Source organism: Paenibacillus sp. PvP094, assembly GCF_040546835.1.
Lineage (GTDB): Bacteria > Bacillota > Bacilli > Paenibacillales > Paenibacillaceae > Paenibacillus > Paenibacillus illinoisensis.
Map to the genome: position 1 here is coordinate 115,344 of NZ_JBEPOM010000001.1, position 230,686 is coordinate 346,029.

The following is a 230,686-nucleotide window of genomic DNA, read 5'->3' on the forward strand; positions in this document are numbered from 1 at the left end:
GGATGCTGAACATATCCATTTAACAGCTCCTGCAATTTGCTGCGCACCATAGGGAACAGATGCTCCTGCTTCATGACCCCACCACCCATCACAATTTTTTCCGGAGTGAGAATCAGTACATAATTCATGAGTGCGTGCGCCAGATAGTGTGCCTCAATCTCCCAGGCTTTGTGATCTGCTGGCAGCTCATATGCCGGCTGGTCCCAACGTTTATTGATAGCTGGTCCCGCTGCGAGCCCTTCCAGGCAGTCTCCGTGGTACGGACAAAAACCTTCATATGTATCCTCAGGGTGTCGGCGTACAATAATATGTCCCATCTCTGGATGAGATAAACCGTGAACCATTTTGCCGCCTACGACTGCACCGGCACCAATACCGGTTCCGACAGTGATATACAGACAGCTCTCCAGTCCTTGTGCTGCTCCCCAGGTTGCTTCTCCAAGCGCAGCTCCATTTACATCTGTATCAAACGTCATCGGCACATCAAAATGTTCCTTGAGTTTGCCAATGATATCATACTGACCCCAATGAGGCTTCGGTGTAGTTGTAATATATCCGTACGTAGGACTTCCTTCAATCGGGTCAATTGGTCCAAAAGAACCCACGCCCAAAGCTTCAATCCCCTTGCCTTCAAAGAAAGCGATAACCTGCGCCATCGTTTCTTCCGGTGTCGTTGTAGGAAAACTTACCCGTTCAAGCACTTCACCATTCTCTGTTCCAATCCCACATACAAATTTGGTTCCCCCAGCTTCAATTGCGCCTAAAATCGTCAAGTTAGTCACACTCCCAAGTTAGTTTAAAGTGAAATTCATCTTTCGTTCTGGACGATGATATGTTGTGAATCTACTGCCCGCTCTCCAGCTTATCCAAACGTTTCAATAACGTTTGCCTCCAGCTATCTGACAGCGATGGAATAGCCAGTAATGCACGCATTCCGGCGGCATCCTTCTTCCCCTGATGCATGACCCGGTTGGCCTCTAGAACGGTCATGGATGCAGGGTCTGTGCGAATACGCATGAACGGAGAGTCAGGAGCGACTTCTCCCTCCTCCAGTACGCGAAAATAGAAACCGGTATAGCCGCTTTCCTGAAAATATACAGGCAGCTCTTTGAAATCATATCGGGCAGCGAGTTTGAAGCAGGGTTGTCTTGGCTGGCTAACCTGAACCAAAGCTCCGCCCAGTTCATATACATCACCAATCCGGACTTGATCCTCGGAGCAGCCTTCCACCGTTAAATTCTCACCACAAGCTCCCCAGTCCAGCTTGCGCTCCATCAGTTGTTCCAGTACGGAATACCGACTGTAATCGTATACACAAACAGCCTTATCCGGTCCGCCGTGATGCTCCAGGTCCGCCTGGCCATCTCCTGTCATTCCAGTGAATGACAGGAAAACCGGGCCGGATACGGGATGTTTGACAATGCCGCTCAGCACTTCACGCTTCTGGCCAGGCAACGGCTGAGGCTGGCCCACATTAATGGCAAGAACAGCTGTATTACGTTCTGCTGACTGTTGATCATGTGCGAGTGTCATGTGCTTCATACCTCCCATACGATTAGTACTTTAACGGACTGAGCCGCCAAAAACGAGTGTATTACTTAACAACCGCCCTGGTGAAGTCAACATCTTGCCACCTGCATACAAGCCCGAGGAAGCTCCGCCATCCAGATTCATGGCCTGCTTGGCACCAAGCTTCTGCATGACTGCCGCCCATTCCTTAATGGTAGCTCCCGACACAGTTGCAAGCATTACTGAACCGTCACCCATGATGGCAATCCCGCTTCTGGCACCCGAGGCATTCAGAATCTTGGTATCCTTGAATCCTTCGCTGGTTGGGTTCACGGCGACTTTGCCGTCTTTCACAAGACGAGGACCAGCACCAACAGCAGTTACTACGTCTTCCCAAGGAATCTCTTTGCCTGATGCATTGGTATATTTGTAGTTCATTTCTACAGTCGAACCCACAGAGAAGCGATCTGCAGTAGATTTCTGATTGCCCGTAAAGACCAATACCGATCCATTCTTCGGAATCGCTACATTGTTATTGGCTACTTTTTTGGTGACAATCCCTTTCTCCATCACAACTGCAGTACCACCCTTGAATCCAACTTTGGGGCCGCGCTCCGGAGTATAGAGCATTGATATGCTCGCATTCGCAGAAGGTGTACGGTTAATGAATGTTGCGTACCAGCTGCGTGACTTACCTGCTGAATCGGTAACTTTACCTGTAAGACTTACCTGAAGTGAATCCATTATTGCTGTTCCATCTTCCTTGAAACCTATCGTTGTTCCGTATCGTCCAATATGTATGACTTTTCCATTTGCTATTAACATGCCATAAGGATCTGGTGCTCCGTTATACGCTTCAAAAAACGCCCCATTAATGGCTGCTTGAGCACCATATGATTTTACAATGGAAGGCAATGTTGCCGTTTGTCCTACCTGTTTCTTGGCTAATCCTACAGTCACCGGTGTTCCTTTGGGAATGCTTACCGTTTGTACGGTGAAATTTCGTCCTGCTGCTTTTACTTTCTGTACTTTGGTGCTTATTGCCGCTTTTGCATCGGCTGTTTGCGGAGCGCTTACTGCGCCTGATAGTAATACCGGCAAAGCCAGGACGAGGGCCATAGCCCCTGTCCACCACTTTCTACCGGCACGTTTGGTCTGCATGTTGCTCACCCTATTGCCACTCCCATCCAAGAGCCCAGGCTCTTCATCTCAAGTTGTTCGAACTTGTCCATCACCGTATCCGGATCAAGACGCAATTCACATACATCCAGTGCGCAGGCTACCGGAACAGCGCAGTGAATCTCTGCCAGTTTACGGGACAGATGCAGCATGTCGAGATCATTCTCGATTTTTTTACGTACCGATGGCGTGAGTTTATCCAAATTATCCAGAATACCCTCAATGGTGCCATATTCCTGTACGAGTTTTAGAGCTGTTTTCTCACCGATTCCACGTACTCCAGGGTAATTGTCACTTGCATCTCCCATCAGACCTTTCATATCAATGATTTGACGAGGAGTCAACTGCTTCTCTGCCATGAGAGATTCAGGCGTATACACCATGTAGTTGCCGTGGCCTTTTTTCATAATAATAATGCTTGTCCGGTCATTGATCAGCTGCAGCATATCATGGTCACCGGTCAGCACCATCACGTTCATATCCGTCTGCTCCGTATAATACTTGGCCAGTGTACCGATGCAGTCATCGGCTTCATACCCTTCCGCTCCAATATTCGGAATACCCAGGCTGTCCATGACTTCACGGATCAATGCAAACTGGGGAATCAGATCATTCGGTGCTTCAGGACGATTGCCTTTGTATGCCGCGTACTCTTCACCGCGAAACGTCTTGCCACCCATATCCCAGCAGCATACCACATGACTTGGTCCGAAAGTCTGAACTGCATCCCAGAAATAACGGATAAATCCGTATACCGCATTGGTTGGCAAGCCTGCCTTTGTACGTCTGATATATCCGCTTGCAGATGTCGCATAAAATGCACGGAACAACACCGCCATACCGTCTACCAGCAACAAAGTAGGTTCATTACGTTGATTCACTTGATTTTGTTCTCTCCTATCTGTATATAGCAAATAAAATATCGAAACTAATTCTATCATTATAGCATAGTTCCGCCAAGCATCGTTCAGCCAAAAAAGCCCTGAATGTTGAACATTTCAGGGCTGCTAATCGGCTTCATTTATGAATGGACAGACACGTCACTCAGCCTGTTGCTAAGCGTTGTTCCATTCCTGTTCATACGTCTCTTCCTTGAATCCTACGGTCACCTGCTCCCCATCTGTCACGATGGGACGCTTAATCAGACGGCCATTGGAGGCAAGCAAACGAATCTGTTCTTCAGCAGACATGCCAGGCAGCTTGTCCTTCAACTGCTGCTCCTTGTACACTTCTCCACTTGTATTGAAAAACTTCTTCACTTCAAGTCCGCTCTTCTGAATGAGCTCGGTTAATTCGGCCTCAGACGGGGGTGTGTCAAAAATGGGGATTAAATCCAGCTCGTGCCCTTGGGCTTCAAGCCATTTTACTGCTTTGCGGCAAGTTCCGCATTTTGCATACTGATATACTTTCAGTTTACTCATTACAATTTCCTCCTAAAATGCTCCGGTATTGATATATCGCTTTCCTTGGTTTGCTTCGCAAATCCAAAAGTCGCTCTACATCAATACCATCTCCATACGTTTAAAACTATTTAAAACAAATGATGATTCGAGCCCTCCTACAACTCTTCCCTTGGCTTCGCCTCGGTATCTAAACGTTTCTCCAGCGCAGCCATATCTGAAGGAAGAGGTGCATGGAACGTCATGCGTTCCTGTGTAAGTGGATGAACAAACGACAGCTCGCAGGCATGCAATGCCTGGCGATCGATCCACAAGTCCCGTTCTTCCCGCTTGGCAGCCGTCTGTTCGTCAATCTTATCCGCAGGTAATGTCTTGTACATTCGATCGCCGATTAGCGGACATCCGATCGATGTCATATGTACACGAATCTGATGCGTTCTGCCACTCTCCAGCTTCAAATTCACCGCACTTGCAGTCCCGCCGTCCCAGCGAGTGATCAAGGTGTACAGCGTTCTTGCCGGATAGCCATCAGGCGTGACAATGCGGCGATGAGGTTCCTCCGGATCACGGTCGATTGCACCATCAACAGACCCCTGTTCGGGAGCAGGATTTCCATGTACAAACGCAATATACTTTTTGTCCACAGTTCCTGCGATCATCTGTTCAGATACATGCTGATGCACATATGGATTTTTGGCAATAGCCAGCACCCCGGAAGTCTCCTGATCCAAACGATGAATGGGTCTAAACCGGAAAAGCTCTCCCTTGGACTTCCAGTAATGAACAACACCATTCGCCAACGTTCCTGTATAGTGTCCATGTGTCGGATGCACAATTACGCCGGCATCCTTGTTAACAATAAGCAAATGCTCATCTTCATACAAAATGGAAAAAGGAATGGATTCCGGCAAAATGTCATCCGATTCCTCCTGTTCCATCCGAATCTCCACGATATCTCCAGCCGATACCTTCACGCTGATATACACGCGTTCTCCATTCAACATAATTCCCTGCTCCGTGAGCTTCAGCCTGGACAAGAGCTTGCGCGATACCTGCAGCCGCCGCTGAAGCACAGTTTTCAGCAGCCAGCCATCTTCATGTTCGGGAACGGTGTAGATAATCGGCGAATAATAGCCGCTCATTCTTTGCGGCGGAACACTTTTTTGCTCCGTACATATTCAATATCCGACACCTGCTGTCTGGCATTGGCTGTCCGTGCTACAACGAAGAAATAATCAGACAGACGGTTCAAGTAACGGCGTACCGCAGGATTAATATCCGTATGCTGTCCCAATGTTACCGTGCGGCGCTCTGCACGCCGGCATACCGTACGGCACACATGAAGCGCTGAAGACAGCGGGCTGCCTCCCGGGATAATGAACCGTTCCACTTTCGGGTTCTCCGCATCATACTGATCAATCCATTGTTCAAGCCGGGTGACCATGTCATCCCGCACTTTGTATTTGGTTTCGCTGATTTTCACAAACGCCAGGTCGGACCCGCAATCAAACAATTCTTGCTGAACCTCCAGCAAATGTTCGCGCAAATCCTCAAATTTCCCCTCTGTATCATCGATCAGACTGATTGCCTGGCCGACAAAACAATTAAGTTCATCGATGGTACCGTAAGCTTCAACGCGGTCGTCATCTTTGATCACCCGTCCTCCGATGACCGAAGTTTGCCCTTCATCACCTGTTCGTGTATAGATGCCCATTTGCAATCCCTCCAAATGTTTAATTTCATTCACATGGCAAAACATCGGTTAATTCTTAATATGCCTGCCCTTCTAATCTCAACTTAACCAGTATACTTGACCTCTGCTTGATACGGAAATGTATTTTTTTCAGAAACCGCTTGTACCCTTTGCACGTATATATGAATTGGCGTGCTCTGCCCGAGTATACGTCAAATTCAGGTAAATCAAAAGTAGAGGAGACGATTATGCAAAACTGGATAACCGATTTCATGGAACAATACGGCTACATAGGCATCGCACTCATTATTGCGCTCGAAAACGTATTTCCTCCCATTCCTTCGGAAATTATTTTGCCTTTTGGCGGATTTATGACAACGTACACCAGCCTCACTCTTCCAGGTGTTATCATTGCGGCTACCATCGGTTCTGTGCTGGGTGCAGTGGTTCTCTATGGTATTGGCCTGCTGATTGATGTGGAACGTCTGGAGAAAATTGTAGATCGCTGGGGACATATTCTGCGAATCAAAAAAGAAGATATCCACCGTGTTGATGCATGGTTTGACAAATATGGAATGTGGACTGTACTATTCTGCCGCATGGTGCCACTTGTTCGCAGTCTCATCTCCATTCCTGCAGGCATGTCCAATATGAAATTCGGTTTATTCGTCCTCTTCACCACAATCGGGACACTCGTCTGGAACATTATTTTGGTCTCGATTGGGGCCGCACTTGGCGCTTCTTGGGAAAATATTTTGCACTTTATGGACGTCTATTCACTGGTGGTGTATGCGCTGCTCGCCATTATCCTGGTTGGATGCGTAATATGGTGGATCAGACGTATGAAAAAACACAAATAAAAATCGCGTCTCATGCAACTGAATTGCAATCATACATTTCTCAATATAAATAAGCCTCCGTACCACAGTTTGTGGTTATGGAGGCTTTTGTTTACCTGACTTCTTGACCCATTATGCTCAGTTATCGTTGTATCGTACTTCTTGCTTCTTCAGATCAATGGCTAGTCCCGATACCACCATGTACATGCGTTCCGAGTGAGACTGCAGTGCACGATTCACCGAAGCCATTCTTGCGGCAAAAATACGCTCTTCTTCCGATGGATACAGGGAACCCTGCATTTCATTGGTAATGACCAGCAGCTTGCCCTGATAAGATAGCAAGGCATCAAGCAGCTGTTGTGTATGTAAGCGTTGTTGATCAAGATCATCCGTTGCTCTAAATCCGGCAGCCATCCACGAAGTCAGACTGTCCACAATGACAATGCGCTGATCAGCCAGAAACAGATTCGATTCCCGATTGATCTGATGAATGACTTCCGTCAGGTGATGGCCATTTCCGGCTGAAATGGCTCGATAATGAGCGGATGGCAGTTCCGGAATCACCGGATCATGATCGCCTGTGGATAAATAGATTCCTTCCCGGCTGATTTGGGCTGCATAACCTAGGGCAAACCTGGTTTTACCACTCCCTATCCCGCCAGTGACCGTAATCAGCAATCCGCTCCCCTCCTTCAGTTACCATACTTATACGCTATTCTGTCAGCGCCTTCAGCACTTTTTTGGATTCTTCAACATTGGCAGCCGATAGCGGAATGGTAGCAAACAGATTTTGGGCGGCATATTCGACATCCTTGAACATTTGCATATCTTCGAGTGGGATGCCATAGAGATGGGTTTCTTGCTTCATATCGGTGCCATTGTCTCCCTGACCATCCTCAACTAACACTCCGCCCTCAAATACACCACGCTTATACTTCTCAGGATCAAATGTATCATCCAGCGGAATATTGGAGCCATTGCTTCCGTATTGTTTCATATCTGCCTCTGGCAGAATAAAAATATCATGACTGCCTGCTGCGTATTCTACCATAATTTTCTGTACATCATACATGGCGCTTGTAATGACTTCCACTTTAGGTTCCTCACCCAGTTTTTGCTGCAGATTGGCCTGTAACTGTTCTCCGATTACGGATGGATTACCTTGATTATCAATGATAAAAATGGTAAATCCGTCTTTACCACCACATCCAGCGAGCAGAAAAATCAATGATACGAGTGCAGTTAGCCCCCAAAACCTCTTCATTCCAGTTCCCCCTTTAGTCTCCTTAGTACAATATATCACAATTGTTCCACGCAAAAAAATAGCCCTTACAAATAAGAGATTTCTTATTCCCATCAAAAAAGGAGACCCCTAGGGGTCTCCTTTAACATTCATATGGGTAACGTTTTCGTAAATATCAATTTATCTCCCTTTTATCGGGTTAGCTTTCATATATTCATTGATCTTCAGATCCAATAAACTGCTGATTTCAATCACAATCTCTGAAGTAAAGGATTTCTCCTCCATAAAAATCTGTTCCATCTTGCGACGAAGCATGTGGATCTCATCTTCCAAGGAAATGTCATGCAAAGATTCGTGATCTGGTCTCACCGACCATCGGTCGCCTTGATCGCCTTCAGCCACGTAATGCCCACGATTAGTCGGTAAATCATATTCAACACAAAACAATGCTAACCCCTCCTTGGAAAATTAGTTTCCAAATATATGAAAAACATATTTCAAATTGAAATTATATCACAATATTTTGTAAATGAAAGTTATTTTTTTCTAATTAGCAAAATGTCCACATTTCCGAAAACACCCTACTTCTTATTAACCCTCTTTTTGCAGTTTGTAAACAAAATTTCCGATTCGTTCCAAAGCTTCATTCAATTGGGTCACTGAAGTGGCATAAGAACAGCGCAAGAACCCCTCTCCCTGTGGGCCAAACACGTTACCAGGAACAGCAGCAACTTTATTTTCGGTCAGGAGACGTTCGGCAAAAAGATCAGAGTTCAGGCCCGTATTTTGAATACTCGGGAATGCATAGAAGGCTCCCTGAGGTTCATGGCAATCCAGGCCGATGTCACGGAATCCCTGTACGATAAGACGTCTGCGCTGATTGTAGGATTCGACCATGCGGTCTTTCTCTCCCAGTCCATTCGTTAGCGCCTCAAGTGCCGCGACCTGTCCCATTGCTGGAGCACACATTACGGTATACTGGTGAATTTTCAACATGGCTGCGATAAGTTCCGGATGACCGCACATGTAACCAATCCGCCAACCTGTCATGGCAAAAGCTTTGGAGAAGCCGCTCACAAGAATCGTCCGCTCCTTCATATCCGGGATCGAAGCGAAGCTGACATGTTTTTGAGTATACGTCAGTTCTGCATAGATTTCGTCAGCAATGACGATCAAGTCATGCTTTTTAATGACTTCTGCGATGGGCAGCCAGTCTTCGTACGTCATAATGGCACCGGTCGGATTGCTTGGATAACACAAAATCACCACTTTGGACTTCGGTGTGATGGATGCTTCCAGTGATTCCGCAGTCAATTTGAATTGGTCTTTGGCATACGTTTCGACACCCACAGGAATTCCTCCGCCAATTGAAGCAATTGGTGAATAGGCTACATACGAAGGCTCCGGAATGAGAATCTCATCTCCTGGCACAATTAATGCACGCAGAGCAAGGTCAATCGCTTCACTGCCGCCTACCGTAACGATAATTTCATCCTTGGGATCGTACTTGGTATCAAATTGAGAATCCAGATAATGACTGATCGCTTCTCTCAATTTGGGCATCCCAGCGTTGGATGTATAACTTGTCATACCTCTCTCGAGGGAGTATACGCAAGCTTCACGCATATGCCAAGGTGTAACAAAGTCAGGTTCTCCGACACCGAGCGTAATTATATCCTTGTTGTCACCAACCAGGTCGAAAAATTTCCGAATCCCGGATGGCGGTATCTGCTGAACCAGAGGTGCCAGATACGAGGTCATCTTCTTGTTGTTTCCTGTTGTCTGTTCATTCACTATCATGACACATCTTCCTTTACGGCGAGATCATGAGACGGTTATCTTCCTGATGGTCTTCAAAAATGATCCCGTCCTGTTTATATTTTTTAAGAATAAAATTGGTTTTGGTTGAAAGCACAGAATCAATTGGAGACAGCTTCTCCGATACAAAGTTAGCGACTTCACGCAGGTTGCCACCTTCTACTTCTACGAGCAGATCGTATGCACCTGACATAAGATAGACGGATTTCACTTGTGGATATAAATAAATGCGTTCGGCGATACCCTCAAAACCACGACCACGTTCCGGTGTGATCTGTACTTCTATCAGGGCTGTCACTTTCTCATCGTCGATTTTGCTCCAGTTAACCACCGTAGCATACTTTACAATAACGTGGTCCTGTTCGAGCTGGGCCACAGCGTTCTTGATCTTGTCTTCAGACTCCCCAAGCAGTGTAGACAGCAGCGCCGGAGACCTTCTTGCGTCTTCCTTCAGCAGATCCAGAACTTTTAATTGCAGATCGTTCAAATCTTTCATGACTTTCCCTCCAGCGTCATCCAGGTTCCTGAAAATGAATTAATACTTATATTACATGAATTTAACGTCTGTGCAAAGCTAAAAACCGCCTGCCCTCAATTCAGGCAAGCGGTGGTATGGTCTGGACAATCTATGCTTCAATCCTTATTCTCGTTTATGCTTCAACCTGTTCGCAAAAAGGTTACATGTAATAAGGGTTACCGTAATTAGGTTGATGCTGAGGCACATTAGGAGCCTGGCTATATGGACTGGAAAGGGTATTCTTTTCCTGAATGAACTGATGACATTTCTGCTGCGTTTGATGTGCAGACTGAATCGTTTTGTCCAGCTCGCTCCGAGAAGCTTTGGAAGAAGCGGAATACATGTTATTCTGCTGCATCAGGTTAAACAGTTCCCCTTGCAATCTAAGGGTATCGTTCGTCAGATCTGTAAACATTCTGCGGGTAACAGGGCAGGAAGATTCAGTCGTTGCTGTAGTATATTCACGGGAAGTTCGTCTTAAATCCGCAAGAATCGACTTCAGCAGATCCTGCTCCTGCATAAAATTTCCACCAGATGACAAAGATTGAGAGTACACGCGGTTTCCTCCTATACATTTAATATCTTGGGACTACCTAAGACTGTGTTGGTGCAAGGGACTGATGCTGCTGAAGGACATTGACGAGTGTGTTCAGATGCTGTTCATGTGAGCGTACATACTGATTCAGCGCTTGCTGGATCTGCGGGTTATGTGTGATGGAAGCTGTTGCTGCACATTGTTTGATCAGCATTTCTTCATTGGAGATCGAATCCGCAATGTAGTTCAGTTCCTTGGGGCTAAGCGCCTGCATCTGCGTATTTTGCATGTGCTTTTTTCCTCCTTAACCTAAAGTTTATGCGAATTTATTGTTACCTTGTCCTGCAAAAGTATACTTATTTAACAATCCAAACCGAGGTGATTCATAATGGAACTTATTAATGGCAATACATTCTGGCCAAGTACATTCACATCCCCATACAGTTATCCTGTTCTAGAAGGCGAGATATCTTGTGACTGTCTCATTATCGGTGGTGGTATGGGAGGAGCACTGTCCGCCAAACTATTAACCGAGAGAGGTTTGCGTACAGTCGTTATTGATAAAAGAGAAATCGGTCATGGCAGCAGTATGGCTAACACGGGACTACTGCAATACTCTAATGACAAAACGCTTACCTCCTGTATACATACCTTTGGCGAACAACGCGGGGTACGTTTTTATGAACTATGCCGTATGGCCATGCAGCAATTAGAAGAGACCGCTTCGAGTCTGGACATTGATCCATGGTATATCCCTCGTACAAGCTTGTATTGTGCAAGCCGTGAAGAGGATATGGCTCTTTTGGAAGAAGAATACCATACGCTCAAAACCCACGGCTTCGACGTTGAGCTGTGGAATCGGGACAAAATTAGTGCCCATTTCCCATTCAGCAAACCGATGGCGCTGTATACCCAAGGAGATGCCGAAGTTAACCCCTATAGGCTAGTACATGGCCTCCTTCAATCTGCTACTAAAAAGGGTGCTCAGGTGTACGAACGGACGGAGATGATCCATTGTGAATATGATGAAGAAGGTGTCCTCTGTTACACTCCGAACGGAACAATTCGCGCCAAGCAGGTTATCTTCTCTACGGGTTATGAGACCCAGGAGATCAAAAATGACCGTGGTGCATATCTGAAGAGCACTTATGCGATTGCAACCAAGCCACTAAGAGATCTTAGCAGCTGGTACAATCACAGCATGATATGGGAAACGGCTCGTCCATATTTATACATGCGCACCACACCAGATGGCAGAATTATTGCCGGAGGTCTCGATGAGGAAATTCCGCGTGAAGATCAGCGTGCAATTCGGGCCGAGCATAGGGGCGAGGATTTACTTAAAAAGGTATCTAACTATTTCCCACTTCCGGATCTGGAAATAGACTATGCCTGGGAAGCAGTATTCGGCAGCACCCATGATGGATTTCCGCTGATAGGCCCTCACCCTGAATTCCCGAACTGTTATTTTATTGAAGGATATGGGGGCAACGGGACAGTATATAGCATGATTGCTGCATCCATTCTTACGGATGTGATTACTGGGAGCCATAACGAAGACATGGAACTGTTCTCTCTAACCAGAACCACTAAACCTTCCCCCGTGTAAAATAGAAAAAGGTGCAGATCAGGAATGGCTTTCCTGATTCTGCACCTTTTTCTGTTGTGACCAAACGAATTAGGACGCTGGCTTACCCTGCTCCGGCCCTACTAACATTTTACGCATAAAGACCCAGCCGATTAATGGGAAAGCTCCCAAAACCACGATGAGCCAGGTTAACGTACGAAGTGAAGGGCCATTCATTACAATAATGATAAACACGGCAAGACCAGCTAGGCGGCCTGTCATCAGACAGAGTTCCCTTAAAACGACAAGTTCAACCCTTTTCTCCACATTTTCGCCGCTCATGCCCATCAAGTCGAATCCTGCCGCAATCATGGGAAGCATGTATAACGGCATGGCCAGTGCTGAGCCAACCCCCATAATCAAAAGCGTGCCATAGCTTACCTTCCAGATGAGAGGCAGGAGAACGAGAAATAATATAATTGCCCCCGTCAACATACCTTTCGATCTATAATGCGGTTTGAACCACTTGCCCGCCATCCAATAACTGACCAAAGCTACGGCGGATGTAATTAATGAGAACTGACCCAGCTTGTACTCCTGTTCCGTGGCTACATAAACGAGCAATGCAATTAGAAAGGCGAATACGCCCTCCCTTACACCTTGGGCAGCCAATCCTAGCCCCAGCGGTCTCCACTCGCTGCCTGATCTTGATAATTGCTGCCAGGGTTCCGACCAGCGATAGGTGCCGCTTACTTTTCTCTTTTTCAAAAAAAAGCTGAAGACAACGGCAATCACGTATATCACAAGTGACACGGTAAAAATGAGCCGATAACCCGAATTATCCGCCATCTTCGAGATAATCAATCCCGAGAACCAGGGACCAATGATTCCTGTCATGGAGCCCAACAACCCGACCCATCCATTGAACAGGTCCCTGTTCTCCCGGTCTGTAACTTCAAAGTACACCACATTAAAAGCGATCCAGAACAGACCCAGAGCACATCCGAGCAATATGCCGAGTGGCCATATCCAATCCACCGCTCTTGGTCCAGCCCACAGAACAAGCATATAAAAAATGCCAGACAATGCTGTGCCTAGACGCAGCGCACTCATTTTATTATGTTCTTTGACCCATTTACCGGCTAACCAGAATGTCAATCCAAGTGCAAGCTGTTGACTTACTGTAAACCATCCCAGCATCGCATAGTCCGGACGACTCTTCCATAGATATACATTCAGAAACGTCCCCGACAAAGCTCCGGCTAACACAAACAATCCATTCACGCCCAGAAGCAGAATGGATTGTCGGCCCAGAGATATCTTCATCTGCTCCCTCCTTATTCCGCTTGAAGTCAGCGCTTCGCGGCAAGTCTCAGGGTTAACGTACCCCAAGCAGAGGAAAAACATGACGAATCTCAGGAATATTTCATTTTAATGGAGTGGAAATTACTTCTTGGCGCTCAGATTTTGAATCAGGCGCAGACGATCATCTTCAGACAAACTATATTGAACTTGGAAACAGCCGGAGCAGACATACATTTGTACTGTAAATGGTGCATCCAGCAGGGAATCTGTTCTTGAAACCGCGTTAGCTACAGGAGTGAATGTGTCCTTCGTGGACGTTTGTGTACCTGCGAGAATCATGAATTCACGGCAATGTGGACATTCCGGTACTTCTTCCTGCAGATCCAGCTGTTTCTCCACACCTTCTTCATATAGGATTAGATCATTTCCATCGTCCGCATATTTGGTTAGTGTTCGCAGTTCAGGCAATTTCAGTTCGACTTCATCTCCCCACAATGCCGTGAGGTCAGTGGTTTGATCGCTGTCCTGAGCATCATCAACATCGTAAATATCGCCGGCCTCATCTTCGTCCTCTTCTTCTCCAATGTTGATGTTCAGCGTACGATAACCCTTCAGTTCATTGTGACAATAGGGACACTCTTCTTCAGGGCCCAATTCCTCATCCCATACAATCTCGGTGTGACACCACGGACATACTGTTGTTTCCAATTGAATCAACCTTTCTTTTATACAGTCTTATTGTCAGGTGTTCATGACGTATATAACACCGATAGCAAAAAACACAATAGAAGCCGCAAACAAAATTCGGATCAATATCTTCATGCCAGGTCCCCCTACATGATGCTCGCGCCGATGACAAATGACAACGAGACAGAAATAATCATGGATATCAAGCCCACTGCCCGGTTATCTCGCTCAATTTCCTTGTCAATGGAGAATACCGGTGTCAGAAACTCAAACAGAAAGTAAGCAATAAGCAGTAGAGCAAAGCCTACAAACGACCATGTCATGGCTTCATAGACAGAAGACTTGGCTTGTATGCAGAATCGAAGCACATTACAGATCCCGAAGATCTTGCCTCCCGTAGCCATGGCAACAGCTACATTGCCTTTCTTGATCTCATCCCAACATTTGTATTTGGTTACCAGTTCAAAACAAGCCAGAAATACAAGCAGCTCCATTATGGCTACTGAGAAAAAACCGAGTACCATCCCCAAGGGATGAGACAGCAATTGGTCAATCGTCCCTTTCACTCACTGTTCCCCTTCCCTGTTCCACTGCCCCTCTCACCACGCAGTGGAACACTGTTGTTTCAAGGTCCGGCTATTCCAATTCTGCAACAGTTACGCCGTTTCCGCCTTCTCCGTAATTGCCCAGCCGGTAACTTTTAATATGTTTATGCTTACGCAGATAATCCTGAATACCGGATCGCAAAATTCCAGTCCCTTTACCGTGAATAATATAAATCTGACCCAGATTCGCCAGGAAGGCTTCATCGATAAAACGGTCCGTCTCCATCAATGCTTCCTCCAGATTGGTTCCTCGCAGATCCAGTTCACTCTTCACGTTGTCATCACGTGTACGCTTCATGCCAGTGACCGGTTTCTGCTTAGGCTTGGCTTCTGGCGCAGATTGCTTCAGTTCCAGATCATCCAGGGATACTTTCATTTTCATAATCCCCAGCTGTACTACTGCTTCTTTGCTGCCCGATAATTCCACGACATGCCCTTTTTGGTTCAAGCTGTACACATGCACTTCATCCCCTGGGCCGATCGCCCGGGTTTTTGGTGCTGATCCAGTACGCTTCACTGTCTTTTTACGTCTCTCCGGTTCAGCTTCATCCAGCTGTTTGCGGGCAGCAATCAGCTTATGCTCTTTCACGGATGCGCCTTCCTCCATCGCGAGCTGACGAAGATCCGCTATAATTTTCTCTGCTTCGGCTCTCGCCTTGTCCACAATGTTACGGGCGTCTTCCTCTGCTTTTTCAATCCGGCGTTCACGCTGCTGTTCCAGCTTCTCCAGCTCGGACTGATGACGGCTGCGCAGTTTCTCCATATCCTGACGCAGTCGCTCTGCATTTTCCCGTTCCTGTTCGGCTGTAAGCCGGTTTTCTTCCAGGGAAGCAATCATGTGTTCCACACGCTGATCCTCTTCCTTCACTTCGCCACGGGCGTAGTCCAAAATGTATCCTGGCAAACCAAGGCGCTCGGCGATCGCAAACGCGTTGCTTCGTCCCGGAACACCTACGAGTAGACGATAGGTCGGGCTTAGCGTATTCACGTCGAACTCCATGCTGGCGTTAATGACACCTTTACGTTCATAAGCATAAGCTTTCAGCTCACTGTAGTGTGTTGTCGCTACCATGCGGCATCCTGTCTGATGCATATGTTCCAGAATGGAGATTGCCAGTGCCGATCCTTCGGCAGGATCCGTTCCTGCACCCAGCTCGTCAAGCAGCACCAGACTTTTGGTAGTCATATTTTTCAGAATTCGGATAATGTTCGTCATATGGCTGGAGAACGTACTTAGATTTTGCTCAATGCTCTGCTCGTCCCCAATGTCGGCATAGATTGCGTCAAATACACAGAGCTGACTACCATCTTCAGCAGGAACGAACAAGCCGGACATCGCCATCAGGCTTAATAATCCAATCGTTTTGAGTGTTACTGTTTTACCACCCGTATTCGGCCCCGTCACAATAATGGATGTATAATCATTGCCCAGTTCAATGTCTGTCGGCACCACGTTTTCAATAGCAATCAGCGGGTGGCGGCCTTTTTTGAGCTTAATAAACCCACGATCATTCATGCGCGGCAAGGTGGCTTTTAATTCACGGGCATGCCGTGCTTTGGCGAAGATAAAGTCCAGGGAGCCCAGCAAATCGACATCATACAACAGCCACTCACCCTGCTCACTGACAAGTGCTGTCAATTTCTGCAAAATCACTTCAATTTCGCGTTCTTCCCGGATTCGGGTCTCACGCAATTTATTGTTCATCGCTACAATGGACTCTGGTTCGATAAACAGCGTGGCTCCTGAACCGGACTGATCGTGTACGATCCCGCCGAAGTAAGAACGATATTCCGCTTTTACCGGGATAACGAATCGGTCTCCACGAATGGTGATCAGCTGATCCTGAAGCATTTTGGATACGGTCGAGGAACGAATCATGGAATCCAGTTTCTCACGGATTCTGGCTTCTCCCCCGCGCAGCTCACGTCGGATCTGGGCCAAAGTTACACTGGCACTATCCGCCACTTCTGCATTGTCATCAATACAGACGCGAATCGCGTCTTCAAGTGCTTTTTGCTCCGACAGCTGATCGCTGATAAAGAACAGGGACTCAATCTTCTCATCTTCGTGAAGAGCGGCAATCTGACGTTTCAAACGGCGAGCAGCCAAGGTTGTATTGGAAATCCCGAGAAGTTCATGCGGATTCAGGGTTCCTCCAATTTCGGCCCGTTTCACGGATGCCGTGATGTCCACAATGCCTCCAAAAGAAGGCGACCCTTTCAGACGATCAAAAGTGAAGGCTTCATCGGTCTGCTGGAGCAGCCGTTTTACTTCTTCCAGTTCACTGATGGGTTCCAGTTGTTCCGCTTTTTTCTTACCCATGGTTGTTTGGGCATAGCTTTGCAATGTATTTAAAATTTTGCGGTATTCCAGTGTGTGTAAAATTTTCGTGTCCAAGTGTACAACTCCTTCCAAACTATATCTGTATTATAACGAAAGAAACTTTACTGCGCTATTTAACGAATCCTTCCACACATAAGTTCTGACATCATGCCGCAAACTACAGGTGTCAGGATTTTGCAACCTCTCCATGTGTGATGGTTCCAAATGCATAATCCGATCTGAACTTAAAGGAGGTAAACACGTTGAACTTCTTGGGACATGTCGTACGTTTTATCATCGCTGCAATCGTATTGATGGTTGTCAGCTGGATCGTTCCTGGATTTGCTGTCGGTGGTTTCTGGAGCGCTCTGCTGCTCGCTCTGGTTATTGCGCTGCTCGGCTGGATCATTGAAGGCGTCTTTGGCAAAAGGGTCACTCCTTTTGGCCGCGGAATCGTCGGCTTCATTGTCAGTGCATTGGTGATCTGGCTTGGTCAATATATTGTTGACCATGTCGAAGTTAGTTTGCTTGGCGCTATTCTTGCTGCGTTGGTGATTGGGATTATCGATTTGTTCATTCCGGTATCCACACCTTTTGAAGCAGGACGAAGCTCCAAGAATAACTAAGAAGCACCTAATAATGCAACTGCATGCAACACCTGCGATTCTTCCTTAAACCTCTGATGGCCATATGCCAGATGAGGTTTTTTCATTTCCATAACCTCTCAGCCGTCCCTCAAGATTAGAGAGAGAACCTTACTAACTAATCTTCAAAAAAACGACATAGCCTTCATGTACAAGCCTTACCATTTTGCGGTATGATGACTTGAGAAATGATTAAAATTTCATCTATATCATGCTTAAGGAGGCTCATGATGAAAAAGACTATGGCTTGGCTTGCAGCCTGCATGTTAATTCTGGTTCTCGCCGCTTGCGGAGGAAGCAAACAATCAGCAGATTCGGGCAGCAGCGGTGAATCCGATGCAGACGTAACCGCTAGCGAGCAACTCGTCATTAAAGCGAGCAACTATGAATTTGACCAACCGGAATACCATCTTAAAAAAGGGGTCCCCGTTAACATTGTTTACGAAAACGCTAATGGTAATCATGGCATTCTCGTTCCTGAGCTGAATCTTCAGCTGGACACCAGAAACAGCTCTAAAGTTATTACCCCTGACAAGGTTGGAGAATTCGAGATGTCCTGCTCCGTGTTCTGTGGAAGTGGACATAGCAGCATGATCTCCAAGATTATTGTCGAAGAATAAGTCCCAAGACAATGAGCCCCCGTAACGACGGGAGCTCTTTCTGTATTATAACAAATTGTACAATCGTACGATGCCCATGATTTTAATTATGATCTGATGCCCTTAGGTCTGATCCTGTTCAATCAATTCGATCCATTCGTTATATTCCGTCTGCAATTTCGTATATTCATCCCGCAGCTGGCGATACTCCATGTTCAGCTGCTCTGCCTTCTCCTGCTCCATTTCGCGTTCAACCTGCAGCAGTCTAAGCTGATTCGCAGCGAGTTCGTAGCGCTCACCAATCTCCAGCAGTTCATTTTCCATCGTTTGTTTCTCTTCTATGGCTTCGTTACGGAGCTTATCGAGCTGCTCACGCTCCTGTTCTAGCGCCTCTACCTTTTCAACACTGGCGGCACTTTCCTTCTGCCAAGCATTCAATTCATTCTCAAGCAGGTTCCAGCGTTCCTGCCAGGATTGCTCCTGTACGGCCCATTCATCTGCACGACGCTGCCAGACCTGGTCCTGCTGCTCGGCTTGTTCCACACGAGAGAGTAACCTGGTTTCCCGCTCCTTTAACTCATCCAGTTGTAATATAAGCTCTGCCTGTTTTGCAGACAATTCTTCATGCTTAATCTGCCATTCAAGTGCTTCTTCCTCTGTCTGTGCAAGCAAGTTTCTTTGTTCTGCGATTTGCTCAGTTAGCTTGGCAGCATGCTCGCCGGATGTTGCAATTGCTTGTTCCAGTGCCTGCTTTTCCTGATCCAATTCAGTAAGCTTGCGTGTGTGATTTTCCTCCCGCTGCAATGCATCCCCATAATCGTTGCGGATTTGTGTATAGGATTCCTGAAGTTGGTTTAGCTCTTCACGGATCCGGTTCAGCTCCTCTTCAAGCTGTTCGCGCTCCTGCTGCACACGACTTGCCTGCTCGTTATAGCGATTCGCTTCTTCTCTGTACCCACGAGCTTCTTCCTTAACCACGGTTAATTCATCATGAAGGGACTGTACACCAGACTCCAATGTTTCATTCTGTTCTGCTGCCTCAAGCACCTGAGTCTCCAGCTCTCCCATTTCGACAAGGCGCTGTTCGGCCAGGTCTTTCCATGATTTTTCGCTTTCGGTAAGTGTGCTGATTTCATTTTGCAGCGTTCGTACGGCAGCATGAGCCTGCTCCAGAACTTTCTGCAATCTTCGTTGTTCATTCTCGGACTTCTCTTCGGCTTCACGAAGCTTCTGAATATCTTTTTCAAGCAGTCCATGCTGCTCCTGAACTTTCCGAAGCTGTGCTGCAAGGGAAGTTTCTCTCTCCACCGTCTCGTTGTATTGTTGTTTCCATTCCTGCTCCGTTTCACGAGACTTTTGTAAAGCGATTTCCGTTTCACGCAGCTGCTCTTGGAGCTGGGTACTGTCTTCCTTCAGCTGCCCCAACTGCTGTTCAAGTTCCGTTATGCGACGAGCCTGAACTTCCTGATCCTGTTTGCGCTGCGCTTGTTCCTTGCGCAATGCATCATGCTCAGCGCGTTCCTGCTGTAGCTGCTGTTCCTGATCAGCAGCCACTTCCTGTGCCTCTTCAAGCTGCTTGCGTATATCCTTAAGCTGGTTCTCAATTTCCGCTACACGACCCTCAGCTTGTGTGCGCTCGTTTTCCAGCTGCTGCAGCAGTTTCCCACGTTCTTCCTGTAGTTTGGCCTCAGCATTAGCTGCGGCTTCGGTGAACTGAGAAGCTGCCTCGGCTTTTACTTGTTGTAATTGCTCCTCATAGGCTGCTTCTTTTTCCATCCATTCCAATTCGGCCTGCTCTGAAGATTCGTGGAAATCGGCTTTTAGCTTTTCGATCTCTGTTAAGTGTTCCTCTTTCGTTTGTTGTAGCTGTGATGCCTGCTCTTCCTGGACCTTGCCAAGCTGGAATCTTAATTGCTCTTCTGCCTGCTGCTTCGCCTCTTGCAAGCGCTGATCCGTTTGGGATTGAAGTTCACGGTATTGAAGCTCAGCCTCTTCCTGAACCTTCTTCAATTGACTCTCAGCCTGTTCCAATTCGGACAAAATCGCAGCCTCGGCTTCTTCTTTGGCTGCCTGCACCTGCTGTGCTGCCTTTGCCTCGATTTTCTGGCGTTCTGCGACAGCACGACTCTCCGCTTCCTTCATCTGGGCTGCTGTTTTATCCTGCAGTTCCTTGTACTGTCCTGCTGCCTTCGCCTGGCTCTGCTGTAACTCAGCTGCAGCACGTGCTTGTACTTCTTTTAGTTGGGCTGCTGTCTTATCTTGCAGTTCCTTGTATTGTCCCGCTGACTTCGCCTGGCTCTGCTGTAACTCGGCTGCAGCACGTGCTTGTACTTCCTTCAGCTCTGCAGCTGCCTGTGCCTGAGCCTGCTTAAGCTGGTTGGCCGCCTTCTCTTCTGCTTCTTTCAAGCGCATTTTCATCTTCTCTTCGGCTTCCTTCAGCTGCGCAGCAGTCTGCGACTGCAGCTTTTGTTCACGGGCTGCAGCCTGACTTCGTTCCTGTTCAAGCAATGATTGCAGCTTGTTTACTTCATCCTGCTTCTCGGATTGCAGCTTCGCCATGGCCTGCTCTGCCTCAGTCTTCTGCTTGGTCGCTTCAGCCAGCGCCTGGTCACGACGCTCCAGCTCCTTCTGATGTTCACTTTGAATGGCATTCAGCCTGTTCAATTCATTTCGAAGTTCTGTCCGTTCACCAGTCAGCATTTTCAGTTCATTACGGATCTCCTGGGTCTGAAGAGACTGTTCAGCCATATGTACAGCCGCCAGTACCGCAATACGCGGGGTATCCAGACGGGAATGGTTCTTGGAAATTGCGCTCATGCGCTCATCCACCAGATTAGCTACTTGTTTCATATAGTCGGCACTGCTGCCAACCAGTTTATAGGAAGTCCCGTAGATCTCTACGGTGACGCGTGTACGATCAGGTGTAGTCACAATTGTGCCCTCCTTCAAGTCTGTATGTTGATTCTAAGCTGTAATGACAAAAAAGTCACATCGATCCTCTAATGCTAAGGATTCGATGTGACTTCAAGCAATTCCTGCTAATTGTTGTTCAAAAAATTGGCTTCTGTTCTATTTGCGCAATTCTGCTCCGAATTGCTCCTCCAGACGGGCAACCACACGAGCATGAACCTCTGTGATTTCCTCGTCCGTCAGTGTACGCTCGCGGTTGCGATACACAAGCGCCATGGCCACACTCTTCTTGTCTTCACCCAGTTTGCTGCCTGTGAACACATCGAATACCTGTACGGTTTGCAGCAGCTCTCCTGCAGCCTCACGAATCGAGCTGAGCATAGCTCCTGCTTCAATGTCTTTACTTACGACTACGGCAATATCGCGTTCAACAGCCGGGAAACGCGGAAGCTCACGGTAACGGATATCCACGTCTGCTTCACTATAGATTGTCTCAAGAGCAATCTCTGCGATATACACATCGTTCAGATCATATTGTTGTTGAAGTTCAGGATGCAATTGACCCATGGTACCGATCAATTTACCTTCACCGCCGTCCTTCCCTTCCAAATACACGGAGGCAGAACGTCCTGGATGGAACCCTTCCGGACTGTTTGCAACAAGACGAATGCGTTGTTCCAATCCAACATAGGAGAACAGGTTCTCAAGCGCACCTTTTAGATCGAAGAAGTCCACTTTTTCTACCCCTACATTCCACTGCTGAGCGGCACGGTTACCTGTAAGCAGTAAGCTCAGGACCGGAATTTCATACGGCTGCTTCGTCAGCTTTTCTTCTTCGGTGAAGAACACGCTGCCCACTTCGAATACAGCAAGTGAATCCTGCTTCCGGTTCATATTATACACTGCTGCATCTAGCATTTGCGGCAGAACGCTTGTGCGTAGCACGCTGCGATCCTCACTCATAGGCATAGCCAGCTTCACCGCCTTGCTTCCTGCAGTCAATGCCGGGAACAAGGATGCTTTATCCGGATGTACAAAGGAGTAGCTAATCATTTCCTGCCACCCGCTGCCTGCGAGCAGTCCACGAATGGTACGGCGCATTGCCTGTGAGCGTGTGTAGGCTCCTGGTGTTGTCGGTCCTTCAATTAATGTGGTTGGAATGTTGTCGTATCCATACAAACGGGCAATTTCTTCAAAGAGATCTACGTCGCGAGTAATATCGCCTCTGCGCGTTGGTACTTCCACATCAAGCAATCCTTGTTCAGCATCGCCGCATGCAAAGTGCAGACGAGCAAAAATGGTTTTCACCTCAAGCAGTGAAAGGTCGGTTCCCAGATAACGGTTCAGTCTGTCGAGTGACAGCTGGATAACAACCTTCTCTGCCACCTCGGCTCCAGCTTCCACAATTCCCTGATGTACTTGGCCTTCAGCATAGCGCTGAATCAATTCAGCCGCACGGTCCAGTGCCGTGATAACAGCCCCCGGATCAACTTCCTTCTCAAAACGCATGCTAGCTTCGGAACGCAGCCCCAATTGGCGCGACGTTTTCCGAACCGTTCCGCCGTCGAACTTGGCGGACTCGAGCAGCAGATTGACTGTGCCTTCCGATACCTCGGAATTCTCGCCACCCATAACACCCGCAATGGCTACCGGTTTCACGCTATCGGTAATCAGCAGCATATGCGGTTCCAGCTTACGCTCCTGACCATCCAGGGTCACGATCGTTTCGCCTTCCTTAGCCATGCGTACTTCAATATGACCTTTTTCCAGTTTATCTGCATCAAAGGCGTGCAGCGGTTGACCGTACTCCAGCATGACATAGTTCGTGATATCCACGATATTGTTAATTGGACGAACACCAGCCGCCATTAGACGGTTTTGCATCCAGAGCGGAGAAGCTCCCAGTTTGATACCCGTTACATAACGGGCAGCATAGTGACTGCATTGTTCCTGCGCCGTGATTTCCACCGAGATATGATCGGCAGCAGCATCACCGACTTCAACCAGCTGTTCTTTCGGATTAGGCAGCTTCACTTCACGACCCAGTATGGCGCCAACTTCATAAGCTGCACCGCGCATGCTCAGACAGTCGGAACGGTTTGGTGTCAGATCCAGTTCAAGCACATGATCGTCCAGACCAAGCACCTGGCTGATTGGTGTGCCGATTTCCGTTTGCTCCGGCAGGACAAGAATGCCTTCCTGCTGATCTTTAGGAAGCAACTTGTCGTTCATGCCGAGCTCTTTTGCAGAGCAGATCATGCCAAGTGAAACGACGCCGCGCAGCTTGGCTTTTTTGATATCCAAACCGCCAGGTAGCTTCGCTCCAACCAGGGCTACGGCTACCTTTTGACCCGCATCCACATTTTTCGCACCACATACGATCTGAAGATCCTCTTCCTGACCGGCGTCAATGATGCATACGTTCAGTTTGTCCGCATCCGGGTGCTTCTCCTTGCTCTTCACATACCCTACAACCACTTTGTTTACGCCCTGGTTGCGGTTCTCCACTACATCGATTTCGATCCCTGCACGTGTAATTTTCTCTGCCAGTTCCTGTGGCGTCACACCTTCAAGGGCAATATAATCAGACAGCCAATCTGTCGATACTCTCATGGACGTTCACTTCCTTAATCTATAAATTGGTTTAGCTAAATTTCCTTTAGCGCTTGCTTATCGTAAAGTTTACAGCCGTCCGAATTGCTTCAGGAATGCCATATCACTGTTATAGAAATGACGAATGTCATCGATACCGTACTTCAGCATGGCGATACGTTCTACCCCCATACCAAACGCGAAACCGCTGTACTTCTCGGGATCATATCCACCCATTTCCAGCACCTTCGGATGAACCATTCCGCCGCCCAGAATTTCAAGCCATCCGGTTTGTTTACATACTCGGCAGCCGCTGCCGCCGCATTGTACACAAGTTACATCCACTTCAGCACTTGGCTCGGTGAACGGGAAGAAGCTTGGACGCAGACGAATTTCAGTGTGAGCACCGAACATTTCACGCACAAATTGCAGCAGTGTACCCTTCAAGTCGCTCATGCGAATGTTTTCGCTGATGACCAAACCTTCAACCTGATTGAACTGGAAGGAATGCGTAGCATCGTCATCATCACGGCGGTATACTTTACCCGGGCAAATGACTTTGACAGGTACTTCCCCTTTCATGCTTTGCATGGTGCGTACTTGCACCGGAGACGTATGGGTACGCATCAACAGGTCTTCTGTTACATAGAAGGAATCCTGCATGTCGCGCGCCGGGTGATTCTTCGGCAGGTTCAGTGCTTCAAAATTGTAGTAATCCATTTCCACCTCAGGACCTTCCGCTACGCGATATCCCATGCCGATGAAAATATCTTCGATTTCCTGTACCACTTTGGTCAGTGGATGCAGACCGCCTTGACGTCCACGACGTCCTGGCAAGGTGACATCAATGGTCTCGGACTGAAGACGCTTCGCCGTCTCTTCCTTCTGGAACTGCTCCTGCTTGCTGTCGATGACTTCCTCAATGGCGCCGCGAACGTCGTTGGCCACTTGCCCGATTACGGGACGTTCCTCTGCACTAAGTGCACCCATGCCACGCAAAATTTCAGTCAATGCACCCTTTTTCCCCAAATACTTCACACGCAGATCACCAAGCGTCTGCGGATCGTTCACGCCGGACAATTGTTCCAGCGCTTCAATCTTCAATGCTTCTAAACGTTCTTTCATGTGTAATTGCCCCCTTTATGTGGTGTTATTGCAACAAAAAAAGGCCTTTTCTCCCCAAAAGGGACGAAAAGACCGTGGTACCACCCTTGTTAGACATCCGGTGCTGACTGGCCCTTCCGGCCTGCAACACGTCTGTCTCACTCTGTACGGAATAACGACCGTTAACCGTTTGCCCCTACTGCTGAGCCTCAGCAATTGCTGCCAAGTCAAGTTCAGGGAACCGCTTCGGAGTGAATTTCGGCAGCCTTGTTCTACAGAAACGCTCTCAATCTACGGCGCTTCCTCCCTGTCCAGAGGCACTGCTTACTTGTCTCCATCATCACGTTTGTTAATGAATCAAACCTATATCGACGTATTTATCGATGATCGTTCATAATTATATGCAAATTCAATCGAAATAGCAAGCCAGTCAACCATCTAATTTTTTGCTCGCATCCTTCCGCCTAAGTTGGATTAACCGCTCTTGAATGTCTCGGATCTCAGCGGCTTCCGCAGCACGCTCTTCAGCAGCTTCCGGATGGGCAAGGATATCTATGCTCGCATCGCTCATGGGAGATAACAGTTCGGACAGTCGCATTTCCAGGCGTAATCGTTCATCATCCGATTCCCGCTGGCCAAGTGAAGAATCTCGGAGTTTTCTCGACTCTTCCCAATCCAGAACTCCTCCTTCAAATACCGTAACCTTCCCTCCTTGCTCCAGATCAAGCAAGCGATTGGCCAGCATTTTTGTCAGCATTCGGTCATGAGACACAAGTACCAGAGCGCCCGAAGCCTGTTTTAACACATTCTCCATCACTTCCTGGGTATCAATATCCAGATAGTTTGTCGGCTCATCCAGAACCAGCAAGTTCGCACCGCCAAAGTATAATCTCAAAAATGCAACCCTGCATTTCTCTCCCATACTCAGGTTCCCGATGCGTTTGAATACATCCTCTCTGGTAAAAAGAAAACATCCCAGAATCGTTCGGGCAGCACTCTGAGTCATGGATGGGAGACTGAGCAAGCTGTCCAGCAGCGTCTGATTCTCGGGAAGTCCCTCAAGCTCTTGAGAGAAGTAACCGATCTTCAGCTTTGGATGCCTTCTCACCACCCCCTGCTCTGGTTCAAGTTCACCAATCATCAGCTTCAGCAGGGTCGTTTTCCCCGTACCATTCGGTCCACGTACGGCAAGCCGGTCCCCTCGTCCGACGGCAATTCCCAGATTGTGAAATAACGGATGTCCCTCCGGATATGCGAAGCTGACGTTTCTCATTTCAAGCAGCTGGCGTGCCGCTAACGTGTCAACTTGCAATTCCATGTTTAGCTTGACTGCATCGCGAGGTTTCTCTACCCGCTCATTTTCTAGCCGTTCCAACTGTTTCTGTTTTGCATGGTAACGTGAAATGTTTTTGTTGGCTTTGGCTTTGTAAAAGCTCTGAGTGATCTTAACCTCCACGTCCGTTGCTGAATTGTGGGCCTTATGGAACCACTCCTGATAATTGCGAATGGTTTCTTCAAGCGCTTTGCGCTCCAGTTCCTGTTTGCGGTATAGGGTTTCCTGTTCTCGCCGTTCCCTCTCCTTATGAACTTTATAGTCAGAATATCCACCTTTATATTTGGTCAGCGTTTGCGGATTAAATTCAATGACACCTGTTGCTACCTGATCAATAAAGGTCCGGTCATGTGAAACAAAGAGCAGCGTGCCGGTGTAATTGGATAGCCACTCTTCGAGCCATCGCATGCTGTCTTCATCCAGATGATTCGTCGGTTCATCCAAAATAAGAAATTGGGGTTTGCTGACCAGCAGTCCTGCCAGCCTTGCCTTGGTTTTTTGTCCACCACTCAAGGAATGATAGGATCTGTTCCAGTGCTCCGAGCTTAAACCCAGACGGGTCAACACCTTTTCCACCTCGGTCTCCCACATGTAGCCGTTCAGCTGCTCATATTGCTCCATCACTACGGTATAGGCTTCAAGCAGCCGCTGCTCATCTTCACTCCCGCTCATGCCCATACGCCGTTCCAGTTCTTCCAACTCACATTTCACTTCATAGATCCGGCCACTTTCCTTCCGTACTGCATCCAGTACCTTCATATCGGGGTCAATTAGAGAACGTTGACGCATGAATCCCCACTCCTTCTGCGGGACGTGGCGCTCAATATGTCCGCCTCCCTCCTCTTCCCCTAAAATGATGCGTAACAATGTGGTTTTCCCGCATCCATTGCGACCGAGAATCGCAAGCCGCTCACCTTCGTTAATTTCCAGATTTAATCCTGCAAACAATTCCATCCCGTTCCATTCTTTTGATACTTCATGTAGGCGTACCAATGTCATCATAAGACTTCATCCTTCCTGCGCTAAAAAATCAAATTCATCCCGAGCTTCTTCGAGATGATATCGTTAATCTCGATCACGCAGAGCTGCCTTGGCTCGCAGGAAACCTTAGACATCATTTCCTGAACAAAAAAACCGCTGGCATCCGCCGGCGGTCTGGCAATTCAGGTTTGGATAAAGCGTCAAAAAACAAGCACAAGGTACACCCAGGTATGACAAATAAACACCCAAGAAGGGTACACAAGCCACATTACTCGGCTAGCACACACACCTGATCCCATAGCTGAATTTGGACACACGAATCCCCTCATTGCTCAGCCGCTTCGGCTGACTGCGTCATACATCTTCTGCAGTTACTGGGGTTCAATTCATGTGTCTTACTTCATGGGACGTGTGGTTACCTCTCATTCATGTATAGTATCAATTTCTCCGTTATTGTACCAGAAGTTGGGGGAATTGCAAAGCTTTGAATGAATGTAAGAAAGCAAATACTGCGCTTTCATCACTTTGAGTAAAAAAAAAAGAAAACCCTCTTGTGATTAACAAGAGGGTTCTCTAAGTTAAGCGGGTGATGGGAATCGAACCCACGCTACCAGCTTGGAAGGCTGGAGTTCTACCATTGAACTACACCCGCGCGATAGACGATCGGGACGACACGATTTGAACATGCGACCCCCTGGTCCCAAACCAGGTGCTCTACCAAGCTGAGCTACGTCCCGTTAAGTTCCTAAGAATCTTAACACGGTTTTTACAAAAACTAATATAACATGTTCATCCGGTCCTTGCAACTTTTAATTCCCATTTTTTCCTTTTGGGTGACAAACAAAAAAGACAGAAGCGATTCCCGCTCCTGTCTGATGGCTATCCTGTAGGTTTATCCACATCACGTAAAAACCGTTTTTCAAAATCAGCCGCCACAATGGGTTTACTGAAAAAGTACCCCTGTGCTTCATGGCAATGCTGATCCCGAAGGAACACCAGCTGCGACTCGTTCTCCACTCCTTCGGCTGTCACCTTCAATTGCAGATGATGAGCCATGGATGTAATGGTGGAGACGATCGCTGCATTATTGCGATCCTCCATGACTTCGTTCACGAATGAACGGTCAATTTTGAGCCGATCAATCGGCAGATCCTTCAGGTAATGCAGCGAACTGTATCCTGTTCCAAAATCATCAATACTGATTTGCACACCAATCTCTTTAATTTTGCGAAGTTGTTCAAACGCACGATCTTTGTCAAATGTCATACTTTCGGTAATCTCCAGTTCCAGCCAGTCCGGCTCCAATCCTGTTTCCCTCAGTATGCCGTTGATGTTATCCAGCAGATGGGAATGTCTGAATTGTCTCATCGAGAGATTAACAGACACACACAGTTTGCGGTATCCAGCTTCCTGCCATTGCTTGTTCTGCGCACATGCCTCCCGAAGCACCCACTCGCCCAGCGGTACAATTAATCCGCTCTCTTCCGCAAGTGGGATAAACTCTGCAGGAGAAATTGGGCCGCGCTGTGGATGCTGCCAGCGTACCAGAGCCTCCATACCAACGATTAAACCACTTGCGATATTGATCTGTGGTTGGTATACAAGATAAAACTGACCTCGATCCAACGCTTTCCGCAGATCATTCTCCAGCTGCAGTCGTTCCTGTGCCTTCATCTGCATTGCATGAGCATACCGATTCAATTCGATCCCCTGTTCCTTGGCGTTATGAAGCGCAGTATCCGCATTTTGAATGATTTCCTCTGGTGATCCTCCGTCATGGGGATATATGGCCATGCCAATTCCAAGCGTTATATGATAGTCGTTGCCATCAACCATGACTGGCTTTTCAAACAGCTGCAAAATCGATCTTGTTCGGCGCAGAGCATTTTCTGTATTCCAGAAGTCCGTCATCGTGACCACAAACTCGTCCCGACCAAGACCATACACTTCTTCGCCCGGCAGAGACGATTGCTTCAGGCGCTGCCCCACTTGACGAAGAACACGGTTAGCAGCCTGCTGACCGAGGGAGTCGTTAATCGTTTTGAACCGGTTGATATTCAAAACGAGTACACCGACGAGCTCGTCCTGTTTCACTGCTTCATCCATCAATCTTTTGAGTCTCTGGGAAAGGCGGCGGCGATTTGGCAGACCTGTTACATCGTCATGATGAGCAATATAGTTCATTTTGGCTTCAGCAGCCTGCTGCTTCAGAAACGGGGTATCCACTACCGTTGTATATAGTCCTTTTTGTACAAAGAAATATCCCAGACAATTCATCCACAATGCAAATAACAGATTCAAGTCGCTGATCTGCGTTGCAGAAATCAAGTAACACTCTCCGTAGAAGAAGCACAGGGCTCCACACAGAATAGAAGGCAAATCTCCCTCTTTACCCTTCTTCCACTTCAAAAACAACACAAATGCGGTGATCCCGTAAAGAAGACCGACCAAGAAGTGAATTTTCATAAACGTTTCGCTTAGCACTTCTTGCTGAGTTAATTTGGGCAGCCAGCTCCATTCCTGAACACCCGCTGTGTACAACAGGACAAACGTACCCAGCGTTCCGCTAAATAGTAAAAATTTACGCGGTAACGCAATCTCTGTTTCTCTCACTGCATAAATAAGCAATAAACCCACTGCACAGATCACAGAGCCCAGCGTCATCATTTTGAGGGAAAATTCTGATTCCAACATCGCGCCACTCGGCATCTCTTCCGCATATGAAACGATATGAATTAATTCAAACAGGCCGATCAACAAAAAAAGCGTTGTAATCATGATTCTGCGCAGGGTTAACTTTTGGGTCTGGAACAACCAGCTTTGGTTGTAAATACCGATACAGGCTGCAGCAGCAACGAATCCGCCAAGTAGCGTCAGCACGGGGTATCCGGATATGATTAGATCAGAGCTTGCAGAGGAACGATACCATTGACTTACGAGGAAACATAATAAGCCGCCTAGTGCGACCCATATCACTTTTCTCTGATCTTGCGAATTTGCCTTCATGCCTTGTTTTTCCTTCCCGGGATCACCTATCCTGAATAACCTTTAGCCCTCGTCTATGACGTTCAGGTTTGAAAACTTTCATTATTACACCATTCGACAATAAATATTTACCAACGTTCAATTCACATGCCAATACATGCTATCTGGTACATAATAACATTTAATTCTGCGGACGTGAACTAAAAAATAGTTGAAAATAGGAATATGTATTCATATCCACGTAGAAAAACAAGGCACTAAGAACTAAAAAAACATGAATCTCCAATTGGAGTCCATGTCCCTTTAGTTTGCAACAGCATTTCAGACTATTTTCCATACAAAATGCATTGCAGAGAATCTGATACATGACCGTTGCTTGTATGATGTTTACCGAAAAAATTATTTATCAAAATTCACTTCAGGCGTTGTCAATTTATCATAGAAATCCACGACGTTATCCTTCTCGGATGACGAACGCAGGGCCATTGCCGAACGCGGATGCTCGTCAAGTGCTCCTGTGATCATGTATGGCAGGATGTAGCCCCATTCTTCTTTTTCACGAAGAGGAACCATCAATTGTTCCAATACGCCAAGTACCGGACGCAAGTTATATTTCGTTCCCTTCAGATGCGCCACAAGAAGTTCAGTTGGGCAGTTACCTGCTGCACGGCCCATACCATATACGGAAGCATCCAGTAGTTCGACGCCAAGCTCTGCAGCGACAAGCGTATTGGAGAATGCAAGCTGCATGTTATTGTGAGTGTGAACACCGAGACGTTTGTTTGGCAGATGGGTTTTGAACTTTTCAACGAGGTACTTCACGTCGTTATGGTCGAGGCTGCCATAAGAGTCAACGATGTACACAACGTCTACAGAGCTCTCTTTGATCAATTCAAAGGCTTCGAGCAATTCGTTCTCCATGACATTGGACAAAGCCATGATGTTCAGGGTTGTTTCATATCCACGATCATGGAACGTTTGAACAAGGGCCAAAGCCTTGTCCACATCTTTGCTGTAGCAGGCTACACGGATCAGATCCAGCATGCTCTCGCTGCGCGGCAAAATGTCATTCTCGTCCACACGTCCGACGTCAACCAGAGCAGACAATTTGGTATTTCCTTTTTGCGGGATCACTTTGCGCAGGAAGTCATCATTCAGGAAACGCCATGGTCCTGCTTCTTCGGCACCTTTCAGCAGTTTCGGCGAGTTTTTATAACCGATTTCCATATAATCAACGCCTGCCTCATTCAATCCAGCATATAGCTGTTGAACGAAGTCCACGCTAAAGTCCCAATTATTTACCAATCCGCCATCACGAATGGTGCAATCTACAATTTTGCAATGATTTGTCTTCATTTGTCTGCTCCTTTTCTGACCAACTTGTGTATTCCTCTCATGATACTTGAACGTAACAAGAAAAGTAAAGGGATAAACACGTTATTGGGTCTAATGGTTCTATCAAGACTTCCAGTTCTGATCAATCTCGGACATCTCGGAAGGATTCGGAGCTTTTTTTCCGTAACGAACCGCGTTATAGGTACTTGTTAAAATGTCTGAAAATCTCTGCGTATCTTGCTTGCCTGAAGATGGCTTGTGATGCCGGATCTTCTCTGCTGCTTCCAGCGGAGTCTGTGCAGCTTCAATTTCGACCCCTCGCTGTCTTGCTTGATCTATCCATTTTCTGTAGTAGTAACGAACGCGCTCGGCCTCCTGAGATGGGGGTGTTTCTTTTTTCCGGAACCAGGGTTTGCGTGGTCTCACGGGTGTTTCCAGGGTTTCACTAATATCGATGTATTCGGTCCGCGGCTCGGCCCTCCGCTCCCTGGGTTCCATCATCCCCCTCAATCGGTCCATAAGACGGTTTATAGTCTTACGCCCCAATCTGAAGATAAGCCATAGAATCAGTGCAGCAGAAGCACCTAGAACGAACCATCCCAGCATGTCCCAGAAAACAGATGGTTCTGACTGCTCTGTCACTCTCCCTGGAAGCTTTGATGGGTCAATACCAGAGTCTGGTGTCATGGGCAACTGCGGATCGGAAGACGGACCTATTAATCCCCTGATCCATGCGAGCAGACGATCCCGCAGTGGAGCGAGCCAGGCGGCTAGACTGGGAAATGCTCCGATACCTGCAATGATTAACAACATCCATATCAACCGCTGATGATTCGCTCTGTTGAATTCCCGAAGCACAATCTTTCTCTTGCCATCATTTAATACGGCTCTATCCAGCTGTGAACTGTAGACATTAAGGAGACAAGCAACAAAACTGATGAAGCCTGTTGCATATAATGTTCCTCCATAGGTCTGCAATGGGAATAAGGGCTCGAACCAACGCGAGAAAATACCTCCTATAATAGACCCGACAACGCCGAAGATCTGCCATCTCCACATCAAGGTGGAGCGAAGCGATGGTTCTGGCGCCAATCCTACAAAGGCTGATAGAGCCCCCCACAGAAGAGTTGTGATTAATTCCGGTCCCGTATGTCCAGCTATCCAAACCACAATAAGGGATACAGCCACCCCTAGGAGCAGAGCTCCAACTAACCGAAGCCACATACGGGTTCCTAATCCTTGAAACCTATGGCCAAGCAGCACGCCGATGCCGCTTGCCAAAGCATAGATGATCAGCAGAATATAAGGAAAATGACCGTTTGCATAGAATGAAGTAAGGGTCAACAAAGGAAACACATAAACGCCAATTAGCAGCGTCGCGAGCAGAGACATCCCTAGTCTTGATTTGCTTTCCCAAGTCGGATCACTCATGCACTCACCGCCTTGTTGCTCTTCGTACCGATGTGATCTGGCTCCACAGGCAGAATGGTTACTCGGTGTCCCTGTTCATGCAGGCGAGCAATCTCATGCTCCATGGCAGTAGAAACGTAAGACGTAATTAAAAGATAGCTTCGTGCCTGATGAGCTTCCTCATTGCGCTTCACTTCATCATTCAGGAACTGTTCCATGGGAACCATGCATTTCAACTCGGTTTCAGCCATTGCCTCCAAAAGCAGCTCCAGATGCGGGTTGCCATAATCAGGTTCAATTCGAAGCGGATCACGCCCGCCATTTACCCGATAGCCGTTGTGAGCGAATCCTGCAGGGAGTCCTCTGCCAATCGCATCGGCTGCAGCCGTTGCCGCATAGCTCAGTGCACGCTCAATCGGCTCAGGTCGGGTTACTACACTCCACATATCCTCCGACTCCTGAATATTTACAATAATCCAGGACTGTGGATCAGCTGTCCAGCCTTGCTTGTATACCTGCAGCTCACCTGTACGTGCGCTTGCTTTCCAATGAATTCGGTTCATGGGATCGCCTGCTCCGTAAGGACGTACGCCAAGAATAAGAAATGGATCCTCCACGATCCAGCGTGATACCTCTACCTCCCCCTGCCACACCTGGTAAATGGCAGGCAGATCTTCAGCAGCGACCAGCGATGGATATACGATCATGGACAGATGGACAGGGATCGGTTGGGTATTACGCCAGACGCCAAACAGATCTCCACCTGTCATGGTCACCGTATTCAACGTGTAGATACCACGTTTACTGCACATAATCGGATGCTTGCGTGTAATTCTCGTAAATGGTTTCAAAGTAAATATACTTTTGTGATTCTGGTAGATATCACCTTGACTGATATCCATGCCTGAACCACTGCGAAATACAAAGGATCCGGGCATCATCGCCTCAAGTCTCAGCCAGGGTACTGTGACCCGCTTCTCATTCGCTATCGTCTCCACCATCTCAAGCTCATCGCCTGCGTAACAGCGCAGTTTGCTGAATTCACGTGTATACTTCAGCCTTCGTAATGCCGGGCGTCCAAACCATACACCTTGTAGGCCAATGATAATACCCCCTACAATGACAAGCCATAATAGTGCCATAATTACCGTCCACTGCCGGTGCCAATGCTCTCCGTTGGCACCTCTGCCTGGGTCAGAATCCCATGAATGATCCGCTCCGCAGCGCCTTCCTGTTGCCTCACCCTGTTACGGAATACAAGTCGGTGAGCCAGTACAGGTTCAGCCAGAATCTTGATGTCATCTGGTAGAACGTAATCCCTGCCATGCAATGCGGCCCATGCCTGACACGCCTTCAGTAAGGCTTGCGCTCCCCTTGGACTAACACCAAGCGAAAGCTCAGGATGTCTGCGTGTCTCTTCTGTAAGACGAATCATGTATTTAAGCAGGTCTTCTTCGACCTGGACGGACTGGTATGTACGCTGCGCCTCAAGAAGCTGCTCACGACTTAATATGGATGTAAGATCGTTAACAGAACGACCGGCTATAGTCCTTCTCAGAATCTCTACACTTTCATCACTGCTTGGATAACCCATGCGAATTTTCATCATGAATCGATCCATTTGTGCCTCAGGCAGCGGAAAGGTCCCCTGATTATCAATCGGGTTCTGGGTTGCTATTACGATGAATGGACGTTCCAGCTGTCTCGTTGAACCATCAATACTGATCTGACGCTCTTCCATGCATTCCAGCAAGCTCGATTGGGTTCGCGGTGTAGCACGATTGATCTCGTCGGCCAGCACAAGGTTCGCAAACAACGGACCGGCTCTGAATTCGAAATCACCAGACTTTTGATTGTAGAAATGAATCCCCGTCAGATCAGACGGCAGCAAGTCCGGGGTGAATTGTATGCGTTGAAACGTACAATCCAAAGATGAAGCTACCGATTTGGCCAGCAGTGTTTTTCCTGTACCTGGTACGTCCTCAAGCAATACATGTCCTGAAGCGATAACTGCGGTCATGATCAGTTCTATGGTTTGCTCCTTGCCTACAATAACCTGTCCCACATGATTCGTCAGATTTTTATTCATCTGTTCCATTTCCTGAATATTCATCATGCACCTTCCTTTCGCAAGCTATGAGTATGTATCCGCATTCATTCTAACTATAACCCATAATGCTTCCAAAAAAAAACAAAAGGAATCGGCCAACATGCCGATTCCTTCTCATTTTGCCGTATTACACTAATGGGAGCATAATTATAAACCGGGTTCCTTCACCCTTTTTACTATCAACCGAGATTGTGCCCCCGTGGTTTTTGATGATGCGATAACTTACCGAAAGACCCAGTCCTGTCCCGCTCTCTTTAGTCGTGAAAAATGGATCAAACAGACGTACAAGCGTGTTGTGGTCCATACCCTGACCGTTATCCGTAATGGAAATCTGCACATACCTGTTCTCGGTTTCAGTGGAGATCCGTATGAGACCTGTATGCTCCTCGCCTACGCCCTCGATGGCATCCATTGCATTTTTCACCATATTCAGAATAACCTGCTTAATCTGTTTAACATCAATGGAGACGTTCATCGGCGAGTCTGCTTCATCTAGGGTAATCTCGCACCCTTTCATCAAGCCTTCGCTTTCCGTCAGTAAGACGACCTCTTTGAGTAAGGAATCCACCGATATAATGGTCTTCTGCGGTGCTGACGGTTTGGAGGAATTCAGGAATTCATAAATAATATCGTTCGCCCTGTCAATCTCCGTCAATATGATCCTGGCGTATTCATCTTTCCCCAATTGCAGCAAATGTGGGCGCAGCAGCTGTATAAACCCGCGGATCGCTGTCAAAGGATTGCGAATTTCATGCGCGATGGATGCTGAAATGCGTCCCAGCATGGCAAGCTTGTCATTCTGATAAGCAGTCTGTTCTATTTGTTTATAATCCGATACGTCCTTGACACTGAACAAAAAATCTCCATCCATCTGATCTCCGTAGGTTACTGTGACCAGCCAGTGTCTGCCATACTCATCAATCAGTTCATGATAGCGCTTACGGTGGAAGATGGTCTCCCGGTAGATACGTAAAATTTTCTTTTTCTTGAATCGGCTCATCTGTGGATGATGCAGCATTTGCATCAGGGTGCAGCCGCTCAACAGACTTCGGGGAAGCTCCAACAATTTTGCCATTTGAACGTTAATAAACGTCAATACACCGTTGCTGTCAAACAACATAATACCACTATCCAAATGCTCCAGAACATTTTCATATTTGTTGTAATCCAGATGTACAGGCGGGAAACTGTTCGTTGGGTGAGGCACTGTATCCTGAAATTCACTAATCATGACAGGTTCCTCCTTTTCACGTAAATGATAAACTTGCCATTCGGACATCATATCATCACAGAAACAGGAAGGGCCGATTTATTTTTCATTACCGGTGCCCTTTCGTTGGGGGGCTGAGCCGAAAATATGGATGGCACGTCCGGAACCTTAGCTGGTCTATTCCCGGTAACCAACAATTGATCCGGAAAATAATATATGTGGTTTGTTCCATTCAAAACCTTCTCCTATTCCCAAACACGAACATTTCATTTGCTCCGCCTCTTTTGCAAGTCTGTTTTTATCATAGACAAGTTTATAGAAGAGAGTCAATCAGAGAAAGTGTCGAATGGAAATTATTTTAAGAAAAACCTCGAAATACCCGATTTTAAAAACACAAAAACGAAGCCTTTTCGCATATATCGCGAATCAGCTTCGTTCATATCCAAATGATTACATAACAATTTATAGCATAGCATTCAAATTAATCTATAGTCCGCTTTTATTGTGCTGAATTTTAAGTCTGCGCTGGCTCATTACGGCTAATCGGCGTTTGAGTTCGCTCTCCCACTTCTCATCCTTCATTTCCTTGGCTAGTCTCAGGAGATCAAGTGACATGTCAATTTGTCGCTGAACAATGACCATCGCATCCTCGCTCTCGCGGTTGACGCAATTTTCGAAGATTGCATCCTCATCCTCCGTCACGTAATCCTGAAAATCAATCTCGGAAGCTCCGTCGCCATGCGCATATTCAGCCAAAATTTCATATTCATTTTCCACTTTGTAATGCACTTCCACCCGGTGGCATACCGGACAAAACAGCAGGGGAACATTATGAACCTGGGTGCGGTAATGCTTCAGCGTGCCCTTTGTTCCCACCATACTTGCCCCACAACAGTAACTCATTTTTGTTCACCCTCCTTATTACGTGCCGGGACCTTATATTTAGAAATGGTCTCCCTAGCACCTGCAGCTTTTCTGAAAAAGAAGTTGTTCCATCAGTGTATCTCATTCATTACCATATTATCATGGTGATGGCCCGAAAATATTTACGGGGTTTCCATACCCTATTCGCCTCAAAGGCCTTCAATTCCTCTTTCGGGAGATGTAAAAACCTCTCATTCCTATAATACTTCATTAACACGTTTCTTGCCCTGTCTAAACACCCTAATCCAACTTCCAAATAATATTTGGGAAAAAGGGTGCAAAAAGCCCTCAATCCCGAAGGGGATGAGGGCTTGAACCACAAACGTTCAAGTTAATCAGACTTACAGGTTGCTGTCGCCTGGTTTCCAGTTCATTGCACACAATCCGCCGGATTGCAGTGCTTGCAGTACGCGAAGTGTTTCTTCAACACTGCGGCCTACATCGTTGTGGTTAACCACTTGGTATTTCAATTCGCCTTCTGGATCGATGATGAACAGACCGCGCAATGCAACGCCTTCTTCTTCGATCAGAACGCCGTAATCTTTAGCCACTTGCTTCGTGATGTCGGAAGCCAGTGGGAAGTTCAATTGACCCAAGCCATTGCTGTCTTTAGGTGTATTGATCCAAGCTTTGTGGCTGTGTACGGAGTCAACGCTCACGCCAAGAATTTCAGTATCCAAAGCTTTGAATTGCTCGGAAGCATCGCTCAAAGCTGTAATTTCAGTTGGGCACACAAATGTGAAGTCCAAAGGATAAAAGAAGAATACGAGCCATTTGCCACGGTAATCGGACAATTTAACGGAACCAAAATCTTGTCCGTCTCCCGATACTGTTTCCATTGCGAAATCCGGTGCTGGTCTACCAACCAAACGTTCTGCCATAACTAAAAATTCCTCCTTTGGGATTATGTAAGCATCCATATGGATTGCTCATCATCAAGAAAAGCGCGAAAGCTTTTCCTGTTATTAAAATGGTTTCATACTTGATAACAAGTACAAGTAAAATGTTATCATCCGGACTTCTCAAAGTCAAGATTATAAACGTTATTTTTTTATAATAATTATAAATAAGAAATTTTCGTGCCAACATCTAAAGCCCAACATATAAAGGAACAGCCCTCAATCTCTCCTATTGGAAAGCTAAGGGCTGCCCGATCATGATGTCTGAACTATGCCTGTTTACGGATCGCTGCAACGATCAGATCGCCCATTTCCGTAGTACTGATGGCTTTGCTCTTATCTACAGCAATATCACTTGTACGGTGTCCTGCATTCAGCACTTCCGCTACAGCAGCTTCAATGGCATCCGCACCTTCAGCGTAACCAAAGGTTGTACGGAACATAAGTGCAACCGACAGAATCGTAGCAATTGGATTGGCCAATCCTTGACCAGCGATATCCGGCGCCGAACCGTGAACCGGCTCGTACAGCCCGAAGCTGCCTTCGCCCAGTGATGCAGAGGCCAGCATACCGATTGAACCTGTCAGCATTGCTGCTTCATCACTCAAGATATCTCCGAACATATTTTCCGTTACGATGACGTCGAAGCTGGCTGGACGACGCAGCAGCTGCATCGCACAGTTGTCAACAAGAACGTGCTCCACTTCAACATCCGGATATTCCGGGGCTACCCGGTTAACCACTTCACGCCAGAGTCTGGATGTCTCCAGTACATTGGCTTTATCCACAGAAGCGAGTTTTTTGCGGCGTCCTTGAGCAATTTCGAATGCTTGACGAACAATCCGCTCCACTTCAGTTACATTATATACACAGGTATCCACAGCTTCTTGCCCCTGTGAGCCTTCACGTCTGAATTTTTCACCAAAGTAAATGCCTCCGGTCAGCTCCCGAACCACCATCAGGTCCGTGCCTTCCAGTACTTCCGGTTTCAATGTGGATGCATCCTTCAGGCAGTCAAACACAACGGCCGGGCGCAAGTTGGAGAACAATCCGAGCGCTTTACGAATTCCCAGCAAGCCCGTTTCCGGACGGAGTTCCTTGCTGTTGTTGTCCCATTTCGGACCGCCAACGGCTCCGAGCAATACGGCATCCGCACTTTTGCATACGGTGAGTGTTTCCTCTGGAAGAGGCGTGCCTTTTTCATCGATCGCAATTCCGCCAAACAGTGCGTGCTCGGTTTCAAAACGATAACCGAATACTTCCTCCGTGCGTTTAAGTACTCTCTCTGCTTCCGCTACAACTTCCGGACCGATACCGTCACCTGCGATGACTGCAATTTTTTTTACGTCTGTCATGGGTTGTCCAACTCCTTCATTCATTCTCAATCGAACGTGTCATATTTAACTCTCTCTTTTGTATCATATTCAGTGGTCATTTGACCAAGATATACAATCTATGACTTTAATAGATTTTACCTATAAGAGATTTCATGTCTGTTGTTCTGCTCGTCAGACTGGAGTAAAATAATACGTGAAGTCAAATTCAGGTAACTCAGGAGGGATTGCAAACCATGCAATACACGTACTTGGGAAAATCAGGTCTTAAAGTAAGCCGGATTTGTCTCGGCACCATGAATTTTGGACCTGCTACAGATGAAAAAGAAGCATTCCGTATCATGGATGCAGCACTCGATGCTGGCGTTAACTTTTTTGATACCGCTAACATTTATGGTTGGGGTGAAAATTCCGGCCTTACCGAAGAAATAATCGGTCGCTGGTTCAGCCAGGGTGGAGGCAGACGTGAAAAAGTGGTGCTTGCGACCAAGGTGTATGGTTCCATGCATGATGAAACGGATGGTCCCAACAACGATGCCGGTCTCTCTGCCTATAAAATCAGACGTCATCTGGAAGGCTCCCTTCGCCGCTTGCAGACAGACCATGTAGAGCTGTATCAAATGCACCACGTGGACCCGGCGGTTTCCTGGGACGAGCTATGGGGGGCATTCGAAAATGCTGTCTATCAAGGCAAAATTGGTTATGTCGGATCAAGCAACTTCGCTGCATGGCAGATTGCCATTGCTCAAAGCGAAGCCAAAAACCGCCATTTCCTCGGTTTGGTGTCCGAGCAGCATAAATACAGTCTTAACTGTCGTTTGCCTGAACTCGAAGTGCTGCCTGCAGCCAAAGAGCTGGGCCTTGGCGTGATTCCATGGAGCCCACTTGATGGTGGCTTGCTGGGTCGCAATGCACTTCAGAAGCTGGAAGGCACACGCAGCGGCGGCATCGCGGAACGCATTGAACATCATAAAACCCAGCTTGAAGAATTTGCAGCACTGTGCCGCGATCTTGGTGAACCACAGGATACGATCGCTTTGGCTTGGGTTGCAGCCAATCCGGCAGTGACCGCACCAATCATCGGTCCCCGTACGCTGGAGCAGTTCGAAACTGCACTTAAATATCTTGAAGTCACATTGGATGAAGCGGTGCTTAAACGTCTTGATGAGATATTCCCGGGTCCGGGTGGACATGCCCCCAACGCGTATGCCTGGTAATCTGCTCTAGTTGCAATTTTCTAGATCCGTCCTAATTGATAAACATAACATTCAAGCTATAGCAAAAAGTCTGACCTTAGGTCCATTCCTAGGGTCAGACTTTTTTAGCTTGCTCAACAAACTGCAGTGCAGTTCGAGTGCATTGGATGCTTGCTGCGTCTGTTTACAGATTCACGTTGACACGGTTGGTGTATGTTTTACGTTTCTCAATCAGTTGGTTCAGGCCATCCACATAAGCACGTGCACTTGCACCCAAAATATCGGTGCTTACACCGCGTCCCTGAACGGAAACCTGGTTCTGTGTCAATACAACATGCACTTCACCGAGTGCATCTTTACCATGTGTAACCGACTTGATGGAGTAGTCAGACAGCGTAACTTCTTCCCCGCTCACCTTGTCAATCGCATTGTAAATGGCATCAACGGAACCATTACCTTCCGCTTGCTGTTCAACGGTGTTACCGTCAAGCGTGGCGATACGGACTTTGGCTGTCGGAGTCGATTCATCCCCATACGTCACGAAGATGGATTCCAGTTTGTACATCTCAGGTGCATCCTGCAATTTCTCTTCGATCACCGCGAGCAAATCCTCATCAGTGACTTCTTTTTTCTTGTCCGCCAGATCTTTGAATTGGGCAAAAGCACGATTCAGTGCTTCTTCATCCAGTTCATAACCCAGCTCAATCAAGCGCTCACGGAATGCGTGGCGTCCAGAGTGTTTACCCAGTACGAGCTTGCTTTCCTTCAGACCGATTGTCTCTGGCGTCATGATCTCGTACGTTGTTTTTTCTTTCAGCATGCCATCCTGATGAATACCGGATTCATGTGCGAAGGCGTTCGCACCAACAATGGCTTTGTTTCCTGGAACAACCATTCCTGTCAAACGGCTAACAAGCCGGCTGGTACGTGCAATTTCCGAAAGCTGCAGAGAAGTTTTTGCCTGGAAGAATTCCTGACGTGTCTCCAGTGCCATGGCAATCTCTTCGATCGCCGTATTTCCTGCACGCTCACCGATTCCGTTAATCGTACCTTCGATCTGATCTGCACCATTCAGAATGGCAGCCAGTGTATTGGCAGTTGCCATACCCAGGTCATTGTGACAATGTGCACTCAGCTGCACTTTTTCAATACCATGAACATTCTCTTTGAGATGCTTGAAAATGTTACCGTACTCATAAGGACTCAGATAACCTACTGTATCCGGAATGTTAACTACCGAAGCACCTTCCTCTACGGCCATGTTCACCATTTCAACGAGAAAATCATATTCGGTACGGCCTGCATCTTCAAGAGAGAACTCAATTTTGGAAAATGACTTCTTCGCATAACGAATGGCAGAACGAGCCGTATCCAGCACTTGCGCTTTGTCCATGCGCAATTTATGTTGGCGGTGAATCGGTGAAGTTGCCAAAAATACGTGAATGCACGGGTCCTGTGCACCTTTCAGCGCTTCTCTAACCGCGTCAATATCCTGCTCTCTGGAGCGGGACAAGCCGATAACCGTAATATTTTTAACCGCTTTCGCTACTGCATTTACCGCTGCCAGATCGCCTGGAGATGCTGCCGGAAAACCGGCTTCCATCCGGTCAATCCCAAGCCGCTCGAGCTGATGGGCAATTTCCACCTTTTCACGAGTGTTCAAATTGACTCCCGGGGATTGTTCTCCATCACGCAGCGTTGTGTCGAATACATAGATTTTACGCACGCCTCGCACCTCCTAGACTGTAATGTATGTTTGCCTCTAAACCAGCAATAGCGGCACACGCATAAGCACGGCCGCTATTTCCGGTTAAAGCTGTAAAATTGCTTATCTTATAAGTGCATGTTCAAAAAGTCAACGATTCAGCACCGAGAAGGTTACGAGAACCTGAAGGAGGAGGAGCGGAGTGTAGGCAAACCTACATGAGCACCGGACTCCGAAGGTGAACGCAAGATTCGATGTCGAGTTCGCTTCGTGGGCTACTTCGTGATCAATTGAGGACTTTTTGAACAACCTCTAAGTGCAAATGCTTACTTCTTGATCCAGTGCATCATTTCACGCAATTGTCCGCCAACCACTTCGATTGGGTGTTCAGCTTCGTTGCGACGAGTTGCTGTCAGGAACGCACGACCGGATTGGTTTTCCAGGATGAAGTCACGTGCAAATTTACCTTGTTGGATATCGGAAAGGACTTCTTTCATCGCTTTCTTCGTATCTTCAGTTACAACGCGAGGTCCAGTTACATAGTCACCGTACTCGGCTGTGTTACTGATGGAATCACGCATGCTTGCAAGTCCGCCTTCATACATCAGGTCAACGATCAGTTTCAATTCGTGCAGACACTCGAAGTACGCCATTTCAGGAGCATAACCAGCTTCAGTCAACGTTTCGAAACCAGCTTTTACCAGGGCACTTACACCGCCACACAGAACCGCTTGCTCACCGAACAGGTCTGTTTCTGTTTCTTCGCGGAAGGATGTTTCGATAACGCCTGCACGTGTGCAGCCAATACCTTTTGCATATGCAAGACCGATGTCTTTTGCTTTACCTGTTGCATCTTGCTCGATCGCGATCAGGCCCGGTACACCGAATCCTTCCACGTAGGTACGACGTACCATGTGGCCAGGGGACTTAGGAGCTACCAGCAGAACATCGCTGTCTTTTGGAGCAACGATTTGACCGAAATGAACGTTGAAACCGTGGGAGAAGAGCAATGCTGCGCCTTTTTTCAGGTTAGGTTCGATTTCGTTTTTGTATACAGAAGCTTGCGTTTCGTCAGGGAGCAAGATTTGAACCACATCTGCACGGCTAGTTGCTTCAGCTGGAGACAATACTTCAAATCCGTCATTTTTTGCAGTGTCAAACGATTTACCTTCACGAAGTCCGATGACTACATTCAAACCGCTATCACGCAAGTTTTGTGCTTGGGCGTGGCCCTGGCTACCGTAACCAATTACGGCAATCGTTTTTCCTTTCAATACGCTAAGCTCTGCATCCTGTTCATAATAAGTAGTTACTGGCATGTTTATAAGTCCTCCTTTGTATTGTAAAGAACCCTTCATTAATGAGCGGGTGTCTCAAGGGACCGGCATGCTGGCTGTTCCAGCAAATCAGGTCTGATCCGATCCGTTCAGACACCCGCCCTTTAATGCGGGGGTGTAGCTCTCTTTTCAAGCGTTACATCACTAAAATGTTGAATTGCAGCAGATGCAGGATCACGATGTCATTCAAGGATCACCTGCAGTCTGTTGTACTGCTTCTTCTCGTATCCTTCGTTGCTTACCCGATATGCATATTAGACCATAGATTTAGATCTATTGGCAATTATACGTTTCCACGTACCAGTGCAGTTACTCCAGTCCGCGAGAGTTCGCGAATGCCATACGGCTTAAGCAGCTCGATCATGGCGTCGATTTTGTCGGTATCTCCAACAACCTGAACCATCAGACTACTTGGACCAATATCCACAACCGATGCACGGAACGTTTCGACCACTCCCATGATTTCAGGGCGTTCGGAAGGTTCTGCTTTTACTTTAATCAAAGCGAGTTCACGGGCAACCATCGGCTTGAGGCTGAAATCCACCACTTTGATTACGTCAATGATTTTATAGAGCTGTTTCTCAATCTGCTCCAGCGTTTTGTCGTCACCAATAGTGACAATGACCATACGGGACAAGCCCGCTTCTTCCGACTGACCTACCGTAATGCTCTCAATGTTGAACCCACGTCGACCGAACAACCCCGATACCCGCTGCAGGACGCCAGGCTGATCGTTGACCAAAATCGAAATCGTATGTCTAATCATTCCTCAGCATCCCCCATCAGCATTTGATCAATTGTTGCTCCTTGCGGAACCATTGGATATACATTTTCTTCTTTGCGAACAACAAATTCTACAACGACCGGTCCAGGTGTATCCAGTGCTTCCTGCCATGCCCGTTCAGCTTCTTCCTTGTTCGTGGCACGCAGTCCTTTTACACCATATGCTTCAGCCAGTTTTACAAAATCCGGGCTGCCTGCCAGATCGATGTGACTGTAACGGTTCTCGTAGATGATCTCCTGCCACTGGCGAACCATTCCAAGCACCTGGTTGTTAATGATGACAATCTTGACCGGGATATTGTTGATCGCGCAGATTGCCAGTTCTTGTGAACACATCTGCATTCCGCCATCGCCATTAATGGAGATGACCAGTCTGTCCGGATTCGCCATCTGTGCACCAATTGCCGAAGGGAATCCAAAGCCCATTGTTCCGAGTCCGCCGGAGGTTACCCATGAGCGAGGTTGATTGAACTTGTAGTACTGCGCCGCCCACATCTGATGCTGACCAACGTCAGTAGTCACGATCGCCTCACCTTTAGTTGTATCATTCAACAACTCAACTACCCATTGTGGTTTCAACTCGTCTTCGGAATCCGTGTAGCTGTATGGTTTCTCTTGCTTCCACTGCTTGATCTGGTCTCTCCAGGCATCCGCACGCTCGGCACGCTGCACTTCCTTGTTGGCTATTTCGAGTACCGTCTTCACATCCCCAACGATCGGGATATCCGTCGCAATGTTCTTGCCAATTTCAGCCGGATCAATATCGATGTGCACGATTTTGGCATGTGGTGCAAAACCGTCCAGTTTACCTGTAACCCGATCATCAAAGCGAGCTCCGATGTTGATCAACAGATCCGCTTGTTGAATCGCCTGGTTGGACGTGTATGTTCCGTGCATACCCGGCATTCCGGTCCAAAGTTCGTGTCCGCTTGGGAAAGCACCAAGTCCAAGAAGTGTCGTTGTGATTGGAATGCCTGTTTTCTCAACAAATTCGAACAGTGCTTCGTGTCCACCGGAGTAAACGACTCCGCCACCTGCAAGGATCATCGGACGCTCTGCTTCCTGAATGGCTTGAGCCAGTCGATCAACCTGAAGTTTGTTTGGCACTGTCCGAGGGTTGTAGCCTCTCAGCGTCACTGGTTCAGTAATCGGTTCAAACAAGGTTTTGTTGGCAGAAACATCCTTCGGAATGTCGATTAACACCGGACCTTTACGTCCTGTATTAGCAATATGGAATGCTTCATGAATGACACGCGGCAAATCTTTAACGTCTTTTACCAGATAGCTGTGTTTGGTAATTGGCATTGTAATACCGGTGATATCCGCTTCCTGGAAAGCATCCGAACCAATCAGGCTGGAAATAACGTTCCCCGTAATGACTACGAGCGGTACGGAATCCATATATGCCGTTGCAATTCCGGTTACAAGATTCGTTGCTCCCGGACCGGAGGTTGCGATACAAACACCAACTTTGCCGCTCGCACGTGCATATCCGTCTGCTGCGTGAATCGCACCTTGTTCATGCCGAGTCAGTACATGCTTGAAGTCCTCGAAACCGTACATCGCGTCGTAAATGTACAACACCGCTCCGCCCGGATAACCGAATACGCACTCGACACCTTCCAGCAACAAGCTTCTTAGCAGAATCTCAGAACCGCTAATGACCTCCGGCTTCATCCATTTTTCACGTAATTCATCTGTTGATCGTACTTCTGGAATTTGAGCTCCCATCAGTCATCCTCCTCTCGGAATTTACATCATTCTGACATTTGAAGTTACAAAAAAAACCTTTCATCCCTGCAAACAAGTTAATGCTTGCGAGGGACGAAAGGTTGTTGCTTCCGTGGTACCACCCAACTTTGTCCGAAATTTCGCAATAACGGACCTTACCAGGTACAAAAAACGATAGGTCAAACGGACATAGCCGTCTTCCATACCTGTTGTCTGTAACGCAGACATACGATTTCCCCTAATACGCGAGTGGAGTGACATCCAATGCTTTTCAGGAAAACAGCTCCGAGGTGAGCTCGTATATAAGGGATTATGGTGGTGGTTTCAGCAGATCCAGCCACTCTCTGAGCAAAAGAGCCCTTAAAACTTCGTCCTCTTCATAGCCGATTAAATATTCTCGTTAAATGTTAGGAACATTATATGATTCCTCCAACCGATAAGTCAATACCTGATTTGGATAAAATTTTTAAACGCCCTTTATCTCGCTACTACGCTACTTAACGTTACCCTATTCCCTCCACTTCATTCAGTCACCTTTTATCTTGCTCCAGGCATAGGATATACGAGCAGCACGACTAGTCTTGAAAGGAGGATCAGCATGGTGATTCGGCAACGCAATTCGAGGCTGGATGATGGCGCCATCATGAGTTTAATTGACTCCCAACTTGTTCCTCTATCCCATATGAGTACCAATGAAATCAACAAAATACGCAAAGACATACCCCTGCGTATGAACAGGGGCATGACCTTTGTTGTCTCACCGGACCCGAACAAAGAAGCTGTAGCATTTATACATTTTCTTATGCACGGCGAGTTGTTATATGTCGATATGATGGCAGTTGCTACAAAGGAACAGCGTAAAAGGTACGGTCAGACTTTGCTGCAAAAAGCCGAAAACTTCGCCGCATCACGAGGCTGCAAAAGATCCAAAGTAATGGTCGACGAAGGCAATACAAAAGGGCTGCAGTTCTATCAAAAAAATGGATATAGTACCGTTCGTTATATTATGATAAGCCGCTGTTACGAAATGGAAAAGAGTATTTAGGTTCTCCTAGAAAAATCCTGGTGGACGCGGCCCATACGGTCCGAACCCGGGTCCCGGACCATAGCCTGGTCCATATCCGGGGCCGGGTTTTGGTCCAGGTCCGTAGCCTGGTCCATATCCAGGACCTCCATATCCAGGACCCCCATAGCCCGGTCCCGGGCCGTAAGCGTAAGGCAATGTGGCGATTGCAAGCAAATCAAACAAAACCAGTGGAAGAATGGCTTTTGTGCGCACTTTTTTGCCATTCACACGCTTTAGCACTAATTTATTGCCGGATACTTTCAACAGCTTCCCCGTAACCCGAGTGCCGTCTTTTTTCACCGCAACGATATTTTTGCCCACGAATTTCAACGCTTCACGACGCGTAACATGTTGTTTCATACTTTCCCCTCCTCCTCGGATCATTCAAAACAGTGTATTCGTCCATCACTTGCTTCGCCTGTTTCTTTGTCCCTAATTGAAAATATGGGTCTCTACCCTGACACAGTGAAAACGTATGAATTGCTATTTGCATAACAAAAAAGAGCCCGCACAAAAGCGGGCCCTTTCTCTGATAAAACTTATTATATCGTTTAATGAATTGCTTGCGTCTACCTTTTCCCCGGATCATACGGTTCACCGAGTGCAGACGGAGCTGACGAACGTCCGACTGCCGCGATAAGAACAATAATCGTGAGCAGGTATGGCAGCATATAAATAATTTCCTGGGGAATACTTTGAGACCATTCGAACAGCTGCACATAGTTTCGAATTGCTTGTGAAAACCCGAAAAATACAGCAGCACCAAATGCTCCGATTGGATTCCATTTACCAAAAATCATCGCTGCGATCGCAATGTATCCTTGACCAGAGACCGTATTATGCGAGAAGGTGCCTGTTGTAGTCAGTGTGATCGCAGCACCACCAACAGCCGCAAGGGCACCACTGATCATTACGCCCACATAACGATAGCGACGTACTTTAACACCTACAGTATCAGCCGCACTCGGGTGTTCACCCACAGAGCGCAGGCGGAGTCCAAATGGCGTTTTGAACAGAACGTAATACGTCAGGAATACTAGAATAATCGCCAGGTATGTTGTCGGATAAACGTTCTTGAACAACGCTTCTCCAATCAAAGGAATATCCTTCAAAAGTGGAACATCAAATTTATTGAAGCCCTGCACCAAAGGTGAGTCCCCGGATCCTTCAAACAACAACTTAACCAAGTATAGCGTACTTCCTGCTGCCAGGAAGTTAATGACGATACCACTGATAATCTGGTCAGCTTTAAACGTAATTGACGCAACAGCGTGAATCAGGGATACGAGTACACCCAATGCAACGGCAACCAATACACCCATCCAGGCAGACGTTGTTCCACCCATTCCTGCTTCTTGGGCATAGTGCGCCCCAATCCCGGCTGCAAACGCGCCAAAGACCATAAAACCTTCAAGTCCCAGGTTGGTTACACCAGATTTTTCAGAGAATATCCCTCCAAGGGAAGCAAAAATCAATGCCGTAGCAAAGACAAGCGTCGTATTGATAATTTGCCCAATTGTCAACAAGTCCATCTACAACACCTTCTCTTTCTTGCGCTTGGAATAGAACGGTTTAAGTACCCAGCGCACGATGCCTTGTGCCGCAATGAAGAAGATAATCGAACCGATTACAATCCGAATAATCTCTGGCGGTACATCTGCAGCAAAGCTCATACCCGCAGATCCATAGGTAAGCGTACCGAACAACAACGCTCCCAGAAGCACACCAAACGGATGGTTCAAACCAATCAAGGCAACGGCAATCCCGTCAAAACCTGTCCCTGGAGATCCCGACATGACTGTTTGATACTGGAATACGCCCAGTACCTGGAAAGCTCCACCAAGTCCCGCAAGCATACCACTGATGAACATGGCTTTTACGATGTTGCGATTAACATGCATCCCTGCATATTCAGCCGCATTCGGGTTATAACCTACAGCACGAATTTCATACCCTTGTTTTGTTTTCCACATATAGATATAAAAGAGCACAGCCATAACCAGGGCAATCAATGTACCCAGGTGGACACGGGAGTTGCCCATGAGTTCGGATAACCAGGTCAAACTGATCGAAGCAGACTCACTGATATCTACCGAACGGTTTTCCCCTTGAAGCAGCAAAAACTGTCGTACAATCAAATTGGCCAGATAGAGACCGATCCAGTTCAGCATGATACTGCTGATAACTTCATTTACGCCTCGAGCGGCCTTCAGATAACCGGCAATCGCTGCCCAGAGACCGCCGAATACCGCGCCGGCAATCAGTGCCAGTGGAGCATGAATGTAGATCGGAAGACCTGCGAATTTAACCCCGACAAATGTAGCTGCAGTCATACCAACGAGAAATTGTCCTTCCCCGCCGATATTAAACAGTCCTGCACGGGACGCAAATGCAAACGCGAGACCCGTCATAATGAGCGGAGTCATCTCACGTACTGCTTCTCCGAAGTTGTACATGTCACCAAAGACTTTCTTAAATAAAGCGCCATATGCCTCAATTGGGTTGTATCCCCCAATAAGCATAACGATACCGCCAAGAATCAATCCCATAAGGATCGCAACGATAGGCAGAATAAAGGAATCACGGGTAAACCATTTCAATACTTTACTCATGTACAGTACCTCTCTTTTGGGTGCTACCCGCCATCATCAAGCCGAGCTCCCTGTCATTCGTTTCTTCCGGCAACACTTCACCGACGATCTGGCCTTCATAAATGACAGCAATGCGGTCCGAAACGTTAATAATTTCATCGAGCTCGAAGGAAATCAGCAATACCGCTTTTCCTTGGTCACGCTGAGCAATCAACTGTTTCTGGACAAACTCAATAGCACCTACGTCCAAACCACGTGTTGGCTGAGCGGCAATAAGCAGCTCCGGGTTCTTATCGACTTCCCTCGCGATGATCGCCTTTTGCTGGTTCCCCCCTGAAAGGGAACGTGCTTTGGTTTCAATGCTAGGAGTCCGGACGTCAAATGCCTCAACCAGACGCTTCGCCTGCTTTTTGATTGCATCGAAATTCAGGAAGCCTCTGCGCGTATACGGAGATTTATAGTAAGATTCCAGAACGATATTTTCACTGACAGAGAAATCCAAAACCAATCCGTGCTTATGTCGGTCTTCCGGAATATGACCTACTCCCGATTCCGAAATATGACGCGGTGAATGGTTGGACAATTCTTTTCCTTGCAAACGGATCGAACCGCTATCCACCTTGCGCAATCCAGTCAAGGCTTCAATAAGTTCACTCTGTCCGTTACCATCAACACCTGCGATGCCCAGAATTTCGCCTGCACGAACATTCAGATTCAGTTCATTCAGAACAGAAATTCCCTCTTTGTTTTTGGCAGTCAATTTGCTGACTTCAAGGACGTTTGCACCAGGCGTTGCCGGCTTTTTATCCACTTTAAACGTGACATTACGACCAACCATCTTTTCGGCAAGCTCATTAGGATTGGTTTCCGATGTCTTTACAGAATCGATGACTTTCCCTCGGCGAATAATCGTGACCGTATCCGAGATCTCCATAATTTCTTTTAACTTATGTGTGATCAGGATAATGGATTTGCCTTCAGCAACGAGCTTTTTCATGATGACCATCAGTTCTTTGATCTCCTGAGGAGTCAGAACTGCCGTTGGTTCATCAAAGATCAGGATATCAGCGCCGCGGTACAATGTTTTTACGATTTCAACGCGCTGCTGCATACCGACAGAGATATCATGGATTTTGGCGTGCGGATTCACTTTGAGTCCATATTGCTCGGATAAACGCTGCACTTCAGCAGCCGCTTTTTTATAGTTAATATTGAGACCTTTTGTTGGTTCAGATCCCAAAATAATGTTCTCTGTTACCGTGAACGGCTGAACAAGCTTAAAGTGCTGATGCACCATGCCGATCCCAAGCTCGATGGCTTTGTTCGGGCTATCGATCATGACAGGCTTGCCATTCACTTCAATGGAACCTTCATCTGGCTGATAGAGACCAAATACAATATTCATCAACGTTGACTTACCAGCGCCGTTTTCGCCCAGTAGAGCATGGATCTCGCCTTTACGAAGCTGAAGGCTGATAGCGTCGTTGGCAACAATGCCTGGAAAACGCTTCGTGATTTGTTTTAACTCAACGACGGGGGTTGCTGCACCCATGTAATCACCCTTATAACTGATATAGTTTGGTTCCGCAAACGTAAGAAAAACGTCTATCGACGTATGTTCAAGGGAAAAAACCGCTTTTATTGCGGTCACTTTCCTTCTCTTGAGATTATCGAATCCATCCAGCACAGCTGAAATGTATACATTCCATAATCTTAAGAAAAGCTCCTTCCGGAGCGTTATTGCTAAAACATTGATTCTGCATTTGGAAGGATTCCAGCAGCATCTTGTTAACTAGGTACAAATGTTATGATGCCTTGAGCAAATTTTCCTGTCTTGACAATCATAAGGCCGGTCATGACCGGCCTCGTGATTATTCAATTAAAGGGCGAAGCAATTACTCTGTAGGTACTTTGATTTCGCCGCTGATGATTTTTTCTTTGTATTCGTCAACTTTAGCAAGGATGTCAGCAGAAACATTTTTTGTAGAAGTATCAGCAATACCTACACCGTTCTCTTTCAGAGTCAGGTTTTCAGAACCGCCAGCAAATGTGCCGTCGATAACTTCTTGGTTTACTTTCTTAACTGCTTCGTCAACTTTTTTGATCATGGAAGTCAGTGTAACATCATCACCGAACTCCAGAGATTGGTCTTTATCCACACCGATTACCCAAACATCTTGTCCTTGTTTTTTGCGGGCAATTGCTTCGTTGAACACACCGTTACCTGTAGCACCGGAAGAGTGGAAAATGATGTCTGCGCCTTGGTTGTAGATTGTAGCTGCAGCTGCTTTACCAAGGTCTGGTTTGTCAAATGCGCCTGTATAGTTGGAGATCAATTCAGCATCAGGGTTAACTGCTTTAACGCCTTCTCTGAAACCAACTTCAAATTTCTTGATCAGTGGGCTGTCCATACCGCCAACAAAACCGATTTTGTTCGTTTTTGTAGTCAGACCGGCAACAACGCCAACCAGGAAGGAACCTTGCTCTTCAGCAAATGTAACGGATTTAACGTTAGGAGAATCTACAACACTGTCGATGATCGCCAGTTTGGATTCAGGGTTTTGGTCAGCAACCGTTTTGATTGCGTCAGCCAATTGGAATCCGATACCCCAAGTCAGGTCATATCCACCTTTAACGAATTCGTTCAGGTTAGGAATGTACTCTTCATCGGATTTACTTTGCAGGTATTTAACTGCTGTACCTGTTTCAGTTTCAGTTGCTTGCAGTGCTTCCCAAGCGGATTGGTTAAAGGATTTGTCGTTAACGCCACCTACGTCAGTAACCATACCGATCTGCAAATCGGATTTCGCTTCAGTGGATTCGCCACCTGTTGTTCCACCAGCATTTGTTTCTTCCTTCGGTTTGCTTCCGCAACCTGCGAGCATTACCGATACTGCCAGCAACATGACCAAAGACAAGCTGAGCATCTTTTTCATTTCTCTTGTTCCCCCTTAATGATATATACCTAATTCCTACCCAGGTCGATATTGAACGATGAACAGATGTCTGATATGACTTTTATGCGGAATGTATGGTTTCTTCGACATAAAGAGCACATTCACACCTTATCTTTATCGGATCATCTGCCGAAAAACCGAACATTATGACTAGGAGAGAAAAGTTTAGGACTAGCCTACTAGAGGTGATTATACATTTAACCAGTGTTAAAATCCAGATGTTTCATGACTAAAAATCACATATTTTTAGACTTTTATTGTTGAAAACGCTTAAAATTTTAGCAGTTTAACACGATAACGTTACAACGATGTGATGTTATATAACAAAAATATACCATCATTATCACCATTAGCCAGTAACTCCTAGTTTTCATTTGCATTATATGAACGTTCGGTTTTTATGTATCTGCCAGAGGCCTGATAGCTGTAAACCGCATCCAATCTAAGTTTGTCCTTCCGGACCCCGGCGTATTCGTCCACACTTTCTGGCGTAAAAAAAGCCGCCATAAGGTACGGCGGCTTGCATGTTACAATTTAAGCGTTGATTTTGCCTTTAGCTACAGTAGCCAAAGAGTTGAACGCATTGATGTCGTTAACGGCCAGATCAGCCAACATTTTGCGGTTCATGTCCACTCCAGCAAGTTTCAATCCATGGATCAGTTTGTTGTAAGACAAACCGTTTTGACGTGCTGCTGCATTAATACGAACGATCCACAGTCTGCGGAAGTTACGTTTCGTGTTGCGACGGTCACGGTATGCGTAAACCAGGGATTTCATTACTTGCTCGTTAGCTGTTTTAAAAATGCGGTGTTTGGAACCGAAATAACCTCTAGCCAGTTTCAAAACCTTTTTATGACGACGACGTACTACAAAACCGCCTTTTACTCTTGCCATATTAAAGAACCTCCCAAATAAATATAAGTGTATCCGTGGTATGTGTAAGGCCGAAGCCGATCCCCCATACGGAATTTACTAATTTTAAATTTAGCCTTTCAAGTTAGCCAAACCTTGTTTCAAACGTCTTACGTCCCCTGCTGCCATTACTGGGTTACCGTTCAGAACGCGCTTAGCACGTTTGGATTTGTGGGAAAGCAAGTGGTTTTTGTGTGCTTTGTAACGAAGGACTTTACCGGAACCGGTAATTTTGAAGCGTCCTTTCAAACTGCTGTGTGTTTTCATTTTAGGCATTTTGTGTTTCCTCCTTCAATGTTATCAGGCTTTAGGAGCCAGAATCATGATCATACTGCGGCCTTCCAGTTTCGGTTGACGTTCGATGGTGCAGAGTTCTGCAACCTCCACCTTAACGCGCTCCAGAATCCGTTGACCAATGGCGGCATGCGCAATTTCACGTCCGCGATAACGAACAGAACATTTAACCTTGTCGCCTTCTTTCAAAAACTTAACTACATTACGAAGCTTCGTTTGATAATCGTGCTCCTCAATATTGGAACGGAACCATACTTCTTTAATGTCAACAATTTTCTGGTTCTTACGGGCTTCTTTGTCTTTCTTTTGCTGCTCATAGCGGAACTTGCCATAGTCCATGATGCGGCATACCGGCGGTTTAGCCTGTGGTGCCACATTGACCAGATCCAAGTTCAGATCAATCGCCATTTGCAGTGCTTCCCGAATGGGCTTGATCCCAATTTGTTCTCCTTCAGCTCCGACAAGGCGTACTTCCTTCGCCCGAATCTCATCATTAATCATGTGATCTTTACTAATAACCGTCCACCTCCAGGTCATTTTGAATACTGTTAAACAAAAATAAAAGGGATGCCGGTCAAGCTACCGACATCCCTGTAATCAACACAATTCTTCATGAGTATACACTTCATAAATTATTGGGATCGTTGACCAGCCAACGTCAATGTTGGTCAGGTGAGAAGTCGGACTTCTGCTTGTGATTCCATTGCTATTCATTTAACGCACTTGAATACTATAACATCCCCATCAACTATAGTCAATATATTTTAGAATATTTTCTATAATCTTTGGTGTGAAGCTGAATTATTACCCTTGCTTGCTCTGCACCTCATCCAAACGTACAACACGTGTATGCTGGGTATGACTCCATTGTTTGTTGTTCTGCGTGAAGAACGCGTAGAACGTAATCGGATACCACGATAGCAGATAAATCGGGAATACAATCAGATACAGATACACTTTTGCAAAAGTGACCTTCTCCAGTGCCATCGACAAGAGGAATGTCAAAATGTTCAAACCAATGGCTACAAAGCCTACCCATAATGGGAAGTATCCGTAGATGTTGGCAATATGCGGTCCGCTGAATACGGCTGTATCCACCCACATCACAGCGGTCATCAGGAATGTCAGTAATACAACGTATACGTTGGCACCATATACGGCAAGGTCGAACTTGACCAGGCTTCTTTCCTTAATACTTTGCCACAACAGCGGGAAGAAATATCTCCGTGCTACCGTAAAGTGACCTTGCATCCAGCGTAGACGTTGTCTTGCTGAAGCTTTGAATGTCAAAGGCTTCTCATCAAATACTTTTGCATCATAGTTAAACACGGGATACACATTACGCTGCACACTGCGCATCGTAAACTCCAAGTCCTCGACCAGACTCGTCGCTCCCCAGCCAATTTCCTTCAGCAAATTCGTTTCAAAGCACATTCCTGTACCGCCAAGGAAGTTGGCCATGTTCAGGTTATGACGGGACAACTGCCACAACCGGTTAATGTACCAGTACGATACCCCGTAAGCTGCAGTAATCCAGGAATCTTCCGGATTTTTCGTATCGATATAACCTTGAATAACACGCGAACCGTTACACAAGTCGTTATTCATCTCAAGCAAGAAATTGCGATCAACCAGGTTGTCAGCATCAAACATAACAACGGCGTCATACTGACGCGGCAATTTCCACAGATATTTGAGCATCCACTCAATGGCGTAACCTTTACCTCTGAGATCGGCATTTGTACGCACACATGCATTTAAGCCATGATCTCTGACGATTTGAGCTGTACCATCCGTACAGTTATCACAGATAACGAACACATCGTACAGATCTTCCGGATAATCGAGTTGTTTCAAGTTCTCCATCAACGCTCCGATGACCTGCTCTTCATTGTGTGCTGCAACGAGTACAGCGAAAGACTTTGTGGCAGGATAGTGTTTCTTTTTCTTTTTCTTATACAGACCGAACAGCGAAAACGTGAATTGGTACACGGCTAGCAGTGCCAGTATGACCTGCATCGTGACGAATATAGCGTCCAACATCGTTCTCTGTTACCCCCTTTTTTTCAAACCCTGTTTACTTTAGCGTTTCTCTACCTGATTCTGCATCTTTGTTTTTTTGTAATGTGCAGAATATGACCCTGGTCTTTTGTTTACTACGCAAGTATTTCAAGCATGGTTGCTTCCAATTTGGCTGCTTTATCGATTTTGGATGCTTTTCAGCTATTTGTCAAAACCGCAATTTCACTTCCTAAAGCAGAAATGTGAACATTAAACGCTGAATTGGCAGTTCGTGATACTGCGCCCTCGCATTCATGCCTGTTATATCTTATTTTCAGCCGTTTGCTTGATTTTTATTTCTAAAGTCCCTGCTTTTTTCATTACCCAGTACTGTCCAACCAGAGGCTATACAAAAAATAACGCAAACGAGCACCAAAAAGTTCAATATAAAACTCACATTTTTTTAACCTCATTTCAGCCATGTTGAATCATTGTATCTTTTTTAGCTCGTCCGAGTCAAAAAGTTAAGTTGGATGATTAACCACTCTTTAACATGAATTTTACGTTGTTCACATGTCTTCTTCTTGAAAAGGACAACATTTAAAAATATGATAAACATATACCTGAAATAACCTGAACTTCACGAAAAACGGTTATATAGTAATCAGGACAACACCGGACACAGGAAACATACCGGAAATACTGCCGCCAATTCGGGCGGCCTGACTGGCAGGAGGCCAATATGAGCCGTTTATTCGTTAAGTTTCAAGCGTACGATCGCAATGTATTTATGTGGATTAATGGTCGACTTCATAATCGATTTATGAATTTTTGGCTGTACTATCTCACCCATCTGGGCGGAGCAACATTTTCTATTGCCGTATCCTTATTGATATGGCTGCTCGCTCCAGCCCCTTGGAATACGACAGGCCTACAGGCATGTATCGCTCTGGCTGTGAGCCATATTCCCGTAGCCATCGCCAAAAGGTTGTATCCACGCATCCGGCCATATCTGGCCATGCCGGAGACGATCACATTCCGCAATCCCCTGACGGACCACTCATTTCCTTCAGGGCATACCACCGCTGTCTTCTCGGTCACCGTTCCGTTTATGACTATGGAACCTATTTTGCTGGTGACGCTGCTGCCGGTTGCACTGATTGTCGGATTCTCTCGAATTTACTTGGGTTTGCACTATCCTTCGGATGTGCTTGCAGGTGCCACAATCGGTACTTTAGTCGCACTTGCGACAGTTGCATTATGGTCCTAAAGCAGATATGTTAGACTAAGGAAAACCTAGCAGGAACAGGTGAAGCAAGCGTGGAGAAAAAACGAGTATTACTACTTTCCGAAGGCTTTGGAGCCGGTCATACACAAGCCGCTTATGCACTGTCCAGCAGTTTGAGAAAGCTCTCTCCGGAAGTACAGACCAAAGTGCTCGAACTGGGTAGTTTCCTTAACCCCAGGGTCGCACCACTTATTATTACGGCATACAAAAAAACGGTAACCAACCAGCCCAAACTTGTCGGATACGTATACAGGCATCAATATAAAAAGTCTTTAAACCGATTGACTACACTCGCATTGCACAAGCTGTTTTACACACATACACGTAGTGTCGTACGGCAGCTTCGTCCAAATGCCATTGTATGTACGCACCCCATTCCAAGTGCTGTCATATCAAGATTAAAGCGCCTCGGTGTACAAGTGCCACTCTGCACGGTCATTACCGATTACGATGCGCATGGCACGTGGATCAGTCCCGAAGTGGACTTGTATCTGGTATCTACTGAAGAGGTCAAGTCCAAATTGATGCTGCGCGGAGTTGCAGTGGACAAAATACGAGTTACCGGCATTCCGGTACACCCCAACTTTTGGGAGCATCCTGGCCGGGATGAGATTCGTGCCAAGTTTAATCTGAAAGATATGCCCACCGTTCTTGTCATGGGCGGCGGCTGGGGAATGCTCAGCGATGAAGTAGTCAATAAGCTTCTGACTCGCTGGCATAACGACATTCAGATCATCTTCTGTCTCGGACGCAATGACAAAATCCGGATCAGCATGGAACAGAACCCGGAGTACCGCAAAGAAAATATTCACATTATCGGATACACCAAAGAAGTGGATAAGCTAATGGAAGTTTCCGATCTGCTAATAACCAAGCCTGGTGGAATGACATGCACCGAAGGACTCGCCAAAGGTATTCCAATGTTGTTCCATAATCCCATTCCGGGTCAGGAGGAAGAGAACGTTCAATATTTTACCGCTAGAGGACTGGGCGAACCGATCACTTCGCTTGATGTCGTGGTTAAATGGATGAATAAATTGTTACATAAATATCCCGACATCGTCCGTAAACGCAAACGTCATTTGGCACAGATTGCCAAATATCGTCCGATGGAAAGTGCACAAAGCATCATTGATCTTCTGGACCTGCGGCCGTTCCAGACTGATCAGGCTAGATTATGATCAAAAGTTCGATAAACAAGCCGCATACACTTATGCAAAGAAAAAAGGTGCCTTCAACCTGAAGGTACCTTTTTTCATGTCTACTATAAAATGAAATATATACAAACTACTGAATGCCTGCCGATTTCAAATATTCCTGCCATTGTTTGGTATACTCGGCTTGTATTTTCTCCAGCCCTGCCTGCTTAGCCTTTTCCATAAATGTATTCAAGCCTGCTTCAACGTCTGCAACCAAACCAACGTTCAGTGGGTACAGATACTGTTTCTCCACTTGCTCAAGCGCAGCCTTCTCCGCCTGAAATGGTGTCCAGTCCTCAGCAAATCCGGTAAAGATATCCGGCTTCTTGATTTTGTCCAGCTCCTCGAACATGGCGAGTACGTCGTCGAACGTTTTATCATAGAGCATGAAGTCCGGATTCCGCCAAGCCCAGCCGTTCATGCCCTCACGCGGGAATCCATTGGTCTGAGCATCGCCCACCATTTTGTAGTAGCCATCCTGCACTTCAAAGTTCTTGCCTTCTATACCGTATTCCGTAAGCCAGTTGTAACGTTTGTCTGTTACCAGCTTCTCATAAAAAGCGAGTGCCTTTTCCGGATTTTTGCTGCTTCGCGGTATGGCGAATCCATTGTGAATCGGATGAACCGGCTGTGCAAAACCTTTAGCATTCGGATAAGCGAAGTATCCCAGCTTCCATTCGGGATGCGTAGATTGGACTTTGATCACATCCGCATTAAACTTGTTCGGGTTCTCGCCTGATAGCACAACAGCCGCCTTGCCATTTTGCAGCAGTGAATTCGATGTGTCCTTTACGTTCAGCACGTTTTTCGGGAAAAATCCTTTATCCATCCAGCGTTTGTACGTTCTCAGGTCCTCCAGGTGCTGGGCTGAGCCCCAATAGGACGTGATGGTTGACGGCGAATCATACATAATATCAAGTCCGTAAGGGAGCTGACCAGCCGTATTCACCAGTTTGGAGGTTAACTGGCGAATCCCGTGGGTATGATTGGAATTGTTATCCGCGATCGGGATCATGTTCGGTTCATTCGCTTTGATCCCTTCAAGATAAGCTTCGAGTGTCTCCAGGGATTCCGGTTTTGGCAAATTATACTTTTCACGCAGGTCCTCTCGGTAAGCAATCCCTTCTGTCACATACTCGATCCAGGTCGAGGGAACTGTATAAATTTTTTCATTGATTTTAACAGCATTCCACATGTCCTCGGGCACGTGGGACTGCAGTGTTGGTGCCGCCTTCGGCAGCAGCTCGTCGAGTGGCAGGAACGCTCCTTTTTTGGCATAGGATTGATAGAATGTCCAGTCCGCTGTGAAAATCAGATCAATTGGCTGACCGGAGGACAGCAGCAGCTTGTATTTTTGATCCCAGTCCGTCCAGGAAGTATAGTTGAATTTCACGTTGACGTTCAGATCGGCTTCAGCGAGTTTATTAATCTCGGATTCAATGACAGGCAGATCTTTGGGCGCGTCCCCCAGCATGTAAAATTGCAGGGTTACCTTCTCGCCTTTGTCTGTCGAAGACGCCCCTTCCTCACTTCCTTGCGCCGATCCCCCAGATCCGTTATTACATGCGGCTAATACCCCAGCAAACAACATTAGGGCCAGCACCAGAGACAAGTGCCGAATTATTTTGTTGCGCATACGCATCCTCCCTTTTGTAGGAAACCTTATATGTTAGCGTAAACTGCCAGGACGCGAGCAGAAGTAAACGAATAACTGGCTTGCGCCCCGAGCATTTTTACGTTCTAACCTTTTACCGCACCAATCGTAAGACCTTTGACAAAATAGCGCTGTACAAACGGATAGAGGAACAAAATCGGACCCGTCACCACAATCGCCATGGCCATCTTGGTTGATTCCGTAGGCACATCCTGGCTGAGCGTAATTCCTGTGCCAATGGCCATCTGATCAATAAAAGTAATCGTATTCATCGTGTTATACAGGTAAAACTGCAGCTGATACATATCCGGGTTGTTAATGAAAAGAGACGAAGTAAACCAGTCATTCCAGTATCCCAGAGCCAAAAACAAACCTACGGTTGCGATCCCGGGCATCGCCAGTTTCAATACAATGCTGAAGTAAATGCGAAAATCATTCGCGCCATCCATTTTGGCGGATTCAACCAGCTCATCCGGAACGGCAGAACGGATAAAGTTTTTCATCAAAATGATAAGAAATGGCGTCATCAATCCAGGGAAAATCAGTACGGTATACGTATCCGTCAGATTGAAATAATTAGCCAGCATAATGTACCAAGGCACCAACCCACCGCCAAAGAGCGTGGTGAAGTAAATGAAGAAAGAGAAGGTATTACGGTATTTAAAATCTTTGCGCTGCAGTACAAAGCCAGCCATCGTAATGAGGAACAGCCCGAGCGCGGTCCCCACAACGGTTGTAAAGACGGTCACTCCGTATGCTTTCAGCACTTGAGTAGGGAATTTGAACACCATTTGATAGCCTTCCAGGGAAAAGTCTGTTGGAAAGAGATGATAGCCATCTCTTACAATCGACTCATTGCTGCTGAACGAGCCGGATAAGATTAGAAGAAAAGGCAGCAGACACATGATGGACAAAATCAGAATGACGCCATAGGCGATGATCTGAAACAGCAAGGTAAATTCCGAATCTCTGGCACGGGTAATATGCATGATGGTTCTCCCTTCTGCCCGGTGGGCGGTTTAGAACAAGGCGTAATCCTCATTCACTTTTCGGATGATGTAGTTCACGGTCATGATCAAAATGAAGCCGAATAGAGACTGGTACAAGCCTGCTGCGGTAGCCATCCCGATATCAAAGGTCACTTTCAGGGAGCGATACACGTACGTATCAATAATGTCTGTGGCGTTATACAGCACACCGTTATTGCCAATAAGCTGATAAAAGAGATCAAATTGTCCCTTCATAATGCTCCCCAGAGAAAACAGAAGCAGAATGACAAAGGTCGGTTTCAGCATGGGAATAGTGATATACCAGATACGCTGAAAAATATTCGCTCCATCAATACGGGCAGCTTCATAATATTCGTCACTGATCCCGGTAATCGCCGCCAGATAGATCACCATACTGTAGCCAAGATTCTTCCATAGATAAAAGATAATGATCAGGAACACCCATATCCAGGGCGTGTTATAAATATCAATCGGGCCGGCTTCAAAGCGTTTGAGTACTGTGTTCACAAAACCGGATTCATAGTTGAACATGTTGTAAGCGATTACACTGAGTAGTACGAATGAGATGAAATACGGTAAGAACATCACGGATTGCGTAATTTTCTTAAAGAGCTTGCCACGGACTTCACTTAACATAATGGCACAGAAAATGGCGAGTCCATTTCCCAGTATAATGAAAGCCAGGTTATAACCCACTGTGTTGGTCGTAAGCTTCAGCAGCATGCCGGACTGCCAGAGAAACTTGAAGTTTTCCAGCCCTACGAATGGACTGCCGAATAATCCGCCTTCAAAGTCGTACCGGGTAAACGCATAGTAGATACCCACCATCGGAAAATACGAGTTAATAAGAAAAAAGATCAGTGTAGGCAGCAGCATCAGAAACATGATTTTGTTTTTGTTCAATTCTTTGAGCATGGCTCGATCCCTCCCGAATTTCTTGCAGCGCGGTTGCGCCGTGGAGCTCTGTTTTTAGTGTAGATGCCCTTCCCGCTCCCGGATACTGAAGCTTCCCGCCGGAAAATGAACGATATTGCCAAACCGGATATGAACAATGTGAACCAACACTGAAAAGAACTCCAGTGCGTTCACAAATGTTGATATCGTGCATAACCTGAGCATCGTGAACAATTCAGCGAAAGTTGAACGATATATACTGAAACAACCTTTTAAACCTTGTACAATATTGATGTAAACGCATACATAATATATAATTTAAAGGGCTATCCTCATCCAAAGCGACCTGCTGTGAAACAGAGCGTAACGCTGTGAAATGAAGTTTTTTCACCAAAATGCAGATGTTCAGGGGGAACTGATTGATGCGCAAACGTTCGGAGGACAGTCAAAACGTATTTTCTCGGATACTGATTGGCATCATTGTCAGTACCGTTGCTACCCTGCTCGTAGCTTCTGCCATTCTCTACGTCAACTACAATCGCATCGCTCTCCGTCAGGTCTATCGCACCGATATGAACAGTCTCACACAGACCAGCCGGGAAGTGTCCAAAATGACCGAAACGGCCAAATCATTGTCTTATCAGATTTATCAGGACTACAGCATCTCTGCACTTCTCCTGTACTCTAAACCAAGCATTTATGAAGTCACTCCAGCCATGGAGCAGCTCGATAACTACCGAATGTCCCTTCCCTTTATCGAATCCATCTATGTATACAACTCCAAAAGCAACGAATTCTTTATTAGTTCAGAAACACGTAATGGTCAGCAAACCCTTGCCGAATTAGACGATCAGGGCATTAAGGATATCCTCCAGCGATTTCATGAATACAAACCCTTTGTTCCGATTCCACGTACTTACCAGGTTGGTTCTACAGAAGAAGTTGAAGTGAATAGTTACACCTATCTCTGCTATGACACCATCAATGATAATGCCGAATTAAACTACGCAGTCGTAGTCAATATCAAGGACGATTGGTTAAGTCCCAACATCAATGCAGCGGATCAGCCGGGCAAAACATTTATTATTAACGAAAACGGACAGCTGCTGTCCGATTTTGGAGATCGCACGTTAATGCAGGATCTCTCCAAGGAAGCCTTTATGCACCCCATTCTGCAAAATACGGAGCAATCTGCCTACTTTACCGCTGACGTTGACGGGGAAAAATCACTTATCACCTATACCACACCTGATAATTTGGGATGGCGTTATGTACGAATTACACCTGATCATCTGATCACTGCTGATATTCGCAGCATGCGCACGCACACCGTCCTGTTTTGTCTGGGCTTGCTTATTGCTGGACTGCTGCTCTCATACCTGGTTTCTCGGAAATTATATCACCCCATCGATAAAGTCATTGTTCGCATGCGAGTTATGGAAGCCGAGCGTCGGGGAAGTCTGCACATCTTGCGTCAGGATTTTTTGCGTGGTGCTCTACAGGGGCGAGAGACGGTCTCCGGGGGGATTTTGGAAGAGCGCATGAAGTTTTATGGTTCGTCTGTCCAGGTTCATCGTCCGTCCAGGCTGGTATTGCTGCGTATTGACCGTTTTGCCGATTTTTGCGAAACCTACCGGGACGATATCAAGCTTGTAAAATATGCGATGATGAACATTTGCATGGAATCGGCGGAATTTCGCTACCACACGGAAACTGTCGATATGGGCGGGGACATGATCAGCCTTCTTTTCAATCACAAAAATTCGGATCAGCAGAACGTACAGGATGCAGAGGAAGATATGGAGGAACTACTGCGTATGCTGCAGGATGCGGTAATGCTGCATCTGAAATGCTCTGTTTCGTTCACCGTCGGGCCTGAGGAAGACTCTTTCGAGGATGCGATCTCCGGCTATCCCCATTCAGCGGAGGCCTCCCTGCACCGATTATTCAGCGGTCCGGGCTGCCTGCTGTACACAACCGACATCATGGCGTATCAGGCCAAGGAATATGCATTTCCGGCAAGTAAAGAGCGGCAGCTCATTGATTGCCTCATGACAGGCAAAACGGGCGAAGCCAAACAGATCTATACGGATATCGTGGATGAAACGTCAGCATACCCTTTTACCGTATTCCAATTGGCTCTGTCCCATCTGACGATGACACTGAACCATGTACGCAATACGCTTAAAAAAAATAACCAGCTTACACTGAATACGATCTCGGACACTGCAATGCTTCCTCTACATGAAGCGGAGGAACTCCGTGAAGTTCATGCCCACTTCTATCGTCTATTTGATGAATTAGGATTGAAAGTGGAAGAGAAACGAACGCTGAGGCATGAAGAGCTCCTACGCCGAATTAACAGCATTATCGAACGGGATTATGCGGACACCAATCTCTGCCTCACCTCCATTGCTGAGGAACTCACCATGTCGCCCATCTATATCAGCAGGCTGTATAAACAACTCACGTTAAAAGGACTAACGGATGTGATTAACGAGACACGAATCATCAAAGCCCAGCATCTGCTGATTGAGACTGAGAATTCCGTTGCAGATATTGCAGAGAAAACGGGATTCACCAACAGCTCCTACTTTTATCGCATGTTCAAAAAGTTCAATGGGGTGACCCCAAATGATTATCGTCGCAAGGAACTGCGCTCCGAGCAAATGTAACGATATCGATATCTTCTAATGATCATGAAGAAGAAAACTCAAAAAAAGCGGCACACGAGGTGATGAGTCTCTCCTCCATGTGCCGCTTATTCATTTTACTCTTGGTCTTCTCCTGAATCATCCGAAGCTTCACGTACTTTATACTTGTCCAGACGCATCGCGTGATACTCACGCAGCGCCTCTTCACCCACAATGACTTCCACACGGTGAATGTTCATGCCTTTGCCCATGAATTTCTGCTCGTATTCTGTCATGACATGCTCTTCATTCAATCCATCACGGTGAAGGTTCAGGGACAGATTAGTCATCTGCAGACCGTAGTCGGCAATTGCGTTGAGCGAGAACTCGAACAAGGTCTCCGAATCGGTTTTAAAATGAATTTGGCCCTTGGCGTTAAGCAGCTCCGTGTATTTCTTCAAAAACCGTGGATGAGTCAAACGACGGCGTGCATGCTTGGCTTTTGGCCATGGGTCACTGAAGTTCAGATAGATCCGTTCCAGTTCAGCCACTTCGAACACTTCCTCAATCTGTTCAATGTTCGCCAGGACAAGCTTCACATTGGGTGGAGTTTCTACATCAGCCTCACTCCACGCATTACGGGCCTTCTCACTAGCCCGGCGCACCAATTCATCATACATATCGATACCGATAAAATTGTATTGCGGATATTTATAACTCATTTGGCTGATAAATTGACCTTTACCCATACCAAATTCAACAAAGATCGGATGGTCGTTGCCAAACAGTTCAGACCATTTCCCCTTGTACTGTTTGGGTTCCAGAACAACAAGATCCACCTGCTCCTCCAGATTTTCCCGAATCCCTTTTCTGCCACGTAAACGCATTTTATTCCTCCGTTTGTCCATACTTGTCTCAGACTCATTTTGCCGAAGAACCGGCCAATTGTAAAGAGCAATGAAAAAGGAATCTTCGGATCTGCCACTTGGGGCAAATCTCAAAGATTCCCTCTTCGATTTATTTGGAATTGGGGTCCAACTACTTTAATAGTTCATAGTCTACCTTATCTTGGTGTGAAAAATCAAATGTCTTTTCGAAAGCCGTGCGAACTTTTTGTCTTGCAGCCGCTTCCACTTTCGGATTTCCATTAAATCGAACACCTGTCAAAGCCAGTGCTTCTTCTGCCGTCAGTTCTACTGAAACATGATGAAGGTTATTGTTTTTAACTTGGGAATTCATTCATATCACCTCACGGTTTAGTATGGTCCATGACGTCAATTTTGATTCAAATGCTATGATGAATAGTACCCATTGGATGCTGTCTGACGTTAAGTTAAATATAACACAAGGTGTAAACTATAGCAAGCGAAAAACCTTGATAATACAGTCTATTTTTGAGTTCGAATTCCCCTTTTTTTGCGTTTTTTGATACAATGGTTAAAGTCCATGGAGACACGGATTATCACAATCTGTTCTATCACGTGAATAGATAAATATCTGTCTCTCCCGAGAGGGAATACGGCAGCCAAAGGAGCACCCTGAAGATGAATGCACCTGCAATACAACCTCCTCTTTCCTGGGGAGATAAACGATTCCACACCTGGAATTACGAAATGCGAAACGAGTTCAACAATAAAGTGTTCAAAGTTATGCTTGACGCAGGATTCACCTGCCCAAACCGTGACGGTTCAATTGCCAAAGGCGGATGTACCTTCTGCAGTGCCCGGGGATCAGGAGATTTTGCCGGCAGCCGACGGGATGATCTGGTTACCCAATTTAATACGATTCGGGACAAACAGCACCTCAAATGGCCTACGGCCCAGTACATCGGCTATTTCCAGGCATATACGAACACGTATGCTCCTGTTGAGCAGCTCCGTGAGTATTTTGAAGTGATTTTACAACAGCCCGGTGTAGTTGGTCTGTCCATTGCCACTCGCCCCGATTGTTTGCCTGATGATGTTGTGGATTACCTGGCCGAACTGAATGAACGTACCTACCTGTGGGTTGAAATGGGACTTCAAACCATCCACGAGTCGACCTCAACGCTCATCAACCGCGCGCATGATACGAAATGTTATGAAGAGGCCGTAGAGAAGCTGCGGAAACGGAATATACGTGTGTGCACACATATCATCTATGGCTTGCCTCAGGAAACGCATGAAATGATGCTGGATACCGGACGCGCAGTAGCCAATATGGATGTGCAAGGCATTAAGATCCATCTGCTGCACCTCATGCGCAAGACGCCAATGGTCAAACAGTATGAAGCCGGGCTTCTTCGATTCCTGGAACAGGACGAGTACATCAAACTGATTGTCGATACACTCGAGATGCTTCCACCGGAAATGATTGTGCACCGCCTCACCGGTGATGCTCCGCGTGATCTGTTGATTGGACCGATGTGGTCCATGAAAAAGTGGGAAGTGCTGAATTCCATTGACCGCGAATTACGTTTACGTGATTCATGGCAGGGTAAATATTGGAGGGGAGCATAAGATGGGCTTTCTCTCGGTTCTTAGCTGCGCCCATCAATGGGTTTCCTCCCGTTTGCAGCCCGGGGATTTTGCAATTGATGCTACAGTAGGCACAGGTGCGGATACCCTGTTTCTCGCACAGCAGGTTGGGAAACGCGGGCAAGTCATCGGTTTCGATATCCAAAATGAAGCGCTGACTCTTGCACAAGCCCGAATTCGTAAACAGGAAGACGGCTCAAAGCTCGGTTCCATCTCCCTAATGGAGTTAAGCCATGACCGCATGGCTGAAGCTGTTCCCGAGCAATGGCAGGGCCAAGTGGGCGCAGTCATGTTCAACTTGGGATACCTGCCCGCCGAAGGTGCGGATGCTTCTGTTATTACTCTAACGGACAGCACGATTGGGGCATTGGAAGCAGCACTGGGCTTACTAAGACCACGCGGCATAATTACAGCTGTATTGTATCCGGGCCATGAGGGTGGTGCACAGGAGGCAGATGCAGTACTGTCCTGGTGCTCGGCTTTGCCTGTAGACCAGGCACAAGTTGTGATGTACCGCCAGCTGCAGCGCACAGCCTCTCCATTTCTGATTGGCATTGAGAAAAAGTAATTTCCTTTACTCTCCAAATGCCATAAAATAAACACATTAAATAGCACGACATCGCTGTGCATGAATATGGGCCAAGCTCTAATCTTGGCTCGTTTACTATGAAGATGCGTGCTTTACATATTTGGCTGCTGCAACCGTATACAATCCGGAATGCACAGGCATGGATTTGATTAAAGCGATTCACCACTTCATATACTAGAGGAGAGATTACGATGTCTAAGCCATACCCACTACAATTTCAACCCGAGTTTAAGGAACGTGTATGGGGAGGTCGGGCGCTTGAGCAATTCGGTCTGACACCACCTGAAGGACATATTGGAGAAGGATGGATGATTGCAGATCATCCTAACGGTACAACCAAAGTCATTAATGGCGAACTTGCTGGTAAAGGTCTGGATGAAGTGCGGGAACAGCTAGGCACTTCGTGGCTCGGAACAAAAGGTGTATCTGAAAAAGGCGGACGCTTCCCCCTCTTGATCAAACTGCTGGACTGCAATGATGATCTATCCGTACAGGTTCATCCGACAGATGATTATGAAGCCCTTCCTCCAGGCGAACTTGGCAAAACGGAAATGTGGTATGTGCTGGACGCGAAACCGGGAGCGCACATCATCTATGGTCTAAACGAAGGAGTCGATCGTGCGGTGCTGAAGGAAGCATTGGAGAATGGCACCGTGATGGATACGCTCCGTCAAGTACCGGTTGAAGCGGGAGATACGTTCTTCATCCCTGCCGGAACGGTACATGCTCTGTGCGCAGGAGTGGTCGTTGCCGAGATCCAGCAAAATTCGGATACAACTTATCGGATCTACGATTATAATCGCCCAGGACTGGATGGAAAACCACGCGAGCTGCATGTTGAAGATTCCTTGAATGTGACTGCCTATGAGGGCGCTGGTGCTACCACAATGAAAACCAATAACGCGACACCTGGAGAATGGCTGAAGCTGGCGGAATGCCCTTATTTTGTCGTAGAAAAAGGAATTGTTACGGATCGGTGGGAACTCTCTACTCATGCTGACAGTTTCACCATTCTCGTCGTTTGTGAAGGGAACGGAACCTTGGAATGGGACAATGAAACGCAGGAAAAAATTGAATTGAGCGCTGGACAATGCTACCTGCTGCCTGCCAATCTTGGAGCTTATACGCTGGATGGCAATACGACAGTTCTTCGTTCTTATCTACCTTAATCAAACCAGTGAAGGAGGGGTTACACGATGCAGGAATCTACGTTTGCCCTTGTGGGTAATGAAGGTACCCGCATTCATGTCTACCGCTGGCTTCCCGATCCGGAATGCGATATCAAAGGCGTTGTACAAATTGCACACGGCATGGCCGAGACCGCAGCACGATACGCAGAATTCGCCGAGTGCCTTACAAGTCACGGGTATGCTGTCTACGCCAATGACCACCGAGGACATGGGAAATCTGTCGAGAATCCGAAACTGCTCGGCAATGCCGGAGCAGACGCCTTTCGCTGGATGGCAAGTGATATGATTAATCTCGGTGAGGTCGCATCCAAGGAACATCCGGGAGTCCCTTTGTTTCTGATGGGACATAGTATGGGGTCGTTCCTGGTGCAGCATCTGATGTATGCTGGACATGAACGTTACCATGCATTTATTTTGTCCGGAACCAATGGGAAGCGTGGTCTTCTCCGATTTGGTGAAAAACTCGCACTCATGCAATGTGGTATCCAGGGTGCGGCACATCCAAGCATGCTGCTCAACGCCATTGTGTTTGGCGGCTTTAACCGTTCCTTCCGTCCGGCTAACACACCTTTTGATTGGCTATCACGTGATGCGGACGAAGTTAAACGATTTATCGACGATCCATTGTGCGGGGCCATCTGTACCGCCGGATTCTTTCGTGATTTTTTCAAACTGTTGTTGGAAATCCATATGCCTGAACACATGAAGCGGATTCCAAAAGATAAAGCAGTGTATCTGTTCTCCGGAGAACTGGACCCTGTTGGACTGAATGGTAAAGGTGTGTATAACCTGGTCTCCCAGTACAGACAGCTTCAGATTCAGGATGTGGAGTATCGCCTGTATCCCGAAGGACGGCACGAGATGCTGCACGAGACCAATCGTGAAGAAGTATGCTTGCATGTGGTCAACTGGTTAGAGCGTCACACGCCGGGCTCCGAGCAAGACAGCACGAATGAGATTCGTGATACACTCGCTGATACGGTCTGACTTTCCTTACAAAGCTATAGCAATACGAAAGCCCCTACCGAGGGACACAGTTTGCACTGTGCTCCAGGTAGGGGCTTTCTGCTAGGTGAATCTATAATGATTGCTAATGTTGTTTCGGTCCGTGTTACCCTTCGATCAGCAAGGATTCTGGATCTTCCAGCAGTTCCTTCACCGTAACGAGGAAGCGTACTGCCTCGCTACCATCGATAATACGGTGATCGTAAGACAATGCGATATACATCATTGGACGATTTTCCATACGCTCTGCGTCGATCGCCACCGGACGAAGCTGGATCTTATGCATACCGAGAATACCCACTTGAGGTGTATTCAGGATCGGTGTAGACAACAAGGAACCAAAGGTTCCGCCATTGGTAATCGTAAACGTACCGCCTTGCAGGTCGGAGAGCGCAAGAGAGTTGGAGCGAGCTTTGGAAGCGAGGTCCGCAATACTCTTCTCAATCTCAGCGAAGCCCAGTCGATCTGCATCGCGAACAACAGGAACAACAAGACCTTCCTTGGCAGACACTGCGATTCCGATGTCGTAATATTTTTTGAGTACAACATCTTCCCCATCAATCTCAGCATTGATAGTTGGGAATTTTTTGAGTGCGCCAACCACGGCTTTGGTAAAGAAAGACATGAATCCCAGACCGATATCGTGCTTCTCTTTGAACTTGTCCTTACGACGTTTACGAACATCCATGATTGCAGTCATGTCTACTTCGTTAAAGGTTGTCAGCATTGCCGCCGTTTGCTGTGCTTCTACCAGACGCTTCGCAATGGTAGCCCGGCGACGGGACATGCGTTGGCGTTCAACCGGTTTAGCATAAGTAGAACCTCCAGCTGCCGGAACGCTTGCTGGTGCTGCCGGAGCTTTGCTTGCAGGAGCTGGCGTTGAAGCTGGTGCCTGCGTGTTATGACTTTTCACGTCTTCTTGATACACACGTCCAATCGGATCTTTGCTCTGAACCTGATCCAGCTCAATGCCGCGCTCGCGAGCAAGCTTGCGTGCAGCTGGTGAAGCCGTTTTGGTTCCATTCTCGGAAGATTCCGGAGCTGCAGCTGCAGGTGGAGTTGCTACCGCTACTGCCACTGCTTCTGGAGCTGGGGCCGCAGCCTGTTGCTGTTCTGCAGCCGGCTGGGAAGCGGGTGCTCCGCTTCCTCCTCCAGTTCCTGCTCCCAGCGTACCAATCGTTTCTCCGATTTCAACCGTCTCGCCTTCCTGACGAATAATTTTCTCGAGTACTCCGCTCTCTTCGGCACTGATTTCGATATTTACCTTATCTGTTTCCAGCTCCAGAAGAACGTCACCCTGATTTACAGTTTCGCCTTCTTTGACAAGCCATCTGGAAACCGTTCCTTCAGTAATCGATTCACCCATTGCAGGTACTTTAATTTCACTCACAGCTGTTACCTCCCCAGTGGAATATTATTCTTCGTCGTTTGCTTCAACGCGGATGTAATAATCTGTTGCTGTTCCATGCTATGCACACTTTGATAACCGCTGGAAGGACTCGCGTGTTCCGGACGGCCTTCGTATCTCACGGTTGTTCCTTCCGGTGCAATAGCGCGCAAGCGAGGTTCCATGTATGTCCAGGCTCCCATGTTTTTGTTCTCTTCCTGAACCCAAACCAGTTCTTTCAGCTTGCTGAAACGTGCAAGTACGCGCTTGATTTCTTCCGCCGGGAACGGATACAGCTGCTCAACACGAATAATGTGAAGCCAGGACCAGTCGGCTTTGTCTTTCTCAAAAGCGTCCTCGAGATCGATGGCGATCTTACCACTGCACAGAATGATGCGTTCTACGCGATCCGGTTTGGTTCCAAGCCCTGCTTGTTCAAGTACAGGCTCAAACTTGCCTTCACTGAACGCTGCAGCGGGAGATGCAACACGCGGATTACGAATAAGACTCTTCGGCGACATCAAGACCAGAGGACGTGCATCTTCTGTTTCAGTCAACGAAGCCTGACGGCGCAGCAGATGGAAATACTGGGATGCACTCGTCAAGTTGGCAACCGTCATATTATCTTCTGCACAGAGCTGCAGGAAACGTTCGAGACGGGCACTTGTATGCTCAGGTCCCTGCCCTTCATTGGCATGAGGAAGCAGCATGACCAGACTCGACTTCTGAGACCATTTGGCACGGCCAGCGGATACGAATTGGTCAAAAATAACCTGTGCACAGTTGGCGAAGTCACCAAATTGAGCTTCCCAGATAACAAGCGTATCCGGGGAATACACGTTATATCCGTACTCGAATCCAAGTACCGACTCTTCCGACAGCGGGCTGTTGTAGATGGCAAACGCTGCACGTGCTTGTGGCAGATGATGCAGCGGGCAAAATGTTGTCCCGTTCTCCGAATCATGCAATACCAGATTCCGGTGAGCGAAGGTTGCACGTTCTGCGTCCTGTCCGCTGATGCGAATTGGCTTGCCGTCAGCCAGAATTGTGGCGAATGCCAGTGTCTCGGCAAGACTCCAGTCCACTTTCTCGCCTTCGTTCAGGGAAGTGCTGCGACGCTGCAGAATACGCTGCAACTTCGGATATACATTGAAGTTCTCTGGCCATTTCAACAGATCGGCATTAATGTTGCGCAGATTCTCCAGCGGCACAGCTGTTGGAATAAGTGACACCGCCTCAGGTTGAGTGGCTTTCAATTGTGACTGCTCATGAACTTCGTTTTTCTTCATTTGTTCATAAGCTTCTTTCAGACGATTAGTCACCGCATCGCGAATGCTGCCAATGGAGGCATCATCAATAACGGCTTCCTGCTTGAGCTGGTCCTGATACAGATGACTCACTGTAGGGTGATTCTTCACTTTTTCATAGACCTTCGGTTGGGTTGTCTCCGGATCGTCCGTTTCATTGTGACCATAGCGGCGGTAACCGATCAGATCAATCAGGAAATCCTTTTTGAACTTGTTGCGATATTCTGCTGCCATGCGAATCGCCGCGATACATGCTTCCGGATTGTCTGCATTCACATGCACAATCGGAATCTCGTAACCTTTGGCAAGGTCACTCGCGTAATAAGTAGAACGGGAATCGCTGCTATCGGTTGTAAACCCGAGACGGTTGTTCACAATAATATGAATCGTTCCGCCGTTTTGATAGCCCGGGAGTGCTTTGAAATTGAGCGTTTCCGCCACAATGCCTTCACCAGGGAAGGCTGCATCGCCATGCATCAGAATTGTCGCTGCTTTTGTAACGTCCTGTTTCGGATATCCCGGATCACGCCGATCATCCTGCGCCGCACGTGCAAAGCCTTGAACGACAGGGTTAACGTACTCCAGGTGACTCGGATTGTTAGCCAAAGTCAGACGAGCCTGTACTGCTTCGCCATCTTTTACAAAGCGGTTCGCACCAAGGTGGTATTTGACATCCCCTGTCCAGCCGTAATTGATTCCTGTCGATCCTTCAGACGGAACCAGATCCTTGTTCGGGGAATGATGGAATTCAGAGAAAATTTTGCTGTAAGGTTTACCCAGAACATGAGCGAGCACGTTCAGACGACCCCGGTGAGCCATCCCCATCAAAATGTGGCTTGAGCCCGAGTGTGCCATAATGCGTACTGCTTCATCCAGCATCGGTACGAGCACGTCGTTTCCTTCAATCGAGAAACGTTTTTGTCCCACAAACGTTTTGTGAAGGAAATCCTCGAACTGCTCTACCTCAACCAGACGTTCCAGCAGTGCCTTCCGTTCATCCTGATTCAGTGGTGCCGGGGAAGTCCGTGATTCAGCACGGCGGTTCAGCCACTCGCGTTCATGAACTTCATGAACATGGCTGAATTCATAAGCGATCGGACCTGTATAGATCTGGCGCAGACGCTGAATGGCATCCCAGCCGTTGCTCGTCTGTCCATCTGCACCTTCCCAGATCAGGGATGCGGGCAGTGCTTTCAAATCTTCTTCATTCAATTCAAAATGCTTCGGTTCCAATAAAGATGTATCTGAATCTTCACTTATGCCAAGTGGATCAATATCCGCGGCAAGGTGACCATAAGTTCGAATATTCCAAACCAGTTTCCCGGCTGTAACCGCTTTCTGTAATAATTGAATATCCACGCTCCCGGAAGCTGTTTGGGCGTTGCCGGAATAAGTGGCTGTATGTGCATCTCTGCCAGGCATCGGCGGAGCACCCCATTGTTCAAACAATTCCCGATATGCGGGTGTAACCGATTCAGGATCTTGAGAGAATAATTCATATTGTTCTTGTACGTATCCCAAATTGGGTCCATAGTAACTTTCCCAGGGCTTCTTGTTGCCTTCCTCGATCGTCATCGACGTTCCCTCCGTCTTGATTTAGTCGTGTTTTTTGACGGAAATCATTGACTAAGCCGTAATTTGCGTTCGTTCAACATTTTAAGCGAAATTTTTCATGAAGTCCAATCATCGTGATGTTGGGGGTAAATAACGTTGTTCCGACGCTCCCGTCAAGGTTTGTCTGCGTTTTCAAAAACATAATAAACAATAATTGGATATGCCGCCGATACAGATGTCGAATCGTGTCTGGATCTGCTCGAGGGTTCCATCTAGCTCAATGTAAATCGAATTCGTTTTCTAATGTCTATTCTATAAACTTTTACGCTCAGGAGCATTTCCTATTTTTAGTTCAATTGATGCATAAATTAGATGAATCAGATAAATGAAGCATAAACTCTGCATATCGCAGATAAATCTGTTCCCATGTTTCCGCATTAACCCCCTTTAATATGAATTGTAGTCCATAACAAGCCAAAACAAACCGTCCAGTTAAACATTAACCATTTGAGAACAGATTCAACAAAAAAAGACCGTGAATCGACAGATTCACAGCCTTCACTTCGGTGTACAGTTTCGAATCGGAGTAGCGGGATTTGAACCCACGACCTCACCCACCCCAAGGGTGCGCGCTACCAGCGCTGCGCTATACCCCGAAAAATCGCAAATGAATTCGCAAATAATAACGTGTGGTCTTTTCATACCACAAGGTCGCTGAATCCTATTGCGGGATCCCAATCAACATATATCCAAATTATACCGTACGCTCGCTTCACCTGGCAATATATAACATTGCGTCTACCGATGTGTTTCTATAAAAAACTCTATCGTACCAAATCCATGGATCCCGAGATCCATCCCTTGCTCTTATCTACGTCCATAGATCATATGTAATGCAAATGGGGTTAAGGAGAGCTGTTGAATCTGCTCCATTGTGAACCAAGCCGCACCCAATGAATCTTCTCCATCCGGTCCTTTCCTGATCTCACTTGCCTGCTTGTCAGACTTCAACTGCACATCATACAAAATGCCGATATGATAAAGCTCCTCAGGCATTCCCTGATACACCCAATGCACAACATTGGATTCCGCGGTCCGAATGGTCACCTGCACATCTGTAAGACCCGTTTCTTCTTCAATCTCGCGTTGCAAGGCAGTCTCCGGCTGTTCTCCGAATTCCAGCCTGCCACCAGGCAGATCCCAATACCCTTTATACGCCCCTCGTGCTTTATGGATCAACAATATCTCGTGACCCCATCGAATGAGACCATATACCCCCAGATGTGTATGTTGATTCATGGATGACTCCTTCTTTCATCTGTGAGGTATCTGACTTGTTCATCCAATTTTCGTATCCGCTTATTCATCTGATAAAACGATGGAGTGAAGATTAACCCCGTTATACTGACAACCACCCAGAGCATACTCAAAGGCTTCAGCTCCCTTTTCAGATTCATTTAGCATGCAATGACAAACGAATATTCAGCTCACTTCCTTCGATCAACATTGCCGTTAACCCATGCTCCGAACCGGACCGATGGTTTTCACCGTCCATCCAAAACGCAGCTTCTCCAGCTTGGATAACTACACGTTCCCCCGTTTCACCTTCAACCCAGCCTTCACCTTCAAGTACCAGAAACACCTGCTCCCCTACAGCTGGATGCAGACCCAATTCTCCACCACCAGTGAGTTTGAGATAAGACACATGGCAACCCGAGGTGTTTCGAAGTATTGGCGTAATTTCTGCTCCGCTACTTCCAAAAGCGGTAACCGTTCGCGCATTTCCAGGTGCTACATGATAAATTCTCACTTGTCGTTTTCCTCCGCTAGGGTATCCACGTCCACCGCCAGGCGGATCATATCCACGCAGCGAATACCGTCCTCGATAATCTCTTCATCGTAATGTCGTACAAAATAGTCGCGATCAACTCCTATAATGCGAAAACCGCAGCGCTGATACAGCTTCAACTGATGAAAGCTTGAATTGCCTGTTCCGATCTCGACCGTTCGACAGCCCAGCCTGCCTGCTGCTTCAATTGCTTCCTTAATCATGTGCTTGCCGACGCCTTGCCCCTGTAATTCTTCCTGAACAGCAATATTAACAATCTCAACAGTCTCGGGCCGGGTCTTAAGCAAAACAAACTCGCCTACCATCTCGCCTTCATATTCGGCGATAAAACATAGACCACGACTTAAATATTCGTCTACTTTGGCTTTGGAGGGATCAGCCATTAGCAAAAGTTCATAGGGCTTTTCCTCTTCCCAATCCAGTATTCGGAACGTTAGTCTCATACGGATCTCCACCTTTTCATCGTAAAATATTCTTTTACGGCCCGTTTGCTGAAGCCTATGTATCAGCTTAAACGCTAAACTCGGATGATTCTCGTCACACGTTGGCACTAGGACTAATAGCGAAATATATCTTGAACTCACTTCTAATCTGGTCATAGTGAAACATCTTATATTTCTATTTACTATAAATACGTTGCTCCATTCTGATTGGAATAATGGCGAACCATCATGCCGCTGGCTCTGCGCATTCCCTGCCTCTCATAAAAAGGCTGCGTTTCGGTATCACATAACAGATCGATCATGTACAAACCCTGGAGCCTCTTCAGCATCCTCTCTGTTAGCGTTGTCCCAATCCCCTTACCTTGGAACTCCGGCACCACTTCCAGCAATGGAATGTATGCACTAAGCACCCCATCCGAAATAGCTTGAATAAAGCCTATGACCTTCCCTGTCTCATCATCCACTGCAAGCTCAACTGCATACGATTGCTCCAACAGTCTCAAAAAAATCGCCTTCGACGGTGGATTGGGCCAGCCATCAAAAAAATGTTCGCTCAGTTGTTTCGCGCCTATTCCGTCCAGATTCGATCGGTATGACACCTTCATTGTTCACATCTCCCATCAAAAAAAGCAAACCTCATTATATCACAATATATGGATACGTATACATAGAAATGGATGATACATTCTGTTCAAGTCCCTAGTACGTTCATAACCCTACCGTATACATGATTTCTCTTATTAAGTTTCACCGTTTTCCCCTGCACTCAGATGCTCATGAATTAACTTCCATTCCCCATCAGGCCCGGTAGCAAACACATTCGTCGCTCGACCGTTCCCTGAAGCCGGTTTCCCTTCGTAGATACCTTCCCAATGATAGGTGTAAATGCAGACAGCCTGTGTCTCACTTACCGTAATCCAGGTGAGGTCTTTTGCTGCATATACTTCTTCTTTTACCATGTCCCAAGCCTGTTCAAAATAGGAACGAATGGCTTCCGTTGTGGTGCAGGAGGTGCCTGTAAACCAATAGACCGCATCTGCCGAAATCCATTTGCTCACCTCATCGAAATCGTGTGTATTCGTTGCTGCGATGTATCCCTCAAAAGCTTCTTGGTATCCCATTATGTCATCTCCCTATGCCAGTCATTATCATTTTTTCTGCTCCCTATCTCAATACCGCATCGGTATACATCATAAACGTTTCTTGTAGTGTACGGTTTGTCGACTTTTCCCAGATCACGCTACGTTCAAATGTACCTTCTTGGAAGAAGCGCGGGAATCGTTCTGCAAACCAATCCTGCATAGGCAGTTCAAGCGCCTGTTCCACCGGGATCCACAGCAATTCGCCTTCAGGCGGATCCTGCAATAATTCACCTTCAAATGAAGTGGCCAGATAATTAAAAACCATATACCGCAGTCCCTGCTCGGGATCACAAAATTCATCCAACCCCTTGTATGAAATCTCACGGACCACAAGTCCCGTTTCTTCCTCAACTTCCCTCATAGCCCCGTCCACGATGCTTTCCGGAAAATCCACCTTACCTCCAGGTGCAATGTATCCCGGGAATCCTTTGCGATCAGGTCTGTTCATCAATAAAACCTTGCCATTGTGCTTGTCCCACACCATACACATCGTAAATATGTCAATTCTGGTACTCATCGTTATCCTCCTGCGCTGATCTCACATGGTTGTACATTAACATTTCTGGTCATCCCTTGAATTTTCCTGCCTCTTCGCTAGGATAAAAAAACAAAAGCAAACAGACCTCGAATTTATGTTCGAGGCCTGCTATTAATCCTTTACGATTCAGTCCATAATTGTAATCGAAACTCTGCGTTCTTTCCACTCGGCACGACGATAAGCCTGAAGCAGGCCAAATTTGCGAATGCTTGCTTTGGGTACCGATTTGTAAGGCAGACCGACTGTGAATTCCTGAGTAAATGGAAAGTAGGAGAGTCCTACCTTTTCACCCGAGATCCATTCAGCCCGAATCGGTTGTCTTCCACAGGCATCGAAGGTGCAGCTGAGTCCCTCGGCAAAAAAATCATAGCGCGATGCGGGGGTTCCCGGCTCCTCCATACAGAGAAAAAGGCTTAGCTGATCACAGAATAACATGATCTCCAGGTCGCTTTGCAATCTGCGCTCGAGTTCATCTCCTCCGCCGAGCTGCTGCTGCCAATCCTCCTGAAAACGTTGTTCTTTGTTCAGATATTCCCTGATATCGTCATCATCGTTAGGGTTAGCACCCAGGGTGTTCTGAAATAGCTCCGTGTACATCATGCTGCACAATAACCCGGCATACAGACTTTTTTCACGGACTTCGTCAATTCCTTTTTGGTAAAATACAAAACGCGGGCGTAACGGAAAATCCCGAAACGAATATGGGGACTGACTGTAATCATTCCAAAAAGGTGCGGAATCCAGCTCAATCCAGCCACGGTCGTGTTCTCTTGCTGCAAGTATAAGCTCCTCCCGGTGACTGGAATCAGCGAGCAATTCATCTTTCCAATGGGAAGCCATCACGCCGGCTACTTGTCCATGCTCATGCTGTGCGGTCAAAACAAAATCATGCTCTCTCTCATATACGATCATTTGCTGTCACCCTTCCGCATGGTATACTTCGACTTTTACATATACTGGTCTAAATTGTCCCATTATCTCTTCACTTTTTCTTCTTCACCCGGACGGCATAACAAATTTGCAAATGTAAAGGTGTTGTCAGTTGCCTGAAATTTGGTACACTAAAGATTGTGTCACTGATTACATTACATACAGAAAGCGGGATCTCATGAATTTATACTCTCCTTACATCGAGTTTAACCGCAAGGAATGGGCTGAACTGAAAGAACATCAGACCACCCTTCCACTGACGGAAGCCGAATTGGAACAACTAAAGGGATTGAACGAAGAAGTATCCATTCAGGAAGTGGAGGATATTTATTTACCACTTACCCACTTTATTGACTTATATGCAAGAGTTTCACGTGAATTGAATCAATTAACGGCTTCTTTTTTGAAAAAGGAACAATCTCCCGCTCCCTACATCATCGGAATTGGAGGCAGTGTTGCCGTGGGAAAAAGCACGACAGCCCGTTTGCTCCAGGCCATGCTCGCCAGAGGTAAAAACAAACCCAAGGTTGACCTCGTTACGACCGACGGTTTTCTATATCCCAATGCCATTCTGGAAGAGAAAGGCATCATGAACCGGAAGGGATTCCCCGAAAGCTACGATATTAAGTCTCTTATTCAGTTCATGGGCGATGTAAAATCGGGTAAACCTGAAGTAAAAGCGCCAGTGTATTCCCACCTTGCGTATGATGTCATTCAAGGAGAAGAGCAAATGATCTGTCAACCGGACATCCTGATTATTGAAGGCATTAACGTTCTGCAGGTGAAAAAGGAAACACCGCTGCTTGTCAGCGATTTTTTTGACTTTTCCATCTATATTGATGCAGAAGAGGAGCACATCCGTCATTGGTACATTGAACGTTTCAAGCTGCTTCGCAGCACAGCATTCCAGAATGCAGATTCCTTCTTCCATGACCGCTTTGCCAACATTGGTGAAGAGGAAGCTGTACTGACGGCCAGTCAGATCTGGCAGGACATTAACGCCAAAAATCTGCACGAGAACATTTTGCCAACCAAGGGACGAGCCAGACTGATCCTAAGAAAAGAAGCCGACCACTCGATTCAGCACATTAAACTGCGCAAACTGTAAATTGCTATCAGCAAGCTGTACCGAAGATTAAACTACCCCTCTACTAAAGGAGACAATAGCCTATGCAAACCTTGGTTGTACTCGGTAGTATCATGATGTTTCTCGCCGTAGCTCTCGGAGCGTTCGGTGCTCACGCGCTCAAGCGAAAATTATCTGCAGACATGATCAAAATATACGAAACCGGAGTTCAGTATCACATTGCCCACGGTCTCGGATTGATCCTTCTGGGCCTGATCGCCGATCGCCTGGAACAGTCTTCGCTCATTATGGCAGCCGGATGGCTGCTGTTCGCAGGCATCCTTCTATTTTCGGGCAGTCTCTATGCACTTAGCATAACGGGTGTCCGCAAACTTGGTGCGATTACTCCGCTTGGCGGAGTTACATTCCTTGCCGGATGGGTCATGGTCATGATTGCCGTTCTGTAATACAGAACGGATTGTAAACGAAAAAGAGTGTTCTAGCCGATGTAGATGATCGCTGGAGCACTCTTTGTTGTTTAATCTGTCCATATTCTGCGAATGGTAGGTTGCCCCTGGTCTCCCCGCTGCCGTTCCAGCACATACACATCGGGATTGGTTAGCAGCCTCCACTCTTCGTAACCAAAGGACCTTTGATAATGGCGAAGAAGCAGAGATAGTATGTTGCCATGAGTTATAACAGCCGCAGATTGCTCCGGCCGACTCCAGCATTCCTCCAGCACTTCCATCCCACGTGCGGTCGCGATGCGTGACGACTCTCCGCCTTCTTCTGCGAAGTTCTCATCCGTATATGTCCGTTCCAGCACTTCCATCCAATTCTCCAGATGGCGAGTGCTGAGCACTCTTTCCTGAAGACGCTCATCGGTATGTAAATGTTGAGATGCAGCTCTGGCGAGCGGGGCTGCCGTCTGGAGCGCTCTTTTCCACGGACTGGAGACAATATAAGCTATCGAATGAACAGCAAGTTTCTCCGCCAAACGCTCTGCCTGACGAAGACCATCATCTGTAAGTTCTGCATTCGGCTCCTGTCCTGTTGCCTTGGCGTGTCGAATGAGATAGATCGATTGCAGGATTCTCTCCTCCTCTGGTACAGCTCATCTGGACATCGTGTCAAGATACCGAAGAGCAGCCTTCATTTTCTCCTGATCTTCCAATTGTCCTCCTGAACTCAAAAATGTAACCTGCTCCTCCGGTCTCTTCCCATGCTGTTCCGTCAACTCAAGCAAATGCTTCAGACGGTTGACCGTACCTGCACTGCCATCAATAATCTGTACATGTTCCGGAAGTACTGTCCGGAGGATATGTGAATAGAACGGATAATGTGTACAACCAAGTACAACCGTACCGTATGAATCCAGATCCAGATCAGCCAATTTCCGGCGAAAATACGCAGCACTTTTTTCCGGATCAAAATCCAGCCGTTCACACCATTCCACGAGTTCAGGCAGTGGCATGGAATCCACACTGTGATGGTCATCCACGCGGGATACGAGTTCGTTATATTTGCTCTGACTCAAGGTCAGTGCCGTTGCAAATACGAGAACTCTCCTCCCGCTTTCACGGTTCATCTCTACAGCCGGCTTCACCGCAGGCTCCATCCCGATGACGGGGATATCATACCTGGCACGTAAATCTTTTACCGCCAGACTTGTCGCCGTATTGCAAGCAACCACGATTGCTTTTACATGTTCCCGCACGATCGCTTCCGCGCAATCAAAGACATGCCCTCTTACTTCATCGGCCGATTTGGTTCCGTAGGGGACATGAAGCGTATCTGCATAATACAAAAATTGTTCTTCAGGCAGCTGCTGTAAAGCTTCATGTAGGACGGTTAAACCGCCGATGCCCGAGTCAAAAAATGCAATTTTCTTATTCAAGGGTTTCACCTCTATAACGTATTCTTTTGGGTACCAGGTCCAGGAACCTGTATTTCCTGCTCATGATGACTGGAGGTGAGGATTGTTCTAGAGAACTATTATTCTTCATTCATTTTATACTGTCTAAGCCAGTCTTTGCCACTGTTCCACTCGTTCACGGAATTCCGCTCCCCGAGCAGCTCCGTACTTGCCTGAGCCATAATCCATTCCCTTAGACCGTTATCGGAGCTGGACTCAAGTTTCTGTAAAAGAACATGCAGCCCTTCCTCACCCGTATTCAGGATCAGTCCATACGCCTCCGGGCTGCCTGTAATATAATCGTTAGGATTACTGCTGCTCATGATTACAGATTCATTAACCATTTCCTGCAGGCTGTGCTCAATCACCCCTGATATACTCTGTTCTTCGGTCTGGACCGAGCACGCTCCCACCATAAATACAATACTCAGGGATACCATGCTGCGTACCAAATGTTTACGTATCATCGGACCACGCCTTTCAACAAAAGTTTAACGAAATAGGGACCTGCCATTCATTTCCCAGTACCGCTGCTCCTCAGGCACCCGATCCAGGAAATCCACATAGGATCCAACCCAGCCCTGAGGCATGTAATGTTCGAAAGACGCCGGCTCGGGAAACATGGAGCAAAACTGCCTTTGGTCAAAATCTACAAGGAATGAAGGGACAAATTTCAGCCACTCATCACCTTCCCTCTGCTCCTCCCTGAATTGACGGAGGCTGTCCCGCAGCTCTGCGGCCGTTACTCGCTCGTCCTGAATGGCCTGCAGGAATGCTGCAGCGGTTTCCTCGTTCAGTATTTCGATGCCGAACCGTTCCTCCATCTCCACATTCAAAAACCAGTACTCCCGCTCGGTTACATACCAGCACCACGTTTCACGAAACAAGACTCCCGCAATGGTATTCTGCGCATATTCAGGCTCTGTCTTCATAATTATACTCCTCCCGGTAAATACGGATATGAGCTTCAATGACATGTTGCAGATCCTTTTGTACATATGTCCGAATCACCGGGTTCACCCTCTATGACGAAGTCGTAATGCTGAAATCCATGCCGTATTGGTACAGTCCCAGTTTGCGGGCCACCTGCTGCGAGGAAAGATTGTCCCAGGATGTACTGTAGAGAGGAATGCGTCCGCTCTCTTGCACATGGTACTGCCAGCATTTGACCGCCTCCACCCCATATCCATGTCCTCTGTACGCAGGAACTGTATGCAGGCTCGCTTCTGCGCCCAGCTCCGAAGTTCGGGCAGAGCAGCATACGGCTACGGCGGAAGCTCCAATAACATAAGCGACTACAGGTGCTTTCGCATGCAAGCGTCCGATGAGATCGTGAAAATGCTCTTCCAGCAAAAACGTATGATGGTGGTCAATAAGCTGCACACGTGAATGCCACTTATCCCATTTCTCCCGGAAGACAAATGCAGGTCCCATCCATAACTTCTTGACGGGCTTAAAAGCCTCGATCGTCCCTAGCAGCTTCGGAATGTCAAGCGGAAGCTTCGCTTCAGTCGCCAGCAGATCCGTAAGGTTTGGCGGCATGTGCTCATGATAATAAGTTAGAAGGCCCATGGGAGTCATGCCAATAAACAAGGCAGGTGCATGCCCGCCTTCCGGTTCGTTAATGCCAGTCAGACGCTGCAGCGTGTTCATCGTATATAGTATTTGTACCTGTATTTTCATCAAGTCAGGCAGTTCAATATTGAATAGGCGATCCATATTATTTAACCAGCCTTAGTAATAACCGTTCGCCTTCACTTCGTTTATGAACGGACTTTTCCAGAAACTCGGCCAGTTCACGCAATTCAGCCGGACGATATCCAGACCCGCAGCCACAACTATGGTAGGTGAATCCGTGGCGATAAAGAATTGCTACCTTCTTCCATTGCTTCAGATCGCTTTGCTTCGGTGCTCTAAAATCTTTTCCCATGCTAACCATGGGTGCCGCACACTGCGGGCATTTACATTCAAGCCTTTCGTACACTTCAGGAGCGAGATCATGTCTCGATGTTTGCTTAAATGATTTGCGGCAGTCGAAACAGGCATACGTGTCTTTGTATGGTCCTGACATGGCATATCTGCACAAAGAACTGCACCTCCCTCATTAATTTCCATTATACGGTATATTCTAGGGAGATACGAATGCAAACTGGTAATTCCTAATGGAGAATATACTGAACTGAATTTTTTGGATCCATCATTCACCAGCAATACATTCATCCTGTCTTACCGCCAGCTTCCAGGCTTCACCGAGTTCCTTCACGGATGCATAGCGACGGGCCCGATCAGGATCCACTGCTCGAATTACAACCTGATATAAGGCTTCTCCAGCGTTCCACTTGGCATATGAACGATCCTTCTCTCCACCAAGCAGTACGAACGCCGTTGCACCCATGTTGAATACATTGGTTACACCATCCATGGGAGCACCGAATTCAAACTCCTCGGGAGACATGAAGCGGGATGAGCCCCACATGCGTCCCATGGTATTGGTAAACGAACCCTTCTGATACAGATCGATATCACAAATCTTGATCGTATTTTGTTCAAAATCATAGATCAGACTGCCATCGTAAAAATCAACAGCCACATACCCTTTTCGTTCCACCTCAATATGAAAATTCAAGATCTGCTCCATCGCCTGAATCTGTATCTTAATAGGGAGCTGCCTGAAACGATAATACGGTGAACGCGGATCTTCATATTTCGCTGGAGCCGGAAAATACCACTGGGAATGCAGACATTCTCCATCCACCCAATCAAATACACAGACATAACCCTGTTCCGTTGCAAAATGATCTCTTAGTCGAATCAAAGCGTCATGCTTCAAATCCTCGTAGACTGAAACAGAAGATCTCAAACTACGGATGGCTTCCGGCGGACTATTAAGTGTACTCGCATGAATGGTACGTGCTCCCGCATATTTAACAAAGAGCCTTGTACCGTCCTCCTGTATCATACCAAAGGACAGATTGCCGGAATCCTGCTGATCAAATACGCGAAATACCTTGCCCAAGGGCCGTAACCATTCGAAAGAATGGGGCTCTTGTAATACAAAGACATTACCGTCCACTTCAAGATGAACCGTATCTGTCATTTGGACCTCACAGATGGATAAACATATGTCATATGGGCTTCATCATACCCTTGTCCCTCAACTTCAAGAGCATAATTCTCTATGCCATACGTTTCGAATCCGTATTTTTCGTATAACCGTCTGGCTGATTCATTCGTTGTAACCACACTCAGGTTAATTTGCCTGATGCCCTCCAGTGTCTCTCCCCGCTTCAATACTTCTCGGAGCAACCTTGAAGCAAGCCCATGCCCTCGATATTGCGGAGCCACGTACACTCCCCAGATGAATCCCTTGTGCCTGAGTTTGAGGCCGTATTCTCTCTTGAAACCCATCATTCCAACCAGTGTTCCTTCTGTTGTATAGGCTCCAAGGATGTAATCATCGGGCTCGTTATGTATGCGATCCTGCACTTCACTCATGGGAAGCTGAACAGACAACTCGTATGATGCTCCGAAGGACTCCGGATGATTTTTCAACGCCTCCAGACGCAAAGACCAGTATTGATCCGCTTCATCGCGCCGAATATTGCGGATATTGAACCTGCTCTGCTTGATATCTTCACTCATTCTTCGATCACTCCTTGCATCTCGTAAGGATAGTCGATCTGCCGCTTCACATTCTCGGCTGCCTCCCGTCCGGCAAACAATCCAAGTACGTAAATTCCGAGATCAATCGACGTGGCGACACCGCCGGCTGTAATGACATTTCCGTCCTTGACAATCCGGGTCTGGATGACCTCGTCTGTGTACGGCTGCAGTAGATCATACACATTAGGATGAGTCGTAGCCTTCTTACCAGAGAGAAAACCTGCCGCACCCAGCAACAATGAGCCCGTACATACCGACACCTTCATCGGAACCTTCTCTGCCTGTTTCAGCCATCCCACGAATGCTTCATCAAACCGAAGCTTGCGCGTACCCATGCCACCAGGAACAAAAACCATATCGTACTCGCCCAAGTCCGGCTTCACTCGATCCACTTGGAGCGTTAATCCGGATTCGTCCGTGACCTGATCGGTCATCGCACAAGTTTCCCATGTACTGCCCTTGGTTGGTTCAAAGAAATTCAGCCGGTTGATCACATCATAAAATCCTGCAAAATCAAGAAAGGTTAAACCATCAAACAAAACAAAAGCAATTTTCAACGTGAAAACCTCCCATGTTTTTATTTCGACGCGTCTCGTTCCATCGCTTCCTTCACCCAATCACGTTCAGGGAGCTTGCTGTTGATCCGGAATAACAGTCCTACAACGGCTAAAAGCAATACAATCACGATGACTTCAAACAAGTTCAAGCCCTCCTGACTAGAATTAATAAGGTCTGCCCTATTTCAGACCACGCGCAATAATCCACTCCAACCACTTCCACGGAAGCAGCGTTTTGCCAATAATGAGCACACGAGATCCTTTGCCGAGTGCATAGCGGAGCCGTGGTGCACGCATGCGTGCAATGCGGGCGATCAGGTCAGCCACTTCCTGCGGATCGGGCGCAGTCTGGCCCGCATGTGCAGAGTAACGAAGCACCGCATCCAGCTTTTCTTTATAAGGGGAGTCATCATTGCGGTGAATTTCACCCAGTCCTTTATTCCAAATGGGTGTGCGATACGCTCCCGGCTCAACCAGAACTACCTTTACGCCAAACGAAGCCATCTCATGCCGAAGACTTTCGGTGAAACCTTCCACGGCAAATTTGGAAGCAGCATAAGGAGCATAGCCCGGGAACCCCGACAAACCGCTGACGCTGGAGAGATTGATGATGAGTCCCCGCTTCTGTTCACGCATGACCGGAAGCACCGCACGCGTCACTGCAATGAGACCGAAGAGATTGGTCTCCATTTGCCGCCGCCAATCGTCCATCGTTACTTCCTCAATGAAACCACCAACCGCAAACCCTGCATTGTTCACCAGCATGTCAATTCGCCCATACATCTGAAGCACGGCCGCTACAGCGGCCTGTACCGAATCCGAATCCGTCACATCCAGACGTATATAATGCAATCGATCTGCAACGCCTGCTTGTTCGGCCAGCTGGACTAATTGTTCATTCCGGCTCAGATCGCGCATGGTTGCGGCAACCCGGTATCCCTGCTTGGCAAGCGTAATCGCAGTAAGCATGCCGAACCCACTTGAGGTGCCTGTAATTAACGCTACAGGTGAAGTCTCTCCCTTAATGTTCTGTACCATCTCCCCGTCCACCTTCCTCCATTGAATTGATTAGCTTCTCCCTTTCTATCATCACATGATTGAACACAGCAATATCGTCTTCGCTTAAGCACAAGTTCAACCACGTTGTCTCTCCACTCTGCGCAGCTTGGTCATTCCCGGTTCGAATGTATAGGGAACATAATCCGTCTGTGGCACAGTACACTCAAGCCGCTCCCCCAGTTTCAGCAGTTGACGCTGCACCTCGCTCTTCACCCACTCGAGATCATCACTATCCCCCCCAAGTCGAAGAGCGATTTCCAGTGATCCGTCCCTAAGCTGAACGACCCGGTAGTGCTCCAGATCCGAAGAAGTGGCAATGACCGCACGGGTGATAAAGTCCGGAAATACAGGTACCTCCTCGCCGGTATGTCGATGTGAAAAATAAAGCGTATCATCACAGCGGCCTTCGATCCGCTCAATGGCGGTAAAGGGAGAGCCGCATTCACATGGGGCGGCTGCCTCGGTTAGAATGTCATTCAGCCGATACCGGATTATCGGCTGTGATGTCCTGGAGAAATCCGTAATAATGGGAACAAATCGCCGGGAAGCACGATCAATAAACTCTTTTTCAATATGGACAATATCTTCATTCAAATGCAATGTGCCAAGACGGCAGGTCGCTCCCAGGAATCCCTCTGTGCACTGGTAGACTTGATGGATCGTTTGACCAAAGACGCGCTCCAGCACCTTGCGATCGAGCGGATCCAACACTTCGGCCACAGAGATGATTTTCTCGGGTGTCACGGTCAGTGAAGCCGCTTGATATGCATCGGCCAGCATTCTAAGCATCGATGGAGGAGCTACCCACACGGTGGGACGATACTCTTCCATACGCTCGACCAAGGTATGCACGGGTTCCAGCAGATCAAAATATTGAAATTGCAGCTTTCCCCGCTGCACCGATTCATACAGATTACTGTTAGCCCGTAGGAAAAAGGCAATCTTGGCAGGCTTCCACAGCCCACCAGGCAGCAGTTTGGCCAGCACTGTCCCCGTCCAGGCGTCCTGCTCCCGCTCACTCACAAGAAATAATCCCCGGTTCCCCGATGTCCCGGAGGAAAGACCAACCGTAACGCCTTGAACAGACGGCTTAAAATCACGTGTGTCCTCACTTTCTCCGGCAAGGGTCATGGCTTCGTTCTTCGAAATCCCGACCGTGTTGAGCTGGTCGAAATGCTGCATCATGATCTTTTTATCGATTATCGGAAAGCTCCTCCAGGCGGATGCTTCAGCATCTCCCCACCACTCTCGGTAAAACGGAGACTGTACACGAATTCGCCCGATATGCCGAAGGATCTGACGTTCCTGCCAGTGTTCAAGCTCCTTACGTGATTTCCATTTTCGCAGTCCACGTGCCAATGCATAATGATAAACAATTCGCATGGTACTCATATGTAATTCCCTCCCGTCCCCCACGCATTCAGCGCTTCCAGACAGTGGCTGGGTACAATCCGAATCTCGGGAAACTGCTGATGCAGCCGCACGAGTTTGTCAAAATTCATTCTGTATTCGGATCGATCCGACATGATGATGCCTGCGAGCACATGCGGTCTGCGTTGTTCACGGAAGGCCCGGCTGGACCACACCGCATCCGCGCACAGGAAGTATTCCTGTTCCCCCGTGCTGAGCAGGATGCCCATCATGCCTTCTGCGTGACCGGATACCTCTACACCAAGCAGGCTGCCATCACCGAAAAGATCGTATACCTCAGAAAAAGGGAAGTCGTCTCCCGCCTTCGTCCATCGCTCTGATTGTCTCATCACGGGCAAAGAACGGTCTGCAAAATCTCCCGGCAAAAGTCCGGATAAGAACCCGGATTTCACTGCAGCAACCGGGCCGAGTGATCGCACGGCCTCATACGCTTGGGGCAGATAGATGAACTGTGCCTCCGGGAAGTCACGCACCCCCGCGATATGGTCACCATGAAAATGGGAGAGAATAATGTAACGAATATCCGACGCTTTTAACCCTAACCGAGCAAGGAATTGTACCGCACTGTCCTCTTCACGATACAACACAGGCGTAATATGGCGATACAGCGCATTGGGCAGATGTGCCGTCTCCTTGAAGAAACGGGAGCTGTATCCCGTGTCCAGCAGCATCGGACCATGCACGGGATGAATAATACAGGCAAAGCCCGCAGGAAAGGGCACTGGCCGTAAACTTCCGCCCCGAATGGTCAGAAACTCCGGGTGGGTACAGAAGCCTGCAGCCCCTAGATGAAGTTCTACCTTCGTTGTTGTCAGCATGATTCTGCCCTCCACCAATCTGCAAACTGCTGCAGGCCTTCTTCAATGGTTACTCGCGGTGTATATCCTATCCGCTCTCGGGCGTCATGAATATTCAGCGTTTGCGGAATGGCTAACGAACCCACGGTGTATCTGGTTAGCTGCGGTTCGCCTAGCATAGGCAGGAGACGATGCACACTCTCCAGCAGCGATGCTGCTCCATAAGCTGCCCTGTAGGGAATATTTCGGGGATGCAGCGGCATACCCAGTAATTCAAACAGATGACTCACCAGTTCGTGGAACGGCCTTGGGTCGCCATTGGTGATATTGTATGCCCTCCCCAGCGCTTCAGATGGCGCACTCCAGCATAACAGCAGCGCATCCACGACATTATCCACACAGGTGAGATCAATGACAGCCTGACCGCCCCCAATCATGGGCACACCTGATTTTCGGTTAGCTGCGACGATTCTGGGGAAAAGCGTCTGATCATACGGACCGAAGATGGCTCTCGGGCGAATCATGATGGAAGGAAGTCCGTTTGCATGGGCCCCAAGCACCACTTGCTCCGCCATTCTTTTGGTCGCTGCATAATGATTCGCTGGTTTGGCTGGCATGGGATCATCCTCATGAATGTCATATCGGGGTATATAATTAAAATACACGCTGGGCGTTGATACGTGAATGAATCGCTGTACACCCGCTCTCCTGCAACCATCGACCAAATGCTGCGTCGCTTCCACATTGCTGCTGTAAAAGTCCTGGTATTTGCCCCAAGGCGAAGATAGTGCCGCACAGTGAAAGACGGCATCCTGATTGGTACATGCCTCAGCTGCTACTGACTTGTCACGCAGGTCACCTTGATAAAATTGAATTCCTTCGGCTTCCAGCTGAATACCGTATTCTTTTTTTCGGCCCATCCCCGTCACTCTCCAGCCCTGCTCTGCGAGCCTTAGCGCCAGATGTCTGCCCAAACAACCTGTAGCTCCTGTAACCAATGCTCTATTCATGGTTGTTCACCGTTCCATTCTATGTCGTGAGTCAATGCTTCAGTCAGAGATAGCTTGTACTTGCGTGCAAGACGCCAGGCGGACAGCACCACGGCCGCTTGTTCCAGCATGGGGCGTCTATCATTCTGCAGGTGTACGACATCTCTTGTACCTCGCCAGGCTGCCATCCATGCTCGCCACTGATCCGGTCGTCCAATCTGCTGCAATCCGCTGCCCAGCATCGGCAGCATGAGCATGGCCCTGCTGTGCTGCTTGGGCGTCATCAGGATACCTTCCTTCACCAGCGACTCAGGCGTAGTGATGGCACGCACCAATTCATCCCCCGGGTAGAAGAGATGGATTCCACTTGTAGCCCTGGGATTACACTCAATTGCAACCACCCGCCCCTCGGATCCTTCAATAAAATCAAACCCAATCTGACCGCTAAATCCGGTAGCCTCTACAAATTGCTGAACCCACTCATATGTACCCTCGTGTTCCACGTGTTCGAAATAGACACTGGCCCCCACGCTGCCTGTGCGATAGCGGCTGTCATACGTGGTATGGGCCACCATGTTCCCTTCATGCACAACACTATATGTGCACAATGCTCGCCCAGAAACGTAAGCCTGTGCTACCCAAGGGAGGGCTGATGATATTTCTGCCTCACTCGGTGGCAAGTTTCGTGAGCCCGGCATGCGAACTCTGGCGGCAAATCGGGAATATACCGGCTTCCATACCCACTTCCCCTCCGTTTCCAGAACAGATTGGGTTTGAATCCATTCTTCCCGGCTGCGAACCAGACGCGTATCCGGTACAGCAAGGCCCATGGATTGCGCAAGCTGGATAAAATGAAACTTGTGATGCAGCTTATGCAGCTGCTCCAGTGGAGAAACAAGAACATGGCAATAAGGACGCAATCTCACTGCTCCCTGCGCAATGTAGAACACTTCTTCACACATCGGAAGTAGCAGGTCGATCTGCGATGCTCGAATGATCCGTTCGAGCTCAGACAGATATGCCGCTGTTTCATGACGCGGGGATGGTACAACAAAGCATTGCTCCACTGCACCGGACAATCTGCATAGATGACGTGATGCACTCTCCGCAACATACACACGGTAACCTGCGCGCCGGAGCATGCGTGCCAGATCTAGTGTAACGGGAGCACGCCCCCCAGTGAGTAATACACTTCGGATTGCAGCAGCATCATCGGATTCTCTGAATCTAGTAATCAAAAATAAGTCCTCCCAATGACAATCCAGCGGCCGTTCCAATGAAGAGCACCCGATCACCTCGCCGGATACGCTGCTGCTTGATCGCCTCATGCAGTCCCATGGGAATGGATGCGGCAATGGTATTCCCATGGTTTCGTGTAATGTCCATAAAGCGGTCTTCGGGAATATTTAATTTTTTGCGAATCAATCTCATGGCCATGGCACTGCCCTGATGCGGAATGACCAGCTTAAAATCTTCCATCCGGTTTCCGGAGGTCTTCAGCATATCGTCCATGAATCCGGGAAGAAGCCTGGAAGCCATCCGGAAGATCGCCTGCCCATCCATATGAAAAAGGTAAGGCTCCGGCTGATCGGCCATATAATTCGAGGCATGCAGCCGTGTTCCCCCACCCGCTATTTCCGAGAATCTCGCCCCTCGGCTGTACGTCTTCAGGGAAGCATGCACAATCCGGGAAGATTGCCCTTCTTCGGAACGTTCGATAATGACCGCAGCGGCTCCATCGCCAAAGAGGGCCGCACTCTCCTTATCCGACCAATTCAAACCTGCAGAAGCGATCTCCGTTGCTACGAGCAGTACCCGGCGATAACGACCCGCATCCACCATATAGGACATAACGTCCAGACCGTTTAGAAAACTTAGACAGGTTGCATCCATATCAAATGCCGGTATACCTGATTCCTGCTCTCCCATGGCCAGTTGAATGAATACTGCAGTGCTTGGCAAAGGCTGCTCCTTCGTACCGCTGGTGCACACCAGACAGTCGATATCGGCAAATTGCAGTCCTGCGTCGGCAAGCGCAGCTTCTGCAGCTCTCGCCCCCATGAACGAAGATGTTTCCTGACCGGAAGCATAATGGCGAACACCTACGCCTGTGGCTTTGGAGACCCAGCCTGCCGGCACATTCAAGCGGATATCCAGCTGCTCGTCCGTTACTTTCCGCTCCGGCAGATACTTGCCCGTTCCGGCAATTCTCACTCTTCTAAGTTGCATTTCCCCAACCTCTTTCTGTTTCATCTGACTGATCAAATGACTTTTACACTGCACCAGAGATCCCGAAACGTCAGCGGACCCGAATCTCCAGAACATACAGCAGAAGGGCAGATCATCTGCCCTTCCGAATGAAACATTGTATTCAATATGGTTATTCAGTAATTCAAACTATTTCAGGATCTCATCAAGTGCGGTATCGAGTGTATCATATATAAACGTGAACCCTTCCTGCTCCATCCGCTCTGGGATAACCCAGCGGCTTTTGAGGACCAGCTCCGTTTCGGTCCGAATGAATCGCGCTCCCACTTCAAGCATCCAGCGAGGGGAAGGAAGACCCATGCGGACGCCCATATGACGTCTCAGGCTCTCCATCAGTTGGCGATTGGTAACCGGATGCGGAGACGAAGCATTAAACACCCCTTCAAGTGCTGGGTGCTGCTGAAGATAAAGAACCATGCGAAACAAATCTTCAATATGAATCCAGCTGAACTGCTGTGTTCCGGGTCCCTGTGACCCGCCCAAGCCAAAACGCACCAGATTCGTGAGCGGCTCCATGACGCCGCCTTTGCCCAGCACAATCGCAATTCGCAAGGCAATCTGGCGGGTAGAAGGCAGACTGAATTCGAAGAAGGCCTGTTCCCACGCCTTGGCAACATCCACCGAGAATCCGGAGCCAATCTCACCTTCTTTTTCTGTCATGGGGCGGTCCTCTGCATGTCTGTAAATCGTGGCCGTACTTGAATTGATCCATAGTTCAGGCGGATGGGCACATTCAAGGATAGACTCGCCAAGAATACGTGTCGTGCTGGTCCTGGATTCTAGGATAATCCTGCGATTCTCGTCGGTGTAACGACAGTTTACAGATTTTCCGGCCAGATTAATCAACATTTCGGCACCTTCGAGTGCTTGCCTGATACCATCGGAGTCCTCCCAGGCAATATGACCTGGCTGACGTGAGATGATGAGCACCTCATATCCAAGTTTCTTGAACCTTTGTGCAAAATCCTGACCGACAAATCCCGTACCTCCGGCCAATATAACCTTTTTCACGTGATCCCCTCATTTCCATAAGCGATAAGACAATCCCTCATATATGGATAAACACGGTTACTGCACGTTTCGTTCGATGTTATCTGGCACCCATGGCTGCATACAGCCGATCCCGCTCTTGAATAGCCCAGGTGTTTGACGGATTCTGCTCCAGCTGATAACGGAGTTCATCATAGAAATCATGAATCATGAATCCTTCAGGCAGTGTCCCAAGCATGCTTGCAAAATCATACTCCGGCAGGGCCCTCTGTCCTTCCCCAACCTGCTTCAGCCAGGTCATCCACGAGACAAGATCAAGCACTTCTTCCTGCCACAGTTCTGCCTGTAATCCCAGGGCATCCTGAAGCTGCTCATAGGCAGCCGGATCAGGGAACTGGCGACAGGCCTTAACAGCCAGATCATACAGTTCCATTAGAGCAGGCCGAACTTCATGCTCGACTTCCATGTCCAAGCCTTCCGTGAAATCCTCAACCCGGATGCTTGAGCCGTCATCATATAATAATGGTGCTTGTGCAAGCAGACGTACAATTTCTTCCATGTCGTTCGTTGAAATCTTCTTTTGCTCATAGAGAGCTGGTAACATATAAGTGGTAATCGTCATTCACTCCTACATCGTTCTTCTATTAATGACGTATATTATAACATGATTTGGCTGAGTATCCTTGAATTCACTTGAACAACGACAAAAAGCAGTCAAGTCAGAATCCATTCTGCTCAACTGCTTTTTGCACATGTTCTGAGATTCAGAACCTCGTGAAACTTTTAAATGTGAATAGAGAAGATTAACTCTACATAAAAGCCTTGACCACCGCAAAATACTCACGGATCATGTTGATCGGTTTCAGGTATCCCGGAGACGGGGCCGAAATGCCGTATTCGGCAGCGTAGCCATTTTGGGCAGCCAAGTACTTGGAACGGAACATATGGTAGTCACTGGTGACAATCATGATCTCGGGGTGCTCCAGCCCCGCTTCGTCAATAATTCTTTTGGAAAAGGCCATATTCTCCTGCGTGCTGGTTGACTTGTCTTCCATAATAACCTGGGCTGGCGTGATCCCCTGTTCCACAAGATAGTTTTTCATGGCGAGTGCTTCTGGGATCGACTCCCCTGGCCCCTGTCCTCCGGATACAATGACCGGCGTCTGCGGATGGTTGCGGATATAGTCCAGACTGGCATCCAGCCGCTGCTTCAGCGTCAGTGATAACTCTGTGCCTTTGATGCCTGACCCCAGAATAATGACATAATCCGCCTGCTCCGGATCATTCGCATTCAGCTGTGTAAATACCAGTGCTTCAATAATGACAAAGGAAACCGCGCCAATACCGAATACCGTTAACAAAATGCGCTTAAGCACCACGTGCTTCTGGTAGTCAATCCGTCGAAGTACGATAAAAGCCACCGTAAGCAGTCCAAACAACATCACCGCGAAATTTCGGCCCCAGAATATCAGAAAAACGATAAAACAGGCTACCAGAACAAGATCAATGATCAGGCCTTTATCTTGAATAAACTTTTTCATTAACCGGGTAACACTCCTTCTTAAACCTGCACCGCTCGCTATCTACGGATCCCATAACCAGGCTGTTGTATGCCAAATAAACAAATGATATGAATGTTTGTTACGACCCAAATCTGCTACCAAGCTCCATGGATTGTATGTTAGCAGTTTCGCTGAAAGGTCCATTACGACCTCTGAAACTCATCCCTTCACAATTGTTAGCTTCGGCCATTGCTCCTGCCAGCGCTTCTTCTCTACACGCCGATTGTACTCCATGACATTCTCGTATAATGGACTGCGGCGAACAGTTAACGCATACAGGTCATCTAATCCATGCGGGGCACAGAACCCAATCTGGTCCTGTTCATCCAGCTGAACGCCTATGGCGGTTACGATCTCAGGCCAGTATCGCAGGGCATCTTCTGTAGACTGATAGGGCACTGTGCCATTGCGCAGATGCATTCTCGCCTGGTTTTTCACGGACCACTTGGGATTGCCTGTCGCCTCCCGCAGCTGCAGCTCCAGTTGTACATCGCGCCCTTCATTCAGGTCTTCGGGATCGAAGTATACCACATCAATATCGCTGTGCAGTTCGCGCCGAGTATATCCATGGAGAAGATCCCAAATGTAATTACGAATATACCCCGCACCGATGTAACACTGAGGCAGCTCCAGGCTCCGAACCTGCCGCAAATCATGCATTAATTTCTCATGTGCCTTAATGGACTGGATGAATCTCTCCTCAAGCAGCACCTGATCCTCTCCTTACTTCTTTGCTCTTTAGGTCCTATTCTATGACTCTACCTCTTTGAACTCGTCTGACTCCAATATACCATGCTTAAGTACCTTCGATAAAATAGACAAATCCCCTCAGTCCATACCTGGAAGATCATCTTGGACAGATGCTCCTTAAGGTATGTCTCCACTGAGGGGATTTGAAAGATTTATTTGGAAGCTTCAGAAGCGCGGAACAGCAGCAAGGACATACACCATGTATCCATGATCTGGAATTGGATCATCCCCACATGCCGATCAGTAGGATTCCACCAAAAATGACGATGGAGCAGAGAATCCGCTTTTTCCCCTGCTGCTCTTTTAACAATAAAATGCCGAGGAACGCCGCAAATACCGTTCCCACTTCACGCAAAGGGCCCAATCTCGCCATGGGAGCCTGCTCTAGAGCAAACAGGAATAACAGGTACGAACCTGGGTTCAATAGTGCCCCAAGCATAATGGTGGATCGGTTCACTTTCCATTCCTGGCGTAATTGCCGGGAAGCCAGAAGAGCCGGTGTCAGTCCCGCAACAAATCCGATGTTCGTCACCTCAAGCAGCGACAAGGGCGAGATATGCTGCAGGTTCAATTTGTCCACAAATACATAACTGGTCGTGCATAGTCCCACACATAGAGCCATAAGGACCGGCTTCAATCCCTGTTTCCGTGATCCCTGCTTGACATCTTTGCCTCCTACCCCGCTAAGTACCAGAAATCCACCGAGCATGCAGGCAATCCCGATCCATCCGAATGAAGACAAGGTTTCTCCGAGGAAAAAGACACCGATCAGAGGCACCAGCAAGGTACTCGTTCCCCGCATAATCGGATAAATCTGAGACAAGTCTCCAAGCTCGTAGGTTTGAGATAACAGCCAGGAATATAAGGCCTGCAGAGCCATCGACAAAACCAACAGGGCATAAGCCGGCATGGTTAAGGGTTCACGTAGCAATTCCACAATGAGTACAGGCAGCAGGATGACGGTAGGAATCATCATAATGGACCACAGAAACACACTTTTATTCAAACTTCGTTTGGTGAACATGCTCCAGACGGCATGAGCCATTCCGGATGCGAGCACCAGAAATATTGGTAAAATCATACGTTATTAATTCCTCTCTAATCGCCTTGCTCTATTGAACTCTATTTCGCTGAAGTGCTCTCAGGTTGATGTTCCGGCTGTTCCATGACGAGTGATCCATCTTCGAGACGAATCCAGGTATCGAAGCTGCGCTGACCTGCCTGCAGCTGAATGACCCTTCCTCCGCGCAGCATACCTTCTCTTCCATAGGTATTGTGCCCGCTCGAGCGCCCGTAACAGAGACGAATGCCGTGAAGTTCGCCGTGAAAATCATTCACGTGATCATGTCCGCAGAACGTGCCCATCACATCTCCCATCTCCAGCAGCGCCGAGAACAGACCGGAGTTGACTTGTGCAGCACAGACCGGTTCGTGCTTGCTGCCGTAACATGTCTGAGTGTCCCACATCACTTGATATTCCGGAATCGGGATATGGAAAAACGCCAAGGCTGGAAGCTTCTCCCCGCGGCTGCGGCCGGGATTCACGCGTGTGGATTCAGACATCAGCCACTGGATCTGATTGGGCTGAACCCAGCCATAACCGGGGATCTCCGGGAACGACGAATAGCTTCCCGAATCAAGAAAATACAACACGGCTGCCGGAGTGCCATCCGCTCCTGCAATCTCGAGTGTGTAATTGCCAAGCCCTTCAATTTCGCCGGGACCCGGTTCCGTTACCGTATGGTAATGTTCCTGAATGACATCCATCAGACCTGCCGGTGTAATCCGATTTTCGGTATCATGATTACCGTACACAAATGCCCACGGAATCCCACATTCCTCCACAACAGATACGGCTTCGCGGAAGGCCTGTTCTGGATGCTCGCACGCCTTTTTCCCTGGATCAACGGGGCCTGTGTAGATTACATCTCCCGTAAATACGACCAGGTTCGGCTGCTCTGTTTCGATGACCGTTTTCATCAATTGACGGGTACGCAAGTCTTCAGGCCGACCATCTTTCCAATGCAGATCCGTAAACTGAACAATTTTGAACGTTTCATCCGCTTGAAATGCAAGCTGACGTCTCATATTGGTTCCCCCTATTAATTCGTTATGTACATACACCACAGTTTTGTGGTTTTATGTGGTTTCGTGTTGTTTGTTTGATCCGATCTTATCTCCACCGCTTCATCCTGTCAATACATTATTCCTGTCATCCAGCATGCACACTATAGCTAGAAGTATAAAAATTAACGTAGAATAGAAAAAAGTACGAAATGGAAAACGGGAGGGCAAGTTATGTCGTTAACCTATGAAGAACGCAGACAGACCATTCTAGCTCAATTGGCTACCCAGGGAAAAGTTCAGGTGCAGCTGCTGGCTGACCACTTTCAGGTATCAACGGAGACCATCCGGCGCGATTTGGACCGGCTTGAAAAGGAAGGTGAATTGCGTAAAGTCTATGGCGGTGCAGTTCGTGTGCGATCAGGAATGATTGAAGCCTCTTTTCAGAAGCGTTCATTACTGCAATTGACCGAAAAACAACGTATCGGCGCTGCTGCAGCATCCCTGATTGAGGATGGGGAAACCGTTATGCTGGACAACGGGACAACCACGCTGGAAATCATGCGCCAACTGAAAAATCGGTCGCAGATCACGGTTATTACCAACTCTGTGCCCATTCTTGCCTGTGCTCTGGAGAATTTCGCAGGTAAGATCATTTTTGCCGGAGGCGATATCAATCCAGCGGTACAAGCCTCGACAGGTCATCTTGCTCATGAATTGTTGAATCAATTCAAAGTCAATAAAGCCTTCATCTCTGCCGGCGGGATATCGTTAACGGACGGCATCACAGATTATATGCTGGAGGAAGCCCAGATCTCCCGTAAGATGATGGAACGTGCGGAGGAATCCATTCTTGTAGCGGACAACACCAAATTTGGACGCTCCACCTTTGCGCAGATTGCACCCCTGGATAAGATCTCAATGGTTATCACCGACGATGGATGTCCCCCAGAGTGGGTAGACGCGCTGCACGGAATGGAGATTGAAATGGTTCACAGAATTTGACAACCGAATTGGATTGTTATATTTTGGGGTATAATGATCGTTCTATCTGATCCTAAAGGGAGAGATTGCAGCTATGAGCAGCAAAAAGGAAATGCTGTTGAACGTGGCAGAAAATTTATTCTATCAACATGGATTTCACTCCATTGGCCTGAAGCGGATTATCACGGATGCAGATATTGCCATCATGACCTTATATAATCACTTTGATTCCAAGGATGACCTCATCGTGGAAGTTCTTCTTCGGAGAGAACAGCGATATCTGGAACAGCTGAGACAGTATGCAGATAACAAGGCACAGCCCCTGTTTCTGAATCTAGCCGAAGGGCATGCTCGCTGGCTGATGGAGCACGAGTCCCGGGGTTGTATGTTCTTGCGTGCCAAGGAAGAGTTTGGCGGCGATCCAGAACATGTGATTGTTCAAGCCGTGCATGCGCACAAAAAACATGTGATGACCCTGATAAAAAAATTGGATGCGTCCATTACGGATCGGGATATGATCCGATTTTCCCTACTCTTGGAGGGCTCCACCGCGCTCGCTGAGACTCAAGATGTAAGTATTGTCTGCCGGGAACTGCTTGACATGACTCGAAACAGTTTCAAGTTGTCCCACACCGGGTGAGTTATAGTTCAACTCACTTTTTTTATTTCAGCAGAAATATAATGATCGTTCTATCTAAAAAGGCGGTGGATATGTTGAAAAGAATTATTTTTCCCGGGATCGCACTGATTTCGGTATGTTATGCGTTCGGGAGATTCAGTTATGGTCTGTTTATGCCGGAAATTTCGCAATCGCTGCAGTTGGATGATACCCAGTCGGGTGCAATCAATTCAGCTACTTACATTGCCTATTGTCTCTCTTTGATCATTGCACCTTTGATTATTAATCGCATCGGACATTACCAGGTTATTCATATGGCCGGCATAAGCGCCATAATTGGTTTACTTGGCATCGCCCTTTCTCCAAATGCCTTGGTCCTAACCATAGCCGTATTTCTCGCCGGACTGAGTACAGGCCTGGCTTCTCCTGCCTTGGGTAACACCGTCTATGCGGAACTTCAGCCTGAGCAGCAGGCACGTGGTAACAGCTGGATTAACACGGGAACAGGCTTCGGCATTATTGTTTCCGGCCCAATTTATCTATTGTTCAGTGAATACTGGCGCTGGTCCTATATTTTCTTCGCTGTTCTTGGTGTTTTGGTTCTGCTGTGGAACAGACGCGTTCTTTCGCCACGCAAAACCGAACCTTGCACCAAATCACTCTGGGCATGCATGAAACCCACCAGACCTGGTGTAGCTCTGCTTATGGCTTCCCTATTGACAGGCTTTAGTTCTGCGATCTATTGGACGTTCGCGCGAAGCTTCCTGACGGACGAAAAAGGGGCCTCCGATTCGGAAGCCGTATTGTTCTGGATTGTGATGGGGATTTTGGGGATTTTGGGCGGTTGTGCCGGCCGAATTATCGAACGAATCGGAATCGGGCGTTCCTATCATGTCGGTATACTACTACTCGCCATTTCCCTTGGTGTTATTATCCTGCCATCCATGACTGCCAGTCTGACGTCTGCCGTCTTGTTCGGAAGCACCTACATCTTCCTGACCAGCGTGTTTATCGTGTGGGCGACCAGACTATTCCGTCCAAATACGTCAATCGGGATCAGCCTTGCCTTTCTTGCACTGGGTGCGGGACAGTTCTTTGGCTCTTCCATTGCGGGTTACACGATTGATGCATTCTCCAATACGACAGCATTTATGGCGTTTGCCATCTTGGGGCTGTTTGGATTGCTGATTCGGGTCAAAGTAGCAGATTAACGTCTATGCAGCTATACGGTCAACACATTCGCGGCACATCGAAAAACCGATGTGCCCAGTGGATGTATCCAGTGTATTGGGGATTCTCGCTGCCGCTCGATAACGATTGCAGTAGAAGCGATGGCATGCAGCACAGCAACGGGATGATGTGCTTTGGCGAAGCTGATCCTGCATCTGAAACATCTCCTTCCGCAGGATTATAGCCTAGTCCCTGTTGTACACGGCAGGGCGAATATTCGGATACGGAGGTTCTGACATGCCGTCGCCCAGATAATAATCCGTCAGGAGGGATTGCATATATCCTTTTACAGCCAGGCCATTGCGATATGCCGGATTATGCGGCAGCGTGTAGATGCGGACATCCGACGGTATCGTTGTTGTATACAGACGCAGTTCCTTAAAGTCATTTGTTTCATATAGAACCTCTTCTCTCCAGTCTCCAAGCAGATCACCATACAGGACAGGGGCATTTCTGGAATTCACACGAACATCATCCGCAGTAAACAGGCGTGTCGTCCTGTTCTGCTCCCAGTCCCACTTTTCCACAAAGTTCTTATCCAGCAGTTCACCCAGCATATCACCATCCCACCAAATTCTGAAATTGGTTGAAGGCTGAACCGAACTGATCTCTTCGCCGTCCACATTGTAGATATTGCCTGAGCTGGACCACATCTCAAGCCCTCTGTGCCGCGGATCAATATCCGCCAACGTTCCCCGTGCGACGTCCTGTGGGACTTCTCCAGTGCGAATAATCTCGCCCGTCGCGGCATCGGCATAGAACCAGGGGAATTGATTAACGTTCCCGTTCTCGGCCTGCTGGATACCGAATTGTTCCAATCCCGGCCGATTCGGATCGATATCCGTGATATGGAACCGATCACCATGGACTACACCAGACAGACTGTATAACGTTTCCCCGTTATCGTCCAGTGCCCAACCGCCAAATGAAACCTCGTCCTTCCCATCGCCGTCGAGATCCAATATGCGAATCTGGTGGAAAAATTCACCATCTGCTCCTGCATGTCTCCATCGCTCGGTTAAAGCTCCACCTGCATAGTCGTAAGCGGACGTCACATACTGGAAATTGCGGCTGAGCGCACGATTCTTGAGGGCTGTAATCAGGCTGGGATGCTCCCCGTCCAGATAGGCAATGCCGAAGTGGCCGCTGAGTGGACCATCGGCTGCATAATCATTGGCGATGGTTGTGCGGGCTGCCTCTATACCGGTCAGTCCATCCACAACAGACACATATTGCGCACGCTCGGCTGAAGCAGGGATAATCCTCCCATCCGCAAAGGTCACACCTTCAAAGGTACGCAGCAGCACTTCGGCCTTCCCGTCACTATCGAGGTCAAACACGGTAATATTGTCGTTATCCCGCCAACCCCCAAGTCCTGCAACCCCGAATTCGCTGACAGAAGCAGGCGGTGCGTTATAGGTATCAATGGTTGTAACACTGTAGGGACCGAGATCAATCCGCCAGAGGAAGCCTTCAGTCAGGCTGTATGCCTCCACATATTTGTTGCCCCCGTTGACAGGGATCCGGGTCACCACAACTTCGTATTCTCCATCGCCATCCAGATCACCTGGCCAGCCATGCTGCACAAAATAATCGGATGGATTGGACGTTATGTCTTGCAACGGAATGCGGAAGTAATTTCGAATCTCAGGGTCGGCTGCGAGCTCCACTTCGGCAATTTTCCCCTTCAACGTCCCATTCACGTAAGATTTCACAACATACGTATGACTCTGGGTTACATCTACATCCTCATCTGTGTAGTTCGTTCCTTGGGCAAGTGGGTGATCATTCAGCTTGATCTCCTTGGACCCTGTACGGCGATAAATATCAAATGTAACCTGCTGTGGTTCGGTACCTAGCAGACGCCAGCTAAGATATACTTTGTTCTCACCCAGATATACGGCAGTAAGACCTCTTCCCAGATCTTCAACCAGGCGCGGCGCAGACCCTCCTGCAGCATGTGCCCGAGGTATACTGCCTTCTGGTGAAGTTATACCAGACAACACTATCAATCCGCCCAAAAGCCAGGTTAACCATACTCTATTTTTTCTTGCTGCAGTCGTTATGAATTTCATCAACGGTTCCCCTCCATGATTTGGATTAACCTACCACTATGCATATCAAAAAAGGCAAAGCCTGCTATCTCCGCCCCAGAACCAGTCGAATGAGATCGACTGATCTGGTTTAGTGATAATCGCTTTGCCTCCGGTTGCCCGGTCAACAGCTATTTCTATCCAACCTGTTTTTACGTGTACAATGATATGAGTTTTCATTAGGAAATGTCAGTGAGTATTAGAGCAACGATTGCTCTCACGACTCTAACGGCGTGGTTCCTCCACGATCGTAGAAAAATGGACCCTTCGCCCAGCTAACCGCCAGATGCATCAGCAGCTCCGTCTTCAACTGCTCCCTGATGCTGGCATGCTGCTGTTCTTCATACAGATTCGTCCATTCATGCGGATCAGCAGTCAGATGATATAATTCGCCTCTGGTTTCATGCACTCTGGAGGCAGACTCCGCAACAGAACCTTCAATGTACAGAATAAGTTTCCACTCCGCTGTCCGCCACATATAGGCTGGCGCTGAATGGGGCGCCGTTACACCTTTGCCATGAAATTCGCAAAATGTTCCGCGGTGCCGGAGATTGCCCAGCAAATCCACTCCGGGTAACATCGGGTTCGCGTCAAGTCCGGCTGCACGCGTTAACGTCGGTACCAGATCCACCAGCTCCGCGGGCCTCCGGTCCATTGTTCCCCGCTTGTCAGTCGGGATATAGGTACCCGCCAGGATGAGTGGCACTCTTACGCTGCTGTCATACAGATTATATTTGGTGAAGCGGTACTGCCTCTCCCCCAGCATTTCTCCATGATCCGATACAAATACAATCAGTGCATGGTCCAGCCTTCCCTGTTTCTCCAGCTTCTCCAGGGCCTGTCCAAAATAATGGTCCAACCAGGAGCAATTCGCCCAATACCTGAGCGTGGTCCTCCGCCGCTCTTCCGGACTTCGTTTCTCCCATACTCTCTTCTTGTCAAGATACGCCTCACGACTATTCTCGTTCAGATCATCCGAAGCTGCCAGATGCGTAGAAGCTTCATCTTCCCATGGCGGCTGAGGGATGTCCGGAATGTCCTCCAGCTTGTATAGTTCTTCAAACTCCCGAGGTACGTTGAACCCGGCATGCGGCTTCAGGAAGGATAGATAAAAAAACAACGGTCTTTCCGGGTCTATCCCCTCATCCAAAAACTGCAGTGCCTGCTCAGCTACCCACCCGTCTCGATGCTGATTCATGGGAATCTGGCTCGTAAGACCCGTGTAACCGTTGACGTTTTCCTCCCCGCCGCCAAAATCCTTCGTCTCCTGATGATATGCTTCAAGTGCTTCAGGATGAGAATCCCCCATCATCATAGCCCCTTGCTCGTAATGACCACTCTGCCGGGAGAGGCCGATGGCTCTCACTTCGAACCCGCGCGTAGAGGGTTCATCCACGCCTTCGCCATGATTCCAATGGGTTTTCCCGAATCCGGCTGTTTGATACCCTGCACGCTGCATTAATGCTGGCAGCGGCTCGGACGGCAGTTTGTCTTCCTCAAAGAGACCACCGTAATTCGTGCGAACTCCAAGCTGTGATGGATAATATCCCATCATCATCGAACTACGGCTTGGTGCACACATGGGGGATTGGCATACCGCTTCACGGAACGTAATCCCTTCGGAAGCAAGTCGGTCCAGATTCGGCGTATGAATATGTTCGTTAAATGTTCCAATGCAGTCCCATCGCTGTTGATCCGTCATCAGAAAAATAATGTCGGGCTTGGCCTGTGACACGTTACATTCCACTCTCCTTCGTCAGGAAGATTAAACGGAGCAGTTGCCCCGAGTATGCTCACTCTGTTTACGAACGTCCTCCCGATATCGACTGGGCGTCGTTCCCTCGCTTTTCTTGAACAATCGGTTAAAATAACTGGGCTGATAACCAACCTGCTCTGCAACTTCATTGATTTTGACGTCTGTGGATTCGAGCAGTACCTTTGCCCGACCTAGTCTCACCTCTGTCAGATAGTCCACAAAGTTCTGTCCGAATGCCTGTTTGAATGCCCGGCTTAACGTGTAGGAGTGAATTCCGTGAATGTCTGCGAGTTCATCCAGCGATAACGCTTCTGCATACTGTTGTTCGGCATGCTCCTTGATCTGATGCACAGCCATCTGTATCTGCTTCTCCTCCTTGCCGGTGAATTCCTCCACGCATACATGCACGATTCGTTCCTTGAACCATGAGAATAACTCATCCAGGTCACGCAGCTGCAGCACCTCTTCATACAACGCCAAACCGAATAGTTGAACCGGATCTTCGCCTAACTGCAAAAGGGTGTGTTGGATCCGGGCGAGCAGTTGAAGAACTGCCTGTCTGGCCTGATTCTCTGTCGCTTCTACATGGGCGTAGCTGCCAATGAACAATCGAAAGCGCTCCATGGCTGTTCCCTGATCGCCGTTACGTAAGGCCGAGATGATGTCCTGTTCCAATTCAAGCGGATACGTTCCCTGTTCCTTCCGATCCTGTTCTTCCTTTTCATTCATATTGATGATGCCTGCACCTGAAGAAAACTGCCTTTGCCTCAAAACAGCTCTCGATTCTCTGACAAGCTGCGGTATATGAGAGGCATCGGACGTGATCTTGCTGATGGAGATCGTCATACGTGCATCCAATTCAGACTGCACGATCTCCAACCATCGCTGCCCTACTGCAATGAATTGTTCCCGGAATGCAAGAGCCTCCGGTTGGTCATCAGGAGAAATGGCGAGCAGCAGAGCGATCGACATGTCGTGATAATTGAGTATTTCTGTGGGGTAGGGGAAATCTTCGAGCTGCGTTCCCAAAATCTCGGCTGCAGCCAAGCTAATCCATTCTGGTGATTCATTCCGATTGAGGTAGCCGCCCTCTTGAAGGGTAACAGCACTCGGACGTATATGAGCCAGCATAATCATGAACTGCTCGTCGTGGAGATTCCATCCCACTTGGGACAGACGTTCCCGCCATTCACGGTCACTGGGTAACAGCAGATGACCTAGCGTCAGCTGGATCAGCAGACTCTCCCTCGCGAGTGGCAGATGTTCCTCCAGCCGCCGCTGGAGGGATTCACGTTCCCGATTCACGCCAATCCAGTGCTGTTCGATATGCTTGATTTCATCCAGCTGCACGGCCGAGCTAGACGCTGCTGCTCCATTTGGCCATGAAGTCCGAGCAGGAGCAGCAGCCTCTTCGTCCACACCGTTTGCAGTAAATATTCGCAGCAATCTCGTGAATGGCTTGTAGAGCTGTAGCGAACCAATCCATGACAGGAGCAGAGCCAGTAACAACCCACCTCCGTTAATGAGCAGGACGATTCGGGGTACTGACACAATAGGAGCTACAATTTCATTCAACGGAGCCGCAGATACGTAAGTCCAATCTGTACCCAATCTGCGAAAAGTGCCGGACTGAATCGAATAGGTCATACCCTCGTATTCCATCAAGAAGGAGCTGGGCTTCTCTTCAAGCTTGAGCACATGTTCACGGACAGCTTGCTGTAATCCACCCAGATTTTGGTCCTGTGGAAGCAAGGGTACTCCCTGTTCATTCAGCAAAAAGGTCGTCCCGCCCTCATACGGAGACAAGGTCTGCAGCATGCTGCCAAGCTGTTTGTTATCCAAAGTAATGGTTAACGCACCCAGAGCATCATCACTTCCACTCGGAAGCCGGTTCACCATCATCATGGAGGAGCCATCCATGGAACGGGACCAATAGGTGGCTCGCGGCTGTTCAGTCAGGCTGTTGTACGTTTGAATTTCCTTAGGGTCGCTCATAAAATCATACCGCTCTGAATCCATCTTCACCGCTCTGGGTTCTTCAAGATACAGTTGAACCTTGCCAATCAGCGTATTGGAATTCTGGATCATCAGCAGCAATCGATAGAGCTCATGAACCTGCTTGTACTTGTAGACAAAATCAAGCTCCTTCAGACGGTTATCGAACACCGGATCGAAGGCCCACTGTGAGAAAGTCAGTTCAAGCGCATCCAATTGTTCGCCGACCCATGCGGTGCGTTGTTCAAATTGCCGCAAATGCGTTTGCTGCAAAATATGTTCCATTTTGATAGTAATCCATCCATACAGCAGCACTCCCGTAATGACTCCCGGAATGCAGGCGATCAACAGAATCATCATCAGGCTGCGCCTGAAATAACGCCCTTTGGGCATAGGATCTCGTGTACGCTTGAATAACACTCTCTGTACCTCCTTTCCGGGAATACCCGCCTTGAATGCAGATTTATCCTTTCACTGAGCCAACCATGGCTCCTTTCGCAAAATGCTTCTGAATAAATGGGTATACCACCAGCACCGGCATAATGGCTACAATTATGGCGGCCATCTTCAACATCTCTGTCGGTGGTGTCTCTACCTGCTGTCCAGGTGCGACCAAATCAATATTGGACGCGTTCAGCAGCATGTTTTGCAGCAGCACCTGTATAGGCCACTTCGCAGAATCATTCAAATACAATAGTGCCGCGAAAAATTGGTTCCAATATCCTACTGCAAAGAATAAGCCAAATGCCGCAAGTGCAGGCATCGACAAGGGGAGCACAATGGTGTACCAGGTCCGGATCGCACTGCAACCATCGATGGAGGCCGCTTCACTGATCTCCGCAGGCAGGCTGTCGAAGAAATTTTTCATGAGCAGCACCGTCCAGCCATTGGCAAGCGCAGGCAGAATCAATGCCCAGATGTTATTGATTAGCCCGAGCTCCCGGACCAGCAAGTAATTCGGAATAATTCCCGGGCTGAACAAAATGGTCAGTACGATCAGGAACATCAGTACTTTTCGGAAATAAAACCTCTTCTGGGACAAGGCATAGGCCAGGGAAGAGGATACGGCCAGACTGCACACTGTACCTACAGTTGCTAGAAAGGCACTGTTCCCCAGTGAGCGTGCGAAGGCAGGCGTAGACAGCAGATAAGTATAAGCTTCCGCAGACCAGCGCTGCGGGAAGAGTACAATTTTCTTTTGCAGATACTCTCCCGGATCGGTGAACGAAACGACAAAAACATAATACAGCGGAAAAAACATCGCCACCGCCAGCAGCCCAAGAACGATTGCATTCAGAGACTGACCGATCCTCTCACTCCATTTCAAACGATGCATCCCAATACCCTCCTCCCACTAGTTCGTATGGACGCGGAACCGAAGCAGCGGGCATTAGTAGACCCCTTCTTGGCCCATGCGCTTCACCAAACGGTTTGCAATCACTACGAGCACTAGGCCGACCACTGACTTGAAAAGTCCAACCGCTGTACTATAGCTGAAATCTCCCTGTTCAATTCCCGTACGGTATACATAAGTGTCAAACACTTCAGCCACTTCAGATACAGCGCCGTTGTACATCAGGAAGATTTGCTCAAATCCTACCTCCATGATGTCCCCCAGTCTTAAAATGAGAAGCACGACGATGACACTCCGGATGGCAGGGAGCGTAATGTGCCAGATCTGACGCAGCCGTCCCGCCCCATCCATTCGTGCTGCCTCATACAGCTGGGTATCCACACTTGCCATGGCAGCGAGAAACACGATCGTTCCCCAGCCGGCTTCCTTCCACATCGCCTGCAACGTGACCATGATCCAGAAGCTGTCCGGGTTCGTCAGAAAGTCCACCCTAGGCCAGCCCCATAAGGCAAATAGCTCGTTGACCAGTCCCGTCCCCTTGGCGAACAGAAGGAGTGTTAGTCCCGCAATAATGACCCAGGAGAGGAAATGCGGCATATAGATCACCGTCTGAATCAATCGCTTGTACGTCACGTTACGCAGCTCATTGAGCCCCAGCGAGATCAGAATCGGAAATGGAAAAAACAAGATCAGATTCAGCAGGCTGATTGCCAGTGTATTTCGAAACAGCAAGGCAAAGTCTGGATTGGCAAACAAGGTGGTAAAGTGCTGTATCCCAACCCACTCACTGCCCTGAATTCCCCTGAAGGGGGAATAGTCCTGGAACGCAATGACGATGCCCCACATCGGGATATACTTAAAAACGAGAAAGAACAGGATGCCCGGTAGAGCAAGCAAATATAACGATCGATCGCGCCGCAGCGCGGAGAGCCATTTCGTCCGTCTGTTTCTTTTGGATGAAGTCTGCCTTCCCTTGTGTGTGCTAAGGTGCTGCTCGGTTACGCTCATGGGCTGCAGCTCCTCCCCTCAGATTCATTGTCCGTTTCTTTTCTTGTAAGCCTCCGTCATCTCATCACTCATGGCCTGGACATTTGGATCACTCCGCAAAGATTCCACAAAGGTATCCCATGCTTCAATGGGCTCCCGGCCCAGAATGATTTTGGCCTTGAGATCCTGTATCTTTTTGTTTAATTCGGGCAGAATCTTCTGTCCAGTTTCCGATTGAAGTCCGGCGGATAGATCGGCTACACTCGTTTTGTCCCGTTCGGCCTCCACTTTTTTGAATAGTTCATTCGCCTGGGTCTCTTCTTCTGTTTCACCCGTGGTATCCCAGGGCAGATCAATAACGTTAACGATATGATTAAAATCCGAGGCGTTGTCCGCCGTTAATTTCTCGGTACTTGCTACTTTTTTGCCATCGACCATTTCATAATGGGTACCTTCAATCCCAAACTGCTGAATTTCAAACACTTCCGGGTTCATCCAGGTATCGACGAGTTGGAGAATCCGTTTCATCTTCTCTTCCGGTACGCTTGCAGGAATCGCCAGAATGCCGTTGTAACCCGAGCCTTTTGGGTTGTAGCCATTCAGATTGGTCAGAGGGTAGAAGTCCGTATACTTGAAGGAAGGATCGACTTTCTTCAGATCATCGGCATAGATTTTGCGCATCGTGCCTGTCTTGTCCACAATAATGCCTGCCTGGTTGCGCTTGAACAATTCCCTTGCCTGCGTCAGCTTGAGCGACAGAAGATCCTCGGGCATCATGCCGCTGCTGTAGGCTTTCGTCAGATATTGAAGGGATTCCCTGACCTCGGGCAGCAGCTCCCTGTATACCAGTTTCCCCTCTGTTTCATCCCACTTCCAACTGCTGTTGCTTCCGATAAAAGAATTCTCAATGGCGCCCAGCACCGGGCCGAGATTGCCACCCCAACCGAGATCATCCGGACTGACATAAGCGGCAAGTGCTGTGGTATCTGCTTGTCCGTTGCCATCAGGATCCTGTTCCACAAATGCCTTCATGACCTCGAATAATTCATCTGTCGTCTCCGGCACCTGAAGGTTTAATTTGTCGAGCCAGTCCTTCCGGATAATGAAAAAGGAATCTCCCGTCACCGGCCTAGGGCGCGGTATGCCGTAATTGTTGCCGTCTGCTGCCTTGGTTGTTTCCCAGGCAATATCGGGAATGCCCTTGCTCAGGTTCGGATATTCCTGGATATATGGCGTGATATCCCAGAACGCTCCTTGCTTGACCATCTTGGTAAAGGTGCTTCCAAACGGATCGTTAATCATGATGAGATCAGGAATATCGCCAGAAGCGAGCGTCAAGTTCAGCTTGTCGCTATAAATATTGTTCGAAACCCACTGAATGTTCATCTTGGAGTTTGTTGCTTTTTCGATCGCCCGTTTGATTACATTGTCATCCGCCGCTGGAACCGCACTGGGTGTGATCGTCATGATGCTAACTTCCAGTGGATCATTCCCATTGCCGCTGCTGCCACTTTTACTCGTTTGCCCCGCTTCTTGACTTCCGCATGCACTAAGCAAGACAGACATGACCAATACAACGGATATAATCCAGTTCAAATTACGAGTGCTACGGTTCCCCACATTTAACATAGGCTTCCCCATCCTCCTTAGTCTCTTAAACCTATCGTATTAATCGGATTAACGATTAAAAAAGGGGCTTTGACTGACCCTGGAATGAGGTTATTCCCAGTCACCTCAAAGCTTTCACTCACTATAACGAACACCCGTATTTCCTGCAATTGCACTTTTTTGCACTGGTAATCCTGGCAGTAAATAGACCTTAAATGCCTTGGTACGGTTGATGATCAGCTCATCCCATACCTGGACTTCAATATAACGTTCCGGGCCCAATTCACCATTCCGGTTCCATTCCTGAGGCCACCCATAGAACTGAATGACCTGCAGAATTTCATCTTTGGTATACACCTGCTTACGATACGGCTTACCATCCGAATAACGCATGGTTGGGAAGAGATCTCCATAGGTAAAGCTTACGGATTCGGCAGGCAGATCACACCAAGAAATTGCGATCCACTCCGGTTCCGTATACCATGATTCCAACCACTCGCATGTACCCAGAGTCATATAATGGGGATAGGGGCTTACCGGTTGCCCGCCTTTGGCTGTAAACAGCTCGTACGCTTTTTGTTCAAGCATTCTGCGAATCATCAAGTAGTCTGCTGAACGTTGACTGGCAAAATTCCGGCGTTCCTGCCTGATTCGTTGTGCTACGACTTCTGCATCCTTTTCAGACAAACTGGAGAGATTGCGGAACGGTCCAATCCTTTTCTCAAAATAATGATATGCGTTCAGGTCTGTCATACAGATCACGCCTTCGTCAGCGATATAAGTACACACTCTTTTAACAAGATATTAGCGTCGTCTATCCTCGTACAGCCTGGCCTTCTGAATGATAGATTGAATAAAAGCAGCCTTAGCTGCGGTGTATCCCACACGATCATGTCTGAATTGCTGTTCCAGCATTTTCTTCAACGCGTAATACTCTTGCATAACTTCCGAGTCTCTCCTGAGAGCATTGCGAAACAGCAAGTTATCCTTCCATTCCACGCTCTTGTACTTGTAGACATGAAGATGATGCGTACCTGCTCTCCATTGTCCTTTTCGGAAAAACAGACGCTCCGGAAAATCCGGCTTGGGCACATACTCGTACCCCAGTTCTCCCAATGCTTCCATATGTACTGCCTTCACATCGTTCAACTCATGTACTGCTGCCATCATATCGATTAGTGGTTTCGCGCCCAGCCCCGGCACAGACGTACTCCCAATATGTTCAAAATCCACGCAGATCTCTGTCAGCACCTTCATGATTTTATTGCGTTCTACGTGATAATCCTCAACCCATCTTGGGTCATATTCCGATACGACCACTTCTTCTCTCATAGCGATTCAGGCCTTCCTGTCCCTTACATTTATTAGTCATAGTGTACATCATGTGAACAATGATGGAAATAACTGTTGTAAATCAATTTGGTCTAGCCTCAAATGGTTTATTTAACATCATTCGTTATTAACGAGGGAATATTAACCATTTAATGATAAACTAATAAAAAGGTGGTTTGCCTTAACTCATGACTGATTAGGAGGACATATACGATGTTAGGTGTGCAAGTAGAGCAAGAAAAAGATCAACTGATTATTCGCTGGCAGTTTTCTAAAATTAGAATTCCGATCACAGATATCCAATCTGTTACCCTTGATGAAACTTATGGTGGAAGTGAGCCTTCAGCCATTCGAATCGGTGCAGCGTATGGCGCTTCTGAAACCATCCTAATCCGCACAACCCATCAATCTTACGTCCTGTTCACTTCCAATGAGGCTTTATTTCCGAAGATCAATGCTCTGATATCCAGCTCAGCGAGTAATCCTTACATTTGATTCTTATCCAGCACCCATAAAAATCACGATAAAAAAGCGCTGGCATCCGCATAATTTCTTATGCCATGCTAACGCTTTTTAGGTTCACGATACGCTGAACGCCTTGAACGACTATTTCCAACTCCACTCAGGCAACTGATCCAGAGTTATGACATAGTCGCTGTTGTACACTTCTTTTAAGTAATCCACAGTATTATGCTGGCCACCCCTCAGGAATTCACCTGTCCAGGTACAGAACCAGCTCCAATGAATGCCCTGCTCCTCCATCTGCTGCGGATCAGGAATGGAGCCGTTTTCCGCGAGTGCTATCAATTTGCTGTCACTCACCAAATTTCGCAAGTTCTCGTACCGTTCTGCAAGTGGATCATGGTCCCCTGCTTTCGGATATACATCCACGCTCACAATGTCCACAACATCATCGCCCGGATACCATTCCGGCTGTTCCGAGTTCCACACCCAGATGAGATTGCTCAGCTCATGTTGGTTGACCAATCGATCATACAGCAGACGATACAACTGTTTGGCAGGCTCAGGCCCTTTCGCTCCCCACCAGAACCACCCTCCTTCAGCTTCATGAAGTGGGCGGAATAACACAGGTACGCCTACATCCTTAAGCTCTTGCAGATGCCCGGCGATCACATCGATATCCCGGATCAACAAGGCATACTCACCCGATTCGGGGTGAGCCAGCGCGGAAGCGAGATCGAACGTTGTGGCCTCCGTATAAAATCCCCGCCACCACTCTTTGCCGGGTTCATCGATCAGTTGGGACGGTGCATTCCAGTGCCAACACAAGGTCACGATCCCGCCTTGCTGATGCCATGCAATCATATCTCGTATTTCCTCGGAGGTCGCCCCCCGCTCTGTTCTTGAAGGTGAGTATTCCATCAGATCAAACCCAATCACAGCCGGTTTCCGTCCCGTATTCTCATTAATCCAGTTCAGGTTGCTGTATTCCTGCTGACCCGAAAGTACTGCCGACCCATAACTCTTCACCAAATACTTCATCAATTCCCTGGCCTCGGAAGTCGCATCTTGATTCACCAAGGTACTGCTTATCTTATTTTCCATCATTGAACTTCCCCCATTCCAAGGCAGGGTACATAGCGACCCAAATATCAAAATCAACCGAATTACGTATCCTATATGACTACGCCAAGCCCTCTTAACCAACAACGCCAGAACGCTCAATACTTTCCACGAAATAACGCTGTACAAACAGATACAAAATAATCAGCGGCGCAATCGCCAGCAAAATGCCGGTATCCACGATCATGGCGACATAGTTCGGATCAGCCTTCATGCCGGAACTCGAACCAAAACCCATCAGTTGAGGAATCAACTGATTCGCCTGAGCCGGTAAGGAAGCGACCTTGAGTGAGATTAATGGACTTTCACTCATGAACAACGCGGAATAGAACGTATCATTGTACTGCCACACAAAAGAAAACAGGATGACCGTGATCAGTGGTGAAATGGCGTTGGGCAGCATGATTCGGGCAAATGTACGAAATCCGCCCGCACCATCAATTAGCGCAGCTTCTTCGATCTCTTTGGGCATACCCTTGAAGAACTGCCGAAAAATATAAATGAACAGCCCTGCCTTCAGCCCTCCAGCCGTCGCAGCAGTAATCATGGAAGGCCAATAGGTGTTTAACAGATTGACTCCCTCCCTGCCCGTAAACAGCTGTATGATGCCCAGAAAGTCGAAGCTGCGGAAATGCAGATACATCGGCACCATCAGCGTGCTTGTCGGCACTAGAATGGTGAGAATCACCAGCACAAAGAGGACATTGCTGCCTGGAAAAGTAAAGCGGGCAAATCCATATCCGGCAAGCGCACAGGATATTGCCGTCAACAGCGTTGTTATGGTAACAAACAGCAAGGTGTTCGCGAGCAAGGGCAGGTAATCCATTACCTGCGCCGCCAGCCTGATATTGTTCAGCGTAAAATGCTGGGGAATCATATAAATGGTTGGATTATAGATATCCTGTTTATCCTTGAACGCAACCGAGATCTTAAGGAATAACGGATACAGAATAATAAATGAAATGCCGATGATCAATGCATATCTGAATATGGAATACAGGAGGTCCGATGTTTTATTTCGAACTCGCTGCAGTTGATAATTCTGCTTCGGAACCACCACCATGCGATCCGTTCCCGACACAGCCATAGTCTAGTAGCCCTCCTTTTACATTATCCGTCAGTTGTAATGAACCCGCCGTGACAATACCCAGCCGACAACGAGCAGCACAAGGCCGATCACCAGCGTATACAACCAGGACATCGCCGAGCTCAGGCCAAAATTCTGGGTCTTAAATGCCGTTTGGTAGATGGCTTGTGTAACCGGACTTCCGGCAAATGAATCAATAATCGTATAAATGACATTCGTCAATATCAGCGGACTGACCATTGGAAATGTAATTTTCCAGAATGATTCATAGGCCGTTGCCCCTTCGATTTTGGCTACTTCATACATGGAACCGGGTACGGACTGCAGGGCGGCGAGAAAGATCAGAATCTGAACGCCTGAGCGGCTAATGATCTCGTAAATTCGCATGATGGCTTCTACGATGTAATCCACATAGGCCATCGGCAGTCCAACATCAGCCAGCATCCGCACGATGGAAACCACGTTAAACGAAGCTCCTCCATCAGCCGTCGATTCAACGGCGCTGGCGTCGCCCATCAGATTGATCAGACCTGCAGATTCGGCTGCCGCCACCGCACTAGAGGCCAGAATAACGGGCAGGAAGAAGATCGCCCGTGCCATGGTTCTGCCCTTGAACTTCTGATTGAGCAGGGTCGCCGTAAACAGACTGAAAAACAATATCATGGGCACATTCAGCAGCATCGCCCCAACCGAATCAATCAGGATTCGATTAAAGGTGGCATCTACGAGAAGTGCATCCTTAAAATTTTTCAGACCGACAAAGTCAAGGACGTACCCTCCTGGAGCCACCGACAGATTGCTGAAGCTGAACCGGATCGATTGCAGGAGCGGCGTGGCAAAGAGGAAAATGAAACCAAGCAGCCACGGCGAGATAAACGCAATACCGAGCAGCGCTCTCCGTGATTTCAACGATAAACGCAGGGTTCTCATCGGCCCACTCCTTCCACGGCATAGTCGGCTTCACCAACCGACACTCCGTCTACAGTTACCCGATCGTCAGTGTAGTTTATAAGGATAGACCTACCGCCGCTGTACGTGACCCGGACCACGCCTTCCTGAATTCGTTCATGCCCGGTAATCTGCTGATTCCCCAACCCTTTCAACACCTCATCTGCTTCCTTGTACAGATCAACCGCGTCATCTATCCAGTCTTCGTACGCGGTAGCATAAGCCGAATCATAATTCGTCAACTTCAGCCTGGATGATGGTTCATGCGTCCATTGGAAATGGAGGGCTGCACCAAGCTCAAGACTTCGCAGCAGCTGCTTGCGCAGATCCTGATCTCCTGATGTATTCATGGGAGATGCTGCGTAGCTCATATAACCATGAATGACCATTTCATAAAAAGGAACTTCCTCATCGGTAATGTTGAACCAACTGGAGCCTTGAGGCACATCCACTACATGCTCCGCATATCCCCATGCATAGGCATTAGCCGATGATAACATCATGCTCGGATACGCCTGCTGCAGCTTGCCAAGCTGCTCCTTCACAATGTTCTTGGCCGTCTCGCGGTGAATTACACGGCTATCCCGATAATCGGAAGTCAGGACCTGCCCGAGATCACGGAGTGACAATCCGCCGAGCGCAAGTTTTGTAATTTTCCCGGCAAATTCGCTGATTACATAAGGAAGCTTGGCAGCGGAGAGCAGATAATAGCTGTCCTTGCTCTGATCCATTCGGTTGAGAGCAGGACTGTAAGGATACAATTCAGCCGTCTCCTTAGTTACAAACCGGGCCGCATCAGAGGACGGAGCAAAACGCCAGTCATCATGATAGATCCGCTGGAATGCCACATCAGGGAATAGTGTTCCACCAGACTGCTGCAATTGGGCAGACAGCTCCTGCAGCTCAGAACGACTGCCTACCTCACGATCCAGCTTCACTTGAGTCGGTGTATGGTGGCTGAACCCGCCACCGAACCAACCCTGATACCGCATCTGTATGCGGCTTACACCTTCCTGCTGTAACGTTGCTGCCATGTGAGCTGCCTGTTCATACGTCGTCATGGCTAGTGTGGTCCGATAAGGCACACCCAGAAAAGAGGCCTTTTGGTCGACTGCACCGAGTACACTCACATAGAACGGCAGCTCCGTCTGTTCTTCCAGCGGCTTCAGCACACCCCCATCCACCAACTGCTGCTGATATAGGCGAGCCATACCGGAATAACTGGCATCTTCTCCATGCAGGAAATGATATCGGACCTGGATATCTCCTCGAAAAGGCTCTTCACTCAGCAGTTGAATCTCCTGCATGTTCTGCGAGGTATACATCTCCAGTTCATCCTCCCCACGCAGGGAGAAGGTCGCATATACATGGTTGTAACTGTTCTGCCTGCCTCCGATATCGGCAGAGATGCTGGCCATTGCGTCTCCTTTTTCAATCACGGCAAACCAGGCATGCTCCCCGTTCTTGAGGCCAAATACAGGCATATGTGCTGATTCGCTGACCTGGGGCCGACTGAGCGAATTGTCGTTAGGATCTGCACCGTATACACGCTGTACATACTGCTCTTCCATGACCTTTCCGTTATTCAGATGGATTAAGCTGCCTGACCCGTCCGGCACGAACATATACCCTTCGCCTTTGGTATCCGCGGCACCAAAGTATGCGAGCAAATCCATGTTACGAATACGATATTGACCACTCTCTTCCACTTGACTCAGAGGTACGGTCACTACCAGCGAGCCTTGATCCAGCCGATATTCTACCGGGATGACGAAGCTGGGCTTATCCGAAGCACCACCGCCTTCAACCCCATTTTCCTGATTGTCATAAGCAAGATCGTCTGCGGTGTAACCCGCTGTTTCAAAGGCATCCAGCATCTTGTTCAGGACAAGCTGCTTCGAGATCTGTCCATCCAGCCTCTCCAGAACATCCGGATTGTCCTTGGTTGGATAGTAACGGGCAGAAGCATACCTTGCGGCGGTGGCATCCAGTTTCGAAAGAACCTTCTCCTCCAGGCGCTGTTTGCTAATCAATCTGGGCAATGCATCGATACCGAGCGAGGTATCTCCAAGTGTGTAGGTAATCCGGATTCCCCCATCCACATTGGCAGTAACAAATTGTTTGTTGGTAATACTGGTGCTGAAATTCGGAAAGTTCTCCAGTGTACCTATCGCATCCCGGAAGGAGATGTTTAGTTGGGACGACAGGACTTCTTTCTCATAAGCCGAAGCCAGACCATCTTGCGTGCGTCCTTTCGGATTGCTGTACCAGATCTCTCCGCTAGCCCCGTCACGCACGGCGATCTCGGTTGTCTCCTCGTTATAATAAAGCGCCAATTCCTGGTCCTCAGCGACCAATTGCATGCCTGGCACACCCTGCGAGGTATCCGCTAGATACTTCAGTGTCTCCGCTTCGGCTGGTATTGTCTCTGTTGTTGCTTCCAGATAAGCTGCTACTTCTATAGCGGGTACTCCCCTGTTGTTGATATACAGCAGTCCGGCTGTCATCAGAATCACAGCTGTGCCACTGGCCAGCACCGTATATAATCGTTGCCTTTTGATCACGGATGCCGCCTCCTTTAGGTCCGAAAAATCAACTCGCGGTATATGTTATAACCGAATTCATATAATTGCTGCAGCATACTGAACACGAGTGCTCCGAGGAAAACGATAATCCCCATCACAATGAGCGTCAGCAGCATCGTAATGATCGTTTTGAACACCGTATATTGGTGCACCGTCATCGTGCCAATGAACAGGAGCAGCAGGAACCAGAAGAATGCAATGCTGTTAAACAGGTAATAAAAAGCAGTTTCCTCCTGCACCATGAACCGGCTGATGACGATCATTGGGGCATAGATCAGAATAACCGGAATGAGTGAGTATCCTGTTGCTAAAAAGATTTCCCTGAACTTGCCCTCCCCTTCCATCAGCGTCGTCACCGACCAGTTGGCAATGCACCATAGGAAGAACGGCACCGCAACCGTCGCGATCTCCACAATACTGTTGATGGTGCGAGGATCCGTAAAATTGACGAGAAATCCCGCGTATTGCTTTTGCAAAGTCATCATGATGATGGTGAGCGCGAGTGCCAAAAAGGCAACAAGCATCCGTCCCCGGTTATCCGACTTGAGGTCCCAGTATGCATCGATAGGGTGAAAAATGAGATGCAGCGGAAACTTAATGTAATCCTGCTTCACGGTCAATCTGCCTCCTCCGTTTCCATTTAACCGCCACCCGGGCCAGGATCAGAATGAAAATCAGTACCATACCTGCGGTCAGGAACGTGCCGAAATGTTCCTTCATCATCTCCCGCCGGTACCTTTTGAACGCCACCGAATAACTCTTGCGGTCCATCCCAAGCTCGAAGTAGCCGAGAGCCTCCTTATTTTTCTTCTCCATGAGCAAGGATTTGCCGATACCGATATAGGCAATATCATAATTGGCGTTCAGCTTCAGTACTTCTTGCCAAATATGCACAGCTTCCGTATCCTCACCCTGATAATGAAGGGCAACCGCCTCATTCACGTTGGTTCCAAACCGAGTCGGCTCATAGACCACCAGGTTGCTCTTCCCCCGGTCAAGAACCAGTTGGTGATCGCCGGATTGCTCAATGGCAACGGGTGTTTTGAGCGTGCCTACCTGATTTCCTTTGCCACCATAGATGTAGAGCAGATGACCCTCATCGTCGTAAGTGAACACCCGATTCTGTGTCGCGTCCAGCACACTGTACATGCCGTTGCCCAGCACTTTCACATCAATAAGCTTGGATGGCCCCGTATTGTTGCGGAACCGGATATCCCCCTTGACGTCAAAATAACCAAACCGCTTCAGCACATCTTCTCCGGACGGATTGAGTCGTTTGATCGGCTCATTCGAACCAGGATCGATATTGGTTGCGTAGACAAACCCTTTATGGTCGATATCCGCGTTAGAAAACTCCGTCGGTACAAACAGGACCATCTGTGCCCGCTGGGCCTTGGTGGAGAACATGCGCCAGATATATTCGCCGTAGTCCCGCTCCACCTTATTGGTGCCGACGTATCCGATAAACTTCCCCGTCTCGTCAAACTGCATAATTCCTTCGTAAACGCCTTGAGCTACTACATAAACCCGGCCCACATGGTCAACCGTCAACTTCAGCGGCTGGAATTGAAAATTCGTCGCCAGAACATCCGACTCGGGCGCCTTGATTATATGATCCAATTGCCCCTCTGCATCCAGGATCACGACCCGACTGTTCCCTGTATCTGCGACATAGATTCGCTCTTCTTCATCCACAAACAGTCCACCGGGAGCATTAAATGTTTCCTTGCTGCCTTCTCCCGTGAACCCGTCCATGACCCGAAGAAGCTTATACTCTGCATCCAATATAACAATCCGGCTGTTGCCGCTATCCAAAATATAGATCTGACCGGATGGAGATACATTCACATCACCGGGATCCTTGAACTCCCCGATGCCCAAATCGCTGCCCGAGATGGTTCGCTTGGGCAGATAGGCATCCGGGGAAGGAACGGCTTCTCTCCAGGAGTTGTAGTTATAACTCTCATACGGCGCCGAAGAAGCTGCCGCAGGCACGGCATTCGCCAGCAGCAGGGATACTGCCGCCAGGAGAACAAGCCATCTTTTCACTGTGCGTGCCATATCGCTCCCCCTCAATCCTTCATGCCCGAGCTCGCCATCGTCTCAATAATGCGGCTCTGCGAGAAAATAAACAGTGTAATCGGCACACTCATCAGAATAAGTGCCACCGCAGCACCTGCTCCTGCCCGGGATATTCCGCCTTGAATAATCTGGCCTGCTGCGTAATGCAGTGTCTTAAGCTGCTCGCTGTATATGTAGCCGTTGCCGTCACTACCCCATAACATCTGGAACAGCAGGATGATCAAGGTCAGCCAGGCGGGCTTCACATTTGGCATCACAATCGACCAGAAGATCCGGTATTCACTCGCACCATCAATCTTCGCCGCTTCCAGCAGGGCATCCGGAATCTGCTCCATGAACTGTTTCATCAGATACAGACCAAGTGAATAGGCAAATGCCGGAATGATAACTGCCCAATACGTGTCGATCCAGCCGAGCCAAGACATGATCATATAATTGGGAATCGCCGTTACGGCAGGGGTGAACATGAGCGATAGCACAACCACCTGGAACATGAACACTTTGCCCGGAAATTTATGCTTGGCAAGCGGGTAAGCTGCTGCAGAAGCCAAGAGCACATGGCCCACAATGCCAATGCCCGTAATAAAAACGGTATTGAATATATATCGTGAGAAGGGCACCCACGAGTCGCTCAGCAGATTCAGCAAATCCGTAAAGTTGCTGAACGTTGGATTTTTGACAAACAAGGTCGGCGGAAAGGTAAAAATCTCATCCAGCGGTTTGAATGCATTGTTGATCGCATAGATCAGCGGCAGTACCATGAAGGCACCAAATACGAGCAGAAGGGCAAACAGGGAGAGACTGCCTGATAACGAGCGATTCACCCGCTTTTTGCCTGTCGCAATTGCAGCCATAGCTATTCTCCCACCCTTCGCAGCAATTTCTGTACCAACAGGTTAGTACCTACCATAATCATGAAGAGTACGGTTGCAATCGCCGAAGCATAACCCATCTCAAACCGTGTTGTACCAAAGTCGATCAGGTGAGTGACCACCGTCTCTGCCGCATAGTTCACGCTCGGAAATCCAGCCAGTGCGATGGAAACGTCCGCCACGGCAAACGAGGTCGTGAGTTGAATGACCGCACCGAACATCAGCTGCGGCCGCATCGAAGGCAATGTAATATACCAGAGCTCCTGCCAGCGATTTTTGATCCCGTCCACCGCGCCTGCTTCATACAGCGTCCGGTCAACCGTCTGCAAACCAGCGATGAACGCCAGAAACCCTGTGCCCAGGCTCAGCCACAGCTGTACCAGAATGAGGATGGGCATGATGTACGCCTCCGACTTCAGCCACTGGATCGGCTCCAGCAGGAAGCCCCATCGGATCAATAATCCATTGGCAATACCGTAGCGATCGCCCGAGAAGATCATCAGCCAGATAAAGTAGACATTCCCCGAAATGGATGGCGCGTAGAAGATCAGCGTCATGAACGCTCTCCATTTGGGAGTTAATTCGTTAATAATCCATGCAAACACAAAACAGGCAATGTAACTGATCGGTCCGGTAATAATGGCAAACAGCAGCGTATTCTTGATGGCAATCAGGAATACGTCATCCTCCAAAAACAGCCGAGTATAATTCTGCCAGCCAATAAATCGCGGAAACTCCAGCATGTTGAAATAGGTGAAGCTGAGTATGATAGAGATAACAACCGGGATCACGGTAAACATGGTGAACAAAATCATGTAGGGAGCCAGCAAGACATAGGAATGCTTGCTGGCTTTCATCTCCTGGAGCTTCCAGCTCCACCATGATTTCATGCCCATCCTTGAAGCCTTCTCAGGAGGACTATGTTGACCGTCTCGGAGTGATATTTGTGACACTGTTAACCCTCCCTCTGCTTACGGAAGACCAAATTCATTACGTTTGATCCGAATCTCGTCCTGAATATACTGGGTGTAGTCCATGATGGATTCTCTGGCTTCCACTTGACCAACCACCGTTTTGTAAAAGGCATTGAACAGATGGCGCCCGGTAAAATAACCGCCTGGCACTTCGGGAATGCCCTTCACCGTTTCGAATTGTGCCTTAAGATTGGCATAATCCTCAGCTGGCCACGGCAATGAATCAAGCGCCTTGATGTTGGCCGTTGGATAACGCGCAGCAGCGCCCATCAGTCCTTCCATCTCGCGGCCGAATTCAGCCTGTACCGGTGTGCTGGTCCACCATTTCATGAACTCCCACGCGGCTTCCTTATCCTTGGCGCTCTCCAGCATCATGACTGCGCTGCCTCCGCCTGGCACATCGCGATTCAATGTTCCATCCGCCTGTACCGTACCCGGGACAGGAACGAAGCCCCATAGTCCGCGAATCTCCGGTGCAAATACGGATAGCTGGTTATACATCGTGTAATCCGTCAAGCCGATCGGCATCTGCCCTGTTCTGAAGCGGTTGGCAAAGTCATATTCCCGCTCCAGCTTGTAATCGGTATAGAACTCTGTCCACTGCTTGAATGTCTCGATCCCGATGCGGGAGTCCAGATCGGATTCCTTGCCATCGTTGCGGTAGAAGGATCCTCCATTCTGTAGAAGCATCGTTGCGTACTGCGAGTTAGGCGGAATGTTGACACCCTGCATATTGGCCTGAGTCACAACCGGCATGCCGAATTCCATATGGTTTTTGCTCAGAATAGCCAGCAGGCTCTCGACGTCTTCCCACGTTTGAGGGACTTCAAGTCCCAGTTCTGCGAGCACGTCTTTCCGGTAAAAGAGCATATTAAAAGTCTGTGTCTCGGGTAGGGCATACACACCTGAATCATAGACGTAGGGGATAATGGCACTTTCCCTAAACTCCTGTTCCACCGAGCTATAGTCAGCGAACTTGGTCAGATCCACTGCCGAATTCCTCATGGCAAAGTTTACCGGTAGATCATTGCCGATCTGCATCGCTACATCCGGTCCTTCACCGGACAACGTAGCTGGCAATAACGTCCCCATGTTGACCAGCTTCAGATTGACATTAATGCCGCTCTCCGGTGTAAAGGTCTCATCAATCATTGCCTTCATCGTATTGGTCTGGTCACGTCCACTGCCGATCCAAACCGTTACCGTACGCTGGTCTTCCGAAGTGGCAACATTGCCGATTTGGTTATAGTCAATAAAGAATGAATGATAGAATGTCTTCGCTTCATGACCGACCTTCGCCAGCGCTCCCATCCCTTTATGAGGGATACTGCTGTCGATGGACGCGACATACAGGGCATCAATTTCAAGCGGCTGCTCCCGTGCCTGCTGCACCCATGTTCCGAGACCACCCGTATTCGTTTTGTAAGCCGCAAGCCGTCTTGGTATGGTATCCGGCTTGTCAATCATCTCGTCCAGCTGCTGCGCCATCGTCTTGATCAACGCTTCCTGATCACTGGACTGGCCAGACAGAAGACGAAGCTGCGCTGCCACGTCCTTGAGTCGTTTACTCTCCCCGGCAAATACCTCCAGCAGGTTCGGAATTTGCTTCTCCACCCGGTAATCCCGGAATTCATCCGGCTTGGTGCCTGTAATCATCAGAATTCGCCGGTACATGGAGTTCAGGTTATACAGACTATCCTCTACATTGCGGATGAGCGGCGCGAAGTCACCAAGGCTGTTCTCCAGCCGTATGACATGTTTGCCTTTTTCCAGCTGAAACTTGTAGGGTTCCTTCCCGCCCATCACATCCACGCGATAGTCGCCTTGGTAACGGAATGGTGCTTTCGCCATCTCGGCAAAGGGGATCTCACCATCAATGGTCAGTTTGCGCGTGGAGTAGATGCCTTTGACGAAATTCTGCTGTGCAGTAAAGCCGATATGATAAAGTCCACTCTCCGACACATCGACCTCCCACTCAATCCACTGTCCAGGCAGACGCCAGTTGTAGCCACCAATCGTATTGACGCGCACCTGGGAAGCACTATAAGGGAATACTGCTGAACTTGATCTTTCGCTGGTCGGGTACAACGTTGGTGAGGATTTGGCAATCGCCGCTTCTCCTTCAATCCGAATGAGTACATCTTTTGGCTGTCCGGAAGAATCCGTCTGCTGTGCCCCTGCGGTTTCCGCATAAGGAAGGGCATTCTTCTCGTTAAAGAGCCGCAAGGATCGAATGACCATCGGTTCACGCGTAGATTTCAGCGTTAGGGTGTGTTCCCCTTTTTCAAGAAAAAACTTGAATGGTGCCTGCTCGTATCCATCTGAATCCTGGAACGTCTCTTCCATCCAGCGTGGTTTCTCCACCTGTTTCGGACGAAGATCATTTCCCTGATTATCCTGTTCGACCGCTTCTTTCTCACTGCCCCATACCCGGTCAAATTGCAAATAGGCCGCTTCCGCAAATGGAAGTTCACCGTCAATATAAAGCGCACGCTCAATCGCGGAACTTTTGCCTTCTACAGGAAAATAAACTGCCGAGAGATTATACATTCCGGTTTCCGGCACATCGACAACCCAATCAACCTCTCCTGTCTCACCGGTATACAAGGAAACCCCTTCCTTGCCTTCATAATCGATCAGTTTGCGGACCTCTTCACCCTCAGCTCGTATGTAGTCCCCCACTTCAATGGTGATATCCACCTCTGGCCGCAATGCTTCACCTGCTTGGATTACATATTGTTCGTATCCCTTCTTCTGCCTCGTCTGCTGCAAGATTGCATCCACCTCAATAGCTGGCAGACTGCCAGGCGGGACATCTGCACTCTCCACATCCGTACCGGAGGCGAAATACAGCAAAATGCCAGCTGCAGCCGCTACGAGTACAGTAGGCAGGATCCATCGGTTTCGTTGTAGAATTCCAGCCATTCTACGAGTCCTCCTCATTTAGGCTGATGCCAGCAACACCCTGATTGGAATTCAGAGAAACGGGGTTTCGTGCATAATTACAGGCACCGGAAACCCCTCTCTGAATCACTTGCTGGTGTTATTGCTTGCCAAGTTTATCAACTGCAGCCTGTGCCTGAGCCTTATATTTCTCGGCTGTCGCTGTAACGGACGCGTTGTTTTTAATGATGTCGTTCACATAATCTCCGATGGGATACCCTGCGTAGGCATCATCGAGCAGGATACGTCCCGTTCCGGCAATATGCTCACGAATCATGGCAATGTCCTTCTCGTCGGTATACCGGCTCTCCAGGTAATCCTGACCCGGATACTCTTCAATCTGCGGTATGTCATAGGTCTCTTCATAAATCTGGTAGACAATCTTAGGATCCTCTACACCTTTGGGAATGAATTTGGCTGAGGCTGCGTTGTTGGCGTACGTTATATCCTTACTGCCCTGAGGTCCGTTCGGAATGGGAACTACACCAGCGGCAAAGGTGATATCGCCCAGCTGCCATTCAGCGGCTGTGAATAAGGCAACGTCTCCATCCTTGAATGTATTGCTTTCCTCCCAGTTGGTTTTGTCGCCCGTTTTGACCTTCACGACATTCTCCACGTTATACAGGCGTTTAACGAATTCAGCAGCCTCAATGGTTTTGGGATCGGATAATCCTTCTTTTGCGTTTTCGTCATCTACGATCGTGCCGCCATTGGCAGCGGTAAAGTGACGAAGCACGTCAAGCGGCCAGCCGGAGAATCCGTATACGTCAATTTTGCCGTCGTTATCCGTATCTTTTGTTGCCTGTTTGGCCAGTTCCATGAATTTGTCCCAATTCCACTCACCCTGGTTATAGAGCTCCTGTGGATCAGGCAGCGACATTTTTTTGAACAGGTCGCGGTTATAGTGAAGTCCCAGACCAATGCTGATTGGATTATCGAATGAGTAGTAATCACCGGCGATGGCTGGATATTTGGTAATCAAATTGGCTTCTTGATTGATGTTGTTCTCGGCTGTGGTGAATTCGGAGATCGGCAGCAGCTGCCCTTTGAGGATGGCGGGAAGAGCGGACTTGTATTCCATCTGGACGATGTCTGCGAATGGCTCGCCAGCCAGCGCAGTCGTGGTGAATTTATTCATGTATTCTTCGAATGGGACATTGACAAACTCGATTTTCACGTTATATTTTTTTTCGACTTCAGCAATCTTATCGAGACGGGCCTTATCCGATGCTGTCTCCCCCGCTGGCGTCAGATCCCACCAGGCAGCAACCTTGATGACACGTCCACCGAGATCCGGTACATTTGCTGCCACCTCTTCTGTCCCGCCTTCTGTCTCTGTTCCGGCGGTTTCGGTTGTCGTGCCCGAATTGGCGGTCCCCTCTGGCTCTGTGCCATTTTGCACTGTCCCACCTCCACTGCAAGCGGATACAAAAAGGATCACAGCCAGTAACATCAACGGCAGAACGTTCCATTTTCTAATCATGTTTTTTACAACCTCCCCGAATGTGTATGCCTGAAATGGTCATGTCAAATCGCTAGCACTCACTCACCTAATGAAATCAGCACACCACCACCATTTGTTATTTTAACGTTTGGTTTGAACAAACAAAATTTAACATAGCAAAATGTAAGCGTCAACATTTTATTGTTAACATTTTCTAATTTATCTGATATTATGCTGATATAACCCATAAAAACGCTGATAATAAGCATGATTGAAAGTTTTCTTCTGTCCTAATCTTCGCTTCACGATTTCCGTTTCGTTAAAATTTGTTATTATATAAAAATAACAAATAGATAATTACGAATGACATATTACGATCTTTTCTCTCACCTAACTTCATCATTCCAGTTTCATCTCCAACTCAAAACGATAGAAACACTAACATTTTTCATTCTGCATCCGTTATTAGATTAGAGGAAATATATCATGATATACTGGAATCAGTTTCATGCTACATGGTCAAGAAGACGCAGAACTAAGAAATGTAAGGATGGTATGATGAAGACGAAGGTAACAATTCAGGAAATTGCACATTTTACGGGTCTGTCAAAATTTGCGGTCTCACGTGCGCTCTCGGGTAAATCCGGTGTGAGTGATCAGACACGGGACATTATCCTTAAGGCCGCTGGCAAACTTGGATATTTCAAAGATAATAGCCTGTTATCTGGCGATATGAACAACAGCAATGAACTTCACGATCCACAACACATGCGTTGGAGCGGAACGATCCTCATTTTGTTTCCAAATGTTCGTTACCAAAACCAGGATTCTGTTTACTGGGGACCCGTCTTTAATGGGATATCATCCAGACTGAACCAGAAAGGGATCAATATTCTTACCCTGACGGAGCCTTCTGCAGACCAATTATTTACACTGCTAAATCCCGATGCCATTCGAGGCATTATTACGGTCGGTTCGATTACCACCCCCATTTTGCTTGAAATTAAGCGCCTTGGGATTCCCGTCGTTATGGTTGATCATCTCGATCCGGTCTTCCACAGTGACAGCATTTTTACGGACAACTTTACTTCGATGCGTGAAATCATGCTATATCTGCTTCGCAAGGGTTTCAAGAGCTTTCAATTTGTCGGAAATATCAGCGATGCTCACAGCTTCTATGAGCGATGGATCGCGTACACTTCTGTGCTCATGGGCAACGGTATAGACCTGAATCAGATACCGGAGTTGTGCAGTCCAGCCGTCGATGATTTCCGCCAAACGTTTACGTCGGTGGTTCATGAGGCCAACTTGCCAGAGGTGTTTGTATGTGCCAATGACTTTTCCGCGCTTTACACGATAGAAGCACTGGAGAGCATGGGAATAACCGTACCTGATCAATGTGTTGTCACCGGTTTTGATAATTTGTACGACAATATTCCAGTGCTTGCTACGGTCAACGTAAACAAGGAATTGCTTGGTGCGCGTGCAGTGGACCAGATGTTGTGGCGTATTGTAAACCCCGAGAGTAATGTGGAGAAAAAATTGATCTTGGCAGACGTCATCATTCGGGAGCAATATAACCGGCATAGCGGGTAACACCCAAACGACAAAAAAATCCCCCACACAGTGTTTAGCTGGTTGGGGGATTTTGGAATTATGCCTACATTTCAAAGTCCGCTATGCGTATTACGTATCCGTCCGTACCTCGTCCCATTCCTGATTCATATAACAAATGAGCCAATTCAGTGCACGGTGACGCTCATAGGCTACTCCACCATTCAAGCCTGCAGGAGGGGTCTGCTCATTAATCCGACTGTTCACACATACCCAGTTGTAACGGTAGATCAGGTCGGCCGCATCGAGAATTTCACTTTTGCTCCGCAGGGATGCACCCGCGAGGAAGTCCTCGAAGCTGTCCTTTTGCTGCAAATAACCTACGGCCTGTCCAACGTTACATAGATCTACTGGAGCTCCCAGTTCATCGACATAACCAAGCGCCCACAGCATGACATGGTAAGCTTCGTATCCCCACGAAAAGGTGATGACTTCCTGCTGCTTCGCTCCATGCTGCTCGATAAATCTTTTCTCCGCTGGGGAGAAAAATGAGGCTGCATCGTACTTCTCGATGACCTCCTGAACGAGTGCTGCGGTGTCCTCTGCACTCTCTCCTGCACCGAGGCATTCACCCTTGAGTGCTGCGATACATAAGGCTACCGCTCGTTGTGCCACTTCTTCAACGCTTCGGATCGTTGTATGCTCATCTCCAGCCCTTGCGGGTAAATGCACATTGAATGGAATCCCCTGCGCTGCCATAATGGACTCGGAATTTTCCTTGCGGCGAGTGCCTGACTCGGACGGTGGTCTGACATCATCCAAAAGACTGGTGTGTGCTGTCACGTGGTAATCCTCTACCTCGGATTCCCCATTCACGTCCAGCAGCAGCTGTCCTTGTGCGTTCAGCAAGGAGCCGCCTCCCCAAAAAATAACCGCATCCAGCCCTTGAGCAAGCTTCAATAATTCCTGGAAAAACTCCTCCGATATGTCCTCTTCGGTCTCAATGCCAACGACCATGTTCAGGGTCGAGCATTTGATCAACACTTTTTCCTGCACTGCCGGATTACGTCCTTCAATCTGACTCAGAAACCCCATCATACCTTGAATCATCGAGGTGAATTCTTCGGGGTGTGTCTGACTTGTCATGATATTGAAGCCCTTGGTTTTCTTGCTGAGCCACTTTTTGCGGATAACCTGAATATGCGTCTTGTCTTCCTTACGTACGATCTGATCCTGTGGATAGATGGATTGAATAATTTCAAACAGCTGATCCAGGTCAAACTGGGAGCTGTATAATGCGCAGTTTCTCATGGTGCTCACCTTCTTCTATTAAGTTCAAGTAATTCATAATTAAACAAGTACTCCGGGAAAAGAACCTATTTCACTAGTCCTTATATGGATCGAATTCATTGCCACCAGCCATGGCAACACCGACAGGGCGCAGAATATGATTGATTTTCAGAGTGTCTGCATGAGCATTCAGGACATCCTGCAGCTTTTTATACACAAACGGGCTTTCGTCTGTGCCTGCACCCCTCAGCTCGACACCATATGCACGAATGGCCGCATGCATCTGTTCTTCACTGATCTCTCCGCCCATGCGAGTGCGCAGCTTGTAGTTCATTTTCCCGGCAGCCTGGGTACGACTCATGATCCGTCCAGCCCCATGCACCGTGCTGCGGTAGGATTCCGTGTTCTCCTCGCTGTGGATGCCCTCCACAATCACTGAGATATCTCCCATGCTGCCTCCGACAAAACCTAGCTGTGCGGGTGCCAACGGGGTTGCTCCCTTACGGACGACGACCACGTCTTCGCCCATATGCTGTTCTTTCCAGGCAAAGTTATGATGGTTATGCACCGAGTACTCCGCACTCGCTCCAAGAATACCAAGGACCTGTTCTATAACATAATCTCGTCCTGCATAGGCATACCGGCCTGCGAGTGTCATTCCGTCCCAATACATTTCGCCCATTTCGCTGTTCAAGTCAAACAACGTTGGTGGCTGATCCATGGATTCTCCAGGTGCTTTACCGCTGAACTCACGACCTGCAGCCAGATTGAGGAAACCGCTCGCGACTTTATGACCAAACCCCCGACTGCCGAAATGATTGGCAACCCATACTTTACCCGTTGATTCCTCTACGAAAATATCCACAAAGTGATTGCCGCTGCCCACCGTACCAAGCTGGTTCCGTGCGAGCGTTTTTAATTTGTGCTGCAGCCCAGGCTCAATCGAATCGAACAGCTTCCAACTCGCATCATCAAACAGCTCGTGATCAACCGGGGTTGGATTATTGCGACCCACCCCGAACGATACGTTAGCATTGATATCATCCATAATAACGGCAATATGGTCCTTGATATCCTCCCACATGAGATTCGTACGTACCGCCTTATTTCCGCAGGCAATATCGTATCCAACGCCCGAAGGACTAATCATGTTACGGTAGGCGACAACACCTCCGATCGGTTGCGAATACCCTTTGTGATGGTCAGCCATCAGTGCAACGCCAAGCACATCTCCATGCAGCGAACACGTCACCGCCTGACTCACTGCATTCTCCAGCGGCTCCCCCCATACTTTGATGTTATCCACGATTCTCATGTTAGGTATGACCTCCTCATCTAACTTATATCAACTCAACTGATACACGTTCGGTTTCCAAAGCTTTCTTCATTTTACCAAAGTGAGTATCCTGCCGATACTATCAATTCCTTCAGTACCGCCCTGCAAATATAAATAAAAAAGGGAGCTTAAGCTCCCTTTTCTTCTGAATAATTCCAATTCGAATTACTTTTTGCTGATTTTGAATTTGAACTCCCATGTTGCCGTGTTACCCGAATAACGGCCTCTGTTCTCTTTTACAACAACGGAAAGAGTCTTATTCGTTGATTTGGAGAATGAAGATACCTTGACATTCGCGCTCTTGCTTCCGATATCCGGAATCTTATCCTGTTCTTCGGCTTCCGCTTTTAATTTCAGCGTATCGGTTGATTTCAGATTTAATGTAACCGATGAACCTTCCTTCAGGTTTTTGCCGTTCACGCTTGCGCCTATCGCCCAATCGTTGCCGACGGAGTTGTTCTCTACCAGCTCTGCGCTCACCAGCGTCACCGTTACCTTAAGCGTTTTGGCAGCGGCGTAGGATGTAGGGGAACATACGGCGAAGATCAAACTCACAATCATCAAGACATTAGCCCATTTTTTGAACACGAGAGTGCCTCCCTCAGATCCATGGTTTCATTTTGACTATGCCTTATTCGCCTTGCTCCTTAAGTAATCCTCCTGGTCAGTTAAAATGCTTCCGGTACCCTTGAACTTTCTCATCCTTGAATCCAAGCTTTTCATAGAAAAGATGTGCTTCCTTGCGCTGATCTCCAGATACCAGAATCATGTACTCGCACCCGTGGTCTCTCGCAATCCGTTCAATCTCGAGCATCAGCTTCTGACCGATTCCCTGTCTTCGCACCTGATCAGATACGATCAGATTCTCCACAACCATGAAAGGCTTGCATTGTCCCACGAGGTCCATGCATTCGATCCCCATAACAGATCCGGCCAGCTCGCCATTGTAAAATGCACCAAGCACATGATAATGACCATTTTGCTGTATGTATTTAAACATTTTATGCATCTGCTCCTCATTGGTGGGGGCCCCCATCAACTCATTGTACAATTGGCTTAAGGACGGCAAATCCTGAAGTTCAATGGCTTTGATTGTAACCATAGATCGCTCCTCCTAAATTCCTATCATGTTGTTCCGTACTCTATATCTTACCCTACGTTAGATCCTTCTTAAAGTAATAATGACGATGCCCTGTTGGCGCGTTCTCAAGGGTTGTCATCAATTGGTATCCATGCTTCTTGTAGAAGCCCGGTGCCTGGAACGAAAATGTATTCAGCATAATAAAATCACAGCTTTTCTCACGCGCAATACGTTCAATCTCGAGCAGCAATTGGGAACCATAGCCTTGATGCCGCTGCTTCTCATCCACCCAGAGGATATCAAGTTCCAACCAGTTCCAGCACAGCGTGCTGAGGACGCCGGCAACTATGGTCCCTGCCTCATTTTTGATATTAAAATTCAATTCCTCATACCGATGCTTCAGATCCTCGCTCAGATGAGCGGCATTAAATGCAATCAGTTGATTACGCACATAGGCTGATTCTTCTGCATTACTTGGATTCAACGTACCTTCGGACATTTTTCATTCTCCTCCCTGTCACTCTCGCCGTTATAAACGGAATCATTCGTATACATTCCTTGAATATTCTAACATTATTGGACTGCATGCAGCATAAAAAACGCACCTCCAGAGGAGATGCGCAGCACCTGGTATTATTTGATTGCTTGAATTTAAAAGCGACTAATTTTAGAGCAATTCTTCTCTCGTTTTAAGCATGACCTCTACGTATCCTGAGTCCATTTTGCCCAGCACGTCTCTAGCCTGCACGTGGATTTGAATCGGGATTTCACTGGATGCAAGAGCTCTGACGTACAGCTTCTGTCCATCCATTCTGACCTCAGCTAGCTGCGGGTCCGGTGACTCTGCTGTAAGAATCAGTGTTGAACGGTCATCATCTTCATCTTCAAACATGTATCCCAGATCAATCTCGGTCTCTTCTTCACCGACATAAACCATATTCCCAGCGGGGGCCTCCACCAAAACTGGTGAAGCATCATCGAAATCGTACATCGGTAAATGTTCAATCAGCCCCATATGCAAAGTAAAGTCAGGCTCGTCTCTGAGCATAATGGAATTGTAACGGATATTTAAGTTTTGCAGTAAAGGTAGGTCAGCAACTCCGGTAGGGAAATGATTCAGTTGGTTATCGCCAACGTCCAACACTTGAAGGGAACTCAGGCCACTTACATCAAGTGATGTCAACTGATTGTAGGACAATACCAGTTCCTCAAGATTTGAAAGTCCTGACACATGGACCTCTGTAAGTTGATTGCTGAATAAATTCAGCTTCTTCAATTGCGTAAATCCTTCAGCATTCACAAGGCTGATGTTGTTCCCGGATAGGTCAATTTCCGTAACGTTCATGCCTTTGAAAATTTCGTATCCTGTCAGGTCAGAGATGCCCGCATCTCGTGCATACAGTCCTCCGTCCGTCTGTACCAGTGCTTCCACCAGTTCCTGCTTGGTTAATGGATCATTCACATCCTTCTCAAGCCAATAGGCAATAGCTCCCGCTAAATGAGGATCAGGGAATTGCCTGCTGATCGTATTCGCAAGGACCGTGATCTTGAGCTGTGCAGTAACACTGGCACCCTGGTTATCGACAGCCTTGACTGTCAGTACAGTTTCTCCTTCTGTCACTGCTGTGAGCTTGATTGTCTGACCATCTACCGCAGTAGAAACAACCGCTTCATCTCCATCTATAATACTAAATTGCAGGACTTCTCCATCCGGATCGCTGAAGTATGAGGAGGCCTGGAACTCCAGAGACGCATGATCCAGAATAAGTTCCTGATCGGGTAACCCATCGTTAATCACCACTGGAGCTTGATTCTCAGGTTCAGGGTTGGAAGGAGTCTCTGGATTGGTTGGATTGGTTGGATTGGTTGGGTTGGTTGGGTTGGTTGGCGTTGATCCGCTGCCTGCTCCTGCATTTCCACTTCCACTGCCGGAATTGTTTCCACTCCCATTCGTTGCGTTTCCACCAGAATTCCCTGTAACTCCATTACCTGTAGTCGTCCCCTCAACTTCCGTCACTTGATCTGGCTTATCCGAATCAGAATCTGATGCAGCGTCATCCAGTTCCGATGATTCTTCAAGCGTCTTGATCACGTCGCTTCCGCGCAAAGCAATCACAGCCATTTCTTGTCTAGTCGTAGGACGTTTCGGAGCAAACTGGCCATTCTCGCCCTTTAACAAACCCAGTCTAACTGCCTGCTTCACGCTCTCTGCAGCCCATGGACTGATGCTGGAAGCATCCTTGAAAGATAGCATGGAATTCGTACCACCTGCTTCAGTAAATCCTCTAAAATGAATCAAACGCATCAGAGTCACTGCGAGTTGTTCCCTGGTGACCAATCCGTCCGGACGAAATGTGCCATCAGGAAACCCCTTCATGATTCCTGCAGAGCTTATCAATTTAATAAAAGCAATGTTATCCGTGCCTGAATTCAGATCCTTGAAAGCTTCGGATGAATTCTGAACTTCAGAGTCCTGATTCAAACCCGCAATGCGAACCAAGGTATACGCCAGATCACCGCGTGTAAGACTCCCTCTCGGATGAAACAATCCATCCTGCTTACCTGGGAACATCTGTTGTTCTGTTACGATCTCAATGGCCTGTCTCGCCCAAGGCGAGGCTTGCTGTAAGTCATTTGCGCTCCCGGTTCCCGCAGCCGCCCCGACGGTACCAGGAACAGTAAGTGATGAGACGGACAATAGAACTGCCAGATAAGGTAGAATTCTGTTATTTTTGTTTCGTGTTTTCCCTTTGGATAGACGTGTTGACATTGTTAAGCTTTACCTCCCACATGACTCTAACCGTGCTTTTTCTTAAACAGCAAAGTTATTAATTGTCTTTATTGTAGGAGAGACTTCCATGAGAAAATAGTCTACAAAACGATAGACAGCTTGCTGCACATTCACAGCCACCCCTGCTGTTCAGCAATCTGTACGGCATGCGCACGACTACTCGCGCCTAGCTTCGCAAACACCCGCCTGATATGCGTATTAACCGTTCCTGCTGAAATTCCAAACTCAGCTGCGATTTGTTTGCTGGTTAACCCCTCAGCAATGTAGCCAAATACTCTTTGCTCCATGGGACTAAGCCGCACGGAGGGAATACCATCCCGGTTTTCTTTTGCAAATGCAGATAGCAGTTCCTTTACATAGGCCAGTTTAATGCCCGAATCTGGTATGGAATGCGTACGACGCAAATGCAGGTAGTGCTGCAAAAGGCTCTTGACGGGTTCACCTTCGTTTATAAAAGAACGAATGTAGCCCTCGGAACTGCCAATCGCTATAGCGCGTAGCAGCGGAGCCATACACTCCTCCTGACGCCCTTGGCGTTGAAGAATCTGAGCCTCAAGCAGTCCACATTCGACTTGTTCCGTTAACCAGTTCCGTTCTTCAGCAAGTGTACGTATGCGTTTCAGCTCATTTAAGGACTCTTCATCATCCCCTAACAAGAGTTTAGCCCGCACACGTACAAGCGAGCTGAATACCTGATCACAGCTAATCTCAGGGTTCACCATTTCGATAATGGAGTCATCAACCACGAGCTGTGCTGTTGCTGTAGGTTGAATCTCGAGTTGCAACCGGTATTGATGTGCCTGAATGATCGGCTGCCAGTATTCCAGATCCTTGACAGATAACAGAACGCAGAGCTGCTGCAGCAGCTTCACCCCTTCATTCGGTCTACCTTGAGCCATTTCTATTCTTGCTTTGAGAACGTAGGCTGGTACTAGAAGTGCAGCGACTTTGATCTGGAGTGCAATTTCAAGAGCACGATCCGCATAATGAATCGCTTCGGACAAGCGATTTTGCTCCAGCTTTATTTCAGCGTAGCCAGTACCATAATAGGAGGTCACATAAGAACTCTCTGCAAACCAGCGATTTGTGATTGCAACGAAGCATTGTTCGCCTCGTTGCAGGGAACCGTTCACACCGTGGAAGCTGCGAAGACGCATGCTTTCCCTCCGGTCATAATCCATATACTGAAACGCAATATCATCCGGATAACCTTGATCAATATAGAATATCAGATGGTCAGACAGCCCTTGTAAATCCCTGTTTAGATAAGCCATATAAGCCCTCATCACACAAACGACCTGCAGCAAGTAACTGCTTATCTCAGGTGGCAATTGGTCCTGTAAATGGACCTGAATCATATGCTCCAGTCCATCAAGCTCTTTCATCATTTCACCATATGGCCGTTCACGAGCAATAAGAAATAAATAGGACATATACAATTTGGGACGAGCCTTCACTACCTCCTGTGGCAGAACATCGAAGTACCTTCGAAGTGTCCACCATTCACCCATAATAAAATGTGCAAATAACTCCTCCAGCAGCCGGGCCGCATCCTGCACATGCTGTCCGTGAATATAATGATCCAGTGCTTCAGCTGCATATCCTTGCTGTTCGTACCACCGCGCAGCCTTCGCATGAAGTACGTTCACCTGTTCCGTTCCGGAACGAGCAAGCTCACGCCGCAAAAAGGATGAGAACATATGATGATAACGGAACCAGTACGCTCCCCGATCCATTGTAATTAGAAACAGATGCTCCTTCTCCAGATGTCTGAGCAATTGCGGAGCTTCACTTATATCGGTCAGTGCTCTGCATAGATCTCCATTCATCCGCTGTACGACAGAGGTGCTGAGCAAGAAATGCTGCATTTCCGGGGATTGCCGATGAAACACTTCCTCCAGCAAATATTCGGAAACTGACCGATCGCCGTAGTGATGCTGATCATCCTGAGAAGTTGGAGCCCGTCGATTGGCACTGCGCGATCTTACTTGTTCTGTGCTATCGGTATAGGACAGAGCCAGCAGCTTAAGCCCGGCCACCCACCCTTCCGTCTGCCGCACCCAGTCATGGACATCGGAACTGGTAACGTTGAGCTTCAGGGCATCCTGACAGAACTTTACTCCTTCTTCGGCGGTGAACGCCAGATCCTGAAGCATAACCTGCCTGAGTTCCCCGCGAAGCTTCAGCTTCTCCAGCTTGAGCGGCGGAGATGTCCGACTCGATAATACGAGATGAACGGACGGAGGCATATTCTCAACAAAATATTCCATTTGGTCATGAATCTCTGCTTGGGTTACAGCATGGTAATCATCCAAAATAAGTAATACCGGACTCTCTGCCAAGGCAAGGTGATTCATTAACAACACCAGTGCTGATCGCGGATCCATGCTGTATCCTCGCAAAAAATGCGCTAAGATTTCACGGCAGAAATCCGGCTTAACCCGATCAAACGCGTGAATAACATACAACCAAAATTGAAGCGGGTCCTGATCTTTGTCATCCAGACAAACACAGGCTGCTTGCTCGTGCTGCACCCAGCTGCCTAACAATGTGGATTTCCCGGATCCCGCCGGAGCAGTAAGCAGCGTGACTTTAAAGTTGTATAATTGTTCTCTGGTTGAACTGAGCCTTGGACGATCCAACGTATTTGGAGGCAAGGGAGGCAGTTCCAGTTTGGTCTTTAATATCATGAATTGAATCCAGTTTTCCTCTATACCCACGGTATGCTCTTGGTGCATTAAAATCCTCCTGAATCAGCACACTTGTGCCATTTTCCGATATGTATCATGTGGTTTCAGCTACTACTACAAGTATACTCGGGAACGCCGCTAAGGCCCTATACTTTTTTGATTGCTGCTTTGTTATAGAAAAACGGAACCTGCATTTTTCATGCATGCTCCGTTCTATCGTGTAGACTATTCGGGTAACTCTAATACCCATTTACGCAAAGCATTAATTTCTATAAATAGCTCTTCACCGTCATCTTTCGGTCTGGATATATCGAGCCCAATAGGTGGATGGTACTCATGCAACATCTTGCTCCATAGGAATTCAATAGATCTCAAAATTTCCAGCAGAAACGTGCGGGCATGTATGGTGAACTGTGTGAGTATATGCTGGGGAACTAGCTCCAAACGTATAGCAAACCTTATTTGTCCGTTTGCATATTGCTCCATTTCAAGCAAGAGCGGATCAATGCCGTAACTCACACAGACTTTGCCCTGCTCCATCAACATACGAATCGCTTTCAGATCGAATACGTGAATAGCCATCTGAAGAGCGTCAAGTCCGAACTTTCTACTCCTCATCAATCGATTTATCTGATTACGATCATTTACATCGGCATACTGAACTTCCGGCTGTTGTGTCACAGCCATCAGCCAGTTATCCGTCACCGTTTCCTCTTCTATTAATGAACCTGGTTTGACAAGCAAAATTTTAGCTTTAATCAGTGCTATTAACCTCCTTCATCTGAACAGGTAAACCGTATATCCCATTTTATTTTCCTAATTGAAGCATCTTATAGTTCATTCGAATGTAATTCATCCCGGAGAAGAGTGTAATGCCTGCTGCCACCCACAGTAGAGCCATGTCCACCCGGATATCCGTCAGCAGGTGAAATGGATAATTGCCCAGCAATATTGCTATGATTGCAGCAACCTGCAGCACCATTTTGAGTTTGCCATACTGATCTGCTGCGAGAGCAATGCCCTGTTCGGTTGCGGACCATTCTTATTGCCGTAATCAAAATCTCACGTCCAATAATGATAACCGCGATCCATGAACCGATCATATTCTCTTGTACCATGACGAGCAGAGCCACGGAAATCAACAGTTTATCGGCAAGTGGATCCAGCAATTTCCCCAGATTAGTCACCTGGTTATACTTTCTGGCAATATAACCATCCAGCTTGTCTGTACCCGCAGCAATAATGAAAATAATTACACCAAAGGTAGTCCCATGCTGATTCATGATTTGCAGAATTTCACTCTGCCCCAGAATTGAAGGCGATAAAGGAACAAAGCACAACATAAATAACGGAATTAAAGCCATCCTAGCGAGCGTGATTCGATTAGCCCAATTCAACATATCTACCCCTTTCATGATAACTCATCCGAAAGTTCTCTTACTTCTAATGATTTCGTCCACCATCCATTTATCACCTGTTTTTCCAAGAGGTATTTTTTGAACGTGATATCTAAACCTACACAAAAAGACTAGCCAGCAGGCGATTTGAACAAACAAAACATGTTTATATTGTCAGGTTCAGAACAGAGCCGGATTTTCATGGTTGATGGAGTGGAGCAACTGCTGGATAAAGGCGGAATCAATTCCTTGATCGTGATAACAAAAAGGCCAGGGCTGCAGAGAGACAGCCTGACCTTTTTACGTGATATTTTTCCATATCATTCATTACGATCTACAACGCTTCCTTGATAACCCGCTTGTAATACCACACCGATAACAGTCCAAAGATAGAATATAGCAGTGTGTACAGAATCATGACAATGATTGTTGGTGACACCAGTTCCGTACCGAAGAAGAACCACCCGGATTTCACCGCAAAATAACTATGACTCAATCCCACCACCAGCGGAATTCCGAAATTGAAGACCTGCTTGAGTTGAATGCCGTGCAGCAGATTGCCCTGTGTGAATCCAAGTTTACGCAGGATGGTATAGCTCGGTTTTTCTTCTTCACTTTCATTCATTTGTTTAAAGTAAAGGATACATCCAGAAGTAATCAGGAAGGTCAGACCAAGGAAACCCACAATAAACATGATCAGCCCCATACTAGTGCGTTGGTTATTTCTGAACTCGATCTGCGAGAAGCTTGGGGCGCTAAGCTGTTCTTCTTGGAAAACGCCATAAGCCTCTTCTGCTTGCTTATCGTTCACAATGCGCACACCATAATAGTCCGTCGGCTCGTCTTCCTGAAGCTTGGGATCGAGATCCTTCTGAAGCTGCTGATAAACTGTTTCATCTACAACAGCTACGGGCGTACCCCCGGTGTAGTATACAGGAAGAACTCCCTGTTTGGTTGTACCGACCAACTGTTGATCGATGGTTTGCTTCAAGCCATGCAGAACGATTGAACCCTTTTCCTGAATGGAAATCATCTGCTTAACAACATTGCCATAACCCATAAAGATTACTTCACCGGGCTTCAGATCCATATCATCAACCATGCTATCACTGACCACGCTGCTGAATAGAAGCTCTCCTTTCAATGAATCGTCCATTACTTCGCTGGCATCGATTTCAATATAAATGGGCTGTCTGTGCTTCACCTCATATGGAATCTGTTTCTCTTCAAGCTCCGCTACAAACCGATTTTTTACACTCGCCTGAGCAAAAGAGAAATCTTCCGGCAAGCTTTCTTTGGCTTGGGCTTCAGCCGAATAGTATGAAATGTAACTCAGTGACAGCATGCCGATGGCAAGTGCGGACACCGTCGTAATAATCGTAAGCAGCAGAGCATTCGACTTCATACGGAACATGATGGAGGATAGCGACAAGACTTCATGGATGGAAAGGTAGCCGTTTTTGCTTTTGCGAATCAGATTAAATATAAAACTGACTGAACCCTTGTAGAACAGATACGTCCCCAGGATGACCGAAAATAGGATCAGGAGCATCATATACAACAGCTGCTGCATATCCAGTGCTTGGCCGCTGAACATCCTTGCGGATAATACGTATCCGAACACAATCAGGACAATACCCAGGATGCCGATGATAATCTGTGCGATAGACATCTTCTGCACCTGCTGCTCAGCCTTAGCCGTTACCCGGAAAAGCGAGAGAATACTCTGTGCCTTGATAAAGGTATAATTCATCAGCATGATAAGCAAATACAGCACCGCAAACACAATCAGGGTCTGGACCAAGGCCATCGCAGAGAAATACAGTTTCGTCATCGCATCAATGCCAAGGATTTTGAACAAAATCATCAGCACCAGCTTGGAACCAAGGAAACCGATCAGAACACCTACCGCCATGGAGCCAAAATAGAGAACGAAATTTTCCTTACTCAGAATGCCAAAAATTTTCCCTTTCGTCAGCCCAATTAACTGAAATAAACCAATCTCCTTGCTGCGTCTCTTAATAAAGATGGTGTTGGCATAGAGCAGGAAAATGCCCACAATGACGATCAATAATACGGAAGACGTACCGATCGCCGCCGCTCCTTTGGTTGAGGCCGCCACTTCATCCATGGAAGGATCATACTGCAGCGTCACAAATGAAAAATATAAGGCCACGCTAAAAATAAGCGCAAATACATATAAATAATAGCTTTTCAGGTTCTTTCTCAGATTGCGGAAGATGATGTAACGCAAGCTCATTGCTGCACACCACCCAACACGCCTTGGGTTTTGATAATGTCATTAAAGAAGGACTGACGGGACTCATCTCCTTTATTCAATTGAGTATAAATCTGCCCGTCCCGGATGAAAATCACTCTGCTGCAATAACTCGCGGCAACCGGATCGTGAGTGACCATCACAATGGTAGCCTGATGCTTGACATTCATTTCGCTTAATTTGCCAAGCAGATCCGAAGCTGATTTGGAGTCCAGTGCGCCTGTCGGCTCATCGGCAAATATGATGCTCGGATCATGAACAAAGGCTCGCGCAGCCGAGGTCCGCTGTTTCTGACCACCCGAAATTTCGGATGGGTATTTGTCTTTTAGTTCATAAATGCCCAGTTCACGGGCAATTTGTTCGAACTTCCGATGTGCTTCCTGCTTCGGCACGCTCGTGATGGAAAGCGGCAGCAGCACATTTTCCTTCACGGTAAGCGTATCAAGCAAGTTATATTCCTGAAAAATAAAACCAAGATGATGTTTGCGAAATTCAGCAAGCTGCTTCTCCTTCATCCCGGTGAACTCCTTGCCTTCGATCTCAATGGTACCCTGACTTACCCGGTCTATCGAAGAGAGCACATTAAGTAATGTTGTTTTTCCTGAACCCGACGGTCCCATGATGCCTACAAATTCTCCTCTGCCAACCCCGAGATCTATCCCTTTCAGCACTTCCTGCTTATTCAGTTTATTGCCATATACTTTGCTAATTTTTTTGGCTTCCAGTATCCACATATCCCACACACTCTCCTTTGGTATGTCTCTATCATAGGCGGGATCTGCCAACTTATCGTGCGATTCACCGAACAAAACGAAAAAGCATGTGACATTGTTGTCACACGCCCGCAAGATGCACCATGTCGTTTTTCCGGGGGAAGGTTAGTTTGACGGTTGTGCCTTCGCCGGGAGCAGACTCGACGTGAATGTCCATATGAAGCGTCTGTGCCACCTGCCGGGTCAGGTACAGCCCCATTCCGGTTGCCGCACCTTCCAGCCTGCCTCGGGTTGACGTGAAGCCTTTATCGAAGATACGGGGTAAATCCTGAGCTTCAATTCCTCGCCCGTGATCCTGAATTGAGAGAACGTGATGTCCTTCCTGCTCCCAGCTTCCGATGATAATATCCGAGGATTCACTGTATTTCACCGCATTGCTCAGCAGCTGCCGGATCATAAAACTCAGCCATTTGCTGTCGGTCAAAACACGTGTGACACCTAGAGACACATTGAAACCAATGCCTTTGGAAATGCACCAGGATTTCAAGGCTCGAATCTCCGCATTCAAAATCGGTTCAAGCTCCGTCTCTTCGATATACAGATCGTTATGCATAAATGGAATTCGCTTCTGATGCAGCTGCTGATCGAGCAGTTGATGAATTCGCAGCCACTCGTACGTCATCTGATTCCGCAGCTTCTCATCCGGGGTACGTTCGATCATTAACTGCAGCGCTGTGAGCGGTGTCTTCACCTCATGGATCCAAGATAACATCTGGTCCTTCTCCTGCTCGAGCAGAATCAGACTAGATGAGGATTCCTTCCGATAGCGCTCGGTCTGAGAGGTTACGGCATCCTGCACGATAAGCTCGTAGGGACTTTCGGCTGTATCCAGATCTGCCAGATCATAGGTATGGTCCCAGGTCGTTAGTTTTTTATAAAAACGGGTTTCCCTCGGATATCTCGCCCAGATAAACACCATGCAAATCATCACATTCAGGATAACAACGTATGCCAAGGATTGAAGGGGTATGGAAGAGTCCATATAGGCAACAAACAAAATGATGAGCTGCATGGCTACCAGCAGCAAGATCCAGCTGAGCTTTTCTCTGATGTATTTGCCGATCATGCTTCGGCCTCTTCCGTTGCCATATATCCCTGTCCCACTTTGGTTTCGATATACGCATCCAGTCCAAGTGGCTCGAGCTTCTTGCGAAGCCGATTGACGTTGACCGTCAGCGTGTTATCACTCACAAAGTGTTCATGATCCCACAAGCTTCGAATCATTTCCTCACGGGTGACAATCTGATTTTTGTGCTCTACCAGCACTTTGAGAATATACATCTCGTTTTTGGTCAAAAGAACCGCTTCTGAACCCAGCGTCAGTGTATTTTTCACATACTCTATCGCAGCCCCGCGCCAGGTTCGAAGTTCGATGCGTTCCGTGTTGTAGTTGTATACTCTACGCAAAGTAGCCTGGATTTTGGCGATCAAGACGTCGAAATGAAAGGGCTTCTGGATAAAATCATCCGCGCCCAGGTGCATGGACATTACCATATCCGTAGGATGATCCCGTGAGGACAAAAAGATAATGGGCACGTTCGAGTGAGCTCGAATCATGCGGCACCAGTGAAAACCGTCATATTTGGGCAATTGTATATCAATGATGACCAGCTGCGGCTGAACGTCACTATACTCCTGCATGACTTTGCCGAAATCCTGTATGCCATATATGTCATAAGACCATTGGGACAGCCTTTCCTTGATCTCGCTGAATAAGGATTCATCGTCTTCAATGAGCATAATTTTAAACAAGGTCCTTCACCACATTTCCGTTCTTCTAAGGCTGGAATACGTTAAATTACAAATGAACTAATCCCATCTCAGTATGTTGTCAGTTTACAGCGAAGTTGAAGTTAGATCAAAGGGAAAGTGGTTTTCTCCATAAGGTCACCCACAGGATCGGCAGGCCGAAACGATGATCTTCCTTACCCATCGCCTGCATCGGGCGCAGCTCCACGCATTCAAACGGATCTTCCAGCAAATAACGAAGCTTCTCCTCTGTAAAAGCCAGTCCACCCTTCATAGATCTCTCTTGATACACTTCCCAGTCATTCATCACGGTCTCAGGTCCGCCCAACCCTCCAAAACCGGGAGCAAAACACGTCATGCCAAAATAACCCCCAGGCTTGAGTGCATCGGTAATCATCTGAATATACGGGATACGCTGATGTGGCAGCAAGTGGTGCAAGCAGCCGGAATCATAGACAAGGTCATACTCCTGCTGCGGTTCTAGTTCAAATACGGATCGGCATTCAAAGTTCACATCCAACTGCACTTCGGTAGCTCGTTCCTTGGCCCATGCAATCGCTGTTTCGGAAAGGTCGTACGCATCCACGCTGTACCCTGCCTTTCTCAAATAGAGTGCATTCCGCCCGGGTCCACAGCCAAGCTCCATCGCTTTTCCTCCGGTAAGCAAGCCCGAATTCACTTGGTCAACCAGATTCTCATCAGGCTTGTTAGGGAAAAAGGGAATTGGACGATCCCGATCTTCATAGAATGGCTCCCAGAATTGCTTCGCTGACCTAAACTCTGCATCCAGCATATCATACAGATCCTGTACATTTTTAATTGTCTTCTCCAACGCAATACCCCTCCTTAATTTCCTCCAAAAAGGTGCTCCTGCCTGATTTCTCTTATGTATGAAACTAATCGTTAGTTATCCATGCAAACCCCTTGATATCTAGCCGTTTTAACTCGTCATATTGCTTCAAAACCCCACACTATATTATACCATTTTTGCCGAATATATCTCTATTTTTCTTGTACGTTTCCATAGATAAAACCTAGTTAATTTGGATCAAAAAAACAGGACTTATCGCAGGAGATTAACCTCTGCTCAAGCCCTGTTTTTACTGCCACGCTCAAATGTATATTATTAATTTTAAACCGTCCTCAATTTCTTCGTTAAATAAAGTACGACGTCATCATCAATTATGGTTTCATCCCCTGGCATAAGGTAGCGATCATGCTTGTGAATTCCCTTGCCATCCGGGATATATCCGCGTCGGACATATAGAATCTGGGCTTTGCCATAATCGGTGAATACGCCAACCCCAATCCCTGCAATATCCGTGCGTTCTTGAATCAATTCCTCCGCGCGATCCATTAATCGTGAACCTATGCCTTGACGCTGATATTGGATCAGCACATTGAAATCATTAATTTCAGGGATTCCCTGCTCCTTGAACGACGGGTATGGTGAATTCCATAGGACATTGACGTATCCCGCAAATGCTCCGTCCAGCTCGGCGACCAATGTGACGCGTTCACCCTTTTCCTGTTCTGCCAGGTAGTGAAGGTACTGTTCCACAGGTTTGACCCAGCCTTGTTCCTGAAATGCCCGAGAGATTAAGGCTGGATCATGCTCATTCAACGTTCGAATATGTATGTTCATGTTCCACCCTCCTTAGATTCCCAGCCTTTTTCTGAGCGAAGTGATATGGGCAACATGGTGTCTGCCATGCCAGGAGTAAACCCCCAGGTTGTAATCCAGGCTTGTCGTTTCCTGCGAACCCGGATGATAGAATTGTTTAGCATAATCCTCATCGGATAATGTATGCAGCAGTGCAACCCAGCGTCGATGCAGCGCATCCAGTATTTGCAGGGAGAACTCAATATCCAAATCCTTTGAATCGTTTAGCTCTGCCCAACGCTCTTCATAATAAGGTCTTATCGTTGGTGTATCCTCGGTGAGAGCCAATTTGAAACGGATCATGCTGTTCATGTGACTGTCTGCCATATGGTGTATAACCTGCTTGAGCATCCATCCACCTTCCCGGTAGGGCAGGCTCAATTGCTCGTCGTTCAATCCTTTTACAGCTTCTCTCGCTTGCCCTGGAAGCTCGGCAATATCCCGAATCCACTGTCCCCTCTGTGCGGCTGTAATCTCGCCGGTATGTTCAAATGTGCCTATCGGGTAACGCAAATCCATTCTCCATTCCTCCTTGTCATACTCCATCAACCAACAGTCTCTCATCTGGCCCTCGTGCAGCTCATGTTCCCTCAACAGCCTGATTTTTCTGAACCCACATTTCTCATAACAAGCGATGGCCCGTACGTTCCATGTCTGGGGATCCATGACCACTTTCTGAGCCTGCTTCTCATCTGTTAAATAGGCTACCATAGATTGCACAAGTTTTGTGCCCATACCTTTATTCCAGTACGCTACATCGCCTATGAATTGATCTGTTCCATAGATCGTCTCATCCGTATCTCCATAACCATATTCATTTCGTTCATCTTCCTCAAGCTCATAGAATTGAATATAGCCTACAGGCTTACCTTCCACCTCAATCAGGCAACGACTCGTGGCATCCTCCTGTCTGTAAAAATGTTCTCTTACCCGCTCCAGATCATGCGGCTGATCACGACCCTCGTAATATTGCAGTACTGCCGGGTCAGACAGCCACTGAACCAGATGAACTTCGTCTGCTTTTTCCAACAATCGCACAGTAATCTCATTGGATCGGTATATTGACTTCACTCCATATTCTCCTTAATCATCAACATGTGCTCTTTCTTGACCCAATTTAGATTTTTTCCAAGTACCTTCTCTTGATGCACATAATAAATCTTGGGATCATTTAGTGAATGAACATTTTCACTCAAAGGAGAGATCCTGAAGCGCACCCTATAAGTACCTGCATCATCAGGTATGGAGAATCCCGCGAAATCCCCATTTTCGTTACTCGTATTAATCCCCTCATCCTGCAATGCTTGATGAACGAGCTGTTCCAATTCGCCTGATGTACCCACGGAAGAAGGCCTGAAATATGAATCGTCCAGTTCCTCATTGAAAGAAAGATTACCCCAACCGAAAATCACGGGGTATACCATGTGATTATCATTGTCTTCTTTGGTACGGGTGATCTGCATATCCACCTCATACTTATCCGTATCGACCTGACGAATGGTGCCTTTCATGCGGACATCCTGCTCCTTCAGACTGGGGACCAAGTTATTGTAAGTAAGCAGGACCACAACAACTACAATAGCAATCCCCGTGATCCAAAATATGGTTTGTTTTCGCATTGGTCCAACCCCCTGACTGCTTAGCTGCCTCTTTTCATATCGTTGCACCTCAAACTGATAAATTGTTGTTATATGGCCGTTTTTACAGCCTTCCAGATGTACTTGTGCTCTCGCACAGCAATTCTTCCGTTCATGTGATGCTCCTGGATTTTCACTTGCAATTGTTCCCGATACTCGGGCAGTGTGTAATCTGGATTGCCTGGAACATCGGAGAGAAAAAGTGCAAATTCCTGTTCATTCGGGAAAATCATGAACGCCTCATTGAACTCCTCAATCTCGATCTGCTCGTATCGGTTGCGCAGCAATCGTTCCTTTACCTTGCTTACGTCTGTATGTATGCCGAAAATGATGCCGCCACTTCGCAGCACTCTTCCATGTTCAATGATGGAAGTAGGCCCTCTGCGGTCATAGATCAGATCAAACTGTCCATTTTCAAAAGGGACTTCGGTCTTCGTTGTGGCGTACACAAACTCAACATTGTTCACTTCGCTTGCTGCTTCAAGCGCAGCCTGTGCGATATGCAGCAGCTCCTTAGAGTTATCAAAACCCGTAATATGACGGGTATGTGCAGACATTCTCAGTGTAAAATCACCATCACCACAGCCCGCATCGAGCACGGATTGATGCTGAGAGAGCAACCGGATCAATCGTTCTTCAAAAATATCCTCCGCCGATTGACCTTCCCAGGTATATGTAGATCTCCCCTTATATCCTCCGTTTCGCAGGGCAATCATATCGTACCAATCCATTCCCATCGTTACATCTCCTTCCAGAAGGAAATCCCTAATTAAACAATATTCGACAACAGGAGTTCATTTCTCCCGTCTTTTCACTATCTTATTTTTTGACTAAGCAAGTGCTTTGTTCGTTCTCAACAACCATTCACAACAAATTTGAAACGACTATCTCATCGATTCCGTATTAAGGTCGAAGTCGAATTATTTTCCATGTATAAACCATTATGATCTGGAGGTTGAACGGATGTCTTTTTTTAAGAAAATGTTAGCCAGTGTAGGTGTTGGAGCAGCGAAGGTCAACACGGAACTCGATACACCAGAGGTCGAGCCAGGAGGAGTCCTTTCGGGTACCGTCTATATTCAAGCTGGAGATGTGGAACAAAACGTGGACCGGATCTATCTGACCATCAACACGCATTACATAAGGGAACGTGATGATCGCAAAGTAAAGGAAACAGCCGTGGTGGCCAAATACTTGCTAACCGAAGGATTTACACTTCAACCTGGGACGAAGCTTGAGAAGAAGTTCTCGTTCGACCTGCCAGAAAACCTTCCAATCACGCTCCATAGCGCAGAGGTTTGGGTAGAGACGGGCCTGGATATCTCAAGTGCTGTTGACCCTTCAGATCGGGACAGACTTCGCGTTGTACCCACTCAAAATATGCGTACCGTGCTGGATGCCATCGACATCCTTGGTTTCCGACTGCGCGAAGTGACCAATGATTATGCTCCAAAGCTTGGCGGCAATCTGCCCTTTGTACAGGAGTTTGAGTTTGTGCCAACGAACAAGTTCCGTGGATATCTAGATGAACTGGAAGTGCTGTTCTATCCGATGGGCGATTCCATGGAATTGCTGCTGCAGATCGACCGAAGAGCACGTGGTCTTGGCGGCATTTTTGCAGAAGCCATGGGTACGGACGAAAGCTTCGTTCGTCTGCATCTGTACGACAGACATTTGGAGCGAGGAGCACACTCTGTAGCCCAAGGTCTTGAAGAAGTCATTTCCAAGCATCTATAAAATTCAATTCTTGTAGTAAATCAACAGCTCTCAGGCTGCATTTTCATGCGGTCAGAGGGCTGTTTTTTCATTTGTTGATTAATTAATAGCCTCTTACGGGATCTTCTTAACCAGCTTGCCTGCTGGAAATAATGGGTATATTAAATAAAACAGAGGAGGTGAATTTCACTTGAGTGCACAACGTGAGAATCAGGAAAAGAACGAAGATTCAACGATTATCATTGGCGCAGGCCTGGCTGGTTTAAGCTGTGCCTTTGAACTTGTGGACCACGGAAAGCCCGTACTGATCCTCGAAGCAGCCCCATATGTTGGGGGACGCACAGGCAATTGGGAAGAGCGCGGGATGGAAGTGGAATCGGGATTTCATAAATTCATTGGATATTATAAAGAATTGCCAAAATTACTTGAACGGGCAGGCATAGATTTGGATCAGATGCTGGCGTGGGAAACAACCATGCAAGTCCGCCATCCTGATGCAGAGGAGTACGGTGATTTTGGACTGGACATTATCCATGCTCCACTTAAAACATTATCAGGCGTACTATGCAACAATGATTTTATTACACCTGGCGATAAGGCTTCCCTTGTCCCGTTTCTGGCTGCAGGGTTCAAGGACTGTGTCTCCCGGCCTGAGGAACTGGATGAGATATCTCTGCTTGATTACGCAAAACAGCATGGAGTAAACGAGCAGGCTCTGGAGCGCATCGTTGAACCGTTATCTTCCGGCATTTTCTTCATGCCTCTTGAGCAATATTCGGCATACGCCTTCTTCGGCCTCTTTCTTCCGGGCATCCCGCGAATTCATAAAATGCGGATTGGTGCCTTCACCGGGGGCATGACGGATGTGATGTGCGCCCCTCTTGCAGCAGCAATTGAGCAAAAAGGAGGGCAAATTCGTACCAACGCCCCTGTAACCCGATTGTTAGTCGGAGCGAATGGTTTGGAAGGTGTGGAATTAAAAGATGGAGAACGAATTAAAGCGAATCGTATCGTTGTTGCGGCCAATATCCGTCGTTCCCAGCAATTACTTGAGGAGCATTTCAGTGAGCATGAATGGTTCCAACCTTTCCTGACCCTGGATGCGATGCCGCATGTTACAGTACAATTCGAATCGGCACTTCCTCTTCTACCGGAAGATCGGACAACATTTGGACCCGGTACTGATGTTGGTTCGTTCGGAGAACAATCCCGCACTACGTTTCGTGGACGACCTGGGAGAGCCTCTATTATTATGGTAAACCCGGATGAGCTGATTGATCTGCCAGATGAGGAAGTCTGGCATCGGGCTCGGAAAGGCCTTGCTGCCATCGGACTTCATGAAGGGGTTTCATCCGTAACCGAGTATCGTATTGTCCGAGGAAATGAAAACTTTTATCGAATCGCCCCAGGCAATGAACGCAAGCGTCCTGAACAGGTGACTCCAATCCGTGGACTCTATCTTGCTGGTGATTATACCAAACAGCCTATGTTTACCACGATGGAAGGCGCCGTGTTATCCGGCCAGAAGGCAGCGGCCGGTATTCTGGAGGAAGCGACTGAATAGTCATCTGACCTGCTAATGCCGTTATAGCAAAATGGGCAGCCTTCGCCGTCATGACTGACGAGCCGGGCTGCCCTTTGGTGTACAAAAAATATGAGGTAACATGATTTCTAAGAACGTTGCTTTCTCTTCATGAGACCAGACCGGATTCCATAATAAGCGGCGGCAAACAGGATAAAACCAGCTCCATAGAGAAGAATCAAGCTGGCATCCCATCGAACGATAGCTCCAAAAGTAACTTGGGTTTGCAAGTTAGTAGCAGATGAATAGCTCTCTGACATATCAGGTACATAAGTCGCCGTCATCCACATCCCTTGAGCTACCTTCCAACCGATCAAACCCAAAATCATGAAAAGTGTAACCAGTAATGATTCAATGCACAAACGTTTATTGATCCTCATCAGTTGGCCCCCTTATACACGGTGTGTTCATCCATTAGTCTGGATAATATATGTTCCACCACATCACCTGTGGTCAAGCTGTCTGTCATCACATATTCTTCAAATCGAGATCCGTGGAAAGCTTCAGCACACTTCTCCCCTTGTTTGAATGTCCACCCGCCGGGCGTATCCCCACGTTTTAGCAATCTCTCGTGTAACGTGTCCATTGAAGTCATCGGTGTAAATCATGGTAGCTCTCCCCGAGAACAGAATTTAATTCATCAAGATTTGCTCAATTTCCTGTCTTAAGCTGTCTTTGTTATTGTCCACATATTGATACAGAAGATCGAATGCTTCTTCATTATCTTCCTGCATGCTTAAGCTTCCGGCTTGCAATTCTACCCGCTGCAAGACTTCATGAATGTGCGGCCCATGTGTTTTCAGCGACGTGGCTACATCGTGCTCAGACAATGCATTCACATTCTGCCTCAGTTGCTCGGAAGTGATGCCACTCTCGGATAATTCGTGCTGGATACTCTTCAGGATCTCGGCATCAGCCTCGTTCCCGATTCGCTGCATCGCTGTTATGGTTTCTTGCAAGAATCCTCCGCTTGCATTTTCCAAAAATCCAGTCATGCCGTTCATGGACAGTTCAGTATCCAGATCAATAATTAGGATCACGTCACGCAGAACCTGGGGGAGTTCAGGCCCACATACACGAATGGTCGCAAACTCCGCACGGTATAGATCCATGGCCACACTCCCCACCACTTCTTCCCCAGACATGGCTTCAAGTTGATCCAAAGGCAGTAATTGTTGTAATTCTTCCTGTAAGGTATTCATACATTTCCTCCTATATACACTAAACCCATTAGCGGTCAAAACAACCTCTCAGTTGCTTGAACTTTTATATCATAGCAGAATAACCTGTTTTATTAGAATACATTCATCATTTCTCCTGGACAGGCTATCTTCGAATTTACATAGAGCGTCTTGAAGTTAACCTTCATTTGACCTACGGAAAACGATCCATTGTTATGATCTTCACATCAAGAGTCATGGGAGGGGTAATGATGCGCCTGGCCTTGTTTACTGACACCTACATTCCCGAAACCAATGGTGTTGCCGGTACACTGCACCGCCTGAGTAACCACATGAACCGCAGAGGTATCGAACATCTGCTGTTTACTCCGATGTCTGTCATTGATGGCAGCGACTCCGCTTCGGTACGAGCGGTCGCCAATATCCCCTTTTTTCTGTATCCGGAATGTCGGATCGCCTTACCTAACCGGAACTCCATCCATCAACAGCTGCAAGCCTTTGAGCCAGATCTGCTGCACATCGCCACACCTTTCAATATGGGACTTCTCGGTCTCAAGTATGCACTCAAGCATCAACGGCCACACGTGGTCTCCTACCATACCCACTTCGATCGCTACCTCGAATATTACCGATTAAAAAGCATGATTCCTCTCTATTGGAAGTACATCAAATGGTTCCATCGATCCGCCGATGCCACCCTGACCCCGTCCTTGGAAACGCTAAACACACTCCAGTCGCAAGGTATTCAGCGTCTTAAGCTCTGGTCACGCGGAATTGACTGCGATCTGTATGCACCAGATAAGCGAAGAGATGCGATTCGTACTCGCTACAATATAACAGCCCCTCTTATTTTACTCTACGTTGGACGAATTGCCCCAGAAAAGGATATCGCTACGCTGACGTCTGCCATGCAGAACCTGCCTGAACACATGCAATCCCGTGTACATTGGCTCATTGTAGGGGACGGACCCCTGCTTCCCAAAATGCGTTCGCAATGCCCACCGAATGTGACATTTACCGGTTATGTGCATGGCGAAGAGCTTGCTGCTATGTATGCTTCGTCGGATTGGTTTGTGTTTCCTTCCTGCACAGAGACATTTGGAAATGTGGTGCTGGAAGCAATGGCTTCCGGACTGCCTGTTCTTGCTGCAAATGCGGGAGGGGTGAAGGATTTGGTGGCGCATCACCGCAGTGGTGTTTTGTTTGATCCAGGCAATCCCGAGGCCTTGATTCGTGAGATATGTCTCTGGGGTGATCACGTGGATCAGCTTCAGATGATGGGTCTGGAAGGCAGGAAGCTGGCTCTCCAGCGATCCTGGGAACATATTTTTGACGGATTGATCAAGGACTATGAAGAAGCCATTGAAAACCGCAACAGACGCTCGAAGTCTCGAATGATAACTGCCTGAACCGTGTTAGAAAGACACATGCTTAAGTTAAGCTAGGTAATACTACAAAAAAGTGGGGATGCAGCCAACATCCTCACTCTTTCAACTGTTCCTCCCTTATAGCAAGGGCAGCAATTCACGCAGATGCTTGATGGAATGCAGAGGACGGGCCGTGATGCTATCCTGCCAAGGCTGGTTGACTTTCATCCAGATGGTGTTCATGCCTACATTGGCAGCTCCCTCAACATCGTTCCTCGGATGATCTCCGATGTAAATGCACTGCTCGGGAGACAGACCGAAATGATCGATTGCTAGTCGAAATATCTGCGGATCGGGCTTTTTCACCCCGGCTTCTTCCGAAACAATAATCAGATCAAAATCATCCCGAATTCCAAGCTGATCGATTTTGCCATACTGTATATCTGTTTTGCCGTTGGTGATTAATCCCGTTTGGTATTTGCTTCGGAGTTGCTGCACCACTTCCCGCGCCTCTTCCATCAGCACCGCGCTTCTTACATACTCCTTGCCATAGAACTCCATAAGCTCTGCATGCGGCGGGTACACGGACCAAGGCAGTTCCTGCAGCAATTCATTGAATAGAAGCGGTTTATCCTTATAACCATCCTGATCAAGTTCAATAATTCGTTGGCTAATATCGTCGGTAGTCTCCAAATGACTGAAGTATGTCTTCAACAGACTTTGAGTAAATCCCTCGAAAGTTCGTGTCCTGTTCAAAATGGTATTGTCCAAGTCAAAAATAATGGCTTTAATCTTCTCCATTGTACTTCAGCCCCCTTAGCTTTGCCTTAAATTACGTGGATCTGTTCCTCGTTAGGAGTCTTTCTCCAGAAATTGCTCCAGCTTCTGATTTATTCGGGCTTGCTCCTGCATTATTTTTTTGGTTTTCACTTCGATGCTAAGTAATGTGACTGTCATCATCAAGATACACACAAAAAAATCAATTCTTCGATCTCCCTCACCTCTTTATCTATCATTTTATATCGAAATCCATATTAAGGATATATTTTACATTAAATTCATGCTGCTTATATCAACTTAAACTTCTTCAATGCATGGGTGACCCCGTCCTCACTCGCTTTTAGAGTAACGTAATTTGCGCTTTGCTTAAGACGTTCTCCCCCGTTTCCCATTGCGATCCCGAGGCCCACAAACTCTAGCAGATCAATATCATTCTCCCCATCACCGAAGGCCATGGCTTCCTCTCTGGTCAGATGGAGATAGTCAAGGACTCTCGCAGCAGCTGCAGATTTGGATACTTCGTTTTCTTCCAGCACATTGGACACATACGGATGAAATCTCACAAAGCGCAATGAAGAAAATCTGGCTTGAAATTTCTCTGCCTCTGTCTCATCCGCATATAAACAAATGCAAACCACTTCCTGCTCCAAAGAATCCATTTTCTGCGGAGAATGCGTTACGCCAAGGGTTTCCTCCAAGGCGCCTAAGACACGGACATCCGTGGCACGTGCACCATTCATCGCAAACGCCTCTGTAAAATATGAAATGCTGTGATTGTTCAGCTCGGCAAATTCACTTAATTCCCGGACCGTCTGTCTAGAGAGCACGGACTTATGTATAATCTCTTCCCCGATTTTAATCAATGCCCCGTTGGCTGAAATAATGGTATCGATCCCCAAATCAATGAACTCCTCACACAAACTGTAGGGCCTACCTGTAACAAGCACCACCCGTATGCCTTTATGTATTAATTCGCGAATGGAATCCGCCGTAGCTGATGATAAACCACGGTCTGTTTCGCTCAACAATGTTCCGTCTACATCGAAGAATACAATTCGAATCAAACGTTCTTCCCTCTCTTCTACGTAATTTGGATTGAATCACTGAGAAAGACAATACCTTAGCAAAATAACCCCTCAATATGAAATGTCCCACTTCGTAAAAGAGATGACCCCTGTGCAGTCCAGGTTGTCATCTCTTTTGGGCTTCTAATTTGCTGCAAAATCCTTTACATTGCATAACCACACCATATGGTCCGTTCCCTCGCCCCAGTAATTGCGTGCCACGGTGTAGGGTTCTCCAAACTTTCGCTTCCACTTCTTCTGCGCGGTCCGGTAGCCGCTATCCAGGCAAAATTGCTTAATCCCTCGCTTCTGAAGTTCAGTTGCGAGCGCCCGAATGAGCATCGAGCCCAGTCCCTGACCTTGAACTTCCGGCAGTATGTATAAGCTACCCAATTCTCCGACATCATTAAGTCGATTCTCACTGAGAATTCGGATCTCCTCACCGCAGGGTGCATACGAAATCGTTCCTACTACTCTATTTCCGCGTTTAGCCAGCAGAAAAAAAGACCCGGTATCAGTAGACTCACTAGACTTGTCCGGAAGCAATGTTGATTGAAGCAGGGACTTTTTGTGTTCAATTTCATCTTTAATATCATCTTGAAGCGAACCCAGTCCCTCTTGAGTAAACGCCTGCGTGATGGAACGTTCAAAAACCAGGTAGGCACCCTCTACATCAGTTAAATTTAAGGGTTGAATAATAGTCGGTTGATCCATATATAACGGGCTCTCCATTTCATGATGTCTGATTAATCGGTATGCTTCTTCATTAATGATCTTAGTTGATTTGCATCCTCTAGCGATATGCTATATCCCGTGGTGGTGTCTATCCCGTCTACCAACAGGGCCTTCATTTCAGGATCAGTTCCTATAGAAAAATCATATTTGGTCACGGACCGATCCGTATTTGTTATACTCATCTTGTATTGCGCTGCATAATTAAGATTTCCTGGTAAAAGTTCTGCATTTTCTATCGCATTCATGATCATCCGAACTTCGGTTGGCTCATCGAACTGAATATCTTGGCAAGGTTCAAATGTGTAATCGGGGTTACAGGTTAAAGTGATGAGCGAAGGAAGATTTTCATCTGAACCCGAAGTATCGGTATGTGTGCAGCTCGCAAGGAAAACAGCGAACAAGCATAAGAGGATTGCTCCTTTTTTCATTAGATACTACCCTCCCTAGCTTCCCATGTTCACATTCAGATGCTGCAGCTCAGGGTCCCAAGATTGGAATAACAAGATCAACCGCTGCACCGTATCTGTCACAAACGCCTGTACCAAATCATCAGTCAAGTATGTGGGCACGACTCCGGGCTCATTGGCCTGCTCGTTAAAAAATGAAATTGTACGATCCCTCCAGCGCAGAATCTCTTCTGCGGTTAAACGACCCTCGACATCATAACTCTGCGTGCTCTTAAGCATATGCCACACGTCCCCACTCCAACTGGCATGATGGTAGAGGTTAAAATCAATCTGATCCGTCTCCTTGTAGTACAAACGGCCAAGTTCATCCTTGGTTCGCTTCACATCGTTGGTTTCATCCGTGCTGGTGACTCGCTCCACGAATTCAGGATACAAACTCCGAAACCAGTAATAATCCGTCATGACATGCATGAAATAACCGCGTATAAACCACTTCCAGCCTTCATCTGAACGTTGTTGAATATAGAGGGAGTATAGCTCTTGTAAACGTGCGATATATTTCTCATCACCCTTAGGGTTGAAGTGAGTGTATTCCTTGTCCTCCCTCGTTGTACCCTCACGCATATGAATGGAATCCGGTGCGATATTCCCAAGATAGAATGAACCTCGTTCAACACGTTCTGGACTGGCATCAGCAAATAGCACAGCGACATGTAAGTGAACCATAGGCAGTGGCATGGAATATTCTCCTTTAGATAAGAGTCTGCTGCTCATAGAACCGATAAGAACCGTTACTTAACAGCATTTAGCCAAGGAGTTCATCGTTGAACTCGTTCCACCAGAACTGTATTAAACAACTGTTCCAAATCTGTATGAAGAGCCGGCTGTTCGCGAACCAACAGACTTATGTACTCCGATCCGCACTCATAGAAAACCAGACGATTATAAGGGGCAGCATCTCCAAAATGATTCAGTTCCAGCCCAAATTTTTCCCGTATCCGATTCTCGATATATCGCGCATAGCCTTCGTTCCACTCCAGCCAGTTCCAGTACTCCCCTTGTTCCTCTGTTATCGAGCTGAATAACGCTTTTCTTGCTGATTGTACCTGGACTACATCTCCGCTCTTTAAGGCAATCAACAGTGAATTGATCCGCTGGACCACATTCTCATCCTCATAAGGGAATTCGTAATCCAGCTCCCATGTCACACGTTTAATCTTCTCCATCCTATGTTTAATTTGTAGACGATTCCCGATCTCCTCATATTTCTCATAGACATAACAATGAACATACTCGTGAAACAGGTATACTTTCTGCTCAAAATTTTGGAAGGCTGAGTCTGTCACAATTGTACACATTCGTTCGTCCATATGGTGTACTGGCATGGCTGCCAGACACTCGTCAGGGATGTTAAGATCATCCGGAACCGTTTTCACCCATTCATATTGCCCTTTCTCTGCCGTGTAATCATACATATATAATAGGGCATCAAATGCGACAACCACAGGATAATGCTCTGCAAATAAAGGATGTATGCTGACCAAATCTTTTTGAAGCTCGTTCAACTCGTTAATTTGTTCTAAAAAAGTATCCACCATGTCATTTGCCCTCTCTTTACTTAATTGATGTGTTAATCATACTAAACCAGTAGAAATAAAACACTGAGAGAAAAATGATAATCTTGTGGTTGATTGATTCATGAGAGACTCTGAAGCGTTCCCCACGTTTTTCACTTAGATAGATATCCAGTGCTTGGATTCCACGTTGAGCAAGTTTTATAAACAGGATTAGAGCGTATACACCCAACCCGTATAATACCAAGTTAAATATAATTGCAAAGATTGACACTATTGAGAACAATACTTTTTCCTCCTAATCAACCTGATCAAAGCAGAAATGTCTAAGCTACAGGCATTTTATTTTTTAGTTATCATTCCTATTCTAGCATATTTTTCCTGAAATTACTTTTGAGTAGACCAATGAGTAACACTATCAGTTACGGGTTCTGACCAAACAAAAATCTCCCATTTAAATAATAGTAGAAGGGAGATTTATATCACTTATTTAATATTTAAGATCTGTTCTTCACCCAAAGTATTCCAAGTATTGGACTTAGGATTCAATACATCACCATGTTGCATTGTTCTAAACAGTACGATATTGCCCACAGCTCCCATGAAAAAAGCTCAGTACAAGCCCGCCTGCAACCGTCCCATGTATAGCAAACTAACATGGCCTTTCCCCATAGTTCAATAATCACAGTTGTGCAGGCAGTCCGTATAAATACATATTTATGCAGTCGGTATTATTTTTCAAAGCCTCGATAGTCTTAACATTTGGGGACTTAAATATGGTCCTATAATCAGCTTCGTCGTATTCTTTTCGGATTGTAAAAGCAAGTTTTTCTTCTTCCAATGAAAACTCTGCTTGGATTCCAGGCTTGTTCCCTCGTGCATCTAAACGGATCCATGACTTTAAATGTTGAATATAAACAGCATTTAGTGCATGGATACAATAGCCCGTATCTGGAGTATCCCCGATCGTAAGTCGTTGATAACAGAAGCCAGATGGTATTCCCTCTCTACGTAATATTGCACATAGAAGGTTTGCTTTGGCATAGCAAATACCTTCTTTATGAATCAATGTTTCTGAAGCGGAACATGTGACTCTAGAACTCTTGATATCCCAGGAATGGGCTATTCGATCTCGGACATACATATATGACTGTTTGATATACTCTACTTGATCTTTTGATGAAGCTGCTATTTCCGAAGCAAGTCCAGCAACCAGCGGGTGATCATAATTGACTTCCCCAGTCACGGTCAAATAATCCGTAACGACTTGAGTTTCACAGATTAGATTCATTTTATCAACCTTTCAATAATTGTACTTAATATGCAAACCTTCAATTTAGTTCAATAGCATAATTATACACAGTAAAGAATAAAGAATACTAACTCCTGGAATCTTTGTTCTGTTGTACTGCTCGTTAGCTTAATAAACTAATCGGAAGTGAATTATTGTTTAACGCTTAGATAATCCGCAATCGGGTCTTGACCTTGCACCGATAAACTAAAAAAGCAGCTTAAAATAGAGTTTTTCTAAGGATTGTGTTTTCCCCTCGAAACCGTCCTTGTTAACTTTAAAATACTGATATCTAACCTCGTGTCCTTCCTCTTTCTCTTCCTTCTCAACATCTTCTATATTTAATGATTTATATACGTTCTTCCAGAATTGAATTGCAGCGGTATTCGTTTTTTTTATTTAACCATTATCGTACCTGCCAGGACGTTGTTTAACAACTACAATATAAACGAAAACGAGGAAGCCTTGCTCTATACCAAGGCCTTTTTATGGAACAGTAAATTGTTATAGTTACATGCCATAGAGTTTGAGAAAACACGAAAAAACCCTTGAGTATTCCTCAAGGGTTTCTTATATTCAGCAGACACCGTCGTTAGTGTAGTTTACTCTCAGCTAAACTAACCATGGTCCATTTTGATACTTTTAGAAGTTACACGCCGGATGAATACTCCCCCAACACGTACAAAAACAATGAGCCATGAAGGGCTCGAACCTTCGACACCCTGATTAAAAGTCAGGTGCTCTACCAACTGAGCTAATGGCTCATAATAAAATGGCAGGGGCAGCAGGAATTGAACCCACACCAACGGTTTTGGAGACCGTTGTTCTACCTTTAAACTATGCCCCTAAAATGGTGGAGGCTGAGGGGCTCGAACCCCCGACCCTCTGCTTGTAAGGCAGATGCTCTCCCAGCTGAGCTAAGCCTCCATATCTATGACCCGTAGGGGATACTCTCACTTCGCTCGAGACTGCGTAGCAGCTGCTAACGAGGATTATCCTCCGACGAACCTTTGGGATTCTCATCCCCTTAATGCTTTAAGAAGTAAAGTTATGACCCGTAGGGGATTCGAACCCCTGTTACCTCCGTGAAAGGGAGGTGTCTTAACCCCTTGACCAACGGGCCTTAATAGCTCTCAACAAACAAGATGCTGTAAAATCTACCAACTGGGTTTTTGGATTATATGAGCCAAAAAAAATACCCCAGTGGGGTTTCGCTTGGCAGCGTCCTACTCTCCCAGGACCCTTCGGTCCAAGTACCATCGGCGCTAGAGGGCTTAACGGTCGTGTTCGGGATGGGTACGTGTGGAACCCCTCCGCCATCGCCACCAAACGATGCTGCTACGCTCAGAGATCATTCTCTGAAAACTAGATCCGAAACGAAACTTGCGACTAGAACCTGCACTTTGGATAAGCCCTCGACCGATTAGTACTGGTCAGCTCCATGCATTACTGCACTTCCACCCCCAGCCTATCTACCTCGTCGTCTTCAAGGGGTCTTACATACTGGGAAATCTCATCTTGAGGGGGGCTTCACGCTTAGATGCTTTCAGCGCTTATCCCGTCCGTACATAGCTACCCAGCGGTGCTCCTGGCGGAACAACTGGTACACCAGCGGTACGTCCATCCCGGTCCTCTCGTACTAAGGACAGCTCCTCTCAAATTTCCTACGCCCACGACAGATAGGGACCGAACTGTCTCACGACGTTCTGAACCCAGCTCGCGTACCGCTTTAATGGGCGAACAGCCCAACCCTTGGGACCTACTTCAGCCCCAGGATGCGATGAGCCGACATCGAGGTGCCAAACCTCCCCGTCGATGTGGACTCTTGGGGGAGATAAGCCTGTTATCCCCAGGGTAGCTTTTATCCGTTGAGCGATGGCCCTTCCATGCGGTACCACCGGATCACTAAGCCCGACTTTCGTCCCTGCTCGACTTGTAGGTCTCGCAGTCAAGCTCCCTTATGCCTTTGCACTCTTCGAATGATTTCCAACCATTCTGAGGGAACCTTTGGGCGCCTCCGTTACTCTTTAGGAGGCGACCGCCCCAGTCAAACTGCCCACCTGACACTGTCCCCGTACCCGCTAAGGGCACCAGGTTAGAACCTAGATACGATCAGGGTGGTATCCCAACGGTGCCTCCACACAAGCTGGCGCTCATGCTTCAAAGGCTCCCACCTATCCTGTACAGATCGTACCCAAATTCAATATCAAGCTGCAGTAAAGCTCCATGGGGTCTTTCCGTCTTGTCGCGGGTAACCTGCATCTTCACAGGTATTAAAATTTCACCGGATCTCTCGTTGAGACAGCGCCCAAGTCGTTACGCCATTCGTGCGGGTCAGAATTTACCTGACAAGGAATTTCGCTACCTTAGGACCGTTATAGTTACGGCCGCCGTTTACTGGGGCTTCGGTTCACAGCTTCGGATTGCTCCTAACCGCTCCCCTTAACCTTCCAGCACCGGGCAGGCGTCAGCCCGTATACTTCGCCTTACGGCTTCGCACAGACCTGTGTTTTTGCTAAACAGTCGCTTGGGCCTTTTCACTGCGGCCCCCTCGTGCTATTCACACTACCGGGGCACCCCTTCTCCCGAAGTTACGGGGTCATTTTGCCGAGTTCCTTAACGAGAGTTCTTCCGCGCGCCTTAGAATTCTCTTCTCGCCTACCTGTGTCGGTTTGCGGTACGGGCACCTTCATCTGGCTAGAGGCTTTTCTTGGCAGTGTGAGATCATGACCTTCGCTACTGTAATTTTCACTCCCCATCACAGCTCAGCCTTACGATGTGCGGATTTGCCTACACATCAGCCTTACTGCTTGGACAGGCATCCATCAGCCTGCGTCACTACCCCTACTGCGTCCCCCCATCGCTCGTAACGATTTACGGTGGTACAGGAATTTCGACCTGTTGTCCTTCGACTACGCCTTTCGGCCTCGCCTTAGGTCCCGACTTACCCTGAGCGGACGAGCCTTCCTCAGGAACCCTTAGGCTTTCGGCGGATCAGATTCTCACTGATCTTTTCGTTACTCATACCGGCATTCTCACTTGTATAATGTCCAGCGCTCCTTACGGTACACCTTCAACCCTTATACAACGCTCCCCTACCCCTGGATCGACTTCACTCCAGCTTCGAAGCCCTGTGTTTATCCCCTGAGAAACATTTGGTCATCCAAGATTTCAACCCTTGTCTGACAAAAATGTCCTTATGGTAAACACCGCCTCAAAGAAGCAGTGAAGTCGATCCAAGCCATAGCTTCGGTGGTGTGTTTAGCCCCGTTACATTTTCGGCGCAGAGTCACTCGACCAGTGAGCTATTACGCACTCTTTCAATGGTGGCTGCTTCTAAGCCAACATCCTGGTTGTCTGTGCAACTCCACATCCTTTCCCACTTAACACACACTTGGGGACCTTAGCTGATGGTCTGGGCTGTTTCCCTTTTGACAATGGATCTTAGCACTCACTGTCTGACTCCCGGAAGTAAGTCTATGGCATTCGGAGTTTGACTGAGCTTGGTAACCCTTGCGGGCCCCGCACCCAATCAGTGCTCTACCTCCACGACTCTGTTTTCCGAGGCTAGCCCTAAAGCTATTTCGGGGAGAACCAGCTATCTCCGAGTTCGATTGGAATTTCTCCGCTACCCCCACCTCATCCCCGCACTTTTCAACGTGCGTGGGTTCGGGCCTCCAGTGCGTGTTACCGCACCTTCACCCTGGACAGGGGTAGATCACCCGGTTTCGGGTCTACGTCCACGTACTAACTCGCCCTATTCAGACTCGCTTTCGCTGCGGCTCCGGCTCTTCACCTTAACCTTGCACGGGAACGTAACTCGCCGGTTCATTCTACAAAAGGCACGCCATCACCCCTAAAATGGGCTCTGACTTCTTGTAAGCACACGGTTTCAGGTTCTATTTCACTCCCCTTCCGGGGTGCTTTTCACCTTTCCCTCACGGTACTGCTTCACTATCGGTCGCTAGGAAGTATTTAGCCTTGGCAGATGGTCCTGCCGGATTCATACGGGGTTTCACGTGCCCCGCACTACTCGGGATCCGTCTCGGAGGGAACCAACTTTCAATTACAGGGCTTTTACCTTCTTTGGCGGGCCTTTCCAGACCTCTTCGTTTAACCGGTTCCTTTGTAACTCCATGTGAGACGTCCCACAACCCCAGAGAGCAAGCTCTCTGGTTTGGGCTGTTCCGCGTTCGCTCGCCGCTACTGACGGAATCACTATTGTTTTCTCTTCCTCAAGGTACTTAGATGTTTCAGTTCCCCTGGTATGCCTCTGCATAACCTATGTATTCAGTTATGAGTAACTGGATATTACCCCAGCTGGGTTTCCCCATTCGGACATCCCCGGATCAAAGCTTGCTTACAGCTCCCCGAGGCAGTATCGTTGTTCGCCACGTCCTTCATCGGCTCCTAGCGCCTAGGCATCCTCCGTGTGCTCTTAGTAGCTTAACCAAATGCTCAATGAGCAAAAGCAATCTACCGTTTTATTGAAACTTGTTTACACAAGTTCAGCTAAAAGGAATGTTCTAATTCGCAATTTTCGTTTCGATATCTAGTTTTCAAAGAACAAGCTCCATGCAAAAGCAAGCTGTTTAGAGAGTTTGAGCTCTCAAAACTGAGCAACGAGTGAGTAAGTTTTGCAGCTAAGCTGCATATTTGAATGTTTCCACTCGGGAAACGATTCTCCATAGAAAGGAGGTGATCCAGCCGCACCTTCCGATACGGCTACCTTGTTACGACTTCACCCCAATCATCTATCCCACCTTCGGCGGCTGGCTCCTTGCGGTTACCCCACCGACTTCGGGTGTTATAAACTCTCGTGGTGTGACGGGCGGTGTGTACAAGACCCGGGAACGTATTCACCGCGGCATGCTGATCCGCGATTACTAGCAATTCCGACTTCATGCAGGCGAGTTGCAGCCTGCAATCCGAACTGAGACCGGCTTTTTAGGATTCGTTCCACCTCGCGGCTTCACAGCCCGTTGTACCGGCCATTGTAGTACGTGTGTAGCCCAGGTCATAAGGGGCATGATGATTTGACGTCATCCCCACCTTCCTCCGGTTTGTCACCGGCAGTCACCTTAGAGTGCCCACCCGAAGTGCTGGCAACTAAGATCAAGGGTTGCGCTCGTTGCGGGACTTAACCCAACATCTCACGACACGAGCTGACGACAACCATGCACCACCTGTCTCCTCTGTCCCGAAGGAAAGCCCTATCTCTAGGACGGTCAGAGGGATGTCAAGACCTGGTAAGGTTCTTCGCGTTGCTTCGAATTAAACCACATACTCCACTGCTTGTGCGGGTCCCCGTCAATTCCTTTGAGTTTCAGTCTTGCGACCGTACTCCCCAGGCGGAGTGCTTAATGTGTTAACTTCGGCACCAAGGGTATCGAAACCCCTAACACCTAGCACTCATCGTTTACGGCGTGGACTACCAGGGTATCTAATCCTGTTTGCTCCCCACGCTTTCGCGCCTCAGCGTCAGTTACAGCCCAGAGAGTCGCCTTCGCCACTGGTGTTCCTCCACATCTCTACGCATTTCACCGCTACACGTGGAATTCCACTCTCCTCTTCTGCACTCAAGTCATCCAGTTTCCAGTGCGATCCGGGGTTGAGCCCCGGGATTAAACACCAGACTTAAATGACCGCCTGCGCGCGCTTTACGCCCAATAATTCCGGACAACGCTTGCCCCCTACGTATTACCGCGGCTGCTGGCACGTAGTTAGCCGGGGCTTTCTTCTCAGGTACCGTCACTCCTTAAGCAGTTACTCTTAAGGACGTTCTTCCCTGGCAACAGAGCTTTACGATCCGAAAACCTTCATCACTCACGCGGCATTGCTCCGTCAGGCTTTCGCCCATTGCGGAAGATTCCCTACTGCTGCCTCCCGTAGGAGTCTGGGCCGTGTCTCAGTCCCAGTGTGGCCGATCACCCTCTCAGGTCGGCTACGCATCGTCGCCTTGGTGAGCCGTTACCTCACCAACTAGCTAATGCGCCGCAGGCCCATCCTCAAGTGACAGATTGCTCCGTCTTTCCAGCTCCCTTCAGGCGAAGGAAGCAAGTATTCGGTATTAGCTACCGTTTCCGGTAGTTGTCCCAAGCTTGAGGGCAGGTTGCCTACGTGTTACTCACCCGTCCGCCGCTAACCATCAGAGAAGCAAGCTTCTCATCAAGTCCGCTCGACTTGCATGTATTAGGCATGCCGCCAGCGTTCGTCCTGAGCCAGGATCAAACTCTCCAATAAAGATGAATTTCAGCAGCGCGGTTAGACGCTATGAAAATCATCTGAGGTATTGAAAAGAGCGATTAGCTCATTTTGAATCTGACGAGATTAAAAATCTCATTGTTGTTCCAGTTTTCATACAGTCAGATGACATGTACCAAAAACCTTCACGTTCATCCTGCAAGCAGGATGATTACTCACTCGTTGTTCAGTTTTCAAAGATCAAACTTCGTTTCCGACTCTTTCAAGGCCGGAATTAGAATATATCACATTTCATTATGACTTGTAAAGTCTTCTCTCGAAATATTTTTCGAGGTTTCCCATGCCTCTTGCGGCCGGAAAAATAATATATCATGTTGAAGAATTGTTTGTAAAGTGTTTTTTTCAACTTTCTCGAATTCCTACATCTGGAGATCAAATTATATATTTGAAACGTCTGCTTTAAAATAACTGCCCAATGCCTTAATGAAAAAACAAACAACCGACTAATCAGCCGGCCGTCGACTTATTTTATTAGGGCTCACAACAACTACAAATAAAGAAAGCATGACCACACCCTACTACGCTTGCTACTCAAACTTATGGATAAAACAACTGATCCTTCTACGGGTTAGGTCACTCGTTCCCACTGATGACATGCCACTGCAGATGCTTCGAATCCTGGAAACTACCGAGGTTCGTCACAATTTTGGAAGCGCCCGTACGCTCCACCATATCGGCAGCGATCTTTTTAATGACCTGCATGATTTCAAGCATCAGCTCATCGTCATTCGTTTCTTCTTCTGAGATGAAGGATTGTATGTGGATCTTGGAAATAACAACAATATGATGTTCATAGTAAGGCCGGGTATGATGATAGGCTAACACGTTATCCGTCTCTATAACAATTTCCACTTCCGTCTTGCCACTGAGGACTTCCTCACAATAAAAATCTTGTGTCAAATGGAACGAGCCTATCTCTAATTGGTTTTGATATAGCCTGCCTTTTTTAGTACATACTCTGTAATAGGATTAATCTCCGGTACCGGCTGGTCCAGATCGAAGTATCGGAGTTCTAACCCTTCATCGTCCATAACCATTGGATTACCCTTGATTCCTTTAGCTTCATAAACAGCCGTCACATTGTATACTTCGTCTCCATGGGGATACTTATAATACATATCTTGACCCGAGAAAACGGTAATGAGCTTGTACGTCTCTGCCCTTAAACCCGCCTCCTCATACAATTCCCGTGCTGCCGCCTCTTCCAGCGACTCACCCGGTTCAAGCGAACCACCGAGCGTCCCCCAGTCGAGACTGTCTGTACGTCTTTGCAGCAACAGATGGCCTTCTTCATTGAACACCAATACACAAGAACCTGCCATAATCAGCGGCCGCGAGCCAACCAGTTTTCGAAGTTCCATAATGTAGCCCATGAGTGCTCCCTCTTCTCCCTCAATGAATATGCCCAGTCCATCCGTGTTGCTATGATTTGGTTAGGATTCCCTGATCTATGGAATTTTGAATTAACTGCTGCACGTACGTCCACAATGTATCCGAAGCGTCTGCCATTTCACGATTTCTGTTGATGACTTGATCACTTGTAACGTTGTATTTTAGCCACGTATCTCCTTCATTCTGATAATTGTGAATCAGAGGCTGTAACCGATCCAGAGCCGAGGCAAATTGTGCCTCATTCGTTTCCTTTGCCTCAAACTCTAGCCATAGATTATGCATTTCTTCAGCCTGTTCCTTGGGCAGCATGCCAAACAACCGATGAGCTGCCTTGATCTCACGATCAAATTTATCCGTGTACCCAGTTGTATCGTAAGCAAAGGTGTCTCCGGCATCGATTTCAACCAGATCATGAATAAGAAGCATCTTAATGACTTTCAGGATGTCCACCTCCTTATTCGCGTGACTCTGTAAAACCAACGCCATCATGGCCAGATGCCATGAATGCTCCGCATCATTTTCACGTCTATCGCCATGGATAATTCTTGTTCTCCGTTCAATTGTTTTCAGTTTATCAATCTCAATTAGAAATTTAATCTGATCCTGTAAAGATTCACTCATGATATATCCTCCTTTAAATGCGAAACCAACTCTATTTTATAAGATCATACCAGTAAACTTCGCCACACCAATTTCAACCGTTATCATATGTAGTCTCAATTCATTACAAGTCCGTAGGATGCTTCACCTTATCGAATTCAAGTTGATTAAGCTCAGTAATCATACGCCCATTCCCTCCCGAACTACACTCAGGAAATAGTCGCGATGCTCCGGATGACAGGCAATCAGATAAGGCTCTGAACTCATACCTTCGAATAAATTCCCATCAAAATCCATAACCATGGCACCCGCTTCTTTTACCATCAGGATTCCTGAGTACAGATCGTCCCCCTCTGAATTGTAGAGCACAATACCATCGATATCTCCCTTGGCTAGCATACACCACTGCAGGGTCGGAGCCCATAATCTCATCACTCTCTTAAAACGTATATCCAGATGTTGTCGCAGCCGGACAGCATTCTCCTCATGCTGCACCTGATGACCCTGTATCCAACCAATCGTTCCCTTTAGAAGATTCTCTTTCTTCTTAACTGTCAGCGGATTCAAGTTACAACTTGCGCCTTTCCCCCGTGACGCCACAAATAAACGGTCTACCATCGGTTCATAAATAACCCCTAGAACAGGTTCTGAACGGTACATCAATGTAATGGAAACGGAAAATACGGGAAATCCTATGGCGTAATTATTAGTCCCATCTAACGGATCGATCATCCATAACCATTCGCTCTTCTGTCCGTTATGTCCCCGCTCTTCACTATGAATCTCATGCTCGGGAAAGGTATGGCTGATTGCATCACATATGATTCGCTCTGTTTCATGATCTACGTCAGTTACAACGTCGCCGAACTTGTCCTTTTCCACTGCACAGGTGATCTGGTCAAAGTGAACTCTGGCGATCTGACCCGCTTCACGTATGACTCTCTCTGCGACTTCTTGTGCTAAACGAATGGTTTGTTCCATAAAAGTCCCTCCGCTCGGTTACTTGATCAGTCTTTCTGGATTTGGGACAAAGTCACTTCGAATGATCACTGGCAAGACAACCTTCTATGGATTGGATTAATCTCCCCATTTTCGTGAGAGGCACGAATAGTTTTTTTACTTTCTTATGAGGAAAATGTTGATCCATTACAGCCCCTCCCGACACGTTCAAGTTGCATTTGTCTCCATTACATACTTATGAAGCAATTGTTGAATCTGTACATCATGCTCTGCCAGCCAGCTTATATTCCTTTCAAACTGATCTATCATAAACGTAAAAGGCGATTCAATTGCTGCTTCCGCATAATGCTGACCAATATAGAAATGCAACACGGCGACAAAATAGATTTGAGTTAGCAGCCGTAAATAGCCAAATTCAAAAGAGGAGTGCTTGCGAACATTTCCATATCCCTGAAGGAAGGCCGCAATCAAATCCAGGGAACCGCTAGACTCCTGAATAATATGATTCAGGCTAATCGTAAGCTCCATGAAAGCAGCGTCCATCCCTATAAAGTCAAAATCTAATACCCCTGTAATTTCACCCGATTCACCCAGTAGATTATAAATCAATACATCATGATGAACGAGCTGTCGCGGCAGCACTTCTAGATCAAGATGGGAATTGTCGATCTCAGTAATCATTGCTTGATAAAACGTAAACCGCTCTGCTGTTAATTCAAAAGGCAAATTTGCAAAAAAGGACTTCACCGAATCACGATTAGTGAGCGGATGAATGTTGTACATATTATAAAATGATATGCCCGTATACATATTCTTCTTCATCGGGAACTCACTCATTTGAAACGAAAACTCCCCTACCAACCTGCCGAACTTCTCGGCTTTGTCTACGTCAGACAATTGTGGAAGCTTCCCCTCCAAAAAAGTAGTCATTGCCGCAAGCGAACCATCTCTCATAACCACATAATCCTTACCATTACAAGTATGAAGAAAGATCGGGACTTCGAATGAAGCCTGTGCTTTATGTAGAAATGCTGTTACTTGGGATTCAAGTTCCAATCCACCAATCGTTTTGATGTGGCTGTTATAAATCCGTATAATAAACCTCTCTCCATTGACTTCAATGACTTTGGTTGTATTAGTCAAACCGAACGGAACGGCCTCCAAGGTATACTCCGCATATTGGAAGTAGTGCCTTATGACTTCATCAAATTTGCAGTTCATAGATTCTCGTCTCTTCATTATCGAGCAAATATCCTTTGCCAATGTAGGTCCAATCATTTTTCTCATAATAACCTTGTAAATCCGTGCACAAATAGAGTTTGTCGTATCCCTTCAACTTCACCTGATTTACTGCGTGCTTCTGTAATTGGCATCCCAAATTCCTGCCCCGGTATTCCGGAGAGACATGAAGACATGCAAACCAGGGAAAGAGATCCTGCCGGCTGTTCAGGTCGCTTCTTAGCAGAGCATATCCTCCGATAATGCTATCTCCATCCAACATTACATAAAACCTTGGAACATCACTGTTCGTATCCACTGAACGCTCCATGCAATCCCGGTAAAAATGATAACTTGTTTCTGTACCCCACTGCTTCCAAAAGTATTGAACAGCTGCCTGAAGCATGTCTGGCTTTTGCCGGATATCCATAATCTCAAACATCTTTGCACCTTCTTTCTTTCCTTATGATCTTGAATATTTCTGTGGCAGAAGCTGCCCAATTGTTGTTTTGGTGTATCCTTCTTCTCCCTGCAAAATGACCTGCGTGCTCTGCCCATAATCACTGATCAATTCTCGGCAGATACCACATGGTGAAACCACGTCCAATTGTGGATCAGCATTTTCCGTGGGATCATCCGGATTGATTTCCGGATGCCGTACAGCAACGATCATCGCAAATTCGTGCTCCCCTTCCGAAATGGCTTTGCCAATCGCAATGGCTTCCGCACACACCGAGACACGACCAATGTAGGCTTCCAGATGTACCGCGGTATATATCTTTCCGGATTGAGTTCGCACTGCGGCTCCAATGTGATGTTTGCCTTCGCAGTACAAATGCTTGATGATGTTCTTGGCTTCCTGAATTAATTCCAAATCTTCTGACGTGATTGTCATGATGTTTCTCCTTTAAAAAAAACTATTGATACTAGAAATGTCCAAATCAGTATTGCATTTCGTAGAATTATGGAATCATTTATTTCTTACAGCTGTTGATTTCTCTCAACATATAATCTGCATATTCCAACAGCAACGACTCACTGAGATTCAGGTTCTCCAGCTCTCCATTATATTTTGCAAGACATTGCGAGATAACGTTCTTATACTTCGTAGGAAGTCCTTCCAATGCCCACTCTCCGGCTTCTCGCTTGGAATAGATCACTGAATCTCTCACATACAGCAAAACACGCGACAAGTTCAATACATAGTAGACAGGGTTATCCACGATTTCTTCCGAAGCTGCACTGGCGTCTGACGTAATGGAGGCGAGCATATACTCACGTTTCACAGGATGGAAGAGTTCCTTAATAGGTGTGCCATGCAAAACAATTCCCCTGTCATAGATGACCGCCATGTGTGCGACGAGATCCGGATCATCGTACCCTCCGCAGAGATAGTGCTCATCCGTTCGATATCTTTCCCGGTGATATGCGGAGTAATGGAATTCAAACCGAGTTGGATATGCCAGGTTCGCGATTGTGGATTCCAGTACAATACTGAGCTCAAAGCCTTCCGTGATGCGCAGCTCGTCTTCAATATGCATTAGCTTCCGTGCAATTCTTCGATATAGATCAGCAGATCGTATATCCCGACTGACCACCAAGATATCGATATCGCTCTGGTTCGGATGGAAGCCCCCCATGGCCATGGAACCGTGCAAATAGATGCCAACGAGCGAATCCGATAATTCTTCTTTTAAAATACGAGTAACGTCTTGCAAAACAATTCGTTCATCCAAAAAAAACACCCTTTCAGTTACGTTGTTAAATATCCAATTCAATGTTCATTTCACGCACAAAAACAGCCGTCCCTTTAATTCTCACATCCATGCCGTCCCCTTCCCGGATCACGCTCACTTCAACTTTTCCATCTCTTCCGATCTCATGTCCCTGCTCCACGACGAACTTGACCTGATCTGCTTCACGGTTCACATAGGTTAAATAGTAGGCACCCATCACTCCGGAGGCCGTTCCTGTTACAGGATCTTCCGTGGTACCTGAGTAAGGGGACGAAAAATGTCTGGCATGCATCATTGCCTCGGAATCACGAGTTTCAAAGCTAAACGGATGCAAGGAAGCCTTGGGGTTTTCAAGCAAAATCTCAGGAAACTCAGCAGATTCCGGTTTCATTTTAGAAAAAGAGTCCAGTTTACGAATGGGGATCAACAACGTCCAGGTTCCTGTGCTCCCATACACGATAGGCATGGATAGATCCAGATCATCCGAGGTTAGATTTATACTGCTTGCCAGCTTACCAATATCACCTCTGAACGGCACAAACTGCGATTGATCCTGCTTCATCTCCATGTTCATCGTGTCGCCATCCTGCTCAAACCGTATGGGCAATATGCCTACATTGGTCTCGATCGTGATTGACTCCTTGTCCCCGAGAAGTCCACGTGTCTTCAAACCATACAGCGATGCCATCGTCGCATGACCGCACAGATTAATTTCATGGCCCGGTGTAAAATAACGCAATCTTACATCGGCTGTCCTGGAGATAAGCACAAACACCGTTTCATTAAAACCAACCTTATGCGCAATCTGCTGCATGACCCTCTCACTTAGATCATCAGCATCAAAGACAACTCCTGCCGGATTACCTTTGCCCGGAACTGCTGAAAATGCATCATAATGGTATACCTTAACCTCACCCATATTTAAATCCCCCTTCTCCTAGGATCAATAAGACGCACATCCCCATATAGCTCTATGACTTTTCCATCGATTACGATCCCGTCGCCGTCTTGGCAGGCATAGACTTTCGCACCGATTGTATCTGCATAACTTCCGAGCGAATCGAGATTGTCTTCCTCTCCGTCCCAGTGAGGTGCAAACTCGAAATCAACGAGTTCAAGCGCACGTTTGTCCTGAACACCCACATGATTCTCGTCTGCAACCTTGCCATATCCAGCTATTTCAATGGTTGGTGTGGTTAGAATACTGCCTGCGCTGACTCCGATCAGCATACCGCCTTTCTGCACATAGGAACGCAATAAATCCTGTACGTTTCTTCTCTGTAATAAATGTAGAAAATAAAATGTATTTCCGCCGGATAAATGAATCGCATCAGCTTCAAAAATCCGCTCAAACGAGCTTGGATCATATTCCTGGTCCAGATCATAATAATGAATATTCTCGATACCCATTTGATTATAGTAACGTACGGTATGCTCAAAATATTTCCGCTCCGGGTCGGAACAAGAAGGGATATAACCGATTGAAGGCTTGTCGCAACCGAGCAAATTCAATATCCTTTGATTCAATTCTTCATTTGGTTGAAAAGATAAATCACTTAATAAAACCAACTTGGTCATGCTCTTCCTCCTCTGCATATAAAGTCGAGATCCCGCTCTGTAACTGACCTTAGGCAAACCTTACTTCCTATCAATTCAAATGTCTCTCTATCCTTCTCATGACTACAGTTATAATACCAACACAGCTATTGCAACTGACCGTTAACATACCTTCTATGGTAGACAGAAGCATCCTGGGCCCACAGCAGCAATTCGTTCCTGCTTATAAAGAATTCATCCTGAACCTTGATAAAGGGGAACATTGCTCCGTTAAAGGAGCCCGATGCGGCAAAACTTCTTTGTTCTGCCTTTAAAAGTTCGTAATGGTGTACTTTCCCGCCTCACCAAGAAAATCTCTTCTTGATAGACCTTTTTCTCCAAGCAAAATCCTGTAGTTGGTTATCGTGCCGTCATGTGAAATGATATAGGTGTTGCCATCCTGTTCCCTGCACCATTGGAGAAGCCCTTTAGCAAGTACATCAAATGGATGTCCATCCATTTGGTTAACACCTTCCTCCCAACACTCCAATCCAAAATCCAGTACGCTTAGCCCTGGGAACTGAGTATCCAGCTCCTCCTTGGAATAGATCTGATCACAGATGAAAGGAAGGAACTCCGGATTCTGAGGAAACATTCTTGGGCCAACAAGCGGACATATCGTAAGATGTTCTTCTGCGGTTAGAAGAAGTGCTGTTTCGATGGTACGTTTCGTTGGACTCACCAAGATAACGTCATGAGGATCAAGCTTCATCTGTTTACGCAGCGTTGTCACCTGACTTTTTCCCAGTTCGGTGAGACCCGGGTGAAGCTCATTTAATCGGTTCGGGTAATCTATCAGATGTTCACCATGACCATGACGAATAAATGTAATGTCCATATCTCCCTCTATTTCTGAATGAAATGTTGGATGCTCTTCACATCATGCAGATTATGCAGTTCCTTTTTCAAAAATACCGGGTAGACCTCCAGGTGCTCAAGCTCATCCAAGTAAAACCAACGGAACGTTAACTTTCCGTTATCCTCCAGCCCTTTGAATTCCATTTCACTATACAGCTTATGGGCCTCCGGTAAGGCGATGATATAATAGAATCCAATCTCGTGAAACTTCTGGCCGTTGTAGTCGAAAAAATCTTCATTAACAAATGCAAGTCTCTGCACTTTAACGTGGATCCCCAGTTCCTCCATCATTTCTCGCACGATAGCCGCTTCTGTCGCCTCATTCATTTCAACTCGTCCCCCGGGCAGATTCCAGAAATCGTCCTGCTCCGCCTTATACAGCAGAACTCGTCCTGCACCCATCAAAATCCCTGCCACGCGGAAGTTGAATTTACTGTTATTTCGCTCATATGAGATGTTATTGTTGTTGGGATTGGTCATCTTGCTGACCACCCATCGGAGAATCCATCCACGAATCCGTTAATGAACGAAGGACTAACGAGGACAAGCAATGCCACAAAACTGACGATTCCCCATTTAAGAACTGACTTCCGTTTGACACTCACACCTATGATTATTAACAAGGCAGTTATGACTGTTAATACTACCTCAGCAATTGTCATGAAACTAAACCTCCGTTATGTATTGATATATCCCTACTCACTCTACTCGTAGATCTTGCCCATATACAGAGCTTCATTCTCAACTTCGTTGACAAGCTCGAATTACGTCTTTTCATTTCCTGCGTCATTCTCCTCCCACACCTTTAAACGCCTCATTCAGAATATTCTCCAGTTCGTTCTGACAAGCAGACAGGTTATACTCCGAATTATCCAGCCAATATTTGTCCATCTTCAGTATCTGATAAATCTCGGTTTCGAGCTCCTTTCTTGCCTGAAGCACCTTCACGGTGCCTGGAACCCCATGATATCCTTTTGAAGCTCCCCACCCCTGGTTCGTGTAATACTGAATAAATCCTTCAGACCATTCCTTGGGTCTTTCCTTAACGGCTTTATCAAAGGTATACGCAATATCCTTCTGATCAATATAGATTAGTAGCGGGTTCAGTGCTTGAACCATGCGTTCCAGCTCCATCACATAGTTGACATTATCTTCTCGGGATTGATTGCATTTCACAAGACCCATCGTTAATGGGTTCTGGATAAAACAACATTCAAAGATAATGACGGTATCATCATTAGCCGCTAACACGCTTTCGGTGAAGCTTCGCCATTTTGAAGTGATCAGATCTTTATTTTGTTCAAAAGATAATTCGTAAATATCCCGGCTGAAAATCTCTTGCACCATATGGTCAGGAAACGCCTCTCCCAGTTCCTCTTTTATTTTGCGATAAGGAATCAGATAACCATTACGATAAACTATGGCTCTGCTCTCCAATATATCTCTGCATGAATGATGAGCATCCAATAAATCTCCAAATTCATCTTCAGAGAAAAAGGCTACACCTTCATAATCAGCCGGGTGATTCAGATCCCCTTCCTGGAAAAGCTGTACTCGCAGCCCTCGCTGAATCAGGATGTCGGATACCATTTTGGCAATGGTAGACTTCCCTGAACCGGGTAACCCTTCAACCAGAATTAATTGTCTCGCCATAATTACATCACCTGAATTTCGTTTTAATTTAATAGACTTCCGGTATCATGACCTTATTTATCTTCAATCTTCAATCAATATCTGCAATAATCCATTGTGCCGAATCCCCCTCTTCTTTCTTTTTCCAAAAAACCATGGTGCGGCTGGATTCTTTGTCGTTCTCATCTAATTCCGTTACCGTTACTACTCCCTCGTAAAGCTTCCTTTGTTCACGAATAGTAATGTCGCTCATGGAGACAATCTTGCGAACTTTGGTTCTGGTCATGCCCCATACGGGCGACTGCGGATCAATAAGGCTCATGTACCCCTTCTCATCCTCTTCCCATATATAATGCAGGCGGGCGTTCATGAAGTTTAACGATCTCCAGTTCATCACCTGTATAATTCGCTTCATCAATGTAAACTGGCGGGATGTCATGGGGCTCTGTTGGTGCCGTTACTTCTCCATTTTGTCCAGCTTCTACTGTGAGAACTTCCGGCGAAGGTTCTGCTGGGTTCTGTGCGTCTTCCATACCAGTTTTATTCTGACACGCGACCAAGAACAGAAATAATCCAAGCATAACGGTTAGCTTTCTCATATCCAGCCCTCTCATTATCCTTTTGTCTATTCTCCTAAACTTCCCAAAATCACGATCTGCGTTGGACGCTGAATCCCAACATTGTTCAGACGTTCCATGATGGAATAGCCGCGTTCTGCGAACACTTCATAATCTTCGAATGCTTTTGCCCGTTCCATATGCTGCTTACAGGCCTTCGAGACCAACCGAATGTCCCGTTCTGCCATGACATCTTCTTTTGGCTCATTGAATTCATAGATTGAGCGGATGATAATACCATTGGTAGAGAGGATATCCATAACCTCTTGGCGTGTATAGGTGTGACGATGATATATTCCCAATCGCTGATCTACATCTGCACCAAAATGATGGTAGAGGATGTGCGATAGCTGGGCTTCATTCGGATCATCACTGACCAGCTCATTTATGAGAAATAATCCGTTCCTTTTCACTACACGTTTCATTTCTTCGATGACATTTACGCCCGGGGGCAGATGGTGCAGTGCATTCGAGATGCAGACGGTATCAAACGTTTGATCCGCAAAATCCATCTTTGCTGCGTTCATCTGCATAAACTGGATCTTTTTATGGCTCGAATATGCGGCTTCTGCCTGTCGTAAAGAATCCGTGTCGGTATCAATACCCGTGATCCGTTCGATGCCGCTGAATATTTTAAGTAGGGTAGCCATATATTTTCCTGAGCCTGTGCCAACCTCCAACATCTGACCTGCCTGATACGTTGCCAACTGCTTTTTTAACTCATCCATGGATCACACCGTCCCCGTTATGACTTCCCCCAAACTTTCCAGACTCTACAGGATTTTCAGAACTTCCGTCAGATCCCTGCACATAAATTCCGGATGGATATGCCGGGGCTTGGTTTTGCCTTTGCGGTTTAACCAGACAGCCTGTATGCCAGCATTTTGTGCTCCCTGTACGTCACTTGTCAACGAATCGCCGATATGTATGACATCTTGCCGGGACAGATCATATCTGGCTAATGCTTCATTAAACATCTCGGGTCTTGGTTTGTAAGAACGGACATCTTCACTGGTGATCACCCCTGCCGCCTCGATGCCATGCTTCTCCATTGCAGCTCTTACATCATCTGTATCGATATTCGAGAGGATATACACAGGGATGTCTACCGATTGCAAAAAGGGAATGGAATCTTCAAATATCCCCGGATCACGCCAGTGAGCCAATTGCTCCTGATTAAGCAGCTCCGCGATACCATCTGCTTGAAAATGTAGGAGTGTTGTTGTCAGGGACTGTACATTGAGTACTCGTTGGGTCGTAAACTGACTACCGTGGCTTGCATAGAACATTTCGGAAAATGCCTTCCACCAAAAATCACCTATTTCGGCTGTTGTACATTCAACACGCGCCGCAGCTTGTACTCGTTCGTAAATCACTGGAAGTATATCGTCGTCTTCATGAACAACCGTTCCATAGAAATCAAGAAAAATGCCCTTCATCCTGTTCCCTCCCATGTGTCAAAGATTCCAAAACCGTCCGATTCAAACTTCCTATGTATGTTACAATTTCTCTTTGATACATCATAACCCATAATGTGGAATTTGCGAACGCTTCAAGTATGCTATCTTTCATTCATTCTATTGAATAGAAAAACACGCCGCTCTGCATGGCTTGCCTCATGCAAAGGGCGTGGTATGGTGATAAAACTTGCTATCTACTTTCATCACCGGAAAAGCATCCGGTAGTTCCTCGCGTGTAACCGAAACAAATCCATTTTTCTCGTAAAATCGATGTGCTGCCACAAACTGCTGTGTCGTTCCAAGGTAAATATCATGCACAGCCTTCTCTCTAGCCCACTGAAATGCCTGATGCAGGAGACGACCCGAAACTTGAAGTTCCTTGCCTCTGTAATTTTGGGCTACAAACATCTTCCTAAGCGCAGCTTGCTCCTCTCCGATATCCAGCAGAGCAATCGTACCCACCACTTCTTCATTGGCAACTGCGATCCAGAAGTTCCCGATTCCTTTTTGATAAAAGGTTTCGATCTCAAGCAAATCCGGCTGATCCTCTCTGGTAATGGAAATTTGGTATTCCTGCTGCTGTATCTGCAAAATCAAATGGATCACCTGGGATTGATACTCGGCAGTGTACTCTTGTATATCGATAGTAGGGTTATTCATGAAGTAATCTCCTTAGGCGTCGTCATAATGAGAATCATCCCTCTATAACGCCATAATATTGCTTGTACTGGGCAATCCATTCCTCTTTCGAAAAGTCTACAAAATCATAGGGCTCACACTGTTTGAGATATTGCAGCTGCTCTTCTGCTTGCTGCTCACCCAATTGCTCCAGGTATATTATCGTCTCCTCGAACCCGGCACCACACAGCAGTTGTACATCCACATAACTTCCCGTATCCTGGTTCTTTCTTTTGGCCTGCCAGATGAGCTGAGTGTCCTCTACATGACCGATTGCAAATAACATGACACATAAGATTCTGAGGTAATCATTGTCCCTCGCACTTGAATTCTCGATCTCTTGTTGCAGTAGTGTACGAATACGCTCCCTGTCGCGGGAGCCCGGCTCCAAGCTGAACTCCTGAAGAACCTTTTCTTCATTCATATGCTTACTCCTTGTCTACTTCAGGATCTTGTTTAATTCTTCCGCTTTTTTCTTGCTATCCATTCTAGCATAAAAATAAAAGGCAATAGTGTGCAGCACAATCGACAAAAGCCACATGCCAGGGAACCACGGTGCGATAAAGTGGAACATCTCCTTTGAGAACAACCACACACCCGCCGTTCCTCCGAGAATGTTAATGGTAGACGAGATCACAATATTCCAAATGGGTTTTAACGTAAAGTAGTTCCACAGCGCATCATACATGACTCCAAATACCACGGCTGCGATGAACGCAATTCCGGCGAGGTTCCATAGATACCCCATCTGGATCGTCTGATCTTTGAAGAACAAGGTTATCAGCAGCGTGACCCATAGCGAAGTTAATGTAAATACCTGAAAAAACGAATGCTTGAGATTGGCGATCATAATAATTTCCCCCTGAAATTTTTGATATAGTACCTACTGACGTAGTAGCCGGATCCATCCTTAAGCTCAACCTGAATTCTGGCATGATCTGTGGCGGCGAACGCCTGGATGTGGTTAACATTGATCATCGTTGAGTTGTTAATCTTCAGAAAATGGGACGAATCCAAGTCTTCTTCCACATATTTAAGACGTTTGCCAAGCAAATAGCTCTCTCCCGAAATCACACGTACATTGCACATTCGATCCTCGGACTCAATGGCAAGGATGGAGCTTGGCTGAATCTGGACATTCCGGTTATTCTTCGGGTTGATGACGACCAGCTGTTTTTCCAAGTGGCTAATCGCCTTATCAATCTCCTCCCAACGCTGTTGTTCGGCAGGGTTGGTCACTACCTTGGCGAACCTTCGTTCCATGGATGCATCTGTTTCAAATGTCACTTTCACGTGTTGCCCTCCTCTCATCACTCATATTACAGTCAAAACAAAAACCCGCATACTCAATTGCGTTTTGTTGCAAGAAGTTGCAGGTTTGTTGCACAATAGCTGACTAATGTATGTAGTTCAATCAAATCACTCTACTCTTACACCACTAATAAACGTTGTTATGTGAATTCATATCCATTGTTTATGTACTCTAAAGAATGCTGTATGGGGAACGCTCAGTATTCCCCATTGTATTCTACATAACTTGTTGGCTTGAATCGAGACACGTGATAAGGCATATACACACTTTGAGAATGTGGCGACAAGCGTTCAATATAATCAATTGCAGCTTCTACCATCTCATCCGATGCAAAAACCGACTCATTCAGAAAACCACTCAATAACGCGGCATCCCCTTTATACTTCAGCATAAGGTAGCCATAACCCGGGTCGGCGATCACCAGGTTAACAATATTCTCTTCGGCAGGTTCTCTTGATCCATCATAAAACCTAACGATAACGTCCAGATCTCTATGAAACACATCCACATTGCACGAAAATTGTTGATATTCAAATTTCAATTTGCCGTCTCCTTATCCCTCAGCCACAATTTCAAAATACATCTCCTGATGTTGCAGAATCTCCTCATTTATACTCACGATCACTTCCTGAGCTTGAGCCCGATATAGAATAAACAGTTCCTCAATTAATGGATACAGTTTGGGATCTTGCTCCAGATCTGTTGGCGTAACCTCACGCCACTGGTCTCCGACTCTATTTTTATCTATAATCACACGCTCGATGTTGTCCAGCAGAGCTACCATTTCATTTTGATTAAAATAACGCATCCCATTTTGGATGCCGCTCCAACTCTTCATCTCTATAATATTGTAAGCCGAGAACCAGTAAAACTCCGCCAGACTTTTCGTATGGTTATGATAGGAGTAGAACAGGAATAGTGCTTGTTGGCCTTCATTTAACTGACGGTACACCTCTGTTTTGGCTGCAACATCTTTACCCCGAACTGAAATGAGCATCGGCTGGACACATAACCAGCTAAGTTGCGATGAACCCAAGTCTGCCTGTTTGATTTTGGCTCGCATAACATTCTCCTCTCTTCTCATCCACTGGTTAATACACTTTCTGCATTGGTATGGTTAATCTATTCGTTTATGAAAAACGAACTGGAGACCATGTGCACCAATCCTGCGAATCCCCGTGTCGCGAAAACCCACCTTCAAATACAGGCTCTGCGCTGCAACATTCTGTTCATTTACAGCGAGGATGACGTCCTTCATCCCTGGCTCAATCTGCTGAAGCAATGGACCAATTGCCTTCATGGCAGCCAGAGCATATCCTCTCCCCTGATGTTCCAGTGAAATGGATAACGCTCTTATTAAGACAGCATTAGCGTATTTTTTTCCTTCGGCGTATTCCGATCTTTTATGTAAAATAAAGAAGCCAACCGGTGTCTCCTCTTTTAAAATCACAATGGGAATCTTGTCCGGGTTGGAGATCGCCTCCTCGATCACTTCTGCAGGCAATGCAGTAAAGGAGAACTGCTCTCCGGTCAGTGAAAAATTGGCCAAGGCTGTATCATATCTCTCATGATATTCGGTAAGGCGAATTAAATTGTTCATATGTAGCACCTCATTTTTTATATGCAGCAATGTTTTCCCCTACTTTACTCCTAGCTTGAGGTTTTGGTCTGTAAATCTTCAAACACGTTCCATTCCGTATACAATTGTTTTAATCTTATAGCAGTTGTATGAATGAAATCTTCTAAAACCTCCATGGATAAAATGCTCGAATCTTCCGCGGGCTCGTGCGCAGGATTATTCAAGAAATCTACTTTCACTTTCCTGTATTGAACCACCTCTTGTTCCAGCAAACCTCCCAGATCATAGGCCTTACCCGCATTCAGTTTATTCAGCAGCTCATGAGACCCAGAACGATTCCGCAAAATCATAAATTCCAGCTTCGTTACCTCCTGCGTATACCGCTTTCTGCCATCAGGATGTTCTTCATAAGCAGGGTAGATATCAAAGGTCCATACACGGTCCGTATAAATATGGGCAATGTATCCGCTCAAATACTGCCGGAATGCAGGATCAAGTTCCGCCTGCTGCCTATGGGACTCCCAAAATTCCCGGAGCTCTTCATCTGTTGCGAACCTGCCTTCTTCGATCATAAGATGTGTTTTTGCTTTCTCACTGCGCACATCACTTCTTACGTGAATTGAATCAGGAGCAAGACTTCCCAGCAAGAATTCCGGGGATGGATTAGAACGGATTTCAGATGCAATCGCAAAATGTACCATTGGCCAAGGCATGCATATCACTCCATTTTCGTCATTTGATTTTCCTTAACGCAGAATCCCCTGCTTCTCTTGTATCAAATCTATAAATACAGGCTTCTGCACCTTATTAATCATCTCGATCTCGATTTCATCCAAACTTGTAAACGTTAATTGCAACGATTCATTATTCTGGTCTTCAAAACATAATGTCCTCCCATCCTCAGCTAGTTTTCCGTCTAAATTAACTCTGGCATTAAACAGGAACATGACAAATACGACCTCATTACCATCCGGATAGGTATACTTCATTCTCTCACCCGTGTAGACGGAAGCCAGTTCATACGAAATCACATCCAGACCCGTCTCTTCCTTCACTTCTCTGATCATGGTTTCTTCGATACGCTCTCCGGGCTCCATACCGCCACCAGGCAATCCCCAGTCTCCGTAATCGGATCTACGCTGCAGCAGAATTCTCCCATGATCATCTCTGATAATGGCCCCGCCTGTAACCACTATTCGACTTGTCATCTCCGTTGCTCCTTCTCTCGTTAATTGAAAAAGAGAACACTCTAATCCTATATTCCAAAATGCACAATACACTTTCCATGTTCAACAGTATGTAGTGCCATCCTGGCAAGTTTTTTTAATTCAGTTATTAAGTCAGATTTGTTGTACACCCATTTCTTGTAGTGACCTTTTTCATCCCCATCACCAATACAGAAATCCCCACTGAGTATGATTGAATAAGGTGCTGAATTGAATAAATCTATCCATCCATTCAAGATCTGATGAAACCTCTGCAAGACTTGTTCCTCTTCAATAACTGTAATGCCGTAATTGTTCAGTCCCCTTAATCTCTCACCAGTGGATGGATTCCTGGTCTCTAACCATTGGAGTGAATCATGTATATACGAAATGAAGTTGTCGTCCAGGTGGGCCTGGTTGTCTGGCGTGAGTCCGTTTTTATGTAATTTCCCATTTCTGTCCCATGAATAAGAAGTATGGACATCCTCATTTACATCCAATTTATTCTCAATAACAAAGTTATGAATCATCGGCATATGCGTATCTCCCAGCATATTGAATTTAACTTTTTGCTTCCTATCCACCCATCATAACCCATGTTTTGGAAATTGCGAAGATGCTTATGTTCGTAAGCTTGTAGTCCTGTCTGACGGATCTGCTATGTATATCAAAAATGGATACGACCTCGTCGCATCCATGGATATTCTCATTTATTTGATTAGATAGTCTACTACAGGATATGAAATTACATTCCGATCTCTGTAGGTCGACGTCACCGCTTCCTGATGTGTGCTGAGAATCCCATTTTGCAGCATAACGGGTCTGAATCCTCGCTCCATCGCTCCATTATAAGTGAATAGAACACATTCCTCTGCGGCAAAACCGGAAATGATCACGAGCTCAACACCATGACTCTTCAGTATGGACTCCAGCTCTGTCTGCCAGAATGCATTGGAGCTTTCTTTGGTAACGGTGAGATCCTTCTCATCGACATTCACCTCGGAAATAATCCGATATTCCTCCGGAGATGATCCTTCCATCCCTTCGACGTCTTGCACATGAACCACCACATGATCATTTGAACGAAGCACATCTGCAACGTGGTTAATATACTCACAAGCGTGGTCTATCCCTTTTTGTTCGACTCGACCTCGTACAATACTCTCTTGCATATCCACGATTAGAAAACCTATTTTCATCCGAACACTCCTTGAAATTTTGATTTACTGCCTTATTGGTGCTTCTAAATGAAGAATGCTCCCAATATATGTATTCGATTATTTCAGGCGGGACTCCTCTAAATCTGCTGCAGCTTATTGTTATGCTGAGGCTATGACTTTCTTTTTCAGCATCATAATCTGCCCAATATGATACGCATTGTGAATGCACACATTCGATATGACGTTCCACCAAGGAGCATTGAAATAGGAAGGGATGGTCAGCGCCAATTTTGCATCATCACTTTCTTGTACGGCCTGAATCCATTTAAGAAAAGTAGAGCCGACTCGTTCAATACTCTTCTGCCACTCCTCTTCGCTAACGCGGGAAGGGTCCACATAGAACGTTTCATCATTGTTTATATGATGATCCATTCTTACTTCACCTTGGATAAAACGATCCAACCATCGCTCATTCCAGAATATCAGATGATGCACCAGTCTCCAGATGGATTGACCCTCATCATTCGTCCATGCAGCCTGAGCAGCGGTTACATCACGTAACATCTCATCCAGCGGTATAAACCAGCTCTTGTCATGATGACAGGCAGCCAGTTGGTCCAGCAATACCAATTTGAAACTCATGATTAACTCTCCTCCTCGTTCCAAAACGCCTCTACAAAATCATTCAAATACCTTTCCTCATTATCCTTGCCCCACTTCTCCCAGCTAAATAAATCCGTATAATTGGCCCCTTCCAAGTTCGATTCCTGAATTATTGATTCGTAAAGATACTCAGGAACTTCGTCGTAATATCCAAACTCAATCACATTAATATCCATTACTACATTAGATTTGTGACTTTGTTTGCGGAAACCCAAACAAGATTTTAAAGGGATTTCTGCTTCAATTACGTTTTTTCCATTTTCAGAATTAACATTAATATTACGTGCTCTAAGTAAAGTTAATACCGACAAGTGATCCGAAATCTCACATTTCATTGTCGTCACGGACACTCTCATTATAGGCTCGAGAAGTATAGGGTTTGCTCGTTCAAAGCCATCACGGAATGCCAATGCCGCAGCAATTTTAAACGACATTCCTTTAGAATCGAATGAATGAAACGATCCATCCAACAGTGTTACTTTTACATCTACCACCGGAAAATGGCCAAGTATACCTCTAACCGTCATTTCTTCGATTCCGCTCCTGATAGAAGGAATATACTCATGAGGAATTACATGATCATGGACAATACCATTTGTAAAATCAAAACCGCCATCTCTGGATTTGGGTTGAAGCTCAATCCAACAATGACCGTATTGATGAATCCCTCCCGACTGTCTTATGTACCTTCCTTCGGATTGAACTGTTTCTTGTATCGATGTCTTGTAGAGAACTTGCGGTTCTAAAGCGTCTATTTCCAAATCGAGTTCGTCTCTAAGACGTGATATCAATTCATGGAGATCTTTCTCGCCCTTGCCAGCAATAATGATCTCCTTCCGAGTATCGCGGGTGTATACCACAAAATTCAAACCTTCTTCTGCAAACTTTTTCATAGCCAGAAATATTTCCTTAGCCTCTTCTTTTGATTTTAGTTGCTGAATGGTAACCGTCATATATGGATCAGACAGATTAATTGCATACATCTGAATCACTTCCTTCATTAATCCTTGAACAGCTCGTCCAGCATGCGATGGCGATTCTCCAAAAAGCTGCGGGTGATCTGGTAATGTTCCGTATCTTCATAAGCTATCTTTTGAATACAGCTATCATCAAAATTCAATATGTCTGCATCCGGATAACCCAGCAAAATGGGAGAATGTGTTGCGATAATGAATTGAGAAGTCCCAGACAGGTCATGGAGAATGCGCAGCAAGGATAGCTGTCTGGCAGGAGATAACGCGGCTTCGGGCTCATCCAGCAGGTAGATGCCTTTGGAGCTGAAGCGGTTCACAAACAGATTGAGAAAGGACTCCCCATGGGATTGCTCATGCAGCGAACGCCCGCCATAGTATTCAAGAGAGCCCACCTCATCAACATGGGATGCAAATTGATAGAAGGATTCCGATCGCATGAAGAAACCGTTCGAAATTTTGGGCAGCCAGGCCAGTCGCAGATAATCCCCTAATGAGGATTCCGAAGCATGCATCGCAAAAACGTTATTTCTGCCGCCCCCGGCTGTATTAAACCCACATTGATGAGCGATTCCCTCCAGCAGTGTGGATTTGCCCGATCCATTTTCGCCGACAAAAAAAGTAATGTTATTCCTGAATTCCAATCTCTGCAGGGACTGTATTGCAGGTATATGAAACGGATATTGATCCAGATTTTCCACTTTATCAGACAGTAACTCCACACTTCGAAGATACATAGGCATACTCCTATTCTTGTTAGATTTGGCTCCATCTACCCGAACTCGATCAACAACGGATTGGGCTCATTTCACCTTAAAAGGTGATCATGGCTTCTTTTTTATCAAATACGGCAGGTACCTTTCACTTACACATTTCCTATATTAAATGACGAACAGACGGATGACAAAATTATGGTTGACGGTGGCAGATCTGGTTCTATATTATGTAGGAAGAACGTTCTGCATAAAACATAAAATGAATTGGCGTGTTACCCCCCCAGAGGGCATGAGCCAAGAAGCGAACATAAGACTATACTCGCTTCTTGGCTCTTTTTGCGTTCCGGAGGCATGAAAGCGTTAACTTTAAAAACGAGGAGGCGGTGAACCGTGAGTAAAGGAATTATTCTGCAGGTGGAGCGGGTCGTCGGCAGTAATATTGTTCTGGCCCGGTCGCACCAGAATACCAAGGAGTATGTACTGATTGGCAAAGGGTTGGGATTTGCGTTCAAGGTGGAAAGCACCGTCCAGGCCGATGATCCGCGGATTGAGAAAAGGTTCAGGCTGGAAGACCGGGAGGAGTGGGGGCAGGCGCAGGAGCTGATGAAGGACTTGGACCCCAATGTCATCGACATCTCTGACCGGATTATCCGTCTCATCGCTGATCAATTTCCCGGCAAGCTGAATGACAAGATCTACCTTGCTCTTCCGAGTCATATTCAGTTCACCTTATATCGTATCCGCAACGGGATGGAGATTCTGAATCCTTTCCTTACGGAGACAAAGCTCAGTTTTCCGAAAGAGTTCGAACTTGCCTCGAAAGCAGCGGCCATGATCGGAGAGGCCTTTGGCGTAGAGGTACCGGAGGATGAGGCCGGGTTCCTGACATACCATGTGTACTCCTCCGTAAATCACGTCCCTGTCGGACAGCTGGTTAAGGTATCCAATGTGATCAGCAAGCTTCAGTCCATTATTGAAGAGGAGGGTGGCGTTCGATTTGACCAGGGCAGCCTTAGCCAGGCAAGACTCATGATACACCTGCGCTTCTCCATGGAACGCCTGTATCAGCAGCCGATGGCGGCCCCCACCTTCGCACAATATGTGAAAAATGAATATCCGTCCGAATACCAGCTGGCCAGAAAACTGAGCGCTGTAATGGCCGAGGATTTGGGTAAAGAGGTACCCGAGGAAGAAACGGCCTTTCTCGCCATGCATTTATATCGGCTTTTTCAAACCCATGCCAAAACCAACAACAGAAAGGACAACACACAATGATCTGGAAATGGAAAAACAACAAATCTGCCAAAATATCTGAAACGATATCCGTCGCCTCCCCACTCACCGGAACCTGTGTCAGTTTGGAAGAAGTGCCTGACGAAGCGTTCGCGCAAGGACTTATGGGACCGGGAGTTGCAGTGATTCCCCAGGAGGGAAGGCTGGTCGCCCCTATCGACGGCACTGTGGTGCACCTGATCAATTCGCACCATGCCGTAATGATTGAGCATGCTTCCGGGCTGCAGCTGCTGCTGCATATCGGTATGAATACTGTGAGCCTGAAAGGACAGGGCTTCACCCCCCAAGTGCAGACCGGGGATCAGGTCACTGTCGGTCAGACCCTGATTGAATTTGACCTGAATGCGATCGCTTCGGCCGGTTATCCAGTCATTACCCCTGTCATTGTTGCGAATGCGGCTGAACAGCCGTGGGAGTCGCACCCGGAGTATGGCAGCGTAGAAGCAGGCATGGGAACGATCATGAAGGTCAGCTTGTCCAAATAACCTAAATCAAAAAAAGAAAGGAAGAACAATATGCTGAAAGCACTGCAAAAGCTGGGAAGATCCTTGATGCTTCCTGTAGCAACCCTGCCTGCGGCAGGAATTCTTCAAGGCCTCGGTCTTCTTAATTATGAAAAGGACATTCCGCTCGGTCCCGTGATCGGGGGATTTCTTAATCACTATGTAGTCCCATTCCTGAATGAGGGAGCGGGGGCGATCTTCGGCAACCTTGCGCTCATCTTCGCCATTGGGGTGGCAATCGGACTGGCGGGGGATGCGGTCGCAGCGCTTTCCGCCCTGATCGCTTATATGGTGCTGACGCGGATTCTGGGAGCCGTTCCAGGTGTATTCGGCTATATTCCTGACGATGTCAAGCTGGATATGGGCGTATTGGGCGGGATATTTGCCGGACTGCTTGCAGCTTATATGTATAAAAAATACCATAATATCAAGCTTCCTGACTGGCTCGGCTTCTTCTCCGGCAAACGCTTTGTGCCGATGGTCACCGCCGGCTCCATGCTGGTGTTGGCCATCCTGTTCGGCATGATCTGGAGCCCGATTCAGGATGCCATTGGCGCTTTCGGCGCCTGGATTGTAGGCTTTGAAGGCGTTGGTTCCATGGTGTTCATGATCGCCAACCGCCTGCTCATCCCGCTCGGTCTGCATCATGTCCTCAACTCCATCGCCTGGTTCCAGATCGGAGATTATACCAATGCAGCCGGGGAAGTCGTGCACGGCGACCTGACCCGCTTCTTCAACGGAGACCCTACGGCAGGCATGTTCATGTCTGGCTTCTTCCCGATTATGATGTTCGCTCTTCCGGCGGCGGCGCTTGCCTTGATTCATACAGCCCGGCCTGAAAAGCGCAAAATGGTCGCTTCGATCTTTATCGGCGCAGCGGTGGCTTCGTTCTTAACGGGTATTACCGAGCCGCTCGAGTTCTCCTTCATGTTTGCGGCGCCTCTGCTGTACGTGGTGCACGCTATTCTTACCGGTGCAGCGGCCCTGATCATGTACCTGCTGAATGTTAAGCTGGGCTTCGCCTTCTCAGCAGGTCTGATCGATTACCTCGTGAACATGAAGCTGTCGACCAATCCGCTGCTCATGATCCCGGTCGGACTCGCATTTGCGGTCGTCTATTATTTCCTTTTCCGGTTCATGATTGTCAAGTTTAACCTGAAAACGCCGGGACGCGAGGATGACGCTAATGATGCCGATGCCCCCACTAATGCTTCCGCCGTGGCAGCGGCGTCTGCCGACACCAAGGCTAGCAAAGTGCTCGCGGAGATCGGTGGCGCAGACAATATCGAGAGCATCGACGCCTGCATCACTCGCCTCCGGCTAGTTGTTAGGGACGACAAAGCGGTCAACGACCAGGCGCTCAAACAGCTTGGCGCTTCCGGCGTCATGAGGCTCGGTGGCGGAGCTGTGCAGGTCATCTTCGGCACCCAGTCCGAAATCCTGAAGGATGAGATTAAGAGGCTGATGTAACGCTCGTCCTCCTTTGAGTTTAAAAGGTCGAGAACAAGGGTATGCTGCCCTATTCTCGACCTTTTTTTGTTACCAAGAAGCGCAGGATATTCTTTTGAAACGGTTTTGATTGAAAAAAGAGAGCAAGCTATACGCTCACTCTCTCTGTGTTAATAGACAAATTTGCGCTGAGCCCAATAACTGAACAAAAAGATGGACACCTCTGTCAATAGCTTGGCCGCGATCAGCGGGATAATCAGTTTTTCGTTATAGAAATATAGCAGTCCGTAATTTAATAGCAGTACCAGAATGACCAGTGAAAAGTATTTCGGTAATGACTGGCGCACCTTGGACGTTTTCCCGGCTGAAAATACATATTTCCGATTGATCGTATAGTTGAAGATCGAGCTGCATAATCTCGCTGCAACGACCGATAGAAACAGATTATGGGTAAAGTACTGAATGACGAACAATAACCCGAAATCGATCAGCGCCGACAGCACCGAAGACGTACTGAACATCAGGATCGGCATATAAATGCGGAACGAGTCAACCAGCGGGCGAAAATGAGAGGATTGGTTATGATCCAGATATACGGTGTCAATAAACTCCTCGGTGATTTCGTATCCCTCTTTGCGTGCGGTTAATAACATGTTCATCTCATACTCAAAGCGATCTCCCGGGATCTGACATAGCCAGTCCAGCATGGCATATGGAAAACCACGCAAACCCGTCTGAGTGTCATATACCTTGGTACCCGTTGTGATGGAGAAGACCGCCCGGGTAACTGTGTTGCCAAAACGACTGCGTGCAGGAATCGTCCCGCTAAAACGACGGCTGCCGAGTACGATCCCTGGGATGGTCTGCTCCAGCAGCACATCGAAAATACGCCGGATATCATGCGGCAGATGCTGCCCGTCACTGTCTGCACATACAACCCCGCCCTGTGGTCCGAATTCTTTGATGTACTGGAATCCTGTCTTCAGTGCTCGTCCCTTGCCGAGATTCACCGGATGAGTCAGCACGGTGCATCCATACGCCTCAGCCGTCTCAAAAATCCCTCGGAATTCCTGCCCGCTGCCATCATCCACAATCACAATCGGCCCCAGTTGGAACGTCTGCAATTGCAAAATTAGATTTAATAAACGCACATCCGGTTCGTAGGATGGAATTAATATAGTCATGATGATTGTCCCTCCTTGAGGTAAAGGATGTCACTTACGCCGCGTTCCTGATTTCTGCCCAGAGGATTATTCACGACTCTGCCCATGAAATACATGGTGGATGAACCACCGCCGTCCAGGTTATAGGCCTCTGTTGCTCCCAGGCCCTTCATTACATCCGCGAGCTCTGCCAGCGTCATTCCCCGGCTGTCATCCTGCCGTCCGTCCACGACAACAAATACATAATGATTCGGAGCAATCATGCCGATGGCCGTTCTCGGATTCGCATCCTGAATGGAACGATTACCGAAGTTGTTATCGATTTTTACACTGCTAAAATCACTTACGATCTCCCCGTCCTGAATCAAAATGGGTCCAAACGACAGCGTATTGGTTGCACCTTCGGCCAGCAGCTCCGAAGAGGAAACCTCCGTCTCGTTATACGTCTTCATCGTCCCGTCAGCAAACAGTGCCATCGCATCACGAACCGGATCATCCCGGTATACCGTACCGTTCCTAATAATTACGCCATCACTACGAAAACCATAGTAATCACCATTAATAGCGAAAATCGCGTTGTTCGCTGCAGCAATCTCTGAGGTGTTCTCCGTAATGTTGGTGCCGAAGCTATTATCCGCCAAAGCCGATTTCAGACTGCTTGCGTCCGTCATCTGCACATCTGCAACGTAATACGTAATCTGATCTGCACCGGAGCCGGTCTGCACCTTCTCGATGCTCACCTGCATATCGTCACTGGAATAGTTCCAGTCATCTGAGGTTGCATTGACCTCTGCGGCTGCGTTTGACGCACCATTTGCACTGCTGCTAGTGGCCGAAGCGTTATCATCCGCCACGACTACTTCCACATGCCGAATCAGATAACGGTCAGCCAGACTGTAGACAATTCCGCCGATTCCAAGGATAACGACAAGCGTGGCAATCAGCCATTTACGCCTTTTATTCGGGATTGCTTTTCTATGTGGATCTTTCGGATTGGGGTTATCATACATTCTCATCATTGAAGCCACCTCTTCATCATCTAAGTTCTTAAGGCCATGATAGGCGGGATAGCTTAAATGAATCTGAAACCTATCCAAAGGCAAAAAAAGAAGGTCACTCCTCCCTTTTAGGGGGCAGATAACCTTCACACGAATGGATACATTTATGAAAGACTTCGAAATAAGATTGGCATAAACAAGAATGGGACCAGTCTCCTTTCAATCATGAGACCCGATACGTTCATCTCCTGTCTTCACCTACTCTCCTGCAAATAGTGCATCGTACGCAGGGCATGGCCGATTCTCCAGGAAATCTGATAATGCGGGCGGCTGCTTGGCGTATATTTCGTTCAATGCTGTTCCATGGTAGATGTTGCCGATGACGACCGGATGGCACAGCTCACAGATAAGAATGTCTCCGTTGCCATGCAAATGAAGCTGCTTCGTTCCGTCCACACAATTGGAAAAATACACGCCTGGCTGCTCATGTAGCCCCAACAAATCAGCAAAGCGATCCATGCAGGTAAAATAGAGGGTTGTATCTTCCTTCTTGTTTTCAATCAGCTCATTTACGGATTGAACAAGCGATTCCCTGGAAACAATGCTGCTCCAATCGCTGTGGGACATCATGATACTGTTCTGAATCTCGTGAATCCGCACACCAAGATCATAGACCTTTTGGCTAATGGCCAGCATATTCGCCTGTGTTCCCTCAAACAGCAGGGTTTCCAGCACCGTCTCCAGTCCAGTTTCCGTACATAACCGGATATTCCGCTCCAGCCTCTCATACATGCGGGGATGAACACGATAATAGGCGGAATAGGCATTCGCATCGGTATAGTTGAACGAAATATGAATATTGGACAACCCTGCATCACGCAACGCATGAATTCGCTCTTCCGTCAGTAAACTGGCATTTGTATTCAATTGCGTATCAATTCCATGAGCTGCACAATACGTTACAATATCCAGACAATCCTGATACTTGAGGGTTACTTCTCCCCCGGACAAACGCACGCGTTTCAACCTTGGGAGCTCACCGATGATCCGAATAACTTCCTGTGCATCAATACATTGTCCATCATCCCGGTTATAGGCACAGCAATAGTCACACTTGTAATTGCAATTGGAAGTCACCCCGACTTCCAGCCCTTCCAGCTCGTATACACCGGGTGTTTCCAGCTCGAGTGATTTATATCTGTTTTTTGCGGTCAATTCCATATACCTCCTGGTTCCTTCATCCCATGTGATTACAACCTGGAGATTATAGCGGAAGCATGCAGGGTTCGGATATGACATTATGTACGCTGAGTACGATGGAGAATAAAATAAAACCCATCTCTCCGATCAGCGGGAGTGGGTCAGGATCGTTTGAACTGTGGATTAGATGATATAAAATATGATGCCTTGCCCTTGGGAAGCTGCCTTTCTCAAATACACTCATGTACTATACCGAATGGATATCTTCTTTTAGAATGGCGTACATCTTCAAATCCCGAAGCTCATTTTTTACCTTCATATAATTTCGCAAAATTCCCTCGAACTTCATGCCTACCTTCTCCATCACCTTGGCCGAACCTGTATTATCCACCATGCATCTGGCTTGAATTCGTTCCAATCCTACTTCCTCGAATCCAAACTGAATGATCTTGCTCACGACTTCTGTCATGATGCCCTGATTCCAATACTGGTCGGACAACACATAGCCCAGTTCTACCCTCATACTGTTACTGTCACAGCCTAAATAATTGCAGCTGCCAATCAGTTTTTTGGACTGTTTATCCTCAATCCCCCAGGGCCCAAGCTTGTCCGCCTCATAGCGGTTCATGACAAAATCGATAAAAGCTTTGGTATCCTCCTTACTCTGATGAGCTTCCCAAGTGGTGAATTCGGCAACGGCAGGAACCGAGCAATAGCTGTACATATCGTCCAGATCATCGTAGGTGAGAGGGCGAAGTAAGGTTCGTTCCGTTTCCAAAACGGGAAATGGGTCAAAATATCTTTCAATCGTATTCATACACGTCTCTCCCTAGAATATTAGATTAAAGAAACATACTAAAGTTCGGTTATAATGTACGTTCTTTCAATATAAAAATCATGGCCACAATCTGTGCTTCTTCCACTGCCCGTCTTGCAGCTCGTACCGAATTCGAGTATGTTTTCGCCTCGAATCCCCCTGCCAAAACTCCACTTCTCGAGCATTCACAGCATATAACCGCCAATGGGGCGTAACCATATCCGGTTCACGTTGAATCCGTTCTTTCTGAGCTTCAATGGAAGTATTCAATACTTCCTCGCTCTCCAATTCCTGACTCTGGCGCCCTGTCATGGCAACCGCTCTGGCTCCAGCCGAGCGTTTCCGGAAATCATCTGCTCCTGCTTCATTTCCCATATCCGCGGCTGTACCCCTTATACGAACCTGTCTCCCGAGCGCAGGCCAATAAAATGTCAGTGCCACGTGCGGGTTATCCTCCAACTGCCTTCCTTTCCGACTCTCGGAACTGGATGCAAAGTAAAACGCCTCATCTATGACATTTTTCAAAATCAATACGCGCGCATCCGGATAGCCATCTTGATCTACCGTTGAAATTGTCATGGCATGAGGTTCCTTCACATTGGCCGTGATTGCCCCTTGCAACCAATCCAAAAATAACTCCCCAGGACGATCCGGCAAATGATGGATGTCCCAAGGAGGGAAAGGCCCAGACAATGCATGCAAGCTCCGTAACAACTCACTCGGTTCAACACTCATATGATCACCCCCCACCTTCCAATTCATTCCATTGTAGCGCAATTGTAATGTACTGGAAACAGAGAGTTTTAGAATGCATACAAAAAAAATGCCCTCTTCATAAGAGAGCATACAATGAATGATACACATAAGGGATGGAGCCATGATTAAGTTGGCTTACAAGCTTGTGATCCTTAGCTTAATCCCGATCTGAGTTCTCTCCTGAATCATTTCAACTGGCTCACCATATTCATGCTGCTCAATCTCCAACCGTTAACACTCTTCTCAATCGCGTGCATACTGGTATGATCGATCGGATAAAAGCTGGATTTATTGCTCCATTCCCGCTTATCGAGCAGATAATAGAGGATATTAATCACTCCGCCGTGCGTAATCAATAGAACGTTGGACTTTACCTTTTGCTCCTCCATGTCTCTGCAGAGTGTATCGAAAGAGGCACAGATTCTGTTATAAAAATTCCGTGGACTTTCTCCTCCTGGAAAAGGAGATTACATTTCAAGAGCATTGAAATAAACTCCTGGGTAATTCTTTTCAGCCTCCTCATGGAGCATGCCCGCCAAATATCCATTATTCATCTCTCGCCAATCTTTCACAAAGCTGCTCGGAATATTTAATTTCTGCTCAATCTCCCTTGCCGTCTGTACTGCACGAGGAAGATCACTACTTATAATCGTATGGATATCATACTGCTCAGCATGATGATGCAGATAATTACCTAATTGTTCGGATTGAATGATCCCTTGTTCCGTAAGCCCTCGCCGGCTCCACCCACCTCGATACCCTTCGTCATCCGCTCCGTGTCTTACTAGAAAGATCTTCAAGGCTATTCCTCCTTAACCTGTTCACGTTAAAATATTACGCCAGATTACTTTTCCTTGTTGGTTCAAGCTCTGCGACTTCCCTGAAGTTCATTACAAGTTCTACGCCTTCAACTCAGACTCTTGTCCCCTTGTATACTTCTTCTATAATTCTATGTAGACCGCTGTACCTACTACGGGAATGAACAGTATGGCCTGAATGCCAAAGTGTTTGATTGAATAGAAATTCAATTCGGGATTTTCTGTTAGGGGACGGGATTCAGAGTGTCCAACTGACAGCGAATGGAACAATCTGGACTAGTTACTTTGACGAAGGCATATTCGACAATTACGGATGGACCGATCCCCCAGGCGACTGACGAAGGGGCAAAGATTGAATTGGTCAACGAAGCCAATAAACCATTGAAGCAGGCACGGCAGGATTTTCGCGAGCAGCGACTGCTCCTTAGTGAAGGGAATTTATTGTACCAGTTGACGATCGATGAATTGGTTTCTCGTCTGGATTAGTGGTCATTGGAGTGGAGAGGGTTATTTCGGAAAGGACAAACCCTCTTCGTCAAGTGCTTGTCTAAGTTTGGGTATCGCAGATGGGCCTATACCATGAAGCTTCAGGATCTCTTTCTCGGTATATCTCGAAAGTATAGCCAACGTTGTAATCCCCTCATTTTCTAAGGCACGTCTGGCAGGTGCAGACAATAAGGCCAGGAATCCTTCTTTCGGTTTACGTTCAGATTCGCAGATCGGACAAGTTGGGCAGTCACTTTTTTTGTAATATGAATGTCCATGTTCACATGTTCTTAGTGTTCCTTTGTCGTTTGTCATTTGGGATCTCTCCTTACCGAGTTACATACTCATCCAATTCTCAACCTCTGGGATTATACGATCATATCGTTTTAAGTCCTCTATAGTACCTATAACTTGTGCTGTTCCCATTCGCTGTTCATCTTGATCTGTACATTCAATCCACAACGAACGTCTCAGGCTATATTCGAGCCAGTCTAACTTCCCAATAAAACCACTTTCCAAAACCATACGCCAGTCGGCACTTAAGCAGCTCACACGTTTACGATATCCATTAATAAAGGTTAAAAATCTGTCTTTATCAACATTTCCAGTGTTGTCTACGGACCAATACATAGCTGTTTCCATCAAATCATGCATGGGGTTGATGTAGCCTGCCGATTCCCAATCAATAATTATTGGGCTATTATGCTGCCACATCACATTCTTGGGCTCCAAATCCCTGTGACTAATCACTGTATTTGAAGATAGGAGTTGCAATGATCTCTTTGCCCTAGCATTCCACTCATACAACTGTTGGATCGTTGAATCTAGAAGCTCATTCCATTCCAGACTCTCATTTTTTCCTTTGTTCAGATAAAACGCCCAGTCTGTTTCTTTCGAAACATCCTTTGGTGGCCTTGCCATATCAAGTTGTGAAAAATCGATCTTATGCAAATCCGCAAGAATCGTACCCATTTGATCACAATGCTCGTTGGTAACTTCATTATGTTCTAGACTTCGACCATCAATCCAATCGAATATAAGATAGAATTGATTATCTATGTTATGGACCGAAGAGTTATTAATTCTTTTTGCTGGTTGTACAGGAACATGTTTATTCGCCATATTTGCTATTTTCTCTGAATTTATATAATTTTGCATAGCTTCAGACCTATTCATAATCTGTGGATTCAATGCCTTAATTGCATATTTATTTCTTCTTGTCTCTATGACATACATTCGATGTAAGAGTCCACCCAATATTGGTTTGGGTGGACTTATCAGTTCACCAAGATTTAATTGATCGCACACTTTCTCAAAATTCAGTTTATACTGAATATCGCTCATAACGTTACATACCTTCCGTTAATTATTGTTGTCTCACATGAGTATCTGTTAAAAATCAACGAACAAAGCGTTACCGTTCTACATGAACATATTTCTCCAACCACTCTTTTGCTTCTTGCAGCATCCCCAACGTTATGTGATGATTTACGCCTGCATACTCCACTAATTTAAGTGATGTTTGATTATCTTTTACAGACATGCGTTCCATAAAGTATCGCTGGCTTTCGATGGGAATGGTTGTATCTTCTTTTCCATGCAGCAAGAGGAATGCTTGGTCATTAGAATCGTTAATATTAAACAAAGGATCATATTTCCTGATATGTTCGGCTTCGATTGCAATCATCGGACTTCTCCCGTCATGTTGACGAAAAATCTCCTCAGACCTTAACCAGGCACAAGAAGCATTCATGATTACTGCAGATTCTACATTTGAATTGGTCGCACAAACTCCACCTGCTATAAATCCACCTGCTGAATTTCCAATAATACCTACAGGATGGTCTGTATTCAGGATATCTGCGACAATAGTGCTCGCCTCTTCAACCGCTTGTATCACGACTGACCAAAAGTGTTGTTGTAAAATAACGGTATCAAAGTACGCTAGATTACCACGTTCACCGTGGTGAGGCAGCTCAGGGATGATCACTTTGTATCCCCAATCCGAGATCATCGATCCAAAAAACAGATAGTCTCGAATAGTGGACCCCCAACCATGATATAGGATGATTGTGCCTACAGGCGGTAAGTATGGATCTATCTGTAAGCAAGGTACTCCAGTAATCGTACGTTCATTTATTATTCTCATAATCCCTCGCCATACTTAATTATTAGGATGAATTTATCGTTAACATGCCGTGAAATACTTTCCCACGCTATGATCTAATATTTTCACTACTTCTGGTGTTTTTCTAGAATTGACATGATCATTTTTGTCCCCTCTATTGTTCTTGTGTATTGTGGTCTACTAATTGGTTCTCAACTAAATAATCCTTCAGTAACTTTAGGTATTCTTTGCACGTCCTAATATAGTCCGTCTCTTCAAAGTCTCTAGCTTCCAGTTCCTTGTTAGCTCTGTTTAGCATAACAACTATACCGTCATACGAACCACTGACAAACAGAGCTATCGAATGATTTATCGCGGTTATTAAATTATAATGTGATGAATTTCTTCTAAAGCCATATACGGGCAACATATCTTTGGTATTCAGTTTTAGAATGAGTTTCCATATGTTATCGTCAATTCTCTTCACATACTAGCCCCCTAATTTCTTAATCATTAGTAAGACTTATACAACTCTATCAACCACGCAGCGAACTGCTCTTTTTCCTCAAACTGAGGATAGTGCGCCGAATGTTCAAACACCTTGAACTCTTTGCTCGGAGCGTTCAGTTCATTGAAATACTTCTGTGCCGCATTCACCGATGTCATATAATCGTATTTTCCCATGACAAAGTAAGTCGGAATCTCCAGCTCTTCTACAAGTTCGGGTAAGTGATCGCCCGATTCCTCTTTCAAAAGCAGTTCCTGCGTAGCCTGAATGCCCATGAAGTATCGAATGACATCCAGCGCATTGTATTCAGGACCGAACAGGAAGCCGAGTATATAATCCCTATTTTCATTGATCTGTCTGGCTGCACCGCCGTATTTGCGCACCATATTCCTTGGCGTATATTTCTCCCCTCGCTCAATTGATCCTCGTAGACGTTCCAGACTTGCCACGTCCTCTGCATTACCAGCCTGCTTCGCCTGAGCGAGGGTATAATTCAGACTGTCCAACTCACTCTGCACGTGATCAGCAACTTGCCCAATACCGATGTAAGCATGGAATTTGTCTGGTGCCTTGGCGGCAGCCTTCGTTCCTATGTATGTACCAAATGAATGACCAACCAAACTGACCTTATCCTGTCCAAGCTCCGCACTCACATAATCGGTTAATGCCAATAAATCCTCTACAAGCACATCCGTTGTCAACTGCGAATAATCCTCCAGAAAGTGATAAGACTTTCCGCTCCCGCGTTGATCATAATGCACAATGGTAAAATGCTGTTCGAGCTCCTCTTGATATTTTCTGACATAAGGAATTTCGGAGCATCCCGGACCACCGTGTACAAAGATTAGGATAGGATTGTCCCGATCCGTTCCCCGAATCATAACCTCATAACCTGCACCGTTGATCTCGATTTGCCCCATCGTGCTAATGCTGTTCTCTCCCCTGATTCCTGGTGTCCATGTCGGAAATATAAGTGAAAGTATGGCCATAAGCAAAATGAGAATCAGGAAGCGTTTGGATATTTTAACGAGCTTCTTACGCATTGCGATATCTCCTTTTGCACAATGATTCGTTGAAATGGAATTCTCCTGAGTAACGTTACTTTAATGGACTGATTTTATAAAAATAAGGCCCACACATGTCTTCGTGCGTATGTACGTAGGTCCAGGTAAACTGACGGTCAAAGATATAGATATCTTGTTCAGAATCAAAGTCCGCTGCAACGACTGCTTTCGCATTCTCATAGACCTGGATAAACGGCGTATGTTGATACATGATATATAAGTCATTTTTGAGCTCGGCATCAAACGCATCTCGTGCTGAATCGCCCGTTAAACACGCTTGTTTCTTATAACTAAACATATGCCATTTATAATCGCTGTAGTAGATCGCGTCTTTTGCCTCGTCATCCAGATTGCCGGCAAATACCTCATCCCACTGCTTAACAATGCCCTCCGATTCCTCACACAGCTCCGTCACCTGAACTCCCTTATTCGCCAGATTTTGCTCAAACATATATCTACGGTATACAAGCTCGATCCGCGCGTACGCCACATTCAGTTCACTTTCAGGCAAAACGTCTAACATCTTGTTAATTTGTTCTCGAATCACGTTGACCTCCGTTTGAAATGAAATTAGGTGTGTCTTCGACCTGAACCACATCCCTGTTTCTTACCGTCTAGCTTCTTCCCTCAATACATAAGCCAACTGGTACATCTCCGCTATATCATATCTATTCTGCTCCTGGAATCTCCGAATGGCTTCAGCAATCTCTACAAGCTCTACGGCAACAACCTGCTCTCCATCCACCGGATTCAGCGGATTGCCTACAAGTTCAACATCTCCATATCCAATCACTCTCACAAAATGAGGATGCGGAATATGTGGTCGATACGGTTCAGTGGCACCAGATGTGCAATAGAACTGACCGAATATCTGATAGGACTGCAGCTCCGCACCCAGCTCTTCCATCACTTCGCGCTTTAATGCTTCCGTATATCTCTCTCCAGGTTCCAATGTTCCTCCCGGCAGTTCCCATTTGCCATTATCCAATTGAAACACGACGCACTGCTTCCCGACGAACGGGATAATGCTCACGTTGCTCACCAGCACTTCATCCACGATATCGTTCAACCTGAACTCCGCAGTCACCGTCCCCCAATGAATGGAGGCACTCAGTGCCGGAAAATGTTCAATATTTAAGCTTTGCATCCGCATCAGCCCTTCTCTAGATAAAGTAAAATCTTCCACTTCATTCTTTCTCCAATTATAGATGAAAGGATAGAAAGAAGGCCACCTTCCCTCATGGAATAGGTGACCTTTCTCATAATAGATACAGAGAACAATTTCGTCTCAGGGTATGCTCCTTATTTGTGCACCAGTTTCCCGTTTTCCAAAAAGAGAACCCGATTACACAGCGGAAGAACCCGCTCATCATGCGTAACCATTACCGCACTCTTGCCCTGCTCTGCAACCAGCTTCGCAATCATGCCAACAATATCGAGCCCCCGTGCTGCATCCAGACTGGCTGTCGGTTCGTCCGCCAGCAGCACAGCCGGATCATTCATCAATGCCCGCGCAATGGCAACCCGATGACGTTCCCCGCCAGACAACTTCTCGGCATATGCTTTACGACGGTGAGTTAAACCTACCGTATGAAGCAGCTCATCCACTCGCTTCGCGGCCTTGTTCTTGTCCATTCCGGCAAGCTTCGCAACGACCATCAGCTGTTCTTCCACTTTCAGATAAGGAATGAGGTTGGCACTTTGAAAAATAAAACCGAGCTGCTGAAGCCGCACATCGGAAATGTCCTGCTTGTTTTTGCCCATGATGGATACACCATCAAGCAGAACCTGCCCCTCCGTTGGTTCAAGGAGTGCACCTGCAATGGACAGAAATGTACTTTTGCCTGACCCGGAAGGACCCATAACCGCAACAAGTTCCCCCTCGGCAACTTCAAGATCCAGCTTATCCAAAATCGTACGTTTGACCCCGCCATCCTCAAAGGTCTGTGTAATTCCCTGCAATACCAATCGGTTTCTCATGCTGCTGTCCTCCCAATTGCATCAAGCGCATCAATTTTGGTAACCTTCCAGACCGAGAACAACGAACCTGCCATAGACATAATTACAAATAACATGCAGGTTAGTGCCAGGGTGGACAAGCCTAATTGAAACGGCATCGAAGCTGGCAGGATGGACTCAAACAGACGGACCAGCAGAACACTGATTACCAAACTGCCGACGGACAAAATTAATACTTGTAATGACACACTGCCAGCCAGATACGCATTGCGCGTCCCGATGGCTTTCAAAATGCCAAATTGACTCGTTTTCTGAATGGTGATGACGTAGAAAAATACTGCAAGTACAAACGCCGAGATGACAAACAAAAAAGCGATCATCATGAGCAGCGACCCCTGCTCTTCCTTATAGCCAGGAATGGCCGATACCGCTTCGGACTTCGTAATCACTTCCGCATTCGGCAGTGCAGCACTCAGGCTATCCACCTTCTCACCTGCATCCTTAATGGCAATGGCATTGTATGACGAAGCATTATTGCCCGCTGTATCTGGGCTAATACGCGAATTTCCTTGCAAAGCAAGCCATTCCTGTTCATTCAGGAACACGACCGGTGAGTGGCTGAAGGACTCATTTTGCACAAATCCACCGACTGTCCACTCCGTCCCCGACGCTTGATCCACCAGAACCGTCCCAATGGTCACGCCAGACTCCGACAGCTTTTGATCTACTACAACTTGTCCGTCCTTCTGATCCGTCATCAGAACTCCTTCAGTGACGGTTGGCGCAAGCCAGCCTCCTGGGTTCACCATAAACAGAGTGACATCTATTTTCTTGGTGTCGTCAGCCGGGCTAACGGTTGTCATTTTCACACCCAGCGGCTCTGCATGTTCTTGCCCTACCACTAAGCGCGACTGTTCAAGCTGATCCTGATTCACCTGCGACCGGGTGAAACGATGATTAGAATCCTGTTCGAGAACGAAATGGGTTGCTGCCATATTTTTGATCGACGCGGCGTTGTCATACGCCAGCCCCTGCGCAAGACCTGTAACAAACAGTACCAAAAATGAAACCAGTACCATAATGGTAGCAATTAACGCATACCGCCCTTTGGCAAACCTCATCTCTCTAATAGCCAAGTACATATCTCTGACCTCCTCTTGATAAACCAAGTATAGGAGGTGAAAATGAACGGCAAATGAATAACAGATTACATCTGCGGAAGAGTCACAGTGAAGACGGTACCTTCGGACGAACTGGAGACTTCAATCGTACCGTCATGAATCCGGACAATTTTCTGCACAATGGCGAGCCCAAGCCCGGTTCGACCAGAAGAACGCTCCCGCGCACGGTCCACCCTATAGAAACGATCGAACAGGAATGGCAGATGCTCTGCCGCAATCCCGTCTCCTGTATCCCGAATTTGGATTACACAATGAGTATCGGTCTGCTCTGCTCGGATCTCAATGCTTCTTCCTTGCGGAAGATGATTCACTGCATTGCCCAGCAGATTCATCCATACCTGCATGAGCAGTACTTCATTACCAACCATCTGGATGGATTCGGGTACCGATATCCGGAGCAGCAGTTCCTTTTCTTCCAGCTGCCATTGCAGCACCTGAACGGCTTGACGGAATTGATCGCGCAGAGAGAATTCTTCTTTGGTCAGATCCTCTTGGCCTTGTTCGAGGGATGACAGCAGAAGCAGCTGTTTGCTGAGCAACGAGAGATGGCGGCTCTCTTCCTCAATAATGGATGCATAGTGCTCCCTTTCCTGTTCAGGAAGATCTCGATCTGAGAGCAGTTGGGCAAATCCCTGGATCGAGGTCAGTGGCGATTGAATCTCATGCGAGACATTTGATACAAACTGCTGACGCGCCTGATCTACCCGCTCCAGTTCACGACTCATGGTCATAAAGTGCTGAGCCAGCTGCCCAATCTCATCACGTCTCTTCGTGGGCAATTTCAGATTATAGTTTCCCTGTACAATTCGCTTGGTCGCCTCCGACAGACGTTCAATTGGATTGACCAAGTAGCGCGTACTGATTAGAAAGATCAAGATGCTAATACCTACCGTAAGCGCCCCAATCAGGGCAAAAAAGATACGCAGTTCGCCAAATTGCAAAATGACGTCCGGGCGCATAAACAGGCCATAGCTTGTATTTCCGATCTGTAGTTTAACACCAATGGTATTGCTTAACTGATTGTCAAAGAAACCCGTAATGAAGGGTTTACTTGGAAACTGGGCAACACCATGGTAGACCTCACCGTCAAGTACCATATCTACTGCTCGCTTGTCCAGATCCTTCTCGCGGAACTCGCTACCGTAGAATTCATCATTCCCCTTGCCATCTGTCACATAGATCTCGTAACCGAGAGCTGCGGCATTGTTCAGATACTGCTGCATCATGTCTGGCTCCCGCTCCACAAACTGCTTCATTTGCATGGCGATGCCTACCAGCTTCTCATCATTGAAGGACTTAAGCTTCGCATGATAATAGATATTGGATAAAAGAAAACCCAGCATACCGCTGACCACAATGACAGCGATCGTAATGAGGAAGACTCGAACATACAAAGTCCTCACTGGGTTTTCACCTCCATCTTGTAACCGATCCCCCGTACCGTATGAATTACAAAGTCATCTGTATAATCCGCAAACCGATCACGTAACCGCTTGATGTGCACATCCACCGTACGGTCATCACCTTCGTAATCTGCGCCCCAGACCAGTCTAATTAATTCATCCCGCGAGAATAAACGACCTGGATATTGTGCCAGCTGGGAGAGCAGCTCGAACTCCTTCATGGGTAAAAACAGAATGGATTGACCATCAGATACCTCCACGTTATTCCGGTCAATCAATATGCGATTCATGCGAATGATATCGCTTGACGTGCGGTGATAACGGCGAAACAGTGCCTTGACCCTGTAGATCAACTCTTCGGGTTCGAACGGCTTCGTCACGTATTCATCCGTGCCCTTCAGATAGCCCTCCCTCTTATCGGATAGCTGGTCCCTTGCCGTTAGCAGCACAATCGGTATGTCATACTGCTGCCGGATGAAATCACATAGCTCCAGTCCGTCCATGCCTGGCATCATCACGTCCAGGATCGCCAGATCAATCGGTGTTTCTTTGATTAGCTTGACCGCTTCTATCCCATCCTGCGCTTCATGCACCTGATACCCCTCTTTGGTCATGACATGCCGAAGGAGTGCTCTAATGTTGGCGTCATCATCCGCCAGAAGCAGGTGTTTCATATCGTTGTCCGCCCCTCTATTTCTAAGTTGAATGTATAATGATCATATCCATTGGTTTGAAGTTTGCTACGAATACTTCCGCACATGGATCCTGCACAGATGGTAGCACAAAAGCCAAAGCGTTCGCCAGCACACACCACAGGAAGCAATGCTTTCGTGTTTATATTTTGTTGAATCTGGTTGACACTATTATTAGGCACATCTATAATAAAACCATAACATATGAACAAACGCTCATATATTCATTTGATTAATTAGATTCATGCAAGGGATATCCTAAGCCACAATAGCAATCACATTATTACATAACGGAGCCATGCTCCAAAGGAGAGGATCTCGTATGTCCGGACATCACCACAATCACGACCATGGACACCAACATGCTCATCCCAATAACAAGAAAGTGCTACTGTTTTCCTTCATTATCATTACGCTGTATATGATCGTTGAAGCTGTAGGCGGCTTTGTGACCAACAGTCTGGCTCTCATCTCCGATGCAGGACATATGCTGTCAGATGCAGTCGCTCTGGGAATTGCCTTACTAGCGTTTACCTTTGGGGAAAAGGCAGTGAATACTGGTAAAACCTACGGATACAGACGATTCGAGATTTTGGCTGCTACCTTAAACGGAATCACCTTAATCGCCATCTCCCTATACATCTTTTACGAAGCGATCGGCCGCTTCATTCATCCGCCGGAAGTAGCCACGGTCGGCATGCTGATCATCAGCATCGTTGGATTGCTCGTGAACATTCTCGTTGCCTGGATCATGATGCGCGGCAGCGACACGGAGAATAACCTCAATATGCGGGGTGCCTACCTGCATGTCATCAGCGATATGCTTGGGTCCATCGGGGCCATAGCGGCAGCACTGCTAATGATGTTCTTCGGCTGGGGCTGGGCAGATCCACTCGCAAGTGTAATCGTGGCCGTGCTGGTTTTGCGAAGCGGATTCTTCGTAACGAAGTCTTCCCTGCATATTTTGATGGAAGGCACTCCGGCGAATGTGGATGTCAATGATCTTGTGCAAACGATTAAAAAAGTTGACGGTGTCCATGGCGTTCACGATGTGCATGTATGGTCCATCACTAGTAACCTGAATGCACTGACCGCTCATATTGTGGTCGATGGAACATTGACCATCTATGAAGCTGAAACGCTTGTGCAGAAGATCGAACATATGCTGGAGCACAAAGATATCAAGCATGTCACCTTGCAGGTAGAGTCTGAGAACCACCTTCACGACAGTTCAGTATTATGTACGGTTAAAGGCGACGCACCTGATGCGCACGCACATCATCACCATTGAGTATGATGCAAGATTTAGCGGTAAAACAAAAACAGGGCTGATTCCCTCGAGGGAATGCCCTGATTTGTTTTGTGTATATCTGTCTTCTGTTATCCGTTGGCCCGAGCACTAATCTGCCAAAACTTCTGGATTACTTATACTTAGAGAGTAGTTTCTGTTTCTTTTGATCAAATTCAAAGTCAGTTATGATGTTTTTTTCCTTCAACTCACCTAATTGCAAAAGTTGTTCATGAACATTAACGGGCGGCTTTTTTAATTTATTTGCTCTAACCAAAACAACAATTGAAAAAGGGATTGCATACAACATGGTTAACAGCGCCAAAAATGCGGCATTATCTGGATCTTCTGGCCCTAAACCCAGTATCATAAATAATGTTAATGTGAACAACACGACCCCAATGGTCGACAATGCTTTCAAAACAATCCCTCCCAAACATTATGTACTTTCTTATTGACGAGATAACTGATGTTAATTGCGAAGCTTGTTTTGAATCTCTTGGCCTGTTCTTTATATTCTTCGTTACTCATTCTTCCACGTTCGAACCTAGTTCTTATTCTTTTGTTCTCTCTCCATAACAAAAGTGATAGCTCTAACCAACTGGCAGAAGGTCTCTAACTTCCATTATTACATAAAATGCAGCCATGGCAAGACAAGTACACTTCATGATTTTCGCATTTCGGGTATCCTGGCGGGATTGTCGGTTGATCATCATCCTCTTCAATCTCGGACCACTCCAGATAATTGTCCAGATTAACGTCGTCTCTATTGAACGTATGAATCATGGTCTGAAATTGCTCCAAGCAGGGTATGAGCGACTCTTTTCGCGGTTTATAACTTAACTTCTCCCACCCCGCTTCAGCAATTGCATGTGCAATCATGCGGTGCATAAAATCCTTTTCCTCTTCAAAGATATCTATGGACCAAGGCATCTCATCGATGTCGAAGCCAACCGTTCCGATGCCTACGACGGACTGATCCCTCTGGGCCAACCAGATGGTCATTTCCCTCTCACGGTTCGTCCTGGCTAGCATCGAGCCACTGATGGAGAGCACTTCTATAAACACTGATGTTAACCCATTGGACATTCCGATGGATTCGATCACTGATACAGCATCTTTAGGCATTGAAATGGTATTTCCCATTCTGCTCACCCCTTATAACCATTACTACTCATCCGATTCAGTCCAGATGGCAAATTCGCCATACCCCAAATACTCACGTACTTCAAGAACCTGATGACCAAGCATAACAATCTCCATACCGTTCTCCGTGTCCCAATCTGTGCTGCCACCTAGTATGGCTCCCAGGATCTTATCCTTCGGATCAGCCGGATTTCGATAAAGTTCAACTTCACCAACTGCCATAAACGCGAGAATCCCCCTGCCCTCCACTTCGGCCAAGCCTGCAGGGTAGTCCGCCGTGTCACTTGACATTTTCTCTGTCTTCCATTCATATGCCCGGTTGCATATGTCGTTAACCGTGTCATCCGGCAAGCGATTCAGCACGTCGTGGATATACCGCTCTGCCTCTTCTAAACTGATGTCTTCCGTATTAAATCGATACTCCACCTCGGATTGGAACAACTCAAGCATCCCGTATCCAGACACCCGATTCTCATCTGCTGGGTCTTCTATGTCAACACGTTCCAAATGAAATCTTTCAGTCATACGATCCCTCCTTCATTAATCTCCGCCTCCGCCACAAGATGAACAGCTGGATGAGCTGCAGGAAGAATCGGAAGACGAACCAGATGATGACCCAGAATCTCCAGAGGAACCACTGCTGTCGTTACAATGATCGGCATAACAGCTTGAACTGCTTGAACAACTGCTGCTTGACGAAGCTCCTTGGGCTGCCTTTTCCGGTGGGATAAGTTCCTGTTCGAGACGACCCATGTGCACTCCGTACGTTGCCTCATGATACATGGAGTGATATACCATGGCACTGGCCATGATAAGAGCCACATCAACCGAACCTGAGGATTCGTGGGATAGCTCTTTTTCGTTTAGACTTGCCGATCTCTGCAGCCTGTCCATCAAATAAGAAATGACCTGTGCAGCTTCAGGATCTTCCTGCATGCGTCTCGTATGGAAAAATTGATTCACCAATTCAGTTCGATCTCCCTGAGCGATCAGCTTCTGCAGGTCACCGGATATCGGGTAGCTGAAGAACTCCCCCCAGATTGCGGAGCTATATGGAGTGAACTCGAATAATTGACAGTATACCCAGTCAAACCATGCACGTGCACCTGGATTCTCACGGCGGGTAACTGCCGGCTCATGATGTACCGTGGAACCCATAAATTCTGCACAAAAATCAGCGTAGGATTTGGTAAACATCAGCATTTCGTGCCATAACTCGTCTACCTCATCGCTAAACATCGGGACCTGTTTCAGCAAAGAAGCCATAACGAGGTATCTTTTAAGCTCGAGCAGCTTCCATCGATACTCCAGCTTTTTCATATGAGGATATTCCTGCTCCATACGGAGCTTTAGTTTATTCGAAAAATGCTTATTAAAGCTCTTCTCCAATTGTTGAACGGTTTTATCGTAGGAAATGTCATCACGCAGTCCCAGATTCAAAGGTAATTTTTTGCGTCTATACGTAACTCTCGTGTGCCTTCTGCGTCTTCCTTTCGAACGAAAAATCCTGATCCTGCGCCGAATCACCAAGGCTGCAACCACCAGTAATCCTGCTGCAATGTAGTAGTAGATAGGCATAATAGCGCCTCTCCTCTCCGTTGTTCTTTTCTATGTATGGGTGAAACTACCATTAGTATAAATGACGATTCAAAACTATTAAAGAGCCCTTAGGCATACAAGCCAGGGCCCTTTAATATCATAGATCCTTCGATGTCAATGAACTTTCGATAATCAGAATCGCAGTCCTCTCAGCATCAATGCTGCAAGCGTAGGTTTAAACTTTCTACTTATGCTGTAACTGTAATCGTTGATCGTTAACAAATGCTTGTAAAAAGAACATCTCGTTTTCATTGGGAGTCCGCTCATGTTCTTTCTCGAAGTTTGTTATTGCGCTATCTAATGATGTAGATGTCACTGCTCTATTACAGGAAGTCAGTTCTCTCCAAAACACGTTCATCTCATCCAGGTCGCATATGGATTCATGCCCGAGTAGGAAATGATCCGCATCATACTTTTGAATATCCTCTATCATCGGTAACAACATAGCCTGCTTAAAATGAAACAATGAGTTGGTTGTTGTTCCATAAGGGCTGTCTCCAAGGAAAATAGTCTTATCATCCGGAATGTATACGATCGTTGAATCATCTGTATGTGTGCTCCGAATGGTTTCAACCCTACAGACCTTATTGCCCAAATCAAGTTCAAGAGAACCTTCAAAAATGATATCAGAATCATTTAATTGAAAGGAGTCTCTCATTGGTATTTCACTCTTGATAATTTCCATGCAGTGTAAACTCATCTTGTTTGACTCTACATATTCATTGAGTGAATGGTCATCAAAAGAAAAGTTTCTCCAGATATTTATCTTCTGTTGAGTGAGGTGATTAACAATAATCGTCGCATTGAATTCATTCATTCCTAAAAAATGATCCCAATGCGCATGCGTGATAACCACATATTTGATAGGTGGTACATCTAAACGGCTTATTTCCTGTAAAAACTCTTGGGCATGCTGAACCGAATTCCCACCATCGATTACTAGGCTGTATTGATCTCCACATACCAATCCTAAAGTCGGTCTATCTTTATCATTTTGGTTAGATAAGTAATAGATCGATTCACTTAATTTATTTAACATGTCAATTCTCCTCTAATTGTATTGTTGGAGTAAGAGAAAAATCGCATGCTAATGTATATTAACCATGGATCTTTCTCGTTTTTATCGATTTACCAATGGAATCACCCCGATTTCATTTTTAGGTAGTACGTATGTAAATGCTTTTTATGATAAGGCAATAATCAAACTGGTAATAAGGAGCAGTATCGTTACCGGAGCCCAGATTCTTCGTTCCCATACGCTGCGTGTTATCAGATTTAGGATTGTTCCCAGCACCAGATACCCAACAATAAACCAAATTGCTGTATTTGCAAATGTAGACCACTCAGGCAATAGCATACCCGCTCTACTCAGTACAACTAAACCAATGAATACGAGAATAGTGATCTGCAACAAACAGGAATAACGCATGGTTGTAGGATATTTCCCGGGAAACTTCCCACCCATCGCTACCTCTCCCCACGGCATACCTGCAGCGAGTGCCACTTGAAAGAGAATGACAATCAGAATGAGGACAGCAAACAATATCGAAGACACCAATATCACCAATTCACATCCCCACATCTAAATGTAGTTTCTTCTCCTTATACTTTATTGGTGCAAATCGGTTAGTATTCTTCAAACCACAATCGATAAAATTCTTCTGAAAACCAGAACCATATGAAACCCATAATTACCATGATGCACCCTAATATTTTTAATATCACTTCGATCGTCTTAGGGATATCTGTGCTCGGCAGGTTTTCTTCAAATTCACTATTCGGTTTTATTCCTCTATATCTCATCAGAACAAATAGTTTATAAAGAATATCGGGAAAGAAATAAACCACAATGCCTACGTACTGGTCGTCCATTCAACTTCAATTCCATTCATTTTCTTAGCAAATAAGTTCATTGGATTATCTATCAAAATGCGCTCGTTCTTCTTGAGTGGAACTGAAAATGTAATCCGGGTAATGATTGGCTAAAGGTGGACGTTCATCCTCACGGAAAAATTGCAAATCCTTCATCTCTTCATTATTTGATGTTAATTGCCCCGATTGGATTCTGCATTTAAATACAATGGTTAAATATTCAACTTGATGACCGTTATGATATGTAAAACGTTGACCTTCTCCACCGTAGACACCAATGATCTTTTCGGGCTGAACGACAAGACCGGTCTCCTCCAAAGCTTCTCTGACCATCGCTTGTGCAGGTGTTTCACCAATCTCAATTGCTCCAGCAATTAACCCCCATGTTGATTCATTGTGTTTACGCCCAAAGAGGATCTCACCATGTTCATTTCGTATAATACCAGCTACACCTGGCATAAATATGAGATCATTCCCAATCTTAGCTCTAAGGTTCTTATAGTAATCAGACATGCTCATAAATGCTGTACCTCCCTCTAGACACCGTTAATAAAATGCTACAACTGCAGACAATCTTCATTCGTTATGTAGTCACTCTTCTTCTACAACAATATCCTGGCACTGAATAATCAGTTCAGACATTTCTTCACCATCAAAAAGCATATGTATTTCATATCCATTTTCGATACAATACAGTTCTTGATAGAGCCAGTACATACCGACAATGTCCCCCTCTTGCTTGATGATCTCAGGTGCAATAAACGTAATCTTATTTAAATTCGTGAACCCTCCACGGGTATCGAATCGAATGACCAAGTCCGAATCCGAGACCAATTCCGTCACGGTGCAATCATGAAAATGGACCTGGTTACGAATATGTTCAGGAATAGGTTCAGCTAGCTGCGCCTCTCTATACTCCTTCGAGATCAGTTGCATTTGAGCTTCATTTAATTTGCTCTGTTTTTTCAACTGTTGCATGACCTCTTTAGTGCAATAACCCAAGGAAAATACACGGATATCTGCAATTTGGTCATAGATCTCTTTCGGTAGTTGTGCAATCTTGTTTTCGCAGTTCCATTCCAGATTACTTTTAAATTCTTGTTTGCTGCCTAACTCGTCAAAAGGTGGCCTCGCATCGTAATCTGCAATTAACTTCTCTATATGCTCTCTTTCCTCAGCCGGCATATGATAAACCATCGTATCCTCTTCCGATACATCATCCCCACTAATAAATTCCTCCGCACGCACAAGAACCGCACCATCCTGCTCCAGCATAAAACGGGGATCAACATTGTAAACATCGCGTTGAAACTTTACATGCTCTTTTTCTTTTCTTTTATATAATCGTAGATAAAGCTCTTCATCCATTTGTTGGGCTCCGCTGTGTACTCGCATACCAAAGTGAAGATGTGTTTGTTGGCAAAGTTCATACCACTCTTTTGTAAGATATTTCATGCGTACTCTCTCCTATTTCAATTCTTCAGTTTGGCTTGGATGATCCAATAAACTGCATCTAAAATATCTTCTGCTATGTAATCAGGGTCCGTATCTATCCACTTGTTTCTGTACGTTGTTAATGACGATTCTCCCCAGCCTGTTCTTACAATGATCTTCTTCGCTCCTACTGCATGAGCAGCAAGCATGTCCGTATCGCCTACGTCACCAATAACGATACATCTTGATAAATCTAAATGGTGTTGCTGTGAAGCCTCTAACAACATGCCCGGTTTAGGTTTTCGACAGCCGCATTCTTGTTCATGTGGGCATATATAGGATTGATCGAATCCGTACTCACTAAATTGTTCTTCAAACTCTTGAATGGTTGCCTCTCCACGCGATATCCGATACTGATTCGTTATAGCAAATACCTTGATTCCATTTCTCTTCAGAAGCGCTATAGCTTCTTGTGCATTAGGGTATAACTCAAATTCTCTAGGGTGAATAAAGTGACCTGTGCCACCGATGGTTCCATCTCTGTCCATAAAAACAGCTTGTATGTCCAAATTTGGTTTGATCATGGTTTATTCCTTTCTCCGTGAGATGTGTAAATATTTAGTGCATACCAATCGATCATCTATACCAGTTAACTACCGAATAAAATCATGTTATTTTTATAATAAATGTTATAAAATGTATTTACAAATAAATAGAGGTGATTGTATGAACTTATCATTTTTAGCTTTATTTTTTGTTGGGATAATAACCATTTATGCTATCGCATTTACCCTGATAATTAAGCTGCTTGGAAGGAAATTTAAAGACAAATCCAATATGTATTTTCTTTATGCCTCTGTTATTCTAGTTATTCAATCTTATCTTCTAATCAAGGATTTTTCTGAAAATCAGTCTATACGTTCAGTCAATATCTTATTTTTCTTAATGGCATTCATGCTGATTTTCCAAGGATTAAAACGGAAGAAATCAATTAAGTAGAAACTGCTTCTTCAGTAGTGCATAGATAACCGTATCCACAAACTGATTCTTCCAATAATAATGTTCTTTTAAAATTCCTTCTTCTCTGAATCCAATTTTCTCAAGCAACTTTCTTGATCCCGTATTCTTTGGTTCTACATTGGCTTCCATTCGGTTTAATGCAAGATGGCTAAATCCAAATTCAATGATTTGTTGAACCGCCTCGGTCATATATCCATGGCCCCAATACTCCGGTGCTAATTCATATCCTATGTGAGCTTTATAATGATTTTTCACCCAACCATGAAATCCACATGTTCCAATCACCTTGTTTTCCGATTTCAAAGTAATTCCCCAGCGAATGGCCTGTTCTTGATTAAATCGATCATTCCATCTTTGAATGAGTTCTTCCGCTTGTTCAACACTCGTAAAACTCTCCAGATCATAAAACTTCGTCACTTCATCTGAAGAAAAATAACGAAATATTTCTCTTGAATCTTCTTGTTTAATCTCTCTTAGTACGAACCGTTCTGTCTCTAATACAGGAAATGGAGGCATATTCTTCTCCTTTCGTTAGCGATTCATTTCTATTAATTCTTCTCTCGCTGCTATAAGCCAGGGATGTACTAATTTAAGCTTGGAACGTTGCTCCCATACATGGTTCAGATAGATGAGTATTCCATCATTGAGTTGGTATTCATTTACTTTATCTCGTATCTCTTGCAGGTAACTATGATCTCCTGGTAAATTCCAAGATATTTTGTCTGAAATGAAGAGTACTTTATCCAGTAAACTTGATTGTGGTTTAAGCGTGGTATGACATTCGATTGCACTTAGTATTTCTTGATCGTTGATATGAAATATTTCTTTTGCCATAGCTTTAGATAACTTCTGGTGAATGATTCTATCATACTTATATTCTTCATTCATGATTTCTATAGATAACGCCTTGGCCAGATTTAGCATTTCACCTATTGGAACCACATTGCTTATATCGTGTAATAATCCTGCTTGTTCGGCCTTTTGAGGATCTGCTCCAAATAATCCAGCTACTCGCTTTGCTTCTGCGGCAACGTCTAATGTGTGTTTCAGAGTTTCTGGATCATGATGTGCTTCGAAGAAAGAGTGAATATTTTGACTTAGATCACTAGAAAATTCTACATTCAGCAAGTATTGCTTAAGAATTGGATTCATCTTTTGACCACCTATACGTTAATTTAGCTAACAGTTCCGTCCCTACACGATTAGTGACATTTACCGATTCCAATCACTCGATAACATACTATATGTCACAATATTCTCATAATGATCGTGAAGCCATTGTGCTTCTCTAGAAATCCCCTCATTGATGAAACCAATCCGTTCTGGTATCGATCTGCTTTTAAGGTTAGTTTCTGCACATTGTATAATTACACGATTTAATTTCATCTCATTGAATAAGACATCAAGTAGACTTGTGATGCTTTTTGTAATAATCCCTTGACCTTCCGCTGACGCCCCTAAAAAATATCCAATACTAGTCACTTTATTTTTCCAATCAATATAATGTAATGCGATCATTCCAACCAGTTTACCATTGAACCACAAACCAGCATCAAAGCCGTTCTGATCTTCATAATTTTGTTTCCACATCTCTATTACTGGATCTAAGTCTTCTGGGGATTGTCTCTTATCCACCCATAGCAACCATTCTCGTAGATGCATTCTGTTCTCATCAATTAATGTGTACAATTCATCTCTTTCTTGGGGTTGAATTAAATTGATTACTATCAATTCATTCACTTGAAATGGAAACAATTTAATCCCTCCATCAACATCAATCTAGGGTTGAACCAGGTCCGTATGTAATTTGTTCTGTGTTTCCCGCCAGTGAACAAAAATACGCCTCAACCTGAGACTTCTCTTAATCTTAGGTTAGGCGTTTGTGGTTCAAACTTTATTTTATTCCATTTTTATACATATAGCAACCGAGAACTTGAACTTCTATATACGACTAAATTGTAGCTGTTTAGATCCACCCAATCATTTTCAACGTGCCACAATACGTTGCGAATATTTCCATTCAAATCTCTAGCTTCATCTGTATAGTTATTATCTTTTTTCCATCTTCTAATTTCGTTATTCTCATATCAATGGGTTTAAATCCATGCTTGTGATAGAATGCGAGCCCTCTTGAATTCGTACTATGACATGATAATAATAAGTTCTTTACTCTATAAATCGATTTTGCCTTCATTATCATCGTCTCTAACAAATACGAAGAAGTACCTTGCCCTCTGAAACTTTTGGATACAATAACGTTGCCTAGCCAACATTCATCGTCCTTATAATTATACAAATTGGCATAGGCTACAATTTGATCTGAATCTTTATGAACTATAACTGTAGGTTCGTATCGATTCTCAAGAAGTTTCACTATCTGATCTGGTGTTAAGGGATATTTAAATTGAGGACTAACATAAAACAATTCTTCGTCTGACTGAGGAAAAGAGCTTATATCTTTTAAATCATCATATAATAAAGATCTATAGGAATAGATGAATTCCATCTCCTTTTCTCGTTTTGAACAATTCCTGAATCTTTGTTTACACATCCTTGTTAACATAACTCATCGAAATGAACTCTAATTCCTTCTCTTCATACTTGCTCCTAAAATATGTTTCTTTCACAAACCCAATCCGTTCATACACCTTGATAGCTCTCTCATTAAATGCTGCAACGACTAATTGAATGTGACGATTAATAAATTGATTGTTCAAAAATGAAAGGACCTATGATAGAAACGCCTGACCTTTGCCGTTTCCCGTCAAGTCAGGCTTCAATCCCAAACCAATGTCCAACTTCGTCAGATCTCTATAGATACCAGCTGCATATCCGCCAGGGACCCGTGCTGATTCGCCTACGCATATAAAACCAATTAGAGCATCATGTTCATCTAACGCGTAATAATACTCTCCATTCATTAACTCCAAAAGGCTGTCCTCACTCCCATCCATGTCATACATTGAATACGGATATTCGTACTGCCGCTTTGAAATCTGCAAGGCTCTATCCTTGGTCATGGGGTAAAAACGGTAACGTAACACTTTTCAACCCGCCCTCCTTTAGTAAATATTTAAATACAATTCTGAAAATTCATTTCAATTCCTTAGCAAAAACGAGTTCATCCTCCCGGTCATAACCTGCTTTTTCATATGTTTTTATCGCCTTAGCATTCTTATTTCCTGTCAAAATTTTGATGTGTTTCACTCCTGAGTTATTAAAAATCCCTTCCAGTCGTTCAATCATCATTCCGGCCAATCCATTCCTGCGTGATGATTCTTGTATGTACATTTCAGTGATCTCAGCCTGATGCTCTGCATAGCAAAACGATTTATAGATCTGTCCGCATGCGAATCCAACGACTCGCTCTTCCATTACAGCTACTATAATAACTTCTCTTTCATTTAAAAGGTCCGTTTCCACCTCTTCCCGGCTTCGACGAACTCCATTAAATTGATCATTCAATTCTATCAAAAATGGTACATCTTCCTTCACGGCTTCACGAACGAGCAAATTAGGAATGGACAATGAAATACCTCCTGATCATGTTATAGAACTGGGACTATCATTCATCACTAATAAGATTGGTCATTTGGGCTTATGTCCATTAAGTTGCTCCCTGGCTAAGATCACAAGGAACATTCAAATACATGAAAATAGGTGCCTTCCCCATACCCATCCTTCACTTCATGCAAATGAATATGTTGAAAACCATTTGTCCTAAGAATACTTTCAAACTCCTTCATTTCATACAAACGAAGAGGAAAGTTCATGACTTCTGTCTTTTCGATTTTGTCGTCTTTGACTAACTCATATTTCAGCTCCGTTACGAGCATGGATTGCTCTTTGCGATACTGAACTTTTTTGGATAAGACAATTAATTCATCGTTTACAACCTTCCGATCCGTTTCTCTCCATTCTCGAATCTCTTCCACGTCGTTCCCTTTTAACATAATCGTCAATAGAAGTTTCCCTTCAGCCTTAAGCGCATATTGCAGATTGGTAAGGCTTTGGTTCACTAATTCACTGGGAAGCAGCGAGAACGATCCAAATGGAATCATAATCAAGTCGAATTGTTCGGAGCTTACGAAATCTTCAATCTTTTGATAATATACATGAGGCTTCAGATTGAATCGGTCACCTTTTTCTCTACATACCTTCAGCATATCTTCGGATATATCAAATCCCTCTATCTCTATTCCACGCTGCATAAAAGGGATTAGCATTCTTCCGTTTCCACACATGGGTTCAAGCACACGCATATCTGTTCTGTCAACAAATGAAAGGTAAAAATCAAGCTCTCTGCCTTCGGCTAACGATTTATCACTTTCATATATCTTCGTACAAAGTTCTCCATAATAACTGTTCACTGGCGTTCCTCCTTCATTAGATCATCCATCGCCTGAACAGCCAGTTCCAATGCTTGGATTCTCCTTATTAGAAGAGTTCTCTGAGGACTGTCTTCCTTAGCCTTAACAAGTGAGTTGTCAATGGATGGCATTAAACCTGTAAGAACACTGCGAGCTTCAGTCAGATCTCCGAAGGTATATGGATGAGGTTTGTGCTGCCACACATGTTCAAGCATGGATAAACCAATACGGAGTGCCTTAAGTCTCTTTTCTATTAAAGTCGTATTTGCCCCTTTCTGAGTCATCTGCGTCAAGGCATTTTCGGATTTCCGGATGGTTGATTGTATAGATTGTATGGATTGCAATTGATTACGTTCCGATATGTTTTCCATTATAGGGCTACCCTCCGTTCGCAACTGTCCCTATCCTTCTATGATTCTGTTGATCAACTTTCAGGGATTATAGATCTCGGGCGCATTTGTTAACCAGATTTCCAAATGTTTTGATATCCTCCAGATAATCATACCCCGCTGGATTGGATCCGGTTTGATTATACATTCTTACTGCTACCGTTCTATACTTCGGAATGACAAGACAGGCACAGCCGGTGATGCCCAAGGTTTGAAAAGAACCGGATGGAAGCTCATCCCCGAGTTCCGTCGAAGCACGCGGCTCATCCTGCACAAACCAAAAGAAACCGTTTCTTGGTAATTGGTGTTCCAGATCCGGAGGACTAATGATTGTCGTTGCTTGCTCAAAAACTTCTCTCGGCAGTATTTGCTGCCCATGCATGGCGCCCCTTTTCAAATGCAAATAACCCCAGTATGCCAATTCCTTGGTACTCACAAATAAGTTGGCTTCATTGCCTTGATTATCGTTATATTGTTCATTGAGCCAAACTAACTTTTCATTCGGTTCCTTTCTCCAACCGGTATGACTAAAACCCATGGGCGTAAATACACGTTCTTCAAGTAGTTGAGATAGTGGCATCTGATATAATTTTCGGATGATCCTAATGAGCAGATTGACTCCAACATTATTGTATTTCCAGTCCGTCCCTGGCAAAAACAATCGATGATGGAGATCACCTAAACCATGGGTGTGTGTTAGCAGATGTCTTATCGTTGTGTTTCCCACTGCCACTGTATCCACATTATCCAAATAGTCGGCAACATCATCATCTATGCTGCAAATCTTCCCTTCATATAAGGCAAGACTGATGGCAAGTCCTAAATAGGTCTTCCGAATCGAAGCCACATGAAATTGAGATTCCTCATCCACTGATCGACTCCCTGTGGAATCGCTATGTACTCCTGAATACCATTCATTCACGATTCGGTCATGATGAATAATACAGGTCGCGGCTGCTGTAGCAGATAACTCATTCTTAACCCGCAAAACATAATCATTTAGTTCATTGAATGTTTTATTCTCCGTTTTCTGTACGTTGAGCAAGGAGACTCACACCACCATTCTTCACTGCTATCAATTAACTAGGTATGATTATGATCTTGGTCTATCTTCCTCAATATGATATCTACAACCTCATTAGTCTCAAGAGGATCCGTAACAATGTGTGTTCCAAACTTATCATCCTTCAGCGCATGAACAACCTTCGGCGCTTGTTGATACTGCCAGCCTCCAAATTCATCTCCGCGTTTAGCTAACCGTTTGTATATCGTTTCTTCAGTAGCCACAAGCGAAAAATGATATAACTCTTCGTCAATGGCTTTGAATCCGTTATAGATGTGGTTAAAGTTCTCTTCCTTATAAATGGTCATGGGAACGATTAGGTGCTTGTTATATTTCCGCCTTACTTCTATAGCCGTCTTCACGGTTAGAACTCTCCATAGTTCAATATCCTGAAAATCATCCGTGCGCTCATTCTCTTCCCTACATTCCTCTGGAATGAGTTTTCTGACCATATAACCTATTTCTTCAGGGTCGTATATCATACTATTGTTGATCAAGGGTTGGAGCATCTTTGCTGCCGACGTTTTGCCGGAACCGAACGCTCCATTAATCATAACGATCATATGAACACTCCTTTTCCGAGATGGTTTAGATCTTTACTTTCTCCCTTGATCATAATGAGGAATCTCGTTTCCTTCGACTAGACTCCGTATGCCATTCTTATAATAGGGCATTAGTTCATCAGCCTTGTCCATATCCATCCAGGCAATTTCAGATATTTCATAAGGCCTTATAAGCTCTAACCTTCCTCCAGTAACCTCAGCTCTAAACGTGAAGAAGATGGCATGCTCCTGCTTTTCCTCAAATATACATTCATTGATGGCAATGATCCCTTGGACTCTTACATCAAGTCCTGTTTCTTCTTTGGCTTCTCTGATGGCTGCTTGATCCAACGTTTCTTCCTTTTCCACCGCGCCACCAGGCAGCGACCAACTGGAATTGCCTTTATTCTTGACCATTAGAATCTTGGATGAGGTATCATCCAGGATTAATACATAGGCTACGTCAACTCGTCTCATTGAGCTATCTCCTTCCGAGATGATTAGATCATTATTCAATTAACAGCTATTTATCCTATTAAAAAACTACTTCGCTCTCCATTCTGCTGCTTTTAGGCCATAAATTACTCTATCCAGAAACCTTCCATTGATATACTCGTAATCTCTTAGTTCTCCTTCACGAGTAAATCCTAATTTTTCTGGAATTGCACGGCTCTTGGCGTTATCTGCGGCTGCTCCTATTTCAATTTTGTTGAATCGAAGTTCGTCAAATGCGTAATCAATAAGTAGTTTAATGGATCTCGTAATAAATCCTTTTCCCTCATATTCTTGACCTAACCAATACCCAATCTCCGTTTTCTTATTCTCTTGATCCAAATATAAATAGCCAATAGAACCCACTAGGTGATCCTCACTCCATATCCCTAACCAGTAACCTTCATCCTTGGCGTATCTCATACGTGTTCCTTCTATAAAGGCCTTTGAATCCTCCATCTCTACAGTCATACTGGGAAACTTCAACCACTTCCCAATATGCTCTCTGTTTCTATCGATTAGATGAAATAATTCAGCTGCATCTTTGGTCTCCAGCAGCGATAAGTATAAGAAATCATCTATTTTAATTTTGAACATGATTGCTTCTCCTTCAATTTAAAGTGCGGTGCCGATGCGTGAAATTAATGTGATGAGATTTAGCATGTTTCAACATACAACTACCCACCACTCTTTCTGTAATTGTTAATATGTTTATCAACGATTTCTCTGGCATTCTCATAATGCTCTATTACTTCACTTAATTCGATTTTTAATTCAATGTTACTTTCCCAATATTTTCTATCCACTTTAAGTACGGAGCATAATAAATCACCAACATATAAATCTCCTGATTCCAACGGATTTTCCACTAACCGATCCAGCGCTAGAGGCAAAAGGAAATCCAAGCTGATCTCTTGTAATATTAAAAGTCTCAAATCTTCATTACTGAACTCACCGAGTGGTTTCTTTCTTAATGCATGTGCATGAATCACTAATCCAGATTTGAAATCCGGTTCACCCCAACTCCCTCCTTCAAGTTCGTCAAGGGTCTTCGTATAATCTATTTGCCTCATTCTTTCTCACTCCGGTTAACTTAATCAACTCTTAAAGTTTTCTGGCTTTTATAACAAAAGTTACGGGAAATACCTTCGCTCTATTTGCGAGATGATTCTTACTTCCATCATGCCTTTGCAGTATCTCATTGTCGGTTTCTTCAATCATTTGCTCGATCACAAATCCTGCTCTGGCCAATGCATTAATATAGGTAGAACATTTACGATCCGATAAGGTGAGATCACCTTGAACAAAATCTGGCGATACCGAATACCAGGACTCATCGAAGTAAGACTTGTTAAATATAAATCGATTATTTTCTTCAACAATACATTTATGTATGGGGTGAGACCAACTGAATATGAATATGCCGTCTTTTTTTAAATATGAAGCAACTCGGGAGAACGTCCCTTCAAGATCGGTTGTCCAGCCTATGGCATAAATCGAATAGACAAAATCAAAATATTGGACAGGTATGCCGCACTCCTCTTCCATAGGGGAACAGATTAATGTTGCAGAAAGGCCGTTTGCCGACAAATGCTGCTTCGCCTTTTCAATCTGATTCTCTGAGATATCCATTCCCCATAACTCCGTTGTGTTGCGATCCCCATGGTATTTCAAGGATTGACCATTTCCACACCCGATCTCTAACATCTTCTTTCCTGAAACATCGCCAAATAGTTGCCATTTATCTTCTGAGGTGAATGCGCCATACAAGGGAAGTACAATGGCTTCTAAAAAGTCATTTCCTTGAATATTCCAATACAAGCTGTTTGTCTCATAAACACTATGCTTGTTCATCCAGTGACCTCCTCTAATATCATGATACCTGGTAGTTCATTGACTGGTAGTTCATTGACTATTAGTTGTGCACGAGTTTGTCCATAACATAGCAAATCATTGGAAGTAAAAAGATAAAATTAGAAATAGTAATGACTACGCTTACAAATTTCAGGAACTGCACAACGAATGCAACTTCTCGTAAGTGTGCAGCTAATCGGTTAAGCAGAACGAGTTCAGCCGTAACTCTTCATCACACCGGAGATTCAAAATTCCTCCAACACTTTGGACTTATCCCCGTACACCTTATCCAGATGCTCTTCCCCCCAGTAACACAAATGGTCCAGAGCCGGTTTTAATCCCCAACCGTAGTCTGTTAACTCATATTCCACTCTAGGGGGAACCTCCGAATAGACTTTTCTTTGCACAATCTCGTCTTTTTCCAAGCCTCTTAGCTGAGTCGTCAGCATCTTTTGCGTAATTTCAGGTATCAGCTTCCTAAGCTCTGATGAACGTTTCCTCCCTGTCATCAAGTGATAAATAATCAGAGGCTTCCATTTTCCGCCCATCACTTCCAAGGCCGCCTCGACACCTACTTTATACTTTTTGGGAGCACCAGCTTTATGGTCTTCTGTCAACGTATATCTCTCCTTCATCAGACTATATCCAAAGACTACATCCAAGATAAAAACATAGCTATTTCCTTCTTTTCCATGTATTATTTCAGCCCACAATAAGGCACAATTTCAGGGTACTATTTAGGGTACTTTCATGTTCCTATAGCACTCTAATCTTCCTATAGAACTTCAAAGTGCGTTCTTCCAGAATATATCCATCCCTGTTTATAATAGCATCAGCCATGAAGTGTGGCTACCAAACAAGCACTGTAGAAAGGTAGTGAAATATATCATGAACGTATTAGTTGTTGTGTCTCATCCAAGAAAGGATTCCCTTACATTTCAGGCCGCCAATCGTTTTGTGCAAGGTCTTACTGAGGCTGGTCACGAAGTTGAGATATTGGATTTGCATGAGATTGGCTTCGATCCTATTCTCCGAGGCATGGATGAACCCGATTACACCCAACCCCAGCAGAAATTTTCCCCTGAGATTAAAACGGAGATGGAACGATTGAAGAAGCATGAAGCTGTGGCTTTTGTGTTTCCTCTCTGGTGGTGGCATCTGCCAGCCATGCTGAAAGGGTATGTGGATCGTGTCATGAACAACGGATTTGCCTACGGTTCGAACAAGCTTCACCATCAGAAGATCATGTGGATCGCGCTTGCAGGCGTGACCGAAGAACAGATGAAGAAGCGAAACTATGATGAATCGATCACGAACCTGCTCAATGTGGGTATTGCAGATTACTGCGGCGTCCCTAACTCCAGCGTTGAATTTCTGTACGAGACGTTGGATGCCAATCCCGAGCATTATGAGAACCTGCTTAACCAGGCACATCAGTTGGGACTGAATTATGATAAGGACATACGCTAACCATACGCAAGTCGGGTAATCGAGACGAGACGCACACGCATAATCAACCCAAAAAAGGTCGCTCCGAAGAGCGACCCTGTCTGTTCTAAGCATTATTTTACTGTCGAAAGAAGAAACTTCTCCAGCATGGTGACGTCAGTGATGCTATGGTTGCAAGCCGTGCTATCCATGCATACGTACTGGCCAATGGAAGCCAAGTTATCCGGCGAATGCCCCTTCGTCTTCACGTTGAAGAATCCGAGCTCCTGATGGCGATTGCAGAACATACAGTACCCTTTTTTGTTCGTAGCCGTAATCCGTCCCTCGATGCCGAGAAACTTCTCTTCGTACGGGTACACAATGAACAGGCGATTGGTAGCAATATCCGTCCATCTCAGATAGGTCGTACGTGCGAAATCGACCGTTTCCAGATCAGGCAGCTTGAGCTTCTTCGCCTTCGGAAACAGCTTCTGAATCTGCTTCGCCGACACTTGCGGGAATGGAATCAGGAATCCTTCCAACCGGTCCAGATAATCCTGCAGCTCATGTGCAGCCTCGTAGGTAGATAACTGCTCCAACAGCTGCTTCTGTTCGGCAGTCAGCTCATCGAAGACTTCTATAGCATTCGTTACGGCCGTATAACGGACGGTTTCCAGGACTTTGCGATCCGCGACTGTACGCAGCGCTTTGAGCAGGAAATTGGCTTGTTTTGTAATCACATTGAATTGATAATTTTGAATAAATGGTGTTTGCATGGCTTTCAGCCCCTTATTTTTATTGATAAAACAAATAAGGTGCAAAGCCTGCGGGATGAAACATTATGTTGCTTTCAGGGCGATCGATGTTCTTCTCGTCGCGCCCTACACAAAGTCCGCCCCTAATCAGGCTTTGCGTAAGGCCGTTCTAGCGAACGAGCAATCCGGCACTGCCAATATTGCCACGGTATAACCCCCAATGCGATAGATGTACCTGAATTATAACAGGATTGGGATTGTATGGGCAACGGAATTCGTTCCAATTCATCGCAATTTGTATCGCTCACTGCTGATTTTTTGTAGTTATTCGGACCACACTCTGACCGTCATTGGATTCCCAATGGATCTCTTTGCCATATGCTTCACTGATGGCTCTTAGCGGTAAATATACTCTCCCCTCCACCATTACGGTTTTACTCTTTAATTCAATTTGCTTGTCAAACTCGGTAAAATGACTTTCTCCAACCTTGAAGGTTAACCTTGGCTTGGGGTAATCATCTATGTCTACATATGCAAAAGTTACACTTTTAGCTTTGTTATCCCACCATATCCCTTTAGCAGGCACAGCGAAATCTAGCACACTAATGATATAGACTGGCGAAACCAGTATATGACCTGCAGAGATGATATAATCAGTTCCTTCTACTAACTGGAATGCCTGTTCGTCAATCTTTACCTCAATTGATTTTTGATGAGCTTCGGCACTTATTGGATTGGCATTAGTAATAAATAGAAAAATCGCAATGATGATTAATATTGATTTTTTCATTCTATAATCTCCTCACATTTAGTTAAGTTTCCCTGACTTCCATAATCTTCACGTATTCACGATGCTCAAAATGTCAGGTAATTCTGCCTCCTTCTGCTTCCCCCAAATCCTTTCGTGCCGGGTATTCTTTGTAATGTTACTATCTCACTGCACTAGTAAAACTCGCTTTAAAAATTTGATCATACACATTTGTATACAAATCGTAATACTCAAGTGCCTGTTTTCTCTCTTGATAGAAAGACTTCAACTTTTCCTTGTCTCCAGTATCGACATAAGCTATCAACTCATGCACTGCTTTTTTGTATGCTTCTACACTTTTCCAAGCGAGAGAAAAATCAAAAGAACTATAGTCCAATACAGGAGTAAAATTACCCGGATTAATTCCGGCATTCGATTCAGCTTCCTCAATGAACTCATGTAATTTTGAGAAGTCTACTGGCTCTTCTAATATCACTTTGCCCATAATATTAACTACTTCTTGGTCGATCTTGTTGAATCTAGTTGTAAATACATGATTGAACACATGCATCTCCATTAAATTTCTCGTGTAGAGAAAATAACTATTCACCAGATGGAGTGTTGAGTTTTTATACTCTACTGAAAATCTCGCACCTCGAAGAATGTTGGCCGGGATGTACACACGACCATCAATAATTCTGGCTTCTGCATCTGCTTGAGTCTTTAGCTCTTTTTCATTAAATAATATGTCGATCTTTTTTGGTGCACTTGTAGCTGTAAAAGCAATGGATGCACTTAATAACGTCAAAGCAAGGGTAACAACCATCATTTTCTTCACTTTGTCTCCATCTCCCTATTAACGAATGACTCACGCTCAGAATCATTTCCCATAGTACCATTTTATTCAAATAAAGGTAATATACTTCTTTTTTCACAACAAAAAGAGCCCCCTCCCTGGCCTCAGGCCAGTTCAGCAGCTCCCTTTTCACAACCCTATTCCATCCGCTCCACGCGGCTACTCCTTCACAGCCCCCACCACAATCCCCGTTACAAAGTACCGTTGTAAGAACGGATACACGAGCAGGATCGGCAGCGCGCTGATAAAGATCTGGGACGCCCGAATCGTCCGCTGCGACAGGTTCGCAATCGCTTCCGGATCAAGCTTCGTCATATCGGCCTGCACGATGATCGTCTGCATGAATGTCGCCAGTGGCAGCTTTTCCGAATCACGGATATAGATAATCCCGTCAAAATATGCGTTCCAATGTCCCACCATCATAAACAAGGAAACGGTGGCAATGACGGGGACAGAGACAGGCAGGTAGATTTTGATAAACGACTGAAAGTGTCCTGCTCCATCGATAAATGCAGCCTCCTCCAGATCCTTCGGCACCGTGCGGAAGAAATTCAGCAGCAGGATGATATTGAACACCGCCACTAAGCCCGGCAAAATGAGTGCCCACAATGTGTTCATCAGCCCGAGCTTCAGAATCAGGATATAGCCCGGAATGAGGCCTCCGCTGAACAGCATCGTGACAACAAAATACCATAGATAGATGTTACGTGCGCGGAACACACGTGTCTCCTTGGAGAGCGCATAGGCAGCAATCGTATTCACGATGAGTGCAAGCCCTGTTCCCAGCACCGTTCGCTCCACGGACACCCACAGGGAGGACAGGAAATTGGCGTTATCGAACGTCTTGGCATATGCTTCGAGCGTAAATCCAATCGGCCAGAACGTCACCAGACCGGCATTCGCAGGTGCGGACGCGCTAAGCGATACCATCAGCAAGTGATAAAGAGGCAGCAGGCAGAGCACCGAAAGGATGGTCAGGAACACATTGTTGAAGATGCTGAAAATGCGATAGGGTAACGTTTTATGATACATGGCTCGTCATCATCCTTTCTAGAAAATTCGATATCCGGCGAATCGGTAGGCCAGTCGGTAAGAGATCACGATGAGGATCAGGCTGATGACCGATTTGAACAGATTCACCGCGGTAGCGAAACTGAACTGCCCACTCAGCAGACCTTCACGATACACGAACGTATCGATAATATCCGCTTGCTGGTAGATTAATGGACTATATAAGTTGAAGATTTGGTCGAAGTTGGCGTTAAGCACATTCCCCAGGGCCAGTGTAGCGATTACGATTCCGATAGGAATCAGCGCCGGGATGGTGATATAGATCGTCTGCTTCCAGCGTCCCGCCCCATCCACTTCAGCTGCTTCGTACAGTGACGGGTTAATGCCGGACAATGCCGCAAGGAAGATAATCGTATTGAAACCAAACTCTTTCCAAACATCACTCGCAATGATCGTAAACCGGAACCAGTTACCGTCCCCCAGGAAGAAAATCGGCTTGATGCCGAACACCGAGACCAGGAACTGATTGAGAATGCCCGTCTGTGCCAGAATGTCGATCAGGATACCGGACAGCGTTACCCAGGACAAGAAGTGTGGCAGGTACACGAGTGTCTGAATGGTTCTTTTGAGCGCCATCTTCCGTACCTCATTAAGCAATAGCGCGAAGACAAACGGTATGATCAGATTCATGATGATCTTGGAGCAGGCAAAAAACAGCGTGTTCCACGTAATCTGCAGGAAATAATCATTTTCCCACATGTACCTGTAGTGCTTCAGTCCCACCCATTCCGAACCCGCGAACCCAAGCGCAGGCTTGTAATCCTGAAATGCCATCAAAATTCCGGACATCGGAATATACGAAAAAATAAAAACCATAATGGCCGCCGGCAGCACCATGAAGTGCAGAACCCACGGCTGTTTGTAACGTTTCTTTCTCTTCTGTTCCAGCTTGTTTCCCACATTCGCCTGCGGGACCCGTTGACCCTCCAATTTAGCCTCCATAGTGCCTTCTCCTGTTCCCAAAAAAAGTTTTTGTGTGTAATGGGGTTCTCTGCTATAAATAGTATCAGGCCATTCTGAGCTCTGACTATATAACATTGTTAGGCCGGATAGGGTTTTGTTAGGAATCTGGTGAAAACCAGCCTTTACGAACACGAATATGAAGGAGACTTTTTATGCATATATGGAAGCGCTTTATATTATTCGAAAGAAGGACCCGTTCCCGCTTCAGCTTGTTTGCCAAAATCAACTGCTTAATCGTGTTGTTATTCATCCCCATTATTATCATGTACACCTACTCGAACAATGTCACCTATAACGTGGTCAGCAAAGAACTGCAGATTTCGAATACGAAACAGCTCACGTTTCTAGCCAGTCAGATTGATTCCCGCATTAATCAGATGATGGATTTCAGTCTGATCCTTTCAAGAGATCCCAATGTCCGCGCATTTAACGGCCTGAACATATGGGATGATCGGTATGATCAGATGCAGACCCGCTATGCCATTCAGGAGAAGATGGTGCTCCAATCCGGCGTCACCGATATATGGAACACCCGGTATGCCGTATACTCACAGCAAAATCAGGATGTTATCGCCAACTACAACCGCTCTTCCGGGTATGACGAGGATTACTTGAAACGCAATATGAGCGGGCAATGGACATATGGGGATCAAGGGGCAGAATCGCAGGAGGGTATGCAGTCCTTTTACTGGTTTTATACCGATTCCTTGGCCCAACCGGGCATGTTGACCGGAAGCAATCTCGTCATTGAGGCCAGCTTCAGTTATGAGAATATTCAGAACATGCTCGATACGTACAAGGCAGGTGGGCAGGGAGATCCCTTCCTTTATCACAAGGGCAATGACCCCATTCTGAATCGCAGTGCAGACAAGCAGTTATCGGAGGAACTTATTCGTTATCTGGATACACACTCCCCGGAGGATACTACACAGGACGTTGTGAAGCTGAACGGGAAAAAGTATCTGGTTAGCGCAGTAAAATCATCTTATCTGGATTGGCATTTGGTTGACGTGGTCCCGCTGTATCAGATCCTACAGCCGATTTCGCTCAGCCGAAATTTGTTCTATCTCTTTATGACGCTGCTGTTTGTCGTGGGCATTTCTGCTTCGATTCTGCTGTACAGAAACATTCAATCTCCGATCAAAAAGCTGATTCAGGGCCTGCGCCGCGTGCAGCGCGGTGACTATTCCGTACGGCTGCACAGCAAGGATCAGAATGAGTTCTCATTCCTGTTTCATCGATTCAATGATATGTCCCATCAGATTCAAGACCTGATCGAGAATGTATTCCATGAGAAAATTAGAGCCAAAGAAGCAACGCTGAAGCAGCTTCAGGCGCAGATCAATCCCCATTTTCTATACAATTGTCTGGGCTATATCATCAACATGGCTCAGATGAAGGACGAGCAGGCCGTCGTTTCCATGGCGCATAACCTAAGTGCATATTATCGGTACACCACCCGCATGGAACGGGAGACGTCCTCGCTTCGGGACGAGATCAAGCTGCTTATCAATTATCTGGATATTCAGAAGCTTCGCAATGGACGAATTGAGTATCATATCGATATCCCTGAGGACATGCTTGCCCAGTCTGTACCGCGACTAATGCTTCAGCCGATGGTCGAGAATTCCGTCCTCCACGGTGTGGCGAAGTCCTATTCATCCGGAGAGATTCGCATTACCGGCGAGAGCGTGGATGGTTACGGCAAAATCTATATCGACGACGATGGCCCCGGTTTAAGCTCGGAACAGTACGAAGCGCTGAACCTGAAAATGCAGGAGCCACTCCAGGAGGAAATGGGCTGCGGTCTCTGGAATACGAACCAGCGAATCATGCATCTGTTCGGCAGCCAATCCCACCTTCGATTCTGCCCATCCCCACTTGGCGGATTCCGCACCGAGATCGTCTGGGAGTTGCCGAAGGACGATACAGATTCTGAGTGAGATACCCACTTAATATAAGTTGATCATATTGCACGATTAACGGAGCGGGCAGAAGCAATCTGAAGAAACGAAGTGCTCGCCTTTATCCCCGGATTTCCCCTTTATATAGGGATTCAAAAATCTGGGGATAACAGCGATCGGAAGATGGTTCTGACTGCGGAGTGGCTTCGTGTAATACAGAGATGCTAGTTTATTTAATTAAACACCAAGGGAGACGAAGAAGTATGCAAATGATGATCGTAGACGACGAAGCACACTGGGTCGATAACCTGTCCATGACCAAGCCCTGGCACACCTTGGGGATCGAACAGGTTCATAGAGCGTACTCCGCGCATGAAGCCTTGCAACTGATTGATACCCACCCCATCGATATCGTGATTTCGGACATTCAGATGCCGGAAATGACGGGCATAGAACTGATCGAGCGCATCCGGATCCGGGACAAAAAAATAAAATGCATTCTGTTATCGGGTTATTCCGAATTCGATTATGCCAAAAAAGCCATCCAGTACGAGGCCGTGGACTACCTGCTCAAACCGCCGACAGACGATGAGTTAATGAGCGCCGTTCAGAAAGCCATCGATCAATTAAATAATGAATGGGAACTCGTCAGTTCACTGAGTCGAACTCAGTTTACTTTGCGAGAAAACCTGCCACACTTGCGCGGACGACTGCTTTTGGAGGCATTGCAGGGACACCGGTTTTCATCCGGCGAATGGGAGCGAAAACTCACCAATTATGATCTGCCCTTTCATGCCGGGGACGCCGCACTCATGCTCGTTCGGTTGGATGAAGAATTCGGACACTATGACAGCCATGATCAGACCCTGATCGAATATGCCATTATCAATATGGCGGAGGAAATTATGGGTGAGTTTATGCACGTGTGGGGTGTGAAAGAGGAGCACGGGTATGTAGTGTTTTTACTGCAGCTGAAGGAACGGAATGACGATATTGGAAAAGAGACCATTCTGGAGAAGCTGTCCATTCAGCTTCAATCCAAAGTAAAACAGTTTCTCAAAGGCTCCCTCTCCATTGTCATGACAGAGTGGTTCACCTTTCCGGACCAGCTCTACGATCGCTTCCGTCAGGCCTCCGCGTATTTCCGGCAGATCGTTGGAGACGAGCGCGAATTCGTGATGCGCGTCAGCGATGTGGAGACGCCTTCAGCTCAAGGTCCGCTGGACGTTCTATACACCCCGCCCACCTTCATTCATCTGCTGGAGAGTGGACAATGGGATGCTGCCGAAGAGAAAATACTCGCCGTCTGTGAAGAGCTGGATGAGAAATGGTCGGAATCGTGGGAGCATTGCATGGAGGCTGGTTTTCTCATTACCGCTTCGTTCACTAACCTTGCCCACCGGAACAAGCTGACCCTGACCAACCTCATGGGCAGCGATATTGAGTATCTTCAGAGCGGGGAGGCCTTCTCCACCATCGGAAAACTGCGTAAATGGTCACTTGGTGTACTCGCCAAACTCAAGGAAGGCACGTCCAATGAGGTCAAGGATACCCGGTCCGAATATGTGAAGAAGATTCAGGAGTTTACGGATAAAAATCTGCATCTGGATGTGTCTCTGCGTGTACTCGCCGATCATGTCAATCTTCATCCGACCCATCTGTCCAAGATTTACAAGATCGAAACGGGCGAAGGTATCAGTGAATATATCTCGCGCCTGCGCATGGATCGGGCCTGCCACAAGCTGGTCACGACCACCAAAAAAGTATATGAAATCAGTATGGAGATTGGCTATATGGACCCGGCGTATTTTATCAAAGTGTTCAAGCGTCAGTTTGGTGTTACGCCCCAGGAATATCGAGACCAGCATTAAACAGCATAATAGACTCCTATCGAAACTAACAAACTCATATAGATGCCCTCCCGCCCAACTTGGTACAGTTACACTTGTAAAGATCATACATCGTAGGGGGATTGAACAATGATCAAATTCAAAACATGGTGGTCCTTGCTCATGGTCATCGCACTCATCACCATCACTGCGTGCGGCAGTGGCGATTCAGCC

The 230,686-nt window shown here is 46.6% G+C and carries 236 protein-coding genes, 7 tRNA genes, 3 rRNA genes and 2 pseudogenes (2 of these 248 only partly in view); 33 read left to right on the forward strand and 215 right to left on the reverse strand.

From position 1 onward, the window contains the following. The 7 genes from ABIC22_RS00570 to ABIC22_RS00600 form a co-directional block, all read right to left on the reverse strand. Window positions 1-773, reverse strand: partial view of an ROK family protein gene (locus ABIC22_RS00570; RefSeq protein WP_127539430.1) — the 5' portion only. 106 nt of this gene lie to the left of the window's left edge; only the first 773 of its 879 coding nucleotides appear in the window; it begins with the start codon at window positions 771-773; the stop codon falls past the left edge of the window. A gap of 70 nt (window positions 774-843) precedes the next feature. After that, window positions 844-1,533, reverse strand: a complete 690-nt coding sequence (locus ABIC22_RS00575) for an MOSC domain-containing protein (protein WP_127539429.1) — start codon at window positions 1,531-1,533, stop codon at window positions 844-846. A 30-nt stretch (window positions 1,534-1,563) separates the two neighbouring features. Continuing rightward, window positions 1,564-2,670, reverse strand: coding sequence for a phosphodiester glycosidase family protein (locus tag ABIC22_RS00580; RefSeq protein WP_354485801.1), 1,107 nt, complete (start codon window positions 2,668-2,670; stop codon window positions 1,564-1,566). 5 nt (window positions 2,671-2,675) lie between these two features. Further along, window positions 2,676-3,569, reverse strand: a complete 894-nt coding sequence (locus ABIC22_RS00585; RefSeq protein WP_153977699.1) for a 5'-3' exonuclease — start codon at window positions 3,567-3,569, stop codon at window positions 2,676-2,678. A 174-nt stretch (window positions 3,570-3,743) separates the two neighbouring features. Next, the gene (locus ABIC22_RS00590) at window positions 3,744-4,109 is read right to left on the reverse strand and encodes an arsenate reductase family protein (RefSeq protein WP_354477140.1); all 366 of its coding nucleotides are present in this window, start codon (window positions 4,107-4,109) and stop codon (window positions 3,744-3,746) included. Window positions 4,110-4,246: 137 nt separating this feature from the next. Continuing rightward, complete coding sequence (locus tag ABIC22_RS00595; RefSeq protein ID WP_354477143.1) at window positions 4,247-5,230, reverse strand: RluA family pseudouridine synthase; 984 nt, start codon at window positions 5,228-5,230, stop codon at window positions 4,247-4,249. Continuing rightward, window positions 5,227-5,802 (reverse strand): cob(I)yrinic acid a,c-diamide adenosyltransferase, encoded by a 576-nt coding sequence (locus ABIC22_RS00600; RefSeq protein ID WP_127539424.1) that lies wholly within the window; start codon window positions 5,800-5,802, stop codon window positions 5,227-5,229. Before ABIC22_RS00600 ends, ABIC22_RS00595 begins: the two co-directional genes overlap by 4 nt. Window positions 5,803-6,029: 227 nt before the next feature. Between ABIC22_RS00600 and ABIC22_RS00605 the strand changes: the two genes are divergently transcribed. Next, window positions 6,030-6,641 carry a DedA family protein gene (locus tag ABIC22_RS00605; RefSeq protein ID WP_127539423.1) on the forward strand — a complete coding sequence of 204 codons (612 nt, stop codon included), beginning with the start codon at window positions 6,030-6,032 and terminating at the stop codon, window positions 6,639-6,641. 117 nt (window positions 6,642-6,758) lie between these two features. Here ABIC22_RS00605 and ABIC22_RS00610 read toward each other — a convergent pair whose 3' ends face one another. The 7 genes from ABIC22_RS00610 to ABIC22_RS00640 all read right to left on the reverse strand — a co-directional run bounded on the left by ABIC22_RS00610 (window position 6,759) and on the right by ABIC22_RS00640 (window position 11,022). Further along, window positions 6,759-7,298 (reverse strand): bifunctional adenosylcobinamide kinase/adenosylcobinamide-phosphate guanylyltransferase, encoded by a 540-nt coding sequence (locus ABIC22_RS00610; RefSeq protein ID WP_354477148.1) that lies wholly within the window; start codon window positions 7,296-7,298, stop codon window positions 6,759-6,761. Window positions 7,299-7,332: 34 nt separating this feature from the next. Continuing rightward, window positions 7,333-7,884 (reverse strand): type 2 periplasmic-binding domain-containing protein, encoded by a 552-nt coding sequence (locus tag ABIC22_RS00615; RefSeq protein ID WP_127539421.1) that lies wholly within the window; start codon window positions 7,882-7,884, stop codon window positions 7,333-7,335. A gap of 159 nt (window positions 7,885-8,043) precedes the next feature. Next, window positions 8,044-8,265, reverse strand: coding sequence for an aspartyl-phosphate phosphatase Spo0E family protein (locus ABIC22_RS00620; protein WP_307721001.1), 222 nt, complete (start codon window positions 8,263-8,265; stop codon window positions 8,044-8,046). Between the two features lie 189 nt (window positions 8,266-8,454). Next, window positions 8,455-9,663, reverse strand: coding sequence for an aminotransferase class I/II-fold pyridoxal phosphate-dependent enzyme (locus ABIC22_RS00625; protein WP_354477151.1), 1,209 nt, complete (start codon window positions 9,661-9,663; stop codon window positions 8,455-8,457). Between the two features lie 13 nt (window positions 9,664-9,676). After that, window positions 9,677-10,177 (reverse strand): Lrp/AsnC family transcriptional regulator, encoded by a 501-nt coding sequence (locus tag ABIC22_RS00630; protein ID WP_095288304.1) that lies wholly within the window; start codon window positions 10,175-10,177, stop codon window positions 9,677-9,679. 181 nt (window positions 10,178-10,358) lie between these two features. Further along, entirely contained in the window at window positions 10,359-10,754 is a 396-nt protein-coding gene (locus ABIC22_RS00635; protein ID WP_354477154.1) for a spore coat protein, read from the reverse strand. Window positions 10,755-10,791: 37 nt separating this feature from the next. Next, window positions 10,792-11,022 (reverse strand): hypothetical protein, encoded by a 231-nt coding sequence (locus tag ABIC22_RS00640; RefSeq protein WP_127539417.1) that lies wholly within the window; start codon window positions 11,020-11,022, stop codon window positions 10,792-10,794. A 99-nt stretch (window positions 11,023-11,121) separates the two neighbouring features. Here ABIC22_RS00640 and ABIC22_RS00645 point away from each other — a divergent pair, with 99 nt between their 5' ends. Next, window positions 11,122-12,342, forward strand: a complete 1,221-nt coding sequence (locus ABIC22_RS00645; RefSeq protein WP_354477157.1) for an NAD(P)/FAD-dependent oxidoreductase — start codon at window positions 11,122-11,124, stop codon at window positions 12,340-12,342. Between the two features lie 69 nt (window positions 12,343-12,411). On the opposite strand, the gene ABIC22_RS00650 is transcribed toward ABIC22_RS00645, so the two are convergent. The 4 genes from ABIC22_RS00650 to ABIC22_RS00665 all read right to left on the reverse strand — a co-directional run bounded on the left by ABIC22_RS00650 (window position 12,412) and on the right by ABIC22_RS00665 (window position 17,295). Then, entirely contained in the window at window positions 12,412-13,626 is a 1,215-nt protein-coding gene (locus ABIC22_RS00650) for an MFS transporter (RefSeq protein WP_354477160.1), read from the reverse strand. Window positions 13,627-13,746: 120 nt separating this feature from the next. After that, window positions 13,747-14,313, reverse strand: a complete 567-nt coding sequence (locus ABIC22_RS00655; protein ID WP_127539414.1) for a hypothetical protein — start codon at window positions 14,311-14,313, stop codon at window positions 13,747-13,749. 125 nt (window positions 14,314-14,438) lie between these two features. Beyond that, entirely contained in the window at window positions 14,439-14,858 is a 420-nt protein-coding gene (locus ABIC22_RS00660; RefSeq protein ID WP_164764308.1) for a DUF350 domain-containing protein, read from the reverse strand. Window positions 14,859-14,928: 70 nt separating this feature from the next. Next, window positions 14,929-17,295 (reverse strand): endonuclease MutS2, encoded by a 2,367-nt coding sequence (locus tag ABIC22_RS00665; RefSeq protein ID WP_153977687.1) that lies wholly within the window; start codon window positions 17,293-17,295, stop codon window positions 14,929-14,931. Window positions 17,296-17,483: 188 nt separating this feature from the next. On the opposite strand from ABIC22_RS00665, the gene ABIC22_RS00670 reads away from it, so the two are divergent. Both ABIC22_RS00670 and ABIC22_RS00675 read left to right on the forward strand, forming a co-directional pair. After that, entirely contained in the window at window positions 17,484-17,846 is a 363-nt protein-coding gene (locus ABIC22_RS00670; protein WP_127539412.1) for a phage holin family protein, read from the forward strand. A 248-nt stretch (window positions 17,847-18,094) separates the two neighbouring features. Then, on the forward strand, window positions 18,095-18,484 hold the full coding sequence (locus ABIC22_RS00675) for a cytochrome C oxidase subunit II (protein WP_354477165.1): 390 nt from the start codon (window positions 18,095-18,097) through the stop codon (window positions 18,482-18,484). 102 nt (window positions 18,485-18,586) lie between these two features. Here the strand turns inward: ABIC22_RS00675 and ABIC22_RS00680 are convergent, their stop codons facing one another. From ABIC22_RS00680 to leuB, 15 genes are all read right to left on the reverse strand, one after another. Beyond that, window positions 18,587-21,394: a hypothetical protein gene (locus ABIC22_RS00680; protein WP_354477168.1), complete on the reverse strand. Its 2,808-nt coding sequence runs from the start codon at window positions 21,392-21,394 to the stop codon at window positions 18,587-18,589. Window positions 21,395-21,532: 138 nt separating this feature from the next. After that, window positions 21,533-23,986, reverse strand: a complete 2,454-nt coding sequence (gene pheT / locus ABIC22_RS00685) for a phenylalanine--tRNA ligase subunit beta (RefSeq protein WP_354477171.1) — start codon at window positions 23,984-23,986, stop codon at window positions 21,533-21,535. Window positions 23,987-24,055: 69 nt separating this feature from the next. Then, complete coding sequence (pheS, locus tag ABIC22_RS00690) at window positions 24,056-25,090, reverse strand: phenylalanine--tRNA ligase subunit alpha (RefSeq protein ID WP_095288315.1); 1,035 nt, start codon at window positions 25,088-25,090, stop codon at window positions 24,056-24,058. A 409-nt stretch (window positions 25,091-25,499) separates the two neighbouring features. Then, on the reverse strand, window positions 25,500-27,404 hold the full coding sequence (abc-f, locus tag ABIC22_RS00695; protein WP_354477174.1) for a ribosomal protection-like ABC-F family protein: 1,905 nt from the start codon (window positions 27,402-27,404) through the stop codon (window positions 25,500-25,502). 560 nt (window positions 27,405-27,964) lie between these two features. Beyond that, a tRNA-Gly gene (locus ABIC22_RS00700) sits at window positions 27,965-28,035 on the reverse strand. Between the two features lie 11 nt (window positions 28,036-28,046). Beyond that, window positions 28,047-28,120: transfer RNA gene (locus ABIC22_RS00705), tRNA-Pro, on the reverse strand. 142 nt (window positions 28,121-28,262) lie between these two features. After that, window positions 28,263-30,389 (reverse strand): bifunctional diguanylate cyclase/phosphodiesterase, encoded by a 2,127-nt coding sequence (locus ABIC22_RS00710; RefSeq protein WP_354477177.1) that lies wholly within the window; start codon window positions 30,387-30,389, stop codon window positions 28,263-28,265. Between the two features lie 378 nt (window positions 30,390-30,767). After that, the gene (locus tag ABIC22_RS00715; RefSeq protein WP_127539354.1) at window positions 30,768-31,724 is read right to left on the reverse strand and encodes an aldolase catalytic domain-containing protein; all 957 of its coding nucleotides are present in this window, start codon (window positions 31,722-31,724) and stop codon (window positions 30,768-30,770) included. 102 nt (window positions 31,725-31,826) lie between these two features. Next, window positions 31,827-33,134 (reverse strand): DUF4129 domain-containing protein, encoded by a 1,308-nt coding sequence (locus ABIC22_RS00720; RefSeq protein ID WP_127539353.1) that lies wholly within the window; start codon window positions 33,132-33,134, stop codon window positions 31,827-31,829. After that, window positions 33,131-34,255 carry a DUF58 domain-containing protein gene (locus tag ABIC22_RS00725; RefSeq protein WP_127539352.1) on the reverse strand — a complete coding sequence of 375 codons (1,125 nt, stop codon included), beginning with the start codon at window positions 34,253-34,255 and terminating at the stop codon, window positions 33,131-33,133. Before ABIC22_RS00725 ends, ABIC22_RS00720 begins: the two co-directional genes overlap by 4 nt. Before the next feature lie 2 nt (window positions 34,256-34,257). Further along, window positions 34,258-35,226 (reverse strand): AAA family ATPase, encoded by a 969-nt coding sequence (locus ABIC22_RS00730; protein WP_127539351.1) that lies wholly within the window; start codon window positions 35,224-35,226, stop codon window positions 34,258-34,260. 124 nt (window positions 35,227-35,350) lie between these two features. Then, the gene (locus ABIC22_RS00735) at window positions 35,351-36,454 is read right to left on the reverse strand and encodes an ATP-binding protein (protein WP_354477181.1); all 1,104 of its coding nucleotides are present in this window, start codon (window positions 36,452-36,454) and stop codon (window positions 35,351-35,353) included. Window positions 36,455-36,919: 465 nt separating this feature from the next. Further along, window positions 36,920-37,336, reverse strand: a complete 417-nt coding sequence (locus ABIC22_RS00740) for a hypothetical protein (protein WP_024628323.1) — start codon at window positions 37,334-37,336, stop codon at window positions 36,920-36,922. 362 nt (window positions 37,337-37,698) lie between these two features. Next, the gene (locus ABIC22_RS00745) at window positions 37,699-38,238 is read right to left on the reverse strand and encodes a peroxiredoxin (RefSeq protein ID WP_062320195.1); all 540 of its coding nucleotides are present in this window, start codon (window positions 38,236-38,238) and stop codon (window positions 37,699-37,701) included. Window positions 38,239-38,525: 287 nt separating this feature from the next. Next, a complete protein-coding gene (gene leuB, locus ABIC22_RS00750) occupies window positions 38,526-39,611 on the reverse strand; it encodes a 3-isopropylmalate dehydrogenase (RefSeq protein WP_095288324.1) in 1,086 nt (361 codons plus the stop codon). A 215-nt stretch (window positions 39,612-39,826) separates the two neighbouring features. Here leuB and ABIC22_RS00755 point away from each other — a divergent pair, with 215 nt between their 5' ends. Beyond that, window positions 39,827-40,807, forward strand: coding sequence for an aldo/keto reductase (locus tag ABIC22_RS00755; RefSeq protein WP_354477185.1), 981 nt, complete (start codon window positions 39,827-39,829; stop codon window positions 40,805-40,807). A 163-nt stretch (window positions 40,808-40,970) separates the two neighbouring features. On the opposite strand, the gene ABIC22_RS00760 is transcribed toward ABIC22_RS00755, so the two are convergent. From ABIC22_RS00760 to ilvB, 4 genes are all read right to left on the reverse strand, one after another. Continuing rightward, entirely contained in the window at window positions 40,971-42,512 is a 1,542-nt protein-coding gene (locus ABIC22_RS00760) for a 2-isopropylmalate synthase (protein WP_354477188.1), read from the reverse strand. Between the two features lie 305 nt (window positions 42,513-42,817). Further along, entirely contained in the window at window positions 42,818-43,810 is a 993-nt protein-coding gene (gene ilvC / locus ABIC22_RS00765) for a ketol-acid reductoisomerase (protein WP_095288327.1), read from the reverse strand. 301 nt (window positions 43,811-44,111) lie between these two features. After that, window positions 44,112-44,594: an acetolactate synthase small subunit gene (gene ilvN / locus ABIC22_RS00770; RefSeq protein ID WP_095288328.1), complete on the reverse strand. Its 483-nt coding sequence runs from the start codon at window positions 44,592-44,594 to the stop codon at window positions 44,112-44,114. Continuing rightward, window positions 44,591-46,342 (reverse strand): biosynthetic-type acetolactate synthase large subunit, encoded by a 1,752-nt coding sequence (gene ilvB, locus ABIC22_RS00775; protein ID WP_095288329.1) that lies wholly within the window; start codon window positions 46,340-46,342, stop codon window positions 44,591-44,593. The genes ilvN and ilvB overlap by 4 nt, the downstream gene beginning before the upstream one ends. Window positions 46,343-46,943: 601 nt before the next feature. Between ilvB and ABIC22_RS00780 the strand changes: the two genes are divergently transcribed. After that, on the forward strand, window positions 46,944-47,387 hold the full coding sequence (locus tag ABIC22_RS00780; RefSeq protein ID WP_371859982.1) for a GNAT family N-acetyltransferase: 444 nt from the start codon (window positions 46,944-46,946) through the stop codon (window positions 47,385-47,387). Window positions 47,388-47,393: 6 nt separating this feature from the next. Here the strand turns inward: ABIC22_RS00780 and ABIC22_RS00785 are convergent, their stop codons facing one another. The 9 genes from ABIC22_RS00785 to ABIC22_RS00825 form a co-directional block, all read right to left on the reverse strand. Further along, window positions 47,394-47,768 carry a hypothetical protein gene (locus tag ABIC22_RS00785; RefSeq protein ID WP_127539345.1) on the reverse strand — a complete coding sequence of 125 codons (375 nt, stop codon included), beginning with the start codon at window positions 47,766-47,768 and terminating at the stop codon, window positions 47,394-47,396. A 209-nt stretch (window positions 47,769-47,977) separates the two neighbouring features. Then, the gene (locus ABIC22_RS00790; protein WP_127539344.1) at window positions 47,978-48,940 is read right to left on the reverse strand and encodes an ABC transporter permease; all 963 of its coding nucleotides are present in this window, start codon (window positions 48,938-48,940) and stop codon (window positions 47,978-47,980) included. Next, window positions 48,941-50,020 carry an ABC transporter permease gene (locus ABIC22_RS00795; RefSeq protein WP_110821115.1) on the reverse strand — a complete coding sequence of 360 codons (1,080 nt, stop codon included), beginning with the start codon at window positions 50,018-50,020 and terminating at the stop codon, window positions 48,941-48,943. It abuts the gene before it with no gap. Further along, entirely contained in the window at window positions 50,013-51,551 is a 1,539-nt protein-coding gene (locus tag ABIC22_RS00800; RefSeq protein ID WP_127539467.1) for an ABC transporter ATP-binding protein, read from the reverse strand. The genes ABIC22_RS00795 and ABIC22_RS00800 overlap by 8 nt, the downstream gene beginning before the upstream one ends. Before the next feature lie 343 nt (window positions 51,552-51,894). Continuing rightward, window positions 51,895-52,935, reverse strand: a complete 1,041-nt coding sequence (locus tag ABIC22_RS00805; protein WP_095288334.1) for a BMP family lipoprotein — start codon at window positions 52,933-52,935, stop codon at window positions 51,895-51,897. Window positions 52,936-53,490: 555 nt separating this feature from the next. Then, window positions 53,491-53,850, reverse strand: coding sequence for a 50S ribosomal protein L20 (gene rplT / locus ABIC22_RS00810; RefSeq protein WP_095288335.1), 360 nt, complete (start codon window positions 53,848-53,850; stop codon window positions 53,491-53,493). Between the two features lie 90 nt (window positions 53,851-53,940). Then, a complete protein-coding gene (rpmI, locus tag ABIC22_RS00815; protein ID WP_017689665.1) occupies window positions 53,941-54,144 on the reverse strand; it encodes a 50S ribosomal protein L35 in 204 nt (67 codons plus the stop codon). Between the two features lie 24 nt (window positions 54,145-54,168). Next, window positions 54,169-54,663 carry a translation initiation factor IF-3 gene (infC, locus tag ABIC22_RS00820; RefSeq protein ID WP_110821116.1) on the reverse strand — a complete coding sequence of 165 codons (495 nt, stop codon included), beginning with the start codon at window positions 54,661-54,663 and terminating at the stop codon, window positions 54,169-54,171. 303 nt (window positions 54,664-54,966) lie between these two features. Beyond that, window positions 54,967-56,205 carry a glycosyltransferase family 2 protein gene (locus ABIC22_RS00825; protein WP_095288337.1) on the reverse strand — a complete coding sequence of 413 codons (1,239 nt, stop codon included), beginning with the start codon at window positions 56,203-56,205 and terminating at the stop codon, window positions 54,967-54,969. 700 nt (window positions 56,206-56,905) lie between these two features. Here ABIC22_RS00825 and ABIC22_RS00830 point away from each other — a divergent pair. Both ABIC22_RS00830 and ABIC22_RS00835 read left to right on the forward strand, forming a co-directional pair. Then, window positions 56,906-57,433, forward strand: a complete 528-nt coding sequence (locus tag ABIC22_RS00830) for a phosphatase PAP2 family protein (protein ID WP_095288338.1) — start codon at window positions 56,906-56,908, stop codon at window positions 57,431-57,433. 50 nt (window positions 57,434-57,483) lie between these two features. After that, window positions 57,484-58,632, forward strand: a complete 1,149-nt coding sequence (locus tag ABIC22_RS00835; protein ID WP_127539343.1) for an MGDG synthase family glycosyltransferase — start codon at window positions 57,484-57,486, stop codon at window positions 58,630-58,632. A gap of 106 nt (window positions 58,633-58,738) precedes the next feature. Here ABIC22_RS00835 and ABIC22_RS00840 read toward each other — a convergent pair whose 3' ends face one another. The 3 genes from ABIC22_RS00840 to ABIC22_RS00850 form a co-directional block, all read right to left on the reverse strand. Then, a complete protein-coding gene (locus ABIC22_RS00840; RefSeq protein WP_483312520.1) occupies window positions 58,739-60,292 on the reverse strand; it encodes an ABC transporter substrate-binding protein in 1,554 nt (517 codons plus the stop codon). A gap of 98 nt (window positions 60,293-60,390) precedes the next feature. Further along, a complete protein-coding gene (locus tag ABIC22_RS00845; RefSeq protein WP_354477202.1) occupies window positions 60,391-61,293 on the reverse strand; it encodes a carbohydrate ABC transporter permease in 903 nt (300 codons plus the stop codon). 30 nt (window positions 61,294-61,323) lie between these two features. Beyond that, a complete protein-coding gene (locus ABIC22_RS00850) occupies window positions 61,324-62,229 on the reverse strand; it encodes an ABC transporter permease (RefSeq protein ID WP_354477205.1) in 906 nt (301 codons plus the stop codon). 401 nt (window positions 62,230-62,630) lie between these two features. Between ABIC22_RS00850 and ABIC22_RS00855 the strand changes: the two genes are divergently transcribed. Continuing rightward, window positions 62,631-64,883 (forward strand): AraC family transcriptional regulator, encoded by a 2,253-nt coding sequence (locus tag ABIC22_RS00855; protein WP_354477208.1) that lies wholly within the window; start codon window positions 62,631-62,633, stop codon window positions 64,881-64,883. Between the two features lie 95 nt (window positions 64,884-64,978). Here ABIC22_RS00855 and trmB read toward each other — a convergent pair whose 3' ends face one another. Then, a complete protein-coding gene (trmB, locus tag ABIC22_RS00860) occupies window positions 64,979-65,728 on the reverse strand; it encodes a tRNA (guanosine(46)-N7)-methyltransferase TrmB (RefSeq protein ID WP_095288344.1) in 750 nt (249 codons plus the stop codon). A gap of 151 nt (window positions 65,729-65,879) precedes the next feature. Next, window positions 65,880-66,080, reverse strand: a complete 201-nt coding sequence (locus ABIC22_RS00865; RefSeq protein WP_095288345.1) for a hypothetical protein — start codon at window positions 66,078-66,080, stop codon at window positions 65,880-65,882. Between the two features lie 305 nt (window positions 66,081-66,385). On the opposite strand from ABIC22_RS00865, the gene mnmL reads away from it, so the two are divergent. The 4 genes from mnmL (at window position 66,386) to ABIC22_RS00885 (ending at window position 70,123) form a co-directional block, all read left to right on the forward strand. Beyond that, window positions 66,386-67,339, forward strand: coding sequence for a tRNA modification radical SAM protein MnmL/YtqA (gene mnmL / locus ABIC22_RS00870; RefSeq protein WP_127539338.1), 954 nt, complete (start codon window positions 66,386-66,388; stop codon window positions 67,337-67,339). A gap of 1 nt (window position 67,340) precedes the next feature. Next, window positions 67,341-67,925 carry a tRNA 5-(aminomethyl)-2-thiouridylate-methyltransferase MnmM gene (mnmM, locus tag ABIC22_RS00875; RefSeq protein ID WP_354477212.1) on the forward strand — a complete coding sequence of 195 codons (585 nt, stop codon included), beginning with the start codon at window positions 67,341-67,343 and terminating at the stop codon, window positions 67,923-67,925. A gap of 212 nt (window positions 67,926-68,137) precedes the next feature. Then, window positions 68,138-69,115 carry a type I phosphomannose isomerase catalytic subunit gene (locus ABIC22_RS00880; protein WP_354477215.1) on the forward strand — a complete coding sequence of 326 codons (978 nt, stop codon included), beginning with the start codon at window positions 68,138-68,140 and terminating at the stop codon, window positions 69,113-69,115. Window positions 69,116-69,142: 27 nt separating this feature from the next. Next, complete coding sequence (locus ABIC22_RS00885) at window positions 69,143-70,123, forward strand: alpha/beta fold hydrolase (protein WP_354477218.1); 981 nt, start codon at window positions 69,143-69,145, stop codon at window positions 70,121-70,123. Between the two features lie 124 nt (window positions 70,124-70,247). On the opposite strand, the gene odhB is transcribed toward ABIC22_RS00885, so the two are convergent. The 10 genes from odhB to ABIC22_RS00935 all read right to left on the reverse strand — a co-directional run bounded on the left by odhB (window position 70,248) and on the right by ABIC22_RS00935 (window position 79,273). Beyond that, window positions 70,248-71,531 carry a 2-oxoglutarate dehydrogenase complex dihydrolipoyllysine-residue succinyltransferase gene (odhB, locus tag ABIC22_RS00890; protein ID WP_354477221.1) on the reverse strand — a complete coding sequence of 428 codons (1,284 nt, stop codon included), beginning with the start codon at window positions 71,529-71,531 and terminating at the stop codon, window positions 70,248-70,250. Between the two features lie 5 nt (window positions 71,532-71,536). Then, entirely contained in the window at window positions 71,537-74,410 is a 2,874-nt protein-coding gene (locus tag ABIC22_RS00895) for a 2-oxoglutarate dehydrogenase E1 component (RefSeq protein WP_354477224.1), read from the reverse strand. 560 nt (window positions 74,411-74,970) lie between these two features. Next, window positions 74,971-75,045, reverse strand: a tRNA-Pro gene (locus ABIC22_RS00900). 211 nt (window positions 75,046-75,256) lie between these two features. Beyond that, complete coding sequence (locus ABIC22_RS00905) at window positions 75,257-75,688, reverse strand: NUDIX domain-containing protein (RefSeq protein ID WP_354477227.1); 432 nt, start codon at window positions 75,686-75,688, stop codon at window positions 75,257-75,259. Between the two features lie 154 nt (window positions 75,689-75,842). Continuing rightward, window positions 75,843-76,199 (reverse strand): cupin domain-containing protein, encoded by a 357-nt coding sequence (locus tag ABIC22_RS00910; protein ID WP_354477230.1) that lies wholly within the window; start codon window positions 76,197-76,199, stop codon window positions 75,843-75,845. Beyond that, complete coding sequence (locus ABIC22_RS00915; RefSeq protein ID WP_127539332.1) at window positions 76,196-76,681, reverse strand: GNAT family N-acetyltransferase; 486 nt, start codon at window positions 76,679-76,681, stop codon at window positions 76,196-76,198. The genes ABIC22_RS00910 and ABIC22_RS00915 overlap by 4 nt, the downstream gene beginning before the upstream one ends. Before the next feature lie 182 nt (window positions 76,682-76,863). Continuing rightward, window positions 76,864-77,286 (reverse strand): GNAT family N-acetyltransferase, encoded by a 423-nt coding sequence (locus ABIC22_RS00920; protein WP_354477233.1) that lies wholly within the window; start codon window positions 77,284-77,286, stop codon window positions 76,864-76,866. A gap of 135 nt (window positions 77,287-77,421) precedes the next feature. Then, window positions 77,422-77,802, reverse strand: coding sequence for a YybH family protein (locus tag ABIC22_RS00925; RefSeq protein ID WP_154895864.1), 381 nt, complete (start codon window positions 77,800-77,802; stop codon window positions 77,422-77,424). Window positions 77,803-77,845: 43 nt separating this feature from the next. Continuing rightward, complete coding sequence (locus tag ABIC22_RS00930) at window positions 77,846-78,340, reverse strand: 8-oxo-dGTP diphosphatase (RefSeq protein ID WP_354477237.1); 495 nt, start codon at window positions 78,338-78,340, stop codon at window positions 77,846-77,848. A gap of 147 nt (window positions 78,341-78,487) precedes the next feature. Further along, complete coding sequence (locus ABIC22_RS00935) at window positions 78,488-79,273, reverse strand: DUF3891 family protein (RefSeq protein WP_354477239.1); 786 nt, start codon at window positions 79,271-79,273, stop codon at window positions 78,488-78,490. A gap of 196 nt (window positions 79,274-79,469) precedes the next feature. On the opposite strand from ABIC22_RS00935, the gene coaA reads away from it, so the two are divergent. Together coaA and ABIC22_RS00945 are read left to right on the forward strand one after the other, a co-directional pair. After that, window positions 79,470-80,399, forward strand: a complete 930-nt coding sequence (gene coaA, locus ABIC22_RS00940; RefSeq protein WP_354477241.1) for a type I pantothenate kinase — start codon at window positions 79,470-79,472, stop codon at window positions 80,397-80,399. A 62-nt stretch (window positions 80,400-80,461) separates the two neighbouring features. Further along, complete coding sequence (locus ABIC22_RS00945; protein ID WP_354477244.1) at window positions 80,462-80,824, forward strand: DUF423 domain-containing protein; 363 nt, start codon at window positions 80,462-80,464, stop codon at window positions 80,822-80,824. A 71-nt stretch (window positions 80,825-80,895) separates the two neighbouring features. On the opposite strand, the gene ABIC22_RS00950 is transcribed toward ABIC22_RS00945, so the two are convergent. The 22 genes from ABIC22_RS00950 to ABIC22_RS01055 all read right to left on the reverse strand — a co-directional run bounded on the left by ABIC22_RS00950 (window position 80,896) and on the right by ABIC22_RS01055 (window position 98,426). Next, on the reverse strand, window positions 80,896-81,450 hold the full coding sequence (locus tag ABIC22_RS00950) for a histidine phosphatase family protein (RefSeq protein ID WP_354485803.1): 555 nt from the start codon (window positions 81,448-81,450) through the stop codon (window positions 80,896-80,898). Window positions 81,451-81,471: 21 nt separating this feature from the next. After that, entirely contained in the window at window positions 81,472-82,254 is a 783-nt protein-coding gene (murI, locus tag ABIC22_RS00955) for a glutamate racemase (protein ID WP_354477246.1), read from the reverse strand. Window positions 82,255-82,352: 98 nt separating this feature from the next. After that, window positions 82,353-82,739 (reverse strand): hypothetical protein, encoded by a 387-nt coding sequence (locus ABIC22_RS00960; protein WP_354477249.1) that lies wholly within the window; start codon window positions 82,737-82,739, stop codon window positions 82,353-82,355. Window positions 82,740-82,763: 24 nt separating this feature from the next. Next, on the reverse strand, window positions 82,764-83,204 hold the full coding sequence (locus ABIC22_RS00965) for a hypothetical protein (protein WP_354477252.1): 441 nt from the start codon (window positions 83,202-83,204) through the stop codon (window positions 82,764-82,766). Window positions 83,205-83,295: 91 nt separating this feature from the next. After that, a complete protein-coding gene (locus ABIC22_RS00970; protein WP_354477255.1) occupies window positions 83,296-83,991 on the reverse strand; it encodes a GNAT family N-acetyltransferase in 696 nt (231 codons plus the stop codon). A 1-nt stretch (window position 83,992) separates the two neighbouring features. Further along, on the reverse strand, window positions 83,993-84,358 hold the full coding sequence (locus ABIC22_RS00975; RefSeq protein ID WP_354477258.1) for a hypothetical protein: 366 nt from the start codon (window positions 84,356-84,358) through the stop codon (window positions 83,993-83,995). A gap of 111 nt (window positions 84,359-84,469) precedes the next feature. Beyond that, a complete protein-coding gene (locus ABIC22_RS00980; RefSeq protein WP_354477261.1) occupies window positions 84,470-85,369 on the reverse strand; it encodes a serine/threonine-protein kinase in 900 nt (299 codons plus the stop codon). Beyond that, window positions 85,366-85,914, reverse strand: a complete 549-nt coding sequence (locus ABIC22_RS00985) for a GNAT family N-acetyltransferase (RefSeq protein ID WP_354477263.1) — start codon at window positions 85,912-85,914, stop codon at window positions 85,366-85,368. The genes ABIC22_RS00980 and ABIC22_RS00985 overlap by 4 nt, the downstream gene beginning before the upstream one ends. Beyond that, the gene (locus ABIC22_RS00990) at window positions 85,911-86,492 is read right to left on the reverse strand and encodes a DJ-1/PfpI family protein (RefSeq protein ID WP_354477266.1); all 582 of its coding nucleotides are present in this window, start codon (window positions 86,490-86,492) and stop codon (window positions 85,911-85,913) included. The genes ABIC22_RS00985 and ABIC22_RS00990 overlap by 4 nt, the downstream gene beginning before the upstream one ends. A gap of 20 nt (window positions 86,493-86,512) precedes the next feature. Continuing rightward, window positions 86,513-86,635, reverse strand: coding sequence for a hypothetical protein (locus ABIC22_RS00995; RefSeq protein ID WP_261780056.1), 123 nt, complete (start codon window positions 86,633-86,635; stop codon window positions 86,513-86,515). Window positions 86,636-86,672: 37 nt separating this feature from the next. Next, window positions 86,673-87,530, reverse strand: coding sequence for an SDR family oxidoreductase (locus ABIC22_RS01000; protein WP_354477269.1), 858 nt, complete (start codon window positions 87,528-87,530; stop codon window positions 86,673-86,675). A 96-nt stretch (window positions 87,531-87,626) separates the two neighbouring features. Continuing rightward, window positions 87,627-88,943 carry a F390 synthetase-related protein gene (locus tag ABIC22_RS01005; protein ID WP_354477272.1) on the reverse strand — a complete coding sequence of 439 codons (1,317 nt, stop codon included), beginning with the start codon at window positions 88,941-88,943 and terminating at the stop codon, window positions 87,627-87,629. Continuing rightward, complete coding sequence (locus tag ABIC22_RS01010; protein WP_354477275.1) at window positions 88,940-89,800, reverse strand: MBL fold metallo-hydrolase; 861 nt, start codon at window positions 89,798-89,800, stop codon at window positions 88,940-88,942. Before ABIC22_RS01010 ends, ABIC22_RS01005 begins: the two co-directional genes overlap by 4 nt. Then, complete coding sequence (locus ABIC22_RS01015) at window positions 89,794-90,789, reverse strand: NAD-dependent epimerase/dehydratase family protein (protein ID WP_354477278.1); 996 nt, start codon at window positions 90,787-90,789, stop codon at window positions 89,794-89,796. Before ABIC22_RS01015 ends, ABIC22_RS01010 begins: the two co-directional genes overlap by 7 nt. Next, a complete protein-coding gene (locus tag ABIC22_RS01020) occupies window positions 90,786-92,006 on the reverse strand; it encodes an ATP-grasp domain-containing protein (RefSeq protein WP_354477281.1) in 1,221 nt (406 codons plus the stop codon). Before ABIC22_RS01020 ends, ABIC22_RS01015 begins: the two co-directional genes overlap by 4 nt. Continuing rightward, window positions 91,996-92,997, reverse strand: coding sequence for a beta-ketoacyl-ACP synthase III (locus ABIC22_RS01025; RefSeq protein ID WP_127539312.1), 1,002 nt, complete (start codon window positions 92,995-92,997; stop codon window positions 91,996-91,998). The genes ABIC22_RS01020 and ABIC22_RS01025 overlap by 11 nt, the downstream gene beginning before the upstream one ends. Before the next feature lie 168 nt (window positions 92,998-93,165). Further along, a complete protein-coding gene (locus ABIC22_RS01030) occupies window positions 93,166-94,047 on the reverse strand; it encodes a TIGR01777 family oxidoreductase (RefSeq protein ID WP_354477285.1) in 882 nt (293 codons plus the stop codon). A 79-nt stretch (window positions 94,048-94,126) separates the two neighbouring features. Then, window positions 94,127-94,648, reverse strand: coding sequence for a hypothetical protein (locus tag ABIC22_RS01035; protein WP_127539310.1), 522 nt, complete (start codon window positions 94,646-94,648; stop codon window positions 94,127-94,129). A 187-nt stretch (window positions 94,649-94,835) separates the two neighbouring features. Next, entirely contained in the window at window positions 94,836-95,567 is a 732-nt protein-coding gene (locus tag ABIC22_RS01040; RefSeq protein ID WP_354477288.1) for a YdcF family protein, read from the reverse strand. A gap of 180 nt (window positions 95,568-95,747) precedes the next feature. After that, complete coding sequence (locus ABIC22_RS01045) at window positions 95,748-96,299, reverse strand: nucleotidyltransferase family protein (RefSeq protein WP_318284084.1); 552 nt, start codon at window positions 96,297-96,299, stop codon at window positions 95,748-95,750. A 262-nt stretch (window positions 96,300-96,561) separates the two neighbouring features. Beyond that, entirely contained in the window at window positions 96,562-97,419 is an 858-nt protein-coding gene (locus tag ABIC22_RS01050; protein ID WP_354477291.1) for a DMT family transporter, read from the reverse strand. A 41-nt stretch (window positions 97,420-97,460) separates the two neighbouring features. Then, window positions 97,461-98,426: a metallophosphoesterase family protein gene (locus tag ABIC22_RS01055; RefSeq protein WP_354477293.1), complete on the reverse strand. Its 966-nt coding sequence runs from the start codon at window positions 98,424-98,426 to the stop codon at window positions 97,461-97,463. Between the two features lie 210 nt (window positions 98,427-98,636). On the opposite strand from ABIC22_RS01055, the gene ABIC22_RS01060 reads away from it, so the two are divergent. From ABIC22_RS01060 to ABIC22_RS01075, 4 genes are all read left to right on the forward strand, one after another. After that, complete coding sequence (locus ABIC22_RS01060; protein ID WP_354477296.1) at window positions 98,637-99,407, forward strand: DeoR/GlpR family DNA-binding transcription regulator; 771 nt, start codon at window positions 98,637-98,639, stop codon at window positions 99,405-99,407. A 73-nt stretch (window positions 99,408-99,480) separates the two neighbouring features. Then, complete coding sequence (locus ABIC22_RS01065) at window positions 99,481-100,026, forward strand: TetR/AcrR family transcriptional regulator (RefSeq protein ID WP_251642305.1); 546 nt, start codon at window positions 99,481-99,483, stop codon at window positions 100,024-100,026. Window positions 100,027-100,097: 71 nt separating this feature from the next. Further along, window positions 100,098-101,216, forward strand: coding sequence for an MFS transporter (locus ABIC22_RS01070; protein ID WP_354477299.1), 1,119 nt, complete (start codon window positions 100,098-100,100; stop codon window positions 101,214-101,216). A gap of 5 nt (window positions 101,217-101,221) precedes the next feature. After that, window positions 101,222-101,419 carry a hypothetical protein gene (locus ABIC22_RS01075; RefSeq protein ID WP_354477302.1) on the forward strand — a complete coding sequence of 66 codons (198 nt, stop codon included), beginning with the start codon at window positions 101,222-101,224 and terminating at the stop codon, window positions 101,417-101,419. 1 nt (window position 101,420) lies between these two features. Here the strand turns inward: ABIC22_RS01075 and ABIC22_RS01080 are convergent, their stop codons facing one another. The 8 genes from ABIC22_RS01080 to ABIC22_RS01115 all read right to left on the reverse strand — a co-directional run bounded on the left by ABIC22_RS01080 (window position 101,421) and on the right by ABIC22_RS01115 (window position 112,360). Beyond that, window positions 101,421-103,310 carry a rhamnogalacturonan lyase family protein gene (locus ABIC22_RS01080; RefSeq protein WP_354485805.1) on the reverse strand — a complete coding sequence of 630 codons (1,890 nt, stop codon included), beginning with the start codon at window positions 103,308-103,310 and terminating at the stop codon, window positions 101,421-101,423. Window positions 103,311-103,545: 235 nt separating this feature from the next. Continuing rightward, window positions 103,546-105,063, reverse strand: coding sequence for a sulfatase family protein (locus ABIC22_RS01085; RefSeq protein ID WP_354477305.1), 1,518 nt, complete (start codon window positions 105,061-105,063; stop codon window positions 103,546-103,548). A 30-nt stretch (window positions 105,064-105,093) separates the two neighbouring features. Then, the gene (locus ABIC22_RS01090; RefSeq protein ID WP_354477307.1) at window positions 105,094-107,499 is read right to left on the reverse strand and encodes an AraC family transcriptional regulator; all 2,406 of its coding nucleotides are present in this window, start codon (window positions 107,497-107,499) and stop codon (window positions 105,094-105,096) included. A 43-nt stretch (window positions 107,500-107,542) separates the two neighbouring features. Beyond that, window positions 107,543-108,415, reverse strand: coding sequence for a carbohydrate ABC transporter permease (locus tag ABIC22_RS01095; RefSeq protein WP_154895837.1), 873 nt, complete (start codon window positions 108,413-108,415; stop codon window positions 107,543-107,545). A 54-nt stretch (window positions 108,416-108,469) separates the two neighbouring features. Further along, on the reverse strand, window positions 108,470-109,441 hold the full coding sequence (locus tag ABIC22_RS01100) for an ABC transporter permease (protein WP_354477310.1): 972 nt from the start codon (window positions 109,439-109,441) through the stop codon (window positions 108,470-108,472). 24 nt (window positions 109,442-109,465) lie between these two features. Beyond that, window positions 109,466-111,049, reverse strand: a complete 1,584-nt coding sequence (locus tag ABIC22_RS01105; protein ID WP_354477313.1) for an extracellular solute-binding protein — start codon at window positions 111,047-111,049, stop codon at window positions 109,466-109,468. A 114-nt stretch (window positions 111,050-111,163) separates the two neighbouring features. After that, the gene (locus ABIC22_RS01110; RefSeq protein WP_354477315.1) at window positions 111,164-111,781 is read right to left on the reverse strand and encodes a hypothetical protein; all 618 of its coding nucleotides are present in this window, start codon (window positions 111,779-111,781) and stop codon (window positions 111,164-111,166) included. Between the two features lie 51 nt (window positions 111,782-111,832). Then, the gene (locus ABIC22_RS01115; RefSeq protein WP_354477318.1) at window positions 111,833-112,360 is read right to left on the reverse strand and encodes a GrpB family protein; all 528 of its coding nucleotides are present in this window, start codon (window positions 112,358-112,360) and stop codon (window positions 111,833-111,835) included. A gap of 213 nt (window positions 112,361-112,573) precedes the next feature. Here ABIC22_RS01115 and ABIC22_RS01120 point away from each other — a divergent pair, with 213 nt between their 5' ends. Beyond that, window positions 112,574-112,855 (forward strand): SunI/YnzG family protein, encoded by a 282-nt coding sequence (locus tag ABIC22_RS01120; protein ID WP_354477321.1) that lies wholly within the window; start codon window positions 112,574-112,576, stop codon window positions 112,853-112,855. A gap of 111 nt (window positions 112,856-112,966) precedes the next feature. On the opposite strand, the gene ABIC22_RS01125 is transcribed toward ABIC22_RS01120, so the two are convergent. The 10 genes from ABIC22_RS01125 to ABIC22_RS01170 form a co-directional block, all read right to left on the reverse strand. Further along, window positions 112,967-113,929: a glycosyl hydrolase gene (locus ABIC22_RS01125; protein WP_354477323.1), complete on the reverse strand. Its 963-nt coding sequence runs from the start codon at window positions 113,927-113,929 to the stop codon at window positions 112,967-112,969. Between the two features lie 91 nt (window positions 113,930-114,020). Next, on the reverse strand, window positions 114,021-115,031 hold the full coding sequence (locus ABIC22_RS01130) for a carbohydrate ABC transporter permease (RefSeq protein WP_354477326.1): 1,011 nt from the start codon (window positions 115,029-115,031) through the stop codon (window positions 114,021-114,023). A gap of 30 nt (window positions 115,032-115,061) precedes the next feature. Beyond that, window positions 115,062-115,961 (reverse strand): carbohydrate ABC transporter permease, encoded by a 900-nt coding sequence (locus ABIC22_RS01135; protein WP_354477329.1) that lies wholly within the window; start codon window positions 115,959-115,961, stop codon window positions 115,062-115,064. Further along, window positions 115,958-118,543 carry a DUF5696 domain-containing protein gene (locus ABIC22_RS01140; RefSeq protein ID WP_354477332.1) on the reverse strand — a complete coding sequence of 862 codons (2,586 nt, stop codon included), beginning with the start codon at window positions 118,541-118,543 and terminating at the stop codon, window positions 115,958-115,960. Before ABIC22_RS01140 ends, ABIC22_RS01135 begins: the two co-directional genes overlap by 4 nt. A 14-nt stretch (window positions 118,544-118,557) precedes the next feature. Then, window positions 118,558-119,178 carry a YIP1 family protein gene (locus ABIC22_RS01145; RefSeq protein ID WP_095359181.1) on the reverse strand — a complete coding sequence of 207 codons (621 nt, stop codon included), beginning with the start codon at window positions 119,176-119,178 and terminating at the stop codon, window positions 118,558-118,560. Further along, window positions 119,159-120,625, reverse strand: coding sequence for an NHL repeat-containing protein (locus ABIC22_RS01150; RefSeq protein WP_354477335.1), 1,467 nt, complete (start codon window positions 120,623-120,625; stop codon window positions 119,159-119,161). Before ABIC22_RS01150 ends, ABIC22_RS01145 begins: the two co-directional genes overlap by 20 nt. 11 nt (window positions 120,626-120,636) lie before the next feature. Then, window positions 120,637-121,500 (reverse strand): carbohydrate ABC transporter permease, encoded by an 864-nt coding sequence (locus ABIC22_RS01155; RefSeq protein WP_017689719.1) that lies wholly within the window; start codon window positions 121,498-121,500, stop codon window positions 120,637-120,639. 2 nt (window positions 121,501-121,502) lie between these two features. Then, the gene (locus ABIC22_RS01160) at window positions 121,503-122,414 is read right to left on the reverse strand and encodes a carbohydrate ABC transporter permease (protein ID WP_127539290.1); all 912 of its coding nucleotides are present in this window, start codon (window positions 122,412-122,414) and stop codon (window positions 121,503-121,505) included. A 75-nt stretch (window positions 122,415-122,489) separates the two neighbouring features. Continuing rightward, complete coding sequence (locus tag ABIC22_RS01165) at window positions 122,490-125,417, reverse strand: extracellular solute-binding protein (RefSeq protein WP_354477340.1); 2,928 nt, start codon at window positions 125,415-125,417, stop codon at window positions 122,490-122,492. A gap of 118 nt (window positions 125,418-125,535) precedes the next feature. After that, a complete protein-coding gene (locus ABIC22_RS01170; RefSeq protein WP_483312521.1) occupies window positions 125,536-126,918 on the reverse strand; it encodes an ABC transporter substrate-binding protein in 1,383 nt (460 codons plus the stop codon). A gap of 519 nt (window positions 126,919-127,437) precedes the next feature. Between ABIC22_RS01170 and ABIC22_RS01175 the strand changes: the two genes are divergently transcribed. Further along, window positions 127,438-128,475, forward strand: coding sequence for a LacI family DNA-binding transcriptional regulator (locus ABIC22_RS01175; protein ID WP_127539288.1), 1,038 nt, complete (start codon window positions 127,438-127,440; stop codon window positions 128,473-128,475). 90 nt (window positions 128,476-128,565) lie between these two features. Here the strand turns inward: ABIC22_RS01175 and ABIC22_RS01180 are convergent, their stop codons facing one another. From ABIC22_RS01180 to ABIC22_RS01270, 19 genes and pseudogenes are all read right to left on the reverse strand, one after another. Further along, window positions 128,566-129,744 carry a DUF4272 domain-containing protein gene (locus ABIC22_RS01180; RefSeq protein ID WP_354477343.1) on the reverse strand — a complete coding sequence of 393 codons (1,179 nt, stop codon included), beginning with the start codon at window positions 129,742-129,744 and terminating at the stop codon, window positions 128,566-128,568. 73 nt (window positions 129,745-129,817) lie between these two features. Then, the gene (locus ABIC22_RS01185; RefSeq protein WP_127539286.1) at window positions 129,818-131,038 is read right to left on the reverse strand and encodes an RtcB family protein; all 1,221 of its coding nucleotides are present in this window, start codon (window positions 131,036-131,038) and stop codon (window positions 129,818-129,820) included. A 186-nt stretch (window positions 131,039-131,224) separates the two neighbouring features. After that, window positions 131,225-131,647, reverse strand: coding sequence for a hypothetical protein (locus tag ABIC22_RS01190; RefSeq protein WP_246058510.1), 423 nt, complete (start codon window positions 131,645-131,647; stop codon window positions 131,225-131,227). A 76-nt stretch (window positions 131,648-131,723) separates the two neighbouring features. Further along, entirely contained in the window at window positions 131,724-132,161 is a 438-nt protein-coding gene (locus tag ABIC22_RS01195; RefSeq protein ID WP_354477347.1) for a GNAT family N-acetyltransferase, read from the reverse strand. Between the two features lie 52 nt (window positions 132,162-132,213). Further along, window positions 132,214-132,639 (reverse strand): GNAT family N-acetyltransferase, encoded by a 426-nt coding sequence (locus ABIC22_RS01200; protein ID WP_354477350.1) that lies wholly within the window; start codon window positions 132,637-132,639, stop codon window positions 132,214-132,216. 168 nt (window positions 132,640-132,807) lie between these two features. Continuing rightward, window positions 132,808-134,910, reverse strand: a complete 2,103-nt coding sequence (locus tag ABIC22_RS01205; protein WP_354477353.1) for an S-layer homology domain-containing protein — start codon at window positions 134,908-134,910, stop codon at window positions 132,808-132,810. 131 nt (window positions 134,911-135,041) lie between these two features. Further along, window positions 135,042-137,669, reverse strand: coding sequence for a winged helix-turn-helix domain-containing protein (locus tag ABIC22_RS01210; RefSeq protein WP_354477356.1), 2,628 nt, complete (start codon window positions 137,667-137,669; stop codon window positions 135,042-135,044). A gap of 177 nt (window positions 137,670-137,846) precedes the next feature. Further along, the gene (locus tag ABIC22_RS01215) at window positions 137,847-138,326 is read right to left on the reverse strand and encodes a hypothetical protein (RefSeq protein ID WP_354477359.1); all 480 of its coding nucleotides are present in this window, start codon (window positions 138,324-138,326) and stop codon (window positions 137,847-137,849) included. A 125-nt stretch (window positions 138,327-138,451) separates the two neighbouring features. Further along, a complete protein-coding gene (gene pgsA, locus ABIC22_RS01220; protein WP_354477362.1) occupies window positions 138,452-139,036 on the reverse strand; it encodes a CDP-diacylglycerol--glycerol-3-phosphate 3-phosphatidyltransferase in 585 nt (194 codons plus the stop codon). Window positions 139,037-139,352: 316 nt separating this feature from the next. Next, on the reverse strand, window positions 139,353-141,278 hold the full coding sequence (locus ABIC22_RS01225; protein ID WP_354477365.1) for an FtsX-like permease family protein: 1,926 nt from the start codon (window positions 141,276-141,278) through the stop codon (window positions 139,353-139,355). After that, window positions 141,275-142,030 (reverse strand): ABC transporter ATP-binding protein, encoded by a 756-nt coding sequence (locus tag ABIC22_RS01230; RefSeq protein ID WP_127539278.1) that lies wholly within the window; start codon window positions 142,028-142,030, stop codon window positions 141,275-141,277. Before ABIC22_RS01230 ends, ABIC22_RS01225 begins: the two co-directional genes overlap by 4 nt. Window positions 142,031-142,130: 100 nt before the next feature. Further along, window positions 142,131-143,135: a sensor histidine kinase gene (locus ABIC22_RS01235; RefSeq protein ID WP_354477369.1), complete on the reverse strand. Its 1,005-nt coding sequence runs from the start codon at window positions 143,133-143,135 to the stop codon at window positions 142,131-142,133. After that, on the reverse strand, window positions 143,132-143,821 hold the full coding sequence (locus ABIC22_RS01240; RefSeq protein WP_127539276.1) for a response regulator transcription factor: 690 nt from the start codon (window positions 143,819-143,821) through the stop codon (window positions 143,132-143,134). Before ABIC22_RS01240 ends, ABIC22_RS01235 begins: the two co-directional genes overlap by 4 nt. Before the next feature lie 106 nt (window positions 143,822-143,927). Continuing rightward, window positions 143,928-144,650 carry a class I SAM-dependent methyltransferase gene (locus ABIC22_RS01245; RefSeq protein WP_354477373.1) on the reverse strand — a complete coding sequence of 241 codons (723 nt, stop codon included), beginning with the start codon at window positions 144,648-144,650 and terminating at the stop codon, window positions 143,928-143,930. A 300-nt stretch (window positions 144,651-144,950) separates the two neighbouring features. Further along, a complete protein-coding gene (locus ABIC22_RS01250) occupies window positions 144,951-145,463 on the reverse strand; it encodes a GNAT family N-acetyltransferase (RefSeq protein WP_354477376.1) in 513 nt (170 codons plus the stop codon). A 12-nt stretch (window positions 145,464-145,475) separates the two neighbouring features. Continuing rightward, on the reverse strand, window positions 145,476-146,000 hold the full coding sequence (locus ABIC22_RS01255; RefSeq protein ID WP_354485809.1) for a YfiT family bacillithiol transferase: 525 nt from the start codon (window positions 145,998-146,000) through the stop codon (window positions 145,476-145,478). Window positions 146,001-146,090: 90 nt separating this feature from the next. Next, window positions 146,091-146,552 (reverse strand): annotated as a pseudogene (locus tag ABIC22_RS01260) (GNAT family N-acetyltransferase); the annotation flags it as partial. Then, window positions 146,549-147,100 (reverse strand): hypothetical protein, encoded by a 552-nt coding sequence (locus ABIC22_RS01265; protein WP_354477379.1) that lies wholly within the window; start codon window positions 147,098-147,100, stop codon window positions 146,549-146,551. The gene ABIC22_RS01265 and the pseudogene ABIC22_RS01260, both read right to left, overlap by 4 nt. A gap of 68 nt (window positions 147,101-147,168) precedes the next feature. Next, window positions 147,169-147,855 carry a class I SAM-dependent methyltransferase gene (locus tag ABIC22_RS01270; RefSeq protein WP_354477382.1) on the reverse strand — a complete coding sequence of 229 codons (687 nt, stop codon included), beginning with the start codon at window positions 147,853-147,855 and terminating at the stop codon, window positions 147,169-147,171. Window positions 147,856-148,081: 226 nt separating this feature from the next. Here ABIC22_RS01270 and ABIC22_RS01275 point away from each other — a divergent pair, with 226 nt between their 5' ends. Both ABIC22_RS01275 and ABIC22_RS01280 read left to right on the forward strand, forming a co-directional pair. Next, window positions 148,082-148,855 (forward strand): sporulation protein, encoded by a 774-nt coding sequence (locus tag ABIC22_RS01275; RefSeq protein ID WP_127539269.1) that lies wholly within the window; start codon window positions 148,082-148,084, stop codon window positions 148,853-148,855. A gap of 169 nt (window positions 148,856-149,024) precedes the next feature. Then, window positions 149,025-150,398 (forward strand): hydroxysqualene dehydroxylase, encoded by a 1,374-nt coding sequence (locus tag ABIC22_RS01280; protein ID WP_354477385.1) that lies wholly within the window; start codon window positions 149,025-149,027, stop codon window positions 150,396-150,398. Between the two features lie 107 nt (window positions 150,399-150,505). Here ABIC22_RS01280 and ABIC22_RS01285 read toward each other — a convergent pair whose 3' ends face one another. Genes ABIC22_RS01285 through ABIC22_RS01295 form a run of 3 tightly spaced genes read right to left on the reverse strand, consistent with a single transcriptional unit; the run spans window position 150,506 to window position 151,618 of the window. Then, window positions 150,506-150,796 carry a hypothetical protein gene (locus ABIC22_RS01285; RefSeq protein WP_354477388.1) on the reverse strand — a complete coding sequence of 97 codons (291 nt, stop codon included), beginning with the start codon at window positions 150,794-150,796 and terminating at the stop codon, window positions 150,506-150,508. Further along, on the reverse strand, window positions 150,796-151,011 hold the full coding sequence (locus tag ABIC22_RS01290) for a hypothetical protein (protein WP_354477391.1): 216 nt from the start codon (window positions 151,009-151,011) through the stop codon (window positions 150,796-150,798). Before ABIC22_RS01290 ends, ABIC22_RS01285 begins: the two co-directional genes overlap by 1 nt. Before the next feature lie 37 nt (window positions 151,012-151,048). Next, window positions 151,049-151,618 (reverse strand): DMP19 family protein, encoded by a 570-nt coding sequence (locus ABIC22_RS01295; protein ID WP_354477394.1) that lies wholly within the window; start codon window positions 151,616-151,618, stop codon window positions 151,049-151,051. Window positions 151,619-151,845: 227 nt separating this feature from the next. Between ABIC22_RS01295 and ABIC22_RS01300 the strand changes: the two genes are divergently transcribed. Then, entirely contained in the window at window positions 151,846-153,006 is a 1,161-nt protein-coding gene (locus tag ABIC22_RS01300) for a glycosyltransferase family 4 protein (RefSeq protein ID WP_354477397.1), read from the forward strand. Window positions 153,007-153,102: 96 nt separating this feature from the next. Here ABIC22_RS01300 and ABIC22_RS01305 read toward each other — a convergent pair whose 3' ends face one another. From ABIC22_RS01305 to ABIC22_RS01530, 46 genes are all read right to left on the reverse strand, one after another. After that, a complete protein-coding gene (locus ABIC22_RS01305; protein WP_354477400.1) occupies window positions 153,103-153,765 on the reverse strand; it encodes an HAD family hydrolase in 663 nt (220 codons plus the stop codon). 266 nt (window positions 153,766-154,031) lie between these two features. After that, a complete protein-coding gene (locus tag ABIC22_RS01310; protein WP_354477402.1) occupies window positions 154,032-154,808 on the reverse strand; it encodes a Cof-type HAD-IIB family hydrolase in 777 nt (258 codons plus the stop codon). A 144-nt stretch (window positions 154,809-154,952) separates the two neighbouring features. Beyond that, a complete protein-coding gene (locus tag ABIC22_RS01315) occupies window positions 154,953-155,522 on the reverse strand; it encodes a GNAT family N-acetyltransferase (RefSeq protein WP_354477405.1) in 570 nt (189 codons plus the stop codon). Window positions 155,523-155,554: 32 nt separating this feature from the next. Then, a complete protein-coding gene (locus ABIC22_RS01320) occupies window positions 155,555-155,971 on the reverse strand; it encodes a YhfM domain-containing protein (protein WP_354477408.1) in 417 nt (138 codons plus the stop codon). Between the two features lie 15 nt (window positions 155,972-155,986). Beyond that, complete coding sequence (locus ABIC22_RS01325; protein ID WP_354477410.1) at window positions 155,987-156,688, reverse strand: hypothetical protein; 702 nt, start codon at window positions 156,686-156,688, stop codon at window positions 155,987-155,989. 80 nt (window positions 156,689-156,768) lie between these two features. Beyond that, window positions 156,769-157,548 (reverse strand): hypothetical protein, encoded by a 780-nt coding sequence (locus tag ABIC22_RS01330; protein ID WP_354477413.1) that lies wholly within the window; start codon window positions 157,546-157,548, stop codon window positions 156,769-156,771. A gap of 658 nt (window positions 157,549-158,206) precedes the next feature. Then, entirely contained in the window at window positions 158,207-158,815 is a 609-nt protein-coding gene (locus ABIC22_RS01335; protein WP_354477416.1) for a transglutaminase-like domain-containing protein, read from the reverse strand. Between the two features lie 691 nt (window positions 158,816-159,506). After that, window positions 159,507-159,579: transfer RNA gene (locus ABIC22_RS01340), tRNA-Lys, on the reverse strand. 9 nt (window positions 159,580-159,588) lie between these two features. Further along, window positions 159,589-159,662 (reverse strand) — tRNA-Trp (locus ABIC22_RS01345). 4 nt (window positions 159,663-159,666) lie between these two features. Beyond that, window positions 159,667-159,742: transfer RNA gene (locus tag ABIC22_RS01350), tRNA-Val, on the reverse strand. Window positions 159,743-159,866: 124 nt separating this feature from the next. After that, window positions 159,867-159,938: transfer RNA gene (locus tag ABIC22_RS01355), tRNA-Glu, on the reverse strand. Window positions 159,939-160,028: 90 nt separating this feature from the next. Then, a 5S ribosomal RNA gene (rrf, locus tag ABIC22_RS01360) occupies window positions 160,029-160,145 on the reverse strand. A 73-nt stretch (window positions 160,146-160,218) separates the two neighbouring features. Next, window positions 160,219-163,267, reverse strand: a 23S ribosomal RNA gene (locus ABIC22_RS01365). 239 nt (window positions 163,268-163,506) lie between these two features. Then, window positions 163,507-165,058, reverse strand: a 16S ribosomal RNA gene (locus ABIC22_RS01370). The 16S, 23S and 5S rRNA genes sit together here with 4 tRNA genes alongside, the layout of an rRNA operon. A 594-nt stretch (window positions 165,059-165,652) precedes the next feature. After that, complete coding sequence (locus tag ABIC22_RS01375) at window positions 165,653-165,979, reverse strand: HIT family protein (protein WP_354477419.1); 327 nt, start codon at window positions 165,977-165,979, stop codon at window positions 165,653-165,655. Between the two features lie 17 nt (window positions 165,980-165,996). After that, the gene (locus tag ABIC22_RS01380) at window positions 165,997-166,452 is read right to left on the reverse strand and encodes an NUDIX hydrolase (RefSeq protein ID WP_354477422.1); all 456 of its coding nucleotides are present in this window, start codon (window positions 166,450-166,452) and stop codon (window positions 165,997-165,999) included. A gap of 49 nt (window positions 166,453-166,501) precedes the next feature. Continuing rightward, the gene (locus ABIC22_RS01385) at window positions 166,502-167,092 is read right to left on the reverse strand and encodes an HD domain-containing protein (RefSeq protein WP_127539473.1); all 591 of its coding nucleotides are present in this window, start codon (window positions 167,090-167,092) and stop codon (window positions 166,502-166,504) included. Window positions 167,093-167,251: 159 nt separating this feature from the next. After that, window positions 167,252-168,052, reverse strand: a complete 801-nt coding sequence (locus ABIC22_RS01390) for an inositol monophosphatase family protein (RefSeq protein WP_354477425.1) — start codon at window positions 168,050-168,052, stop codon at window positions 167,252-167,254. A 186-nt stretch (window positions 168,053-168,238) separates the two neighbouring features. After that, window positions 168,239-169,252: a phosphotransferase enzyme family protein gene (locus tag ABIC22_RS01395; protein ID WP_354477428.1), complete on the reverse strand. Its 1,014-nt coding sequence runs from the start codon at window positions 169,250-169,252 to the stop codon at window positions 168,239-168,241. After that, window positions 169,236-169,691 carry a GNAT family N-acetyltransferase gene (locus tag ABIC22_RS01400; RefSeq protein WP_354477431.1) on the reverse strand — a complete coding sequence of 152 codons (456 nt, stop codon included), beginning with the start codon at window positions 169,689-169,691 and terminating at the stop codon, window positions 169,236-169,238. The genes ABIC22_RS01395 and ABIC22_RS01400 overlap by 17 nt, the downstream gene beginning before the upstream one ends. 21 nt (window positions 169,692-169,712) lie before the next feature. Further along, window positions 169,713-170,144 (reverse strand): cytidine deaminase, encoded by a 432-nt coding sequence (locus ABIC22_RS01405; RefSeq protein WP_354477434.1) that lies wholly within the window; start codon window positions 170,142-170,144, stop codon window positions 169,713-169,715. Window positions 170,145-170,223: 79 nt separating this feature from the next. After that, window positions 170,224-170,985: an aminoglycoside adenylyltransferase domain-containing protein gene (locus ABIC22_RS01410; protein WP_354477436.1), complete on the reverse strand. Its 762-nt coding sequence runs from the start codon at window positions 170,983-170,985 to the stop codon at window positions 170,224-170,226. Window positions 170,986-171,010: 25 nt separating this feature from the next. Then, entirely contained in the window at window positions 171,011-171,904 is an 894-nt protein-coding gene (locus ABIC22_RS01415; RefSeq protein ID WP_354477439.1) for a PhzF family phenazine biosynthesis isomerase, read from the reverse strand. 2 nt (window positions 171,905-171,906) lie between these two features. Next, window positions 171,907-172,563 carry a Type 1 glutamine amidotransferase-like domain-containing protein gene (locus ABIC22_RS01420; protein WP_354477442.1) on the reverse strand — a complete coding sequence of 219 codons (657 nt, stop codon included), beginning with the start codon at window positions 172,561-172,563 and terminating at the stop codon, window positions 171,907-171,909. 289 nt (window positions 172,564-172,852) lie between these two features. Continuing rightward, on the reverse strand, window positions 172,853-173,419 hold the full coding sequence (locus ABIC22_RS01425) for a histidine phosphatase family protein (protein WP_354477445.1): 567 nt from the start codon (window positions 173,417-173,419) through the stop codon (window positions 172,853-172,855). 8 nt (window positions 173,420-173,427) lie between these two features. Further along, window positions 173,428-173,919 carry an NUDIX hydrolase gene (locus tag ABIC22_RS01430; RefSeq protein WP_354477448.1) on the reverse strand — a complete coding sequence of 164 codons (492 nt, stop codon included), beginning with the start codon at window positions 173,917-173,919 and terminating at the stop codon, window positions 173,428-173,430. Beyond that, window positions 173,916-174,101, reverse strand: a complete 186-nt coding sequence (locus ABIC22_RS01435) for a hypothetical protein (RefSeq protein WP_354477451.1) — start codon at window positions 174,099-174,101, stop codon at window positions 173,916-173,918. The genes ABIC22_RS01430 and ABIC22_RS01435 overlap by 4 nt, the downstream gene beginning before the upstream one ends. Window positions 174,102-174,225: 124 nt before the next feature. After that, window positions 174,226-175,092 (reverse strand): adenylyl-sulfate kinase, encoded by an 867-nt coding sequence (locus ABIC22_RS01440; RefSeq protein WP_354477454.1) that lies wholly within the window; start codon window positions 175,090-175,092, stop codon window positions 174,226-174,228. A 70-nt stretch (window positions 175,093-175,162) separates the two neighbouring features. Then, entirely contained in the window at window positions 175,163-175,393 is a 231-nt protein-coding gene (locus ABIC22_RS01445) for a hypothetical protein (protein ID WP_354477457.1), read from the reverse strand. 10 nt (window positions 175,394-175,403) lie between these two features. Then, the gene (locus tag ABIC22_RS01450) at window positions 175,404-175,670 is read right to left on the reverse strand and encodes a hypothetical protein (protein WP_354477460.1); all 267 of its coding nucleotides are present in this window, start codon (window positions 175,668-175,670) and stop codon (window positions 175,404-175,406) included. Window positions 175,671-175,696: 26 nt separating this feature from the next. Then, on the reverse strand, window positions 175,697-176,416 hold the full coding sequence (locus ABIC22_RS01455; protein ID WP_354477463.1) for a class I SAM-dependent methyltransferase: 720 nt from the start codon (window positions 176,414-176,416) through the stop codon (window positions 175,697-175,699). A gap of 45 nt (window positions 176,417-176,461) precedes the next feature. Next, the gene (locus ABIC22_RS01460) at window positions 176,462-177,127 is read right to left on the reverse strand and encodes an HAD family hydrolase (protein WP_354477466.1); all 666 of its coding nucleotides are present in this window, start codon (window positions 177,125-177,127) and stop codon (window positions 176,462-176,464) included. 177 nt (window positions 177,128-177,304) lie between these two features. Beyond that, window positions 177,305-177,808: a GNAT family N-acetyltransferase gene (locus ABIC22_RS01465; protein WP_354477469.1), complete on the reverse strand. Its 504-nt coding sequence runs from the start codon at window positions 177,806-177,808 to the stop codon at window positions 177,305-177,307. 34 nt (window positions 177,809-177,842) lie between these two features. After that, window positions 177,843-178,250: a hypothetical protein gene (locus ABIC22_RS01470; protein WP_354477472.1), complete on the reverse strand. Its 408-nt coding sequence runs from the start codon at window positions 178,248-178,250 to the stop codon at window positions 177,843-177,845. A 15-nt stretch (window positions 178,251-178,265) separates the two neighbouring features. Beyond that, window positions 178,266-178,676, reverse strand: a complete 411-nt coding sequence (locus tag ABIC22_RS01475; RefSeq protein ID WP_127539490.1) for a hypothetical protein — start codon at window positions 178,674-178,676, stop codon at window positions 178,266-178,268. Further along, the gene (locus ABIC22_RS01480; RefSeq protein ID WP_354477476.1) at window positions 178,673-179,119 is read right to left on the reverse strand and encodes a LytTR family DNA-binding domain-containing protein; all 447 of its coding nucleotides are present in this window, start codon (window positions 179,117-179,119) and stop codon (window positions 178,673-178,675) included. The genes ABIC22_RS01475 and ABIC22_RS01480 overlap by 4 nt, the downstream gene beginning before the upstream one ends. A 215-nt stretch (window positions 179,120-179,334) precedes the next feature. After that, on the reverse strand, window positions 179,335-179,679 hold the full coding sequence (locus tag ABIC22_RS01485) for a hypothetical protein (protein ID WP_127539492.1): 345 nt from the start codon (window positions 179,677-179,679) through the stop codon (window positions 179,335-179,337). 12 nt (window positions 179,680-179,691) lie between these two features. Continuing rightward, window positions 179,692-180,201: a hypothetical protein gene (locus ABIC22_RS01490; RefSeq protein ID WP_354477478.1), complete on the reverse strand. Its 510-nt coding sequence runs from the start codon at window positions 180,199-180,201 to the stop codon at window positions 179,692-179,694. A 54-nt stretch (window positions 180,202-180,255) separates the two neighbouring features. Then, complete coding sequence (locus ABIC22_RS01495) at window positions 180,256-180,738, reverse strand: GNAT family N-acetyltransferase (protein WP_127539494.1); 483 nt, start codon at window positions 180,736-180,738, stop codon at window positions 180,256-180,258. 50 nt (window positions 180,739-180,788) lie between these two features. After that, window positions 180,789-181,430, reverse strand: coding sequence for a hypothetical protein (locus ABIC22_RS01500; protein ID WP_354477481.1), 642 nt, complete (start codon window positions 181,428-181,430; stop codon window positions 180,789-180,791). A gap of 33 nt (window positions 181,431-181,463) precedes the next feature. Further along, window positions 181,464-181,925, reverse strand: coding sequence for an NUDIX domain-containing protein (locus ABIC22_RS01505; RefSeq protein ID WP_354477484.1), 462 nt, complete (start codon window positions 181,923-181,925; stop codon window positions 181,464-181,466). A 47-nt stretch (window positions 181,926-181,972) separates the two neighbouring features. Beyond that, complete coding sequence (locus tag ABIC22_RS01510; RefSeq protein ID WP_354477486.1) at window positions 181,973-182,458, reverse strand: hypothetical protein; 486 nt, start codon at window positions 182,456-182,458, stop codon at window positions 181,973-181,975. Between the two features lie 174 nt (window positions 182,459-182,632). Continuing rightward, on the reverse strand, window positions 182,633-183,121 hold the full coding sequence (locus tag ABIC22_RS01515; protein ID WP_354477488.1) for a cysteine hydrolase family protein: 489 nt from the start codon (window positions 183,119-183,121) through the stop codon (window positions 182,633-182,635). 120 nt (window positions 183,122-183,241) lie between these two features. After that, window positions 183,242-183,724 (reverse strand): DinB family protein, encoded by a 483-nt coding sequence (locus tag ABIC22_RS01520; RefSeq protein WP_354477494.1) that lies wholly within the window; start codon window positions 183,722-183,724, stop codon window positions 183,242-183,244. A 2-nt stretch (window positions 183,725-183,726) separates the two neighbouring features. After that, window positions 183,727-184,728: a translation factor GTPase family protein gene (locus ABIC22_RS01525; RefSeq protein WP_354477497.1), complete on the reverse strand. Its 1,002-nt coding sequence runs from the start codon at window positions 184,726-184,728 to the stop codon at window positions 183,727-183,729. 17 nt (window positions 184,729-184,745) lie between these two features. Beyond that, window positions 184,746-185,453 (reverse strand): AAA family ATPase, encoded by a 708-nt coding sequence (locus tag ABIC22_RS01530; protein ID WP_354477500.1) that lies wholly within the window; start codon window positions 185,451-185,453, stop codon window positions 184,746-184,748. Between the two features lie 369 nt (window positions 185,454-185,822). Between ABIC22_RS01530 and ABIC22_RS01535 the strand changes: the two genes are divergently transcribed. Genes ABIC22_RS01535 through ABIC22_RS01545 form a run of 3 tightly spaced genes read left to right on the forward strand, consistent with a single transcriptional unit; the run spans window position 185,823 to window position 188,698 of the window. Continuing rightward, a complete protein-coding gene (locus ABIC22_RS01535; protein WP_354477503.1) occupies window positions 185,823-186,707 on the forward strand; it encodes a PRD domain-containing protein in 885 nt (294 codons plus the stop codon). Beyond that, on the forward strand, window positions 186,704-187,210 hold the full coding sequence (locus ABIC22_RS01540) for a PTS sugar transporter subunit IIA (RefSeq protein WP_354477506.1): 507 nt from the start codon (window positions 186,704-186,706) through the stop codon (window positions 187,208-187,210). Before ABIC22_RS01535 ends, ABIC22_RS01540 begins: the two co-directional genes overlap by 4 nt. A 30-nt stretch (window positions 187,211-187,240) precedes the next feature. Further along, window positions 187,241-188,698 carry a PTS transporter subunit EIIC gene (locus tag ABIC22_RS01545; protein ID WP_127539503.1) on the forward strand — a complete coding sequence of 486 codons (1,458 nt, stop codon included), beginning with the start codon at window positions 187,241-187,243 and terminating at the stop codon, window positions 188,696-188,698. 149 nt (window positions 188,699-188,847) lie between these two features. On the opposite strand, the gene ABIC22_RS01550 is transcribed toward ABIC22_RS01545, so the two are convergent. From ABIC22_RS01550 to ABIC22_RS01575, 6 genes and pseudogenes are all read right to left on the reverse strand, one after another. Continuing rightward, on the reverse strand, window positions 188,848-189,861 hold the full coding sequence (locus tag ABIC22_RS01550; RefSeq protein WP_354477509.1) for a GtrA family protein: 1,014 nt from the start codon (window positions 189,859-189,861) through the stop codon (window positions 188,848-188,850). After that, window positions 189,858-190,859: a phosphodiester glycosidase family protein gene (locus tag ABIC22_RS01555; protein ID WP_354477512.1), complete on the reverse strand. Its 1,002-nt coding sequence runs from the start codon at window positions 190,857-190,859 to the stop codon at window positions 189,858-189,860. The genes ABIC22_RS01550 and ABIC22_RS01555 overlap by 4 nt, the downstream gene beginning before the upstream one ends. A 237-nt stretch (window positions 190,860-191,096) precedes the next feature. Then, a complete protein-coding gene (locus ABIC22_RS01560; protein ID WP_354477515.1) occupies window positions 191,097-192,053 on the reverse strand; it encodes a radical SAM protein in 957 nt (318 codons plus the stop codon). 232 nt (window positions 192,054-192,285) lie between these two features. Beyond that, the gene (locus ABIC22_RS01565; RefSeq protein ID WP_354477518.1) at window positions 192,286-192,855 is read right to left on the reverse strand and encodes a GNAT family N-acetyltransferase; all 570 of its coding nucleotides are present in this window, start codon (window positions 192,853-192,855) and stop codon (window positions 192,286-192,288) included. A gap of 78 nt (window positions 192,856-192,933) precedes the next feature. Further along, window positions 192,934-193,590 (reverse strand): pyridoxine/pyridoxamine 5'-phosphate oxidase, encoded by a 657-nt coding sequence (locus ABIC22_RS01570; RefSeq protein ID WP_354477521.1) that lies wholly within the window; start codon window positions 193,588-193,590, stop codon window positions 192,934-192,936. A gap of 206 nt (window positions 193,591-193,796) precedes the next feature. After that, window positions 193,797-194,411 (reverse strand): annotated as a pseudogene (locus ABIC22_RS01575) (histidine phosphatase family protein). 303 nt (window positions 194,412-194,714) lie between these two features. Here ABIC22_RS01575 and ABIC22_RS01580 point away from each other — a divergent pair. Next, entirely contained in the window at window positions 194,715-194,915 is a 201-nt protein-coding gene (locus ABIC22_RS01580; RefSeq protein ID WP_354477524.1) for a hypothetical protein, read from the forward strand. A gap of 21 nt (window positions 194,916-194,936) precedes the next feature. Here the strand turns inward: ABIC22_RS01580 and ABIC22_RS01585 are convergent, their stop codons facing one another. The 11 genes from ABIC22_RS01585 to ABIC22_RS01635 all read right to left on the reverse strand — a co-directional run bounded on the left by ABIC22_RS01585 (window position 194,937) and on the right by ABIC22_RS01635 (window position 203,811). Further along, window positions 194,937-195,230 carry an RNA polymerase alpha subunit C-terminal domain-containing protein gene (locus tag ABIC22_RS01585; protein WP_127539512.1) on the reverse strand — a complete coding sequence of 98 codons (294 nt, stop codon included), beginning with the start codon at window positions 195,228-195,230 and terminating at the stop codon, window positions 194,937-194,939. 21 nt (window positions 195,231-195,251) lie between these two features. Next, complete coding sequence (locus ABIC22_RS01590) at window positions 195,252-196,259, reverse strand: phosphotransferase (protein ID WP_354477527.1); 1,008 nt, start codon at window positions 196,257-196,259, stop codon at window positions 195,252-195,254. Between the two features lie 70 nt (window positions 196,260-196,329). Continuing rightward, complete coding sequence (locus ABIC22_RS01595; protein ID WP_483312522.1) at window positions 196,330-197,064, reverse strand: alpha/beta hydrolase; 735 nt, start codon at window positions 197,062-197,064, stop codon at window positions 196,330-196,332. 133 nt (window positions 197,065-197,197) lie between these two features. Beyond that, on the reverse strand, window positions 197,198-197,509 hold the full coding sequence (locus ABIC22_RS01600) for a hypothetical protein (RefSeq protein WP_354477533.1): 312 nt from the start codon (window positions 197,507-197,509) through the stop codon (window positions 197,198-197,200). Between the two features lie 26 nt (window positions 197,510-197,535). Next, window positions 197,536-198,573 (reverse strand): alpha/beta fold hydrolase, encoded by a 1,038-nt coding sequence (locus ABIC22_RS01605; protein ID WP_354477535.1) that lies wholly within the window; start codon window positions 198,571-198,573, stop codon window positions 197,536-197,538. Window positions 198,574-198,628: 55 nt separating this feature from the next. Further along, window positions 198,629-199,141 (reverse strand): DUF4275 family protein, encoded by a 513-nt coding sequence (locus ABIC22_RS01610; protein ID WP_354477538.1) that lies wholly within the window; start codon window positions 199,139-199,141, stop codon window positions 198,629-198,631. A gap of 60 nt (window positions 199,142-199,201) precedes the next feature. Then, on the reverse strand, window positions 199,202-199,741 hold the full coding sequence (locus ABIC22_RS01615; protein ID WP_354477540.1) for an NUDIX hydrolase: 540 nt from the start codon (window positions 199,739-199,741) through the stop codon (window positions 199,202-199,204). Between the two features lie 155 nt (window positions 199,742-199,896). Next, entirely contained in the window at window positions 199,897-200,574 is a 678-nt protein-coding gene (locus ABIC22_RS01620; RefSeq protein WP_354477543.1) for an ABC transporter ATP-binding protein, read from the reverse strand. Continuing rightward, window positions 200,571-201,695, reverse strand: coding sequence for an ABC transporter permease (locus ABIC22_RS01625; protein WP_354477545.1), 1,125 nt, complete (start codon window positions 201,693-201,695; stop codon window positions 200,571-200,573). Before ABIC22_RS01625 ends, ABIC22_RS01620 begins: the two co-directional genes overlap by 4 nt. 65 nt (window positions 201,696-201,760) lie before the next feature. Further along, entirely contained in the window at window positions 201,761-203,137 is a 1,377-nt protein-coding gene (locus tag ABIC22_RS01630; protein ID WP_354477548.1) for a sensor histidine kinase, read from the reverse strand. Beyond that, the gene (locus ABIC22_RS01635) at window positions 203,134-203,811 is read right to left on the reverse strand and encodes a response regulator transcription factor (protein WP_354477551.1); all 678 of its coding nucleotides are present in this window, start codon (window positions 203,809-203,811) and stop codon (window positions 203,134-203,136) included. The genes ABIC22_RS01630 and ABIC22_RS01635 overlap by 4 nt, the downstream gene beginning before the upstream one ends. Before the next feature lie 340 nt (window positions 203,812-204,151). Between ABIC22_RS01635 and ABIC22_RS01640 the strand changes: the two genes are divergently transcribed. Further along, complete coding sequence (locus ABIC22_RS01640; RefSeq protein ID WP_354477554.1) at window positions 204,152-205,120, forward strand: cation diffusion facilitator family transporter; 969 nt, start codon at window positions 204,152-204,154, stop codon at window positions 205,118-205,120. Between the two features lie 130 nt (window positions 205,121-205,250). Here the strand turns inward: ABIC22_RS01640 and ABIC22_RS01645 are convergent, their stop codons facing one another. The 24 genes from ABIC22_RS01645 to ABIC22_RS01760 form a co-directional block, all read right to left on the reverse strand. Then, window positions 205,251-205,538 (reverse strand): SHOCT domain-containing protein, encoded by a 288-nt coding sequence (locus tag ABIC22_RS01645; RefSeq protein ID WP_154892373.1) that lies wholly within the window; start codon window positions 205,536-205,538, stop codon window positions 205,251-205,253. Between the two features lie 194 nt (window positions 205,539-205,732). After that, on the reverse strand, window positions 205,733-206,263 hold the full coding sequence (locus ABIC22_RS01650) for a hypothetical protein (protein WP_354477557.1): 531 nt from the start codon (window positions 206,261-206,263) through the stop codon (window positions 205,733-205,735). 24 nt (window positions 206,264-206,287) lie between these two features. Beyond that, a complete protein-coding gene (locus tag ABIC22_RS01655; protein WP_354477560.1) occupies window positions 206,288-206,788 on the reverse strand; it encodes a DUF6985 domain-containing protein in 501 nt (166 codons plus the stop codon). 15 nt (window positions 206,789-206,803) lie between these two features. Next, a complete protein-coding gene (locus ABIC22_RS01660) occupies window positions 206,804-207,841 on the reverse strand; it encodes a glycine-rich domain-containing protein (protein ID WP_354477563.1) in 1,038 nt (345 codons plus the stop codon). Window positions 207,842-208,046: 205 nt separating this feature from the next. Next, window positions 208,047-208,901: an MBL fold metallo-hydrolase gene (locus ABIC22_RS01665; RefSeq protein ID WP_127539525.1), complete on the reverse strand. Its 855-nt coding sequence runs from the start codon at window positions 208,899-208,901 to the stop codon at window positions 208,047-208,049. 144 nt (window positions 208,902-209,045) lie between these two features. Beyond that, on the reverse strand, window positions 209,046-209,426 hold the full coding sequence (locus ABIC22_RS01670) for a hypothetical protein (protein WP_246058520.1): 381 nt from the start codon (window positions 209,424-209,426) through the stop codon (window positions 209,046-209,048). A gap of 353 nt (window positions 209,427-209,779) precedes the next feature. Then, window positions 209,780-210,253 (reverse strand): NUDIX domain-containing protein, encoded by a 474-nt coding sequence (locus ABIC22_RS01675; protein WP_154892380.1) that lies wholly within the window; start codon window positions 210,251-210,253, stop codon window positions 209,780-209,782. 72 nt (window positions 210,254-210,325) lie between these two features. Continuing rightward, the gene (locus ABIC22_RS01680; RefSeq protein WP_354477567.1) at window positions 210,326-211,189 is read right to left on the reverse strand and encodes a DUF4085 family protein; all 864 of its coding nucleotides are present in this window, start codon (window positions 211,187-211,189) and stop codon (window positions 210,326-210,328) included. Window positions 211,190-211,206: 17 nt separating this feature from the next. Further along, the gene (locus ABIC22_RS01685) at window positions 211,207-211,752 is read right to left on the reverse strand and encodes an HAD-IIIA family hydrolase (RefSeq protein ID WP_354477570.1); all 546 of its coding nucleotides are present in this window, start codon (window positions 211,750-211,752) and stop codon (window positions 211,207-211,209) included. Window positions 211,753-212,155: 403 nt separating this feature from the next. Beyond that, entirely contained in the window at window positions 212,156-212,704 is a 549-nt protein-coding gene (locus ABIC22_RS01690; protein ID WP_354477573.1) for a GNAT family N-acetyltransferase, read from the reverse strand. Between the two features lie 15 nt (window positions 212,705-212,719). After that, the gene (gene yqeK / locus ABIC22_RS01695) at window positions 212,720-213,340 is read right to left on the reverse strand and encodes a bis(5'-nucleosyl)-tetraphosphatase (symmetrical) YqeK (protein WP_354477575.1); all 621 of its coding nucleotides are present in this window, start codon (window positions 213,338-213,340) and stop codon (window positions 212,720-212,722) included. A 60-nt stretch (window positions 213,341-213,400) separates the two neighbouring features. Then, on the reverse strand, window positions 213,401-213,943 hold the full coding sequence (locus tag ABIC22_RS01700) for a GNAT family N-acetyltransferase (RefSeq protein ID WP_354477578.1): 543 nt from the start codon (window positions 213,941-213,943) through the stop codon (window positions 213,401-213,403). Between the two features lie 265 nt (window positions 213,944-214,208). Further along, the gene (locus tag ABIC22_RS01705; protein WP_354477581.1) at window positions 214,209-214,751 is read right to left on the reverse strand and encodes a GNAT family N-acetyltransferase; all 543 of its coding nucleotides are present in this window, start codon (window positions 214,749-214,751) and stop codon (window positions 214,209-214,211) included. Between the two features lie 166 nt (window positions 214,752-214,917). Next, window positions 214,918-215,232, reverse strand: coding sequence for a hypothetical protein (locus ABIC22_RS01710; RefSeq protein WP_354477584.1), 315 nt, complete (start codon window positions 215,230-215,232; stop codon window positions 214,918-214,920). Window positions 215,233-215,281: 49 nt separating this feature from the next. Beyond that, window positions 215,282-215,716 carry a GNAT family N-acetyltransferase gene (locus tag ABIC22_RS01715; protein WP_354477587.1) on the reverse strand — a complete coding sequence of 145 codons (435 nt, stop codon included), beginning with the start codon at window positions 215,714-215,716 and terminating at the stop codon, window positions 215,282-215,284. Window positions 215,717-215,817: 101 nt separating this feature from the next. Then, window positions 215,818-216,558: a class I SAM-dependent methyltransferase gene (locus ABIC22_RS01720; protein ID WP_354477590.1), complete on the reverse strand. Its 741-nt coding sequence runs from the start codon at window positions 216,556-216,558 to the stop codon at window positions 215,818-215,820. Then, complete coding sequence (locus ABIC22_RS01725) at window positions 216,555-216,929, reverse strand: hypothetical protein (RefSeq protein WP_354477593.1); 375 nt, start codon at window positions 216,927-216,929, stop codon at window positions 216,555-216,557. Before ABIC22_RS01725 ends, ABIC22_RS01720 begins: the two co-directional genes overlap by 4 nt. Before the next feature lie 67 nt (window positions 216,930-216,996). Then, window positions 216,997-217,992 carry a serine hydrolase domain-containing protein gene (locus ABIC22_RS01730; RefSeq protein ID WP_354477596.1) on the reverse strand — a complete coding sequence of 332 codons (996 nt, stop codon included), beginning with the start codon at window positions 217,990-217,992 and terminating at the stop codon, window positions 216,997-216,999. A 38-nt stretch (window positions 217,993-218,030) separates the two neighbouring features. Next, window positions 218,031-218,573, reverse strand: coding sequence for an AAA family ATPase (locus ABIC22_RS01735; protein ID WP_354477599.1), 543 nt, complete (start codon window positions 218,571-218,573; stop codon window positions 218,031-218,033). Window positions 218,574-218,606: 33 nt separating this feature from the next. Further along, entirely contained in the window at window positions 218,607-219,029 is a 423-nt protein-coding gene (locus ABIC22_RS01740) for an NUDIX hydrolase (protein WP_354477602.1), read from the reverse strand. Between the two features lie 66 nt (window positions 219,030-219,095). Beyond that, on the reverse strand, window positions 219,096-219,641 hold the full coding sequence (locus tag ABIC22_RS01745) for a GNAT family N-acetyltransferase (protein WP_354477605.1): 546 nt from the start codon (window positions 219,639-219,641) through the stop codon (window positions 219,096-219,098). 80 nt (window positions 219,642-219,721) lie between these two features. After that, window positions 219,722-220,117: a contact-dependent growth inhibition system immunity protein gene (locus tag ABIC22_RS01750; RefSeq protein WP_354477608.1), complete on the reverse strand. Its 396-nt coding sequence runs from the start codon at window positions 220,115-220,117 to the stop codon at window positions 219,722-219,724. Window positions 220,118-220,148: 31 nt separating this feature from the next. Then, window positions 220,149-220,898 (reverse strand): class I SAM-dependent methyltransferase, encoded by a 750-nt coding sequence (locus ABIC22_RS01755; RefSeq protein ID WP_354477611.1) that lies wholly within the window; start codon window positions 220,896-220,898, stop codon window positions 220,149-220,151. A gap of 245 nt (window positions 220,899-221,143) precedes the next feature. Beyond that, entirely contained in the window at window positions 221,144-221,446 is a 303-nt protein-coding gene (locus ABIC22_RS01760) for a winged helix-turn-helix transcriptional regulator (protein WP_164764330.1), read from the reverse strand. 340 nt (window positions 221,447-221,786) lie between these two features. Here ABIC22_RS01760 and ABIC22_RS01765 point away from each other — a divergent pair, with 340 nt between their 5' ends. Continuing rightward, the gene (locus ABIC22_RS01765) at window positions 221,787-222,368 is read left to right on the forward strand and encodes an NAD(P)H oxidoreductase (protein WP_354477615.1); all 582 of its coding nucleotides are present in this window, start codon (window positions 221,787-221,789) and stop codon (window positions 222,366-222,368) included. Between the two features lie 92 nt (window positions 222,369-222,460). Here the strand turns inward: ABIC22_RS01765 and ABIC22_RS01770 are convergent, their stop codons facing one another. The 5 genes from ABIC22_RS01770 to ABIC22_RS01790 all read right to left on the reverse strand — a co-directional run bounded on the left by ABIC22_RS01770 (window position 222,461) and on the right by ABIC22_RS01790 (window position 226,593). Next, a complete protein-coding gene (locus tag ABIC22_RS01770) occupies window positions 222,461-223,102 on the reverse strand; it encodes a FusB/FusC family EF-G-binding protein (RefSeq protein WP_127539547.1) in 642 nt (213 codons plus the stop codon). A gap of 283 nt (window positions 223,103-223,385) precedes the next feature. Further along, a complete protein-coding gene (locus ABIC22_RS01775; RefSeq protein ID WP_354477618.1) occupies window positions 223,386-223,871 on the reverse strand; it encodes a stalk domain-containing protein in 486 nt (161 codons plus the stop codon). Between the two features lie 139 nt (window positions 223,872-224,010). Next, on the reverse strand, window positions 224,011-224,667 hold the full coding sequence (locus ABIC22_RS01780) for a hypothetical protein (protein ID WP_354477621.1): 657 nt from the start codon (window positions 224,665-224,667) through the stop codon (window positions 224,011-224,013). A 177-nt stretch (window positions 224,668-224,844) separates the two neighbouring features. Further along, complete coding sequence (locus ABIC22_RS01785; protein WP_127539550.1) at window positions 224,845-225,717, reverse strand: carbohydrate ABC transporter permease; 873 nt, start codon at window positions 225,715-225,717, stop codon at window positions 224,845-224,847. Between the two features lie 18 nt (window positions 225,718-225,735). Continuing rightward, window positions 225,736-226,593, reverse strand: a complete 858-nt coding sequence (locus tag ABIC22_RS01790) for an ABC transporter permease (protein ID WP_354485811.1) — start codon at window positions 226,591-226,593, stop codon at window positions 225,736-225,738. Window positions 226,594-226,871: 278 nt separating this feature from the next. Between ABIC22_RS01790 and ABIC22_RS01795 the strand changes: the two genes are divergently transcribed. The 3 genes from ABIC22_RS01795 to ABIC22_RS01805 form a co-directional block, all read left to right on the forward strand. Then, a complete protein-coding gene (locus tag ABIC22_RS01795) occupies window positions 226,872-228,662 on the forward strand; it encodes a cache domain-containing sensor histidine kinase (protein WP_354477624.1) in 1,791 nt (596 codons plus the stop codon). 224 nt (window positions 228,663-228,886) lie between these two features. Further along, window positions 228,887-230,494 (forward strand): response regulator transcription factor, encoded by a 1,608-nt coding sequence (locus tag ABIC22_RS01800; RefSeq protein WP_354477627.1) that lies wholly within the window; start codon window positions 228,887-228,889, stop codon window positions 230,492-230,494. 108 nt (window positions 230,495-230,602) lie between these two features. Next, a protein-coding gene (locus tag ABIC22_RS01805; protein WP_354477630.1) for a type 2 periplasmic-binding domain-containing protein crosses the window boundary here: on the forward strand, window positions 230,603-230,686 show its 5' end (the start). Its footprint extends 1,596 nt past the window's final position; 84 of the gene's 1,680 nt are visible here — the first part of the coding sequence; its start codon is at window positions 230,603-230,605; its stop codon lies off the right edge, out of view.

Bases quoted from the DNA above. Each gene is read 5' to 3' on its own strand.
- ABIC22_RS01265 (WP_354477379.1), bottom strand. From the start codon at position 147,100: ATGCGAAAACAAACCATATTTTGGATCACGGGGATTGCTATTGTAGTT.
- ABIC22_RS01120 (WP_354477321.1), top strand. From the start codon at position 112,574: ATGTTAGGTGTGCAAGTAGAGCAAGAAAAAGATCAACTGATTATTCGC.
- ABIC22_RS01445 (WP_354477457.1), bottom strand. From the start codon at position 175,393: ATGAGCCTTATTGATCCGCAGTCGCCCGTATGGGGCATGACCAGAACC.
- ABIC22_RS01450 (WP_354477460.1), bottom strand. From the start codon at position 175,670: ATGAGAAAGCTAACCGTTATGCTTGGATTATTTCTGTTCTTGGTCGCG.
- ABIC22_RS01725 (WP_354477593.1), bottom strand. From the start codon at position 216,929: ATGGAAAACATATCGGAACGTAATCAATTGCAATCCATACAATCTATA.
- ABIC22_RS01510 (WP_354477486.1), bottom strand. From the start codon at position 182,458: ATGCCGATGATTCATAACTTTGTTATTGAGAATAAATTGGATGTAAAT.
- ABIC22_RS01160 (WP_127539290.1), bottom strand. From the start codon at position 122,414: ATGGGCATGAAATCATGGTGGAGCTGGAAGCTCCAGGAGATGAAAGCC.
- ABIC22_RS01640 (WP_354477554.1), top strand. From the start codon at position 204,152: ATGTCCGGACATCACCACAATCACGACCATGGACACCAACATGCTCAT.
- ABIC22_RS01005 (WP_354477272.1), bottom strand. From the start codon at position 88,943: ATGAGTACCATGCGAATTGTTTATCATTATGCATTGGCACGTGGACTG.
- pheS (WP_095288315.1), bottom strand. From the start codon at position 25,090: ATGAAAGAACGTTTAGAAGCATTGAAGATTGAAGCGCTGGAACAATTG.
- ABIC22_RS01595 (WP_483312522.1), bottom strand. From the start codon at position 197,064: ATGAGAATAATAAATGAACGTACGATTACTGGAGTACCTTGCTTACAG.
- ABIC22_RS01110 (WP_354477315.1), bottom strand. From the start codon at position 111,781: ATGACAGACCTGAACGCATATCATTATTTTGAGAAAAGGATTGGACCG.
- ABIC22_RS01785 (WP_127539550.1), bottom strand. From the start codon at position 225,717: ATGTATCATAAAACGTTACCCTATCGCATTTTCAGCATCTTCAACAAT.
- ABIC22_RS01420 (WP_354477442.1), bottom strand. From the start codon at position 172,563: ATGACCAAGTTGGTTTTATTAAGTGATTTATCTTTTCAACCAAATGAA.
- ABIC22_RS01765 (WP_354477615.1), top strand. From the start codon at position 221,787: ATGAACGTATTAGTTGTTGTGTCTCATCCAAGAAAGGATTCCCTTACA.
- coaA (WP_354477241.1), top strand. From the start codon at position 79,470: ATGAATTTATACTCTCCTTACATCGAGTTTAACCGCAAGGAATGGGCT.
- ABIC22_RS00600 (WP_127539424.1), bottom strand. From the start codon at position 5,802: ATGGGCATCTATACACGAACAGGTGATGAAGGGCAAACTTCGGTCATC.
- ABIC22_RS00720 (WP_127539353.1), bottom strand. From the start codon at position 33,134: ATGAGTGATCCGACTTGGGAAAGCAAATCAAGACTAGGGATGTCTCTG.
- ABIC22_RS00790 (WP_127539344.1), bottom strand. From the start codon at position 48,940: ATGGACTTGTTGACAATTGGGCAAATTATCAATACGACGCTTGTCTTT.
- ABIC22_RS01565 (WP_354477518.1), bottom strand. From the start codon at position 192,855: ATGAATACGATTGAAAGATATTTTGACCCATTTCCCGTTTTGGAAACG.
- ABIC22_RS00880 (WP_354477215.1), top strand. From the start codon at position 68,138: ATGTCTAAGCCATACCCACTACAATTTCAACCCGAGTTTAAGGAACGT.
- ABIC22_RS00745 (WP_062320195.1), bottom strand. From the start codon at position 38,238: ATGGCAGAACGTTTGGTTGGTAGACCAGCACCGGATTTCGCAATGGAA.
- ABIC22_RS00710 (WP_354477177.1), bottom strand. From the start codon at position 30,389: ATGAAGGCAAATTCGCAAGATCAGAGAAAAGTGATATGGGTCGCACTA.
- ABIC22_RS01305 (WP_354477400.1), bottom strand. From the start codon at position 153,765: ATGGAGAAGATTAAAGCCATTATTTTTGACTTGGACAATACCATTTTG.
- mnmL (WP_127539338.1), top strand. From the start codon at position 66,386: ATGAATGCACCTGCAATACAACCTCCTCTTTCCTGGGGAGATAAACGA.
- abc-f (WP_354477174.1), bottom strand. From the start codon at position 27,404: ATGATGACATTGGTACGCCTACATGAAGTATCAAAAGAATGGAACGGG.
- mnmM (WP_354477212.1), top strand. From the start codon at position 67,341: ATGGGCTTTCTCTCGGTTCTTAGCTGCGCCCATCAATGGGTTTCCTCC.
- ABIC22_RS00590 (WP_354477140.1), bottom strand. From the start codon at position 4,109: ATGAGTAAACTGAAAGTATATCAGTATGCAAAATGCGGAACTTGCCGC.
- ABIC22_RS00650 (WP_354477160.1), bottom strand. From the start codon at position 13,626: ATGAAGATATCTCTGGGCCGACAATCCATTCTGCTTCTGGGCGTGAAT.
- ABIC22_RS00800 (WP_127539467.1), bottom strand. From the start codon at position 51,551: ATGGGTGCAGCAACCCCCGTCGTTGAGTTAAAACAAATCACGAAGCGT.
- ABIC22_RS00840 (WP_483312520.1), bottom strand. From the start codon at position 60,292: ATGCGTATGCGCAACAAAATAATTCGGCACTTGTCTCTGGTGCTGGCC.
- ABIC22_RS00920 (WP_354477233.1), bottom strand. From the start codon at position 77,286: ATGAAGGTGTCATACCGATCGAATCTGGACGGAATAGGCGCGAAACAA.
- ABIC22_RS00805 (WP_095288334.1), bottom strand. From the start codon at position 52,935: ATGAAAAAGATGCTCAGCTTGTCTTTGGTCATGTTGCTGGCAGTATCG.
- ABIC22_RS01685 (WP_354477570.1), bottom strand. From the start codon at position 211,752: ATGATCAAACCAAATTTGGACATACAAGCTGTTTTTATGGACAGAGAT.
- ABIC22_RS01200 (WP_354477350.1), bottom strand. From the start codon at position 132,639: ATGTCCGAAGGTACGTTGAATCCAAGTAATGCAGAAGAATCAGCCTAT.
- ABIC22_RS01095 (WP_154895837.1), bottom strand. From the start codon at position 108,415: ATGCATCGTTTGAAATGGAGTGAGAGGATCGGTCAGTCTCTGAATGCA.
- ABIC22_RS00965 (WP_354477252.1), bottom strand. From the start codon at position 83,204: ATGAAGACAGAGCCTGAATATGCGCAGAATACCATTGCGGGAGTCTTG.
- ABIC22_RS01040 (WP_354477288.1), bottom strand. From the start codon at position 95,567: ATGAAAAAGTTTATTCAAGATAAAGGCCTGATCATTGATCTTGTTCTG.
- ABIC22_RS01230 (WP_127539278.1), bottom strand. From the start codon at position 142,030: ATGTGGATACTGGAAGCCAAAAAAATTAGCAAAGTATATGGCAATAAA.
- ABIC22_RS01070 (WP_354477299.1), top strand. From the start codon at position 100,098: ATGTTGAAAAGAATTATTTTTCCCGGGATCGCACTGATTTCGGTATGT.
- ABIC22_RS00580 (WP_354485801.1), bottom strand. From the start codon at position 2,670: ATGCAGACCAAACGTGCCGGTAGAAAGTGGTGGACAGGGGCTATGGCC.
- ABIC22_RS01185 (WP_127539286.1), bottom strand. From the start codon at position 131,038: ATGAGAATCGTGGATAACATCAAAGTATGGGGGGAGCCGCTGGAGAAT.
- ilvN (WP_095288328.1), bottom strand. From the start codon at position 44,594: ATGATTAGACATACGATTTCGATTTTGGTCAACGATCAGCCTGGCGTC.
- ABIC22_RS00795 (WP_110821115.1), bottom strand. From the start codon at position 50,020: ATGAGTAAAGTATTGAAATGGTTTACCCGTGATTCCTTTATTCTGCCT.
- ilvC (WP_095288327.1), bottom strand. From the start codon at position 43,810: ATGCCAGTAACTACTTATTATGAACAGGATGCAGAGCTTAGCGTATTG.
- ABIC22_RS01655 (WP_354477560.1), bottom strand. From the start codon at position 206,788: ATGACTGAAAGATTTCATTTGGAACGTGTTGACATAGAAGACCCAGCA.
- rpmI (WP_017689665.1), bottom strand. From the start codon at position 54,144: ATGCCTAAAATGAAAACACACAGCAGTTTGAAAGGACGCTTCAAAATT.
- ABIC22_RS00985 (WP_354477263.1), bottom strand. From the start codon at position 85,914: ATGAGTGAAGATATCAAGCAGAGCAGGTTCAATATCCGCAATATTCGG.
- ABIC22_RS01285 (WP_354477388.1), bottom strand. From the start codon at position 150,796: ATGAGGATCAATAAACGTTTGTGCATTGAATCATTACTGGTTACACTT.
- ABIC22_RS00735 (WP_354477181.1), bottom strand. From the start codon at position 36,454: ATGATTAGTGAATTTCAGGATACAGTGCCTCACCCAACGAACAGTTTC.
- ABIC22_RS01660 (WP_354477563.1), bottom strand. From the start codon at position 207,841: ATGCCTATCTACTACTACATTGCAGCAGGATTACTGGTGGTTGCAGCC.
- ABIC22_RS01760 (WP_164764330.1), bottom strand. From the start codon at position 221,446: ATGGGCGGAAAATGGAAGCCTCTGATTATTTATCACTTGATGACAGGG.
- ilvB (WP_095288329.1), bottom strand. From the start codon at position 46,342: ATGGGAGCTCAAATTCCAGAAGTACGATCAACAGATGAATTACGTGAA.
- ABIC22_RS01735 (WP_354477599.1), bottom strand. From the start codon at position 218,573: ATGATCGTTATGATTAATGGAGCGTTCGGTTCCGGCAAAACGTCGGCA.
- ABIC22_RS01585 (WP_127539512.1), bottom strand. From the start codon at position 195,230: ATGACAAACGACAAAGGAACACTAAGAACATGTGAACATGGACATTCA.
- ABIC22_RS01430 (WP_354477448.1), bottom strand. From the start codon at position 173,919: ATGACCAATCCCAACAACAATAACATCTCATATGAGCGAAATAACAGT.
- ABIC22_RS01065 (WP_251642305.1), top strand. From the start codon at position 99,481: ATGAGCAGCAAAAAGGAAATGCTGTTGAACGTGGCAGAAAATTTATTC.
- ABIC22_RS01385 (WP_127539473.1), bottom strand. From the start codon at position 167,092: ATGAGTGAATCTTTACAGGATCAGATTAAATTTCTAATTGAGATTGAT.
- ABIC22_RS01050 (WP_354477291.1), bottom strand. From the start codon at position 97,419: ATGATTTTACCAATATTTCTGGTGCTCGCATCCGGAATGGCTCATGCC.
- ABIC22_RS01170 (WP_483312521.1), bottom strand. From the start codon at position 126,918: ATGATTAGAAAATGGAACGTTCTGCCGTTGATGTTACTGGCTGTGATC.
- ABIC22_RS00640 (WP_127539417.1), bottom strand. From the start codon at position 11,022: ATGCAAAATACGCAGATGCAGGCGCTTAGCCCCAAGGAACTGAACTAC.
- pgsA (WP_354477362.1), bottom strand. From the start codon at position 139,036: ATGAAAGGGGTAGATATGTTGAATTGGGCTAATCGAATCACGCTCGCT.
- ABIC22_RS01745 (WP_354477605.1), bottom strand. From the start codon at position 219,641: ATGTTCAAAATTAAAATAGATGATTTCTTATACTTATCGCTGCTGGAG.
- ABIC22_RS00970 (WP_354477255.1), bottom strand. From the start codon at position 83,991: ATGGATCGCCTATTCAATATTGAACTGCCTGACTTGATGAAAATACAG.
- ABIC22_RS01330 (WP_354477413.1), bottom strand. From the start codon at position 157,548: ATGGTGGATACTTTTTTAGAACAAATTAACGAGTTGAACGAGCTTCAA.
- ABIC22_RS01395 (WP_354477428.1), bottom strand. From the start codon at position 169,252: ATGAACTGCAAATTTGATGAAGTCATAAGGCACTACTTCCAATATGCG.
- ABIC22_RS01605 (WP_354477535.1), bottom strand. From the start codon at position 198,573: ATGCGTAAGAAGCTCGTTAAAATATCCAAACGCTTCCTGATTCTCATT.
- ABIC22_RS01315 (WP_354477405.1), bottom strand. From the start codon at position 155,522: ATGGATCAACCGACTATTATTCAACCCTTAAATTTAACTGATGTAGAG.
- ABIC22_RS01555 (WP_354477512.1), bottom strand. From the start codon at position 190,859: ATGATGAGAATGTATGATAACCCCAATCCGAAAGATCCACATAGAAAA.
- ABIC22_RS00625 (WP_354477151.1), bottom strand. From the start codon at position 9,663: ATGATAGTGAATGAACAGACAACAGGAAACAACAAGAAGATGACCTCG.
- ABIC22_RS01195 (WP_354477347.1), bottom strand. From the start codon at position 132,161: ATGGTTACAATCAAAGCCATTGAACTTCAGGATTTGCCGTCCTTAAGC.
- ABIC22_RS01650 (WP_354477557.1), bottom strand. From the start codon at position 206,263: ATGGGAAATACCATTTCAATGCCTAAAGATGCTGTATCAGTGATCGAA.
- ABIC22_RS01380 (WP_354477422.1), bottom strand. From the start codon at position 166,452: ATGGGCTACATTATGGAACTTCGAAAACTGGTTGGCTCGCGGCCGCTG.
- ABIC22_RS01125 (WP_354477323.1), bottom strand. From the start codon at position 113,929: ATGATGGAAAATAAGATAAGCAGTACCTTGGTGAATCAAGATGCGACT.
- ABIC22_RS00865 (WP_095288345.1), bottom strand. From the start codon at position 66,080: ATGAATTCCCAAGTTAAAAACAATAACCTTCATCATGTTTCAGTAGAA.
- ABIC22_RS00575 (WP_127539429.1), bottom strand. From the start codon at position 1,533: ATGACACTCGCACATGATCAACAGTCAGCAGAACGTAATACAGCTGTT.
- ABIC22_RS01490 (WP_354477478.1), bottom strand. From the start codon at position 180,201: ATGCGAGCCAAAATCAAACAGGCAGACTTGGGTTCATCGCAACTTAGC.
- ABIC22_RS00725 (WP_127539352.1), bottom strand. From the start codon at position 34,255: ATGGCACTATTATGGCTTGTCATTGTAGGGGGTATTATCATTGGCCTA.
- ABIC22_RS01775 (WP_354477618.1), bottom strand. From the start codon at position 223,871: ATGAAAAAATCAATATTAATCATCATTGCGATTTTTCTATTTATTACT.
- ABIC22_RS01335 (WP_354477416.1), bottom strand. From the start codon at position 158,815: ATGAATCTAATCTGTGAAACTCAAGTCGTTACGGATTATTTGACCGTG.
- ABIC22_RS01270 (WP_354477382.1), bottom strand. From the start codon at position 147,855: ATGGGAATGGATTGGTACGATATGATTGCCCTGCGAAACGGAGGATAT.
- ABIC22_RS00830 (WP_095288338.1), top strand. From the start codon at position 56,906: ATGAGCCGTTTATTCGTTAAGTTTCAAGCGTACGATCGCAATGTATTT.
- ABIC22_RS00855 (WP_354477208.1), top strand. From the start codon at position 62,631: ATGCGCAAACGTTCGGAGGACAGTCAAAACGTATTTTCTCGGATACTG.
- ABIC22_RS01300 (WP_354477397.1), top strand. From the start codon at position 151,846: ATGATGCGCCTGGCCTTGTTTACTGACACCTACATTCCCGAAACCAAT.
- ABIC22_RS01025 (WP_127539312.1), bottom strand. From the start codon at position 92,997: ATGCAACTTAGAAGAGTGAGAATTGCCGGAACGGGCAAGTATCTGCCG.
- ABIC22_RS01440 (WP_354477454.1), bottom strand. From the start codon at position 175,092: ATGGCGAGACAATTAATTCTGGTTGAAGGGTTACCCGGTTCAGGGAAG.
- ABIC22_RS01390 (WP_354477425.1), bottom strand. From the start codon at position 168,052: ATGGAACAAACCATTCGTTTAGCACAAGAAGTCGCAGAGAGAGTCATA.
- ABIC22_RS01255 (WP_354485809.1), bottom strand. From the start codon at position 146,000: ATGGATTTGCGTTACCCGATAGGCACATTTGAACATACCGGCGAGATT.
- ABIC22_RS00605 (WP_127539423.1), top strand. From the start codon at position 6,030: ATGCAAAACTGGATAACCGATTTCATGGAACAATACGGCTACATAGGC.
- ABIC22_RS01150 (WP_354477335.1), bottom strand. From the start codon at position 120,625: ATGGCACGCACAGTGAAAAGATGGCTTGTTCTCCTGGCGGCAGTATCC.
- ABIC22_RS01465 (WP_354477469.1), bottom strand. From the start codon at position 177,808: ATGAATAACCCTACTATCGATATACAAGAGTACACTGCCGAGTATCAA.
- ABIC22_RS01415 (WP_354477439.1), bottom strand. From the start codon at position 171,904: ATGGGTGAGGTTAAGGTATACCATTATGATGCATTTTCAGCAGTTCCG.
- ABIC22_RS01625 (WP_354477545.1), bottom strand. From the start codon at position 201,695: ATGTACTTGGCTATTAGAGAGATGAGGTTTGCCAAAGGGCGGTATGCG.
- yqeK (WP_354477575.1), bottom strand. From the start codon at position 213,340: ATGAATCCAATTCTTAAGCAATACTTGCTGAATGTAGAATTTTCTAGT.
- ABIC22_RS01180 (WP_354477343.1), bottom strand. From the start codon at position 129,744: ATGAGAAACTGCGCATTATACAGCTCCCAGTTTGACCTGGATCAGCTG.
- ABIC22_RS01505 (WP_354477484.1), bottom strand. From the start codon at position 181,925: ATGACAAGTCGAATAGTGGTTACAGGCGGGGCCATTATCAGAGATGAT.
- ABIC22_RS01455 (WP_354477463.1), bottom strand. From the start codon at position 176,416: ATGGATGAGTTAAAAAAGCAGTTGGCAACGTATCAGGCAGGTCAGATG.
- ABIC22_RS01100 (WP_354477310.1), bottom strand. From the start codon at position 109,441: ATGAGCGTAACCGAGCAGCACCTTAGCACACACAAGGGAAGGCAGACT.
- ABIC22_RS00825 (WP_095288337.1), bottom strand. From the start codon at position 56,205: ATGTTGGACGCTATATTCGTCACGATGCAGGTCATACTGGCACTGCTA.
- ABIC22_RS01015 (WP_354477278.1), bottom strand. From the start codon at position 90,789: ATGAATAGAGCATTGGTTACAGGAGCTACAGGTTGTTTGGGCAGACAT.
- ABIC22_RS01665 (WP_127539525.1), bottom strand. From the start codon at position 208,901: ATGTTAAATAAATTAAGTGAATCGATCTATTACTTATCTAACCAAAAT.
- ABIC22_RS01680 (WP_354477567.1), bottom strand. From the start codon at position 211,189: ATGAAATATCTTACAAAAGAGTGGTATGAACTTTGCCAACAAACACAT.
- trmB (WP_095288344.1), bottom strand. From the start codon at position 65,728: ATGCGTTTACGTGGCAGAAAAGGGATTCGGGAAAATCTGGAGGAGCAG.
- ABIC22_RS01320 (WP_354477408.1), bottom strand. From the start codon at position 155,971: ATGAAAAAAGGAGCAATCCTCTTATGCTTGTTCGCTGTTTTCCTTGCG.
- ABIC22_RS01035 (WP_127539310.1), bottom strand. From the start codon at position 94,648: ATGACGATTACCACTTATATGTTACCAGCTCTCTATGAGCAAAAGAAG.
- ABIC22_RS01325 (WP_354477410.1), bottom strand. From the start codon at position 156,688: ATGCCACTGCCTATGGTTCACTTACATGTCGCTGTGCTATTTGCTGAT.
- ABIC22_RS00960 (WP_354477249.1), bottom strand. From the start codon at position 82,739: ATGATACGTAAACATTTGGTACGCAGCATGGTATCCCTGAGTATTGTA.
- ABIC22_RS01460 (WP_354477466.1), bottom strand. From the start codon at position 177,127: ATGAAGGGCATTTTTCTTGATTTCTATGGAACGGTTGTTCATGAAGAC.
- ABIC22_RS01500 (WP_354477481.1), bottom strand. From the start codon at position 181,430: ATGCCTTGGCCAATGGTACATTTTGCGATTGCATCTGAAATCCGTTCT.
- ABIC22_RS01495 (WP_127539494.1), bottom strand. From the start codon at position 180,738: ATGAACAATTTAATTCGCCTTACCGAATATCATGAGAGATATGATACA.
- leuB (WP_095288324.1), bottom strand. From the start codon at position 39,611: ATGACAGACGTAAAAAAAATTGCAGTCATCGCAGGTGACGGTATCGGT.
- ABIC22_RS01790 (WP_354485811.1), bottom strand. From the start codon at position 226,593: ATGGTGCTGCCGGCGGCCATTATGGTTTTTATTTTTTCGTATATTCCG.
- ABIC22_RS00845 (WP_354477202.1), bottom strand. From the start codon at position 61,293: ATGCATATTACCCGTGCCAGAGATTCGGAATTTACCTTGCTGTTTCAG.
- ABIC22_RS01225 (WP_354477365.1), bottom strand. From the start codon at position 141,278: ATGAGCTTGCGTTACATCATCTTCCGCAATCTGAGAAAGAACCTGAAA.
- ABIC22_RS00630 (WP_095288304.1), bottom strand. From the start codon at position 10,177: ATGAAAGATTTGAACGATCTGCAATTAAAAGTTCTGGATCTGCTGAAG.
- ABIC22_RS01405 (WP_354477434.1), bottom strand. From the start codon at position 170,144: ATGACAATCACGTCAGAAGATTTGGAATTAATTCAGGAAGCCAAGAAC.
- ABIC22_RS01205 (WP_354477353.1), bottom strand. From the start codon at position 134,910: ATGTCAACACGTCTATCCAAAGGGAAAACACGAAACAAAAATAACAGA.
- ABIC22_RS00930 (WP_354477237.1), bottom strand. From the start codon at position 78,340: ATGAGTACCAGAATTGACATATTTACGATGTGTATGGTGTGGGACAAG.
- ABIC22_RS01400 (WP_354477431.1), bottom strand. From the start codon at position 169,691: ATGTTTGAGATTATGGATATCCGGCAAAAGCCAGACATGCTTCAGGCA.
- ABIC22_RS01275 (WP_127539269.1), top strand. From the start codon at position 148,082: ATGTCTTTTTTTAAGAAAATGTTAGCCAGTGTAGGTGTTGGAGCAGCG.
- ABIC22_RS01545 (WP_127539503.1), top strand. From the start codon at position 187,241: ATGCTGAAAGCACTGCAAAAGCTGGGAAGATCCTTGATGCTTCCTGTA.
- ABIC22_RS01795 (WP_354477624.1), top strand. From the start codon at position 226,872: ATGCATATATGGAAGCGCTTTATATTATTCGAAAGAAGGACCCGTTCC.
- ABIC22_RS01130 (WP_354477326.1), bottom strand. From the start codon at position 115,031: ATGGCTGTGTCGGGAACGGATCGCATGGTGGTGGTTCCGAAGCAGAAT.
- ABIC22_RS01250 (WP_354477376.1), bottom strand. From the start codon at position 145,463: ATGAACATACATATTCGAACGTTGAATGAGCATGATCCAGCCTTAATC.
- ABIC22_RS00935 (WP_354477239.1), bottom strand. From the start codon at position 79,273: ATGATCGTATATGAGAGAGAGCATGATTTTGTTTTGACCGCACAGCAT.
- ABIC22_RS00595 (WP_354477143.1), bottom strand. From the start codon at position 5,230: ATGAGCGGCTATTATTCGCCGATTATCTACACCGTTCCCGAACATGAA.
- ABIC22_RS01175 (WP_127539288.1), top strand. From the start codon at position 127,438: ATGAAGACGAAGGTAACAATTCAGGAAATTGCACATTTTACGGGTCTG.
- ABIC22_RS01235 (WP_354477369.1), bottom strand. From the start codon at position 143,135: ATGATCGGCAAATACATCAGAGAAAAGCTCAGCTGGATCTTGCTGCTG.
- ABIC22_RS01615 (WP_354477540.1), bottom strand. From the start codon at position 199,741: ATGCAAAGCTTAAATATTGAACATTTTCCGGCACTGAGTGCCTCCATT.
- ABIC22_RS01515 (WP_354477488.1), bottom strand. From the start codon at position 183,121: ATGAAAATAGGTTTTCTAATCGTGGATATGCAAGAGAGTATTGTACGA.
- ABIC22_RS01080 (WP_354485805.1), bottom strand. From the start codon at position 103,310: ATGAAATTCATAACGACTGCAGCAAGAAAAAATAGAGTATGGTTAACC.
- pheT (WP_354477171.1), bottom strand. From the start codon at position 23,986: ATGAGAGTATCGACAGATTGGCTGTCTGATTATATTGCCCTTGAAGGT.
- ABIC22_RS01290 (WP_354477391.1), bottom strand. From the start codon at position 151,011: ATGACTTCAATGGACACGTTACACGAGAGATTGCTAAAACGTGGGGAT.
- ABIC22_RS01060 (WP_354477296.1), top strand. From the start codon at position 98,637: ATGTCGTTAACCTATGAAGAACGCAGACAGACCATTCTAGCTCAATTG.
- ABIC22_RS01435 (WP_354477451.1), bottom strand. From the start codon at position 174,101: ATGACAATTGCTGAGGTAGTATTAACAGTCATAACTGCCTTGTTAATA.
- ABIC22_RS01755 (WP_354477611.1), bottom strand. From the start codon at position 220,898: ATGAACAAGCATAGTGTTTATGAGACAAACAGCTTGTATTGGAATATT.
- ABIC22_RS01155 (WP_017689719.1), bottom strand. From the start codon at position 121,500: ATGGCTGCAATTGCGACAGGCAAAAAGCGGGTGAATCGCTCGTTATCA.
- ABIC22_RS00915 (WP_127539332.1), bottom strand. From the start codon at position 76,681: ATGAGACTAACGTTCCGAATACTGGATTGGGAAGAGGAAAAGCCCTAT.
- rplT (WP_095288335.1), bottom strand. From the start codon at position 53,850: ATGGCAAGAGTAAAAGGCGGTTTTGTAGTACGTCGTCGTCATAAAAAG.
- ABIC22_RS01010 (WP_354477275.1), bottom strand. From the start codon at position 89,800: ATGCTGACAACAACGAAGGTAGAACTTCATCTAGGGGCTGCAGGCTTC.
- ABIC22_RS01540 (WP_354477506.1), top strand. From the start codon at position 186,704: ATGATCTGGAAATGGAAAAACAACAAATCTGCCAAAATATCTGAAACG.
- ABIC22_RS00895 (WP_354477224.1), bottom strand. From the start codon at position 74,410: ATGACGATCGAGGAAGGCAACAAGAAGCCCTGGGAAAGTTACTATGGA.
- ABIC22_RS00740 (WP_024628323.1), bottom strand. From the start codon at position 37,336: ATGAGTTACTGTTGTGGGGCAAGTATGGTGGGAACAAAGGGCACGCTG.
- ABIC22_RS00980 (WP_354477261.1), bottom strand. From the start codon at position 85,369: ATGACAGATACGGTTCATCTTGAAGTGGACGGTAATGTCTTTGTATTA.
- ABIC22_RS00730 (WP_127539351.1), bottom strand. From the start codon at position 35,226: ATGAATATTCAGGAAATGGAACAGATGAATAAAAATCTGACGAATCAT.
- ABIC22_RS01075 (WP_354477302.1), top strand. From the start codon at position 101,222: ATGCAGCTATACGGTCAACACATTCGCGGCACATCGAAAAACCGATGT.
- ABIC22_RS01620 (WP_354477543.1), bottom strand. From the start codon at position 200,574: ATGAGAAACCGATTGGTATTGCAGGGAATTACACAGACCTTTGAGGAT.
- ABIC22_RS01675 (WP_154892380.1), bottom strand. From the start codon at position 210,253: ATGAGCATGTCTGATTACTATAAGAACCTTAGAGCTAAGATTGGGAAT.
- ABIC22_RS01210 (WP_354477356.1), bottom strand. From the start codon at position 137,669: ATGCACCAAGAGCATACCGTGGGTATAGAGGAAAACTGGATTCAATTC.
- ABIC22_RS01135 (WP_354477329.1), bottom strand. From the start codon at position 115,961: ATGAGAACCCTGCGTTTATCGTTGAAATCACGGAGAGCGCTGCTCGGT.
- ABIC22_RS01055 (WP_354477293.1), bottom strand. From the start codon at position 98,426: ATGAGACGTCAGCTTGCATTTCAAGCGGATGAAACGTTCAAAATTGTT.
- ABIC22_RS01570 (WP_354477521.1), bottom strand. From the start codon at position 193,590: ATGAGTGTTGAACCGAGTGAGTTGTTACGGAGCTTGCATGCATTGTCT.
- ABIC22_RS01115 (WP_354477318.1), bottom strand. From the start codon at position 112,360: ATGAGAGAAGAAGTGGTCGTATCGGAATATGACCCAAGATGGGTTGAG.
- ABIC22_RS00850 (WP_354477205.1), bottom strand. From the start codon at position 62,229: ATGCTCAAAGAATTGAACAAAAACAAAATCATGTTTCTGATGCTGCTG.
- ABIC22_RS01750 (WP_354477608.1), bottom strand. From the start codon at position 220,117: ATGAGGCAAATAGATTATACGAAGACCCTTGACGAACTTGAAGGAGGG.
- ABIC22_RS01690 (WP_354477573.1), bottom strand. From the start codon at position 212,704: ATGCCTCCATTTCCTGTATTAGAGACAGAACGGTTCGTACTAAGAGAG.
- ABIC22_RS00615 (WP_127539421.1), bottom strand. From the start codon at position 7,884: ATGAAGAGGTTTTGGGGGCTAACTGCACTCGTATCATTGATTTTTCTG.
- ABIC22_RS00905 (WP_354477227.1), bottom strand. From the start codon at position 75,688: ATGAATCAACATACACATCTGGGGGTATATGGTCTCATTCGATGGGGT.
- ABIC22_RS01525 (WP_354477497.1), bottom strand. From the start codon at position 184,728: ATGTATGCAATTAATCTGTCTGATCCATATATGACGGTTACCATTCAG.
- ABIC22_RS01800 (WP_354477627.1), top strand. From the start codon at position 228,887: ATGCAAATGATGATCGTAGACGACGAAGCACACTGGGTCGATAACCTG.
- ABIC22_RS01520 (WP_354477494.1), bottom strand. From the start codon at position 183,724: ATGAGTTTCAAATTGGTATTGCTGGACCAACTGGCTGCCTGTCATCAT.
- ABIC22_RS01550 (WP_354477509.1), bottom strand. From the start codon at position 189,861: ATGACTATATTAATTCCATCCTACGAACCGGATGTGCGTTTATTAAAT.
- ABIC22_RS01705 (WP_354477581.1), bottom strand. From the start codon at position 214,751: ATGTTAACAAGGATGTGTAAACAAAGATTCAGGAATTGTTCAAAACGA.
- ABIC22_RS00945 (WP_354477244.1), top strand. From the start codon at position 80,462: ATGCAAACCTTGGTTGTACTCGGTAGTATCATGATGTTTCTCGCCGTA.
- ABIC22_RS00885 (WP_354477218.1), top strand. From the start codon at position 69,143: ATGCAGGAATCTACGTTTGCCCTTGTGGGTAATGAAGGTACCCGCATT.
- ABIC22_RS00925 (WP_154895864.1), bottom strand. From the start codon at position 77,802: ATGGGATACCAAGAAGCTTTTGAGGGATACATCGCAGCAACGAATACA.
- ABIC22_RS00675 (WP_354477165.1), top strand. From the start codon at position 18,095: ATGAAAAAGACTATGGCTTGGCTTGCAGCCTGCATGTTAATTCTGGTT.
- ABIC22_RS01000 (WP_354477269.1), bottom strand. From the start codon at position 87,530: ATGGTACAGAACATTAAGGGAGAGACTTCACCTGTAGCGTTAATTACA.
- ABIC22_RS00715 (WP_127539354.1), bottom strand. From the start codon at position 31,724: ATGAAGACAAATCATTGCAAAATTGTAGATTGCACCATTCGTGATGGC.
- ABIC22_RS00645 (WP_354477157.1), top strand. From the start codon at position 11,122: ATGGAACTTATTAATGGCAATACATTCTGGCCAAGTACATTCACATCC.
- ABIC22_RS01165 (WP_354477340.1), bottom strand. From the start codon at position 125,417: ATGGCTGGAATTCTACAACGAAACCGATGGATCCTGCCTACTGTACTC.
- ABIC22_RS01475 (WP_127539490.1), bottom strand. From the start codon at position 178,676: ATGATCGCCAATCTCAAGCATTCGTTTTTTCAGGTATTTACATTAACT.
- ABIC22_RS01425 (WP_354477445.1), bottom strand. From the start codon at position 173,419: ATGGACATTACATTTATTCGTCATGGTCATGGTGAACATCTGATAGAT.
- ABIC22_RS01770 (WP_127539547.1), bottom strand. From the start codon at position 223,102: ATGCAAACACCATTTATTCAAAATTATCAATTCAATGTGATTACAAAA.
- ABIC22_RS01635 (WP_354477551.1), bottom strand. From the start codon at position 203,811: ATGAAACACCTGCTTCTGGCGGATGATGACGCCAACATTAGAGCACTC.
- ABIC22_RS01740 (WP_354477602.1), bottom strand. From the start codon at position 219,029: ATGAGACGAGTTGACGTAGCCTATGTATTAATCCTGGATGATACCTCA.
- ABIC22_RS00755 (WP_354477185.1), top strand. From the start codon at position 39,827: ATGCAATACACGTACTTGGGAAAATCAGGTCTTAAAGTAAGCCGGATT.
- ABIC22_RS01295 (WP_354477394.1), bottom strand. From the start codon at position 151,618: ATGAATACCTTACAGGAAGAATTACAACAATTACTGCCTTTGGATCAA.
- ABIC22_RS01105 (WP_354477313.1), bottom strand. From the start codon at position 111,049: ATGTTAAATGTGGGGAACCGTAGCACTCGTAATTTGAACTGGATTATA.
- ABIC22_RS00785 (WP_127539345.1), bottom strand. From the start codon at position 47,768: ATGAAACAACATGTTACGCGTCGTGAAGCGTTGAAATTCGTGGGCAAA.
- ABIC22_RS01470 (WP_354477472.1), bottom strand. From the start codon at position 178,250: ATGAATGAAGAAAAGGTTCTTCAGGAGTTCAGCTTGGAGCCGGGCTCC.
- ABIC22_RS01590 (WP_354477527.1), bottom strand. From the start codon at position 196,259: ATGAGCGATATTCAGTATAAACTGAATTTTGAGAAAGTGTGCGATCAA.
- infC (WP_110821116.1), bottom strand. From the start codon at position 54,663: ATGATTAATGATGAGATTCGGGCGAAGGAAGTACGCCTTGTCGGAGCT.
- ABIC22_RS01530 (WP_354477500.1), bottom strand. From the start codon at position 185,453: ATGTATCTTCGAAGTGTGGAGTTACTGTCTGATAAAGTGGAAAATCTG.